221 protein-coding genes, 10 tRNA genes, 1 other RNA gene and 3 pseudogenes (2 of these 235 running past the window's edge) are annotated in these 224,273 nt (G+C 64.3%); 108 read left to right on the top strand and 127 right to left on the bottom strand.

What is annotated here, in order from left to right:
• Positions 1–537: the 5' portion of a ribonuclease III gene (gene rnc / locus VSX77_RS15200; RefSeq protein ID WP_338425448.1), read on the bottom strand. It extends 144 nt beyond the left edge of the window; the window shows 537 of its 681 coding nt (coding positions 1–537); its start codon is at positions 535–537; its stop codon lies beyond the left edge, outside the window.
• Positions 534–1,352 (bottom strand): signal peptidase I, encoded by an 819-nt coding sequence (gene lepB / locus VSX77_RS15205; protein WP_338427289.1) that lies wholly within the window; start codon positions 1,350–1,352, stop codon positions 534–536. Before lepB ends, rnc begins: the two co-directional genes overlap by 4 nt.
• Positions 1,353–1,558: 206 nt before the next feature.
• Between lepB and pgi the strand changes: the two genes are divergently transcribed.
• Positions 1,559–3,064, top strand: coding sequence for a glucose-6-phosphate isomerase (gene pgi, locus VSX77_RS15210; RefSeq protein ID WP_338425449.1), 1,506 nt, complete (start codon positions 1,559–1,561; stop codon positions 3,062–3,064).
• Positions 3,065–3,275: 211 nt separating this feature from the next.
• Entirely contained in the window at positions 3,276–4,622 is a 1,347-nt protein-coding gene (gene gor, locus VSX77_RS15215; RefSeq protein ID WP_338425450.1) for a glutathione-disulfide reductase, read from the top strand.
• A 39-nt stretch (positions 4,623–4,661) separates the two neighbouring features.
• On the opposite strand, the gene VSX77_RS15220 is transcribed toward gor, so the two are convergent.
• Positions 4,662–6,068, bottom strand: coding sequence for a helix-turn-helix domain-containing protein (locus VSX77_RS15220; RefSeq protein WP_338425451.1), 1,407 nt, complete (start codon positions 6,066–6,068; stop codon positions 4,662–4,664).
• A gap of 217 nt (positions 6,069–6,285) precedes the next feature.
• Here VSX77_RS15220 and VSX77_RS15225 point away from each other — a divergent pair, with 217 nt between their 5' ends.
• The 7 genes from VSX77_RS15225 (at position 6,286) to VSX77_RS15255 (ending at position 15,189) form a co-directional block, all read left to right on the top strand.
• Positions 6,286–7,818, top strand: a complete 1,533-nt coding sequence (locus VSX77_RS15225; RefSeq protein ID WP_338425452.1) for an acyl-CoA carboxylase subunit beta — start codon at positions 6,286–6,288, stop codon at positions 7,816–7,818.
• A gap of 97 nt (positions 7,819–7,915) precedes the next feature.
• Positions 7,916–8,353: a methylmalonyl-CoA epimerase gene (mce, locus tag VSX77_RS15230; RefSeq protein WP_338425453.1), complete on the top strand. Its 438-nt coding sequence runs from the start codon at positions 7,916–7,918 to the stop codon at positions 8,351–8,353.
• Between the two features lie 196 nt (positions 8,354–8,549).
• Positions 8,550–10,697: a methylmalonyl-CoA mutase gene (gene scpA, locus VSX77_RS15235; protein WP_338425454.1), complete on the top strand. Its 2,148-nt coding sequence runs from the start codon at positions 8,550–8,552 to the stop codon at positions 10,695–10,697.
• Between the two features lies 1 nt (position 10,698).
• Positions 10,699–11,202: a hypothetical protein gene (locus VSX77_RS15240; RefSeq protein ID WP_338425455.1), complete on the top strand. Its 504-nt coding sequence runs from the start codon at positions 10,699–10,701 to the stop codon at positions 11,200–11,202.
• 86 nt (positions 11,203–11,288) lie between these two features.
• Positions 11,289–12,293 carry a biotin synthase BioB gene (bioB, locus tag VSX77_RS15245; RefSeq protein ID WP_338425456.1) on the top strand — a complete coding sequence of 335 codons (1,005 nt, stop codon included), beginning with the start codon at positions 11,289–11,291 and terminating at the stop codon, positions 12,291–12,293.
• Positions 12,290–13,174: an alpha/beta hydrolase gene (locus VSX77_RS15250; RefSeq protein ID WP_338425458.1), complete on the top strand. Its 885-nt coding sequence runs from the start codon at positions 12,290–12,292 to the stop codon at positions 13,172–13,174. The genes bioB and VSX77_RS15250 overlap by 4 nt, the downstream gene beginning before the upstream one ends.
• Positions 13,175–13,182: 8 nt before the next feature.
• Positions 13,183–15,189 (top strand): acetyl/propionyl/methylcrotonyl-CoA carboxylase subunit alpha, encoded by a 2,007-nt coding sequence (locus tag VSX77_RS15255; protein ID WP_338425459.1) that lies wholly within the window; start codon positions 13,183–13,185, stop codon positions 15,187–15,189.
• 145 nt (positions 15,190–15,334) lie between these two features.
• Here the strand turns inward: VSX77_RS15255 and VSX77_RS15260 are convergent, their stop codons facing one another.
• Positions 15,335–16,105, bottom strand: a complete 771-nt coding sequence (locus VSX77_RS15260; protein WP_338425460.1) for a cyclase family protein — start codon at positions 16,103–16,105, stop codon at positions 15,335–15,337.
• Between the two features lie 180 nt (positions 16,106–16,285).
• On the opposite strand from VSX77_RS15260, the gene VSX77_RS15265 reads away from it, so the two are divergent.
• The 6 genes from VSX77_RS15265 to VSX77_RS15290 all read left to right on the top strand — a co-directional run bounded on the left by VSX77_RS15265 (position 16,286) and on the right by VSX77_RS15290 (position 24,057).
• Positions 16,286–17,908, top strand: coding sequence for an MFS transporter (locus VSX77_RS15265; protein WP_338425461.1), 1,623 nt, complete (start codon positions 16,286–16,288; stop codon positions 17,906–17,908).
• A gap of 45 nt (positions 17,909–17,953) precedes the next feature.
• The gene (gene alr / locus VSX77_RS15270) at positions 17,954–19,000 is read left to right on the top strand and encodes an alanine racemase (RefSeq protein ID WP_338425462.1); all 1,047 of its coding nucleotides are present in this window, start codon (positions 17,954–17,956) and stop codon (positions 18,998–19,000) included.
• Between the two features lie 116 nt (positions 19,001–19,116).
• Positions 19,117–19,650, top strand: coding sequence for a polyhydroxyalkanoate synthesis repressor PhaR (phaR, locus tag VSX77_RS15275; RefSeq protein ID WP_338425463.1), 534 nt, complete (start codon positions 19,117–19,119; stop codon positions 19,648–19,650).
• A gap of 40 nt (positions 19,651–19,690) precedes the next feature.
• Positions 19,691–21,217 carry a proline--tRNA ligase gene (gene proS / locus VSX77_RS15280; protein WP_338425464.1) on the top strand — a complete coding sequence of 509 codons (1,527 nt, stop codon included), beginning with the start codon at positions 19,691–19,693 and terminating at the stop codon, positions 21,215–21,217.
• Positions 21,218–21,225: 8 nt separating this feature from the next.
• The gene (locus VSX77_RS15285) at positions 21,226–21,702 is read left to right on the top strand and encodes a GNAT family N-acetyltransferase (RefSeq protein ID WP_338425465.1); all 477 of its coding nucleotides are present in this window, start codon (positions 21,226–21,228) and stop codon (positions 21,700–21,702) included.
• 27 nt (positions 21,703–21,729) lie between these two features.
• On the top strand, positions 21,730–24,057 hold the full coding sequence (locus VSX77_RS15290; RefSeq protein WP_338425466.1) for a ribonuclease R family protein: 2,328 nt from the start codon (positions 21,730–21,732) through the stop codon (positions 24,055–24,057).
• An 85-nt stretch (positions 24,058–24,142) separates the two neighbouring features.
• Here the strand turns inward: VSX77_RS15290 and VSX77_RS15295 are convergent, their stop codons facing one another.
• Positions 24,143–24,928, bottom strand: coding sequence for a helix-turn-helix domain-containing protein (locus tag VSX77_RS15295; RefSeq protein ID WP_338425467.1), 786 nt, complete (start codon positions 24,926–24,928; stop codon positions 24,143–24,145).
• A 118-nt stretch (positions 24,929–25,046) separates the two neighbouring features.
• On the opposite strand from VSX77_RS15295, the gene VSX77_RS15300 reads away from it, so the two are divergent.
• Complete coding sequence (locus tag VSX77_RS15300) at positions 25,047–25,439, top strand: hypothetical protein (protein ID WP_338425468.1); 393 nt, start codon at positions 25,047–25,049, stop codon at positions 25,437–25,439.
• Positions 25,440–25,446: 7 nt separating this feature from the next.
• Here the strand turns inward: VSX77_RS15300 and VSX77_RS15305 are convergent, their stop codons facing one another.
• Positions 25,447–25,902 (bottom strand): universal stress protein, encoded by a 456-nt coding sequence (locus VSX77_RS15305; protein ID WP_338425469.1) that lies wholly within the window; start codon positions 25,900–25,902, stop codon positions 25,447–25,449.
• A 160-nt stretch (positions 25,903–26,062) separates the two neighbouring features.
• Between VSX77_RS15305 and VSX77_RS15310 the strand changes: the two genes are divergently transcribed.
• The 5 genes from VSX77_RS15310 (at position 26,063) to VSX77_RS15330 (ending at position 31,467) form a co-directional block, all read left to right on the top strand.
• Entirely contained in the window at positions 26,063–27,418 is a 1,356-nt protein-coding gene (locus tag VSX77_RS15310) for a pyruvate dehydrogenase complex dihydrolipoamide acetyltransferase (RefSeq protein WP_338425470.1), read from the top strand.
• 66 nt (positions 27,419–27,484) lie between these two features.
• Positions 27,485–27,913, top strand: coding sequence for an endonuclease domain-containing protein (locus tag VSX77_RS15315; RefSeq protein ID WP_338425471.1), 429 nt, complete (start codon positions 27,485–27,487; stop codon positions 27,911–27,913).
• A complete protein-coding gene (gene lpdA, locus VSX77_RS15320) occupies positions 27,906–29,303 on the top strand; it encodes a dihydrolipoyl dehydrogenase (RefSeq protein ID WP_338425472.1) in 1,398 nt (465 codons plus the stop codon). The genes VSX77_RS15315 and lpdA overlap by 8 nt, the downstream gene beginning before the upstream one ends.
• A 131-nt stretch (positions 29,304–29,434) precedes the next feature.
• Positions 29,435–30,079, top strand: coding sequence for a phosphatase PAP2 family protein (locus tag VSX77_RS15325; protein WP_338425473.1), 645 nt, complete (start codon positions 29,435–29,437; stop codon positions 30,077–30,079).
• Positions 30,080–30,132: 53 nt separating this feature from the next.
• The gene (locus VSX77_RS15330) at positions 30,133–31,467 is read left to right on the top strand and encodes a metal-dependent hydrolase family protein (RefSeq protein ID WP_338425474.1); all 1,335 of its coding nucleotides are present in this window, start codon (positions 30,133–30,135) and stop codon (positions 31,465–31,467) included.
• A gap of 84 nt (positions 31,468–31,551) precedes the next feature.
• Here the strand turns inward: VSX77_RS15330 and VSX77_RS15335 are convergent, their stop codons facing one another.
• From VSX77_RS15335 to VSX77_RS15345, 3 genes are all read right to left on the bottom strand, one after another.
• Positions 31,552–32,334 carry a tyrosine-protein phosphatase gene (locus tag VSX77_RS15335; RefSeq protein WP_338425475.1) on the bottom strand — a complete coding sequence of 261 codons (783 nt, stop codon included), beginning with the start codon at positions 32,332–32,334 and terminating at the stop codon, positions 31,552–31,554.
• 2 nt (positions 32,335–32,336) lie between these two features.
• Positions 32,337–33,140 carry a crotonase/enoyl-CoA hydratase family protein gene (locus tag VSX77_RS15340; RefSeq protein ID WP_338425476.1) on the bottom strand — a complete coding sequence of 268 codons (804 nt, stop codon included), beginning with the start codon at positions 33,138–33,140 and terminating at the stop codon, positions 32,337–32,339.
• Between the two features lie 93 nt (positions 33,141–33,233).
• Entirely contained in the window at positions 33,234–34,364 is a 1,131-nt protein-coding gene (locus tag VSX77_RS15345) for a CaiB/BaiF CoA transferase family protein (RefSeq protein WP_338425477.1), read from the bottom strand.
• Between the two features lie 110 nt (positions 34,365–34,474).
• Between VSX77_RS15345 and VSX77_RS15350 the strand changes: the two genes are divergently transcribed.
• The gene (locus tag VSX77_RS15350; RefSeq protein ID WP_338425478.1) at positions 34,475–35,812 is read left to right on the top strand and encodes an alkaline phosphatase PhoX; all 1,338 of its coding nucleotides are present in this window, start codon (positions 34,475–34,477) and stop codon (positions 35,810–35,812) included.
• Here the strand turns inward: VSX77_RS15350 and VSX77_RS15355 are convergent, their stop codons facing one another.
• The 5 genes from VSX77_RS15355 to VSX77_RS15375 all read right to left on the bottom strand — a co-directional run bounded on the left by VSX77_RS15355 (position 35,813) and on the right by VSX77_RS15375 (position 41,463).
• Positions 35,813–37,063: an acetyl-CoA C-acetyltransferase gene (locus VSX77_RS15355; RefSeq protein ID WP_338425479.1), complete on the bottom strand. Its 1,251-nt coding sequence runs from the start codon at positions 37,061–37,063 to the stop codon at positions 35,813–35,815.
• A 22-nt stretch (positions 37,064–37,085) separates the two neighbouring features.
• Positions 37,086–37,868: an SDR family NAD(P)-dependent oxidoreductase gene (locus VSX77_RS15360; protein ID WP_338425480.1), complete on the bottom strand. Its 783-nt coding sequence runs from the start codon at positions 37,866–37,868 to the stop codon at positions 37,086–37,088.
• Positions 37,869–37,881: 13 nt separating this feature from the next.
• On the bottom strand, positions 37,882–39,087 hold the full coding sequence (locus VSX77_RS15365; protein ID WP_338425481.1) for an acyl-CoA dehydrogenase family protein: 1,206 nt from the start codon (positions 39,085–39,087) through the stop codon (positions 37,882–37,884).
• Entirely contained in the window at positions 39,084–40,178 is a 1,095-nt protein-coding gene (locus VSX77_RS15370) for an acyl-CoA dehydrogenase family protein (protein ID WP_338425482.1), read from the bottom strand. The genes VSX77_RS15365 and VSX77_RS15370 overlap by 4 nt, the downstream gene beginning before the upstream one ends.
• Before the next feature lie 103 nt (positions 40,179–40,281).
• A complete protein-coding gene (locus VSX77_RS15375) occupies positions 40,282–41,463 on the bottom strand; it encodes an acyl-CoA dehydrogenase family protein (protein ID WP_338425483.1) in 1,182 nt (393 codons plus the stop codon).
• A 120-nt stretch (positions 41,464–41,583) separates the two neighbouring features.
• Here VSX77_RS15375 and VSX77_RS15380 point away from each other — a divergent pair, with 120 nt between their 5' ends.
• From VSX77_RS15380 to VSX77_RS15390, 3 genes are all read left to right on the top strand, one after another.
• Positions 41,584–42,564, top strand: coding sequence for an NAD(P)H-dependent flavin oxidoreductase (locus VSX77_RS15380; protein WP_338425484.1), 981 nt, complete (start codon positions 41,584–41,586; stop codon positions 42,562–42,564).
• Positions 42,565–42,677: 113 nt separating this feature from the next.
• On the top strand, positions 42,678–43,775 hold the full coding sequence (locus VSX77_RS15385; protein WP_338425485.1) for a flavin reductase: 1,098 nt from the start codon (positions 42,678–42,680) through the stop codon (positions 43,773–43,775).
• A 77-nt stretch (positions 43,776–43,852) separates the two neighbouring features.
• Complete coding sequence (locus VSX77_RS15390; RefSeq protein ID WP_338425486.1) at positions 43,853–44,731, top strand: LysR family transcriptional regulator; 879 nt, start codon at positions 43,853–43,855, stop codon at positions 44,729–44,731.
• Here VSX77_RS15390 and VSX77_RS15395 read toward each other — a convergent pair.
• The gene (locus VSX77_RS15395) at positions 44,699–45,436 is read right to left on the bottom strand and encodes an SDR family oxidoreductase (RefSeq protein ID WP_338425487.1); all 738 of its coding nucleotides are present in this window, start codon (positions 45,434–45,436) and stop codon (positions 44,699–44,701) included. The two genes, VSX77_RS15390 and VSX77_RS15395, sit on opposite strands and share 33 nt — an antisense overlap.
• 175 nt (positions 45,437–45,611) lie before the next feature.
• Positions 45,612–45,701 (bottom strand) — tRNA-Ser (locus tag VSX77_RS15400).
• A gap of 146 nt (positions 45,702–45,847) precedes the next feature.
• On the opposite strand from VSX77_RS15400, the gene VSX77_RS15405 reads away from it, so the two are divergent.
• The 10 genes from VSX77_RS15405 (at position 45,848) to mazG (ending at position 54,674) form a co-directional block, all read left to right on the top strand.
• On the top strand, positions 45,848–46,909 hold the full coding sequence (locus VSX77_RS15405) for a lytic murein transglycosylase (protein ID WP_422397321.1): 1,062 nt from the start codon (positions 45,848–45,850) through the stop codon (positions 46,907–46,909).
• A complete protein-coding gene (locus VSX77_RS15410) occupies positions 46,893–47,840 on the top strand; it encodes a septal ring lytic transglycosylase RlpA family protein (RefSeq protein ID WP_338425488.1) in 948 nt (315 codons plus the stop codon). Before VSX77_RS15405 ends, VSX77_RS15410 begins: the two co-directional genes overlap by 17 nt.
• A 2-nt stretch (positions 47,841–47,842) precedes the next feature.
• The gene (locus tag VSX77_RS15415) at positions 47,843–48,832 is read left to right on the top strand and encodes a D-alanyl-D-alanine carboxypeptidase family protein (protein ID WP_422397236.1); all 990 of its coding nucleotides are present in this window, start codon (positions 47,843–47,845) and stop codon (positions 48,830–48,832) included.
• A gap of 75 nt (positions 48,833–48,907) precedes the next feature.
• Complete coding sequence (gene tmk, locus VSX77_RS15420; RefSeq protein WP_338425489.1) at positions 48,908–49,531, top strand: dTMP kinase; 624 nt, start codon at positions 48,908–48,910, stop codon at positions 49,529–49,531.
• On the top strand, positions 49,519–50,508 hold the full coding sequence (locus VSX77_RS15425; RefSeq protein WP_338425490.1) for a DNA polymerase III subunit delta': 990 nt from the start codon (positions 49,519–49,521) through the stop codon (positions 50,506–50,508). The genes tmk and VSX77_RS15425 overlap by 13 nt, the downstream gene beginning before the upstream one ends.
• Positions 50,509–50,546: 38 nt before the next feature.
• The gene (metG, locus tag VSX77_RS15430; RefSeq protein WP_338425491.1) at positions 50,547–52,130 is read left to right on the top strand and encodes a methionine--tRNA ligase; all 1,584 of its coding nucleotides are present in this window, start codon (positions 50,547–50,549) and stop codon (positions 52,128–52,130) included.
• Positions 52,130–52,906, top strand: a complete 777-nt coding sequence (locus tag VSX77_RS15435; protein WP_338425492.1) for a TatD family hydrolase — start codon at positions 52,130–52,132, stop codon at positions 52,904–52,906. Before metG ends, VSX77_RS15435 begins: the two co-directional genes overlap by 1 nt.
• 13 nt (positions 52,907–52,919) lie before the next feature.
• Positions 52,920–53,684, top strand: coding sequence for an MBL fold metallo-hydrolase (locus VSX77_RS15440; protein WP_338425493.1), 765 nt, complete (start codon positions 52,920–52,922; stop codon positions 53,682–53,684).
• A complete protein-coding gene (locus VSX77_RS15445; protein WP_338425494.1) occupies positions 53,681–53,857 on the top strand; it encodes a hypothetical protein in 177 nt (58 codons plus the stop codon). Before VSX77_RS15440 ends, VSX77_RS15445 begins: the two co-directional genes overlap by 4 nt.
• A 43-nt stretch (positions 53,858–53,900) precedes the next feature.
• Positions 53,901–54,674: a nucleoside triphosphate pyrophosphohydrolase gene (gene mazG, locus VSX77_RS15450; protein ID WP_338425495.1), complete on the top strand. Its 774-nt coding sequence runs from the start codon at positions 53,901–53,903 to the stop codon at positions 54,672–54,674.
• On the opposite strand, the gene hflX is transcribed toward mazG, so the two are convergent.
• The 7 genes from hflX to dusB all read right to left on the bottom strand — a co-directional run bounded on the left by hflX (position 54,652) and on the right by dusB (position 63,857).
• Positions 54,652–55,950, bottom strand: a complete 1,299-nt coding sequence (hflX, locus tag VSX77_RS15455; RefSeq protein WP_338425496.1) for a GTPase HflX — start codon at positions 55,948–55,950, stop codon at positions 54,652–54,654. The two genes, mazG and hflX, sit on opposite strands and share 23 nt — an antisense overlap.
• A gap of 50 nt (positions 55,951–56,000) precedes the next feature.
• Positions 56,001–56,498, bottom strand: coding sequence for an RNA chaperone Hfq (gene hfq, locus VSX77_RS15460; protein WP_338425497.1), 498 nt, complete (start codon positions 56,496–56,498; stop codon positions 56,001–56,003).
• Between the two features lie 116 nt (positions 56,499–56,614).
• A complete protein-coding gene (locus VSX77_RS15465; RefSeq protein ID WP_338425498.1) occupies positions 56,615–57,994 on the bottom strand; it encodes a sigma-54-dependent transcriptional regulator in 1,380 nt (459 codons plus the stop codon).
• Complete coding sequence (locus tag VSX77_RS15470; RefSeq protein ID WP_338425499.1) at positions 57,984–60,275, bottom strand: sensor histidine kinase; 2,292 nt, start codon at positions 60,273–60,275, stop codon at positions 57,984–57,986. Before VSX77_RS15470 ends, VSX77_RS15465 begins: the two co-directional genes overlap by 11 nt.
• Before the next feature lie 83 nt (positions 60,276–60,358).
• On the bottom strand, positions 60,359–61,774 hold the full coding sequence (locus VSX77_RS15475; RefSeq protein ID WP_338425500.1) for a sigma-54 dependent transcriptional regulator: 1,416 nt from the start codon (positions 61,772–61,774) through the stop codon (positions 60,359–60,361).
• Positions 61,771–62,862, bottom strand: a complete 1,092-nt coding sequence (locus VSX77_RS15480) for a two-component system sensor histidine kinase NtrB (RefSeq protein ID WP_338425501.1) — start codon at positions 62,860–62,862, stop codon at positions 61,771–61,773. The genes VSX77_RS15475 and VSX77_RS15480 overlap by 4 nt, the downstream gene beginning before the upstream one ends.
• A complete protein-coding gene (gene dusB / locus VSX77_RS15485; protein ID WP_338425502.1) occupies positions 62,859–63,857 on the bottom strand; it encodes a tRNA dihydrouridine synthase DusB in 999 nt (332 codons plus the stop codon). The genes VSX77_RS15480 and dusB overlap by 4 nt, the downstream gene beginning before the upstream one ends.
• Before the next feature lie 93 nt (positions 63,858–63,950).
• On the opposite strand from dusB, the gene ispF reads away from it, so the two are divergent.
• Together ispF and VSX77_RS15495 are read left to right on the top strand one after the other, a co-directional pair.
• A complete protein-coding gene (gene ispF / locus VSX77_RS15490; protein ID WP_338425503.1) occupies positions 63,951–65,129 on the top strand; it encodes a 2-C-methyl-D-erythritol 2,4-cyclodiphosphate synthase in 1,179 nt (392 codons plus the stop codon).
• A 4-nt stretch (positions 65,130–65,133) separates the two neighbouring features.
• Positions 65,134–65,688, top strand: coding sequence for a CinA family protein (locus VSX77_RS15495; protein WP_338425504.1), 555 nt, complete (start codon positions 65,134–65,136; stop codon positions 65,686–65,688).
• A gap of 1 nt (position 65,689) precedes the next feature.
• Here VSX77_RS15495 and VSX77_RS15500 read toward each other — a convergent pair whose 3' ends face one another.
• From VSX77_RS15500 to lipA, 3 genes are read right to left on the bottom strand one after another with little or no spacing between them, the layout of a single operon-like run.
• A complete protein-coding gene (locus VSX77_RS15500; RefSeq protein ID WP_338425505.1) occupies positions 65,690–66,424 on the bottom strand; it encodes a metallophosphoesterase family protein in 735 nt (244 codons plus the stop codon).
• Positions 66,421–66,921, bottom strand: coding sequence for a type II toxin-antitoxin system RatA family toxin (locus tag VSX77_RS15505; RefSeq protein ID WP_338425506.1), 501 nt, complete (start codon positions 66,919–66,921; stop codon positions 66,421–66,423). The genes VSX77_RS15500 and VSX77_RS15505 overlap by 4 nt, the downstream gene beginning before the upstream one ends.
• 7 nt (positions 66,922–66,928) lie before the next feature.
• Positions 66,929–67,864 (bottom strand): lipoyl synthase, encoded by a 936-nt coding sequence (gene lipA, locus VSX77_RS15510; RefSeq protein WP_338425507.1) that lies wholly within the window; start codon positions 67,862–67,864, stop codon positions 66,929–66,931.
• A 62-nt stretch (positions 67,865–67,926) separates the two neighbouring features.
• On the opposite strand from lipA, the gene VSX77_RS15515 reads away from it, so the two are divergent.
• Complete coding sequence (locus VSX77_RS15515; RefSeq protein ID WP_338425508.1) at positions 67,927–68,565, top strand: carbonic anhydrase; 639 nt, start codon at positions 67,927–67,929, stop codon at positions 68,563–68,565.
• A 9-nt stretch (positions 68,566–68,574) separates the two neighbouring features.
• Here the strand turns inward: VSX77_RS15515 and VSX77_RS15520 are convergent, their stop codons facing one another.
• Together VSX77_RS15520 and ettA are read right to left on the bottom strand one after the other, a co-directional pair.
• Positions 68,575–68,979, bottom strand: coding sequence for a PaaI family thioesterase (locus tag VSX77_RS15520; protein WP_338425509.1), 405 nt, complete (start codon positions 68,977–68,979; stop codon positions 68,575–68,577).
• Between the two features lie 56 nt (positions 68,980–69,035).
• The gene (gene ettA / locus VSX77_RS15525; RefSeq protein ID WP_338425510.1) at positions 69,036–70,715 is read right to left on the bottom strand and encodes an energy-dependent translational throttle protein EttA; all 1,680 of its coding nucleotides are present in this window, start codon (positions 70,713–70,715) and stop codon (positions 69,036–69,038) included.
• A 129-nt stretch (positions 70,716–70,844) separates the two neighbouring features.
• Here ettA and VSX77_RS15530 point away from each other — a divergent pair, with 129 nt between their 5' ends.
• The 3 genes from VSX77_RS15530 (at position 70,845) to VSX77_RS15540 (ending at position 72,890) form a co-directional block, all read left to right on the top strand.
• A complete protein-coding gene (locus VSX77_RS15530; RefSeq protein WP_338425511.1) occupies positions 70,845–72,257 on the top strand; it encodes a M20/M25/M40 family metallo-hydrolase in 1,413 nt (470 codons plus the stop codon).
• Positions 72,258–72,401: 144 nt separating this feature from the next.
• Complete coding sequence (locus VSX77_RS15535; protein WP_338425512.1) at positions 72,402–72,677, top strand: hypothetical protein; 276 nt, start codon at positions 72,402–72,404, stop codon at positions 72,675–72,677.
• Between the two features lie 136 nt (positions 72,678–72,813).
• A tRNA-Pro gene (locus VSX77_RS15540) sits at positions 72,814–72,890 on the top strand.
• A 105-nt stretch (positions 72,891–72,995) separates the two neighbouring features.
• Here VSX77_RS15540 and VSX77_RS15545 read toward each other — a convergent pair.
• The 3 genes from VSX77_RS15545 to VSX77_RS15555 form a co-directional block, all read right to left on the bottom strand.
• Positions 72,996–73,071, bottom strand: a tRNA-Ile gene (locus tag VSX77_RS15545).
• A gap of 69 nt (positions 73,072–73,140) precedes the next feature.
• A complete protein-coding gene (locus VSX77_RS15550; RefSeq protein ID WP_338425513.1) occupies positions 73,141–74,163 on the bottom strand; it encodes a polysaccharide deacetylase family protein in 1,023 nt (340 codons plus the stop codon).
• A gap of 33 nt (positions 74,164–74,196) precedes the next feature.
• Positions 74,197–75,825, bottom strand: coding sequence for a histidine kinase dimerization/phospho-acceptor domain-containing protein (locus VSX77_RS15555; protein WP_338425514.1), 1,629 nt, complete (start codon positions 75,823–75,825; stop codon positions 74,197–74,199).
• A 178-nt stretch (positions 75,826–76,003) separates the two neighbouring features.
• On the opposite strand from VSX77_RS15555, the gene VSX77_RS15560 reads away from it, so the two are divergent.
• Positions 76,004–76,477 carry an Lrp/AsnC family transcriptional regulator gene (locus VSX77_RS15560; protein WP_338425515.1) on the top strand — a complete coding sequence of 158 codons (474 nt, stop codon included), beginning with the start codon at positions 76,004–76,006 and terminating at the stop codon, positions 76,475–76,477.
• A 70-nt stretch (positions 76,478–76,547) separates the two neighbouring features.
• On the opposite strand, the gene VSX77_RS15565 is transcribed toward VSX77_RS15560, so the two are convergent.
• Together VSX77_RS15565 and VSX77_RS15570 are read right to left on the bottom strand one after the other, a co-directional pair.
• Positions 76,548–77,828 carry a tetratricopeptide repeat protein gene (locus tag VSX77_RS15565; protein WP_338425516.1) on the bottom strand — a complete coding sequence of 427 codons (1,281 nt, stop codon included), beginning with the start codon at positions 77,826–77,828 and terminating at the stop codon, positions 76,548–76,550.
• Positions 77,829–77,989: 161 nt separating this feature from the next.
• Positions 77,990–78,286 carry an Hpt domain-containing protein gene (locus tag VSX77_RS15570; RefSeq protein WP_338425517.1) on the bottom strand — a complete coding sequence of 99 codons (297 nt, stop codon included), beginning with the start codon at positions 78,284–78,286 and terminating at the stop codon, positions 77,990–77,992.
• Between the two features lie 68 nt (positions 78,287–78,354).
• On the opposite strand from VSX77_RS15570, the gene VSX77_RS15575 reads away from it, so the two are divergent.
• Complete coding sequence (locus tag VSX77_RS15575; protein WP_338425518.1) at positions 78,355–80,715, top strand: hypothetical protein; 2,361 nt, start codon at positions 78,355–78,357, stop codon at positions 80,713–80,715.
• A 136-nt stretch (positions 80,716–80,851) separates the two neighbouring features.
• On the opposite strand, the gene VSX77_RS15580 is transcribed toward VSX77_RS15575, so the two are convergent.
• The 23 genes from VSX77_RS15580 to VSX77_RS15690 all read right to left on the bottom strand — a co-directional run bounded on the left by VSX77_RS15580 (position 80,852) and on the right by VSX77_RS15690 (position 100,939).
• A complete protein-coding gene (locus tag VSX77_RS15580) occupies positions 80,852–81,112 on the bottom strand; it encodes a DUF1467 family protein (RefSeq protein ID WP_338425519.1) in 261 nt (86 codons plus the stop codon).
• A 10-nt stretch (positions 81,113–81,122) separates the two neighbouring features.
• Positions 81,123–82,757: a ribonuclease J gene (locus VSX77_RS15585; RefSeq protein WP_338425520.1), complete on the bottom strand. Its 1,635-nt coding sequence runs from the start codon at positions 82,755–82,757 to the stop codon at positions 81,123–81,125.
• Positions 82,754–83,539, bottom strand: coding sequence for a type III pantothenate kinase (locus VSX77_RS15590; protein ID WP_338425521.1), 786 nt, complete (start codon positions 83,537–83,539; stop codon positions 82,754–82,756). The genes VSX77_RS15585 and VSX77_RS15590 overlap by 4 nt, the downstream gene beginning before the upstream one ends.
• 4 nt (positions 83,540–83,543) lie before the next feature.
• On the bottom strand, positions 83,544–84,344 hold the full coding sequence (locus tag VSX77_RS15595) for a biotin--[acetyl-CoA-carboxylase] ligase (RefSeq protein ID WP_338425522.1): 801 nt from the start codon (positions 84,342–84,344) through the stop codon (positions 83,544–83,546).
• On the bottom strand, positions 84,266–85,699 hold the full coding sequence (gene nuoN / locus VSX77_RS15600; protein ID WP_338425523.1) for an NADH-quinone oxidoreductase subunit NuoN: 1,434 nt from the start codon (positions 85,697–85,699) through the stop codon (positions 84,266–84,268). The genes VSX77_RS15595 and nuoN overlap by 79 nt, the downstream gene beginning before the upstream one ends.
• The gene (locus VSX77_RS15605; RefSeq protein WP_338425524.1) at positions 85,696–87,249 is read right to left on the bottom strand and encodes an NADH-quinone oxidoreductase subunit M; all 1,554 of its coding nucleotides are present in this window, start codon (positions 87,247–87,249) and stop codon (positions 85,696–85,698) included. The genes nuoN and VSX77_RS15605 overlap by 4 nt, the downstream gene beginning before the upstream one ends.
• Entirely contained in the window at positions 87,246–89,297 is a 2,052-nt protein-coding gene (gene nuoL, locus VSX77_RS15610) for an NADH-quinone oxidoreductase subunit L (protein ID WP_338425525.1), read from the bottom strand. The genes VSX77_RS15605 and nuoL overlap by 4 nt, the downstream gene beginning before the upstream one ends.
• 114 nt (positions 89,298–89,411) lie before the next feature.
• Positions 89,412–89,717 (bottom strand): NADH-quinone oxidoreductase subunit NuoK, encoded by a 306-nt coding sequence (nuoK, locus tag VSX77_RS15615; RefSeq protein ID WP_003051614.1) that lies wholly within the window; start codon positions 89,715–89,717, stop codon positions 89,412–89,414.
• On the bottom strand, positions 89,714–90,325 hold the full coding sequence (locus tag VSX77_RS15620) for an NADH-quinone oxidoreductase subunit J (protein WP_338425526.1): 612 nt from the start codon (positions 90,323–90,325) through the stop codon (positions 89,714–89,716). Before VSX77_RS15620 ends, nuoK begins: the two co-directional genes overlap by 4 nt.
• 12 nt (positions 90,326–90,337) lie before the next feature.
• Positions 90,338–90,826, bottom strand: coding sequence for an NADH-quinone oxidoreductase subunit NuoI (gene nuoI / locus VSX77_RS15625; RefSeq protein ID WP_137869810.1), 489 nt, complete (start codon positions 90,824–90,826; stop codon positions 90,338–90,340).
• Positions 90,823–91,269 carry a hypothetical protein gene (locus VSX77_RS15630; protein WP_338425527.1) on the bottom strand — a complete coding sequence of 149 codons (447 nt, stop codon included), beginning with the start codon at positions 91,267–91,269 and terminating at the stop codon, positions 90,823–90,825. Before VSX77_RS15630 ends, nuoI begins: the two co-directional genes overlap by 4 nt.
• Positions 91,266–92,312 (bottom strand): NADH-quinone oxidoreductase subunit NuoH, encoded by a 1,047-nt coding sequence (nuoH, locus tag VSX77_RS15635; protein WP_338425528.1) that lies wholly within the window; start codon positions 92,310–92,312, stop codon positions 91,266–91,268. Before nuoH ends, VSX77_RS15630 begins: the two co-directional genes overlap by 4 nt.
• The gene (locus VSX77_RS15640) at positions 92,309–92,449 is read right to left on the bottom strand and encodes a hypothetical protein (RefSeq protein ID WP_156420603.1); all 141 of its coding nucleotides are present in this window, start codon (positions 92,447–92,449) and stop codon (positions 92,309–92,311) included. Before VSX77_RS15640 ends, nuoH begins: the two co-directional genes overlap by 4 nt.
• Positions 92,446–94,473 carry an NADH-quinone oxidoreductase subunit NuoG gene (nuoG, locus tag VSX77_RS15645; RefSeq protein ID WP_338425529.1) on the bottom strand — a complete coding sequence of 676 codons (2,028 nt, stop codon included), beginning with the start codon at positions 94,471–94,473 and terminating at the stop codon, positions 92,446–92,448. Before nuoG ends, VSX77_RS15640 begins: the two co-directional genes overlap by 4 nt.
• Positions 94,474–94,479: 6 nt before the next feature.
• The gene (locus VSX77_RS15650) at positions 94,480–95,169 is read right to left on the bottom strand and encodes a hypothetical protein (protein WP_338425530.1); all 690 of its coding nucleotides are present in this window, start codon (positions 95,167–95,169) and stop codon (positions 94,480–94,482) included.
• Entirely contained in the window at positions 95,166–96,458 is a 1,293-nt protein-coding gene (gene nuoF, locus VSX77_RS15655) for an NADH-quinone oxidoreductase subunit NuoF (RefSeq protein ID WP_338425531.1), read from the bottom strand. Before nuoF ends, VSX77_RS15650 begins: the two co-directional genes overlap by 4 nt.
• A complete protein-coding gene (locus tag VSX77_RS15660) occupies positions 96,458–96,802 on the bottom strand; it encodes a hypothetical protein (protein ID WP_338425532.1) in 345 nt (114 codons plus the stop codon). Before VSX77_RS15660 ends, nuoF begins: the two co-directional genes overlap by 1 nt.
• On the bottom strand, positions 96,802–97,470 hold the full coding sequence (locus tag VSX77_RS15665; RefSeq protein ID WP_338425533.1) for a complex I 24 kDa subunit family protein: 669 nt from the start codon (positions 97,468–97,470) through the stop codon (positions 96,802–96,804). Before VSX77_RS15665 ends, VSX77_RS15660 begins: the two co-directional genes overlap by 1 nt.
• The gene (locus VSX77_RS15670) at positions 97,470–97,838 is read right to left on the bottom strand and encodes a cupin domain-containing protein (RefSeq protein WP_338425534.1); all 369 of its coding nucleotides are present in this window, start codon (positions 97,836–97,838) and stop codon (positions 97,470–97,472) included. The genes VSX77_RS15665 and VSX77_RS15670 overlap by 1 nt, the downstream gene beginning before the upstream one ends.
• On the bottom strand, positions 97,835–99,052 hold the full coding sequence (locus tag VSX77_RS15675) for an NADH-quinone oxidoreductase subunit D (RefSeq protein WP_338427292.1): 1,218 nt from the start codon (positions 99,050–99,052) through the stop codon (positions 97,835–97,837). Before VSX77_RS15675 ends, VSX77_RS15670 begins: the two co-directional genes overlap by 4 nt.
• A 35-nt stretch (positions 99,053–99,087) precedes the next feature.
• Entirely contained in the window at positions 99,088–99,984 is an 897-nt protein-coding gene (locus tag VSX77_RS15680; protein WP_338425535.1) for an NADH-quinone oxidoreductase subunit C, read from the bottom strand.
• Positions 99,984–100,568, bottom strand: coding sequence for a NuoB/complex I 20 kDa subunit family protein (locus tag VSX77_RS15685; protein WP_338425536.1), 585 nt, complete (start codon positions 100,566–100,568; stop codon positions 99,984–99,986). The genes VSX77_RS15680 and VSX77_RS15685 overlap by 1 nt, the downstream gene beginning before the upstream one ends.
• Entirely contained in the window at positions 100,565–100,939 is a 375-nt protein-coding gene (locus VSX77_RS15690) for an NADH-quinone oxidoreductase subunit A (RefSeq protein ID WP_338425537.1), read from the bottom strand. The genes VSX77_RS15685 and VSX77_RS15690 overlap by 4 nt, the downstream gene beginning before the upstream one ends.
• Before the next feature lie 228 nt (positions 100,940–101,167).
• On the opposite strand from VSX77_RS15690, the gene VSX77_RS15695 reads away from it, so the two are divergent.
• Complete coding sequence (locus tag VSX77_RS15695; RefSeq protein WP_338425538.1) at positions 101,168–101,650, top strand: YbjN domain-containing protein; 483 nt, start codon at positions 101,168–101,170, stop codon at positions 101,648–101,650.
• A 124-nt stretch (positions 101,651–101,774) separates the two neighbouring features.
• Here VSX77_RS15695 and VSX77_RS15700 read toward each other — a convergent pair whose 3' ends face one another.
• From VSX77_RS15700 to thiE, 4 genes are all read right to left on the bottom strand, one after another.
• Positions 101,775–102,593 carry an inositol monophosphatase family protein gene (locus VSX77_RS15700; protein WP_338425539.1) on the bottom strand — a complete coding sequence of 273 codons (819 nt, stop codon included), beginning with the start codon at positions 102,591–102,593 and terminating at the stop codon, positions 101,775–101,777.
• A gap of 98 nt (positions 102,594–102,691) precedes the next feature.
• Positions 102,692–103,255, bottom strand: coding sequence for an elongation factor P (gene efp / locus VSX77_RS15705; protein WP_058815473.1), 564 nt, complete (start codon positions 103,253–103,255; stop codon positions 102,692–102,694).
• Positions 103,256–103,362: 107 nt separating this feature from the next.
• Positions 103,363–105,321, bottom strand: coding sequence for an OPT family oligopeptide transporter (locus VSX77_RS15710; protein WP_338425540.1), 1,959 nt, complete (start codon positions 105,319–105,321; stop codon positions 103,363–103,365).
• A 290-nt stretch (positions 105,322–105,611) separates the two neighbouring features.
• Complete coding sequence (thiE, locus tag VSX77_RS15715; RefSeq protein WP_338425541.1) at positions 105,612–106,253, bottom strand: thiamine phosphate synthase; 642 nt, start codon at positions 106,251–106,253, stop codon at positions 105,612–105,614.
• A 35-nt stretch (positions 106,254–106,288) separates the two neighbouring features.
• On the opposite strand from thiE, the gene VSX77_RS15720 reads away from it, so the two are divergent.
• Complete coding sequence (locus VSX77_RS15720) at positions 106,289–106,687, top strand: hypothetical protein (RefSeq protein WP_338425542.1); 399 nt, start codon at positions 106,289–106,291, stop codon at positions 106,685–106,687.
• A 42-nt stretch (positions 106,688–106,729) separates the two neighbouring features.
• On the opposite strand, the gene VSX77_RS15725 is transcribed toward VSX77_RS15720, so the two are convergent.
• From VSX77_RS15725 to tkt, 6 genes are all read right to left on the bottom strand, one after another.
• Positions 106,730–107,212, bottom strand: a complete 483-nt coding sequence (locus tag VSX77_RS15725) for an SAM-dependent methyltransferase (protein WP_422397250.1) — start codon at positions 107,210–107,212, stop codon at positions 106,730–106,732.
• A complete protein-coding gene (locus VSX77_RS15730; protein WP_338427293.1) occupies positions 107,175–108,044 on the bottom strand; it encodes a fructose bisphosphate aldolase in 870 nt (289 codons plus the stop codon). The genes VSX77_RS15725 and VSX77_RS15730 overlap by 38 nt, the downstream gene beginning before the upstream one ends.
• Before the next feature lie 109 nt (positions 108,045–108,153).
• Positions 108,154–108,795: a TIGR02466 family protein gene (locus VSX77_RS15735; protein ID WP_338425544.1), complete on the bottom strand. Its 642-nt coding sequence runs from the start codon at positions 108,793–108,795 to the stop codon at positions 108,154–108,156.
• Positions 108,792–109,988, bottom strand: coding sequence for a phosphoglycerate kinase (locus tag VSX77_RS15740; protein ID WP_338425545.1), 1,197 nt, complete (start codon positions 109,986–109,988; stop codon positions 108,792–108,794). The genes VSX77_RS15735 and VSX77_RS15740 overlap by 4 nt, the downstream gene beginning before the upstream one ends.
• A 16-nt stretch (positions 109,989–110,004) precedes the next feature.
• A complete protein-coding gene (gene gap / locus VSX77_RS15745) occupies positions 110,005–111,012 on the bottom strand; it encodes a type I glyceraldehyde-3-phosphate dehydrogenase (protein WP_338425546.1) in 1,008 nt (335 codons plus the stop codon).
• Positions 111,013–111,048: 36 nt separating this feature from the next.
• Complete coding sequence (gene tkt / locus VSX77_RS15750) at positions 111,049–113,016, bottom strand: transketolase (protein WP_338425547.1); 1,968 nt, start codon at positions 113,014–113,016, stop codon at positions 111,049–111,051.
• A gap of 156 nt (positions 113,017–113,172) precedes the next feature.
• Between tkt and VSX77_RS15755 the strand changes: the two genes are divergently transcribed.
• The 4 genes from VSX77_RS15755 (at position 113,173) to VSX77_RS15770 (ending at position 114,872) form a co-directional block, all read left to right on the top strand.
• The gene (locus VSX77_RS15755) at positions 113,173–113,379 is read left to right on the top strand and encodes a hypothetical protein (RefSeq protein WP_338425548.1); all 207 of its coding nucleotides are present in this window, start codon (positions 113,173–113,175) and stop codon (positions 113,377–113,379) included.
• The gene (locus VSX77_RS15760) at positions 113,372–113,818 is read left to right on the top strand and encodes a cell division protein ZapA (RefSeq protein WP_338425549.1); all 447 of its coding nucleotides are present in this window, start codon (positions 113,372–113,374) and stop codon (positions 113,816–113,818) included. Before VSX77_RS15755 ends, VSX77_RS15760 begins: the two co-directional genes overlap by 8 nt.
• Positions 113,819–114,051: 233 nt before the next feature.
• Entirely contained in the window at positions 114,052–114,645 is a 594-nt protein-coding gene (locus VSX77_RS15765; protein ID WP_338425550.1) for a 5-formyltetrahydrofolate cyclo-ligase, read from the top strand.
• Positions 114,642–114,872 carry a DUF2842 domain-containing protein gene (locus VSX77_RS15770; protein ID WP_338425551.1) on the top strand — a complete coding sequence of 77 codons (231 nt, stop codon included), beginning with the start codon at positions 114,642–114,644 and terminating at the stop codon, positions 114,870–114,872. The genes VSX77_RS15765 and VSX77_RS15770 overlap by 4 nt, the downstream gene beginning before the upstream one ends.
• Before the next feature lie 80 nt (positions 114,873–114,952).
• On the opposite strand, the gene VSX77_RS15775 is transcribed toward VSX77_RS15770, so the two are convergent.
• The 6 genes from VSX77_RS15775 to thyA all read right to left on the bottom strand — a co-directional run bounded on the left by VSX77_RS15775 (position 114,953) and on the right by thyA (position 121,135).
• Positions 114,953–115,029: transfer RNA gene (locus VSX77_RS15775), tRNA-Asp, on the bottom strand.
• 43 nt (positions 115,030–115,072) lie between these two features.
• Positions 115,073–116,245, bottom strand: a complete 1,173-nt coding sequence (locus VSX77_RS15780; protein ID WP_422397323.1) for an AI-2E family transporter — start codon at positions 116,243–116,245, stop codon at positions 115,073–115,075.
• Positions 116,246–116,444: 199 nt separating this feature from the next.
• Positions 116,445–117,755 (bottom strand): dihydrolipoamide acetyltransferase family protein, encoded by a 1,311-nt coding sequence (locus tag VSX77_RS15785; protein WP_338425553.1) that lies wholly within the window; start codon positions 117,753–117,755, stop codon positions 116,445–116,447.
• Positions 117,756–117,759: 4 nt separating this feature from the next.
• Entirely contained in the window at positions 117,760–118,764 is a 1,005-nt protein-coding gene (locus tag VSX77_RS15790; RefSeq protein WP_338427294.1) for an alpha-ketoacid dehydrogenase subunit beta, read from the bottom strand.
• Between the two features lie 20 nt (positions 118,765–118,784).
• Positions 118,785–120,080: a 3-methyl-2-oxobutanoate dehydrogenase (2-methylpropanoyl-transferring) subunit alpha gene (locus VSX77_RS15795; protein WP_338425554.1), complete on the bottom strand. Its 1,296-nt coding sequence runs from the start codon at positions 120,078–120,080 to the stop codon at positions 118,785–118,787.
• A 92-nt stretch (positions 120,081–120,172) separates the two neighbouring features.
• A complete protein-coding gene (gene thyA, locus VSX77_RS15800) occupies positions 120,173–121,135 on the bottom strand; it encodes a thymidylate synthase (protein WP_422397254.1) in 963 nt (320 codons plus the stop codon).
• 115 nt (positions 121,136–121,250) lie between these two features.
• On the opposite strand from thyA, the gene VSX77_RS15805 reads away from it, so the two are divergent.
• Both VSX77_RS15805 and VSX77_RS15810 read left to right on the top strand, forming a co-directional pair.
• Complete coding sequence (locus VSX77_RS15805) at positions 121,251–121,679, top strand: JAB domain-containing protein (protein WP_338425556.1); 429 nt, start codon at positions 121,251–121,253, stop codon at positions 121,677–121,679.
• Positions 121,680–121,786: 107 nt separating this feature from the next.
• Positions 121,787–121,863: transfer RNA gene (locus tag VSX77_RS15810), tRNA-Pro, on the top strand.
• Between the two features lie 184 nt (positions 121,864–122,047).
• Here VSX77_RS15810 and VSX77_RS15815 read toward each other — a convergent pair.
• Positions 122,048–122,971, bottom strand: coding sequence for an N-formylglutamate amidohydrolase (locus tag VSX77_RS15815; RefSeq protein WP_338425557.1), 924 nt, complete (start codon positions 122,969–122,971; stop codon positions 122,048–122,050).
• Positions 122,972–123,062: 91 nt separating this feature from the next.
• Between VSX77_RS15815 and cpdR the strand changes: the two genes are divergently transcribed.
• Both cpdR and VSX77_RS15825 read left to right on the top strand, forming a co-directional pair.
• Positions 123,063–123,440: a cell cycle two-component system response regulator CpdR gene (gene cpdR / locus VSX77_RS15820; protein ID WP_338425558.1), complete on the top strand. Its 378-nt coding sequence runs from the start codon at positions 123,063–123,065 to the stop codon at positions 123,438–123,440.
• Between the two features lie 61 nt (positions 123,441–123,501).
• A tRNA-Val gene (locus tag VSX77_RS15825) sits at positions 123,502–123,576 on the top strand.
• A 42-nt stretch (positions 123,577–123,618) separates the two neighbouring features.
• Here the strand turns inward: VSX77_RS15825 and VSX77_RS15830 are convergent.
• Positions 123,619–124,410, bottom strand: a complete 792-nt coding sequence (locus VSX77_RS15830; RefSeq protein ID WP_338425559.1) for an SDR family oxidoreductase — start codon at positions 124,408–124,410, stop codon at positions 123,619–123,621.
• A gap of 98 nt (positions 124,411–124,508) precedes the next feature.
• Here VSX77_RS15830 and VSX77_RS15835 point away from each other — a divergent pair, with 98 nt between their 5' ends.
• On the top strand, positions 124,509–125,378 hold the full coding sequence (locus tag VSX77_RS15835; RefSeq protein ID WP_338425560.1) for an alpha/beta fold hydrolase: 870 nt from the start codon (positions 124,509–124,511) through the stop codon (positions 125,376–125,378).
• A gap of 46 nt (positions 125,379–125,424) precedes the next feature.
• Positions 125,425–126,150 carry an energy transducer TonB gene (locus tag VSX77_RS15840; protein ID WP_338425561.1) on the top strand — a complete coding sequence of 242 codons (726 nt, stop codon included), beginning with the start codon at positions 125,425–125,427 and terminating at the stop codon, positions 126,148–126,150.
• A 58-nt stretch (positions 126,151–126,208) separates the two neighbouring features.
• Here the strand turns inward: VSX77_RS15840 and VSX77_RS15845 are convergent.
• Positions 126,209–126,301 (bottom strand) — tRNA-Ser (locus VSX77_RS15845).
• 244 nt (positions 126,302–126,545) lie between these two features.
• On the opposite strand from VSX77_RS15845, the gene VSX77_RS15850 reads away from it, so the two are divergent.
• The gene (locus VSX77_RS15850) at positions 126,546–127,310 is read left to right on the top strand and encodes a DUF1134 domain-containing protein (RefSeq protein ID WP_338425562.1); all 765 of its coding nucleotides are present in this window, start codon (positions 126,546–126,548) and stop codon (positions 127,308–127,310) included.
• Positions 127,311–127,767: 457 nt separating this feature from the next.
• On the opposite strand, the gene yghU is transcribed toward VSX77_RS15850, so the two are convergent.
• A complete protein-coding gene (yghU, locus tag VSX77_RS15855; RefSeq protein WP_338425563.1) occupies positions 127,768–128,643 on the bottom strand; it encodes a glutathione-dependent disulfide-bond oxidoreductase in 876 nt (291 codons plus the stop codon).
• 76 nt (positions 128,644–128,719) lie between these two features.
• Positions 128,720–129,898: a CaiB/BaiF CoA transferase family protein gene (locus VSX77_RS15860; protein ID WP_338425564.1), complete on the bottom strand. Its 1,179-nt coding sequence runs from the start codon at positions 129,896–129,898 to the stop codon at positions 128,720–128,722.
• A gap of 143 nt (positions 129,899–130,041) precedes the next feature.
• On the opposite strand from VSX77_RS15860, the gene VSX77_RS15865 reads away from it, so the two are divergent.
• Both VSX77_RS15865 and VSX77_RS15870 read left to right on the top strand, forming a co-directional pair.
• Positions 130,042–133,278 carry an amidohydrolase family protein gene (locus VSX77_RS15865; protein WP_338425565.1) on the top strand — a complete coding sequence of 1,079 codons (3,237 nt, stop codon included), beginning with the start codon at positions 130,042–130,044 and terminating at the stop codon, positions 133,276–133,278.
• An 81-nt stretch (positions 133,279–133,359) separates the two neighbouring features.
• Positions 133,360–133,449 (top strand) — tRNA-Ser (locus tag VSX77_RS15870).
• Between the two features lie 61 nt (positions 133,450–133,510).
• Here VSX77_RS15870 and VSX77_RS15875 read toward each other — a convergent pair.
• The gene (locus tag VSX77_RS15875; protein ID WP_338425566.1) at positions 133,511–134,137 is read right to left on the bottom strand and encodes a Yip1 family protein; all 627 of its coding nucleotides are present in this window, start codon (positions 134,135–134,137) and stop codon (positions 133,511–133,513) included.
• Between the two features lie 174 nt (positions 134,138–134,311).
• Between VSX77_RS15875 and hspQ the strand changes: the two genes are divergently transcribed.
• Positions 134,312–134,686 (top strand): heat shock protein HspQ, encoded by a 375-nt coding sequence (hspQ, locus tag VSX77_RS15880; RefSeq protein WP_338425567.1) that lies wholly within the window; start codon positions 134,312–134,314, stop codon positions 134,684–134,686.
• A 9-nt stretch (positions 134,687–134,695) separates the two neighbouring features.
• Here the strand turns inward: hspQ and VSX77_RS15885 are convergent, their stop codons facing one another.
• Positions 134,696–135,568 carry an ABC transporter permease gene (locus VSX77_RS15885; protein WP_338425568.1) on the bottom strand — a complete coding sequence of 291 codons (873 nt, stop codon included), beginning with the start codon at positions 135,566–135,568 and terminating at the stop codon, positions 134,696–134,698.
• Between the two features lie 118 nt (positions 135,569–135,686).
• On the opposite strand from VSX77_RS15885, the gene VSX77_RS15890 reads away from it, so the two are divergent.
• Both VSX77_RS15890 and VSX77_RS15895 read left to right on the top strand, forming a co-directional pair.
• Positions 135,687–136,373, top strand: coding sequence for a GcrA family cell cycle regulator (locus tag VSX77_RS15890; protein ID WP_338425569.1), 687 nt, complete (start codon positions 135,687–135,689; stop codon positions 136,371–136,373).
• Positions 136,374–136,381: 8 nt separating this feature from the next.
• Entirely contained in the window at positions 136,382–136,783 is a 402-nt protein-coding gene (locus VSX77_RS15895) for a PaaI family thioesterase (RefSeq protein WP_338425570.1), read from the top strand.
• 55 nt (positions 136,784–136,838) lie between these two features.
• Here VSX77_RS15895 and VSX77_RS15900 read toward each other — a convergent pair whose 3' ends face one another.
• A complete protein-coding gene (locus VSX77_RS15900) occupies positions 136,839–137,663 on the bottom strand; it encodes an outer membrane protein (RefSeq protein WP_338425571.1) in 825 nt (274 codons plus the stop codon).
• 169 nt (positions 137,664–137,832) lie between these two features.
• On the opposite strand from VSX77_RS15900, the gene parE reads away from it, so the two are divergent.
• On the top strand, positions 137,833–139,812 hold the full coding sequence (gene parE, locus VSX77_RS15905) for a DNA topoisomerase IV subunit B (protein ID WP_338425572.1): 1,980 nt from the start codon (positions 137,833–137,835) through the stop codon (positions 139,810–139,812).
• A gap of 34 nt (positions 139,813–139,846) precedes the next feature.
• On the top strand, positions 139,847–141,157 hold the full coding sequence (locus VSX77_RS15910; RefSeq protein WP_338425573.1) for a serine hydrolase: 1,311 nt from the start codon (positions 139,847–139,849) through the stop codon (positions 141,155–141,157).
• A gap of 3 nt (positions 141,158–141,160) precedes the next feature.
• On the opposite strand, the gene VSX77_RS15915 is transcribed toward VSX77_RS15910, so the two are convergent.
• Genes VSX77_RS15915 through uvrC form a run of 7 tightly spaced genes read right to left on the bottom strand, consistent with a single transcriptional unit; the run spans position 141,161 to position 147,782 of the window.
• A complete protein-coding gene (locus VSX77_RS15915; protein ID WP_338425574.1) occupies positions 141,161–141,952 on the bottom strand; it encodes a LysR family transcriptional regulator in 792 nt (263 codons plus the stop codon).
• Positions 141,949–142,350 carry a Co2+/Mg2+ efflux protein ApaG gene (gene apaG, locus VSX77_RS15920; RefSeq protein ID WP_338425575.1) on the bottom strand — a complete coding sequence of 134 codons (402 nt, stop codon included), beginning with the start codon at positions 142,348–142,350 and terminating at the stop codon, positions 141,949–141,951. The genes VSX77_RS15915 and apaG overlap by 4 nt, the downstream gene beginning before the upstream one ends.
• A gap of 18 nt (positions 142,351–142,368) precedes the next feature.
• On the bottom strand, positions 142,369–143,574 hold the full coding sequence (locus VSX77_RS15925; RefSeq protein ID WP_338425576.1) for a trans-sulfuration enzyme family protein: 1,206 nt from the start codon (positions 143,572–143,574) through the stop codon (positions 142,369–142,371).
• Between the two features lie 5 nt (positions 143,575–143,579).
• Complete coding sequence (gene leuB, locus VSX77_RS15930) at positions 143,580–144,626, bottom strand: 3-isopropylmalate dehydrogenase (protein WP_338425577.1); 1,047 nt, start codon at positions 144,624–144,626, stop codon at positions 143,580–143,582.
• A 48-nt stretch (positions 144,627–144,674) separates the two neighbouring features.
• On the bottom strand, positions 144,675–145,427 hold the full coding sequence (gene recO / locus VSX77_RS15935) for a DNA repair protein RecO (protein WP_338425578.1): 753 nt from the start codon (positions 145,425–145,427) through the stop codon (positions 144,675–144,677).
• On the bottom strand, positions 145,415–145,807 hold the full coding sequence (locus tag VSX77_RS15940) for a PaaI family thioesterase (protein WP_338425579.1): 393 nt from the start codon (positions 145,805–145,807) through the stop codon (positions 145,415–145,417). The genes recO and VSX77_RS15940 overlap by 13 nt, the downstream gene beginning before the upstream one ends.
• 40 nt (positions 145,808–145,847) lie before the next feature.
• Positions 145,848–147,782, bottom strand: a complete 1,935-nt coding sequence (uvrC, locus tag VSX77_RS15945; protein WP_338425580.1) for an excinuclease ABC subunit UvrC — start codon at positions 147,780–147,782, stop codon at positions 145,848–145,850.
• Positions 147,783–147,852: 70 nt separating this feature from the next.
• Here uvrC and VSX77_RS15950 point away from each other — a divergent pair, with 70 nt between their 5' ends.
• Positions 147,853–148,572, top strand: coding sequence for an SDR family oxidoreductase (locus tag VSX77_RS15950; RefSeq protein WP_338425581.1), 720 nt, complete (start codon positions 147,853–147,855; stop codon positions 148,570–148,572).
• A gap of 569 nt (positions 148,573–149,141) precedes the next feature.
• Here the strand turns inward: VSX77_RS15950 and VSX77_RS15955 are convergent.
• From VSX77_RS15955 to VSX77_RS15990, 8 genes are all read right to left on the bottom strand, one after another.
• The gene (locus tag VSX77_RS15955) at positions 149,142–149,672 is read right to left on the bottom strand and encodes a F0F1 ATP synthase subunit B (protein ID WP_338425582.1); all 531 of its coding nucleotides are present in this window, start codon (positions 149,670–149,672) and stop codon (positions 149,142–149,144) included.
• Positions 149,665–150,165 (bottom strand): ATPase, encoded by a 501-nt coding sequence (locus VSX77_RS15960; RefSeq protein ID WP_338425583.1) that lies wholly within the window; start codon positions 150,163–150,165, stop codon positions 149,665–149,667. The genes VSX77_RS15955 and VSX77_RS15960 overlap by 8 nt, the downstream gene beginning before the upstream one ends.
• 80 nt (positions 150,166–150,245) lie before the next feature.
• Positions 150,246–150,473, bottom strand: coding sequence for a F0F1 ATP synthase subunit C (locus VSX77_RS15965; RefSeq protein ID WP_003044110.1), 228 nt, complete (start codon positions 150,471–150,473; stop codon positions 150,246–150,248).
• A 41-nt stretch (positions 150,474–150,514) separates the two neighbouring features.
• Entirely contained in the window at positions 150,515–151,300 is a 786-nt protein-coding gene (locus VSX77_RS15970) for a F0F1 ATP synthase subunit A (RefSeq protein ID WP_338425584.1), read from the bottom strand.
• A 68-nt stretch (positions 151,301–151,368) separates the two neighbouring features.
• Entirely contained in the window at positions 151,369–151,689 is a 321-nt protein-coding gene (locus tag VSX77_RS15975) for an AtpZ/AtpI family protein (protein WP_338425585.1), read from the bottom strand.
• A 213-nt stretch (positions 151,690–151,902) separates the two neighbouring features.
• The gene (locus VSX77_RS15980) at positions 151,903–152,307 is read right to left on the bottom strand and encodes a YdbL family protein (protein ID WP_338425586.1); all 405 of its coding nucleotides are present in this window, start codon (positions 152,305–152,307) and stop codon (positions 151,903–151,905) included.
• Positions 152,308–152,321: 14 nt separating this feature from the next.
• Positions 152,322–152,537, bottom strand: coding sequence for a YnbE family lipoprotein (locus VSX77_RS15985; RefSeq protein WP_338425587.1), 216 nt, complete (start codon positions 152,535–152,537; stop codon positions 152,322–152,324).
• Positions 152,534–155,704 carry a YdbH domain-containing protein gene (locus tag VSX77_RS15990; protein WP_338425588.1) on the bottom strand — a complete coding sequence of 1,057 codons (3,171 nt, stop codon included), beginning with the start codon at positions 155,702–155,704 and terminating at the stop codon, positions 152,534–152,536. Before VSX77_RS15990 ends, VSX77_RS15985 begins: the two co-directional genes overlap by 4 nt.
• A 205-nt stretch (positions 155,705–155,909) precedes the next feature.
• On the opposite strand from VSX77_RS15990, the gene radC reads away from it, so the two are divergent.
• Positions 155,910–156,593, top strand: a complete 684-nt coding sequence (gene radC / locus VSX77_RS15995) for a RadC family protein (RefSeq protein ID WP_338425589.1) — start codon at positions 155,910–155,912, stop codon at positions 156,591–156,593.
• 223 nt (positions 156,594–156,816) lie between these two features.
• Positions 156,817–157,233, top strand: a complete 417-nt coding sequence (gene rnk, locus VSX77_RS16000) for a nucleoside diphosphate kinase regulator (RefSeq protein WP_338425590.1) — start codon at positions 156,817–156,819, stop codon at positions 157,231–157,233.
• A 72-nt stretch (positions 157,234–157,305) separates the two neighbouring features.
• On the opposite strand, the gene VSX77_RS16005 is transcribed toward rnk, so the two are convergent.
• The gene (locus VSX77_RS16005) at positions 157,306–157,776 is read right to left on the bottom strand and encodes a calcium-binding protein (RefSeq protein WP_338425591.1); all 471 of its coding nucleotides are present in this window, start codon (positions 157,774–157,776) and stop codon (positions 157,306–157,308) included.
• 21 nt (positions 157,777–157,797) lie between these two features.
• Entirely contained in the window at positions 157,798–158,064 is a 267-nt protein-coding gene (locus tag VSX77_RS16010) for a hypothetical protein (RefSeq protein WP_338425592.1), read from the bottom strand.
• Between the two features lie 192 nt (positions 158,065–158,256).
• Here VSX77_RS16010 and purB point away from each other — a divergent pair, with 192 nt between their 5' ends.
• The 8 genes from purB to VSX77_RS16050 all read left to right on the top strand — a co-directional run bounded on the left by purB (position 158,257) and on the right by VSX77_RS16050 (position 166,064).
• Complete coding sequence (gene purB / locus VSX77_RS16015; RefSeq protein WP_338425593.1) at positions 158,257–159,573, top strand: adenylosuccinate lyase; 1,317 nt, start codon at positions 158,257–158,259, stop codon at positions 159,571–159,573.
• Between the two features lie 69 nt (positions 159,574–159,642).
• A complete protein-coding gene (locus tag VSX77_RS16020; protein ID WP_338425594.1) occupies positions 159,643–159,990 on the top strand; it encodes a LapA family protein in 348 nt (115 codons plus the stop codon).
• Positions 159,987–160,661: an orotidine-5'-phosphate decarboxylase gene (pyrF, locus tag VSX77_RS16025; RefSeq protein WP_338425595.1), complete on the top strand. Its 675-nt coding sequence runs from the start codon at positions 159,987–159,989 to the stop codon at positions 160,659–160,661. The genes VSX77_RS16020 and pyrF overlap by 4 nt, the downstream gene beginning before the upstream one ends.
• A 135-nt stretch (positions 160,662–160,796) precedes the next feature.
• Positions 160,797–161,426 carry a phosphoribosylanthranilate isomerase gene (locus VSX77_RS16030; RefSeq protein WP_338425597.1) on the top strand — a complete coding sequence of 210 codons (630 nt, stop codon included), beginning with the start codon at positions 160,797–160,799 and terminating at the stop codon, positions 161,424–161,426.
• 101 nt (positions 161,427–161,527) lie between these two features.
• Positions 161,528–162,748, top strand: coding sequence for a tryptophan synthase subunit beta (gene trpB, locus VSX77_RS16035; protein WP_338425598.1), 1,221 nt, complete (start codon positions 161,528–161,530; stop codon positions 162,746–162,748).
• A gap of 199 nt (positions 162,749–162,947) precedes the next feature.
• Positions 162,948–163,742: a tryptophan synthase subunit alpha gene (gene trpA, locus VSX77_RS16040; RefSeq protein WP_338425599.1), complete on the top strand. Its 795-nt coding sequence runs from the start codon at positions 162,948–162,950 to the stop codon at positions 163,740–163,742.
• Positions 163,739–164,590: an acetyl-CoA carboxylase, carboxyltransferase subunit beta gene (gene accD, locus VSX77_RS16045; RefSeq protein ID WP_338425600.1), complete on the top strand. Its 852-nt coding sequence runs from the start codon at positions 163,739–163,741 to the stop codon at positions 164,588–164,590. The genes trpA and accD overlap by 4 nt, the downstream gene beginning before the upstream one ends.
• 136 nt (positions 164,591–164,726) lie before the next feature.
• Positions 164,727–166,064, top strand: coding sequence for a bifunctional folylpolyglutamate synthase/dihydrofolate synthase (locus VSX77_RS16050; RefSeq protein ID WP_338425601.1), 1,338 nt, complete (start codon positions 164,727–164,729; stop codon positions 166,062–166,064).
• 9 nt (positions 166,065–166,073) lie between these two features.
• On the opposite strand, the gene VSX77_RS16055 is transcribed toward VSX77_RS16050, so the two are convergent.
• The gene (locus tag VSX77_RS16055) at positions 166,074–167,630 is read right to left on the bottom strand and encodes an AmpG family muropeptide MFS transporter (protein ID WP_338425602.1); all 1,557 of its coding nucleotides are present in this window, start codon (positions 167,628–167,630) and stop codon (positions 166,074–166,076) included.
• A 104-nt stretch (positions 167,631–167,734) separates the two neighbouring features.
• Positions 167,735–168,172 carry a response regulator gene (locus VSX77_RS16060; RefSeq protein WP_338425603.1) on the bottom strand — a complete coding sequence of 146 codons (438 nt, stop codon included), beginning with the start codon at positions 168,170–168,172 and terminating at the stop codon, positions 167,735–167,737.
• A 155-nt stretch (positions 168,173–168,327) separates the two neighbouring features.
• On the opposite strand from VSX77_RS16060, the gene VSX77_RS16065 reads away from it, so the two are divergent.
• A complete protein-coding gene (locus tag VSX77_RS16065) occupies positions 168,328–169,182 on the top strand; it encodes a pseudouridine synthase (RefSeq protein ID WP_338425604.1) in 855 nt (284 codons plus the stop codon).
• The gene (gene rsmD / locus VSX77_RS16070) at positions 169,182–169,724 is read left to right on the top strand and encodes a 16S rRNA (guanine(966)-N(2))-methyltransferase RsmD (protein ID WP_338425605.1); all 543 of its coding nucleotides are present in this window, start codon (positions 169,182–169,184) and stop codon (positions 169,722–169,724) included. Before VSX77_RS16065 ends, rsmD begins: the two co-directional genes overlap by 1 nt.
• On the opposite strand, the gene VSX77_RS16075 is transcribed toward rsmD, so the two are convergent.
• A complete protein-coding gene (locus VSX77_RS16075) occupies positions 169,721–170,263 on the bottom strand; it encodes a septal ring lytic transglycosylase RlpA family protein (protein WP_338425606.1) in 543 nt (180 codons plus the stop codon). The genes rsmD and VSX77_RS16075 overlap by 4 nt on opposite strands.
• 115 nt (positions 170,264–170,378) lie before the next feature.
• Here VSX77_RS16075 and VSX77_RS16080 point away from each other — a divergent pair.
• From VSX77_RS16080 to VSX77_RS16095, 4 genes and pseudogenes are all read left to right on the top strand, one after another.
• Positions 170,379–171,317 (top strand): annotated as a pseudogene (locus tag VSX77_RS16080) (Rossmann-like and DUF2520 domain-containing protein); the annotation flags it as partial.
• A 31-nt stretch (positions 171,318–171,348) separates the two neighbouring features.
• Positions 171,349–173,643 carry an ATP-dependent helicase gene (locus tag VSX77_RS16085; protein WP_338425607.1) on the top strand — a complete coding sequence of 765 codons (2,295 nt, stop codon included), beginning with the start codon at positions 171,349–171,351 and terminating at the stop codon, positions 173,641–173,643.
• Between the two features lie 261 nt (positions 173,644–173,904).
• The gene (locus VSX77_RS16090) at positions 173,905–174,822 is read left to right on the top strand and encodes a hypothetical protein (RefSeq protein ID WP_338425608.1); all 918 of its coding nucleotides are present in this window, start codon (positions 173,905–173,907) and stop codon (positions 174,820–174,822) included.
• A gap of 76 nt (positions 174,823–174,898) precedes the next feature.
• On the top strand, positions 174,899–176,062 hold the full coding sequence (locus VSX77_RS16095) for an acyl-CoA dehydrogenase family protein (protein WP_338425609.1): 1,164 nt from the start codon (positions 174,899–174,901) through the stop codon (positions 176,060–176,062).
• A 111-nt stretch (positions 176,063–176,173) separates the two neighbouring features.
• Here the strand turns inward: VSX77_RS16095 and VSX77_RS16100 are convergent.
• Positions 176,174–176,249: transfer RNA gene (locus VSX77_RS16100), tRNA-Ala, on the bottom strand.
• A gap of 98 nt (positions 176,250–176,347) precedes the next feature.
• Between VSX77_RS16100 and VSX77_RS16105 the strand changes: the two genes are divergently transcribed.
• Positions 176,348–177,361: an NADP-dependent oxidoreductase gene (locus VSX77_RS16105; protein ID WP_338425610.1), complete on the top strand. Its 1,014-nt coding sequence runs from the start codon at positions 176,348–176,350 to the stop codon at positions 177,359–177,361.
• Positions 177,362–177,378: 17 nt separating this feature from the next.
• On the opposite strand, the gene VSX77_RS16110 is transcribed toward VSX77_RS16105, so the two are convergent.
• The 3 genes from VSX77_RS16110 to VSX77_RS16120 all read right to left on the bottom strand — a co-directional run bounded on the left by VSX77_RS16110 (position 177,379) and on the right by VSX77_RS16120 (position 179,927).
• A complete protein-coding gene (locus VSX77_RS16110) occupies positions 177,379–177,918 on the bottom strand; it encodes a putative immunity protein (protein ID WP_338425611.1) in 540 nt (179 codons plus the stop codon).
• Between the two features lie 35 nt (positions 177,919–177,953).
• Entirely contained in the window at positions 177,954–179,312 is a 1,359-nt protein-coding gene (locus VSX77_RS16115) for a DEAD/DEAH box helicase (protein WP_338425612.1), read from the bottom strand.
• Positions 179,313–179,426: 114 nt separating this feature from the next.
• A complete protein-coding gene (locus VSX77_RS16120; protein ID WP_338425613.1) occupies positions 179,427–179,927 on the bottom strand; it encodes a hypothetical protein in 501 nt (166 codons plus the stop codon).
• 215 nt (positions 179,928–180,142) lie between these two features.
• Between VSX77_RS16120 and VSX77_RS16125 the strand changes: the two genes are divergently transcribed.
• Positions 180,143–181,567, top strand: a complete 1,425-nt coding sequence (locus VSX77_RS16125; RefSeq protein WP_338425614.1) for an FAD-binding oxidoreductase — start codon at positions 180,143–180,145, stop codon at positions 181,565–181,567.
• Positions 181,568–181,676: 109 nt separating this feature from the next.
• On the top strand, positions 181,677–182,456 hold the full coding sequence (locus VSX77_RS16130; RefSeq protein ID WP_338425615.1) for a SapC family protein: 780 nt from the start codon (positions 181,677–181,679) through the stop codon (positions 182,454–182,456).
• Between the two features lie 57 nt (positions 182,457–182,513).
• Here VSX77_RS16130 and VSX77_RS16135 read toward each other — a convergent pair whose 3' ends face one another.
• Positions 182,514–182,723, bottom strand: a complete 210-nt coding sequence (locus tag VSX77_RS16135; RefSeq protein ID WP_338425616.1) for a DUF1674 domain-containing protein — start codon at positions 182,721–182,723, stop codon at positions 182,514–182,516.
• Between the two features lie 37 nt (positions 182,724–182,760).
• Here VSX77_RS16135 and VSX77_RS16140 point away from each other — a divergent pair, with 37 nt between their 5' ends.
• The 9 genes from VSX77_RS16140 (at position 182,761) to VSX77_RS16180 (ending at position 190,464) form a co-directional block, all read left to right on the top strand.
• The gene (locus VSX77_RS16140; protein WP_338425617.1) at positions 182,761–184,077 is read left to right on the top strand and encodes an RsmB/NOP family class I SAM-dependent RNA methyltransferase; all 1,317 of its coding nucleotides are present in this window, start codon (positions 182,761–182,763) and stop codon (positions 184,075–184,077) included.
• A 121-nt stretch (positions 184,078–184,198) separates the two neighbouring features.
• Entirely contained in the window at positions 184,199–185,470 is a 1,272-nt protein-coding gene (locus VSX77_RS16145) for an MFS transporter (RefSeq protein ID WP_338425618.1), read from the top strand.
• Positions 185,471–185,589: 119 nt separating this feature from the next.
• Entirely contained in the window at positions 185,590–186,258 is a 669-nt protein-coding gene (locus VSX77_RS16150) for an RBBP9/YdeN family alpha/beta hydrolase (protein WP_338425619.1), read from the top strand.
• Complete coding sequence (cysK, locus tag VSX77_RS16155) at positions 186,255–187,175, top strand: cysteine synthase A (RefSeq protein WP_338425621.1); 921 nt, start codon at positions 186,255–186,257, stop codon at positions 187,173–187,175. Before VSX77_RS16150 ends, cysK begins: the two co-directional genes overlap by 4 nt.
• Before the next feature lie 26 nt (positions 187,176–187,201).
• A complete protein-coding gene (locus VSX77_RS16160; protein WP_338425623.1) occupies positions 187,202–188,332 on the top strand; it encodes a cell wall hydrolase in 1,131 nt (376 codons plus the stop codon).
• A 50-nt stretch (positions 188,333–188,382) separates the two neighbouring features.
• A complete protein-coding gene (locus VSX77_RS16165; RefSeq protein ID WP_338425624.1) occupies positions 188,383–189,066 on the top strand; it encodes an RluA family pseudouridine synthase in 684 nt (227 codons plus the stop codon).
• Positions 189,059–189,460 carry an alternative ribosome rescue aminoacyl-tRNA hydrolase ArfB gene (gene arfB, locus VSX77_RS16170; protein WP_338425625.1) on the top strand — a complete coding sequence of 134 codons (402 nt, stop codon included), beginning with the start codon at positions 189,059–189,061 and terminating at the stop codon, positions 189,458–189,460. Before VSX77_RS16165 ends, arfB begins: the two co-directional genes overlap by 8 nt.
• Positions 189,461–189,467: 7 nt before the next feature.
• The gene (locus VSX77_RS16175; RefSeq protein WP_338425626.1) at positions 189,468–190,055 is read left to right on the top strand and encodes an SOS response-associated peptidase family protein; all 588 of its coding nucleotides are present in this window, start codon (positions 189,468–189,470) and stop codon (positions 190,053–190,055) included.
• An 85-nt stretch (positions 190,056–190,140) separates the two neighbouring features.
• Positions 190,141–190,464: a PilZ domain-containing protein gene (locus tag VSX77_RS16180; RefSeq protein WP_338425627.1), complete on the top strand. Its 324-nt coding sequence runs from the start codon at positions 190,141–190,143 to the stop codon at positions 190,462–190,464.
• Positions 190,465–190,500: 36 nt separating this feature from the next.
• Here the strand turns inward: VSX77_RS16180 and VSX77_RS16185 are convergent, their stop codons facing one another.
• Complete coding sequence (locus tag VSX77_RS16185; RefSeq protein WP_338425628.1) at positions 190,501–190,926, bottom strand: EVE domain-containing protein; 426 nt, start codon at positions 190,924–190,926, stop codon at positions 190,501–190,503.
• A 130-nt stretch (positions 190,927–191,056) separates the two neighbouring features.
• Here VSX77_RS16185 and VSX77_RS16190 point away from each other — a divergent pair, with 130 nt between their 5' ends.
• Positions 191,057–191,986, top strand: a complete 930-nt coding sequence (locus tag VSX77_RS16190; protein WP_338425629.1) for an isopenicillin N synthase family dioxygenase — start codon at positions 191,057–191,059, stop codon at positions 191,984–191,986.
• A 300-nt stretch (positions 191,987–192,286) separates the two neighbouring features.
• Here the strand turns inward: VSX77_RS16190 and rpsU are convergent, their stop codons facing one another.
• Positions 192,287–192,493, bottom strand: coding sequence for a 30S ribosomal protein S21 (gene rpsU / locus VSX77_RS16195; RefSeq protein WP_037510267.1), 207 nt, complete (start codon positions 192,491–192,493; stop codon positions 192,287–192,289).
• A 277-nt stretch (positions 192,494–192,770) separates the two neighbouring features.
• On the opposite strand from rpsU, the gene VSX77_RS16200 reads away from it, so the two are divergent.
• From VSX77_RS16200 to VSX77_RS16210, 3 genes are all read left to right on the top strand, one after another.
• Positions 192,771–193,535: a class II aldolase/adducin family protein gene (locus VSX77_RS16200; protein ID WP_338425630.1), complete on the top strand. Its 765-nt coding sequence runs from the start codon at positions 192,771–192,773 to the stop codon at positions 193,533–193,535.
• A gap of 27 nt (positions 193,536–193,562) precedes the next feature.
• Entirely contained in the window at positions 193,563–194,102 is a 540-nt protein-coding gene (locus VSX77_RS16205; RefSeq protein WP_338425631.1) for a (2Fe-2S)-binding protein, read from the top strand.
• A gap of 111 nt (positions 194,103–194,213) precedes the next feature.
• The gene (locus tag VSX77_RS16210; protein WP_338425632.1) at positions 194,214–195,128 is read left to right on the top strand and encodes an RcnB family protein; all 915 of its coding nucleotides are present in this window, start codon (positions 194,214–194,216) and stop codon (positions 195,126–195,128) included.
• A gap of 62 nt (positions 195,129–195,190) precedes the next feature.
• On the opposite strand, the gene VSX77_RS16215 is transcribed toward VSX77_RS16210, so the two are convergent.
• Both VSX77_RS16215 and VSX77_RS16220 read right to left on the bottom strand, forming a co-directional pair.
• Positions 195,191–195,595 carry a ribose-phosphate pyrophosphokinase gene (locus VSX77_RS16215; RefSeq protein ID WP_338425633.1) on the bottom strand — a complete coding sequence of 135 codons (405 nt, stop codon included), beginning with the start codon at positions 195,593–195,595 and terminating at the stop codon, positions 195,191–195,193.
• The gene (locus tag VSX77_RS16220) at positions 195,571–197,007 is read right to left on the bottom strand and encodes a DUF1295 domain-containing protein (RefSeq protein WP_338425634.1); all 1,437 of its coding nucleotides are present in this window, start codon (positions 197,005–197,007) and stop codon (positions 195,571–195,573) included. The genes VSX77_RS16215 and VSX77_RS16220 overlap by 25 nt, the downstream gene beginning before the upstream one ends.
• 123 nt (positions 197,008–197,130) lie before the next feature.
• Between VSX77_RS16220 and VSX77_RS16225 the strand changes: the two genes are divergently transcribed.
• Complete coding sequence (locus VSX77_RS16225) at positions 197,131–198,543, top strand: M20/M25/M40 family metallo-hydrolase (RefSeq protein ID WP_338425635.1); 1,413 nt, start codon at positions 197,131–197,133, stop codon at positions 198,541–198,543.
• A 114-nt stretch (positions 198,544–198,657) separates the two neighbouring features.
• Here the strand turns inward: VSX77_RS16225 and VSX77_RS16230 are convergent, their stop codons facing one another.
• The 12 genes and pseudogenes from VSX77_RS16230 to VSX77_RS16285 all read right to left on the bottom strand — a co-directional run bounded on the left by VSX77_RS16230 (position 198,658) and on the right by VSX77_RS16285 (position 209,785).
• Positions 198,658–199,473 carry a ferredoxin--NADP reductase gene (locus tag VSX77_RS16230; RefSeq protein WP_338425636.1) on the bottom strand — a complete coding sequence of 272 codons (816 nt, stop codon included), beginning with the start codon at positions 199,471–199,473 and terminating at the stop codon, positions 198,658–198,660.
• Positions 199,474–200,091: 618 nt separating this feature from the next.
• Complete coding sequence (locus VSX77_RS16235; protein ID WP_338425637.1) at positions 200,092–201,396, bottom strand: sensor histidine kinase; 1,305 nt, start codon at positions 201,394–201,396, stop codon at positions 200,092–200,094.
• A gap of 184 nt (positions 201,397–201,580) precedes the next feature.
• Positions 201,581–202,246 (bottom strand): response regulator transcription factor, encoded by a 666-nt coding sequence (locus tag VSX77_RS16240; protein ID WP_011541111.1) that lies wholly within the window; start codon positions 202,244–202,246, stop codon positions 201,581–201,583.
• Positions 202,247–202,361: 115 nt separating this feature from the next.
• On the bottom strand, positions 202,362–202,670 hold the full coding sequence (locus tag VSX77_RS16245; protein WP_338425638.1) for a hypothetical protein: 309 nt from the start codon (positions 202,668–202,670) through the stop codon (positions 202,362–202,364).
• A 95-nt stretch (positions 202,671–202,765) separates the two neighbouring features.
• Positions 202,766–202,840, bottom strand: a tRNA-Val gene (locus VSX77_RS16250).
• A 163-nt stretch (positions 202,841–203,003) separates the two neighbouring features.
• Complete coding sequence (locus VSX77_RS16255) at positions 203,004–203,276, bottom strand: HU family DNA-binding protein (protein WP_037510426.1); 273 nt, start codon at positions 203,274–203,276, stop codon at positions 203,004–203,006.
• 168 nt (positions 203,277–203,444) lie between these two features.
• Complete coding sequence (lon, locus tag VSX77_RS16260) at positions 203,445–205,841, bottom strand: endopeptidase La (RefSeq protein ID WP_338425639.1); 2,397 nt, start codon at positions 205,839–205,841, stop codon at positions 203,445–203,447.
• Between the two features lie 102 nt (positions 205,842–205,943).
• A complete protein-coding gene (locus VSX77_RS16265) occupies positions 205,944–206,279 on the bottom strand; it encodes a YbaB/EbfC family nucleoid-associated protein (RefSeq protein WP_338425640.1) in 336 nt (111 codons plus the stop codon).
• A complete protein-coding gene (locus VSX77_RS16270) occupies positions 206,276–207,967 on the bottom strand; it encodes a DNA polymerase III subunit gamma/tau (RefSeq protein ID WP_422397255.1) in 1,692 nt (563 codons plus the stop codon). Before VSX77_RS16270 ends, VSX77_RS16265 begins: the two co-directional genes overlap by 4 nt.
• Before the next feature lie 43 nt (positions 207,968–208,010).
• Positions 208,011–208,108: signal recognition particle sRNA small type (gene ffs, locus VSX77_RS16275), an RNA gene on the bottom strand.
• A 251-nt stretch (positions 208,109–208,359) separates the two neighbouring features.
• Complete coding sequence (locus VSX77_RS16280) at positions 208,360–208,698, bottom strand: 2Fe-2S iron-sulfur cluster-binding protein (protein WP_338425641.1); 339 nt, start codon at positions 208,696–208,698, stop codon at positions 208,360–208,362.
• Positions 208,695–209,785 (bottom strand): annotated as a pseudogene (locus tag VSX77_RS16285) (cysteine desulfurase family protein). The gene VSX77_RS16280 and the pseudogene VSX77_RS16285 overlap by 4 nt, the downstream one beginning before the upstream one ends.
• Before the next feature lie 186 nt (positions 209,786–209,971).
• On the opposite strand from VSX77_RS16285, the gene VSX77_RS16290 reads away from it, so the two are divergent.
• Positions 209,972–210,628 carry an alpha/beta hydrolase gene (locus VSX77_RS16290; protein ID WP_054588059.1) on the top strand — a complete coding sequence of 219 codons (657 nt, stop codon included), beginning with the start codon at positions 209,972–209,974 and terminating at the stop codon, positions 210,626–210,628.
• 106 nt (positions 210,629–210,734) lie between these two features.
• Here VSX77_RS16290 and VSX77_RS16295 read toward each other — a convergent pair whose 3' ends face one another.
• Positions 210,735–210,899 carry a hypothetical protein gene (locus VSX77_RS16295; protein WP_338425642.1) on the bottom strand — a complete coding sequence of 55 codons (165 nt, stop codon included), beginning with the start codon at positions 210,897–210,899 and terminating at the stop codon, positions 210,735–210,737.
• Positions 210,900–211,011: 112 nt separating this feature from the next.
• On the opposite strand from VSX77_RS16295, the gene rpiB reads away from it, so the two are divergent.
• Genes rpiB through VSX77_RS16320 form a run of 5 tightly spaced genes read left to right on the top strand, consistent with a single transcriptional unit; the run spans position 211,012 to position 214,213 of the window.
• Positions 211,012–211,464, top strand: coding sequence for a ribose 5-phosphate isomerase B (gene rpiB / locus VSX77_RS16300; protein ID WP_338425643.1), 453 nt, complete (start codon positions 211,012–211,014; stop codon positions 211,462–211,464).
• Positions 211,461–212,768: a serine hydroxymethyltransferase gene (gene glyA / locus VSX77_RS16305; RefSeq protein ID WP_338425644.1), complete on the top strand. Its 1,308-nt coding sequence runs from the start codon at positions 211,461–211,463 to the stop codon at positions 212,766–212,768. The genes rpiB and glyA overlap by 4 nt, the downstream gene beginning before the upstream one ends.
• Before the next feature lie 6 nt (positions 212,769–212,774).
• Positions 212,775–212,993 carry a hypothetical protein gene (locus tag VSX77_RS16310; RefSeq protein WP_338425645.1) on the top strand — a complete coding sequence of 73 codons (219 nt, stop codon included), beginning with the start codon at positions 212,775–212,777 and terminating at the stop codon, positions 212,991–212,993.
• A 3-nt stretch (positions 212,994–212,996) separates the two neighbouring features.
• Positions 212,997–213,464 (top strand): transcriptional regulator NrdR, encoded by a 468-nt coding sequence (gene nrdR / locus VSX77_RS16315; protein ID WP_338425646.1) that lies wholly within the window; start codon positions 212,997–212,999, stop codon positions 213,462–213,464.
• Entirely contained in the window at positions 213,461–214,213 is a 753-nt protein-coding gene (locus tag VSX77_RS16320; RefSeq protein WP_338425647.1) for an RNA methyltransferase, read from the top strand. The genes nrdR and VSX77_RS16320 overlap by 4 nt, the downstream gene beginning before the upstream one ends.
• A 10-nt stretch (positions 214,214–214,223) precedes the next feature.
• Here VSX77_RS16320 and VSX77_RS16325 read toward each other — a convergent pair whose 3' ends face one another.
• On the bottom strand, positions 214,224–214,538 hold the full coding sequence (locus VSX77_RS16325; RefSeq protein WP_338425648.1) for a chorismate mutase: 315 nt from the start codon (positions 214,536–214,538) through the stop codon (positions 214,224–214,226).
• Positions 214,539–214,738: 200 nt separating this feature from the next.
• On the opposite strand from VSX77_RS16325, the gene rpsD reads away from it, so the two are divergent.
• The 4 genes and pseudogenes from rpsD (at position 214,739) to aguB (ending at position 219,196) form a co-directional block, all read left to right on the top strand.
• A complete protein-coding gene (rpsD, locus tag VSX77_RS16330) occupies positions 214,739–215,350 on the top strand; it encodes a 30S ribosomal protein S4 (RefSeq protein ID WP_338425649.1) in 612 nt (203 codons plus the stop codon).
• Positions 215,351–215,466: 116 nt separating this feature from the next.
• A pseudogene (locus VSX77_RS16335) lies at positions 215,467–217,157 on the top strand (M28 family metallopeptidase).
• A 110-nt stretch (positions 217,158–217,267) separates the two neighbouring features.
• Positions 217,268–218,251 (top strand): agmatine deiminase family protein, encoded by a 984-nt coding sequence (locus VSX77_RS16340; protein WP_338425650.1) that lies wholly within the window; start codon positions 217,268–217,270, stop codon positions 218,249–218,251.
• Positions 218,252–218,344: 93 nt separating this feature from the next.
• Positions 218,345–219,196: an N-carbamoylputrescine amidase gene (aguB, locus tag VSX77_RS16345; protein WP_338425651.1), complete on the top strand. Its 852-nt coding sequence runs from the start codon at positions 218,345–218,347 to the stop codon at positions 219,194–219,196.
• Between the two features lie 14 nt (positions 219,197–219,210).
• Here aguB and VSX77_RS16350 read toward each other — a convergent pair whose 3' ends face one another.
• The gene (locus VSX77_RS16350; RefSeq protein ID WP_338425652.1) at positions 219,211–219,834 is read right to left on the bottom strand and encodes a PilZ domain-containing protein; all 624 of its coding nucleotides are present in this window, start codon (positions 219,832–219,834) and stop codon (positions 219,211–219,213) included.
• 487 nt (positions 219,835–220,321) lie between these two features.
• Here VSX77_RS16350 and VSX77_RS16355 point away from each other — a divergent pair, with 487 nt between their 5' ends.
• Entirely contained in the window at positions 220,322–221,458 is a 1,137-nt protein-coding gene (locus VSX77_RS16355) for a sensor domain-containing diguanylate cyclase (RefSeq protein ID WP_338425653.1), read from the top strand.
• A gap of 72 nt (positions 221,459–221,530) precedes the next feature.
• Here the strand turns inward: VSX77_RS16355 and VSX77_RS16360 are convergent, their stop codons facing one another.
• The 3 genes from VSX77_RS16360 to thrC form a co-directional block, all read right to left on the bottom strand.
• The gene (locus tag VSX77_RS16360; RefSeq protein WP_338425654.1) at positions 221,531–222,826 is read right to left on the bottom strand and encodes a sugar MFS transporter; all 1,296 of its coding nucleotides are present in this window, start codon (positions 222,824–222,826) and stop codon (positions 221,531–221,533) included.
• A 259-nt stretch (positions 222,827–223,085) separates the two neighbouring features.
• A complete protein-coding gene (locus tag VSX77_RS16365; protein ID WP_338427178.1) occupies positions 223,086–223,964 on the bottom strand; it encodes a class I SAM-dependent methyltransferase in 879 nt (292 codons plus the stop codon).
• Positions 223,965–223,968: 4 nt separating this feature from the next.
• Positions 223,969–224,273, bottom strand: partial view of a threonine synthase gene (gene thrC, locus VSX77_RS16370; RefSeq protein WP_338425655.1) — the final stretch only. 1,093 nt of this gene lie beyond the right edge of the window; only the last 305 of its 1,398 coding nucleotides appear in the window; the start codon falls outside the window, past its right edge — the gene reads right to left on this strand; it ends in the stop codon at positions 223,969–223,971.

Here is a 224,273-nt window from a genome sequence, read left to right on the forward strand (position 1 = left end):
TTCGCGCGACACGATCTCATATTCGGGCGGGCGGCGGCCGCGCGCAAGCGCCCATTCTTGAAGCGCCGCCTTCGGGTGCTTCGGCGCCGCCTGTTGCCCGTCGATCATCGCGCCCCACTCGGCGAGGATGAAGGCGCGTGCCGCATCGATGCCCCGGTCGAGGTACAGCGCCCCGATCAGCGCCTCGATCGCGTCGGCGGCGATATTGTCACTGTAGCGGCCGCCGTCGTTCCGTGCCTGCGCTCCAAAACGGATCAGCGACGGCAGATCGAGCCGCTGCGCAATCGCCGCGCAGGTCGCGCCCGATGCCAGCACGTGCAGCCGCGACGACATCTCCCCCTCGCTCGCCGCAGGGAAGCGCGTGTAGAGTTCGGACGCAATCACGAGCCCGAGCACACGATCGCCCAGAAACTCCAGCCGCTGATAATCGGCGCGCCCGGTGCTGCCATGTGTCAGTGCAAGATCGTAGAGCGTCAGGTCATCCGGGGCGCAGCCGATGATGTCGGCGAGCGCCCCGCTATTCAGCGGATCGCTCAAAAACCGTCCCCGATGCGGTCCCAGCGCGCCGCCGTGAACCAGCTGATCGGGTTGATCCAGCTTGCCGAGCCGTCGGTCGAGAACATGCCGACGAGCGCGTGGCCGACTAGATTCTCTTCGGGAACCAGGCCGATGCCCTGATTTTCCATCGCCGGAAAGCGGCTGTCGGCGCTGCGGTCGCGGTTGTCGCCCATCAGGAACAAATGACCCTCGGGCACGACGACGAGCGGCGTATTGTCTTCGGCGATCGTCGTGATGTCGAGGATCGCATAGCTTTTGCCGTTCGGCAGCGTCTCGCGATATTGCGGATACCGGCATTGGCGCTGGCCGTCGGACCCAACCTCCTCAAACTCCATCGCATAGCAGGGCAGCGTGCCCGTCGCGCGCGACGCCTCGACCATGTTTGGCGTGACCGGGATCACGAAGTCGGGCATCGCCTCACGCTGAAGCGGCTTGCCGTTCAACCAGACGATGCCGTCGCGTACCTGCACGCTGTCGCCGGGCAGGCCGATGACGCGCTTGATATAATCATTGTCGGCGGCGGGCGGCGCCTTGAAAACCACGACATCGCCGCGTTCGGGCGTGCGCGGGAAAATCCGGCCTGGAATCAACGGCAAGCTGAACGGCAGGCTGTATTTCGAATAGCCATAGGCCATCTTGTTCACGAGCAGATAGTCGCCGATGAGTAGCCGCGGCTGCATCGATTCCGACGGAATGTTGAAGGGCGACAGGAAAAAGCTGCGGAACACCAGCACCGCGATGGCGAGGAGCGCGAGGAAGCGGACGGTATCGACCGCCTCTTCTTTCGCCGACACGGGCGCGGGCGTCGGAGCGGACGATGAGGGCGATTTATCGGCGGTAAAGCTGGCTTCGGTCATGTCTCGGCATTGGCGATGAATAGGATGCCACGTCAAGCAAATATCGGCGGATCACGCTGGCGCGCCGCGGGCAGCGGGCTTAGAGAAGGGGCGACATCTCACCCCGGTTCGCTCCAAACGAACGGAAAACCAAGGACGCTGTTATGCCCACCGCTTCCGACGCCTGGCAGGCCCTTGCCGGCTGGCAACCGCAGAAGCTGACCGACCTGGTCGCCGCCGATCCCCAGGCGCGTTTGCAGGCGCTGGTCCGCAATGTCGCCGACATCCGCTTCGACTTTGCCAAGACGCACCTCGACGATGCCGCGATCGCGATCCTCTCCGACCTTGCCGATGCGCAGGATTTCGGCGGGCGGCGCAAGACACTCTTTTCGGGCGGCATTGCCAATCCGACCGAAAACCGCGCCGCCGAGCATAGCGCCGAGCGTGGCGACGGCGCGCCCGAGTCGGTCCACGTCGCGCAAGCGCTGCATCAAAGAATGCGGATGATGATCGACGCGATCGAGGCAGGGGCGTTCGGCGAGATCCGCCACCTTTTGCACATTGGCATCGGCGGGTCGGCGCTCGGCCCCGACCTGCTCGTCGATGCGCTCGGCCGCCACAGCGACCGCTATGACGTTGCGGTCGTCTCGAACGTCGATGGCGCCGCGCTTGACGAAGCCTTTGCGAAGTTCAGCCCCGAACATACGCTGGTTGCCGTTGCGTCCAAGACTTTCACCACCACCGAAACCCTGCTCAATGCCAATTCGGCGCTGCAATGGCTGGACGAGGCGGGCGTGGCCGACCCACTCGGCCGTTTCATCGCGCTGACCGCCATGCCCGACCGTGCGATCGAATGGGGGATCGACGAAACGCGCATCCTGCCGTTCAGCGAGACGGTCGGCGGGCGCTATTCGCTCTGGTCGTCGATCGGCTTTCCCGCCGCGCTTGCGCTGGGCTGGGATGCCTTTGCCGATCTGCTCGAGGGCGCGGCCGAAATGGATCGCCATTTCCGCCTCGCCGACGGCGCCGACAATATCTGCCTGCTCGCCGCTTTCGCCGACCAGATCTATGCCAATCGCCTCGAATGTCAGACGCGTGCAGTATTCGCTTATGACGAGCGGTTGCGGCTGCTTCCCGACTATCTGCAACAGCTCGAAATGGAATCGAACGGCAAGGCGGTGACGCTGGACGGCGAACCGCTTGCGCAGCAAAGCGCGCCGATCACCTGGGGCGGCGTCGGCACCGATGCGCAGCACGCGGTGTTCCAGCTGCTCCATCAGGGCACGCATCGGGTGCCGGTCGAGTTCGTCGTCGCACGCGAGCCCGACCATCTGCTCGACGACGCGCACCACGAGACGCTCGTCGCCAATTGCATCGCGCAGGGCGCGGCGCTGATGACCGGGCGGGCGAGCGAGGACGGCGCGCGCGCCTATCCCGGCGACCGGCCCTCGACGACGATCCTGCTCGATCAGGTCAGTCCGCGCAGCCTGGGTGCGCTAATCGCCTTTTACGAACATCGCGTCTTTGCCAATGCCGTGCTGCTCGGCATCAACCCGTTCGACCAGTTCGGTGTCGAGCTGGGCAAGGAGATGGCGAAGGGGCTTGCCGAAGGGACGATCGACTTCGATCCGGCGACGCAGGCGTTGTTAAAGGCAGCGCTCGGCGATTAGAGCGTTGTCATTGCGAGGAGCGAAGCGACGCGGCAATCCACAGCTATCGGCGGTGCGTATGGTCGATCGCTGGAGGTTGCTTCGCTTCGCTCGCAATGACGACTAAGCGGGCGCAACAACTGTAAGCGCTAAAATCGATTGGCATCGCGGCCGCGCGTAACCACATAGGCGCGGGCTGCGAATAGCGGCCGGTCCATATCAGGGGTTCTTCATGTCCGATTTCGACTTCGATCTCTTTGTCATCGGCGCGGGTTCAGGCGGCGTGCGCGCATCACGCATCGCGGCGTCGCATGGCGCGCGCGTCGCGGTGGCGGAGGAGCATCGGGTCGGCGGCACTTGCGTGATCCGTGGCTGCGTGCCCAAGAAGCTGCTCGTCTATGGTGCGCATTTCGCCGAGGATCTGAAGGACGCGCGCAAGTTCGGCTGGAACGTCCCCGACTGCAATTTCGACTGGGACGTGCTGCGCGACAATGTGCTGGCAGAGGTCGATCGGCTCGAAGGGCTGTATGGCCAGACGCTCGACAATCACAAGGTCACCATGTTCAAAACCCGCGCGACCGTTATCGGCCCGCAAAGGGTCCGCCTCGCCGATGGGCAGGAACTGACCGCGGAGCGCATCCTGATCGCGACCGGCGGCTGGCCGCACGTTCCCGAATTTCCGGGCAGCGACCTTGCGATCACGTCGAACGAGGTGTTCCATCTTGAAACGCTGCCGAAACGCGTGGTAATCGCCGGCGGCGGTTACATCGCCAACGAATTTGCCGGCATCTTCAACGAATTCGGCAGCAAGGTGACGGTCGTCAACCGCGGCGACACGATCCTGCGCGGCTATGACGAGCAGATCCGCGACCGCCTGCTGCAAATTTCGATGACCAAGGGCATCGACTTCAAGTTCAACGCGCCGTTCCGTTCGATCGAAAAGAATGACGACGGGTCGCTGACCGTGCTGCTCGAGAATTGCGAACCGATCGTCGCGGATGCCGTGCTGATGGCGACCGGGCGCGTCCCGAACACCAGGGGTATCGGCTTGGAGGACGTTGGCGTCGAACTCGATGCCGCAGGCGCGATCAAGGTCGACGAAAGAAACCAGTCGTCGGTGCCGAGCATCTATGCCGTCGGCGACGTGACCAACCGCATCCAGCTAACCCCGGTTGCAATCCGCGAGGGGCAGGCCTTCGCCGACAGCGTGTTCGGCGGCAAGCCGTCCGTTGTTGATTATGCGAATGTCCCTAGCGCGGTCTTCAGCCACCCGCCGATCGGCGCGGTCGGGATGACCGAGGCCGAGGCGCGCAACAAGCTCGGCACGGTTCGCGTGTATACCAGCGATTTTCGCGCGATGAAGAATGTCCTCGCGGGCCGCAACGAGCGCGCGCTCTACAAGATGATCGTCAACGCCGCCACCGATCAGGTCGTCGGGCTGCACATGATCGGCCCCGACGCACCGGAGATTTTGCAGGCGGCGGCCATCGCGGTGAAAGCGGGGCTGACCAAGGCCGATTTCGACGCGACGGTCGCCCTGCATCCGAGCATGGCCGAAGAGCTGGTGCTGCTGAAGTAGGGTAGGGTAAGTCCTGATAACTAGGTCGGCTATTCGGCCTCACCCGATCCGGTACGGCACCACATCCCTGCGATCCGGATCGACCAGAATCGGCCGGTCGCTAGGTGGAAAGGCGCGCTGGTCGCAGTCGTCGCGCGGGCAGATGCGGCACGACAGGCCGATCCGCGTGGCAGCCTGCGGCGCGCTGACATCGACCCCGTCGGCATAGACGAAATCCGCCGCATATTGCGTCTCGCACCCCAGTGCGACGGCGTAGCGGCGTGGAGATCGCGCATAGCTGCCCGACGGTTTGACCAGCCCCTTGGCCATCGACACATAGCGCACTCCGTCGGGCGTCTCGGCGAGCTGGAACAGGATGCGGTCGGGGATCGCCGCCGCCTCATGCACGATCCACAGCGGGCAGGCGCCGCCGAAGCGCGCGAATTGCAGGCGCGTCGCGCTGTGCCGCTTGGTGATATTGCCCGCCATATCGACGCGGCAGAAGAACATCGGGATGCCGCGCGCACCGGGACGCTGGAGGGTCGAGAGGCGGTGGCATGCCTGTTCGAAGCTCACCCCATATTCCAGCCGCAGCCGGTCGATGTCGTGGCGCACCGCGCGCGCACTGGCGCGGAAGGGGGCGTAGGGCATCAGCACCGAGCCCGCGGCATAATTGGCGAGGCCGACGTGGAGAAGCTGACGCGCCGCGGCTGTGCGCAGCGGCGAAGCTTCGACCACCGTCGCAATCTCGCGCGCCAAAGCCAGCGCCGCCAGCTGGTGCGCCAGCTGAAAACGGCGGCTTTCGGCAGGCTGCGACGGGTCGATCACCAAGTGGCGCATCGTCGCGTCGTAATCGCGCAGGCTTTGCGTCTGCGTATAAACGATCGAAATGCCGAGCGCGTCGCGCAGCCGCCGCTCGATTGTTTCGATCGCGGGCGAAGGGTCTTTGCCGCGGAGCTGTGCTGCCAGCGCCTCGGCGGCGCGATCGATGCTGTCCACGTAGTTTCCCGCATCGTGGAACCAGTCGCGTACCTCTTCCCACGGCAGGCGGCTACCCTCGGCGGTACCGCCGGTCAGCGCTTCGTCGATGATCTGCAGCCTTTGTCCCGCGCGGCGGTAGGCGGCGTGGAGCGCGACGAACTGGTCGGCAAGCTGCGGCTGTTGCAGCGCGGCGCGTTCGAGCTGTTCGGGGGGCAGCGGCGCGGCGGCGAACAGCGGATCAGCGGCCGCCTCGCGCAGCGCCCCGGCGCGGCGGTCGCCGGCGTCGGCGGCGACTTCTTCCCATTCGAGCGGGAACAGCTTTTGCAGGCGATCGAGAAGCGCAGGAGTGAGCGGGCGGTCGTCGTGTTCGATCTGGCTGAGGTAGGAGGTGGAAATGGCGAGTGTTTCGGCGAACTCAGCTTGCTTGATTCCCCGTTCTACCCGCAGCGTCTTGAGGCGATTGCCGGCAAAGATTCGTTGGCGCATTGACGTCATCCCCAAATCGGTTCGCCCCGAGCTGTCGAAGGGCCGCACTTTCTTTGCACGACGTCAAAGCAAAAAACGGTGCTTCGACAAGCTCAGAACGAACGGAACAAGGCATAGTAATAGTTTGCAAACATCGACTTTGCAACTTTGCAAATTCACATTTGCGTTGAGGCACACGCGGGGGCAGACGACGCATTCGACACAATCGGAGAGCAGCATGTCCGCCAATATCGCCGAAATGGAACGCCGCCGCGCCGCCGCTGCGCTGGGCGGCGGACAGAAGCGGATCGACGCGCAGCACAGCAAGGGCAAGCTGACCGCGCGCGAGCGGCTCGACGTGCTGCTCGACGAAGGGTCGTTCGAGGAACTCGATACCTATGTCGAGCATGATTGCGTCGATTTCGGGATGCAGGACCAGAAGATCCCCGGTGACGGTGTCGTCACGGGATCGGGGACGATCAATGGCCGCCTGGTCTATGTTTTCAGCCAAGATTTTACGGTGTTCGGCGGCTCGCTGTCGAAACGCCATGCGGAAAAGATCTGCAAGGTGATGGACAAGGCCATGCTCGTCGGCGCGCCGGTGATCGGCCTCAATGACAGCGGCGGCGCGCGCATCCAGGAAGGCGTCGCGTCGCTCGGCGGCTACGCCGATGTGTTCCAGAAAAATGTGCTGGCCTCGGGTGTCGTGCCGCAGATCAGCCTGATCATGGGTCCGTGCGCGGGCGGCGCGGTTTACAGCCCCGCGATGACCGACTTCATCTTCATGGTGAAGGATAGCTCGTATATGTTCGTCACCGGCCCCGATGTTGTCAAAACGGTCACGAACGAGGTGGTGACGCAGGAAGAACTCGGCGGCGCGATCACGCACACGACGAAAAGCTCGGTCGCCGATCTGGCGTTCGAGAACGACATCGAGGCGCTGCTCGCGGCGCGCGATTTCTTTGATTACCTGCCCGAAAACAACCGCGCCGGGGTGCCGGTGCGCCCGACGAGCGATCCGTTCGACCGCGCCGAGATGAGCCTCGATACGCTGATCCCGCCGAACGCCAACCAGCCCTATGACATGCACGAACTGATCCGCAAGACGGTCGACGAAGGCGATTTTTTCGAGGTGCAGCCAGCGCACGCAGGCAACATCATCTGCGGTTTCGGGCGCATCGAGGGGCGGACGATCGGCATCGTCGCCAACCAGCCGATGGTGCTTGCGGGGGTGCTCGACATCAATTCCTCGAAAAAGGCGGCGCGCTTCGTGCGCTTCTGCGACGCGTTCGAAATCCCGATCATCACCTTCGTCGACGTCCCCGGCTTCCTGCCCGGCACCGCGCAGGAGTATAATGGCATCATCAAGCATGGCGCGAAGCTGCTCTTCGCTTATGCCGAAGCGACGGTGCCCAAGATCACGGTGATCACGCGCAAGGCCTATGGCGGCGCTTATGACGTGATGGCGTCGAAGCATCTGCGCGGCGATCTGAACTACGCCTGGCCGACCGCCGAGATCGCGGTGATGGGCGCGAAGGGCGCGGTCGAGATCATCTTCCGCGCCGACATGGGTGACCCCGAAAAGATTGCGCAGCGCACGAAGGAATATGAGGATCGGTTTGCGAACCCGTTTGTGGCGGCGTCGCGGGGGTATATCGATGAGGTCATCCACCCGCATAATACGCGTAAGCGGATTGCGCTGGGGCTGCGCAAGCTGCGGAACAAGCAGCTGGAGAACCCGTGGAAGAAGCACGATAATATTCCGCTGTGATCTGTCGTCATCCCGGACTTGATCCGGGATCCATGGCCACGGCCGTAGCATGGACCCCGGATCAAGTCCGGGGTGACGAAGTTGGAGAATGTTTGAAATGAAACTTGGCCGCCTCAACCACATCGGCATTGCGACGCCGTCGATCGCCGACAGCATCGCCTTTTATCGCGACGTGATGGGCGCGACGAAGATTCATGAGCCGTTCGACCTGCCAGAGCAGGGTGTGAAGGTGTGCTTTGTCGATACGCCGGGCGCGGACGGGGCGATGGATGGTACGCAGATCGAGTTGATCGAGCCTTTGCCGGGCAACGCCTCGATCGCGGGGTTTCTGGAGAAGAACCCGGCGGGGGGGCAGCATCATGTCTGTTACGAGGTGCCCGACATCCACGCCGCCAAGGCGGCGTTCGAGGCGCTGGGCAAGCGGGTGCTGGGGGAGCCCCGGATCGGGGCGCATGGGACTTTGATTTTCTTCCTGCATCCCAAGGATATGGGCGGGGTGCTGACAGAGATTATGGAGACGCCGAAGGGGCATTAAGGCCTTCTCCCCTGAGGGAGAAGGATAGGGAGGCTTGTGAGCGCAGCGAACTAGCCGGACTTGGATGAGGGGTTGCGAGCGAAGCTCGCGCGGTTGCCTTGCAACCGCAACCCCTCACCCAGCTTCAACTAGGCAGCAAGCTGCCAAGTTTTCGCAACCCTCTCCCTCAAGGGGAGAGGGGATTAGGAACTGAATTATGACCGACAAACCGACCCTCGACCAATGGGCGGCCGCCGCCGAGAAGGAAGTGAAGGGCAAAGACCTCACCTGGCACACGCCCGAGGGGATCGCCGTCAAGCCGCTCTACACGGCTGAGGATGTCACCACCGATCCCGGCCTGCCCGGTTTCGCGCCGTTCACGCGCGGCGTGCGCGCGTCGATGTATGCGGGGCGGCCGTGGACGATCCGGCAATATGCGGGTTTCTCGACTGCCGAGGAGTCGAACGCCTTTTACCGCCGCAACCTTGCGGCGGGGCAGAAGGGGCTGTCGGTCGCTTTCGATCTTGCCACCCACCGCGGTTATGACAGCGACCATCCGCGCGTCGTCGGCGACGTCGGCAAGGCGGGGGTCGCGATCGACAGCGTCGAGGATATGAAAATCCTGTTCGACGGCATCCCGCTCGACCAGATGTCGGTCAGCATGACGATGAACGGCGCGGTTATCCCTATACTGGCCTTCTTCATCGTCGCGGGTGAGGAGCAGGGGGTCGATCGCAAATTGCTCGACGGGACGATTCAGAACGACATTCTGAAGGAGTTCATGGTCCGCAATACCTATATCTACCCGCCCGAGCCCTCGATGCGGATCATCAGCGACATCTTCGGCTACACGTCACGCGAGATGCCGAAGTTCAACAGCATTTCGATTTCGGGCTATCATATGCAGGAAGCCGGCGCGACGCAGGTGCAGGAGCTGGCCTTCACCATCGCCGACGGCGCCGAATATGTGCGCTACGGCGTCGCTTCGGGGCTCGACATCGACAAGTTCGCGGGGCGCCTCAGCTTCTTCTTTGCGATCGGCATGAACTTCTTCATGGAGATCGCGAAGCTGCGCGCCGCGCGCGTGCTGTGGCATCGCGTGATGACCAACCTGGGCGCCAAGGATGAACGCAGCAAGATGCTGCGCACCCACTGCCAGACGTCGGGCGTCAGCCTGACCGAGCAAGACCCGTACAACAATGTCATGCGCACGACGATCGAGGCGATGGCGGCGATGCTCGGCGGGACGCAGAGCCTGCACACCAACGCGCTCGACGAGGCGATCGCGCTGCCGACGGATTTCTCCGCCCGCATCGCGCGCAACACCCAAATCGTCATCCAGGAAGAGACCGGGATGACCAAGGTCGTCGACCCGCTCGGCGGTTCCTATTATGTCGAGGCGCTGACGCAGGAACTGGTAGACAAGGCGTGGGAGATTATCGAGCGCGTCGAGAAGGAAGGCGGGATGGCAAAGGCCGTCGCCGCGGGCTGGCCCAAGGCGATGATCGAGGAAGCCGCCGCCGCCCGGCAGGCACGCGTCGATCGCGGCGAGGATGTCATCGTCGGGGTAAACAAATATCGCCTGAAGGACGAGGATCTGCTCGAGACACTCGAGGTCGACAACACCAAGGTGCGCGAGGCGCAGGTCGCGCGGATCAATCGCGTGAAGGCGAGCCGCGACGAGGTGGCGTGCCAGGCGGCGTTGACCGCGCTGCGCCGGGGCGCAGCCGCGCCGCAGTCGATCGAGAACAACCTGCTCGCGCTGGCGGTCGAGGCGGCGCGCGCGCGCGCGACGCTCGGCGAAATCTCGTCGGCGATGGAGGAAAGTTTTCAGCGTTACGCGACACAGCCGACCCCGGTGAAGGGCGTCTATGCCGCGCCCTATGAAGGCGATGACCGATGGCAACAGGTGCTCGACGGCGTAAAGGCGGTCGAACGGCGCATGGGACGCAAACCCAAGCTGCTCGTCGCCAAGATGGGGCAGGACGGGCACGATCGCGGCGCCAACGTGATCGCGTCGGCATTCGGCGACATGGGCTTTGATGTCGTGTCGGGGCCGCTGTTTCAGACGCCCGAAGAGACGGTGGTGCTGGCTCTCCAAAACGAAGTCGATGTCGTCGGCGCGTCGAGCCTGGCGGCGGGGCACAAGACACTTATCCCCGAACTTATCCACAAGCTCAAGGAAGCGGGACGCGGCGACATAAAGGTGATTGCGGGCGGGGTGATTCCGCCGCAGGATTACCAGTATCTCCGCGATGCCGGCGTGCAGGGTATCTATGGCCCCGGCAGCAACGTCGTGGAGTGCGCGGCCGACGTGTTGCGCCTGCTCGGGCATAACATGCCCCCCGTGATGGAGGAGGTCTGATATGAAGAAGAATTTTCTCTGTGCTTTGGCCCTTATCTGCCCGCTGGCGCTGGCGACGACTCCCGCGCATGCGGCCCTTGAACAACCCGCGGGCCTCGGCGCGACTGGACTTCAGGAGGCGGTCGCCGAGTTCGACCAGCTGTGTCTTTCGATCTTTCCAAACCCCAAGCGCTTTGAATATGCCGTCGCCAACAGCGACTTTGATTATGAGCGCGCCGACGAAGATCGCTGGCGATCGGACCGCACCGTCGTGACCCGCGTCGCGCCTTCGCAGTGCGACTTCGACGCGGCTCTCAACGCAGAAGACAGCGACCGCGACAAGATCGCCGACGCCGTTGAAAAAGGCCTTCGCAAGGAGCTGGGCCTGCGGCCCGTACGCGTGGTGTACGAAGGCGGAATGCGGTGGGAATGGAAGGTCGATGGCAAGACGCATAGCGTTTCTTACTATTTCGGCCCGACGATCCCGGAGCGCCAGCTCGCCTTGACCTATCGCGTTGGTGCCTGAAACGCGCGACCTTCAATGTGCGGGCTGAATGGCAGCCTAGCCGGATAGCCCGCACCTACTTCTCTCTCCGCCTCGAAAGTATATCGATGACCCGTAACGACTGGACCCGCGACGAAATCGCCGAACTGTTCGACCTGCCGTTCGACGAACTGATGTGGGAGGCGCAGAGCGTCCACCGCCGCCATCATGCACGTGGGGAAATCCAGCTGTGCACCTTGCTCAGCATTAAGACCGGCGGCTGCGTCGAGGATTGTGGCTATTGCTCGCAATCGAAGAGCGCCGACAGCGGATTGAAAGCGACCAAGCTGATGGACGTGCGCGCGGTGCTGCAAGCGGCGGCGCAGGCGAAGGATTCGGGATCGAAACGTTTCTGCATGGGCGCCGCGTGGCGCAACCCCAAGGATCGCGACATGCCCGCGATCGTCGAAATGGTCGAAGGCGTGCGGGCGATGGGCATGGAAACGTGCATGACGCTGGGGATGCTCAGCAAGGAGCAGGCGCAGACGCTGGCGGTTGCGGGGCTCGATTATTACAATCACAACATCGACACTTCGCCCGAAAATTACGGTAACGTCATCACGACGCGGACGTTTCAGGAGCGTCTGGACACGCTGGAGGAAGTGCGCGCGGCGGGGATCAACGTCTGCTCGGGCGGGATCGTCGGCATGGGCGAGACGCGCGCCGACCGCGTCGGCTTCATCCACGCGCTCGCGACCCTGCCCGAACATCCGGGCAGCGTGCCGATCAACGCGCTGGTGCCGGTGAAGGGCACCGTGCTCGGCGACATGCTGGCCGACACCCCGCTGGCGAAGATCGACGACATCGAGTTTGTCCGCACGATCGCGGTTGCGCGCATCACGATGCCGCTGAGCATGGTACGCCTGTCGGCAGGCCGCGAGAGCATGTCGGAGGCGACGCAGGCGCTCTGCTTCATGGCGGGCGCGAACAGCATTTTTACGGGCGACAAGTTGCTGACGACGGCGAACGCGGGAGACAATGCCGACGCGGCTTTGTTCGCGAAGCTCGGGTTGCAGGCGATGGACAGCGAGGAGCCGATGCGGATGTCGGCTGCCAGCGAGATCGCCGCATGACGCGCTCAAACCCGATGGCGGCCGCGGTCCCGATTGCGAAAATCGACCCGACCGGGTTCCGCCGCCTGCGGGCGGTGTTGATCGCCCTTTCGCTGATATTGCTTTGCGCGGCCCCGCGGCAGGTGCTGGCGCAGCCCGCTGGAAAACCCATCGTCGTCGGGCAGTCGCATATCATCCCGTCGAAAATCATGGGTCAGGAGCGGACGATCAATATCTGGCTGCCGCCGGGTTATGGCGACGGCAAGACGCGCTATCCTGTGCTTTATCTGCTCGACGGCGGGATTCAGCAGGACTTCCATCACATCAGCGGCCTTGCGCAGCTTGGCACCATCATCGGCACGACGCGCGACATGATCGTTGTCGGGGTCGAATCGGTGGACCGGCGCAACGAACTTGCTTTTCCACCGGTGGCCGACGCGGCGCTGAAAAACGATTATCCGACTGCGGGGCAGTCCGAACGATTTCGGCGCTTTCTGGCCGAAGAATTGAAACCGTGGGTGCGGGTGAATTACCGCACGAGCGGTGAGGACGCGATCATCGGCGAATCGCTCGCGGGCCTGTTTGTCGTCGAAACACTGCTTCGACAGCCGGACTTGTTCGACACCTATATCGCGATCAGCCCGAGCCTGTGGTGGGATAAGAAGGCTTTGGTCACCGCGGCGCCAGCCCTTTTGCCAAAAACGGGCGGGCGGACGCTCTGGCTGACCGTGGCCAATGAGAAGGGCATGGGCGTCGAACCTTTCGTCGCGCAGTTGAAAGCCCGTGCGCCCGGCGATCTCAAATGGATTTATCGCCCGCGCCCCAATGACAGCCACGCGACCATTTATCACGGGGCCGCTTTGGCGGCGATCCGCGAATTGTTCGCCGTTCCAGCGCAATAGGAAATCGCATGTTCAAGAAAATCCTTATCGCCAACCGCGGCGAAATCGCCTGCCGCGTCATCAAGACCGCGCGGCGCATGGGCATCGCGACCGTCGCCGTTTATTCGGACGCTGATGCGCGCGCGCCCTTCGTCCAGATGGCTGACGAGGCGGTGCATATCGGGCCGTCGCCCGCGTCCGAATCCTATCTGATCGCCGACAAGATCATCGCGGCGTGCAAGGCGACCGGCGCCGAGGCGGTGCATCCGGGCTATGGCTTCCTGTCGGAGCGCACCAGCTTCGCCGAGGCGCTGGCCAAGGAAAATATCGCCTTCATCGGCCCGCCGGTGAACGCGATCGCCGCGATGGGCGACAAGATTGAATCGAAGAAGCTTGCGAAGGAAGCGGGGGTCAACGTCGTCCCCGGCTTCGTCGGCGAGATCCGCGACACCGAACATGCGGTCGAGATTTCGAACGAGATCGGCTATCCGGTAATGATGAAAGCGTCGGCCGGCGGCGGCGGCAAGGGGATGCGCCTCGCCTATGACGAAAAGGACGTCCGCGAGGGCTTTGAGAGCGTCAAGCGCGAGGGGCTCAACAGCTTCGGCGACGATCGCGTGTTCATCGAGAAGTTCATCCTCAATCCGCGCCACATCGAGATCCAGATCCTCGGCGACCAGCATGGCAATATCCTGTATCTGAACGAGCGCGAATGTTCGATCCAGCGGCGCCATCAGAAGGTGGTCGAGGAGGCGCCGTCACCGTTCGTGACCGAGAAGATGCGCAAGGCGATGGGCGAGCAGTGCGTCGCGCTGGCGAGGGCGGTCGGCTATTACAGCGCGGGCACGGTCGAACTGATCGTGTCGGGCGCCGACCCGACGGGCGAGAGCTTCTATTTCCTCGAAATGAACACGCGCCTGCAGGTCGAGCATCCCGTGACCGAGGCGATCACCGGCATCGATCTGGTCGAGCAGATGATCCGTGTTGCGGCGGGCGAGAAGCTTGAGATGACGCAGGATGACATCAAGATCGACGGCTGGGCCATCGAGAACCGCGTCTATGCCGAAGATCCGTATCGCGGGTTTCTGCCCTCGACGGGGCGGCTCGTTCGCTACCGCACTCCCGTTCCCGCCTGGAAGGGCGACGAGCGCGGCGTCGATGGCGTGCGCGTCGATGCTGGGGTCGAGGAAGGCGGCGAGGTATCGATATTCTACGACCCGATGATCGCCAAGCTGGTGACGTGGGGCAAGACGCGCGACGAGGCGGCGGACTTGCAGGTCGCGGCGCTCGACCGGTTCGAGATCGAGGGGCTGGGTCACAACATCGATTTTGTGTCGGCGATCATGCAGCATCCGCGCTTCCGTTCGGGCGAGCTGACGACCGGCTTTATCGCGGAGGAATATCCCGAAGGCTTCCAGGGCGCCGACGCGGGCGAGGATGTGGAGCGGGCGCTGGCGGCGATCGCGGGCTTTATGGCGTCGGCCGAGGCGGATCGCGCGCGGCGGACCGACGGCCAGCTCGGCGACCGGCTCGACCCGCCCGCCAAGTGGCAGGTGACGATCGGCGGCGCGAGCCACAAGGTCAAGGTGGGCCACAAGCACATCAAGGTCGATGGCGACAAGGTCGACATCGCACTGGAATATACGCCGGGCGACCGGCTGGTGGTGGCCGAGATCGACGACAGCGAACTGGCGGTGAAGGTCGCCAAGACGCGCACCGGCTGGCGCATGACGACGCGCGGCCGCATCCACGATGTGCGCGTCCTGCCGTGGCACGTCGCGCCGCTGACGCAGCACATGATCGAGAAGATCCCGCCCGACCTGTCGAAATTCCTCATCTGCCCAATGCCGGGCCTGCTCGTCGCGCTGCATGTCGGCGAAGGCGACAAGGTCGAAGCGGGTCAGCCGCTAGCGACGGTCGAGGCTATGAAGATGGAGAACATCCTCCGCGCCGAGAAGGCCGGGACGGTGAAAGCGGTGAATGCCGCGCAGGGCGACAGCCTGGCGGTCGATGCGGTGATATTGGAGATGGAGTGAGGCGCCCATACTTCGTCGTTGCGAGGAGCAAAGCGACGAAGCCATCTCCACCTGTCGGATCTGCTGCGCGATAGCTGGAGATTGCTTCGCTTCGCTCGCAATGACGACTAGGTGCAACTGAATTGATCGGGCGTACGACGACGGCCTAATCCTCCACCAGCGCCACCGCGCGGATCCACCCCGCGCTTGCGCGCTCGATCTTCACCGGAAAGCAGCTGAAAGTGAAGCCCGTGGCGGGGGTCGCCGCCAGATTGGTCAGCTTTTCGATCTGGTAATAGGGCCGGATGCGTCCCGCCTTGTGGCCTTCCCAGATTATCGACGGATCGCGCGTTTCGGCCCAGCGCCGGGCGGTGTGGCTGAACGGCGCGTCCCAACTCCACGCGTCGGTGCCGACGACCTGCACGCCGCGTTCGGTCAGATACAGCGTCGCCTCGGCGCCCATGCCGCAGCCCTGGTCGGTGAAATTTTCGGTGCCGTAGATCGCGCCCGATTGAACCAGCACGATGTCGAGCGGTTGCAGGTCGTGCCCGATGCGCGCCAACTCCGCCTCGACCTCGGCGCCGCTTACGACATGACCGTGCGGACGATCCGAAAAGTCGAGCTTCACGCCGGGGCGGAAGAAGAGGTCGAGCGGGGCTTCGTCGATCGACGGTGCGGGGGTGGCGCCGCTGTCGGTCGTCGAATGATAATGCCACGGCGCGTCCATATGCGTGCCGTTGTGCGTGCTCAGCGACAGCATCTCGACCGCCCAGCCTTCGCCGTCGGGCAGGTCGTCGCGCGTCAGGCCGGGGAAGAACATCGCGATCTGTTCCCACGTATTTTCGTGGGTCATATAGGTGATCTGCGGGCGCATCACCGGCGGGTCGGATACGACGTCGTTGGTGATCGGGATTGAAAGGTCGATGAACCGGGTCATGAAAGCATGCTGCGCGCACGCGGGCGCTTGTGCAAGATGGATCAGCGGGTATGACTGCGGCAACAAGAATACTCCGTTTGCCCTGAGCTTGTCGAAGGGCTGTCCTGTCTTTGCGAAGTTCGAATAAAGAACGGTCCTTCGACAAGCTCAGGACGAACGGCTATGGGGGACGTCGAAATCATGAGTGAAGCTGCCGTCTATCAGCCGACGCAGAAGGACATTCGCATGGTCATCGCCGCATCGTCGGCGGGGACGGTGTTCGAATGGTATGATTTCTTCATCTACGGCACGCTCGCGGCGATCATCGGCAAGGCCTTCTTCCCCAGCGACAATGCGACGCTGGAGGTGCTGCTCGTCTGGGCGGGATTCGCGGTCGGTTTCGGGTTCCGTCCGCTCGGCGCGGTGCTGTTCGGCTTTCTCGGCGACCGGCTGGGGCGCAAATATACGTTCCTCGTCACCGTCACGCTGATGGGAATAGCGACCGCCGGGGTCGGCATGATTCCGTCGGCGGCGACGATCGGTATCGCCGCGCCGATCATTATCATCCTGCTGCGCATCCTGCAGGGTCTCGCGCTCGGCGGGGAGTATGGCGGCGCGGCGGTCTATGTCGCCGAGCATTCGCCGCCCGGAAAGCGGGGCTTTTACACCAGCTTCATCCAGGCGAGCGTCGTCGGCGGGTTCGTGCTGAGCCTGATCGTTGTTCTTGGATGCAAGGCATTGATGCCCGATGCAATCTGGGAAAGCTGGGGCTGGCGCGTGCCTTTCCTCCTGTCGCTGATCCTGCTCGGTATTTCGCTGTGGATGCGACTGAAGCTTTCCGAAAGCCCGGTGTTTCAGGCTATGAAGGCGGAAGGCGAACTGGCCAGAAATCCGCTGAAGGAAAGCTTCACCTATCCGGGCAATCCCCGGCGCATCTTTATCGCGCTGTTCGGCATCGCCGCCGGCCTGACGGTGATCTGGTACACCGCGATGTTCTCCGGCCTCTCGTTCCTCAAAGGCCCGATGAAGGTCGACGATACCGCCGCCGAAATCATCGTCGGCTGCGCCGCCGCGGTCGGCATGGGCTTTTTCATCTGGGCGGGGCGCCTGTCGGACCGCATCGGGCGCAAGAAGCCGATCGTCTGGGGTTATGGCGTGACGCTGGTCGCTCTGTTCCCGCTGTTCTGGCTGATGGGTAGCGTTGGCAATCCCGCGCTCAGTGCGGCGGCGGCCAAGGCGCCGGTCGTCGTCACCGGGTCGCAATGCGATTTCGACCCTTTTGCGCAGAAGCAGGCGACCGTGTGCGGACGAACGCTGGGCGAACTTACCCGGCTTGGGGTGCCGTATACCGTGGCCGCCAGCGGCGACCGCTTCGACAGCGTCCGGGTAACGATCGGCGGCCGCGAGGTCGCGGGCGAAGATCCGGCGGTGTTGCAGCCCGCACTCGAAGCGATGGGCTATGATTTTGCAAAACAGGTGCCGGGGGCAGGCGGGATCGCGCTAATCTTCCTCGCGCTGCTGGGGCTCAGCGCGCTGTCGGGCTTTACCTATGGCCCGGTTGCCGCTCTTTTGTCGGAGATGTTTCCGCCGCATGTCCGCTATTCGTCGCTTTCGATCCCCTACCATCTGGGAACCGGTTATTTCGGCGGCTTCCTGCCGCTGATCGCCAGCTTCATCATTGCGAAGACGGGCGATGCCTATGCCGGGCTATGGTACACCTGGGTGGTGGTGCTCGCTGCCTTTCTTATTGCCGCGTTCATGCTCAAAGATCCCGTCGAGGGGCAGTGGGACCGGGCGAAAGACGGGGCGCCGTCCGCGCGCTGATGCACCCCATTGGCGCGGCGCGCGAAGCCGTATAGGGGCGAGGAGATGATCGCCATCGCTCCGCCGCTCCGCCTCCGCCTTGATTCCGATGCGCTCGTCGCCAACTGGCGCTGGCTCGCCGCGCAGAGCGGTGCGGCAGCGTGCGGCGCGGCGATCAAGGCCGATGGTTATGGTCTCGGCGCCGGCGCAGTCGCGCATCGGCTCGCCGCCGCGGGTTGCCGGGATTTTTTCCTCGCGACCTGGGCCGAGGCGGCCGCGCTGATGCCGCTACCCGCAGGCGTGTCGCTGTCGGTGCTGCATGGCGTGGGGGAAGCCGATATGGTCGCAGCGCGCCTGCTCCCCGCGCGCCCTGTGCTGAACAGCATCGAACAGGTGCAGCGCTGGCGCGAGGGCGGCGAGGGACGGCCGTGCGACGTGATGGTCGATACGGGGATGAATCGGCTCGGCCTGCGCGTCGAAGAGGCGACGGGCGGCGCGCTCGACGGGCTGACGATCGAAACCCTGCTCAGTCATCTCGCCTCGGCTGACGAGGACAGCGACCAGAATGCGGCGCAGCTAGCGGCGTTCCGGTCGGTCCGCGCGCAGATTCCGGCGCGGCGCTATAGCCTGGCGAACAGCGCGGGCGTGTGCCTTGGCGCCGACTATGCCTTTGACCTGACGCGCCCCGGCATCGCGCTCTATGGCGGAACGCCGCGCCGCGAAGCAGAGGGCCATATCCGGCAGGTCGTTTATCCCGAAGCGCGCGTGCTGCAGGTCCGCACCGTGCGTGCGGGCGAAAGCGTCGGCTATGGCGCGGCATGGACGTCGCCGCGCGACGCGCGCGTGGCGATCGCGAACCTGGGCTATGCCGACGGCTATCTGCGCTGCCACTCCGGAACAGGCGGCGCGACGTGGCAAGGCGCCAAGCTGCCGCTGATCGGACGGGTGTCGATGGACCTCACCGCCTATGACGCGAGCGGCGCCGGCGGGATCGGCGAAGGCGACTGGCTGGCGATCGATTACGACCTCACCGCGCGTGCCGCGGCTAGCGGCCTGTCGCAATATGAACTGCTGACCGGACTTGGCGACCGGTTCGCGCGTGAGTGGCGCTGAGCGCCGCGCTGCACAATGCACATGTTGCGATGCATCATTATTTGATGCTATTGCGACGGCTTGTCCCGCGCGGCGCCGTCGCCAAGAAGCCGGGATGCACAGGAGCGCGGGTCATAATGGCGAAGTCCAAACGGGCGGCGGATGACGAAGTCGTCACGATCAAGAAATACGCCAACCGGCGGCTCTATGACACCGAACGCAGCTGTTACATCACGCTCGACGACCTAGGCGCGATGGTGCGCGACGGCCGCGAGTTCCGCGTCGTCGATGCCAAGAGCGGCGAAGACATCACGCACAATGTGCTGACGCAGATCATCATGGACACCGAAACGCGCGGCGAAACGCTCTTGCCGGTGCCGTTCCTGCGCCAGCTGATCGGCATGTACGGCGACAAGATGCAGTCGATGGTCCCGCAATATCTGGAAGCGTCGATGGCGGCGTTTCGCAAGAACCAGCAGGACGTTCGCGCGGCATTCGAGGGCGCGCTGGGCGCCAATCCGCTCGCCGAACTGACCCGGCGCAACATGGAAATGTTCCAGCAGGCCGCAGGCGCGTTCATTCCAGGCGCGGGCAAGGCGAAGGACGCCGAGATTGCGGCGCTGAAAGCCGAGATTGCCGAGCTGAAGGCCGAACTCGCCGAAAAGAACTAACCCGGGGCCCCTCCCGCCCCAAAGCACAGAAACAGGACAGATGATCAAGCATGCGCTGAGCGTAACCCGTCAGGCCGACTTCGCGGCCTGGTATCAGGATGTCATCGCCGAAGCCGATCTGGCCGAGGAATCGGGCGTACGCGGCTGTATGGTCATCAAGCCGTGGGGCTATGGCATCTGGGAACGCATTCAGACGGTGATGGACGCGGCGATCAAGGCCGCGGGCGTGCAGAATGCCTATTTCCCGCTTTTCATTCCCTTGAGCTTCTTTGAGAAGGAAGCCGACCATGTCGACGGTTTCGCCAAGGAGATGGCGGTTGTTACGCACCACCGGCTGATCGGTGACGGCAAGGGCAAGCTGGTTCCCGATCCCGAGGCGAAGCTCGAAGAACCGCTGATCGTCCGCCCGACGTCCGAAACGGTGATCGGCGCGGCGATGAGCCGCTGGGTACAAAGCTGGCGCGACCTGCCGCTGAAGGTCAACCAGTGGGCGAACGTGGTGCGCTGGGAAATGCGCACGCGCATGTTTCTGCGCACGAGCGAATTTCTGTGGCAGGAAGGCCATACCGCACACGCCGACAGGGACGACGCGATGGCCGAGACGCTGCGCGCGCTCGAAATGTATCGCGCCTTTGCCGAGGATGTCCTCGCGATGCCCGTGATCGCGGGCGAGAAGCCCGAAAATGAGCGTTTTCCGGGCGCGGTCGCGACCTATTCGATCGAGGCGATGATGCAGGACGGCAAGGCGCTTCAGGCGGGCACCTCGCACTATCTGGGCACGGGCTTCGCCGAAGCGGCGGGCATCCGCTATCAGGACAAGGACGGCGGGCACAGCCTGTGTCACACGACGAGCTGGGGCACGTCGACGCGGATGATCGGCGGCGTGATCATGACGCATGGCGACGATGACGGGCTGCGCTGCCCGCCGCGCATTGCGCCGTTCCAGATCGTCATCATTCCGATGCTGCGCGACAATGACGAGGACGCCGCGATCCTCGATTATTGTCGCGATCTGGAAACGCGGCTGAAGGCGCTCGACGCTTTTCGCGAACCCGTGCGCGTGCTTTTCGACACCGGGGCGAACAAGGCGCAGACGAAGCGCTGGGGCTGGGTCAAAAAGGGCGCGCCGATCATCATCGAGGTCGGCCCGCGCGACGTCGCCGGCGGCAATGTCGCGGTGATCCGCCGCGACCGGCTGTACAAGGACGACGGCAAGCTCAACAGCGCGTTCATCGGCAAGGGCGATTTCGTCGCCGATGCGGCACGGACGCTCGAGGATATTCAGGCGAGCCTGCACGCCGAGGCGCGCGAACGACTGCACGCCAACATCCGCCGCGACGTCACCGACCTTGCCGCGCATTTCGGCGGTGACGAGAAATTCGCCGGGTGGGTCGAGGTGCAATGGTCGCGCCCGACCGGCGCGGCGCTCGACAAGATCGTCGAGCAGTTGAAGGCGCTGAAGCTCACCATGCGCAACACCCCCCTCGACGCCGCGCCTGCCGACGGGGCCTGCCTGTTCACGGGCGACCCCGCGGTCGAGCGCGTGCTCATCGGGCGAACCTATTGAGGCCAGTGGTGGCGGACGTCGTGATTACCCGCGCCGAAAGCGAGGCCGATGTCGCGGTCGTGGCATCGCTGTTCCGCGCCTATGCGGCGTCGCTCGACGTCGATCTGGCCTACCAGGATTTCGAGGCCGAGTTGGCCGGATTGCCCGGCCACTATGCCGCGCCGCGCGGATTGCTGCTGCTCGCGCGCGATGACGATGGCGTGCCGCTGGGGTGCGTCGCGTGCCGCCCGCTGGGTGCGGACATCTGCGAAATGAAGCGCCTGTTCGTGGCACCCGCGGGGCGGGGAAGGGGGCTCGGCCGCCTATTGGTCCGGCGGCTGTTCGCCGAGGCGCAGGCGCTCGGTTATCGCGAGATGCGGCTCGATACGCTGGCGTCGATGAATGCGGCGCAGGCGCTGTACCGCGCCGAAGGGTTCGAGCCGACGACGCCCTATTACGATACGCCGGTGGCTGGCACGGTTTTCCTTAGCCGCCCCCTCGCCTAATCGGGCGATTGCGCCTATTGCGGGTCGATGCCGTCACCCAGAAAGCCCGTCCGAAAAGCCACCCGCCACTTGCCCGCGGGATTGCCGCCGCGCGACGAGATATTGCGCTTTATCGAGGAAAGCCCCGGCGCCGTTGGCAAGCGCGAGATCGCCAAGCATTTCGGCCTGCACGGTGCGGACAAGATCGCGCTCAAGGCGCTGCTGAAAGATATGACCGACGAGGGTCTGGTCGACATGGCGCCCGGGCGCGCCTTTCACAAACATGGCGGGCTGCCGCGCGTCACCGTGCTGCGCGTCGCGGCGGTCGAGGGCGATGCCGTCTGGGCGGTGCCCGATCGCTGGGAGGGCGCCGGGGCGCCGCCGCGGCTGCGCGTGATGGAGAAGGGGCGGCGAAGCGCGCTTGGCATCGGCGACCGCATCCTCGCGCGCACCGAAGAGCGCGGTAATGGGCATGTCGCGCACCCGATGAAGAAATTGCAAGCGGGGGGCGAAACGATCATTGGCGTTCTCGTCGCCGACCCTGGTCCGGGCGGAAAGCCGATGACCTGGCTGCGCCCCGCCGACAAGCGTGCGCGCTTCGACTTTGCGGTTGCGGACATGGGCGACGCGTCGATCGGCGATCTGGTGCGCGCCGAGTTGTCGGGCCGCGGGCCCGCGACCAAGGCGCGCGTGATCGATCGCATCGGCGATCCCTTCGCGCCGCGCTCGCTCAGCATGATCGCGATTGCTAAGCATGAAATCCCGCATGTATTCGGCGACGAGGTGATCGACGAGGCCGAGCGCGCGGCGAAGCTGCCGCTGACCCCCGACGGGCGCGAGGATTTGCGCGATCTGCCGATCCTCGCGATCGACCCCGCCGACGCGCGCGACCATGACGATGCTGTGTGGGCGATCCCCGACGACGATCCCGGCAACAAGGGCGGGTATCGCGCCATCGTCGCGATTGCCGACGTCAGCTATTATGTCCGCCCCGACGGCGCCCTCGACCGCGAGGCAAGGCGGCGCGGCAACAGCGTCTATTTCCCCGATCAGGTCGTGCCGATGCTGCCCGAGACGCTGTCGGCGGGCGTCTGTTCGCTGAAAGCGGGGCAGGATCGCGCCGCGATGGCATGCCACCTAACCGTCGACAAGCATGGCAAGGTGACGTCATGGCGCTTCACACGCGCACTGGTGCGCCTGCGCGCGAACATCGCCTATGAGCGCGCGCAGGCGGCCTATAATGCCGATTTAGCGGATGCGGGCTGGGACGATGATGTGCTGCCGGCGCTCCGCCAGCTCTGGGCCTGCTGGAAACTGCTTGCCAAGGCGCGCGCCGCAAGGGCGCCGCTCGACCTCGACCTGCCCGAGCGGCAGGTGATCCTCGACGAGGCGGGCGCCATCGCCGAAATCCGCGTGCGCGAGCGGCTCGACGCGCACCGGCTGATTGAGGATTATATGATCGCGGCGAATGTCGCGGCGGCCAAGGCGCTGGAGGCGAAAAAGTCGCCCGTCATGTACCGCATCCACGAACCGCCGAGCCGCGAGAAACTGGTCAGCCTCAAGGATTATCTGGAAACGTTCGAGCAGAGCTTTGCGCTGGGGCAGGTGATTACGCCCGCGGTGTTCAACCGCCTGATCGACGGCTTTTCGGGCGACGACCGCCTGCCCGAGATCATGGAGGCGATTTTGCGCAGCCAGACGCAGGCCTATTATGGCCCCGCCAATTCGGGGCATTTCGGACTCGCGCTCGGCTCCTACGCGCATTTCACGTCACCGATCCGCCGCTACGCCGACCTGATCGTCCACCGCGCGCTGGTCGATTCATACCGGCTGGAAGTGCCGGGCCAACCCAAGGGCTTGCCCGCGCGAACCGGGCTGGGCGAGGCTGACGCCAAGGGTCTGTCGCGCATCGGCGAGGCGATCAGCGCGCTCGAGCGCCGCGCGATGGAGGCCGAACGCGAGACGGTCGACCGCTATGTCGCCGCATATCTGGCGGGCAAGGTCGGCGAAATCGTGCCCGCGCGCATCACGGGCGTACAGCCGTTCGGCTTTTTCGCGACCGTCGACGGACTCGGCGGCGACGGGCTGGTGCCGGTATCGACTTTGGGCAGCGAACGCTTCTTCTATGATGAAGCGGCGCGGACGCTCGACAGCGAGTATGGCCGCGTGAGCTATTCGGTCGGCCAGCGGCTCGAGCTGCGTTTGATGGACGCCAATCCGGTGAGCGGCGCGCTGCGCTTCGAGCTGCCCGATGCGCCCGAAGGCGGCTTCCGCAATCGTCCGCCGCGGCGTGACGGGGTGAGGAAGGCGGGCAAGCATATGGTCGGCAAACGCGGGCGGCCTGCGAACATCAAGCATAAGGGTAAGCGTCGCTAACCTAATCGTCATTGCGAGCGGAGCGAAGCAATCCAGAGCGGTTTACGCAGTCCCTGGATTGCTTCGCTCCGCTCGCAATGACGAACTATTTGCGGCCAGCCATTTTCCGCAACAGCGCCGCGCTTTCCGCATCCGCCGGGAAAAAGGCCTCGATCGCGAGTTCAGAGAGGGTGATGTCGACCGGGGTGCCGAAGATCGTCACCGTCGATACGAAGCGGATCTGCCCCATCGGCGTGTAGAGGACCAGCGGCACCGCGATGCCGTTCGCCGCGCTGTCGCTATGCTCGCCGGCCCCCTCGCCATACGCCGCAAGTTCCGCGCGCAGCGCGATCAGCCCCGCATCGGCGCTCGCGTCGATCTGTTGATCGAGCCGTTCGAGCAGGTGCGCGCGCCACTCGCCGAGATTGACGATATGCCGCGCCAACCCCTCGGGGTGAAGCGCGACGCGCAGCACATTGACCGGTGGCGCAAGCAGTTCGGGCGCCGCAAGCCGGGTCAGCAGCGCGACGGCGCCGTTGGCGGCGATCATGTTCCAGTGCCGGTCGACCGCGAGCGCAGGATAGGGCTCGTGCCCCTTCAGCACATGGTCGACGATCGCCTTCATCCCCGCCATTTCGGGGCTGTCCAGATCGCGCTCGCGATAATCGGGGGCATAGCCTGCCGCGAGCAACATCGCGTTGCGCGCGCGGTTCGGCACCTCGAGGCAATCGGCGATGCGTTGCAGCATCAGCGCACTGGGACGCGAGCGCCCGGTTTCGATAAAGCTCAAATGCCGGGTCGAAATCTCGGTGCCCAGCGCGAGATCCATTTGGCTCATGCGGCGCCGGACGCGCCATTCGCGAAGCTGTTCGCCGACGGGTGCGGGGGTCATCGTCTGTCTCCTTCGTAAGCGCAGCTATACCCCTGCCTTCGGCTTTTCCATTACCTTGGGCGTAATCGACGCCATTCGCTTTCGGGTTCAGTTGGAGCGGGTCGAAAGGAGAATCACTATGTCGATCCGCAATCTCAAGACCATTCTCGTCGCCGATGCCGTCACCTGCGTCGGGGTTTTTGCCGCAGGCCTGCTGGCCGCGGAGCCCGTGGGTGCGCTGCTGGGCCTGCCCGCACAGGTCGTCGCGATCGGCGGCTGGATATGCCTTGCCGCTGCACTCCTCATGATCGTCGCTGCGCGGCAAACGGTGCCGGGCGCCGGGCTGGTCAAGCTGATCGCGCTCGGCAATCTTGGCTGGGTGGCGGCGAGCTTTACCGTGCTCGCGACCTTTGCGTCGCAAATGACCGGGCTCGGCATCGCGGTCGTCGCCGCGCAGGCGCTCGGCGTGCTGGGTTTCGCGGTCCTCGAATGGAAGGCCGTCGCCGGACCGGAAGCGGTTGCCGCCGCCTGACCGCCGGTCAGCTCAATGCATCGAGCCGGGCAAGGTCGATCCCGCCCGGCACCAGCATCACCGGACAGGGGAGCGTGCCCGCATCCTGTCCGGTGAAATGCGATACCAGCGGGCCGGGCGCGCCGGTGGCCGCGGTGGCGAGCACCAGCGCGGCAATCTTGTCGCTTGCCACGATCACCTCGCGCACGACATCGACCGGCTTGCCCGATTTCACCATGATCTGCGGCGTCACGCCCGCTTCCTGCACCACTGCGTCGGCGGCAGCCGCGACCAGTTCCTCGGCATGTTCGCGCGCTTCGGCTTCGATCGTCGCCTGCACGCCGCCGAACGCGACGAAATCCTGCGGCGCGACGATTGCGAGCACCATCACGCCGCCGCCCGTTCGCGCCGCGCGCCGCGCCGCAAAGCGCAGGGCCAGCGACGCCTCCGGGCTGTCGTCGATCACCACCAGATATGTCCGCATCGCCCCGACCCCTCATGCCTTTGCTTGGGGCAAAGAGTGCGTCACATTCGTATGAAACGCAAGTTTGGCTCGCTGGACCTTGACCGGCGCAGCGCTTATGGCGAGGAAGAATCCGTAGCGGCAGGCGCAGCCTGCAAGACTGACAGGGACACGCCTAGACATGCCAATCGAACTCAAAATGCCCGCGCTTTCGCCGACGATGGAGGAGGGCACGCTCGCCAAATGGCTGGTGAAGGAGGGCGATGAGGTCAAGTCGGGCGATCTGCTGGCCGAGATCGAGACCGACAAGGCGACGATGGAATTCGAAGCGGTCGATGAGGGCGTGGTGAGCCAGATTCTCGTTGCCGAGGGCACCGACGGGGTGAAGGTCGGCACGGTCATTGCGGTGATCGCGGGCGAAGGTGAAGATGCGAGCGCGGCGCAGGCGGCGCCTGATCCGGCTGCCGCCAAGGATGAAGCGAAATCGGCTGAGCCTCGGGACGTCGCTCCCGCGAAGGCGGGGGCCGCTGGCAATAGCGTGCCCAACACAACGGCCCCCGCCTCCGCGGGGGCAACGGAAAAGGCTGCTCCCGCTCCCGCCGCGTCGGGCGACCGCATCAAAGCCAGCCCGCTCGCCAAGCGCCTCGCTGCCGAGCAAGGCATCGACCTTAAAGGCGTGACCGGCAGCGGCCCGGGCGGCCGCATCGTCAAGGCCGACCTTGAGGGCGCGCCGACAGGTGCGGCTGCGTCCGTTCCCGTCACCCCCGCGCAGGCGGGGGCCGCTGAGGGCACGGCGGCAACGCCCGCTCCTGCACCTGCGCCGGCTGGCCAGATCCCCGATTTCGGTATCCCGCACGAGGACGAAAAGCTCAGCGGTATGCGCAAGACGATCGCGCGCCGCCTGAGCCAGTCGATGCAGGAAGCGCCGCACATCTATCTGACCGTCGATATCCGCCTCGACGCGCTGCTCAAGCTGCGCGGCGAACTCAACGCCAGCCTCGAAAGCCGCGGCGTCAAGCTCAGCGTCAACGACATGCTGATCAAGGCGCTCGCGGTTGCGCTCGAACGCGTGCCGTCGTGCAACGTCAGCTTTGGCGGCGACGTGATGCGCACCTACAAGCGCGCCGACATTTCGGTGGCGGTCAGCATTCCGGGTGGGCTGATCACGCCGATCATCACCGATGCGGGCACCAAGTCGCTGTCGAAAATCTCGACCGAAATGGCCGAACTCGCGGGCCGCGCGAAGGAAGGCAAGCTGAAGCCCGAGGAATATCAGGGCGGCACCGCCAGCATCTCGAACATGGGCATGATGGGGATCAAGCAGTTCACCGCCGTGATCAACCCGCCGCAGGCGATGATCATGGCGATCGGCGCGGGCGAAAAGCGGCCCTATGTCGTCGACGACGCGCTCGCGATCGCGACCGTGATGTCAGCGACCGGCAGCTTCGACCACCGCGCGATCGACGGGGCGGATGGTGCGCTGCTGATGAAGACGTTCAAGGAACTGGTGGAAAGCCCGCTGGGGCTGGTGGCGTGACCGACCCCTCTCCCTTCAAGGGAGAGGGAGGGACCCGCGCGCGCTAGCGCGTGGGAGGGTGAGGGTGTGACGGCAGGCTATTCGAAGCAGACGCTGGAACGTGCGAAATCGCTGCGTCGCACGCTCACCGAACATGAAAAGAAATTGTGGGGAGCCCTCCGCGATCGGCGGCTCGATGGGTTCAAATTTCGCAAACAGCAGCCGATCGGCCCGTTTATCGCCGATTTTGTCTGTCAGGAACGACGTCTGATCGTCGAGTTGGATGGATCGCAACACGCTGAATCGCAAACCGATGTGCGTCGGGACGCTTTCCTCAATGACAAGGGTTATCGCGTGCTCCGCATCTGGAACAATGAAGTGACTGGAAACATGTCCGGAGTATTGGCGGCGATCTTGGCCGCGCTCTCGGACCCTCACCCTCCCATTGCTGCGCAATGGGCCCCTCCCTCTCCCTTGAAGGGAGAGGGGATTGAAAATGGAGCGAATCTTGGCTGACACCCCATACGACCTCATCGTCCTCGGTTCTGGGCCCGGCGGCTATGTCGCGGCGATCCGCGCGGCGCAATTGGGGCTGAAAACCGCGATCGTCGAGCGCGAGCTGCTCGGCGGCATCTGCCTCAACTGGGGCTGCATCCCGACGAAGGCGCTGCTGCGCTCGGCCGAAATCTATCATTATATGCAGAATGCGGGCGCCTATGGGCTGAAAGCGGCCGAGATCAGCGCCGACATTGACGCAATGGTGAATCGGTCGCGCGGGGTCGCGAAGCAGCTCAATCAGGGCGTCACGCATCTGATGAAGAAGCACAAGATCACCGTCCATATGGGCGATGGCAAGCTAACCGCGCCGGGCAAGCTCGAGGTCAAAGGCGAGAAGGGCACCGAAACCCTCACCGCGAAAAACATCATCGTTGCCACCGGCGCGCGCGCGCGCGACCTGCCGTTCGCGCCCGCCGACGGCAAGCGCATCTGGACCTATCGCCATGCGCTCGTCCCGCCCGAAATGCCCAAGAAGCTGCTCGTCATCGGATCGGGCGCGATCGGGATCGAATTTGCGAGCTTTTACAGCGACATGGGCGCTGAGGTCACCGTGGTCGAAATGCTCGACCGGCTTGCTCCGGTCGAGGATGCCGACATTTCGGCCTTCCTCGAAAAACAGCTGAAAAAACAAGGCATGACGATCCATACCGGCGCGGGCGTCGAGGAACTGAAGGCGACCGCGAACGGCGTCTCCGCGAAGATCAAGGGCAAGGATGGCAAAGTCGAAAGCGCCGAGTTCAGCCACGCGATCGTCGCGATCGGCATCGTGCCCAACACCGAGAATATTGGGCTCGAAGCGCTCGGCGTGAAAACGACCAAGGGCCATATCGACACCGACGCGATGTGCCGCACCAACGTCCCGGGCATCTGGGCGATCGGCGACGTCACCGCGCCGCCGTGGCTCGCGCACAAGGCGATGCACGAATCGGTGATCGCGGTCGAGGCGATCGCCGGCAACCACCCGCATGCCATGGACGTGCGCAACATCCCCGGCTGCACCTATTGCCGCCCGCAGATCGCCAGCGTCGGGCTGACCGAGGCGAAGGCGAAGGAACTGGGTTACGAGGTCAAGGTCGGAACCTTCCCCTTCATCGGCAACGGCAAGGCGATCGCGCTGGGCGAGGCCGAGGGTTTCACCAAGACGGTGTTCGACGCCAGGACCGGCGAACTGCTCGGCGCGCACATGATCGGCGCCGAGGTGACCGAACTGATCCAGGGCTATACGATCGGCAAGACGGCCGAGCTGGTCGAGGATGATTTCATCGGCACCGTTTTCCCGCATCCGACCTTGAGCGAAACGATGCACGAAGGCGTACTTGCGGCGTTTGGTCGGCCGCTGCATATTTGACCATTCGATCCTCCCTGTCGCGAAGCGATGGGGAGGGGGACCACTCGCCGGAGGCGAGTGGTGGAGGGGCCCCTCCGTCGGCCCCTGCGGGGCCGCCACCTCCCCATGGCTGCGCCACAGGGAGGATTTTCTTGCTTCGACGCTCAAGGTTTCCGGCCATCGCGGCGGCGCTCATCGCCGCTGTGATCCTGCTTGGCTTCGCCGTCGGGGCGGGCTGGACCGAGGCCGCTGACTGGCAAGTCTCGCATGCGCTGGCGCTGCGCGTCGATGAGAGCGATCCCGCTTTCATAACCTTCATGCAATGGGTAAGCTTCATCGGCGGCGGCACGCCGCGCTGGATCATCGTCATCCTGCTGTGCGGCCTCGTCTGGCACTGGTGCGGGCCGCGCTGCGCGGTCGCGCTGGGTGGCGCGTCGCTGGTCGCGAACCTTGCCTCCAGCCTGCTCAAGCTTGGTTTCGGCCGCGCGCGACCCGATTTGATCGATCATCTCGACCATCAGACGAGCTTTTCCTACCCCAGCGGCCACGCGACGAGCGCGGCGGTCGTCTATCTGCTGCTCGCGGCGCTCGCGCCGCCCCGGTGGCGTGCGGCGGCGTGGACGCTTGCCGCGGCGATGATCATCCTCAATGGCTTCTCGCGGATCATGCTGGGGGTGCATTGGGCGAGCGACATCGTCGGCGGGACGATGCTGGGCGCGGCCTTTGCGCTGATGGGCGGCTGGTGGATGTCCCGTTCGTCGAAGAATGACGCCGGGCGCGAGATTTCGCTGTCCTAAGAACGTCTGTTTTGCCATCCCGTTGATGGGCACCAATGACGGGGGCGTGAAACATGCAATCGCGAGTGAAGTTTGGCGGTTTTCTGCGGGGAATCATTTTTGCGTCCACGGCGCTGTCGGGTGCCGCGGCGATGCCTGCGCACGCACAGGAGGCGGCGGGACAGACCGTTATCACTGCCGCGCGCTACATCGATGTGCTGAGCGGCAAGACGGTCGAGTTTCCGGCGATCTTTGTCGGTGCCGACGGTCGTATCACCAGTATCGCCGATGCACGCACCGTCCGCTGGGGCGGCGACGTCAAGCATATCGACCTGGGGCAAAAGACGCTGCTCCCCGGCCTGATCGACATGCACGTCCACCTCGACGGTCCCGCCGACATCGGCGGCTATCGCGGGCTCGAGTTTACCGACAGCTTCTGGGGCATGACCGCGGTCAAGAATGCAAACGACATGTTGAACGCGGGTTTCACGACCGTGCGCAACGTCGGCTCGGGCGACCGCAACGACATCGGGCTGAAGCAGGCGATCGACGCGGGCTATGCGACCGGGCCGCGCATCGTCCCCGCAGGCTATGCGCTGGGCGCCACCGGCGGGCATTGCGACAGCACTTTTCTGCCGCCCAGCCTGGAAAACAAGGACGGCAAGGAAGAGGGGATCGGCGATACGCCCGACGAGCTGCGCTATCAGGTGCGCCGTCAGCGCAAATATGGCGCCGAGGTGATCAAGGTGTGCGCGACGGGCGGGGTGTTCTCGCGCAACACCGAGCCCGGCCAGTTGCAGGTGCCCGAGAATGAGCTGCGCGCGATCGCCGACGAGGCGCACCAGTGGGGGCTGCGCGTCGCCGCGCACGCGCATGGCGCCGCGGGCATTCGCGCCGCGATCGCCGCGGGCATCGACACGATCGAACATGCGAGCCTGGTCGATGACGAGGGTATCCGCATGGCGGTCGCGCGCAAGCAGCCCGTGTGGTTCGGGATGGACATTTACAACACCGAATATACGCAGGCCGAGGGCGCGAAGAACGGCGTGCTCGAGGATAATCTGCGCAAGGACCGCGAGATTGCGCAGATCCAGCGCGACAATTTCAGGAAAGCCCACCGCGCGGGCGTGCGGATGGTGTTCGCCTCCGACGCCGGGGTGATGCCGCACGGACAGGTCGGCGGGCAGTTCCGCGTGATGACCGAATATGGGATGACGCCGATGCAGGCGATTCAGGCGGCGACGAAAAATGCGGCCGAAGCGCTGGGGCGCGAGAAGGATGTCGGTGCGATTGCCGTGGGGCGCTATGCCGACATCGTCGCGGTCGACGGCGATCCGCTGGCCAATGTGCGCGAGCTGGAAAGCGTCGATGCCGTGGTCAAGGGCGGGGTGCTGGTGAAGGGGGAGTGACCGTCGACCCCGCGAAGGCGGAGGCCGCTGGCGACCTTGCGCTGTGCCGATAGCGGCCCCCGCCTTCGCGGGGGCGACGCGCTTTCAGTACACCACCAACCGGTCCACCATCGCTTCGCGCATGTCGGGGGTGAAGTTCAGCACCGCCTCGGCATAGCTCGCCACATCGCCATGGTCGCGGCGCACCGTGGCGAGCGCGGCGTCGAGATAGGCGGGATTGACCGACATCAGCGCGCGGATCGCATCGTCGTGGATTTCGGCGCCATAGCGTGAGCGGATATGCGCGGCCCCCTGCGCGATCCGTTCCTCGATCTTCCCCGCGGTGTTGGTGAGAAGGTAATCGTGCATCAGATCGTCTTCATGGACGCCGAGCAGCCGGTGGACGATCGCAACGGCAAAGCCCGTGCGATCCTTGCCCGCGACGCAATGGACGAGGCTCGGCGCGTCATATTCGGCGAGCGCAGCGAGGTAGAGGCGCAGCGTCGCGACGAGCGCGGGGCGATAGGGCATCCCGGCATAGGTATCGATCATGCGCGCGCGCGCCGTTTCGACGTCGATCGTCCCGCCCGCCGCCTGAAGATGCGGCGCAAGCCCCGCGGTCACGCCGCCTGCGAACAGCACACGCGCCGAGAAATTCTCCGACCGGCGGCACGGGTGCATCTCGCGCTCGTCGTCGCCGCGCAGGTCGATCACCGTTTCGAGCCCGAGCGCGTCGAGTGCCGCGAGATCCTCATCAGTGGCGGCCTCATGATGCGCCGAGCGCCACAGCATCGCGTCGCGAAGGCGCCCGCCGCCCTCGACGGCATAGCCGCCATAATCGCGGAAATTGTGGACGCCCGACAAGGGCAGAACGCGCTCGGCCAGCATGGTCATTCTCCTGTAAACACGGGCGGGCGCTTTTCGACAAAGGCATTGATCGCCTCGCGGTTGTCCGCGGTTTCGTGGACGATCGCCTGATAGGCTGCGCTCAGTTCCAAAATATCGCTCATCCGGCTGTGCTGCGCTTCGCGCAGCAGGCGTTTTGTCAGACGCAGCGCGCGCGGCGGGTTGCAGACGATCCGCTCGGCAATGGCGATCGCACGGTCGAGCAATTCCGCATCGGGCACGACGTCGGTCACCAGACCATATTCCTTTGCCTGCATGGCGTCAAAGCGGTCGCCAGTCAGGAACAGCTCGGCAGCGCGTGGATAGCCAAGGATTTTCTGAAGCAGCCAGGCCCCGCCGTCGCCGGGGACGATGCCGACCTTGATAAAGCTGCACGCGAACTTCGCACTTTCCGCCGCAATGCGGATGTCGCAGGTGCAGGCAAGGTCGGCGCCAAGGCCGATCGCGTGGCCGTTGACCGCGGCGATCATCGGCACTTCGCAGTCCATCAGCGCGCGGATCACCGCCTGCACGCCCTTGCGATAATTGGCGCGGGTGGAATCGGGCTGGTCGAGCACGCCGATGCCCTGGCGCTCCTGCATGCCTTTCAGGTTGCCGCCCGCGCTGAACGCCTTGCCGCTGCCCGTCAGGATGATCGCACTGACGCCGCGGTCGTCGCCGAGCGCGCGCAGCGTATCGATGATGTCCTGACAATCCTCGTGCGTGCCGATCGCGTTCATGCTCTCGGGCTTGATCATCGTCATGATTGCTATCTTGCCCCGCCGTTCGACACTCAGAAATTCACCCATCGTCCCAATATCCTTTCGCAGTGCGCGGCCGCGTTCGTTGATAGCATGATAGTCCACGGGCCGCTAAGCAAAGCGCCCCGCCGTCGCGGCGCTTTACCGCACCGCGCCACCCTTGCGCAGCCCGGCGATCCGGGCGTCGTCATAGCCCAGCCCCGCCAGCACCGCATCGCCGTCGGCGCCGACCGCCGGCGCGGGGCGCGGCGTATCGTTGACGGTAGCCGAATAGCGCGGAGCCGGTGCCGGCTGGATCACGCCGCCGATTTCCACGAACGTCTCGCGCGCCACATTATGCGGATGCTGCGGCGCTTCTTCCAGCGCGAGCACGGGGGCAAAGCAGATGTCGGTCATCTCCATGATCGCGCACCATTCGTCGCGTGTTTTGGTCGCGAACAGCGCGGTGAGCTTGTCCTTGAGCGCCCCCCATTTCGACGGGTCGAGCTGGGCGTCGAAATCGGGATCGGCGTCGAGGCCGGTCTTCTGGCGCAGCAGCGCATAGAATTGCGGTTCGATTGAGCCGATCGAGACGAACTTGCCGTCGGCGCAGCGGTAGGTGTCATAGAAATGCGCGCCGCCGTCGAGCATGTTGACCCCGGCCTCATCCTTGAGCCGCCCCATCGCCTTGAAGCCCCAGGTCATGCCGGCGAGCAGCGCCGATCCGTCGGTCATCGCGCAGTCGATCACCTGACCCTCGCCGGTGCGCGCGGCGTGGAGCAGCGCGCTTGTCATGCCAAACGCCAGCATCATACCGCCGCCGCCGAAATCTCCGACATAATTGACCGGCGGCACGGGCTTTTCGCCCGCGCGGCCGATACCGTGGAGCACGCCCGACAGTGCGATATAATTGATGTCGTGCCCTGCCGCTTGCGAATAGGGGCCGTATTGACCCCAGCCCGTCATGCGACCGTAAACGAGCCGGGGGTTGTCGGCGAGCAGGACGTCGGGGCCGAGACCCAGCCGCTCCATCACGCCGGGCCGATAGCCCTCGATGATCGCATCGGCGCCGCGGCAAAGGTCACGCGCGATCTGCACGGCTTCGGGGTTTTTCATGTCGAGTGCAATCGACGTACGGTTCCGCGACAAGGGGTCGCGCGGGTCGAGAAAGCCGCCGGGCCGGTCGACGCGGATGACCTCGGCGCCATGGTCGGCGAGCATCATCGCGCAAAAGGGGCCGGGGCCGATCCCGGCGAACTCGATGATCCTGATGCCGTTCAGCGGGCCCGTCATATCATATTCTCCTGTTCAATCGCCTTGGTCGCCGCAATGATCGCGGTGCCCCAGCTTTGTCATATTTGCGCCCTAGGGCGCGCCAAACCATAATCCAAAGGAAGCTGCCCATGCTCGATCGCCGCAACTTCACGCTCGCCGCGCTGGCTTTCGGCGGGCTCGCAGCGCAGTCGCGTGCAGCCCAAAAAGGGCTGATGCCGACCGCGGCAGGCTATGGTTCCTTGCAAGCCGACCCCACGGGACTCATCGACCTGCCGCCGGGCTTTTCCTACCGCGTGATTTCCTCGCTGGGCGAACCAATGAGCGACGGGCACCGCGTTCCCGACCGCGCCGACGGCATGGGCTGTTTCAAGCTGGATGACGGGAAGATCGCGCTCGTGCGCAACCATGAGCTTCAGCCGCGACATGGCAAGGACGGACCGTTCGGTACGACGGCGGCGATGCCCGCGGAAGCCTTCGACAGTCGAGACGGCGCAGCCCTGCCGGGCGGAACGACGACGCTGGTGCTCGACCCGGCCAGTCTGACGGTAGAACGCCAGTATCTCAGCCTGGTCGGCACGATCCGCAACTGCGCGGGCGGGGTCACGCCGTGGAACAGCTGGCTGACGTGCGAGGAAAGCGTCGATGGTCCCGAACAGGGCGTCGGGCAGCGGCACGGCTGGATCTTCGACGTCCCCGCCGATGCGGGAAAGCTGGTGAAGGCCGAGCCGCTCAAAGCCATGGGGCGTTTCGTCCGCGAGGCGGCGGCGGTCGATCCGCGCACGGGCATCGTCTATATGACCGAAGACCGCGACGACAGCCTCTTCTACCGCTTCATTCCCGACGTGCCGGGATCGCTCGTCCGTGGTGGGCGGTTGCAAGCGCTTGCCTTTCACGACGACGCGATCCGCGACAGTCGCAATTGGAGCGAGCACCGCATCGCGCCGGGAAGCTGGCTCTTTGCGCGATGGATCGACCTCGACGATCCCGAAAGCCCTGCCGACGACCTTCGTCATCGCGGCGCCCAACAGGGCGCGGCGATCTTTGCGCGTGGCGAGGGGGTTCATTGGGGCGAGGACGAGCTTTATTTTACCTGCACCTCGGGCGGCGCGCTGAAACAGGGGCAGATCATGCGATACCGCCCCTCGCGGCACGAAGGGACCGACCGCGAACGCACGGTTCCCGGCCGGATGCAGCTGTTCCTCGAATCGACCGATCCCGCTCATTACAGCTTCGGCGACAATCTGACCGTTGCTCCCAACGGCCATCTGCTCGTGTGCGAGGACCAGTATAGCGATACGGTCGATAACCATCTGCGCGGCGTCACTCCCTTTGGCGAGGTCTATCCCTTTGCGCGGATCCGGGCTCAGACCGAGCCGGCGGGCGTGTGCTTTGCGCCCGACGGCAAGACCATGTTCGTCAATCTTTACAGCCCGACCAAGACGCTCGCGATCCGCGGTCCCTTTTGATCAAAGCCGCTCGATGATGATCGCGGGCGCCATGCCGCCTGCGGCGCACATGGTGACGAGGCCGTAGCGGCCGCCCGAACGCTCGAGCTCGTCGAGCGCCGTGCCGATCAGGATTGAACCCGTCGCGCCGATCGGGTGGCCGAGCGCCATCGCGCCGCCGTTGATGTTCACCTTGTCGCGCGGCAGGTCGAGGTCGCGGATGAATTTTTCGGCGACGACGGCAAACGCTTCGTTGATTTCCCAGACGTCGATGTCGTCCTTGGTGAGCCCGGCCTTTTCGAGCACCTTCTTTGCGGCGGGGACGGGAGCGTTGAGCATCAACGTCGGATCGTCGCCGATATTCGCATAGGCGACAACGCGGGCGCGCGGTTTCAGTCCGTGCTTGTCGGCATAATCCTTCGAGGTAATGAGCAGCGCGGCGGCGCCGTCGACGACGCCCGAGCTGTTTCCGGCATGGTGGAAATGCTGGATTTCAAGGTCGGGATAACGGCGGTTGATTTGCTTCCTGAAAGTGAAGCCGCCGCCCATGTCGAAATCGGCGAGACCGGCAAAGCTGGGCTTGAGCGCGGCAAGGCCTTCGGCGGTGGTTTCGGGACGCGGGAACTCCTCGCGGTCGAGTGCGACGCTGCCGTCGGGGTTGAGCACCGGGACGACCGATTTCGCGAAACGGCCTTCCTTGATCGCGCGGTCGGCGCGCTGCTGGCTGACGAGCGCGAGCGCGTCGAGGTCGTCGCGGCTGATCCCCTCGATCGTCGCGATTGCGTCGCCGCAGACGCCCTGATGCGATTGCGGGTGAAGCTCGTCGAGCGCTTCATGCCCCGATCCCATCAGGCGCGGGGGCAGGCCGGCATTCGCCTGTTCGGCGGCAAAGGCGGTGGTGTAGCTCATCATCTCGGTGCCGCCCGCGATGACGCAATCTTCCATGCCGCTCATCACGCTCGCCGCGGCAAAGTTTACCGAGCTGATGCCGCCGCCGCAGAAACGGTCGAGCGTGGTGCCCGATGCCTTGGTGTCATAACCTGCCGACAGCGCCGCCATGCGGCCGAGGTCGCCGCCCTGCTTGCCATTCTGCGACGACGTCGACCAGACGATGTCGTCGACCGTCGCGGTGTCGAGATTATTGCGGTCACGGATCGCCGCGAGCACGGTCGCGGCAAGATGCTGGGGGTGGAGGTGCGACAGCGCGCCCTTGCCGGGCTTGCCGATCCCGCGCGGGGTGCGAACGGCGTCGATGATATAGGCTTCGGGCATGCGATATTCCTTTCGGGAGTGTTTAACGGGGGGCCATGCGGATCGCGCCGTCGAGGCGGACGGCCTGGCCGTTGAAATAGGTGTTGCGGACCATCTCCATCGCGAGGCTGGCATATTCCTCGGCCTTGCCGAGGCGTTTGGGGAAGGGGACCGATGCTTCGAGGCTTTCCTTCACCTTCGGGTTCATATTGTTGAGCAGGGGCGTGCCGAACACGCCGGGCATGATCGCGTTGACGCGAATGCCGAGGTCCATCAGGTCGCGCGCCATCGGCAGCACGAGGCCGTTCACCCCCGCCTTCGCCGAGCCGTAGATGACTTGTCCGATTTGCCCGTCCTGCGCGGCGACCGAGGCGGTGAGGATGATCGCGCCGCGTTCGCCGTCTTCGAGTTCAGGAAGCGTGGCCATGCCCTCCGCCGCGATCGACGCGACGCGGTAGCTGGCGGTGAGGATGCCTTCGACGCCGAAGGCGTAATCGGCGGTCGGGGTGCGGCGATAGCCGCCGCTTTCCTTGTCATAGGCGAGCGTCTTGCCGCGCCGCGAAGTCATCGCGCAATGGACGCAGACGCGTTCCTGGCCGTGCGCTGCACGCGCCTTGGCATAACCATCAAGGACCGATTGTTCGTCGGTGATGTCGACATGGACGAACAGCCCGCCGATCGATTTGGCGACCTCTTCGCCGAGCGCGTCGTTGATGTCGAAGATTGCGACCTTGACCCCCGCGGCCGCGAGCGCTTCCGCGGCTGCGCGGCCGAGGCCGGAGGCGCCGCCCGTGACGACGGCGGCAGTCGCAGAATCAAGTTTCATGGGGAGGGCTCCTTCAGGCGGGAATCTGGTTGAACGGGATGCCCTTGTCGGGGCGATGGTCTTGCGGCAGGCCCAGAATGCGCTCGGCGATCGTGTTGAGCAAAGTCTCGTCCGACCCGCCCGCAATGCGGCCCGTCGGCGCATTGATCCAGCTCGACGCCCAGTCGTCCTTGGGTGACGCGTGTTCGTCGAACGCGAAGGCGTCAGTGCCCTGCAGGTCGAGCGCAAGTTCGGACAGCTTCTGGCGCGAGCGCACGGCGACGAGCTTGTTCAGCGAGCCTTCGGGCCCCGGCGTCATCCCCGCCTGCATCATCAACCGGGCGCGGCGGTTGATCGAATCGAGCCCCGCGCGCATCGCATAGTTGCGGGCGATCTGCTGGCGGATGCGCCCGTCCTCGATCGCGCGCCTGCCGTTCAGCTGCACCTCTTTCGCCAGATCGACGAACAGGTCGAGGTGTGGGCCGAAACCCGCGCTGTCGGTCGCGACATAGCGTTCGATCATTAGCGTCGTCAGCGCGACGGCGAAACCGCCGCCGACCGGCGACATGCGATGATCGTCGCTGATTTTCACATTGTCGAAGAACACTTCGTTGACGTGGCTGTCGCCGCCCGCGAGCTTGATCGGGCGCACGGTGACGCCCGGCGCCTTCATATCGACCCAGAAGTAGGTGAGCCCCTTGTGCTTTGGCACGGTCGGGTCGGTGCGCACGACGATGACGCCATAATCGCTGTACTGCGCCCAGCTCGTCCAGACCTTTTGCCCGTTGATCTTCCAGCCATTGCCGTCGGTCTCGGCGCGCGTGCGCAGCCCCGCGAGGTCGGTGCCGCCCGAGGGTTCGGAGAAAAGCTGGCACCAGATTTCCTCGCCCTTGAGCGCCTTGACCACGCGCTCCTTTACGAATTCGCGGTCGCTGCCAAACTGCATCAGCACGGGCACCGGCATTCCGAGCGAAATGCCGAAATAGACATTCGGAAAGCCGTGTTTCATTTCCTCGGCTTCGAAGGTGATCTTTTCGATATGGCCGAGACCCTGGCCGCCATATTCGGTTGGCCAGTTGATGCCCGCATAGCCGGCATCGAACTTGGCTTTCTGGTAACGACGTCCGAGCGCGAGATCGGCTTCGACGCCAAGGCCCTTGCGCGCCGCCTTGCCAAAGGTCGGCACCATCGATTCGCACCATGCTGCGGCCCTGGCGCGGTAGGTTTCGAGATCGGTCATGCGCCTTCTCCTGCCAGCTGGTCCACGAGCACATCTTCCCAGAAGAGACTGCTGCCTTGCTCAAGCGCGAGTGTCCGTGCGCGTCGCATGTGCAGGTGCAGGCCGATTTCCCATGTCACGCCGATACCGCCGTGGATCTGGATGCAGTCGCGTGCCGCGCTGTCATAGGCTTCGGTGGCGGACAATCGCGCCGCTGCGGCGGCAAGGATGAAATCCTCCGCTCCCTCGCTCGCTGCCGCGGTGATGGCGTTGGCGCGCGCCAGCTCGACGAGGCCGTACAGCTCGGCGATGCGATGCTTGATCGACTGAAAGGCGCCGATCGGCTGGCCGAATGCCTTGCGCGTCACCGCATAGTCGCGGGCGATCTCCATCAACGCCTCGGCACCGCCGGTCTGCTCATGCGCCGTTACGACCGACTGGAGCGCCATTATGTGCAGCGCCGCAGCGCGGGGGCGCTCGGCGGCGACCAGAGCTTCGGCGGACGTATCGGCAAGGACGAGGTCGGCGATGCACCGGCTGTTGTCGAAACTCTCGACCGCGCGGCGCTCCGCGTCGACGAGTTCGACGACGGCTAGCGCTGGCGAGCCTTGCTGATCGGCGAGGACGATAGCGACGTCGGCGAACAGGCCGCCCGAAACGGCGGGTGCCGTGCCGCTGACCTTACCGTTCTGGAAGCGCAGCCCAGACGCCGCGGGGAGGGGATCGGAGCCGGACGCGAAGGCCACTGCGCCGATCGTTTCGCCGCTGGCGAGGCCGGGGAGCCACCGCGTCTTTTGCGCTTCGGTTCCATAAAGTTCGATCGCCTTCGCTGCGCCGAAGCTGGAGGTCAAGAACGGCGCGCCGCTGATCGTTCGTCCCGCCTGATGCGCGATCAAGCCAAGCTCGACGAGGCCCAGGGCCAGCCCGCCATAAGCTTCGGGGAGCGCCAGTGCGGTCCAGCCTTGCTCCTTCGCGGTGGTCCAGAAGGCGTCATGATATTGACCGCTGGCCTCGAGCAGCGGCAGCAGATCGTTCTTGTGGACCCGCGCTTCCAGCGCACGCCGCGATTCGGTGGCGATCGCCTGCTGCCCTTCGTCGTACAAGATCGACATCGGCTTTATCCCTCTACCCTTTATATTTCGGCCATCATCCCGACGTTAACGTAAACGTCAAGTGTTTTGCCGTTACGGAAGGATGAAGGGAAGGCAATCACGGTCAGGCCGCCGCGGCTTTCCAGTCGCGCTTGATCTTCTTCGCAAGGCTCCATTTGTGGACCTCGGTGGGTCCGTCGTAGATGCGGAACGCGCGGACCTCGCGGAACACCTGTTCGACGATCGTCTTGTCGGTGACCCCGGTGCCGCCCATCACCTGGACGCAGCGGTCGGCGATCCGCATCAGCGCTTCGGACACCGCGACCTTCGCCATCGAGCTCTCGACGGTGCCGAGCGAGCCGGTGTCGAGCACGGTGGCGCACCAGTCGATCATCAGCTCGGCCTGTTTCAGGTCGATCATATTCTCGGCGAGCATGAAGCCGACGCCTTCATGCTCGATCAACACCTTGCCGAATGCCTCGCGGCGATTGGCATAGTCGGTGGCAATCTCATGCGCGCGGATGCACGCGCCGAGCCAGCGCATACAGTGCGACAGGCGGGCAGGGGAGAGGCGGATCTGCGCATAGCGGAAACCTTCGCCCGCCTGCCCTAGCATCTGGTCGGCGGGGACGCGGAGGTTGTCGATCGTGATTGTCGCATGACCGCCGGGCATCGAGCTGTCGATCGTGTTCGGGACATGGTCGATGCGGATCGCCGGGTCGGGCAAGTCGACGAGGAACATGCACGCGCCCTCCTCCGCCTTTGCCATTACGATGCCGACGCGCGCGCCCTGCGCGCCGGTGATAAGCGTCTTGCGGCCGTTGATGACCCAATGATCGCCGTCGGGATGGCAGACCGTCTTCATCATCGACGGGTCGGACCCGGCGCCGCCCTCATCGGCAGGCTCGGTCATGAAGAAGGCCGAGCGGACGCGGCCTTCGACCAGCGGTTTCAGAAAGCGCTCCTGAAGCTCCGGACTCGCTTCCTTGCCCAGCAGATACATATTGCCTTCGTCGGGCGCCATCGTGTTGCAGGCGAGCGGGCCGAGCGGCGACAAGCCGCTTTTGATGAGCACGACCGCCGTCTCCCGCTGATTAAGGTGGCTGCCGTCATTCAGGACATGCGGCGTCAGCACGCCCGCAGCGCGCGCATGTTCGCGCATCTCCATCACCAGCTCGTCGGTCGGGGCGCCGTGATGGTCGCGCCGCGGATCGCGCTCATAGGGGATGATGATTTCGCGCACGAAAGCTTCGACCTTTGCGGCGATGGTCAGCGCCCGATCCGATATGCCCTGATGCGCCGTCATCGCGATTCCCTTCGTTCACTAATCATTTGGTCCATCAACCCGACGTTGACGTAAGCGTCAAGTTATTTCATGGAGCAGGACGACGATGCCGTAAGGGCAGGGCGATCGAGGAGGGACAATATGGCTTTCAAAACGCGCATCACCGAGATGCTGGGTATCGAGCACCCGATCGTTCAGGGCGGGATGCAGAGCGTCGGCTATGCTGAACTGGCGAGCGCGGTGTCGAACGCCGGCGGCCTTGGCATATTGACCGCATTGACCCAGCCGACGCCTGAAGCGCTCCGCGCCGAGATCGAGCGGTGCCGCGCGATGACCGACAAGCCGTTTGGCGTGAACATGACCGTCTTTCCGACGATCAACGCCCCCGATTACAAAGCCTATGCGCAGGCGATCATCGACGGCGGGGTCAAGATCGTCGAAACCGCAGGCACGCAGGCGGTGCGCGAGATATGGGAGATGTTGAAACCCCACGGGGTCACCATCCTCCACAAATGCACTGCGGTGCGCCATGCGCTGTCGGCCGAGCGCGCCGGCTGCGACATCATTTCGATCGACGGGTTCGAGTGCGCCGGACACCCCGGCGAGGACGATATTCCGGGTCTGATCCTGATCCCCGCCGCTGCCGACAAGGTGAAGATCCCGATGCTGGCCTCGGGCGGCTTCGGCGACGGCCGCGGGCTGGTCGCGGCGCTCGCGCTCGGCGCCGAGGGGATCAATATGGGCACGCGCTTCTGCGCGACCGTCGAGGCGCCGATCCACGACAATGTGAAGCAAGCCTATATCGACAATGACGAGCGCGGCAGCTTTCTGATTTTTCGCAGCCTGAAGAACACCGCACGGGTCGGCAAAAGCGCGGTTAGCGAGGAAGTGGTGCGCCGCCTGGCCCAGCCCGACGCCACCTTCGCCGATGTGGCCGAACTGGTGAACGGCAAGGCCGGGCGCGAGCTGCTCGAAACGGGCGACCTGTCGAAGGGCGTGTTCTGGGCGGGGATGGTGCAGGGGCTGATCCACGACATTCCCACGTGCAAGGACCTGATCGACCGGATCATCGCCGAAGCCGACGCGATCGTCGACAAGCGGTTGGCGGGAATGCGCGCCTGATATGCTTGCGCGCTGGCGCACCGGCACGGCTTTCGATATGATCCGATTCTTCGCAATCCGATCGCATCGAAGCCCGCCGGCGCCATGGCCTGCCGGCGCGGCAAGGGGGATGTTTGAGCCTCATCGACTATAAGGGTTTCGGCGGCGTTCGACTGTCCGCCGACATGTTGGGGGACGAGAACGATCCCGCAGTTCTGCTGGTGCCCGATCTTGGGCAAAGCCGCGCTGCGTGGCGCGATGTCGCCGAGGCGCTGGTGCTTTCGGGCCGCCGCGTCGTCAACCTCGACCTGCGCGATGGTGCGGGGACGGGCGACCGCGATCTGGCGCCCCATGTCGAGGATCTGCGCGCCGTGCTCGCCCAAATGGGTTCGCGCCCCGTCGTCGTGACGGCCGGACACGCCGGCTGGATAGCGCTGCATGCGCTGGGGCTCGACGGTGCCCATCTCGCGGCAGGCGTCGTTCTGGTGGACATGCCGGTCGGCGCAGAGGAGACGGCGAGCGGAGTCGCGGCGCGACTGACCCTCCCGACCCTTGTTGTGCGCGGCGGGCTTGCGCCGGCCAAAAGCAGCATGGCGAGCGCCGCCTTTGCGGCCGAGCTGCCCGCTGGCGTGTGCGCAGACATCGACGACTGCGACCTGGCACTCGCGTCGGACCGCCGGGAAGCGCTGCTCGGCCAGCTTCTCGAATTTTTCGAGCGGCACCAGCCGCGCGAGGCGATGGAGTTCAAGGCCGGGTCGGACCCGCGCACGTTGCGCGATGCCATGGGCTGTTTCGCGACCGGGATTACCATCGTCACCGCACTTGATGCGGAAGGGACGCCGGTGGGGCTGACGGCGAACAGTTTTACCTCAGTCTCGCTCGATCCGCCGCTTCTGCTGGTTTGCATCGCGAACACCGCCGGGACCGCACCAGCGCTGCGCGCGGCCTTACATTTTGGGGTAAATGTGCTGCAGATTGGTCAGCAGCCGACATCGAACCGCTTTTCGGCCAAGGGCGAGGATCGTTTTGCGAACCAGCCCTGGGCTCCCGGTCAGACGGGCGTGCCCTTGCTCGGCGGTTCGCTCGTATCCTTCGAATGCCAGCGCGAGTCGCTGCACGAGGCGGGGGACCATTTCATCCTCGTCGGCCGCGTCGTCCGCGCGCAATTCGAACCGCATCGCGACCCGCTGCTCTATTTTCGCGGCAAATACCGACGGCTTCATTTCGCATGACGGGGGGGCCGAAGACCGTCTTTCGGCTTATATCACCCGTTGGTATTGCACTGCGTTGGAAGGCCCGCTGAAAACTCATGACCCCGAAGCTTCTCAGAACCTTTCTGGCGGTCGAGCGTACCGGAAATATATCGATAGCGGCGGCACAGCTTAATCTCGCGCAATCAACCGTCAGCGATCAGATTCAATCGTTCGAGGTCCAGATTGGCACGGCGCTTTTCGAGCGAACACGAGGTGGAATCAGGCTGGCACCGGCGGGGCAGACGCTCAAACCCTATGCCGAAGCGATTCTCGCGATGACTGACGAGGCCGTCGCCGCGCTGGCCCACGATCATCGCCCCCGATCGGGCACACTTGCCATCGGCGCACTGGAGACAATCGCGGCGCAATGGCTGCCCGAAAGGCTGTCCGGCTTTCGCAAGGCTCATTCAGACATCGGCCTGCGCTTGCAAGCGGCAAACTCCGGCGATCTGATGCGACTGGTCAAGGATGGCGGCCTCGATGCGATCCTTTGTTTCGAAGCGCGCGATCTCGATCCGAAACTTGTGGGACGCGTGGTCGCCCATGAACCGCTTGCGCTGATAAGCAAGGCTGACGGTCAGCCGGACCGGGCGCCGGGTTTTGTTACGACCCGCTCGGGATGTATTTTTCGCCGGATATTCGACGAAAACATCGCGGCGTTCGAATCCTCCGGCGGTCGGATCATCGCCGAGGTGGACAGCATCGCCGCAATCGTCAATCTTGTCGCGCAGGGAGACGGAGCGGCGCTGGTCCCGGAAATGGCTGCCGCAGAAGCCCTGCGCAACGGGCAGGTTCGACGACTTGGGAACGCTGCCGCATCCAAGCATGTGCGCTTGTCACTGGTCTGGCGACGGCGGCGGGTTCAGCCGCCCGCCTTGCGGTATTTGCTGAAGAGCTTCCCCTCACACCAATCGGTGTCCACCGTCACAATGTAGGACGGTTCCGGTCACAAAGCCGTTTGTCATCGCGCAGATCAGCATTTCCGCGACGTCATCACCTGTGCCGATACGGCCGACGGGCAGTTTCGCCGCCATGGCCTGCAATGCCTCGTCCTTCCTGTCGCCCATCACATCCTCCCAAATTGGTGTATCGACCCAGCCGGGCGAGACCGCGTTGACGCGGATCGGCGCGAGTTCTAGCGCGAGCGCTTTCACCAACCCCTCCAGCGCGGCATTTGCCGGCGCGACGATGCTGCCTCGTGGCAAAGGGCGGTAGGCGGCGATTCCCGAAACAATGGTAATCGATCCCGCGTCGGAGAGCTTCGCTGCTCCGTGTTTTGCGAGCAGCCAAGGCCCGAAGACCTTGCTGGCAAATACCCTGTGAAGTGCGGTTCGCTCAAGGTCGGCCAAGGGGCCATAGGCACGCTGCATGTCGGCGGCGGTCGAGACGATATGATTCAGTCGATCAAGCCGCTCGAACATGCTCACGACGCTCTGTTCGTCGGTTATGTCCGCCGCCACGACCTCAAGGTTCGGATGATGTTCGAATTGTGCGAGCGTTGTCTCGAGCTTGGCGGGATTGCGCCCGACTACGGTGATACGGGCGCCGGCTTCAAGCGCGCGTCCGGCCAGCGCCAGCCCCATGCCGGAACTGCCGCCCACGATCAGGATGTGCTGCTTGTATAAGCGTCCCGCTGTCATCTCTGCCTCCGCACGAATTCGATATGGCGCAAAAATGACGAGGGAGGCGCCGAAAGGACAACGGAACAATCCGATACTGGTATCGCGAAATCCGATGCCCGATCGGGCATCGTGCGCGACGGAACCGCGTCAAACGTCGGCGCGAAAGCGGTTTTCGGCGGCAATCGGAAGTGATTGGCGGACAGGGTGGGATTCGAACCCACGGTGAGCTTGCACCCACGGCGGTTTTCAAGACCGCTGCCTTAAACCACTCGGCCACCTGTCCGGTGGCGTCGCCATAGCGCGCGGGCGCGGTGCGGCAAGCAAAACCTTGCACCAACGGCCTGTCGCGCGAATGACTCGCCTCGTCCCGCGCCCGCCTAGCCAAGCGGCTCGCATGTGTGCGAGACCGGCCCTATGGGTGGGAACATGATGCACGCTACCGGTTTCAAAATTCGGCAACTTTTCGCGCTGTCGGCAGCGATCGTGTCGGCGTGGATGCTCGCTGCCTCGGCACCGCTTCACGCCCAAAGCGGGGATTCGGGATTCGACGCCTATGTCCAGTCGCTCTGGCCCAAGGCGCAAGCGCGCGGCGTATCGCGCGCGACGTTCGACCGGGTGACTGCGGGGCTGCGCTATAACGCCCGCGTGGTGGCGCTCGACCGCGATAATCTGGGGTCTCCGCCTAACCCGAACACGCCCATTCCAGCCTTCGCGCCGTATAAGACCCGGCATGTCGATGCCGCGCGCATCAACGGCGGGCGACGGGTGCACGACCGGCTGTTGCCGTTGCTCTCGCGCATCGAGACGCAGACCGGGGTGCCGACGAGCATCATGATCGCCATCTATGGGCATGAGACCGCTTATGGTCAGGTGACGGGAAGTTTCGACCTGCCCGAAGCGCTGGCAACGCTGGCGTACGAAGGACGGCGGCGAAGCCTGTTCGAGCCGGAGTTGATCGCGACGATGGTGATGGTCGAACGGGGCGTGCCGCGCGACGTGCTGAAAGGCAGCTGGGCCGGGGCCTTCGGCTATCCGCAATTCCTGCCTTCGGTCTATCTGCGCGTTGCCGAGGACGGTGATGGCGACGGCGTGGCGCGCATCTGGTCGAGCGAGGCCGATGCGATCGAGTCGATCGGCGCCTATCTCCGCAATGCCGGCTGGCGGGCGGGGCAGCCATGGGGCGTCGCGGTGAACGTACCCGCGGGTTTCGATCGCACCGCCGTCGCGAGCCGCCTTTCCCCCACGCGATGCCCGCGCGTTTTCGATCGTCACAGCCGCTGGCGCACCATGGCCGAATGGCGCGCCGCCGGGATTCAGCCGCAGAATGGCCGCTGGCCCGATGGCAATATCCAGGCGACACTGCTCGAACCCGACGGCCCCGGGCGAACCGCCTATTTGCTGACCGGTAACTATCGTGCGATATTGGACTATAATTGTTCCAATTTTTACGCACTATCTGTGGGGTTGCTGGCGGATGAAATCGATCGTTAGGGGCGGTGGCCTGATCGCAGGAGCAGCGCTGATATTGTCGGGGTGCGGCGGCGCCGATGGCGCGCGGAGCGCCGGAGCCGTGACCGATCCGACCGTCGCATCGCCCGGGGTTGCCGATGTCCCGGTGATCGTTGGGGAGCCGTACAGGATTGGCGACGTCACCTACACGCCCGCTGACGTGATGGATTATGACGATGTCGGCTATGCCGGTTGGTATGGCGATGATCTTAGCGGACAAACGACGGCCAATGGCGAGATTTTCGATCCGGCGCGGATCAGTGCTGCGCACAAGACGCTGCCGCTGCCGAGCTATGTCGAGGTTACCGCACTCGACACCGGACGAACGATACTGGTCCGCGTCAATGATCGCGGGCCAATGACGAATGACCAACTGATCGCCCTGTCGCCCGCCGCCGCCGCACAGCTGGGACTGGCCCAAGGGATGACCCCGGTTCGCGTGCGTCGCACCAATCCGCCCGCCGCCGAACGCGCGCAGCTTCGTTCAGGCAAAGCGGTTCCGGAGCGTCTTGCGACCCCGGCATCGCTGCTGGCGATCCTTCGCACCCGGGCGAAAGCGTTGCCGGCTCCGAAACTCGCGAGCGAACCGGCGCCGCCGGTCGCGTCGGCGACGGCGAAGCCGGGCGACGATCGCATGACAGTTCGGGGCAATGTCGAGCCAACGGCAGCGAAACCCGCCACCGCAGCGACGCCCACTGCGGCTGCCGGTCAATATGTCGTGCAAGTCGGCGCGTTCAGCACCGAAGCGCGCGCCAATGCTGCGGCAAAGGCGGTCGGCGGCTATGTGTCCAAGGCGACCAATCTCTGGCGCGTACGCATTGGTCCTTTTGCCGACGCGGCTGCAGCACAGGGGGCGCTGGCCAAGGCCAGGTCCAGCGGCTTCCGCGACGCGGTGGTTCAGCGCGACCGCTGATCATGAGGGTTGGGGGCAAGTCGACTCGGCTCAATAGAAGCGCCGCCGCCGCGCTTGCGTTGCTCGCCGCGAATGCAGCGTTTGTTTCTGTCACCTGGGCCAAGGACGTTCAGACGGCGAAGCCTGCGCCTGCAACGGCCGCGCCCTATTCGACGCAAGCGCCCATCGTGATGCTTAAGGATATGGACTCGGGTGCGATCCTCTTTTCGCGCGGTGCGGACAAACGCTTCGCGCCGGCCTCGATGGCGAAGGTGATGACCGCCTATGTCATGCTCGACCTTATCAAGAAGGGCAAATTGACGCGCGAAACCAAATTCAGCGTCGGCGAAGCTACGTGGAAAAAATGGAACAGCGGCACCGGCGGATCGACCATGTTTCTCAGCCCGAACGAAAAGGTGTCGGTCGACGATCTTCTGAAGGGATTGATAACGGTCTCAGGAAACGATGCCGCCGCCGTGCTGGCCGTGGGTGTCGACGGAAGCGAAGATGCTTTTGTCAGTCGAATGAATGTGGTGGCCGCCAATATTGGTATGACTTCAAGCCGGTTCGGGACGCCCAATGGTTGGCCCGACGGCGGCATCACCAAGGTCAGTGCCGCGGATCTGATTACGCTTGCCGACAGGTTGATCCGTGACCATCCGGACGGTTACGCGCGCTATTTCTCTATCCCGAAACTGCAGCACGGCATCTCGCCCGACGGCCAGCCGATCGTCCAGGCGAACCGCAACCCGATCCTAGGACGATTCGACGGTGCCGACGGCCTGAAGACGGGGCACACGCGCGAGGCGGGTTATTGCTTCCTGGGATCGGCCGAGCGCAATGGCCGCCGCCTGATCATGGTGGTCGCCGGTCTACCGAGCGCGAAGGCGCGGCGCGACGAGGCGCAAAGGCTGATGGACTGGGGTTTTGCCGCGCGGGCGAACGCGGCGCCGGGTCATGCCCGGCACGAAGGTGGCTCGGCGAGCAGGGCCGCGGGCGCGACGCATAGATGACAAAGCCCGCCGGGGGGGGTACCGCCGGCCAATGCAGCGACCGCAACGCTTCCTGACTCATTCCGGGCCGACGCCATGACCCATGGACGTTTCATCACGCTCGAGGGCGGCGAGGGCGTCGGCAAATCGACGCAGATCCGCGCGCTGGCGGAGGCGCTCACCGCGCGATCGATCGACGTGGTGACGACGCGCGAGCCGGGTGGCAGCGCGGGCGCCGAGGCGATCCGTGCGCTGTTGATGGAAGGAAGCGATGACCGCTGGGATGCACGCAGCGAGGCATTGCTGTTCGCCGCGGCGCGCGCCGACCATGTCGCGTGCACCATCCGCCCGGCGCTCGCCCGCAGTGCATGGGTATTGTGCGACCGGTTCGTCGATTCGAGTCGCGCTTATCAGGGCGGCGGCGGCGGCATCACCGACGCCGACATTCTGGCGCTTCATCGTTTCGGCTCGGAGGGCTTGCTCCCCGACCGCACTTTCCTTCTGACCGTCAGCGCCGACGAAGCGGTGCGTCGGCTGACGGCGCGCGGCGGCAGCGACCGCATGGGGAACAAGCCCGCCGACTATCAGGCCCGCCTCGCCGCGCGGTTCGTGGAAATGGCCGCGGCCGAACCGGCGCGCTGGCGGGTTATCGACGCCGACGCGCCCGCGGCTGACGTCACCGCCGCCATCCTTGCCGAGCTTTCCGAATGGCTCCCATGATCGGGCATCAGGATGCCGAAAAGGCGTTTCTGGAAGCGTGGCAAAGCGGCCGTCTGCACCATGCCTGGCTGCTCGCGGGGCCGCAGGGGATGGGGAAGGGGGGCTTTGCCGCGCGCGTGGCGCGTTTTCTTGTGACCCATGGGCCGGTCGGCGAAGGGGCGGCGGATGCGCTCGACGATCGCGGCGACGATGCGGCTGCGCGTCTGGTCGATGCCGGCAATCACCCCGAGATTATCCGGCTGACGCGCCAGCCAAAGGACAAGAGCAAGGATCTCGCGCGTAACATCACGATCGACCAGGTGCGCCAGACGATCCGCCGCCTGCACCTGTCGCTGTCGCTCGGCGATTGGCGCGTGATCGTCGTCGATGCAGTCGATGATCTGGAAAATGACGGCGCCAATGCGTTGCTGAAGACGCTCGAGGAACCGCCGGCGAAAACACTGTTCCTGCTTGTCAGTCATTCGCCGGGGCGCCTGTTGCCGACGATCCGGTCACGCTGTCGAATCCTTCGTTTTCAACCGGTTGAGTGTGATGCCATGCTGCCGTGGCTGCACGGCCTGCGTCCGATGCTCGATATGACCGAGGTGCGCGCTATCGTCGCCGCGTCGGGCGGTGTGCCCGGCAAGGCGCTCGCGCTGATCGACAGCGATGTTGCGGCGATGGAGAAGAAACTGCTCGCAATTGCCGCCTCGGGCGATCCTGAAAACCGGCTGCGCGAGGCGCTTGCACGCGAGGTCGGAGGCACGAGCAATCGCGCGCGGCTCGAACTGGTGATCGACATTGTGCCCGGGCTGCTCGCAGCGATCGCCCGTGAACGTCCGGTCGCGGAGATCGCACCGGTACTTGCACAGTGGGACCGCGTGCAGCGCACGGTGCGCGATGCGATCCGCGGTTCGTACGACGGAACAATGGTCGGCTTTGAGATCGGGAACTGCCTCGCCGAACTTGCGCCAAGACCGGCTTCTTCAGCACGCTGACGCTTTCCCTCGCACGCGCCAGCGGCTAAGGCGCGCGCATGTCCGAACACAGCACCCCCTTCTATATCACCACAGCGATCAGTTATCCTAATGGCCGCCCGCATATCGGCCACGCCTATGAAGCGATCGCTACCGACGTCATGGCACGGTTCCAGCGCGCGCGTGGGCGCGAGGTGCGGCTGGTTACAGGCACCGACGAACATGGGCTGAAGATGTTTCAGACCGCGCGCGATCAGGGGCGCGAGACGATCGATCTGGCAAATGAAATGTCGGGATATTTCCGTGAGATGTATGCCAGGCTGAATATCAGCTACGATGTCTTCATGCGCACATCGGACGCTGCGCATCATGCCGCTTCGCAGACGATCTGGAAAGCAATGGAGGCCAATGGCGACCTCTATCTCGACCGCTATGAGGGCTGGTATTCGGTTCGCGACGAAGCCTTTTACGACGAGAGCGAGTTGACCGACGGGGAAGGGGGCATCCGCCTTTCGCCGCAGGGCACGCCCGTCGAGTGGACCGTCGAGGAAAGCTGGTTTTTCCGCCTGTCGAATTATCAGGACCGTCTGCTCGCGCTCTACAAAGACAATCCCGATTTCATCCGCCCCGAAAGCCGCCGCAACGAAGTGCTGCGCTTCGTTGAGGGCGGGCTCAAGGATTTGAGCGTTTCGCGGACCAGTTTTGATTGGGGTGTTCCGGTGCCGGGGTCGCCGGGGCATGTGATGTATGTCTGGGTCGACGCGCTGACCACCTATTTGTCAGGGCTTGGTTATCCCGATCTGGCGAGCGATTTCGGCAAATTCTGGCCGGCGAACATCCACATGATCGGCAAGGATATTGTTCGTTTTCATGCGGTTTATTGGCCAGCCTTCCTGATGAGTGCCGGTCTGCCGCTGCCCAAACAGGTGTTCGGCCACGGCTTTCTGCTCAACCGCGGCGAAAAAATGTCGAAGTCGCTGGGCAATGTCGTCGACCCGATGGCGCTTGCAGAGCGCTTTGGCGTCGATGCGCTGCGCTATTATCTGCTCCGCGAAGTCAGCTTTGGGCAGGATGGGAGCTATTCGGCCGAAGCGATCGTCCGCACCGCCAACGCCGACCTCGCCAACAGTTTCGGCAATCTGGCGCAGCGCAGTTTATCGATGATTTTCAAGAATTTGGGGGGAGAACTGTCGAGCGATTATTTGCCGGCAGACGATGACGCCGCGCTGCTCTCGACCGTCCATGAGGTTGCGGCGACGACCCTCCCACGCGCTTTCGAGGATCTGGCCTTTTCGGTCGGGATCGAGGATTGGCTGCGCGCCGTCTTCGCCTGCAACCAATATGTCGATACGCAGGCGCCCTGGGCGCTGCGCAAGAGCGATCCCGAACGGATGCGCGCGGTCCTGATGACGCTTTTCCAGGCTGTGCGCACACTCGCGATCGCGATCCGCCCTGTCGTGCCGACCGCGGCCGACGCGCTGCTCGATCAAATGGGCATAGCACCCGATGCGCGCGACTTTGCGGCGCTTGCCGATGCCGACTGGTTTGCGAAGCTCGCCGCGAGCGGCTTCACCGTCGGACAGCCTGTACCGATTTTCCCGCGCCTCGACCTGCCCGAAGACGAGGGGGAAGGGGAGGCGTAATGCTCGTCGATTCGCACTGCCACCTCAATTACAAGGGGCTCGCCGAGCAGCAGGGCGACGTGCTGGCGCGCGCGCGCGCAAGGGGCGTGACCGCGATGCTAAACATCGCGACGCGCGAGAGCGAGTGGGACGATGTGCTCGCCGCCGCCGAGGCGAACGAGGATGTGTGGGCGAGTGTCGGCATCCATCCGCACGACGCCGACCAGCATCCCGACGTCGATACGGCCAAGCTGATCCAGCGCGCCGCGCATCCGCGGGTGATCGGTATCGGCGAGACCGGGCTCGACTATTATTATGACAAAAGCGATCGCATGCGGCAGCAGGACAGCTTCCGCCGCCATATCCACGCATCGCAAGCGACCGGCCTGCCCATCATCGTCCACACGCGCGATGCCGAAGCCGACACGCTGGCGTTGCTTGGTGAAGAGATGGGGAGGGCCCGCTTCCCCGGCGTGATCCACTGCTTCACCGCCAGCGACGGCTTTGCTCGCAAGGCACTCGATCTAGGTCTCTATATTTCGATCTCGGGCATCGTGACGTTCAAAAATGCCGCCGATCTGCAGGCGACGGCCAAATGGCTGCCGCTGGACCGGCTGCTGATCGAAACCGACTCCCCCTTCCTCGCGCCGGTCCCGCATCGCGGCAAGACCGGGGAGCCGGCGTTCGTTGCCGATACGCTGGCGTTCCTCGCCGACCTTCGCGACGAGCCAGCCGAGACCTTGGCCGCCGCGACAAGTGCCAATTTCTATTCGCTTTTCAACAAGGCGACGGCATGACGTCACGCGCCGAATGAAAGTCAGAATCCTCGGGTGCGGTACCTCGTCGGGCGTTCCCCGGCTCGGTAACGACTGGGGCCAGTGCGACCCCGACAATCCGCGCAATCTGCGCAGCCGCGCGTCGATTCTTGTGTCGCTCGGCGGTTTTCGCGTCCTGGTCGACACCAGCCCCGACATGCGATTGCAACTGCTCGACGCGCGGGTGGGCGAGGTCGATGCCGTCATCTGGACGCATGAGCACGCCGACCACACGCACGGGCTGGACGATCTGCGTCAGGTTATGCACCTGCGCGGATCGCCCGTTCCCTGTTACGCCCGCGATCATGTGCTCGACATATTGAAGTGGCGCTTCACCTATGCCTTTGCCGGTAATGCCGGTTATCCGGCGTCGGTCGATCCGATCGATTTGCTCGATCATCAGTCGATCGGCCCGATCGAGGTGTCGGCGATCGAAATGCCGCACGGACCGATCAAGGCAAGCGGCCTGATCTTTAGCGACGGTGCGCACAAGATTGCTTATGCAACTGATTTTTCTAGATTCACCGACGAAATGGTCGAATTTTTCCGAGGCGTCGATCTGTTCGTGATCGATGCGCTGCGCCGCTATCCGCATCCGACGCATCCGCATCTGGCCATGACGCTGGAAGGACTGGCAAAGGTGGGCCATCCGCGCGCGATTATTACGCATATGGACAATACGATGGACTATGCCGATCTCGCCGCCGAATTGCCGAGCGGCGTCGAACCCGGTTATGACGGGTTGGAGGTGCAGTTATGAATGGCGACACGGCGGTCCAGCTGCTTTGGTTTGTCGGCGCGTTTACGCTGGTGCTGAGTTCGCTTCTGGCGCGGCGGCTCCCGATGGCCGACTGGCTGAAGATGGCGCTCGCGTGGGTGGCCATTTTCGGGCTGGTGTTTTTGGTGATCCGAACCTGGCAGGCGGTTACCTAGCCTCATCTGTAAATTTAACATAATATATATTATCGGATAAACAATGGCCGAGACCACCACCCAATCCCCCATCGATCGTCTGCTCGCGGTGATGCGGCGGCTTCGCGATCCGAACGGCGGCTGCGAATGGGATCTCGCGCAGAGCTTTGCGACGATCGTGCCTTACACGATCGAGGAAGCCTATGAAGTCGCCGACGCCATTGCCGGCGGCGATCCCGCGGCGATTTGCGACGAGCTTGGCGATTTGCTGCTTCAGGTCGTCTTTCACGCCCAGATCGCAGCCGACGACGGCCTGTTCGGCTTTGACGATGTCGCCAACGCGATCAGCGCCAAGATGGAACGGCGCCATCCGCATATCTTCGGCAGCACCACGACCGATGACGTGCGCCGCCAATGGGAAGCGATCAAGGCCGACGAACGATCCGAAAATGGCCCGCAAGGTGCGCTGGCGGGCGTTGCGCTTTCGCTGCCGGCATTGCTTCGCGCGCAGAAGCTCCAGGGTCGCGCCGCGCGCATCGGGTTCGACTGGCCCGATACCGAAGGCCCGCGCGACAAGATCATCGAGGAGCTGGCCGAGGTTGCCGAAGCAACCGACGACGCCGAACGTCATGAGGAGATCGGCGATCTGCTGTTTGCCGTCGTCAACTATGCCCGCAAGCTGGGCGTCGATGCCGAAAGCGCGTTGCGCGATGCAAATCTGAAATTCGCGCGGCGGTTTTCGGCGATGGAAGACTACGCAGGCGGCAATCTGGCTGGCTTGCCACTCGAAGCGCAAGAAGCGCATTGGCAGGCGGTCAAGGCGTCGGAAGGTCGCTAGGCGGCCACAGCCTTTCAAAACGCGCGCGGTCCGCAGGATCGAGCCGAACCGTCAGCACATGACCCTCGCCATGGGGCTCGTCGGCGAGCACTTCGCCGCGCGCGTGCAGCCATGCCATCACCTCACCCTGCTCAAAGCCGAGGTAGATACGCTGAACCTGATGCCCCGCGGTCAATTGTGACGCCATGAGCGTGCGGGCCGCCTCTACCCCCTCGCCCGTGGCCGCGGAAATAATGGCGACGTCTGTACGCCGCGCCGCCATTTCTTCGATTATGGCGCGGCGATCGGCGTCGGCGGTGTCGATCTTGTTCCAGATTTCGATCTGCGGGATCGCGTTTGCAAGCGCGGTGCCCTCCCCCTCTTCCGGCCCGTTGACGCCGAGCGAGTCGAGGATCGCGCGCACATCGTCATATTGCGCTTCGGTGTCAGGATGCACGATGTCGCGGACATGGACGATCAGATCGGCTGTCGTGACCTCCTCGAGCGTGGCGCGGAACGCCGCGACCAATTCGGTCGGCAGATCGGACACGAAACCAACGGTGTCCGACAGAATCGCCTTGTCGATCCCTGGCAAGCGGATTTCGCGCATCGTGGGGTCCAGGGTCGCGAACAACATATCTTCCGCCATGACGTCACTTCCCGTCAAGCGATTGAAAAATGTTGATTTCCCCGCGTTGGTATAGCCGACGAGCGCGATCACGGGCCACGGCGCACGTTGACGCTTGGACCGCTGAAGCTGCCGCGTGCGGCGGGCGTCCTCCAGGCTGCGGCGAATTCGCGCCATCCGGTTGCGGATCATTCGCCGGTCAGCCTCGATCTGCGTTTCACCGGGTCCGCCGAGAAAACCGAAACCGCCGCGCTGGCGTTCGAGGTGCGTCCAGCTGCGGACAAGCCGCCCAGCCTGATAATCGAGATGCGCGAGTTCGACTTGCAACCTTCCTTCGGCCGTCGCAGCGCGCTCGCCGAAGATTTCGAGGATCAGGCCCGTGCGATCGATCACCTTCGTTCCAAAGGCCGTTTCGAGGTTGCGTTGCTGGATCGCAGACAAGGCAGCATCGACAACGACGAGTTGGACGCCCTTGGCTGCAATGTCGGGGGCGATCGCCTCGATCTGGCCGACGCCTAAAAGGGTCGCGGCGCGCGTTTGCCGGAGCCGCAGCGTATGCACCGCCACAACATCGAGTCCGATCGCGAGCGCAAGTCCCCTCGCCTCCTCGGCGCGCGCGTCGAGGTCGCGGGATAGCCGTTGACTATGCCATTCGGGCACGATGATCATCGCGGGGGCGCCGCGTGTGACTTCGTCTTCGCTGTCGATGACGTGCTCGATCAGGCGTCGTCCGTTTCGCCGTCGCCATTGTCGGCGAGGTTGATCGGGCCGTTGGGCTGGACCGTCGAGATCGCGTGCTTGTAGACGAGCTGCACTTGCCGCTCGCGCTCGAGCAACATGCAGAAGAGGTCGAACGCAACGATATCGCCCTGCAGCATCACGCCGTTGACGAGGAACATCGTCACCGATTCGTCCGAGCGGCGCACCGCGTTCAGAAACACGTCTTGCAGCGCCTTGCCTTTGCTAGCAGGCGCATCGCGCAGATTGCCGCCCAGCAGCGACAGATCGAAGTCATGCGAAGGCATCACAGTCGAAATCGCATGCTTGTAGACGAGCTGCGACTGGCCATCGCGGCGAAGCAGCAGCGAGAAATTGTCGAACCAGGTGATGATGCCCTGAAGCTTGACGCCCTTTACGAGAAACATCGTGACGGGGGTTTTGCTCTTACGGAGAGCGTTGAGGAAAATATCCTGAAGATTCTGGTTTTTATCGGACACATTTGCCTCCTGTTCTTGGCGGTGAAACCGCGGGTATGGCGCCGGTTTTCCGGCATTCAAAACCTTATTCTTGCACGCAATATGGGGCAAAGCGCGTATATCGTCCAGCGTTAAGCCTAGCTTTCGCCTTCCGAACTCTCGGTAAGCCCCAAAAGTTTCAGTTTGCGGTGCAGCGCCGATCGCTCCATGCCGATAAAACTCGCGGTGCGCGAGATATTGCCCGAAAAGCGGTTGATCTGGATGCGCAGATATTCGCGTTCAAAATTCTCGCGCGCTTCCTTGAGCGGGATTGCGGTGATCGATTCCGAGTTGGGCAGAATGTCGGCGCCACCGCGCACCAGTTCGGCGGGCAGCATATCGGCGTCGATGCGCGCCAGCCTGTCGCTCGGCGCCAAAATCATCACGCGTTCGATCACATTGCGCAGCTCGCGTACATTTCCCGGCCATTCGTGCGCCTGCAGCGCCGCCATCGCCTCGGCGCTGATTTCGGGCGGCGGCACACGGCGATCGGCGGCGTAGCGGCGGACAAAATGGTCGCACAGGCTGGCGATATCGTCGCGCCGTTCGCGCAGCGACGGGATATGCACCGGCACGACGTTGAGCCGGTAATAAAGATCCTCGCGAAAGCGGTTTTCGGCGATTTCGGTGGTGAGATCGCGCGCCGATCCCGAAATGATCCGCACATCGACGCGGATCATCGTCCGCCCGCCGACCCGCGTGAAGCTCTGGTCGGTCAGTACGCGCAGGATCTTGCCCTGCGTCGTGAGCGGCATGTCAGCGACCTCGTCGAGGAACAGCGTCCCGCCGTGCGCCTGTTCGAGCAAGCCGACGCGGATCGTCCCTTCGTCGGTTTCCGACCCGAAGAGTTCGAGCTCGACCGTCTCCGGGTCCATTCGCGCCGACGAGATCACGCGGAAGGGCGCATTATGCCGCCCGCTCCAGCCGTGGAGGACGCGCGCGGCGACCTCTTTGCCCACCCCGGGCGCGCCCGTAAGCAGCACGCGGCTCCCCGTCCCCGCGACGCGCTTCAGGGTCGCGCGGACATTGTTGATCGCCGCGCTGTTGCCGGTGAGTTCCTCCGCCGGCCCGGCTTTTTCGCGCAGCTGTTCATATTCGAACTTCAACCGCTCATTCTCCGTCGCGCGCGCGACGAGATGGAGCAGGCGCGACGCCTCGAACGGTTTTTCGATAAAATCGAAGGCGCCGCGGCGGATCGCCGCGACCGCAGTGTCGAGCCCGCCATGCCCGGAGATGACGATGATCGGCAGCGTCGGATCGAACGCCTTGATCGCTTCGACCAGCCCGAGCCCGTCGAGGCGCGACCCCTGGAGCCAGACGTCGATCAGCGCGAGCGACGGGCGCCGCTGGCGGATCGCCTCAAGCGCCGAATCGCTGTCGGTCGCGGTGCGCGCTTCGTAACCTTCGTCTTCCATGACGCCGGCGACGAGTTCGCAGATGTCGCGTTCGTCATCGACGATCAAAATATCAAGCGCCATGATCTTCTCTGTCCTGCCGGTTGCGGATGCGCCCCGGAACCGTTTCTGTGTGGCCGAGGCCGCCCTCGCCGCCCTGCCCGGCCAGCGGCCGCAGCCGATCGGGATGCAGCGTCAGGGTAACGCATGTCCCCTGCCCCGCCGGATTGTCGGAAAACTCCAGCTCGCCATAATGTTGTTCGACGATCTTCTTGACGATCGCGAGGCCGAGCCCCGTCCCGCCCTGCCGCGTCGTCATATAAGGTTCGGCGATCGTGTCGCGCGCGTCGGGCAGCCCGATACCGTCGTCGGAGACACGAATGACAATCGCATCGCGGGCATCCACCTCCAGTTCGGCCCGGATGGTGCCGGTAGCAACCGCATCGGAACTTTTATATTTTTCTTCAATTGCTTCCACGGCATTTTTGACGATGTTCGTGATCGCCTGCGACAGCAGGCGGCGGTCGCAGACGAGCGGCTCGATTTCGGCTGGCGTTTTGACTGTGAAACCGATGTCGGGCTTGGCAACCTCGAACAGGAATACTGCCTGGCGCAGAATGTCGCGCACATCTTCAACCCCGAACGTCGGCTTGGGCATCCGTGCAAAACTCGAAAATTCGTCGACCATGCGGCGCATGTCGTGAACCTGCCGGATCACCGTATCGGTGAGCCTGCGGAAGGTCGGCGCGTCGCCCTCGACCCGGTCGCCGAAGCGGCGCTGCAAGCGTTCGGCGGCGAGCTGGATCGGGGTGAGAGGGTTTTTGATCTCGTGCGCAATGCGGCGCGCGACATCGGACCAGGCGGCGCGGCGCTGGTCGAGCAATTGCTGCGTAATGTCCTCGAAACTGAGAACAAAGCCCTCACCCTGCGCCACGGCCTTTGCTGCCAGCGTCGCCGGTTCGGCATCCTTGCGCGCAAGCTGAACGATGGCCTCGCGCTCGGTTCCGGCCAGGAGCCCTGCCAGTTCGGGAGCGACATCGTCGAGGAGCAGCCCGGTCAATTCGTCGGCCTGGCGGCCGATAAGCTTTTCGGCTGCGGCGTTGGCGAGCAGGATGCGGCGATCGGCATCGACCGACACCACCGCCGAGGATACGCCGCTGAGCACCGCCTCGATAAAACTCCGCCTTGCCTCCAGCTGTTCGTTTGCGTTGACAAGCGCGCCCGTCTGCCCCTCGAGCTGTTCGGTCATCCGGTTGAACGCCCGCGTCAGCACCGAAATCTCGTCATCGCGCTCCGGCGGGGTCACGCGAACCGACAGGTCGCCGTCCGCCGCCGTGCGCGTCGCGCCGATCAATGTCCCCAGCGGCCGCACAATACGGTCGGCGACAAGGATCGCCGCGATTACCGCGAGCGCGAGCAGCAGCAGCGACCCCAGATAGAGCGCACCATTGAACTGCAACTGAAGCATCTGCGAGCGATCGAAGAGCTGGTTATAGTCGGCCAGCACCGCGCTTGCGCGCGCCGATTGCTGAAAGCCCGGCACATTGGTGTCGCGCGACGCGTAGACAAAGGCGCGGTCTGTGCCCGGCAGGCGTGCCGCGGCTTCAATGCTTTCGGATCGGCGCACGACGACGACGTCCTCGCCGGCATCAAGCCGCGCGACCATGGCTGGGGTCAGCCGGCTTGTCGCTGGCCGCTCGTCGGGATCGATGGCCGTCGCCGTCCGCGCTACACCGTCGCGCCCGATTTCGATAATTGCCGATTCATTCAGGCTGCGAACGACGACCTGCTGGAAATAATAATCGTTAAAGCCCGGCGAATCGATGGGATATTGCCGCAACCGGGCGCCGAGGTCGGTGGCCATCGCAAAGGTGTTCGCGCCCACCTGGCGCTGGTTTTCCTGATAATAGCCCTCGGCGAGGTTCGCCGCATTTTCGAACATGCCGCGCGACCGGTCCGAAAACCAGAAATCGACGCCGAACTGGAACAGCAGCGATGCGAAGATCACGACGAGCAAGGTCGGCGCCGCGGCGATCAGCGAAAAGAGCGCGACGAGCCGCACGTGCAGCCGTCCGTTTCCCCCCGCCATCGATCGCACCGCGCGTGCGCGCGCAACGCGGCTGCCGATCAGGACGATCAGCGCCATCGCCGGCACGAGATTGGCCACCATGATCGCGGCCACCAGCGCGGGCGTCAGCAACCGTTCGCTTTGGGCGTCGCCGGTCACGAAGATATAGGTGGCGATCGCAATGCTCGCCATCGCGGCGAGCGCATAATATTCGAGTGCACCGAAACGCCAGATTCCCGAGCGCGCGTGCTGTCCATCCGAATCCATGTCGAAAGGCGGGGCGGCGGCGGGCGTCATTGTTGCTTCGATACGACATTCCTGTTGCATGGAAAACACACAATCGAGTCATAGCCGACCGATTGCCGCGATTTTCGCGCGGCTCAGGGGTGCAACGGATCGATTTCGAGCTGCGCCAGCCGCTTGCGCAGTGTGTTGCGGTTGATTCCCAGTCGCCGCGCGGCTTCCAGCTGGTTGCCGCGGACATCGCGTAGCACGCGGCGGAGCAGCGCTGTTTCGACGATCGCTTCGAGCTGGCCATGGATTTCGCCATCGGGTGCGCTCGCCATCTTTTCGCGCGCCCAGTCGTCGACCGCGCGCGCGATCAGCGATTCCGGGTCGGTCACGGCGCCGCTTTCGCCATTGTCGCGCAGCACCATCTCGACCTCGCGCGCCGTCACGACGGTATCGCGCGACAGGACCGCGAGCCGCTGCACCACATTGCCGAGTTCGCGGACATTGCCCGGCCAGTCATGCCGTTCGAGCCACTGCATCGCTTCGGGCGCGAATTGCCGGTCCGGAAGGCCCGACCCGCGCCCCACCTCGACGAAATGGCGCACGAGCGCGGCGATGTCGCTGCGGCGGTCGCGCAGCGGCGGCAGCGTCACGGGAATGACGTTGAGCCGGTAGAAAAGATCCTCGCGAAAGCGGCCGTCGGCAACGAGCGTGCGCATGTCGCGGTGCGTTGCCGCGACCACGCGCACATCGGCGCGCAGCGCCTGGCTGCCGCCGACGGTCGAATATTCGTTGCTTTGCAGCACGCGCAGCAGCCGCGTCTGCGCCTCCAGCGGCATGTCGCCGATCTCGTCGAGGAACAGCGTGCCGCCCGCCGCCTGTTCGAAACGGCCTGCGCTGCGGCTGTGTGCGCCGGTGAAAGCGCCTTTTTCGTGGCCGAACAGTTCGGCCTCGATCAGTTCGCGAGGGATGGCGGCCATGTTGATCGCGACGAACGGCCCCGCGCGGCGAAGACCCGTGCCGTGGATCGCGCGCGCGACGACTTCCTTGCCCGTCCCCGATTCGCCGAGGATCAGCACCGCAAGATCGTTGGTCGCGAGCCGCGCGATCGTCCGGTAAACCGCCTGCATCGCCGGCGCACGTCCGACAAGGCCGTGGCTGTCGGCGGGCGGCGCGGCGTCGCCCGCCGCGGGTTCGGCGCGCCGTTGCAGCGCGGCGCGGACGCTGGCAGTCAGTTCGTCGAGGTCGAACGGTTTGGGCAGATAATCATAGCTGCCGATGCCCGTCGCGCGCACCGCGGTGTCGAGCGTGTTCTGCGCCGACAGCACTATCACGGGCGTTGCGGGGTCGACGCCGGCATGGACCAGCGAATCGATGCCGTCGCCGTCGGGTAAAACGACATCGGTGATGATGAGGTCGGGGCGATGGCCCGCGAGCCAGGCGTTGCGTTCGGCGATGCTGCCGACCGACGCGAGCAGCCCGCATTCGCCGACGAGCGTTTCGCGGATGATCATCGCGATCGCCGGATCATCCTCGACCAGCAGGATCGTCTTGCCGTCGCTCATCCCCGTCCCTTCGATTGTGCGACGGGCAGGTGGACGCGAAAGCGCGTCCAGTCGCCGTCGCGCATATGCTGGACCGTCCCGCCCATGTCGCGCGCGAGCTTGGCAACGAGGGCAAGACCAAGGCCCCTCCCCTCGCGCTTCGTCGTCACGAACGGGTCGAACAGGTCGCCGCGGATGTCGGCGGGAACGCCGGGACCATTGTCGCTGACGCTGACCTCGATCGGCAGCGCGATACGCCCGCGGCCGTCGCCATTGTCGATCGAAAGCCCATGGCGATACGCGGTCGCAATCCGCACCACGCCGTCGTCGCGTCCTGCCAATACTTCGCAGCCGTTGGTCACGAGGTTGAGCAATATCTGCACCATGGCGTCATGGTTGCCGTGGACGAGCGGCAACGACGGGTCGAAATCCTCGGCAAAGCGAACGCCGGGAAACTGGCGCGCGCGTGCGGTTTCCATCGCCTGATGGATCGGCTGATAGAGGTTGATCGGTTCGCACAGGATCGGCTGTCCGCGCGAAAAATGCTCCATCTGGTCGATCAGCGTCGCGATGCGGTCGACCTCGGCGCAGATCAGCGTCGTGAAACGCTCGCCGCCGCTGTCGGTCTTGCGCGCGAGCAGTTGCGCCGCGCCCTTGATACCGGCGAGCGGATTCTTGATCTCGTGCGCCAGCATCGACGCCGCCGCCCCCGCCGCGCGGCTCGACCGGCCGATCGCGCCGCCCATCAGCTCGGCATCGCTTTGCGACGGGACGAGCGCGAGGATGCGGTGCCCGCTCTGGCCATAAGGCACCATCTGCATATCGACAAAGACCGATTTGCGGCCGCCGAGCGTGATTTCGGCGCGGTGCGCAAAGAGCGCCGACGTCGCGGCGTCGTTCATCCGCTGGCGATAGCTGCGGTCCATCTGGATGACGTCATAGATGACGCGCCCGACCATCGCGGATCGGCTGACGTTGCACAGCTGCTCGGCGGCGGCGTTGACGAACAGCACGACGCCGCCGCTGTCGATCAGCAATGTCGGCACCGGGTGCGACTGGATCAGCTCGTCATGGTCGAAACTCGGGATGCTCGAGGTGAGCGTGGTCACGCGGCGGCCCGGGTCAGATGCGGACCATAAAAGGCCTCCAGCGCATCGAGCACGCCCTTGCTGTCGGGGATCTGGTTGACCTTGTTGCGAAACTCGGCCGACCCGTGCAGTCCCTTGACGTACCAGCCGAGATGCTTGCGCGCCATGTTGACCCCGGTCGTTTCGCCATAATGGTCGATCATCGCACGATAATGCGATGTAATCACGTCATATTGCTCGTCGAGACCGGGGTCGGGATGTTCGCCATCGCCGCGCAGCGCCGCCATCACCTGCCCAAGCAGCCAGGGGCGGCCATAGGCGCCGCGGCCGATCATGACGCCATCGGCGCCGCTTTGCGCCAGCGCGGTGCGCGCATCATCGGCCGAGCAGATGTCGCCGTTGACGATCACCGGGATCGATACCGCATCCTTGACCTTGCGCACAAAGCCCCAGTCGGCCTCGCCGCGGTACATCTGGTTGCGCGTGCGGCCGTGGACGGTGACCAGCTTCGCGCCCAGATCCTCGGCGATATGCGCGAGCTCGGGGGCATTGAGGCTGTCGTGGCACCAGCCCATGCGCATCTTGACCGTCACCGGCACCGACACCGCCTTCACGCAGGATTCGATCAGCGCCGCGGCGAGCTTCAGGTCGCGCATCAGCGCCGATCCGGCGTCGCCATTGGTGACCTTGCGCACCGGACACCCCATGTTGATGTCGATGATCGACGCGCCGCGATCCTCGTTGAGCTTCGCCGCCTCGCCCATTTCATAGGGAGTGCAGCCGACGAGCTGCATCGACACGGGCTCTTCGACCGGGTCCCACGCCGCCTTCTGGATCGACTGGCGCGTTTCGCGGATCGCCGCCTGGCTGGCGATCATTTCGGTGACGTTGAGCCCGGAGCCGTAGTAGCGCACGAGCTTGCGGAACGGCAGGTCGGTGACGCCCGTCATCGGCGCGAGGATCACGGGATCCGCGATGGTGATGTTACCGATCTGGATGGGCCGCAGCGGCGCCATGGGGATGCTTTCGTCAGATTGCCTAAAATTTGAGCAGCCCCTACACGCTAAGCCGCTTTCCCGCAAGGCGCGGCTGCGCTAACCGGCGGGCAGATGTCCGATTCCCCCGCCCCGCGAAATCCCCGCGTTGCCGCGATCCTCCTCGCCGGCGGACAGGGCGTGCGCGCGGGCTTTGCTAAGCCCAAGCAGCTCGAAATGCTCGGCGGCAGGCCGGTCCTCAGCTGGAGCCTCGATGCGCTGGCGGGCTATCCCGGCGTGTCGGGCGGTGTACTGGTCGCGAACCATGACGTCATGGCAGCGAAGCCAACCTTGCCCGAGGGCTGGATTTCCGCCGATCCTGGTGCCGAGCGGCAGCAGTCGGTGGCGAATGCGCTGGGCGCGCTGTCGGACTGGGAGGATGAGGCGCTGGTGCTTGTCCATGACGCCGCACGCCCTGGCGTCGATGCCGCGGTCATCGACCGGCTGTTGGCCGCGCTCGAGAACGCCGAAGCGGCCATCCCGGTTCTGCCCGTCCCCGACACGCTGGTCGAAGCCGCAAATGGCGCGGCGGGCGATGTCGTTGCGCGCGAGCGGCTGGCCCGCGTGCAGACGCCGCAGGCCTTTCGTCTCGGTGCCCTTCGCCGTGCGCACGCCGAGGCCGTTGGTGCCGCGGCGACCGACGACGCGCAGCTCGTCCGCAGCCTTGGCGTCACCGTCGCGACAGTCGAAGGCGCCGCGCGGCTCCACAAACTGACATATGCTGACGATATGGCGATTCTGCGCGGGCTTCTGGGGACAAGCGACATGATGCGAACCGCAGTTGGTATGGGCTATGACGTCCACCGCCTCGTCGAAGGCAAGCCGCTGTGGATCGGCGGGATAGAAATCGCGCATAGTCATGGACTTGAAGGGCATAGTGATGCCGATGTCGGGCTTCATGCACTGACCGACGCGATCCTTGGCGCGCTCGGCGACGGCGACATTGGCGATCATTTTCCGCCGAGCGATCCGCAATGGCTCGGCGCCGCGTCGCACCGCTTCCTCTCCTTTGCGGGCGAGCGCGTCGCCGCGAACGGCGGGCGGATCGGGCACCTTGACCTCACGATCATCGCCGAAGCCCCGCGCATCGGGCCGCACCGCGTCGCCATCCGCGACCGCATCGCCGAAATCCTTGCGATTCCTGCCGGACGGGTTAGTGTGAAGGCCACGACGACCGAGCGGCTTGGGTTTACCGGCCGCCGCGAGGGGATCTCGGCGCAGGCCGTCGCGACCATCCAACTTCCGGAGATTTGAACCCGTGCTGACCGACGCCGAATCGCGCCTTATCGCGCGCGACGAGCTTGCCGCGAACGTGCTGGCCGCCAACCGCGCGGCCGGGCGCAAGATCGCGGTCGCCGAAAGCTGCACCGGCGGCATGGTGGCCGCGGCGCTCACCGACATTGCAGGATGTTCGGACGTGTTCACCGCCGGTTTCGTGACCTATTCGGCGAACGCCAAGAAGAGCCAGCTCGACGTCAGCAGCGAGATTCTGGAAACCTTCGGCGAAGTGTCGCTGGCGACCGCCTGGGCGATGGCGGCGGGTGCGCTGACGAACAGCGACGCCGACGTTGCGGTTGCGATCACCGGCATCGCCGGCCCCGGCGGCGGCTCCGAAAAGAAGCCGGTCGGCCTCGTCGTTTTTGCACGCGCACTCCGCGGACAGAACCCCGACGATTATTTCTCCCAGCGCATCCAGTTCGAATCGACCGACCGCGCGGCGATCCGCCAGGCGGCAACCTTGTTTGCGCTCGAGTTGCTTCAGCCCGAAAAGGACGGCCTGCGCCCCTCTGAGGATGTCACCCTTCCCGCATAATTCAAACGCGGCCGGTTCTGAGTGCCTTGGCCCAGTCGGTCCGGCCGTTGGCCTCCGCGTCGCGCGCGGCCTGTTCCCAATCATATTCGACGGCACAAAGTTCGGCTGACCACGTCCCATTGGTCATTGTCGCTATCGCATAGCGCGCGTGAGGCGAGCCGGTCTCCACCTTGTGCGGAAAGGGCCGGTCTTCATCATATGCCTGCAAGCCGACGCTTCCCGGATTGACGATCAGCCGCCCGTCTTCAAGGCGAACTATCCTGGGCACATGCGTGTGACCGCAAAGGATCAGGCTGGCGCTGACAGCACCCGCACGCTCGACGATCTCGTCTCGGGTGGCCGGCCGCAAACCATCCTCGGTGACCGTTTCCAGAAAATAGACGAGATCGCTGTCGGGTGTTCCGTGAACAAGCAGAATATCGTCAGAGATTTGCATAGTTTCGGGCAGCGCGGCGATCCAGGCCAGATGATCAGGCCGCAAATTTGCCGCTGCATGGCGATCAGACGGCCCCATTCTGTCGGGCGCTTGTTCCAGTATCTGCCGCTCGTGGTTGCCGCGGATGGTAGGAATATTCAGCTTCATCAGCCGGTCGGCGGTTTCTGCCGGGAAAAGGCCGCCTGATAATATATCCCCCAGATTTACGACGCATTCTATTCCGCGACGACTTATGTCGGCCAGCACCGCATCAAGAGCCGCAAGGTTACCATGAATATCGGAAATCGCGGCGATTTTCATCGCCCCTCACCGATCGCCGCGTCTGACGGCGGATTACTGTCAGCGAGGATCGGCGGTTGCGCGTGCGGATCATAAAGTTCATCGGCGCGCGCCTCGAAAGCGGCGATCATCTTTCGCAGCGCCTTGTCGAACATCTGCCCCGCGAGCGCTTCGAACATGCGGTTACGGAACGAGAAATCGACCATGAAATCGACGCGGCAGCCGCCGCCCTCGGCGGGCTGGAAATGCCACTCGTTGCTGAGATGCTTCATCGGGCCGTCGATATAGCTGACGATAACCTCGTGCGGCCGCTGCTTGTGGACGCGGCACGAAAAGCTTTCGCGCAGGCCCTTGAAGCCGACGATCATGTCGGCGACGCTCTCATGCTCGCTGTCGCTGCGGACGCGTAGCGCGACGACCCACGGCAGGAATTCGGGGTAGCGCGCGATGTCGGTGACCAGCGCGAACATCTGTTCGGCGCTGTATGGCAGGTCGCGCGTTTCGTGATGCCTCGGCAAGGGACGCTCAGTCGGCGCGAACGCGCGCGAGCTGTGCCTCGCGTGCCGCGCGCATCCGCTCGAAATCGTCGCCGGCATGATAGCTGGAGCGCGTGAGCGGCGACGACGCGACTTGCAGGAAGCCCTTAGCGCGCGCGATCTGCGCATAGGCGTCGAACGCCTGCGGCGTCACGAAGTCGATGACCTTGGCGTGCTTCGGCGTCGGTTGCAGATATTGGCCCATCGTCATGAAATCGATGTCGGCGCTGCGCATATCGTCCATCACCTGATGCACCTCCATCCGCTCCTCGCCAAGCCCGAGCATGATGCCCGACTTGGTGAAGATCGACGGGTCGCGGCGCTTGACACTTTCGAGTAGGCGGAGCGAGGCATAATAGCGCGCGCCGGGGCGGATCGTCGGATAGAGCCGCGGCACGGTTTCGAGATTATGGTTATAGACGTCGGGCCGCGCGTCGACGATCGCCGCGACCGCGCTTTCGGGCTTGTTGCGAAAATCCGGCGTCAGAATTTCAATCGTTGTCTGCGGCGTTTCGCGGCGCAGCGCTTGAATAACCTTGACGAACTGGCTCGCGCCGCCGTCGGGCAGGTCGTCGCGGTCGACCGAAGTGATGACGATGTGCGTCAGCCCCATTTTCGCAGCCGCAATCGCCGTATGCTCGGGTTCGAGCAGGTCGACGGGGCGCGGCATCCCCGTCTTAACGTTGCAGAACGCGCAGGCGCGCGTGCAGGTGTCGCCAAGGATCATCACCGTCGCGTGCTTTTTGGTCCAGCATTCGCCGATGTTCGGGCACGCCGCTTCCTCGCACACCGTATGCAGGTTTAGTTCGCGCATCAGCTTGCGCGTTTCGGCATAGCCGGGGCTGGTCGGCGCCTTGACGCGAATCCAGTCGGGCTTGCGCGAGCGTTGGCTCGGGGTTGCGGCGGGGGATGCGGGAGCGTTCATCGCGCCCACATAGTCGCCTCTGCCCCTCTTCTCAACCTCTCTACCTATGCTATGGGGCCGCCATGACTCACTTTGCCGACATGATCGAGGGCTATCGTCGTTTCCGTAACGGCGGATGGCAGGAACAACGGAGCCGCTGGGACGAGCTGGCCGAGGGGCAATCGCCCAAGGTGATGGTGATCGCCTGCTCCGACAGTCGCGTCGAACCGTCGCAGATTTTCGATACCAACCCCGGCGAAATCTTCGTCGTTCGCAATGTCGCCGCGCTGGTGCCGCCGTTCGAAACGACGCCCGGGCGCCACGGCGTCTCCGCCGCGCTGGAATTTGCTGTGCAGTTCCTGAAGGTCGAGGAAATCGTGGTGATGGGGCACGGCCTGTGCGGCGGCTGCCATGCGGCGCTGCACGGGACGATGGCGGGCGCCGAACCGGGGCGCGGCGGCTTCATCGCCGACTGGATCGCGCTGCTTGACGATGCGAGCGCCGAAGTGCGCGGCGGCCACGCCGACATCGACAGCCGCGACGCGGGGCGCGCGATGGAAATGGCGGCAGTGCGGGTGAGCCTCGCAAATCTTCGCACCTTCCCCTGCATTCAGGAGAAGGAAGCGCGCGGGACGCTCAAACTGCGCGGCGCCTTTTTCGCGATCAGCGATGGCGTGCTGCACATACTTGACGACGAAAGCGGCGACTTCCGCGCCGCCTGACCCATCGGGTCAGGGAATCGCGTAGGTCACATTCGCCTGCCCGACCGGCTTTAGTGAGTCGTCGGTCCAGATCCGCACATCCATAATCGCAAGCCGTTTGCCGAGGCGCAGCATATGCGCGTCGGCGAACAGCGATCCCGGACGGCAAGGCCGCAGAAACTGGTAATTGAGCGCGCTCGTCACCGCCATCGCCACCGGCCCGATATGCGCAAGGACGAGCGCATAGGCCGCCATGTCGGCAAAGCCCATCTGCGTCGGTCCCGAGATCAGCCCGCCGGGGCGCAGCGCCTTGTCGGTCGGATCCATCCGCGCCTGAACATGGCCGGGCGCGGCCGAAACCACATAACCGCGCGAACCCGGCTCCGATTGAGGGAAAGCCTCGGCCATAAAAGCGTTGAGCGCAGCCGCGTCCATACGGATCGCGCCCGAAGAGATTGGCTCCGATATGGCCGCCCCCTCCCCCATAGCGGTCAGCGCGACAATTTCTTGTACGTCGTCGCGTGCGGCCGCGTTGCGCCTTCGCCCAGACGGCGGATCTTATCCTCTTCATAGGCCTCGAAATTGCCTTCGAACCACTCGACATGGCTGTCGCCCTCGAACGCCAGGATATGCGTCGCAAGACGATCGAGGAAAAAGCGGTCGTGGCTGATGACCACCGCGCAGCCCGCAAAATTTTCGAGCGCCTCTTCGAGCGCGGCGAGCGTTTCGGTGTCGAGATCGTTGGTCGGTTCGTCGAGCAGCAGGACGTTGCCGCCCTCTTTCAGCATCTTGGCCATATGGACGCGGTTGCGTTCGCCGCCTGACAGCTGCCCGACCTTTTTCTGCTGGTCGGTGCCCTTGAAGTTGAAAGCGCCGACATAGGCGCGCGTCTGCATCTCGTGCTTGCCGATATTCATGAGATCGTGGCCGCCCGAAATTTCCTCCCAGACATTCTTGTTCGGGTCGAGCGCATCGCGGCTCTGGTCGACATAGCCGAGGCGCACGGTATCGCCGATGCTGACGCTGCCGCTGTCGGGGGTTTCCTGCCCGGTAATCAGGCGGAACAGCGTCGATTTACCCGCACCGTTCGGGCCGATGACGCCGACGATGCCGCCCGGCGGCAGCGTGAAGGACAGGTCTTCGAACAATAGCTTGTCGCCATAGGCCTTCGAGATATTGTTGACCTCGATAACCTTGCCGCCCAGGCGTTCGGGAACCTGGATGACGATCTGCGCCTTGCCGGGGGTGCGGTTTTCCTGCGCCTCGACGAGCTGGTCGAACGATTTGATGCGCGCTTTCGACTTGGCCTGACGCGCCTTGGGCGACTGCCGGATCCACTCGAGCTCGTCCTTGATTGCCTTCTGGCGGCCTTGATCCTCGCGCGCTTCCTGTTCGAGGCGCTTGCCCTTCTTTTCGAGATAGGTCGAATAATTGCCTTCGTAGACGAAATAGCGGCCGCGATCGAGTTCGAGAATCCAGTTCACGACATTGTCGAGGAAATAGCGATCGTGGGTGACGAGGATGACGTTGCCCGGATAGTCGACAAGATGCTTTTCCAGCCAGGCGACGCTTTCGGCGTCGAGGTGGTTGGTCGGTTCGTCGAGCAGCAGGATCGACGGCTTTTCGAGCAGCAGGCGCGTGAGCGCGATGCGGCGCTTTTCGCCGCCCGAGAGATTCTCGACGCTCCAGTCGCCCGGCGGGCAGCGGAGGGCCTCCATCGCGATTTCGAGCTGGTTGTCGAGCGTCCAGCCGTCGACCGCGTCGATCTTTTCCTGAAGCGTCCCCATTTCCTCCATCAGCGCGTCGAAATCGGCGTCGGCCGGCGGATCGGCCATCAGCGTGCTGATCTCGTTGAAACGGTCGAGCATGTCGGCGACCGGGCGGACGCCATCCATGACATTTTCCTTGACCGTCTTCGTCGGGTCGAGCTGGGGCTCCTGTGCCAGATAGCCGACGGTAATCCCCTCGCCCGGCCAGGCTTCGCCGGTGAAATCCTTGTCGATGCCCGCCATGATCTTCATCAGCGTCGATTTGCCGGTGCCGTTCGGGCCGACGATGCCGATCTTGGCATCGGGATAGAATTGCAGGCTGAGGCTATTGAGCGTCGGCTTCTGCGCGCCGGGATAGGTCTTGGTCAGACCCTTCATCACGAAACTATATTGGGCGGCCATGGGAAAGCTCCGATAGTGGCTGGGCCGCGCGGTGCGGCCGGGAGAGAGGTTGCGCGCCGGTTAGCGAATGGGCGCTGGCTTGGCAATCTGCGCTTGCGAACCGGCGCCGCCACCCTTTACGTGACGGTCATGACAACCGCACGCACGCCATCCCGCCTTGCGGGCATCGCCGCCCTTCTTCTGGCGAGCCCCGCTTCCGCTTCGATTCCGCCGCCGCCGAGCGCAGCCGAACGCGCGCAGACCGATGAAATCGCATGGGATATTACCGAAGACCTGACGACCGAGATCGGGCCGCGCATGGCGGGGACCGAGGCCGAGGCAGCCGCGCGCATCTGGGCGGTCGAGCGGCTGAAGGCGATGGGGTTTCAGAATGTCCGTCCCGAGCCCTTCACCATGCCGACATGGGTTCGCGGCGAGGAGAAGGCGTCGCTGATCGGACCCTTTCACACGCAATCGCTCGCGGTCACCGCGCTTGGCAACAGCGGATCGACGGGGGCCCGGGGGCTGGTCGGCGATGTGGCTTACTTCGCGAGCTATGACGATTTTGTTGCCGCGCCCGACCATTATATCAAGGGCAAGATCGTGTTTATCGATCATCAAATGGCGGCCACGCAGGACGGCAGCGGCTATGGCGAATACGGCCGCGCTCGCTTTACGGGCCCCAATGCTGCGGCAAAGCGCGGCGCGATCGCCGTGGTCATTCGCTCGATCGGCACCGATAGCCATCGCAACCCGCATACCGGGAACACCAGCTTTGAGGCAGGGGTAACGCCCATTCCCGCCGCTGCGCTGTCGAACCCCGATGCCGATCAGCTTGTTCGCCAATGGCAGCGCGCGCAGCAAATCCGCACGAAAGAAACGCCGCTGGGCTACACCCCCGCGCCGCTCCGCATGTCGCTGCTCCTCACCCCCCGCAATCTCGGCAAACAGGAATCGGGCAACGTTATCGCCGAGGTTTCGGGTAGCGACCCCGCCGCCAGCCCCGTCGTCGTAGCGTGCCACCTCGACAGCTGGGATCTGGGCACCGGGGCGATCGACGATGCCGCCGGGTGCGCAATTGTCACCGCTGCGGCCAAACATGTCATGTCGGCCGGCCAGCCGCGCCGAACGATCCGTATCCTCTGGGCCGGCGCCGAAGAGGTCGGCGTCCATGGCGGCCAGGCTTATTTCGCCGCCCACGGGACGGAGAAACACGCCGTTGCGCTCGAATCCGATTTCGGCGCCGATCGAATCTGGCGCGTCGAGTTCAAGCTGCCCGAAAGCGCCCGATCGCTGGCCGACAGGATCGCGCGCGCCGTCGCACCCCATGGCGTCACGCGGGGGCGAGGCGAAGCGAGCGGCGGCGCCGATATCGGGGCGCTCGTCGGGGCGGGAGTCCCCACGATCGACCTGGCGCAGGACGGGACACGCTATTTTGACCTGCACCACACGCCCGACGACACGCTCGACAAAATCGATCCCGCCCAGCTGCGGCAGAACGTTATCGTATGGAGCGCGGTTCTGGAGATTCTTGCGAACAGTCAGGACATGGAGCTTCCCTGAGCGCGTCAGAAATGGCGGAAACCAGCGCTGCTCGGCCATCTCAATTATTTTTGTTGACGATTCACACGGAACGACTAAATCCCGCCGCTCGCGATACGGGAAATTTTCCCGTCGCGGAAAGGCATTTTAGGGAGCCCACACATCATGAAGAAGTTTGCTGCTATCGCCGTTGCTGCCAGCATGTTCGCCCTCGCCGCTTGCGGTGAAAAGGCTGCTGAAGAAGCCACCACCGAAGCTCCGGCTGCTGAAGCTGTTGCTGAAGAAGGCGCCGACGCCGCTGCTGCCGGCGCCGAAGCCGCCGCCGAAGGCGCTGAAGCCGCTGCTGCCGGTGCCGAAGCTGCTGCTCCGGCCGACGCTGCTGCGACCGCTGAAGCTCCGGCTGCCGACGCTGCTGCTGCTCCGGCCGAAGAAGCCAAGTAAGTCACAGCCCCTCGGGGCATTGACCGAAACGGAAAACGGGCGGTCTTCCCTTGGGAAGGCCGCCCTTTTTCTTTGTCCAGCGCGCGCGTGGGATGGACTTGCCCTCGCGACGTGTCTAAGGCGCGGGTCCGGTCGTCGGGGAGTGGCGCAGCCCGGTAGCGCGCTTGCTTTGGGAGCAAGATGTCGCAGGTTCGAATCCTGTCTCCCCGACCACTTCCCTTCCCGATCATCTTCCGCACGTTCTGTCGGCCGACGTCGCCATTGGCGCGCAGCGCGTCATGGCCCGGATATGCAAGGAAAAGGAAATGGCAAGGCAAATGGTGGGCCCGGCAGGACTCGAACCCGCAACCTAGCCGTTATGAGCGGCCAGCTCTAACCATTGAGCTACAGGCCCCCTTTGCTAACCCGCAAGGGGATGTTCGCGCGATAGCGGAGCGCGCGCGCCGTTGGCAAGCGCCAAGGCTCATTCCGCCGATTTGCGTTCGGCCAATTCGATAATCTCGGCCGCGGTCGCCGGTTCGACGCCGCGCCGTGCGAGATGGTTCAGCACCTCGTCCCACCAGCGATAGAATTGATCAAGGTCGGCCGCCGTGCGGACATAAGGGGTGTTGCCCGGTTGCAGCGAGGGCGAATGAAAGGAGAAGTTAAGCAGCGGCAGCCGCGCCGCAATCGCGATGTCGACCGCCTTTAGAGCGCGGTCGACGGGGATGCCTTCGGGTGTCAGCGCGATCCGCTCGACCAGACCGAGCCGCGCCAGCGCAGCCCCGGCGCGCGATCCGCTGCGTGCGATCCGGTGATAGACCGCGGGGCCGGCGCCGCCGAGCAAGCCACCGAAAACCGTCGTCACGGGAACCTCCAGAACCGCCCCGGCGGGCGTGTACACCCACCAGGGATGGAGCGGCGCGGCACGATAGTCGGGGCCATGGCCGACGCGATAGTCGAAGCCCGATCGCACCGACGTATCGCACCGGAAGCCGAGTTCGGCGAGCATCGCCGCGCTTTCGGGGCCAAGCCCATAGCGACCGGCGCGGTAAACGGTGGGCGCGGCGCCAAATCGTTCGTGAATCGCATCGCGCAGCATCGTCATCTTTGCCCGCTGAAGATCGGCCGCCAGATTGCCCGTATAGCTGTTGCGGGCATTGACCTCTTCGTGGTGCGGCGGCGTTACCCAGGGATGAAGCTGCGCGCCGATTTCGCAGCGGCCCGCGGCCTCTGCGGGCCCCAGAATATCGACCGCGCGGTCGTCGGCGACGATGGGCCAGTCGACGAGATAGATGGGCCGCACCCCGGCATCATCGAAATAGCTCTGGCAGTCCGCGAGCGCGGGAACCGATTCAAGGCCGAACCCGGTTCGCGCAAAGGGCGCGTCCCAGTCGAAATCCTCTTCGGTGTCGACGGTGACCCAGAATCGCGTACGCTCGCCATCGCCCAGCCGCACGAGCGTCGATGCAGGCGGATGTGCGAAGAAATTATCCGCCGGCTGCACCTTGCCCCCTTTTGCCGTCGACCCGTACGCCGACTATTCGCCCTGCTGAACCTCCAGTTCGGCATCGGTCTTCGCGGTGGCGGACGGCAGGTGCAAGGTCAAGGCATTGTGCCCGATTTCAAGGCGTCCACCCGCGGCGCGGGCAAGGCTGTCAACGAGGCGGAGGGAGAAACCAAGGCTGAGGACCGCAGCGCCGGGCGCTTCGCCCTCGGGACTGAACCCCGGGTCGAGCAGATCGGCCGCGGTCGCGAACCGGATCGATGCGGGGCGAACGATTCGCAACTGGAGCATGTCGTCATGCGGCGATTCGGTCACCAGTTGTCCAACCAGAATGCCGCCCGGTTCGCAGATGTCGACCAGCGCGGTGAGCAGGCGGCCAATCATCCGGCGCACGTCGGCATCGCTCGCCAGCCCCAGAAAGGGGCCGCCCGCGCGGGCCAGGGTCATTTCGATACGCTGATCGGCGAGAAGCGCCGCAAGGTCGCCCTCGATCTGGTCCACGATTGCCCCGACGTCGACGATTTCGGTCGGCGGTTCCTGCGCTGCCGGGCTACTCCGTCGTGCCGCCGTTTCGAGGTCGTCGATGATGGACTGCACCGACGCCGCGTCGGTGACGATACGTTCCGCCATCGTGCGATAGGACTGGCTGACCGGACCGAACATCTGGCCCGAGATGATCTGCCCGAACCCCGAAATTGCGTTGAGCGGGCTGCGCAGTTCGTGGATCAACTGACGGATCGTATCGCCTGGGTCCTCGGCTTCGGGACGGCCGTAGGGCATTTCATTATGCTGGGGTCGCCGCGCGGTCGCGCGGTATCCACGGAACTGGCCGCTAGCCGGATCGAACCAGGGCAGCGCCGAAAAGCGCCATTCGCCCGCTTCCTCGGGCGTGCCCTCCAGCGACATGCGCGCATTGACGATTTCCGCACGCTGCCGAAAGGCACCCGCCGCGGCGGCATCGGTTCCCGGCTCCCCGCCAAAGGCAGCGTCGGCGATCGACAGGCCGATCACGGCGCCGCGCGTAACGCCTTCCACCCAATGAATGACGCCGTCGGGGCCGGTCTCGAAACAAAAGGACCGACGCGGGGTGCGCGCGGGCGCTGACTGGCTGCGGCGCGACTGATATTTGTCGATCCGGCGGACCAGTTCGCTGATCTGGCTTGGCGCCGCCGTTTCGGCCACGCTTTCGAGTTTCGGCGGCGCGGCCGACACCGGCTCGACCGCTTCGGCGATCGCCGGTTGCGGCAGCGCAACCGACGCGCTGCCGAGCGCGGCCAGCGCACGCCCGACGCCTTCGGGCAAATCGTCGCGCCCCGCCAGCACCGATCGCGCCATCGCATTGGTCGCCGGCAGAAGCGCCAGCCAGTCGGATTCGGACAGCCGCACCTCGCGCAGCATCGCTGCCGACACCGCGGGAACGTCGTTGGCATAAAGCGCGACAAGCGGCGCAAACCGGCCATGCCGCGCGATCGCCCGTGCGCAATCGCGCCTTACTGCTTCCGGAACTTGAGGGCGCAGCACCGCAAGCGCATGGAGGCTGCGGCGAATATCGTCGTCGCCCAGTTGATTGCCGCGCTGCGCCAGAATATCGGAGAGTTGTCGCCACGCCGTGACGCGCGCCCGCCGGTCGGCGGGCGCCTGACGCAAGATGGTCGCGATCATCGAGTCAGCAGTCACGCAAAACCAGCCCCACCGTCATTGGTTACCCTCTGATTACCGGCTAGCGTGAATCATCCGGTCACGAAAGTGTCTTAACCACTCACGTCGCATTGTGGGACAATTGCAATCGCCTGAAATATTATTATGGTCAGCGCAATTTTGGAAAGCGGATGTTTCAACGATGGCTAGTCAGAAATTCGATCAGATTGACCTGCAAATACTCGGCGAATTGCAGAAAAACGGACGCATGACGAATGTCGAACTGGCGCAAATGGTGGGGCTCACCGCACCGCCCTGCCTTCGCCGCGTCCGCGCGCTCGAGGAAGCCGGGGTCATCCGATCCTATCACGCCGACCTGGATGCCGCGAAGCTTGGTTACGGAATCACCGTGTTTGCAATGGTCAGCCTGCGCAGCCAGGCCGAGGCCGATCTGAAAGCGTTCGAGGATTATGTCGGCGGACTGCCCGAAGTGCGCGAATGCTATATGCTGAACGGCGAAATCGACTTTCTTCTGAAGGTCGTTGCGCGCGATCTGCAAAGCTTTCAATCGTTCCTGACTGCGCATCTGACATCGGCGCCGAATGTCACCAGCGTGAAAACGTCGCTGACGATTCGCACGGCGAAACAGCTGGCGGGCATTCCCGTCGAAATCTGATTCGCTGCAAAGAAAAACGGGTGCGGCGTCCGATGGAAGCCGCACCCATTTTTCTTTACTATAAGTCCGATCAGCTGGCAGTCGTGGCCGCCGGGGCGCCGCCAGCCTTGGCGCGAATTGTCCACAGCTTCGCCAGGCGCGCGCGCGGCCCCTGCACCTTCGCCAAGCTTGCAATCGCCGCGTCATTCTGTCCGGCAAGAGCCTGAGCCACGCCCAGTCGATACTGCGCCATCTCATCCGTCGGCGCGGCTTTCAGCGCGGCTTCGTAAAGCGGAATCGCCTTCGCCGGCTGCCCCATACCGACGAGCACGTCGGCGGTCGACCGCGCCGCCTTAGGGTTGTTGAGCGTTGCGGGCTTGCTCGCATCTGCGGTCACCGCAGCGGCATCGGTGGCAGCGCGCGGCGTTTGCGCTTCCAGGATGTTACCGAAATGCGTGTCGCTTTTCGGGATCACGCCGCTATCCTGGCCTTGCTTGATGACGCTTACTACCTCGCCGGGATAGCCCGCTTCGACGCCGAGCGACGCATATTCGAGAAATTCGGGCCGCTGCGTCATCGAATTGGTCGCGCGCATCAGGCGCAGGATGTCGAGGTTGAGTTCCTTGTCGCCGCCCGACTGCTGCAGCAGGATATAGAGCGTGTTGCGCCAGGTCGCTGCGCTGGGATAATCCTCGACGCGCATCGTCAGCACGTCGAGCATCTCGTTGGTGCGCTTCGCTTGCTGAAAGGCCTGCGCCGGACGAACATACAGCTCTTCGGAAGGCTTGGTGCCGGCGGCGCGCGCCGCGTCGATACCGGCCTTTGCGATGGCCCAGCCCTGATCGACCTGCCCGCCCTTCAGATAGCTGTCCATCAGGATCGCCGAGAGAGCCGTTTCGGTCGAACCCGCGGCCTTTGCCGCCTCGAGCCGCTGGATCGCCTTGGGGTAATCTTTCGCGCCATAGGCAAAATTGCCTGAATAGAAATTATAGGCGGCGGCGTTCTCCGCCGGCGTCAGACCCGAATCGAGCATCGCGTCGAGCCCCTGCGCCTGCAGGGCCGTATCCTTGTTCAAAATGCCGAGCTGAAGCTGATAGAAGGCAACCAGATATTTGTCGTCGGGCACACTCGCGCTCGCTTGTCCTTCGGCAAGTGCCGCCTGGAGCGCCGCGGCATCCTTGGCGCCGGTTGCGTCGGTCATCTTCTTGAGCGCCGGGGCGAATCCCTTGCTGGGGCTAAGGCTCTTGCCCTTGGCGGCCTCTTCCTTCTTCGGCTTTTTCTGCGCCGCAGCGGGGGTCGCGGTCGTCATCAGCGCGCAGCCCAACACAGCGGCGATCGCCGTTGCGGGCATCGAGCGGAAACGCTTGAACATCGAAATCTCTCCTCTGAAACTCGTAGACCGTCCGCCGCGCAAACGGGGTCGGCCGCGCATCGTTAACGCGGCTAAACCCGTCGCGTTGCCATGGCAAGACAGCTGCAATCGATATTTCTCTGGCGGGGTGCGGCTGAATGGAAATTGAACCCGCCGCGGGGTCAGGCGATCTCGTCTATCACCCGGTTGATCGCGCGCAGCACGGCGGGATCGCCCGGCGCGCCCGACATCGCCGTTTCGGCGAGTTCGATGAGCGGGATGACGCCGAATGTCGCCGACAGGCTTTTCAGGCGGAGCGCCGCCATTTCCCAGTTGGCGTCGCATCGTGCGCGGCGCAGCAGATCGGCAAGCTCGCGCGCGCCATCGGTGAACGCCTTGCGCAGATCTGCGGCCATGGCCGGATCGTCGCCGAAGGCCGCACTCAAAGTCCGGTCGAGGGGGCCGCTGTCGAAGGACATTCCACAGCTTTGGCCCTGCGCGGTTAAGTTTCCGTTTCATGGCGGGCATTTGATGCTAAGATCGCACGATGACGGGCGAAAAGAAGATCGTTGGATTGTGGCGGGATTCCGCGGCAAATCAGGATGCGGACAGCGCGGCTTCGGCCGAGACGGCGGTGCCCGACGGCGCGCCCGCGCCCGAAGCCGAGGCGGCGAGCGACCGCGACTGGCTGGACAGGACGGCGCTGCACGACTCTGGCGAAGTCCCTGCCGAGGATATTGCCCCGTCGGCATGGCGCGATCGCGCCGGCCCGGCCTTTCTGATCCTTCTCGCGATCGGATGGACGGCGTTTGCGCTGAGCGCCGCCACAGACGGTTTCGCCCGGCGAATAGCGCTCGCGGACTGGCCCGCGCACATCGCTGTCGTTGCAATGCCGCTGACATTGCTTGCCCTCGTCTGGATGCTGTGGTTGCGATCGGGGAAGTCCGAACAGGCGCGGTTCGCGCGCATCGCCGCGGCGCTGCGCGCCGAAAACCAGGCGCTGATCCAGTCGATGCACTCGCTCGGCCTGCACCTTGCCGACGCGCAAAAGCAGCTGAGCGAACAGGCGCGGATCGTGCAGCAGCTGGGCCATGATACGGTGATGCGGCTGGGCGAGAGCAGCGACAAGCTCGCGGGGAACGCGTCGGTGATCGCCAACGCGCACGACCAGCTCGCGCGGTCGGGCGATGTCGCCTTGCAGCGGATGGACGGTCTCCTCGCCGGGCTGCCGCGGATCGACGATGTGGCGCAGCGACTGGCGGTCAATTTCCGGGAAGCCGGACTGGTTGCGCACCAGCAGGGCGCGAATCTAGAAGCCAAACTTGCCGCGCTCGGCGAAGAGGCGGCGCGGGCAGCACAGGCGGGGCAGGCCTCGACCGAGGCGCTTCTCGAAGCGATCGTCGCGCTTCAGGAGCAAACGAAGGAGACCGAAAGCGCGCTGATTGCAACGTCGGCGGAGGTCACGGATGCGCATGGCGCCGCACTCGCGCGCGTGACCGAAGGCGCGGCGTCGGTGCGCAGCGCGATGACCGACACGCTCGCCGCCCTGACCGCACAAAGCGAGGAAAGCTGGCATCGCTTCCGCGAGGGTGTCGACACCGCCGCAGCGCAAATGGACGCCAGACTTGCGGCGGCGCGCGATGCCGGCGACGCGATGGGCGCACAGCTGTCGGCGCACGCCGACGCAAGCGACGCGCTTGCTGCGCGCCTCACCGCGCATGTCGCAGAGGTTGAGAAACAGCTCGAAGCGGTCAATACCAGCATTGAGACCAGCACGGGCAACATCAGCCGCTCGATTGACGACACCAAGGCGCAGCTCGGCGCGTTCATGGACAAGGTTCAGCGCGGCAACAGTTCGGCAGGCCAGCTCATCACCCACGCCGAATCGCTGTTGCTCGCGCTCGATGCGGTAACGCGCGAGCTCGACGAGACGCTGCCGCACGCGCTCGATCGCATTTCCTCGCACGGGAAAACGACGCAGTCGGCGCTGGCCGAAATCCGCCCGATGCTCGAAGCGTCGGAGCTGGTGGCGCAATCGACGGTGTCGCACGTCAACGCCGTGCAGGCGACGCTCAAGTCGAACGAAGACCAGATGGCCAGCCATGCGGCGAAGCAGCAGGCGCTGGTCGACCGCCTGAATGCTTCGCTCGCCGAGGCCGAAGCGGCGCTCGCCAAGCTGCGCGACGGCGCCGATGCGTTCAGCGAACAGGGCGGCGCGCGAATGGTTGCGACGCTGGCTGAGGTTCGCGCGACCGCCGATGCAGCGGCGAATGAGGCGCGGTTGACGCTGGAGAAGATCGTGGACGGCGCGCGCGAGACGATGAAGGCGACCGCGAGCGAGGCGATCGACGCCGCCTTCCAGACCGAAATCATGGCGCAGCTTGATGCGATCCAGACTGCATCGGAGCGCGCGGTTGCTGCCGCGAACAGCGCCGCCGACCGGCTGATGCATCAGCTGACCGCCATCATGGATACGAGCGCAAGCGTCGAACAGCGCGTAAGCGAAGCCGAGCAGGCAATCGCCGCGTCCGACCGCGACACGCTCGCCAAGCAGGCCGGCGTGCTCACCGAAGCGCTGAAATCGACCGCCATCGACGTCACCAAGATCTTGTCGAGCGAGATCAGCGATACCGCGTGGGATGCCTATTTGAAAGGCGATCGCGGCGTGTTTGCCCGCCGCGCGGTCAAGCTCGTCGAGAACAGCGAGGTCAAGGATATCCTCCGCCTCTATCAGAATGACGACGGCTTCCACGCCGCAGTCAATCAGTTCATCCACGATTTCGAAGCGATGCTCCGCCTGCTGATCGGCGCGCGCGACGGATCGGCGATCAGCGTGACTTTGTTGTCGTCGGACATCGGCAAGCTTTATGTAGCGCTGGCGCAGTCGATCGACCGGCTGCGGGGTTGACCGGTTCGCCCTCTCCCGCCGGCTGACAGCAGTTTTCGCCCTTTTGCGGACCTTTATTTCATCGTCATCCCGCGAATAGGGAAAGGTCTGGGATCCATCCCAAAGCCGACAAGCGATCGGCAAGCGTAATCTCGACTCACGCCCGTCCCGTGAGCACATCGGGATCGGCCCAGCCGTTCACATAGGCGACGTAATAAACCACAAACGCCACCGCCGCGACGATCGTCATCTGGAGCAGCGCGCGTCCGGGACGAAACCGCGCCGGGGCGCCGCGGTCCTGGCCTGCGACCAGCGGCTCGGCGTCATCGCTCGCGCGGCGGCCGTGGAAGGGCAGCACGAAGAAGGCGCTGAACACCCAGAAGAGCGTGAAGATCGCTAACGCAGACGTCCATTTCATCGGCTTGCCCTCAGATTTCGACGAGCATCACATCGACGACGGGTTTTTTCCCCGTCCAGTCGGTCGCGATCCGCCGGACGCCCAGCCGGATCGCCTCGCGCAGCTTTTCCTCGTCGCGCGCGGGGCCGGTCGCGGCCTGCTCGGCGGCTTCGCGCATTTCATCGATAAAGGCCGCGCGCTCGTCCTCGACCGGAACGCCGCGATAGCTGATCGCGCTGTCGACGAACCTTTTATCCGAAAAGATCACCGCAACCGTGATGTGGCCGTTGAGCGCCAGCTTGCGCCGCTCGCTCATCGTTTCGCCATCGGCGGGCAGGATGACGTCGCCGTCGAGGATCAGGCGCCCGGCGCGGACGCGCTCAACGATCTTCGCTGCGCCCGGTGCAAGACGCACAAGGTCGCCATTTTCCTGCACCAGCGTATCAGGAACGCCCCTCTCAAGCGCAAAGCGCGCCTGCTCGTGCATGTGGCGGATCTCGCCATGCACGGGGACGACCAGCTTCGGGCGCAGCCAGCCGTAAAGCGCGGCCAGCTCGGGCTGCCCCGGATGGCCGCTGACGTGGATATGCGCCTGTTTTTCGGTAACTGTCAGCACGTCCTTCGCCGCGAGCTGGTTCATGATCCGCCCGATCGCAACCTCGTTGCCGGGGATCTGCTTCGACGAAAAGACGACGGTGTCGCCCGCCTCCAGCTTGATCTGGTGGCCGTCGGCCGCCATGCGCGCGAGCGCGGCGCGCGGTTCGCCCTGCCCACCGGTAGCGATCACCATCACCTTGTCGCGCGGCAGGCGCATCGCCTCGTCGAAATCGACCGTCGGCGGGAAGTCTTTGAGATAGCCGACCGAACGCGCAACGCCGAGGATGCGGTCGAGCGAGCGCCCCGCGACACACAGGCTGCGTCCCGTCGCACGCGCGACTTCGCCCAGCGTCGCAAGGCGCGCAGCGTTCGAGGCAAAGGTGGTGACGACCACCCTCCCCTTGGCCTGCCCGACCGCCTGCTCCAATCCCGCGCGCAGCGCGCCTTCGCTGCCCGATTCCTCGGGATTGAAGGCGTTGGTTGAATCGCAAACAAGGACGTCGATGCCCTCGTCGCCGATTGCGCAGAGCGCCGCGGCGGTCGCGGGCACGCCCAGGATCGGCTCTTCGTCGAGTTTCCAGTCGCCGGTGTGAAAGACGCGGCCATAGGGTGTGTCGATCACCACCGCGCTCATTTCGAGGATCGAGTGCGCGAACGGGACCATGCGGATGCCAAACGGCCCGATGCGGAAGCTGTCGTCGATATCGACGACCTTGATATCGACCTCTTTCTCCAGCCCCTCTTCGGCAAGCTTGTGCGCGATCAGCCCCGCGGTGAAGCGGTTGGCGTAGAGCGGCACGCCAAGGTCGGCGGCGAGATAGGGGATGGCGCCGATATGGTCCTCATGCCCGTGCGTCAGGATGATGCCGAGCAGGTCGTCCTTGCGATCCTCGATGAACTCCAGGTCGGGCATGACGATGTCGATGCCCGGATAATCGTGGCTGCCAAAGGTCACGCCCAGGTCGAGCATGATCCATTTGCCGTCGCAGCCATAGAGATTGGCGTTCATGCCGATCTCGCCCGACCCGCCAAGCGCGAGAAAGAGAAGCTCCTTGCCGGGCTTTGTCATGCGCCGGGGCTCCGCCGGGCATGAAGGTGCATCAGGCCCATCAGCGTCAGGTCGGGCTCGATGCGGTCGAACAGATGCGCATGTTCTTCGAACAGCGTCGCGAGGCCGCCGGTCGCGACGACCGTCAGCGGCTTGCCGATTTCATTTTTCATGCGCCCTATTAGGCCTTCCATCATCGAAACATAGCCCCAATAGACGCCGATCAGCATCTGGCTTTCAGTCGTGCGCCCGATCACGCTGGCGCTCGCAGGCGCCTCGATCGCGATACGCGGCAGCTTGGCGGCCGCGGCCACGAGCGCTTCCAGCGACAGATTGACCCCCGGCGCGATGATCCCGCCGAGATAGGCGCCGTCGGGGCCGATATGATCGAGCGTCGTCGCGGTGCCGAAGCTGATGACAAGCTTGTCCTTGCCCGGCTCGACCGCCTGCGCCGCAATCGCGTTGACCGCGCGATCGGCGCCCACCGATTGCGGCTCGTCGACCTTGAGCGCGATGCCCCAGCTCACCGGTTCGCGCCCGGCGACCAGCGCATCGACGCCGAAATATTTATGCGCCAGCAGTTGCAGATTGTGGAGCGCACGCGGGACGACTGTCGAGATGATCACAGCATCAACATCGCCGCGATCATGCCGCTCGATCCGCATCAGCTGGTCGAGCCACACCATATATTCGTCGGCGGTGCGGCGGTCGTCGGTGGCGATGCGCCAGCGCGCGAGCAGTTCGGCGCCGCGAAACAGCGCGAATTTGGCGTTGGTGTTGCCGACATCGATCGCGAGCAGCATGGCGTTATCCTTCAACCACCGGGCGACGTAGCTCGACATCCCCCGCATGAATCAGCATGGTCTCCCGACCGTCGCGGCGCAAGCGCAGCGCGCCGTCCTGGGCGAGACCGTCGAAAAAACCGTCGATGCCCTGCTCCGACACCCGCAGCGGCGTGCCGACGGGGTGTGCGAGCGGCAGCCAGGCGCACACGACGCTCGCGACCCCCTCCTGCCGCCAGGTCCAAAGCGCGTCTATCATCGCGATGCCGAGCGCGTTTGCGAAATGATCGCGGTCGACGGCAGCACCCTTGCCGGACAGCGTTGCGGTGGGGCGGTCGGGCAGTTCGGGCGCGGTAACAAGGTTGACGCCGATGCCGATCACCACCGAATTGCCGGTGCGCTCCATCAATATGCCCGCGCACTTCGCGCCATCGATCAGCAGGTCGTTCGGCCATTTGAGCAGGGCGCCGACATCGGGTGCCAATGCCGCCACCGTCTTAGCGAGCGCAACCCCCGCGACCAGCGCGAGCGTCGCCGCCGACGGGTCGCCGACCGTCAGGTGGACGACCGTCGATCCCATGAAATTGCCTTGCCCGTCGCCCCAAGCGCGGCCGAGGCGCCCGCGCCCGGAGGTCTGACGATCGGCGACCAGCCAATGCCCCTCGCCGACATGCTCGCCGCCTGCCAGCCGCGCCAGCAGGTCGGCGTTGGTCGAACCTGTCTGCGCGATCCGCTCGATCGGCGGGATCAGAACAGCACCGCGGCGGCGCTGGCCGATACGACCGCCAGCACGGGAATGAACAGATAGCCGATAACCGAGAGCCACAGGGCACTCGCGGTGATCACCGCATCCTCGACGATCGCACCGCCACCTTTCGGGAATTCGGTGTCCGATTTGTCATCGAAATACATCATCTTGATTATCGCGATATAATAGAAGGCGCCGATCACCGATGCAACGATGCCCGCAACCGCCAGCGGCACGAGGTTCGCGTTCACCGCGGCCTCGAACACCAGATATTTCGGCCAGAAGCCGAAGAGCGGCGGAATACCGGCGAGGCTGAACATGAACACCGCCATTGCGGCAGCAAGGCCCGGGCGGCGCTGCGACAGGCCCGCGAGAGCGGGAATGCTCTCGACCGGATTGCCGTCGGCATCGCGCAGTTGCAGGACGACGAGGAAGGCGCCGAGCGTCGTGACGACATAGACGAGCAGATAGGTCAGCACACTCTCGACCCCCTGCTGCGTCTCCGCAGCAAGGCCGATCAGCATGAAGCCGACGTTGTTGATCGACGAATAGGCGAGCAGGCGCTTGATATTCTTCTGCCCGATCGCGCCGACCGCGCCGAGGATGATCGAAGCGAGCGCGAGGAAGATGACGATCTGCTGCCAGGCGCCGACTGCGGGGCCCATCGCGTCGATGACAACGCGCGTCATCAGCGCCATCGCCGCCACTTTGGGGGCGCTGGCGAAGAAGGTCGTCACCGGGGTTGGCGCGCCTTCGTAAACGTCGGGGGTCCACATATGGAACGGCACGGCGCTGATCTTGAAGCCCAGTCCCGCGAGAACGAACACGATACCGAAGATCAGGCCGATGTTGAGCTCGCCGCCCATCGCCGCGGCGATGCCCGCAAAATCGGTCGTGCCGGTGAAGCCATAGAGCAGCGAGATACCATAAAGCAGCATCCCCGACGCCAGCGCGCCGAGGACGAAATATTTGAGCCCGGCTTCGCTCGAGCGTTCATCGGTGCGCATGAAGCTCGCGAGCACATAGGCGGCCAGGCTGTTGAGCTCGAGCCCGACATAGAGCGTCATCAGGTCACGCGACGAGGCCATGATGCCCATGCCGAGCGCCGCGAACAGGATCAGCGTCGGATATTCGGCGCGCATCGCGCCGTTGAAAAAGCGTGGTGCGATGATGATGCAGATGAAGCTCGCGGCATAGATCAGCAGCTTGGCGAACCCGCCGAAGGCATCGACCGACAGCGTGCCCGAAAACACCGTCGCCTCGACGCCGAACAGCGCGACCACGGCCGCGGCCGCGGCGGCAAGCGTGAGCAACGAGCTGAGCTGATAGATGCCGACTTGCCGGTCCCCCATGAAGGTGCCGAGCATCAAGGTGATCAACCCGCCGATCGTCAGGATCAGCTCGGGCCAGATGAGCGCGAGATCCGCGGTCATTGGACGCCTCCCGCATGGCTCGATCCGTGGGCGGTTTCACCATGCGCCGCGGCGGGCTTCGGCTTGCCGGCGGCAAGATGCGCATCGCCTGCGGGCTTTGCCGGGGCGAGGCGCGCGACCACGGCGGTCACATCGCCGCGCATCGGCGCGAGGAAGCTTTCGGGATAGACGCCCATCCAGAGCGCCACGGCAGCAAGCGGCGCCATGATCGCCCATTCGCGTGCGTTGAGATCGCGCATCGCCTTCACATCGTCCTTGGTAAGTTCGCCGAATACGACGCGGCGATAGAGATAGAGCATATAAGCGGCGCCGAGGATGATGCCCGTGGTGCAAACGAACGCGACGACGCTCGACGCTTCATAGATGCCGAGCAGGCTCAGGAATTCGCCGACGAAGCCGCTGGTGCCTGGCAGGCCGATCGACGCCATCGTGAACAGCATGAAGAACAGCGCATAGGCCGGCATGTTGACCGCGAGGCCGCCGTAACGGTCGATCTCGCGCGTGTGGAGCCGGTCATAGATCACGCCGACGCAGAAGAAGAGCGCGGCCGAAACGACACCATGGCTGAGCATGATGATCAGCGCGCCTTCGATCCCCTGCTGGTTGAACGCGAACAGTCCCGCGGTGACGATCGCCATATGCGCAACCGACGAATAGGCGATCAGCTTCTTCATGTCGTTCTGCACCAGCGCGACGAGGCTGGTATAGACCACCGCGACCATCGACAAGCCGAACACGAGCCACATCAGCTGCGCCGAGGCGTCGGGGAACATCGGCATCATGAAGCGGATGAAGCCGTAGGCGCCGAGCTTCAATAGCACGCCCGCAAGGATCATCGAACCCGCGGTCGGCGCCTGCACATGCGCGTCGGGAAGCCAGGTGTGGACGGGCCACATCGGCATCTTGACCGCGAGGCTGGCGAAGAAGGCGAGCCAGAGCCATGTCTGCATCTGGGCCGGGAAGTCATAGTTGAGCAGTGTCGGAATGTCGGTCGTGCCCGCTTCGGCGATCATCGCAATCATCGCGATCAGCATCAGCACCGACCCGAGCAGCGTGTAGAGGAAGAATTTGAACGCCGCATATTTGCGGTTCGCGCCGCCCCAGATGCCGATGATGAAATACATCGGGATCAGGCCGGCTTCGAAGAAGATGTAAAAGAGCAGCAGATCCTGCGCCATGAAGACGCCGATCATCACGACTTCCATGATCAGGAACATCGCCATGTAGAGTCCAACGCGCTGTTTGATCGCGTCCCAGCTCGCAAGGATGCAGAGCGGCATCAGGAAGACGCTGAGCATGATAAGCATCAGCGCCATGCCGTCGATGCCGAGCGCCCACTGGAAACGCCCGAACAGGTCGGCGCTTTCGGTGAACTGCCACTGCGCGCCGCCGATGTCGAAATTGGCCCAGAGTACGACGCCCAGCGCAAAGTCGATCAAGGTTGCGACGAGCGCGATCATCCGCGCATTACGGTCGCCCGCATAGAGGCAGAGGATGGCGGCGACCAAGGGGACCGCCAGCATCAGCGAAAGAATGGGAAAGCCGCTCACAGGAAATTCACCATGGCCCAGCTGGCGAGGCCGACAAGACCGAGCAGCATCACAAACGCATATCCATAAACATAACCCGATTGCAGCCGGACCGCGAGCCGCGTTCCCCCCGCGACGAGCGCCGCGGCGCCATCGGGCCCGAAGCGGTCGATGGTGCCTTCATCCCCGCGCTTCCAGAAGAAGCGACCGATCGCGAAGGCGGGCTTCACGAAGAGGATGTTATAGAGCTCGTCGAAATACCATTTGTTGTAAAGAAACTGGTGTAGCAGCCTGAACTGCGCCACGAAGCGCGCCGGCAGCGTGGTGTTGCGGATATAGCTGTTCCACGCGAGGAAAAGCCCGATCGCCATCACCGTAAACGGCGTCCACTTCACCCAGGTCGGCACTTCGTGCGCGAGGTGCATCAGATGCTCGTCGAACGCGATGCTACCCGCCCAGAAAGCCACGCCTTCTTCGGGATAGATAAAGGGGTGTGCGAAAACGAAGCCCGCAAACACCGCCCCGAGCGACAGCACGCCGAGCGGGATCAGCATCGAGATCGGGCTTTCGTGCGGATGATAGCCCGCAGTGCCGTCGCCATGCGCTTCATAATGATGCGCGTGCGCATGATCGTCGCCCGCATGTTCGTCCGATGGGTGATCATGATGATCGCCATGGACCGCATGCTGGATATGCTCGCTCTGTTCCCAGCGCGGCTTGCCGTAGAAGGTCAGGAAGACGAGGCGCCACGAATAGAAGCTGGTGAGTAGCGCGGCAAATATGCCGACCCAAAAAGCGACCACCCCGCCGCCGCCAGCGGCAAAGGCCGCTTCGAGGATGCCGTCCTTCGAATGGAAGCCTGCGAAGCCCGCAACCCCGGCGATACCGACGCCGGTAATCGCCAGCGTGCCCATCATCATCGCCCAGAAGGTGAGCGGGATATGTTTCCGCAGGCCGCCATAATAACGCATGTCCTGTTCATGGTGCATCGCATGGATCACCGAACCAGCACCGAGGAACAGCAAAGCCTTGAAGAAGGCGTGCGTAAACAGGTGGAACATCGCCGCGCCATAGGCGCCGACGCCCGCGGCAAAGAACATATAGCCGAGCTGCGAGCAGGTCGAATAGGCGATGACGCGCTTGATGTCCCACTGCGTCGTGCCGACCGTTGCCGCGAACAGGCAGGTTGCCGCGCCGACGAAGGTGACGACGCCAAGCGCAATCGGAGCGGTCTCGAACATCGGCGACAGGCGGCACACCATGAAAACGCCCGCGGTGACCATCGTCGCGGCGTGGATCAGCGCCGACACCGGCGTCGGGCCTTCCATCGCGTCGGGAAGCCAAGTGTGCAGGCCAAGCTGCGCCGACTTGCCCATCGCGCCGATGAACAAGAGCAGGCAGAGGATCGTCATTGTGTCGAGACGCATCCCCATGAAGGTGATCGTCGACCCCGCCATGCCCGGCGCGGCCGCTAGAATCTCGGGGATCGAGACGGTGCCGAACACCAGAAAGGTGCCGAAGATGCCGAGCATGAAGCCCAGGTCACCCACGCGGTTCACGACGAACGCCTTGATCGCGGCGGCATTGGCGCTCGGCTTCTTGTACCAGAAGCCGATGAGCAGATAGGAGGCAAGGCCGACGCCTTCCCAGCCGAAGAACATCTGGACCAGATTGTTCGCGGTCACGAGCATCAGCATCGCGAAGGTGAAGAGCGAGAGATAGGCGAAGAAGCGCGGCTGGTCCGGATCCTCCTCCATATAGCCCCAGCTATACAGGTGGACGAGCACTGAAACCGTGGTGATGACGACGAGCATCACCGCGGTCAGTGTGTCGACGCGCAGTTCCCAGTTAAACTGGAGCGCGCCCGAGCTGACCCAGTGCAGCACGGTCACGACCTCGGCCTCGCCGGTGCCCATCACAAACGACAGGAAGATCGGCCAGCTCAAGGCGCAGCTGGTGAAGAGCGCGCCCGTCGTCAGGATCTTCGACGCGATGGGGCCGATGGCGCGCTGGCCAAGCCCTGCGACAAGCGCCGCGAGCAGCGGCAGGAAAACGATCGCCTGGATCATGCGAAAACTCCGTCGCCCCAGCGAAAGCTGGGGCCGCTAACGGCCTGACGGAGCGTTGCCGCGCGGGCGATCCCAGCTTTCGCTGGGATGACGAGGATGGTGTTGATCACCGGCTTACCCCTTCATCCGGTTAGCATCGTCGACGGCAATGGTGCCGCGGCCGCGGAAATAGATCACGAGAATGGCCAGCCCGATCGCCGCTTCGCCGGCGGCAACGGTCAGCACGAACATAGAGAACACCTGCCCCACGAGGTCGCCCAGCGCGGCGCTGAACGCGACGAGGTTGATGTTCACCGCCAGCAGAATGAGCTCGATCGCCATCAGGATGACGATGATATTCTTGCGGTTGATAAAGATGCCGAGCACGCCGAGCGTGAACAGCACCGCCGAAACGGCGAGATAATGGCCGACCGAAATCACAGCTCAACCCCCTGCCCGGTTCCCGGATCGACAAGGCGCGTCGCATCCTCCGGACGACGGCGCACCTGCTGCGAAATATTCTGCGCGCGCACCCCGCCCCGCTGGCGATGCGTCAGCACGATCGCGCCGATCATCGCGACGAGCAGGACGATGCCCGCCGCTTCGAACAGGAAGATATATTTCGTGTAGAGCAGCTCGCCGATCTGCTGGATATTGCTTTTGTCGCTGACGACGGGCGCAGCGCGCGCGGCCAGATCGACCCCGCCGGCGCTCCACGCGCCGACCGCGAACACCAGTTCGGCCGCGAGGATGATCGCGACAAGCGCGCCGAGCGGCAGATAGCGCACGAAACCCGCGCGCAGCTCGGCGAAATCGATGTCGAGCATCATCACGACGAACAGGAACAGCACCGCGACCGCGCCGACATAAACAATGACGAGCAGCATCGCGATGAACTCCGCCCCCGCGAGCAGCATCAGCCCCGCCGCGTTGAAGAAGGCAAGGATCAGCCACATCACGCTGTGGACCGGGTTACGCGCGAAAATCACCATTGCGCCGGACGCGATGACGATCGTCGCAAAAAGGTAAAAGGCGATAAGCTGAATCATGTGCGCGCGCCCTTATCGATAGGGCGCGTCGGCGGCAAGGTTGGCCGCAATCGCGCGTTCCCATTTGTCGCCGTTGGCGAGCAGCTTGGCCTTGTCATAGAGCAGTTCCTCGCGCGTTTCGGTCGCGAATTCGAAGTTCGGCCCCTCGACGATCGCATCGACCGGGCACGCTTCCTGGCAAAAGCCGCAATAGATGCATTTCGTCATATCGATGTCATAGCGCGTCGTGCGGCGCGAACCATCGTCGCGGGGTTCGGCTTCGATCGTGATCGCCTGCGCCGGGCACACTGCTTCGCAGAGCTTGCACGCGATGCAGCGTTCCTCGCCGTTCGGATAACGGCGCAGCGCATGTTCACCGCGGAAACGAGGACTCAGCGGGTTCTTCTCGAACGGATAGTTGATCGTCGCCTTCGGCTTGAAGAAATATTTGAGCGTGAGGGCGTGCGCCTTCACAAACTCCCACAAGGTGAAGCTTTTGATCAGGTGGGCAATGGTGCTCACTGTACAGTCTCGCTTTGCTTGAACTTGCAGAGGCCGATGGCCCTGGCTTCCACCGGATGGTGGCCGACTGGCCAGCGCTCGACGATAAGATATCCCCATTCAGGGGCCGTCCTATTTCGGTCGTCATAGTGGAGACGGTAGGTATAATTCATTGCGTGTCTCGTGACCGTCTTCGTGGAATAACTTAGCCAGACATTTTCATAGTCACGACGGAGATGTTGTTCCTGTGGGGACGGGTAACGCTCATCATCGCCGGAAATCGTCCAACGATAAACGGATTCTTCCCGGCCATTCACCATAATCGGCACGGCTTCGAGTTCTATTGCCAGTTTCGTGCGCGCGCCATCTTCCGCATTCATGTCACACGACGTGCTGCGGGAAACGATTGGCCGGGGCGGTATTGGCGGCGGTGGCGTCATCGCCATGAGAACGGCGCTCATCATGCCCCATACCTCGTCAGCATCAGATAGCCGGAGATCAGGAATACCCAGAAGAGCGAGATCGGCAGGAAGATTTTCCAGCCCAGCCGCATCAGCTGGTCGTAGCGATAGCGCGGAACGGTCGCCTTCACCCAGCTGAAGAAGAAGAAGAAGAACAATATCTTCGCGAACAGCCAGATGATGCCGGGGACGGCATAGAGCGGCGCCCAGTCGACCGGGGGCAACCAGCCGCCCCAGAAGAGCACCGCGTTGAGCGTGCACATCAGAAGGACGTTGGCATATTCGCCGAGCCAGAAGAGCGCGAAGCTCATCGACGAATATTCGGTCTGATACCCCGCGACGAGTTCGCTTTCCGCTTCGGTCAGGTCGAACGGCGCGCGCGCGGTTTCGGCTAGCGACGAGATCAGGAACATCACTGCGAGCGGAAACAGCAACAGGTTGAAGCCGAAGGCGTTGACGATGCCGAGCCCGTGACCCTGCTGCGCCTTGACGATCTCGTTCATGTTGAAGCTGTCGGCGAACAGCACGACGCCGATCAGGATGAAGCCGATCGAGACTTCATAAGAGATCATCTGCGCCGACGCACGGAGCGCCGAAAAGAAGGGATATTTCGAGTTCGAAGCCCAGCCTGACAGGATCACGCCGTAAACACCGAGCGACGAGATCGCGAGGATGTAGAGCAGCCCGACGTTGATGTCCGCGAGCACCGCGCCCGAATTGAACGGGATCACTGCCCAGGCGAGCAGCGCCACCGTGAACGTAATGATCGGCGCGATCAGGAACAGCCCGCGGTTGGCCGAAGTCGGGATGATCGTTTCCTGCAGAAACACCTTCAAACCGTCGGCGAACGATTGCAGCAGCCCGAAAGGACCAACGACGTTCGGGCCTCGGCGCAGCGCGATCGCCGCCCAGATCTTGCGGTCGGCATAGATGATCATCGCGACCGCGAGCATCAGCGGCAGCGCGATGAGCAGGATGCCGCAAATTGTTGCGACACCCCACGCCCAGTTCGGGTCCATGCCCCAGGAAATGAAGGTCTCGGTCATTTCTTCGTGCCGTCCTGGTTGCGCCAGCCGTTATGCGGGCCGGGCTTGTCCGACTTGCCCTTGGGGTTGAAACCCCGCCAGACCGAATAGCCCATCCCGACGAACAGGATGGACGCGATCGCATGTACCGGGGTCATTCGGCCGCCTCCGCAAAGTCCGCGCCATGGATCAACTCTTCCGAGCAGCGCTGCATCGTCGGCGACGCGCGGCAGATGGCGTTGGTGAGGTAGAAATCCTTGATCGGCGACGGGATCGCACGCGCGTCGGGCTTTGTGGGAAGCTTCGGCAAGCCCTTAAAGTCCTTTGGCCAGCCAAAATCGGCAAGGCCTTCGACGCCGAGCGCGGGCACCGCCGCGATCATCGCCGCGCGGCACTCGTCGAAGCTGTCGAACCCGACATTCACGCCAAGTGCATCGGCCAAAGCCCGGAAAATGCTCCAGTCTTCGCGCGCGTCGCCCGGCGCGAACACGGCTTTCTCGCTGCGCTGGACGCGACCCTCGGTGTTGACCGTGGTGAAGTCCTTTTCGGTCCACGCGGCGGCGGGCAGGATGACGTCGCCGGCGTGCGCACCCTTGTCGCCATGATGGCCGACATAGACTTTGAACGTATCGGGCAGCGCCGCAAAATCGACCTCGTCGGCGCCGAGGAAAAAAGCGAGCTTCGGTTTCGCCGCGATCACATCCTTGATCCCGCCGGGCAGTCCGTAACCGAGCATCAGCGACCCCATGCGCGCGGCCGAGAAATGCACGACGTTAAAGCCGTTCCAGCCGTCCTTGACCGCGTTCACTGCCTTGGCGAGCGCGAGGCCCGCGCCGTGAACGCCGGGCACCGACAAGGCGCCGCCGCCGAAGATCAGCATCGGCCGCTCGGCGCCCTTCAGCGCGTCGAGCACATGCGCGGGCAGCTTCGCGACGAGCGAGGCATCGTCGCCGAGCCACTCGGTCTTGTAGGTGAGGTCGGTTTCGGGGCCGATCGCAAAGACCTTCGCGCCCTTTTTCCACACCGCCTTGCGGACGCGCGTGTTGATCAGCGGCGCTTCCCAGCGCAGGTTCGTGCCGACGAGCAGGATCACATCGGCGTTCTCGGCTTCGGCGATCGTCGTGTTGAAATTGACCGCCGACAGGCTGGTGACGTCATAGTCGAGGCCCGTCTGGCGCCCTTCGAGCAGATTGCCGCCGAGCGCCGTCACCAGCGCCTTAGCCGCGAACATCGTCTCGCAATCGGCTAGGTCGCCCGCAATCGCGGCGACCGACGACCCGGCGTTCACTGCCTTGATCGCCTCAAACGCTTCGGCCCATGTCGCTTCGACCATCTGGCCGCCCTTGCGGACATAGGGCCGGTCGAGGCGGCGGCGGACAAGCCCGTCGACATGGTGGCGCGTCTTGTCGCTCGCCCATTCCTCGTTTACATCGTCGTTGACACGCGGCAGCACGCGCAGCACCTGCCGCCCGCGACTGTCGATACGGACGTTGGTGCCGACCGCGTCCATCATGTCGATGCCGAGCGTCTTGGTGAGTTCCCACGGCCGCGCCTCGAACGCATAGGGTTTGCTGGTCAGCGCGCCCACCGGGCAGAGATCAACAATATTGCCCGACAGCTCGCTCGCAACCGCATGTTCCAGATAGGAGGTGATCTGCATATTCTCGCCGCGATAGATCGCGCCGATGTCTTCCACGCCCGCGACTTCTTCGGCAAAGCGGACGCAGCGCGTACACTGAATGCAGCGGGTCATCACCGTCTTGACGATCGGGCCCATATATTTCTCGGTGACCGCGCGCTTGTTTTCTTCGAAGCGCGTCGCGCCGCGGCCATAGGCGATGCTCTGGTCCTGCAGGTCGCATTCGCCGCCCTGATCGCAGATCGGACAGTCGAGCGGGTGGTTGATGAGCAGGAACTCCATCACCCCTTCGCGCGCCTTCTTCACCATCGGGCTGTCGGTCTTGATCACCTGCCCTTCGGCCGTCGGCAGCGCGCACGACGCCTGCGGCTTTGGCGGGCCCGGCGACACTTCGACGAGGCACATGCGGCAATTGCCAGCGATCGACAGGCGTTCGTGGTAGCAGAAGCGCGGAATTTCCTTCCCTGCCATCTCGCACGCCTGCAAGACGGTCGCACCCTGCGGAACGTCGATTTCTACGCCATCTACGGTAACTTTAGGCATAATGCGTTACTTTCCCGGATCCGCTGCAGCTAGGCCGGATAATATCCGGTAGAGGCCGACGGCCGAAATGAACCGAACCGTGTCAGTATTGAGGTTGATGTTGGAACCGGCAGTCAGGCAGGATCCCAAGACGGGAACCAAAGCCTTTACCGCAGCAGATTCGGTCTCGCTTCCAACCTTCGTGTTCAAGATTGCATAGGCGCCCTTGGGATCGCTGCGCGCAACACACTGCGCGAAATCCTCGCCATCATTGCGCGGTTTGAAGCTTGAAGCGAACATCGCGTCTTCGGTAAGTGTGGCCACCCGCGGCAAGTTTGCATCACCGTAAGTGTTAAGCACAAATTCTTCAGCCATCCCGCCGACCATGGCTGGCGCAGAAAAGCTGATCCTCTGCACTGCAAATCCCAAACAATCCGCCAGCTTACGGTTGAGGTTCCTGACCGCTGCGCCCTGTTCGTCACTCAAATACGGCAGCGAAAGAGCCGCTGCAGCTTTTGTGCTATTACTGGCTGCATAACAACGCGAATATTGGTTCAGGACTATACGACCGGCGTTCTCGGGATCGTTCGGAAAGTTCCGTACTGCCTTCGGAGACCGATCAATTCGGCTTCCCGATTCCGGCTCGGCCCTAGCGGGCGAAGCCGCCGCTAAAAAACCAGCCGCAATCAGAAAGACATGACATTTCCAACTTGTCATTCGGCTGCCTCCAGCGCACCGCCATTCTCGCGGATGCGGCGTTCGATTTCGGGGCGGAAGTGTTTTATCAGGCCCTGGATCGGCCACGCCGCCGCGTCGCCGAGCGCGCAGATGGTGTGGCCTTCGACCTGCTTGGTCACGTCGTACAGCGTGTCGATTTCGCTGATGTCGGCGTCGCCGGTGCGCAGCCGCTCCATCACGCGCCACATCCAGCCGGTGCCTTCGCGGCACGGGGTGCACTGGCCGCAGCTTTCATGCTTGTAGAAATAGCTGATGCGGCTGATCGCCTGAACAACGTCGGTCGACTTGTCCATCACGATCGCGGCAGCAGTGCCGAGCCCCGATCCGACAGCCTTCAGCCCGTCGAAGTCCATCGGCGCGTCCATGATTTCGGCCGCGGGAACCAGCGGAACCGACGAACCGCCGGGGATCACCGCGAGCAGATTGTCCCAGCCGCCGCGAATGCCGCCGCAATGCGTGTCGATCAGTTCGCGGAAGGTGATGCCCATCTCCTCTTCGACCACACACGGCTTGTTCACATGACCGCTGATCTGGAAGAGCTTGGTGCCCTTGTTATTCTCGCGCCCAAAGCTCGCGAACCACGGCGCGCCGCGGCGCAGGATCGTCGGGACGACCGCGATGCTCTCGACATTGTTCACCGTCGTCGGGCAGCCATAGAGGCCCGCACCCGCCGGGAACGGCGGTTTCAGGCGCGGCTGACCCTTCTTGCCTTCGAGGCTTTCGATCATCGCGGTTTCCTCGCCGCAGATATAGGCGCCGGCGCCGCGGTGGACGAAGACGTCGAAATCATAGCCCGACTTCGACGCATTCTTGCCGAGCAGTCCGGCGGCATACGCTTCCTGCACCGCGGCGAACAACGTCTCTGCCTCGCGGATGAATTCGCCGCGGATATAGATGTACGCGGCGCGCGCGCGCATCGCGTAGCCCGCGATCAGCGCACCTTCGATCAGCTTGTGCGGATCGTGGCGGATGATCTCGCGGTCCTTGCATGAGCCGGGCTCGGATTCGTCGGCGTTGATGACGAGAAAGCTCGGGCGGTCGGCGCGCGGCTCCTTCGGCATGAAGCTCCATTTGAGCCCCGTCGGAAAGCCTGCGCCGCCGCGGCCGCGGAGGCCCGACGCCTTGATCTCCTCGATGATCGCGTCCTGGCCGCGCTTCATCAGATCCTTGGTATTATCCCAATCGCCGCGCGCCTGCGCAGACTTGAGGGTCCACGGCTGGAAGCCGTAGAGATTGGTGAAAATGCGGTCTTTGTCGTGGAGAGCCATCAACGTGCCACCCTAATCAGATGCGCGGACTTCGGCGCAATGAAGGCCCAGCTTCCGTATGCTGCAAGCCACGGAATGAAAGTCGCAAGGGAAAGTCCAAGCGCAGAAAAACGCATGGGATGATGGCTGACCCTTGCCCAGATTGCCGTGCCTATGAAAACCAAGAGCAGGACCGTCGCTACACAACAGAACGCGGTCACACCTCGTGCAAATTTTGACAGTTGTGATGCTGTACCGATGTAGGCAGGGCCAATTTTGCCGAACGGCGTAAATTGAAACCCTTGTGGCGTGACGAATTCAAAAGCGCTATCGACGCACCCAAAGACGGAGGGCAGTTTTTTCATCACCACTCCTTCCGATAGTCGTAATTGGCCTCGACCATCGCCACGAGCGTCGTCGGTCCGCCCTCGGGCTCGCTCGTGTGCCGCTGCGGGTTCTGCGTGCCCGCCTTGGGCTGCTTGCCCGCCGCGAGTTCGTCGAGGATGCGCGTCATGCTGTCGTAATCGAGGTCTTCGTAATTATCGTCATTGATCTGCACCATCGGCGCGTTGGTGCAGGTGCCCATGCACTCGACCTCGGTGAGCGTGAACAGACCGTCGGGCGTCGTCTTGCCCTTCGTCATGCCGCGATTCTTGCATGCCGCCATCACATCGTCCGCCCCGCGCAGCAGGCAAGGCGTCGTGCCGCAGACCTGCACATGATAGCGGCCGACGGGGACGAGATTGTACATGGTGTAAAAGGTCGCGACCTCATAGGCGCGGATGAAGGGCATATCGAGCTGGGCTGCGACATATTCGATCACCGGTACGGGCAGCCAGCCCTGCGTCTGCGTCTCGGCGCCGACCTGGCGCTGCGCGAGGTCGAGCAGCGGCATCACCGCCGAGCGCTGGCGCCCCGCGGGATAGCGCGCGATCACCTGCTTTGCTTTTTCGGCATTCTCCGCCGTCCACGCAAACGCGCCCCAGCGCGCGCGGGTTTCGGCCTCGTCGGGAATTTGGGGTGCGTCAGCCATCAGATTGATTCCAGTTTCGCACGGGTGCGATGCGACGGCGTGTCGCCGGTGTTGGGTTCGCCTTCGCGATCGAGAAACAGGATGTGGCACTCCTCGGCCGCGAAAGGCCGGTGCTCGACGCCTTTCGGCACGACCACCATCTCCCCGGCGCCGAAGTGGCGAATGCCGTCGCGAAACTCGATGCCCATCGCGCCCTTTATCACCAGAAACATCTCATCGGTCTCGGGATGCGCGTGCCAGGTGAAATCGCCGCCGATCTTGGCGACGCGGATCTCGTTGCCGTTATAATGGCCGATGATGTGCGGCTTCCAATGCTCGTCAAAGGTCGCGAGCTTTTCCGCCAGATTGACGACGACGGGCGCGCTCACCGATCGCACTCCCCGAACACGACATCGATCGCGCCGATGATCGCCGTGGTGTCGGCGAGCATGTGGCCCTTGCACATAAAATCCATCGCCTGAAGGTGCGAAAACGCCGTCGGGCGAATCTTGCAGCGGTACGGCTTGTTCGTGCCGTCACTGACCAGATAGACGCCGAATTCGCCCTTCGGGCTTTCGGTCGCGACATAGACTTCGCCCGCGGGGACGTGGAAGCCCTCGGTGTAGAGCTTGAAGTGATGGATCAGCGATTCCATCGACTGCTTCATCTCGCCACGCTTCGGCGGGACGACCTTGCGGTCGAGGCTGGCGATCGGGCCGGTGGGCATGTCGCGCAGGCATTGCTTGATGATCTTTGCCGACTGATAGACTTCCTCGACGCGCACCATGAAGCGGTCATAGCAGTCGCCGCGCGTGCCGACGGGGATGTCGAACTCCATCGCCGCATAGGCATCATAGGGCTGCGACTTGCGCAGATCCCATGCGATGCCGCTGCCGCGGATCATCGGGCCCGAGAAGCCCCACGCCAGCGCGTCTTCCTTGCTCACCGTCGCGATATCGACGTTGCGCTGCTTGAAGATGCGGTTGTCGATGACGAGGCTCATCGCGTCGCCGAAGAGCTTGGGCAGACGCCCGTCGATCCACTCGCCAATGTCGACGAGCAGCTTTTCGGGCACGTCCTGATGGACGCCGCCGGGACGGAAATAAGCGCTGTGCATCCGCGCACCCGAGGCGCGTTCGAAGAAATTGAGGCAATCCTCGCGCAGCTCGAACACCCACAGGTTCGGCGTCATCGCACCGACGTCCATGACATGCGCGCCGATGTTGAGCATATGGTTGCAGATGCGCGTCAGCTCGGCAAACAAGGTACGCAGATATTGCGCGCGCGCCGGAACTTCGAGATCGAGCAGCTTTTCGATGGCAAGCACGTAAGAGTGCTCCATCCCGAGCGGCGAGCAATAGTCGAGCCGGTCGAAATAGGGCAGCGCCTGCAAATAGGTCTTATACTCGATCAGTTTCTCGGTGCCGCGGTGGAGCAGGCCGACGTGCGGATCGACGCGCTCGATGATCTCGCCATCGAGCTCCATCACCATGCGCAGCACGCCGTGCGCCGCGGGGTGCTGCGGGCCGAAGTTGATCGTGTAGTTGGTGACGGCCTGATCGCCGGCCGTGTTCGCGGTATCGACCGGATAGCCTTCGAACATGTCGCTGCCGTGGTGCTTGACCTGAGGAGCGTCGGTCATGCGTCACCTCCTGCTTTGGGCTTGCGCGGCGCGCGCGGCTTGGCCGGAGCCTTTTCCGCGGCCTTCGTCGCCGGGGTCTTGGCCTTCGCCGCCGCGGTTGCCTTGGCGCCGTCGCGGCTCGTCTTCGCGGCCTTGAGGTTCGTTTTCGCCCCTGCCCCGGTTTCGGCCGGCTTTTCGGTCGTCTTGGGGGTGGGCGGCGGCGGAGCCTTTGCTTCGTCCGCCTTCTTGACCTCAGCGGCGGTCAGCGGCGTCGGCGCCCCCTTGCCCGGCGCTTCGCCCGTCCCGCCGGCCTTTTCGTCGCCCGGAAGCACATAGTCGGCGCCTTCCCAAGGGGACAGGAAATCGAAGTTTCGGAAATCCTGCGCGAGCTTCACGGGCTCGTAGACGACGCGCTTGTCTTCTTCGCTATACCGCAGCTCGATATAGCCGGTCAGCGGGAAGTCCTTGCGCTGCGGATGCCCCTGAAAGCCATAGTCGGTCAGGATGCGGCGGAGGTCGGGGTTGCCCGCGAACAGCACGCCGTACATGTCGAACACTTCGCGCTCGAGCCAGCCCGCGACTGGCCAGACGGGCACGATGCTCGGCACGGGCGTCGCTTCGTCGGTCGATACGCGCACGCGAAGGCGATGGTTTTTGGTGACGCTCAGCAGGTGATAGACAACCTCGAACCGCTCAGGCCGGCCGGGATAGTCGACCCCGGCGATTTCCATGAGCTGCTGGTAATCGAGATTGTCGCGCAGCGCGATCATCACCCCGGCGATCGCGTCGCGGCGCACGGTGATGCTGTCCTCACCCACGGTGAAGACGTGCGCGAGAAGATCGTCGCCGAGCAGCTTTTTGAGCGCAGCGGCAAGGTCCGCACGCGGGGCGACGAGGGGAGCAGGGCTGGCCATCAGCGTTCGATCGTCCCGGTGCGGCGGATTTTCCGCTGCAACTGCATCACGCCGTACAGCAGCGCCTCGGCGGTCGGCGGGCAGCCGGGGACATAGATGTCGACGGGCACGATGCGGTCGCAGCCGCGCACCACCGAATAGCTATAGTGATAATAGCCGCCGCCATTGGCGCAGCTGCCCATCGAGATGACATATTTGGGATTCGACATCTGGTCGTACACGCGGCGCAGCGCGGGGGCCATCTTGTTGCACAGCGTTCCTGCGACGATCATCACGTCCGACTGGCGCGGGGATGCGCGCGGCGCGACGCCGAAGCGCTCCATGTCGTAGCGCGGCATATTGACGTGGATCATCTCGACCGCGCAGCACGCGAGGCCAAAGGTCATCCACCAGAGCGAGCCGGTGCGCGCCCAGTTGAAAAGATCCTCGGTCGATGTGACGAGGAAGCCCTTGTCGCCAATCTCGCTGTTGAGATCGTCGAAATAGCTCTGGTCGGGCAACGTTGCTTCGGGAAGATGAAGGCCCGGAGCCACGCCTTCGGGGGTCAGCCCCCGCGTGTCGGTGATGATCGGCGAGCGGGTCATTCCCAGTCCAACGCCCCTTTCTTCCATGCATAAACAAGGCCGATCGCTAGCTCGGCAAGAAAAACCATCATCGTAGCCCAGCCGGCCCAGCCGATCTCCTCAAGGCTCACCGCCCAGGGAAAGAGAAACGCTGCTTCAAGGTCGAAGATGATGAAGAGGATGGCGACCAGATAGAATCGCACGTCGAACTGGCTGCGCGCGTCCTCGAACGCCGGAAAGCCGCATTCATATTCGCTGAGCTTCGCGGGGTCGGGCTTGTGCGCGCCGGTCAGACGCGCGACGCCCATCGGCAGGAAGACGAAGGCCGCCGACAACCCGACCGCGATGACCAGGAATATCAGGATCGGCAGATACTGAGTCAGATCGACCATGGGAGCTCGCAGTTCCATTGTGCAATTTTTGGGGTGGCGTGCACCCGGTTATCGGGGGCGCTTTAGGCCAGCGCGCCGCGTGTCGCAAGCACTGCGGGCAGGATTTTCGTATCTTGCGTGACCAGCGCGCCATTGCACGCTGGCGAACGGGCCTGTCGCTGTGATACGCCAGCAAAACGGGTCGCAGAGCATCGCCTTTCAGGCGCCACATCCGTTACGGGAGCTATTATGAAGCCAATCGCCGCCCGCACCATCCTTGCGCTGAGTGCCGCAACCTTGCTTACGGCCGCCCCGGCCCGCGCCGAACTTATCAACGCCACCAATCCCGAAACGATCAAGGCGGTCGTCGAATCGCAGGGGTGGCCCGCGACGATCGTCGCGAACGAAGGCGACGATCCCTATATCGAGAGCAATCGCAACGGCCTGAAGTTCCTCGTGCTGTTCATGAACTGCGACGAAGGGAAGCGTTGCAAGACGCTGCAATATTATCTGGGTTTCAGCGATGCGAAAAATGTCACCCTCGATCAGCTCAACCGGTGGAACAAGGAAAAGCGTTTCGCGCGGGCTTACAAAGACGATGCGGGCGACCCGGTGCTCGAAATGGACGTCGACCTGGATTTTGCGGGCATCCCGCGCGAAAATGTCGGCGAGACCTTCAACACATGGGCGTCGCTGATGGACAGTTTTCGGGAGTATGTTTTCGAAAAGTGAGCTCACTCAAAACCAGGGCCCCTCCCATTTCGTCACCCCGGACTTGATCCGGGGTCCATGACAACGCCGCTGGCATGGACGCCGGATCAAGTCCGGCATGACCATGTAAGGAATGCCGCTCCGGTCAAGCGTTGCGCAGCGCGCCCGCAACCAGCTTCTGCAGCTTCGAATGCACCGCAGCGCTGCCCGCGATATATTCGCTGCGCTCGATCGCGCGGTCGCCGCCGCGGAAATCGCTGACGAAACCGCCGGCTTCGCGTACCAGCAGCATCCCCGCCGCAACGTCCCACACTTGCAGGTTGCTTTCCCAGAAGCCGTCGTACCGCCCCGCCGCGACCCATGCGAGGTCGAGGCTGGCGGCGCCGAAGCGACGGATTCCGGCGACTTCGGGGGCGACGGCGCCAAAAATGCGGCTCCACTGCGCCATATTGCCATGGCCCATGTACGGAATGCCCGTTGAAATAAGGCATTCGTTGAGGTGGCGACGCGACGCGACGCGCAGACGCCGGTCGTGCAGCCAGGCACCGCGGCCGCGCTCGGCCCAATAGCTTTCGTCGGTGACGGGCTGATAGATCAGCGCCGCGGTGACGTCGCCCCAGCCGCCGCCGAGCTTGGGCTCCTGCACCGCGATCGAGATCGCGAAATGCGGGATCGCGTGAAGGAAGTTCGACGTGCCATCGAGGGGGTCGATGATGAAGCGCGGCTTGCCCGGCTCGCCCTCGATCTCGCCGGCCTCTTCCATCAGGAAACCCCAGCCGGGGCGCGCGTGGGTCAGTTCGTCATAGAGGGTGCGCTCGGCGGCCTGATCGGCCTTTGACACAAAGTCCGCAGGGCCTTTCTGCGACACCTGCAAATGCTCGATCTCGCCGAAGTCGCGGCGCAGCTTGGTGCCGGCCTTGCGCGCGGCGCGTTCCATGACGGTGATGATGCCGGATACGGCCATTGTTCGATCTCCAACGCGTCGCCCCCGCGAAGGCGGGGGCCGCAAACAACCTTGCGCTACGCCGACAGCGGCCCCCGCCTTCGCGGGGGCGACGTTATTTAGTCTGCGCGGCGCACATATTCGCGGTCGTACACATGCACGACGATCTTGGTCCCGCTGGTAATGTGCGGCGGCACCATCACGCGCACGCCATTGTCGAGGATCGCGGGCTTGTACGACGATGAGGCGGTCTGGCCCTTCACCACCGCGTCGGCCTCGACGATCGTCGCTTCGATCGTTTCGGGGAGTTCGACCGAGATCGGGCGTTCTTCCCAAAGTTCGAGCACGACATCCATGCCGTCCTGCAGAAACTCATGCGCTTCGCCGACGACATCCTTCGAAATGTTGATCTGTTCGAACGTATCCTTGTCCATGAACACCAAATCGTCGCCCTCGGCATAGAGGAACTGGAAATCCTTGGTGTCGAGGCGGACCTTTTCCACCGTGTCGGCGCTGCGGAAACGATTGTTGAGCTTGCGCCCGTCGATCAGATTCTTGGCCTCGACCTGCATATAGGCGCCGCCCTTGCCCGGCTGGGTGTGCTGGATCTTGGTGACCTTCCAGATACCGCCTTCATATTCGATAATATTGCCGGGACGGATTTCAACGCCGGTGATCTTCATCGCGCACACTCACTTGGACAAGAATAGAAAGAGCCGCCGGCATCTTGCATATGCCGGACACAGGAGCGCGCCTTTAACCGCGCGAACGGCGAAGGGCAAGCCGCGTGTCAGGCCGTCGTGACAACCATCGCGCGGGTCCGCCGATAGCTGAGCCAGACGAGCCCGACGAACAGAATCAGCCCGACCCATGGCGCGAACGGCGCATAGCCGTCACCTACCACCGCCAGCGGAGCATCGCTGCCGCTGCCGGCGACGATCCCGGCGTACAGCACCCCGAACAAGCTTTCGCCGACGATCATGCCGGTGGCGGTCAGCACGCCCATACGATGTGCAAAGCCTGCGTTCGGGCGCTTCGCCGCCCAGCGATCGTAAAACCAGCCGCCGACCGCACCGATCACCACCGGCAGGATCACCGCCATCGGCAGATAGATGCCGATGCCGATGGCCAAAGGCGGGAGCCGCAGCTTGCCCGCGCGCCCCAGCAACGTGTCGACGATGATGAAGCCAACCCCCGCAAGCGCGCCATATCCGAGCATCGTCCAGTTGAGATCGCCGCCGAGCACCCCCTGCGCCAGCGACGAGATCAGCCCCGCCTGCGGCGCCGCGAGCGCGTTCGGCCCGGCGCCGGGGGCTCCAACGAAGCCGACCGTTTCGTTAAGCACATTGAGTACCGGCGGGACGATGAGCGAGCCAAAGATTACACCGATGATCAGCGCGACCTGCTGTTTCCACGGCGTCGCTCCGACCAGTTGGCCAGTTTTCAGATCCTGGAGATTGTCGTTCGAGATCGTCGCGATGCCGAAAACCAGCCCCGTGACGATCAGCGCATAGGCGACCATCGCGCTGACTTCGGCTTCGCCCCCGCCGCGGCCGAGCAGGCCCAGCAGCAACAGCGACGAGGCGATAATCGCGAGGATGCCAATCCCCGACACCGGTGAATTGGACGCGCCGATCAACCCCGCCATATAGCCGGTCACCGACGCTATCATCAGCCCGACGACGATGATGAACAGGATGGCGCCCGCAACGAGCACCATCGATGAGGCCGCGAGCGGACCGCCCGCCAGTTCCGACCAAAGCAGCCACCCGATCGGCAGCATCAGCGCCAGCGACCCGCCGAACACCCACGAAATCGACATATCCTGTTCTTCGATCGCCATCGCTGCGCCGCCTTGCCGTGCGCGGCTGGCCGCCATCGCCGACCGGATGCCGCCGACCACCGGCGCGGCGATGCTGATCAGCGTCCAGATCGCCGCGACCGCGATCACGCCGGCGCCAAAGAAGCGCACGTCGGCGCGGAACACCGTGTTCGCCAGCGTTTCGGGATCGCCCGCACCGCCCTGGGTCAGAATCGGCAGCAGAATCCACCAGCCGGTTACCAGCCCGACAAGCTGCGCCATGCCGACTGACAGTCCGACCAGATGCCCGACCCCGAACAATGCAAACGCCAGCCCGCCCGCGATCCCGGTCGCGCCGCTGCCGACCGCGAACCAGCGCGCGACTTCGGCCCCGGCGAGTTTCATCTGGGTCAGCAGCGTAAAGCCCGCCGCGACGATCGAATTCCACAGCAAGGCCGACAGCCCCGCCTTGTTCTCGGCGGCGCCCTCGGCGCTCGCGGCGCCGACCTGCAACACCTCGGCGGCAGCGCGGCCTTCAGGATAGGGAAGATCCGAATCGACGACGAGCGCGCGGCGCAGCGGGACGGAGAAAAGCACCCCCAATATGCCGCCGAGCATCGTAATTGCGGTCGTTTCTAGCAGCGGGAAACCCTGCCAGTAACCGACCATCACCAATCCCGGCAGCACGAAGATGATCGCCGCCAGCGTTCCCGCCGCGCTCGCGATCGTCTGGACGATATTATTCTCCAGGATCGTCGATCCGGCCATATAGCGCAGCAGCGCCATCGAAATCACCGCGGCGGGAATCGAAGTGGCAAAGGTCAGTCCGACTTTCAGCCCCAGATAGACGTTCGCGGCGGTGAACATCAGCGTCAGCACGCCGCCAAGAATGATCGCGCGGATCGTCAGTTCGCGTCCGCGCCCGGCGGCCGTGGTGATGTCGGTCATCTATATCTCCCCGCCCGCTGTCTCGCGATCCGCCGCGTCTTATGCAAGGCCCAATTTGAGCTGGCCGAAAAGCGACGAATCGAAGCCGATTTGACGTATCGATCCAATATGGAAGCACTTGGTCGTGGCATAGCGTCTCGCATGACAAATATCGATCTTAGCGATGTTACGCCCCGCCCACGCGGCAGCGGCGCCGTACCGCCGCGCGGTCCGGCACCTTGCGCCGGCCTGTTCGGCTGGCGCAAGGATGCGGTGCCATCAGCTCCGCCCCTGAAAAAGCGGGATCGCGATCATCCGGCGGACTGATCGGCCAGCAATGCGCCAAAAGCCTTCACCGCCGCTGCAGGCCCATCGGGATGCGCCCACACACCACCCGACACGGCTAGAAAATCGGCGCCCGCATCGATCAGCGCAGACGCATTATCAACCGTGATGCCGCCGATCGCCACGCAGGGCAGCTCGAACATGCTCTGCCACCAGGTCAGGATTTCGGGGTCGGCGTGATGCTCGACCGCTTTGGTCGTCGTCGAAAAAAAGGCGCCGAACGCTACATAATCTGCGCCCGCCTCGCCTGCTTCCATCGCCAGATGCCGGCTCGCGTGGCAGGTAACACCGATCTGGATGTCGGGACCGAGAATGCGGCGCGCTTCTTTGGGATCGCCGTCGCCCTGCCCAAGATGCACTCCGTCGGCGCTCAGGCGCTTCGCCAGCGCAACATCGTCGTTGACGATGAAAGCTACGTCATGCGTAGCGCAGATCGCCTGCAGCGGCTCGGCGAGCCGCGCCGCCTCGTGCTGGCTCAGCCCCTTGACGCGGAACTGAAAGGCTGCGACCGGGCCGGCGGCCAACGCCTCCTCCAGTCGCGCGGGAAAATCGCCACCAACGTCGAGCGGTGAGATCAGGTAGAGTTGGCAGATCGGCACGGTGGTCATCGCGCGTTCATAGCGATGCCGCCAGACGCGGGCAAATGCAGAAGATCATACATCGTGCGGCGCTTGCCCTTCCCTTCGCACTCCTGCTTTCGGCGTGCGCAACGACGGCCGACGCCCCGCTGCCCGACGGCAGCAACGTCGCGCTCGGCCAGAAAGCCTATGTCGATGGACCGATCGTCGAGCCGGTCGCCATCGTCGAGGACAGCCGCTGTCCTATGAACGCGCGCTGCGTTTGGGCCGGGCGCGCCCGGGTGAAAATGCTGTGGCACCGGGGCAATGGAGAAAAACAGACGTTCGACGTCACGCTCGGCGAACCGACGCCGCTCGCCGACGGCCAGTTCACGCTCGAATCGGTGCGCCCCGAAAGGCGCACTGACGTCACGCTGAAACCAGCGGATTATCGTTTCTCGTTCCGCTTCGCGGGCGGCCTCTGACCCTGTCGACGTCCGATTGAAGGTTCAGGACGGCGATATAGGTCAGGCCTGATCTTTCAGCGCGATTTCGCGCAGCGGGTGACCGCCGTCGATAAACAGTCGGCCGCCCGGCCGCAGCGCTGCCCGCACCCGCGCCAGCGCGGGTTCGTATGCCGCGGGATGACGCCCATCGAGGGCACCGACACGCACTGCAAACGCCAGGTCATAATGCGGCTCACCCGGCAAAAGCTGAAAATCCTCCACCGCGACCGCCCGAAACGACAGGCGACCCGCAGCAATTTCCGGCACCGATCCGTTTTCCGCCTGCGCGATCGCTCTCGCCGAACGGTCAATCGCCAACACATGCCCGTTGCCGATCCGCGCGACCACCGCGCGCGCGGCGGCTCCAGGTCCGCAGCCAATTTCGATCACGCGCATACCAGGCGCAAGCGGCAAGGCGTCGACGATGGCGCGCAGACGGGGCGATAAAGCCACCGCCACCCGCGAGTCAGGCCACAGAAGCTGTGTGAATTTCGTCGATCGCACCGCCGAGCGAATCGTTGAATTCGTCGTCGCTCATCTGGTGGCGCAAATCTTCCAGCAGCGCACGGCTGAAGCTTGCGATGATGCCCGGGTTCTTGGCCAGTTCGGCGCACGCTTCGGGACGTGCAAAGCCGCCCGACAGTGCGACCACGCGCAGCACCTTGGGATGATCGACGAGCGGCTGGAACAGGCCAGCCTCGGTGGGAAGCGACAGTTTCAGCATCACCGGCGCACCGGTCCATGCGTCGAGCGCGGCGAGCAATTCTTTCAAAAGCAGGCGATCCGCCGCGTCGCGTTCGGCGCTCTTGATATTCACTTCGGGCTCGATGATCGGAACCAGGCCGTGCGCCGCGATGCGCGCGGCTTCGGCGAACTGCTGATCGACGATCGCCCTGATACCGACGGGATTGGCCAGGTTTACGACGCTGCGCATCTTGGTGCCGAACACGCCCTTGGCGACTGCGCGCGCGCACAGGTCGTCGAGACCCGGATTGGCCTTCATCAGCTGCACGCCATCAGCTTCGTCTTCCAGCCCCTTGTCAACCTTCAGGAACGGCACGACGCCGCGTTCCCATAACAGCGCTGGCACCGGCTTGCCGCCCGCCTCGCCATCCATCGTCCGCTCGAACAGGATCGCGCCAATCACCTTCTCGCCATTGAAACAGGGCGCGGTGACGATGCGGCTGCGCATATCGTGGATCAGCGCGAACATTTCCTCGTCGTTCGAGAAAGCGTCGGCTTCGATGCCATAACCCTTCAATGCCTTGGGCGTAGACCCGCCGCTCTGGTCGAGCGCGGCGATAAAGCCCTGCCCCGATTTGATCTGGTCCAGCATGGCGGCATTGGCGGTCGTCATAACGTCTCCGGTTGTTTGCATACGTATGTTGCGGCGCGCATAGCTGCCCTTCGGTTAGGATGCAATGCGCGGCCTTTTTGCGAGGCCTTCAGACGGGGCTTCGCGGTATGGCGAGCAGATTGATGGCAATCGAAATACGGTCGCGTTCACCCTGATGCGGGACGACGCCGTGGCTAAGCCACGAGGGGAACATGATAATCCGGCCACTGCGCACCTTCATCTTGAGCTGCGGTTCGTGGACGGATCCGTTGGCGCTCCGCAGGCGAAGGTTGGGCATAGTCATCAGCACCGTCGGCATGCGCGGATCTTCGATCACCAGTTCGCCACCGATCGCTCCGTCTCCCTGTTCCGACCCGTCATCGACATAATAAACCGCCGACCAATAGGCGCCTGGATGCGTGTGCATCTGGTTCGACGCGGCGGGCGGCGACACATTGACCCAGATATCGGTCGCCCATTGATGGCGCGGCGCGCCCGGAGAGACAATGTCCACGCAATGTGCGTCGGCGAGTGCGAAGATATGACGGAGTAGATATTGCACGGGCTCGCCGCCCCACTCCGCGACGTCATGTTCGGACTGCCAGCCGCCGATGTTCGAAATCGTCACCCCCGGTGATTGGGAGCGGCGCGCGAGGATGAGTGGCTTGAGTGCAGCGTTTACCATGGCGGCGTCCGGCAATTCATCGACCACGACGGGCGTGTCGAAGAGGCCTACCACCTGCGCGCTCATTGCAGCAGCGCCTCCACGCCCGGCAGCGGCTTGCCTTCCATCCATTCGAGGAACGCGCCGCCGGCGGTCGAGACAAAGGTGAAATCGGTCGCGACGCCGGCGTGATTGAGGGCCGCGACGGTATCGCCGCCGCCCGCGACCGACGTCAACGAGCCTTCGCGGGTCAGCGCCGCCGCGGTCTTGGCCAGCGCGACGGTCGCGGTGTCGAAGGGCGGCGTCTCGAATGCGCCGAGCGGACCGTTCCACACCAGCGTCCGGCAATTTTTGAGCACGTCCGCGAGTGCCTCCACCGCAGCGGGCCCGACGTCGAGGATCATCTCGTCGGCGGCAACCTCGTGGACATTGACCGTGCGCGTCGGCGCGTTCGGCGCAAACTCTTTTGCGACCACGACGTCATAGGGCAGATGGATCGTGCAGCCCGCGGCTTCGGCGGCGTCAAAGATTGCGTTGGCGGTGCCGACCAGCTCATGTTCGCACAGCGACTTGCCGACATTGACCCCGCGCGCCGCGAGAAAAGTGTTCGCCATGCCGCCGCCGATGATCAGATGATCCACCTTGCCGACGAGGTTCTTGAGCACGTCGATCTTGCTCGACACCTTGGCGCCGCCGACGACCGCGGCGACCGGCTGCACCGGATTGCCGAGCGCGGCGTCGAGCGCCTTCAGTTCGGCCTCCATCGCGCGGCCTGCATAGGCGGGAAGCCGCCGGGCGATGCCTTCGGTCGACCCATGCGCACGGTGCGCGGCTGAAAAAGCGTCATTGACGTACAGGTCGCCGATCTCGGCCAAGGCGTCGGCAAAAGCCGGATCATTTTTTTCTTCGCCGGGATAAAAGCGCGTGTTTTCGAGCACCGCGACATCGCCCGGCGCGAGCACCGCGGCGCCGGCCTTCGCGCCCTCGCCGACGGCTTCGGGAATGAACATCACCGAATGGCCCAGCACATCCTCGACCCCGGCCATAACAAGGCTCAGCGACTGGGTCGGATTCTTCGCCCCCTTCGGCCGTCCAAAATGCGCGAGAAGCAACACGATTGCGCCTTTGTCGGACAATTCGCGGATCGTCGGCATCGCCGCCTCGATCCGCGTCTTGTCGCCGACCGCGCCGTCGATCATCGGGACATTCAGGTCGACGCGCACGAGCACTTTCTTGCCGGTGATGTCGCCGATGTCGTCGAGGGTCTTGAACGCGGTCATCGCTGCTTCCTTCGGCTCAGAGGAACTTGGCCATCACGCCCGCGGTGTCGATCATGCGGTTCGAGAAGCCCCATTCATTGTCGTACCAGCTGAGCACGCGCACCAGCTTGCCGTCGATGACGGCGGTTTCGAGGCTGTCGATCGTCGAGCTGTGCGCGTCATGGTTGAAATCGATCGAGACCAGCGGCTCGTCGGTGAAACCGAGCACACCCTTGAGTTCGCCTTCGGCGGCTTCCTTCAGCAGCTTGTTGACCTCTTCCGCGGTCGTTTCGCGAAGCGGCATAAAGGTCAGGTCGACGACCGAGACATTGGGGGTCGGGACGCGGATCGACGAACCGTCGAGCTTGCCCTTGAGTTCGGGCAGGACGAGGCCAACGGCAACCGCCGCACCGGTGCTGGTCGGGATCATCGACATAGCGGCGGCGCGCGCGCGGCGCGGGTCCGAGTGGATCTGGTCGAGGATCTTCTGATCGTTGGTGTAGGCGTGGATCGTCGTCATCAGGCCGCGCTCGATGCCGATCTTCTCGTGCAGCACCTTGGCCATCGGCGCGAGGCAGTTGGTGGTGCACGATGCGTTCGACACGATCACATGCTCGGCGCCGATCTTGTCATGGTTGACACCATAGACGACGGTCAGGTCGACTTCCTTGGCAGGGGCCGAAATCAGGACGCGCTTGGCGCCGGCGTCGAGATGCGCCTGGCCGCCCTTGCGGTCGGTGAAAAAGCCCGTGCATTCCAGCGCGATGTCGATGCCGTTGGCGGCGTGGGGCAGCTTGGCGGGATCGCGTTCGGCGGTCACCTGGATGCGCTTGCCGTTGACGATCAGGTCGCTGCCGTCGACTTCGACACTGCCGTTGAAAGGGCCATGGACCGAATCGCGCTGGAACAGGCGGGCGTTCGCCTTGGCGTCGGCCAGATCGTTGATCGACACCAGTTCGAGGTCATGGTCGGTGCGTTCGAGGATGGCACGCGCCACATTGCGGCCGATGCGTCCGAAACCGTTGATTGCGACTTTCACTGCCATGTCGAACTGTCCTTTCTGCGAATGGTCGGCCGGTCTTTACTTGCTCAGCCGTGCCAATATCTGGGGGGTGATAGCATCGGCGGTAAGGCCGAAATGTTTGAATAGGTCTTCGATCGGTGCCGATGCGCCGAAACTGTCGATGCCGAAGCGCAGGCCGTTGCGGCCCGTGTAGCGTTCCCAGCCGAAAGTCGTGCCCGCCTCGATCGAAACGATCAGCGTGTCGGCGGGCAGGATATTTTCCTGATAGGCGGCGTCCTGTTCGTCGAACAATTCGGTCGACACCATCGAAACGACATCGGCGCCATGACCGGCCGCTTCGAGCTTGGCGGCGACGTCCATCGCCAGCGAAACTTCGGAACCCGTCGCAACCAGCACGACCTTGCGCGACGCCGACGCCCCGCGAAGGCGGTAACCGCCTTTGGAACAAAGATTTTCCGCGACGTCATGGCGCAGCGGCGGGAGGTTCTGCCGAGTCAGCGCGAGCAGCGACGGCCGATCGGTCTGCGCCAGCGCCAACGCCCAGCATTCGGCGGTTTCGACCGCATCGGCGGGGCGCATGACGAGCAGGTTGGGCATCGCACGCAGCGACTGGAGATGCTCGATCGGCTGGTGCGTCGGGCCGTCTTCACCCAGCCCAATACTGTCGTGCGTCATCACATAGACGACGCGCTGACGTTGCAGCGCCGACAGACGGATCGCGGCGCGACAATAATCGGCGAACACAAGGAAAGTGCCGCCATAGGGGACGATACCGCCGTGCAGCGCCATGCCATTCATCGCCGCGGCCATACCGAATTCGCGGATGCCGTAATAGATATAGCGTCCCGAATAGTCGCTTTTAGTCAGCGGCTTGGTCGATGATGTTTTGGTGTTGTTCGAACCCGTCAGATCGGCGCTGCCGCCCACCAGCGCCGCAATATCGGCGGTGAGCGCACCGAGCGTATTCTCCGACGCTTTGCGCGTCGCAACCTTCGGCGGTTCGGCGACAAGCCCGTCGAGATAGGCTTTGAAAGCATCGCCGGGAACGACCTTACCGCTCAAGCGATCTTGAAATTCCTTTTTCTTTGCGCTGCTTGCAAGGCGATAATTCCACTGGGCATGAAGCGTTTTGCCCTTTTCGCCAAAGGCCGCCCACGCCGATGCTATATCCGCGGGGATCACGAAGGGTTCGGCCGTCCAGCCGAGCTCGGTTCGCGCCGCCGCAATTTCGTCGGCGCCCAGCGGCGCGCCGTGCGTCGCCGACGTGCCCTGTTTGTTCGGTGCGCCGAAACCGATGATCGTCCGGCACGCGATCAGCGACGGGCGCGGATCGGCGAGCGCTGAGTCGATCGCGCGGCGAATGTCGGCGGGATCATGACCGTCGCAGCTTTCGACGTGCCAGCCCGTCGCGGCGTAGCGCGCAGCGATGTCCTCGCTCGTCGACAGGTCGGTCGATCCATCGATCGTGATCTTGTTGTCGTCCCACAACACGGTCAGGCGCCCGAGGCCAAGGTGACCGGCAAGCCCGATGGCTTCGTGGTTGATGCCTTCCATCAGGCAGCCGTCGCCCGCGATCACCCAGGTGCGGTGATCGACGAGGTCATCGCTATAGAGCGCGTTCAGATGCCGCTCGGCAATCGCCATGCCGACCGCGGTGGCCAGCCCCTGCCCCAGCGGGCCGGTGGTCGTTTCGACGCCCTCGAGCTCAAAGTTCTCTGGATGCCCGGCGCACGGACTATGCAGCTGACGGAAATTGCGGATGTCCTCGATCGTCGGCCGCGCATAGCCCGCAAGGTGCAGCGTCGCATAGGCGAGCATCGATCCATGCCCCGCCGACAGCACGAACCGGTCGCGGTCGGCCCATTTAGGGTCGCTCGGATCGAATTTCAGATAGTCCGAATAGAGTACGGTGGCGACGTCGGCCATGCCCATCGGCATTCCCGGGTGGCCGCTGTTGGCGGCCTGTACGGCGTCCATCGCAAGCGCGCGGATCGCGTTGGCGAGCTGACGTTCGGGCATTGTCATGAGTCCCCCGGGAAAGGATATATGGGTGGCCGGATTCGGTGGGACAGCCCTTTGCGGTGACGGGGCAAGGAGTCAACCGCCCGCGGCACAAATTCGCGTGCATTTCCGCGCGGCGAGGCGATTGCACCCCTCCCCCGGCGCTGCTAACCCTTGGGCATGGAACTCGATCTCGACGAATCCAACCTGGCCATCGGGCGTATCGAGCGTGCGCTGAGCCGCATCGAAAAGGCGCTGGCCGATCGCGCGAACCGCCCCGCGCCCGCCGTCGCCGCGCCCGCCACCGACCAGTCGGCGCTGAAGGCCGAGGTCGCGGCGGTCATCGGCGAACTCGACCGGTTGATTGCGGAGGCCGAACATGGCTGACGTCAAGCTGACGATCGCGGGCCGCCCCTATGACGTGCATTGCGCCGACGGCGAGGAACCGCAGCTGATCCACCTGGCATCGGTCGTCGATGAAAAGGTGCGGTCGATGCCCGGCGGGACCGAGGTTCGCCAACTGCTGTTCGCCGCGCTGATGCTCGCCGACGAGGCGCAGGAAGCGCGCGGCAAGGCTGAAAAGGCCGAGCCGCAGTCGGACTCGCTCCGCGCAGCGGTTGCGCTCGCCGAAAGCCGCGAAGCGGCGGCACGCGACGAACTCAAGGCCGCGATCGCACGCGAACAGGCGGCACTTAAGGAGCTTCAGTCCGCGCGCGACGCTGCGAGCACCGCCCCTGCGGCGGCCAACCCCTCGCACAGCCGTGCGCTGCTGCAAATCGCCGACCGGATCGAAACACTCGCGACGAAGGTCGAGCAACTCCCTTGAGCAAAGCCGCGCGCGCTCCTACATAGGGGGTGGCGGGCACTGCCCGGCACGAGCTTTTGCGAAAATCCCTGAGGCGATACATCATCCTAGGGAGCTGTCCCTGCCCGGACCTTGGTCCGACGTACATGGTTCCCACCTGACGTTACTGGCGTCAGAGGAGTTTCCAGCAAACGACCTCGGCGGTCCCGCCAACCGATTGAGCCAGTCCGGATCCCAGTTTTAAGGGAAAGGCGATGACCGACTTGTCCGCCGATCTGGCCCAGCAAAAGCAGAAACTGCGCGAACGGCTGCGCTTCCGGCGGCGGCATTTCGCCGCCAACCTCGACGGGATGGCACAGTTCGCCGCTTTTCGGGCGCTGCCCGCACCGCTGGTCGAGCGCCTGGCCGACCATGCCGTCGTTGGCGCCTATGTCGCGCTTGGCGACGAGCCCGATGTGCTGCCGATGTTCGCCGATCTGGCCGCGGCGGGCGCGCTGGCGTTGCCGCATCACGCGGGCCGCGTCGCCGAAATGGATTTTCGCCGCTGGCGACCGGGCGAATCGCTCGTGAAAGGACCATGGGGGACGCAGCAACCGGACGGCGCCGCTCCTCCGGCACAGCCGCATGTCATTTTCTGCCCGCTTGTGGTGTTTGACCGGCAGGGCGGCCGTCTCGGTCAGGGTGGCGGCCATTATGATCGCTATTTCGCCGCGCATCCCGCTGCCCTGCGAATCGGGATCGGCTGGTCGGTGCAGGAAATCGACGAGTGTCCGCGCGAATCGACCGACATCGCGCTCGACGCGATCCTCACCGAACAAGAATTGATCCTTTGCGGAGACCGCCTGTGAACGACCAGCCTTCCAATCCTCAGCCCAGCTGGCGCAAGCCCGCGGGGATGTTCCTGATCCTGGCGCTTATCGTCGGCTGGACCGCCATCATCGTCAGCCTGTCGCCGTGGGTCGGCGATTGGCCGGCGCTGGTGCAGGCGATCTTCTATCTCGTCGCAGGAATTATCTGGATTGCGCCGCTGAAGCCGCTGCTGCGCTGGATGGAACTGGGGACTTGGCGCCGCTAAGGAGCGGCGCCAATCCAGACTATTCCGATGAGGGAATGGTCCCAAGCTGCGGTGGCCATTCCGTCCCGAAAGACAGGAAATGGCGCGAGTGACGGGGCTCGAACCCGCGACCTCCGGCGTGACAGGCCGGCACTCTAACCAACTGAGCTACACCCGCGTGTGCTTGGGAGCCGCGCCAATATTGTGCGCGCTCCGGCCTGTCAACCGTCGCGTTCCTCCTGCGCACGATTTAATCGATCGCGCACCTCGTCGGTCGTCGTCAGCGTGCCGTGTTCGAACAGGAAACCGGCCAGATCGGGCGTTCCGGTCGAAGCAAGCACGGTCTGGAGGATCAGCAGCAAGGGCACCGCGAGCAGCGCGCCGGGCGTGCCCCACACCCATCCCCAAAAGCTTAAGGAGACGAGGATCAGCAACGGATTGATGGTCAGCCGCTTGCCGAGCACCAGCGGCGTGATCAGATTCGCCTCGACCAGATGTACGCCGGTAAAGATCAGCGCGGGGAGCAGCGCAAAGCCGACCGCGTCAAAGGTCATCAGGCCGCCAAGGCCCAGCAGCACCGCGGCGACGATCGGCCCCAGATAGGGCACGAAATTGCAGATGCTGACGATCCCGCCCCACATGAAAGGCGACGGCATCCCGAGCGCCCACAGCAACAGCGCGACGATCAGGCCAAGCACCGCGTTGATCATCGTGATCGTCGCCAGATAATCCGCCGTAGCATCGACGACATTCTGGATCACCCGCGCGGTCTGCATCGCCCCGTCGAAGCTCCCGCGGCGGCGAATCGTGCCGCGCCGCAGCCGCGTCCAGCCTGCGAGGAAGAAAAAGATCACGAGGACCGCAAAGAACAGCTGGATTGCCGCCGCGGGCGCCGAGGAGATGAAATAATCGACGACGGATGTGGGCGCGGTCGCCGCCACCGCCTGCGCGGTCGCCTCGGTGCCGGTCGCCACGGACATCAAGGTACGGTCGACGAATCGCTGGAGCGTCGAATAAAAATCGATCAGCGGCGCGAGATTGCTCTGGATGCGCGGAATCGATTCGGGAAGCCGCGCGAACCAGCCGGTCGCCGGCACGACGATGATCGCCAGCGCGGCGTTGATAATCGCAAGGAAGGCGGCAAGCGACAGAAAGGCGGCGAGCCCCGACGGCACGCCACGCCGCTCAAGCCATTCGAGCAGCGGCACGAGCGCGATCGCGATGACGATCGCTGCGGTAAGCGGCAGAAAAAACTCCGCGCCCGCCTGCAAAGCAAAGGGCAAACCGAGGCAGAAGCTGGCGCCGAGGATCAGCGCGAGCGCGGCGAGAAGCCGGTCGCGGCGAAAATCGTCGATCTCGATCTGGTGCAGCGGATTGACGCGCGGCGGCCGCACATCCTTGCTGCCCCTGTCGTCCGCCACCCGGGTCTCCCTTGTTAACCGCGTCTTCTTACGCGCGCTTCACGCGTCGCGCCAGTCGTCGCGTCGTGCGGCAAACCCGGGCAGAGCCTGTCGATCTGATGCAGACCTTTTCGTCCACGTTCGCACGCGCGACGCTGCTTCGTCGCTTAGCTCCTCGGAATGAGGAGCGTCATCAATCCGCAAACAACAACACCGGCGTCTCGATCAGCTTCTTCAGCGCCTGGACATAGCTCGCGGCGTCCCAGCCATCGACGACGCGGTGGTCGCAGCTGATCGACAGGTTCATCAGCTTGGCGCGGCGGATGTCGTCGCCGTCAAATACAGGCCGCTCGACGATCTTGTTCGGACCGATGATCGCAACTTCAGGCCGGTTGATGACCGGCGTCGTCGCGATGCCGCCGAGCGGACCCAATGATGTGACGGTCAGCGTGCCGCCTGTCAGTTCTTCGACCTTGGCCTTGCCGGTGCGGGCAGCTTCGGCGAGGCGCGTGATCTCGCTCGCGAGCTGCCAGACATTCTTGTCCTGCGCGTCGCGGATGACGGGGACCATCAGCCCGGCGTCGGTCTGCGTCGCCATGCCCAGATGCACCGCGCCGTGCCGCGTCACCACGCCCGCTTCGTCGTCATAGCGCGCGTTGATCATCGGAAACTGCGGGATGGTCCGGCAGATCGCGACGATCAGGAAGGGCAGCATGGTGAGCTTTGGACGGCCGCCGCGATTGGCGTTCAGATCGGCGCGCATCTCTTCGAGCGCGGTAACATCCATTTCGTCGACATAGGTGAAGTGGGGAATCGCGCGCTTTGCTGCGGCCATATTCTCCGCAATCTTTCGGCGCATCCCGATGACCTTGACGGGCTCATCGGCGCGCGCGCGGCTGGCACCGGGGGCGTGATAGCCCTGCCCGCCGCTGTAGCGAAGGAAGGCGTCGAGGTCCGAATGGCGGATGCGGTCTCCGTCGGTCTGGACTTGGCTGAGATCGACACCCAGATCCTTCGCGCGCGCGCGGACGGCGGGCGATGCCAGAACCGGCTTCCCAGGCGCCGTTTGCCCTGAGCTTGTTGAAGGGCTGTTCTTCTCTTCCGAAGGCAAGGACGGCGCTTCGACAAGCTCAGCACGAGCGGGTTCAGGGGTTGGCGCAACCCCCGCATCCGACACTTCCTCGGCTCCCGGCGTCTCGGCGACAATCTCTTCCTCGACCGGGGTATCGGCGGGCGGCGCATCGACTTCGCCGTCGCCATCCGCATCGGTCTCGATCACTGCGAGCGTCGATCCGATCGGGATCAGATCGCCGACCTCGCCTGCCAGTTCAATGACGACGCCCGAGACGGGCGATTCCATCTCGACGGTCGCCTTGTCGGTCATCATGTCGGCGAGCTGCGCGTCTTCCTCGACGCGCTCGCCGACCTTGACATGCCAGGCGACAATCTCGGCCTCGGCGATGCCTTCGCCAATGTCGGGCAGACGGAATGAATAACGGGCCATGGCGTCAGTCCTTCAAAATCTTGGAGAGCGCGGTCGCGATGCGCACCGGGCCGGGGAAATAGGCCCATTCAAGGCTGTGCGGATAAGGCGTGTCGAAGCCGGTGACGCGTTCGACCGGCGCCTCAAGATGATAGAAGCAGCGTTCCTGGACGAGCGCCGCGAGTTCGGCGCCAAAGCCCGACGTGCGCGTCGCTTCGTGGATGATCAGGCAGCGGCCGGTCTTCTTCACCGACGTTTCGATCGCGTCGATGTCGAGCGGCAGCAAGGTGCGCAAGTCGATGATTTCGGCATCGACGCCCATTTCCTCGACGATCGTCTTGGTCACATGCACCATCGTGCCATAGGCCAGGATCGTCAGCGCCTCGCCTTCGCGCACCGTTGCGGCCTTGCCCAGGTCGATACGGTAATAGCCCTCGGGGACCGCGCTCGCATCATGTTTCGACCAGGGCTCGACCGGACGGTCGTAATAGCCGCTGAACGGGCCGTTGTAGATGCGCTTGGGCTCGAGGAACACGACGGGGTCATTGTCCTCGATTGCTGCGATCAGCAGACCCTTGGCGTCATAAGGGTTCGACGGGATCACCGTCTTCACGCCGCAGATATGCGTCATGATGCTTTCGGGTGACTGGCTGTGCGTCTGGCCGCCGAAAATCCCACCGCCAAACGGCGTCCGCACCGTCATCGGGCAGATAAAATCGTTCGCGGAGCGATAGCGGAGCCGCGCGGCCTCGCTCACCAATTGGTCGAGCCCGGGATAAATATAGTCCGCAAACTGAATTTCGGGGACCGGACGCAGACCATAGGCGCCCATGCCCACCGCGACTCCGATGATACCGCATTCGTTGATCGGCGTGTCGAACACGCGCGTCTTGCCATGCTTTTTCTGCAGCCCCGCGGTCGCGCGGAACACGCCGCCGAAAAAGCCGACATCCTCGCCCATCACGACCGTGGCCGGGTCGCGTTCGAGCATGACGTCCATGGCGCTGTTGATCGCCTCGATCATGTTCATCACTTTGGTGTCTTCCGCCATTATTCGGGCTTCCAATCGGGGCCGAATTTGGCCTCTTGCTCGGCGAGCATCTGCGCGCATTGTTCCTTGAGGTGCCAGGGCATTTCCTCGAACACATCCTCGAACATCGTTTCGAACGGCTGGTGCATCCCGTGGCCGAGGATGCCGAGCTTTTCCGACTGTTTCTGCGTCGTCTTGACCAGTTCGTCGAGTTCCTTCGCCTGCGCTTCGTGGCGCTCGGCATCCCATTCGCCGAGCAGCTCCAGATGCTGGCGGAGCCGCGCGATCGGGTCGCCGAAAGGCCAGGCGCTCGCTTCCTGCGCGGCGCGATAGGCACCGGGATCGTCGGATGTGCTGTGTCCTTCGGCGCGATAGGTGAAGTGCTCGATCAAGGTCGGACCATTGTTCGTCCGGGCGCGGTCGGCGGCCCACTGCGTCGCCGCATAGACCGCGAGCGGGTCGTTGCCGTCGACGCGCAGCCCGGCAATCCCGTATCCGACTGCGCGGGCCGCAAAGGTCGTCCGCTCGCCACCAGCAAAGCCCGAAAAGCTCGAAATCGCCCACTGGTTATTGACGACGTTGAAAATGACCGGCGCGTTGTACACGGTCGCGAAGGTCAGCGCCGAGTGGAAGTCGCCCTCTGCCGACGAGCCCTCACCACACCACACCGCCGCAATGCGGGTGTCGCCCTTCGACGCCGACGCCATCGCCCAGCCCACCGCCTGCGGATATTGCGTCGCCAGATTGCCCGACACGCTGAAAAAACCATGTTCGGGCGCCGAATACATGATCGGCAGCTGCCGCCCCATCAGATGATCGCCGCGGTTCGAATAGATCTGGTTCATCATCTGGATCAGCGGATAGTCGCGCGCGATCAAAATGCCCTGCTGGCGATAGCTGGGGAAACACATGTCGGCGCGATCGATCGCCATGGTCGCGGCGATCGATGTCGCCTCCTCGCCCGTGCATTTCATATAGAAGCTGGTCTTCCCCTGCCGCTGGGCGCGGAACATTCGGTCGTCGAACGCCCGCGTCAGCATCATGTAACGCAGCATGGTGCGCAGCCGTTCGGGCGCCAGATTGGGATTCCACGGCCCCTTGGCCTGTCCGTCGAAATCGAGGACGCGGACAAGCCCATAGCATAGCTCGCGCATCGCATCGGGCTTGGTCGCTTCGCCGGGGCGCGGCGTCGCCTCGACCGCGGGAACCTCGATGTCGCCGAAGTCGGGCGTGTCTCCGGGGCGATAGCGCGGCTCGGGGATATGAAGCGACAGCGGCGGCAGGTTGCTCGCCGGGCGGCTGTCCGGTTCAGGCATATCTTCTTCCCTTCGTGCGCGAATCAGCGCCTAGTTATATTTCACGTTGACGACATTTTATTACGGTCAACATATGAATGCAACGGCGGCCATCAGACTGCCACAGGCGCGGAAATGGGCGCTTGCGGGGCATAATCCTCGACCGCGAAATCCTCGAACCGGTAATCGAAAATGCTGGGAGGACGGCGCAGGATATGCAGCTTCGGCTGCCCCTCCGGCACGCGCGCCAATTGCTGTTCGACCAATTCGGCGTGATTGAGATAGAGATGAACGTCGCCACCCGACCACACGACCTCGTGCGCATGAAGGCCGCACTGATCGGCGATCATCCGCGTCAGCAGCGCCGCTTCGAAAATATTGAACGCGAATCCCAGGCCGAGGTCGCACGACCTTTGGAACAACAGGCACGACAGCCCGCCATCGCTGCGAACGTGAAACTGATAGGTCATGTGGCACGGCGGCAACGCCATCCGGTCCAGATCGGCGACATTCCAGCCGGTAAAAATGTGCCGCCGCGACCCCGGATTGTTTTCGAGCGAATCGATCAGCGCCGCAATCTGGTTGTGCCCGCGTTCGGCGCGGCGAAACAGCCCATCCCCTGCCGCCTCGTAGCGTGGCCAGTTCACCCACTGATGCCCATAGACCGGACCAAGATCGCCCCACTCGGTCGCAAATTTCTCGTCGGCGACGATCCGCGCCTCAAACTCCGCAGCGCTGATGTCCTCGCCCGTCGCGCGGCGATATTTGTCAAGCGGCCAGTCGGTCCAGATTTTCACCCCCTGCGCGACGAGCGAGCGGATATTGGTATTTCCGGTGAGGAACCACAACAGTTCGCGAAGCGCCGTTTTCCAGTAGACGCGCTTCGTCGTCAGCAGCGGGATCGCATCGTCCTTCAGCGAGAATCGCATCGTTTCGCCGAACAGCGATCGCGTGCCCACACCGGTGCGATCGACTCGCTCGTCGCCCTCGACCCAGACGCGGCGCATCAGGTCAAGATATTGCAGTTCATAATGGATGGAATCAGCCAAGGCGTGCTCCCTTTCTTTGCCCATCATTGCTAGGCCTCACGCCGTGCGGCGACAAGGGATTCGCCGGAAGCGGGCTGCCGATCCATCCGATGCGGCGCAGTCGGCTGTTGGGTCCGGCGGGCGCCTGCGCCATGCGCGGATGATGACGATCTTCGAGTCCGTCGGCAAAACTTATGCCGCCGCGATGCGTCCGGGTTTCGTGCCATGCGACGCCGAAGGCGCGATCGCGGCGCAATTGCTGCGCCCCCGGTTCGATGACGACCGGGAAAGCGTCCTTTTGGCGGCCTTTGACGCGTTCGAACGACTGGTTGGGTTTGAAAGCATCGACAGCGAAACGCCGCGTCGCTGCGTCGTCCCGCCGCGATGCTGGCGCAGGCTGCTGGTCAGCAGCACTGCGACCGTCCTGGTGGCGCACAACCATCCCTCGGGCATCGCCTGGCCGAGCGACGCCGACATTGCCGCAACGCACGAAGTCGCGCTTTTTCTGCGAACAATCGGTATCGATCTCGCCGATCATCTGATTTTCGTCTCCGACGGTCATTTCAGCTTTCGAACTGCCGAAATGCTGTAGTTCGGGCAATCGGCTTGACTGTGCCGATTGGCGCTTGAAGTTCGCAGATTGCGCGTCTAGAGGACCGCCCTGCCTTCGCGGCGGCCACGGCCGACGCGCAGATCGGTCGGGGAGTAGCTCAGCCTGGTAGAGCACTGTCTTCGGGAGGCAGGGGCCGGAGGTTCGAATCCTCTCTCCCCGACCAGTTTTCTCGCATAATTCATAATATGTCGCCGTCGCTTCTTGAAAGTCGGCGAATAACGCCCTAGATTTATTCTACACCGCCATGGTTTTCCCCCTTTCCATCGCGGTGAGTGCCCCGTCGGAAGCGATGCGGGCGCGTCCTCCCTGGACCCTGGCCACCTCGTACTTCGGTACGAGGTGGTTTTTTATTCGGCCGCCTGCGGCAAAAGCTCGGCGCGGGGGCGCCATTGCTGGGCCGCCCTTACCAAATCGGCGAACCAGCGCGAAAGGCGTTCCACGCGATCGGCGTCAGGCAGGTGGTCGGCGGTCAGATAAAGACTGCGGTCGATCTCGATCTGGATCGCATGAACGTCGCGGACCGGCCGACCGTGGGTGCGAACGATATGCCCGCCGGCATAGGGTTGGTTGTGCAGCACCCGCTCCCGCAGCGCCCCGGCCGATTCTATCACCATATCGACAAGCGCTCCGCTTGCCGTTGCGCCAAACCGGTCGCCGATGATGATCCGCGCACCATGCCCCGGTTGTCCGGACGGAATCGTCGGCATCGAGTGAAGATCGATCAGGATCGCGAACCCGAACCGCGTGCGCGCCGACGCAATTTCGGCTGCCAAAGCCGCGTGATAAGGTCGATGCAGCCGGTCCAGCCGCCATTCCAGCGCCTCGAGATCAATCAACCGCTTCCACAACGGGCCGCAGTCGGCAAGCCGCGTGGGCACGACCCCAAGCCCCGCTCGCTCTTTGCGCCCCGGCGTCGCGAACTGGGCGCGCAGCGCTGGTTCGACCTCCCCGGGCGCCATCTGGCCCTCGCCGCGATTGCAATCGGCGACAGCCCGCGCCCAAAGGGCGGTCACGACGGCCGCCCCCGCTTCGCAGGCCCCTGCCGCAATTCCGTCGCACCACCGGTCCTCAAGCCGTTCAAGCGTTGCATGGTCAACGCGCGCTGCGTCCAGGATTTCACGCGGATAGATACGCCCCGCATGCGGAACCGAAACGATAACCGGGCCTGGAGCTGCGGGACGGTTGACCTCGATGGCGGTGGGAATGATGGTACGCGGCGTCATTGACGACGGGTGGCAAATAATTGCGCAGGAATCCAGCCGCGACGCCAATTTGTTAAAACTCTGGCGCTATGTGATATGGCCAACGGAGCGTCCCCGCGCGGAACCGGCGATGCTCAAGGACCAGGGAACAGATTTTACGATGATTCGCATCTTACTGGCCGAAGACGACGACGTGATGCGCGAATATCTCGCGCGGGCGCTTACGGGCGCGGGCTATCACGTGACCGCTGTCGACCGCGGCACGGCGGCGGTTCCCTATATCGACTCGGGCACCTTTGACCTCCTGCTGTCCGACATCGTCATGCCCGAAATGGACGGCATCGAACTCGCCCAGCACACCGCCAAGGCGGCGCCGCAAACGCAGGTGATGTTCATTACCGGATTCGCCGCGGTTTCGCTGCGCGCGGAGGAAAATGTCCCTCAGGCCAAGCTGCTTTCCAAACCCTTCCATCTCAAGGATCTGGTGCGCGAGGTCGATGCGCTCTTCGGGCGTGCCGACCAGTCGCATCTTCAATAAGCGCGCGGGGGGCTTGCCAAGCCGCTCCAAGGCCTTTAGGGGGCGCGTCACCCCAAAGGATGGGCGTGTAGCTCAGTGGTAGAGCACTGTGTTGACATCGCAGGGGTCGCAAGTTCAATCCTTGCCACGCCCACCATTCAAAACGCCGCCGACCTGCAAGGTTGGCGGCGTTTTTGATTCAGGCCATGCCCTTCGCCAGGTCGCCGCGCGACGCATCGCCGATCTGGCTGCCGCCATCGCAATCGAGGATCGTTCCGGTGATATAGCTCGCCGCGGGGCTACACAGAAACACCGCCGATTCGGCAACCTCCTCGATCCGGCCCCAGCGCTTCATCGCGATGCGGTCGTAATGCGACTGCCGCGTTTCGGCGTCGGGCGCGAGGCGTTTCATCCCTTCGGTATCGGCAATCGGTCCCGGCGAAATGCCGTTCACGCGCACCTCCGGCCCCCATTCGAGCGCGAGCACGCGGATCAGCTGGTTGATCCCCGCCTTCGCCGCGCACGCGTGCGCCTGCAAGGCGGATGCGTTGACCGCCTGCCCCGCGGTGATTGCGATCAGCGAGGCGCCGGGCCGCACCAGCAGGTCGTGGCAGCCGCGAAAGACGTTGAACGTGCCATTGAGGTCGATGTCGACCACGGTACGAAAGGCGTTCGCCGACATGCCGAGCACGGGAGCCAGAAAATTGCCCGCGGCGCCCGAAATGACGATGTCCATCGGCCCGAGCTCGCCTGCGACGCGCTCCATCACGCCGCGAATCGCCGAATAGTCGCGCACATCGCCCGACAGGCCCAGTGCGCCCTTGCCGATGTCCGCCGCCGCGCGCGCCGCCTTATCGGGATCGCGCCCCGCCACCGCGACCTTCGCACCCAGTTCGGCAAAGCGTTTGGCGATGCCCAGGTTGATGCCGCTCGTGCCGCCAGCAACGAACGCGGTCTTTCCGGCCAGCAGATTATCGCGAAATGTCGACATGCTCCCTATCCTCTCTCTCGCTTCGGTCGCCGATCCGGGGGTTGACGGATCGGAACCAGTCGCCTTTTGAAACTGGAAGAGACAGCAAGGATGATCCGATGGCAAGTGCCGGCCCCACCTCGAACAGCTTTATCTCGCAGCGGCTGAAGCTTCATTATGTCGACTGGGGCAATCGCGAGGCGCCGCCGTTGCTGCTCGTCCATGGCGGGCGTGATCATTGCCGCAACTGGGACTGGGTCGCCGAGCGGCTGCGCGACCGATTCCACGTCATCGCCCCCGACCTGCGCGGCCATGGCGACAGTGCCTGGTCGCCCGACGGCAATTATGCGATCGACGGTTTTGTCTATGACCTTGCACAGCTGATCCACCAGCTCGACCGCGGCCCGGTGTCGATCGTCGCGCATTCGATGGGCGGCAATATCGCGCTTCGCTATACCGGCCTTTATCCCGATAGGGTGCAGAAGCTCGTTGCGATCGAAGGGCTCGGCCCCTCCCCCAAGCTGCTCGCCGAGCGCGCGAAGACGCCTTATGCCGACCGGTTCCGCAAATGGATCGACGACAAGCGCCAGGCCGCCGGGCGCACGCCGCGCCGCTATGCGACGATCGAGGATGCGCTCGCGCGAATGATGGGCGAAAATGCCTATCTCACCGAAGCGCAGGCGCGCCACCTCACCATCCATGGCGTCAGCCGCAATGAGGATGGGACGTGGAGCTGGAAATTCGACAATTATCTGAACGTCTGGCCGGCATTCGACATGCAGCAGGACGATATTGCGTCGCTGTGGGGCGCGATCACCTGCCCCACGCTGCTACTCTACGGCGCCGATAGTTGGGCCTCGAACCCCGAAAAGGACGGCCGCCTTCGCCATTTCAACACGGCAAGAGTCATCGAGTTCGAAAATGCCGGTCACTGGCTACACCATGACCAGTTCGACCGGTTCATGTCCACGTTAGACGATTTCCTTTAAGCTGCGCCCCGACGGCGCGTTCCGGCGCGCGATACGAGGCGGCACGATGGCATATTCGGGTCAGGTTTCGCGGCCGCAAAAGCTGCTGTCGGGCGGCGGAGCGCTGGCCGCGGCGCTCGCGATAGGCGTCGGACTCGCCAGCGGGCTCGACCTCGATGTCGTGCGCCGTGCGGGCGAAACCATCACCGCAATCGCCCTGCCCGCTCCGCCCGCCGCGCGCGAAAACGCCTTCCCGGCACCGGCGCCGAGCGAGCGCACCGCGGGCAAGGCGTCGGCAGCGAACAAGCAGGCGAAGGCCGCCCCGATCGCCGCACCGGCCCAAAAGCTCCCGCCGCTCACCCCGCCCGCCGCTGCGGCGCCGCAGCCCGGTGCCGGGAGCGACTCCTCCGCCGGGGCCACGCCCGATCCCGGCCCCGGATCGGGCGCGGGCGGCCGCGGCGACGGAACGGGTGCCGGCGGAACCGGAACCGGAACGGGCGGCGGCACCAAGGCCGTGTGGCGCAGCGGGACGATCCATGACCGCGACTATCCGCGTGATGCCAGCCGCGAGCGCGTGGGTGGCGAGGTGGAGGTGCGCTTCACGATCGAGGCCGATGGCCGCGTGACCGGCTGCCGCGTCACCAGGTCGAGCGGGAACGCTGCACTTGACCGGCGAACCTGCGAGCTCATCGAAGCGCGCTTCCGCTTCAAACCCGCGACCAATGCCGCAGGCGAAGCCATCGCGAGCCCCTATGGCTGGCGCCAGCGCTGGTGGCTGGAGCCGCGGCGCTAGATCCCGCCGAACATGATCGGCTCGGCGCGCGTCGGCTGCTACTGTCCGGGAGAAAAGGTGGCGGAGACGGAGGGATTCGAACCCTCGGTACCGGATTTACCAGTACGACGGTTTAGCAAACCGTTGGTTTCAGCCACTCACCCACGTCTCCGCATGGTCCGCCGCGCTAACGGCAGGTTTGGCCTAGGCGGGTCGCTATAGCCACGCGCTTCGTGGCCCGCAACGCCAAAGATGGCCCATTTTTCGTGTTCGCATCGGCATTTCATCGGCAAATCGATTCGGTCCGGCGCAAAATCGACTCGGGTCATCGCCGGTTCATTGCCCGCCCGGCAAAGCGAGTCATGATTAATGCGGGTTTCGCCGCCATGGCGACATATAATCCTTGGGGGGTCCCTATGTTTAAGACGTTCACCAGCCTGGCCTTGGCAACACTGGCGTCGATCGGTCTGGCGCTGACGCCGGTTCCGGCGGCGGCGCAGATGCGCGAGATCGACCCCAGCAGCATGGAGGTCGATTCCGACCTGGATAACCCCGCCCCACCGCCCGCAACGAGCGATCCTGTGCCGAGCGAATCCTATGACAGCGATCTTGCCACGGGGGATCAGCAGACGAGCGAAACGCCGGTCGATCCCGTCGCTCCTGCCAGCGATGCCTCCACCGTCGCCGCCGCGCCGGGATCAACCTACAAAAAAGACGATCTCATCGGAGCGGCCGAAGGGATCTTCGGCAAGGGCGCGCAAGGTCTGGCAGCGATGATCGAGGATATTTTGAAGGATCAGGGCGAGCCCAACGCCTATATCGTCGGGCGCGAAGCCGGCGGCGCGCTCGTGCTCGGCGTGCGTTATGGCTCGGGAACGCTGCATCACAAGATCGAGGGCGAACTGCCCGCCTATTGGACCGGCCCGTCGATCGGTTTCGACGCGGGGGCCAACGCGGCCAACACCTTCGTCCTCGTCTATAATCTTTTCGACAGCGAAGACCTCTACAAGCGCTATCCCGCGGGCGAAGGCGCGGCCTATCTGGTCGGTGGATTCAACGCCAGCTACCTGCGCCGCGGGGACGTCGTGCTGATCCCGATCCGCGTCGGCGTCGGCGCGCGCCTCGGCGCCAATGTCGGTTATATGAAATTCCGCAAGAAGCAGAACTGGGTGCCCTTTTGACGCTCACCCGTCTGCCCGGGGACAAGAACCCGCGCCTCGGCGCGGGTTTTTTTGGGGGAATGGCGGTTAACCACCGAACCTAGCCGTCGCCCCCGCGAAGGCGGGGGCCGCTGTCGGTTTACACAGCGACGCAGGAAAAGGCCGATTGCGGCCCCCGCCTTCGCGGGGGCGACGGTTTATTGAAACGTCCGCTCCCCACCCCAAAGCAGACATCAAAAAACGCTGTCCTACATGGTCAGGCTATGCCAGCCTTCGTTCCGGCTCTTTCAACATGTGGACAAACCAACTGCTGCCCGCCTGCAGGCGCGCGCCGGAACCGCGCCCGGCGTTGTGCGCCGAGGCGGCTCAGCCGGGACAGCGTGCAAGGCTGACCTTTACTGACCTTTGAAACAGTTCCGCGACCTATGGTTCGATCGGATCGCTCGCCCAACCCGGCCCGTTCGCCAGCGAAAGCACCCTATTCGGCCGCCTCAAGCTTGTCCTGCGTGCGCAGCTCGAAATCCGATGCGTCGTGGCGTTCGCGCAGCTGGCTCGCCGGATCGCCGGTCAGGCGGTTGACCATCCGCCCGCGCTTCACCGCCGGGCGCGCCGCGAGCTGATCGGTCCAGCGCAGGACGTTCTTATAATCCTGCACCTGCAGGAACTCGCCTGCGTCATAGACCAGCCCCTTTACGAGTGAGCCATACCAGGGCCAGATCGCCATGTCCGCGATCGTATAATCACCGCCCGCGATATATTCGCTCTCCGCGAGGCGCCGGTCGAGCACGTCGAGCTGGCGCTTCACTTCCATCGCATAGCGGTTGATCGGATATTCCTGCTTCGTCGGCGCATAGGCATAGAAATGGCCGAAGCCGCCGCCCAGGAAAGGCGCGCTGCCCATCTGCCACATCAGCCACGAAAGCGTTTCGGCGCGCTTCGCCGTGTCGGTGGGCAGGAAGGCGCCGAATTTCTCGGCCAGATGAATCAGGATGGCGCCCGATTCGAACACCCGGATCGCTTCGGCGCCGCTGCGGTCGACGAGCGCGGGGATCTTGCTGTTGGGATTGGCGCCGACAAAGCCGCTCGAAAACTGGTCGCCTTCACCGATGTTGATCAGCCACGCATCATATTCGGCGCCGCCGTGCCCGGCCGCCAGCAATTCCTCGAGCATCACCGTCACCTTCACGCCGTTGGGCGTACCGAGCGAATAGAGCTGGAGCGGATGCTTGCCGACGGGCAGTTCCTTGTCATGCGTCGGCCCCGCAACCGGGCGGTTGATATTGGCGAAGCGCCCGCCGCTGGCCTTGTCCCATGTCCAGATTTTCGGCGGCACATATTCGCTGGTGTCGGTCATCGCGCAGCTCCTTGACTGATTTTTATACCGATCGGTAACCTAAGTGCCCACGCGCCTACTGTCCACCCTTGGCCGATCAAATAATATTTGCCGCGCGCAAAGCCGAAATCGCGTCGGCATCATAGCCAAGCTCAGCGAGTATCGTGTCACTATGCTCGCCGAGCTGCGGTGCACGGCTCGCCGCTACCTTGTCGCTTGCCGACAGGCGGATCGGTGCGCGGATGACGGGCACTTCACCAGGCGCGCCAGGATAGGCGACGGGCTCGACGAGTCGCATCGCCGCGACCTGCGGATGGGCTAGCGCTTCGCTCGGACGAAGAACGGGCGCCGCAGGCACGCGCGCCGCGCCCAGTTCGGCGATGGCGTCATCGCTCGTGCGCTCGATGCACCAGCGCTGCATGATCGCGCTCAGATCCGCGCCATTGTCCCCACGCAATATGTCGCTGGCATAGCGCGGATCGCCGACGAGTTCGGGGTGCCCGACGAGCGCTGCCCAGCGGGCGAAGATCCCATTGCCGACGATTTGCGTGACGATCCAGCCGTCGCGCGTGCGGAACAGGTCGGTGGGCGCCGAGCTGAAGCTGCGGTTGCCAATCGGCTGGCGTTCGATGCCGTTCAGCGCATGATCGATGGTGAGCGCGTTCGAGAGCGCGAGCGCGGTGCCGAGCAGCGATCCCGATACGCATTGCCCCTTCCCCGTCGCCTCGCGCTCGCGCAGCGCCAGCATCACTCCAAAGGCGCAGTGGAGCGCGGTCGAGAAATCGACATAATTGACCTGCGCGCGATAGGGTTGATCCGCCGTGCCGGTCAGGTGGACCGTCCCCGACATCGCCTGCCCCACCGCATCGAATCCCACGTGGCTCGCGAGCGGCCCTTCGCTGCCAAAAGCGGAGGCGGTCGCCAGGATGATTCGTGGATTGATCGCCGACAGGCTGTCATAATCGAGGCCCAGCTTGACCAGCGCATCGTGCGGCAGGTTGGCAACGACGACATCGGCGGTTTCGATAAGACGGCGTACGATCTCGCGGCCCTCGGGACTGCCGGGCTTCAAGGTCAGGCAGCGTTTGGCGCGATTCATCTGCATGAACATCGCCCCCGATCCATCGTCGGCGACGGGCACCGTATAGCGGTCGTCATTTCCGCCCGGCGCCTCGATGCGGATAACATCGGCGCCATAATCGGCGAGCAACGCCGCGCAATAAGGTCCGGCGATATAGCGGCCGAAATCAAGCACCCTTATTCCCGTCAGCGGCACGCCATCCCCTTCCCTCTTCCGTTTCTGTCAACGGGGCTAGCAGCCGTCCGTCGAGCCTGCCAGCGCCTTCGTCGAAAGCGACGGCTTGCAACTTAGCGCACCGCTCATATGGTCGGCACATAATTTCAAACGGGGATAATATCATGGCGCGCTTCGCTCTCGCCCTTGCGGCGACTTTGGCTTGTTCGACCTCGGTCTGGGCGCAAAGTGCACCCGCTCCGACCGCTGAGGCCAAAGATGCCAAGTGGGACGTCAACGCTCCGCCGGGCATGGCAACCCGCAAAGTCCCCATTGCGGTCGACGAAGGCAGCTGGATGAATGTCGATGTCGCCCCTGACGGGCGCACCATCGCCTTCGACCTGCTCGGCGACATCTACACGATGCCCATCGACGGCGGCACGCCGACGCGCATCGCCGAGGGGCTGGCCTATGAGCATCAGCCGCGTTTCTCGCCCGACGGCACGCGCATCGCGTTCGTTTCCGACCGCGGCGGCGGTGACAATATCTGGATCATGAACCGCGACGGCAGCGACAAAAGGCAGGTGTCGAAAGAGGATTTCCGCCTGCTCAACCAGCCGAGCTGGAGTCCCGACGGGCAGTTTCTTGTCGCCAAGAAGCATTTTACCACGGGCCGCTCGCTCGGCACGGGCGAGGTGTGGATGTATCATGTGTCGGGCGGCGCGGGCGTGCCGCTGGTCAAGAAACCCAATGAGCGGCATCAGAAGGAGCTGGGCGAACCCATTTTCGCGCCCGACGGCAAGAGTGTCTATTATACGCGCAACGTCACGCCCGGCCCGATCTTCGAATATGCGCAGGACAGCAACACCGACCTCTTTCATATCGAACGCTACAGCCTCGAAGACGGGACGGTCAGCACCGCGGCGTCTGGCAATGGCGGCGCCGTGCGCCCCACTCCTTCACCCGACGGCAAGCGCCTCGCCTTCGTGCGGCGCGAAGGCGCACTGTCCAAGCTCTATGTGAAGGATCTTGCGTCGGGCGCCGAAACCAAGCTTTACGACGCGCTCGACCAGGATGTGCAGGAAACGTGGGCGGTGACCGGCGTCTATCCGAACATGGCGTGGACCCCCGATAGCCGCGACATTCTGTTCTGGGCGGGCGGTAAGCTGCGCCGCGTCGACGCGAGCGGAGGCGAAGCGCGCATCATCCCGTTCCGCATCAACGACGACCGTGTGATCGTCGATGCGATTCATCCGGCAGTCGAGGTCGCCCCCGACAGCTTCACGACAAAAATGCCGCGCTGGGCCGAAGTGTCGCCCGACGGGCGCAGCGTCGTCTTCGAAACACTCGGCAAGCTTTGGGTCAAGCCCGCGGCCGGCGGCATCCCGCGGCGGCTGACCGCTGCGAAAGACGCGGCGATGGAGTTGTGGCCAAGCTGGTCGCGCGACGGCAAATCGATCGTCTTCGTGCGCTGGACCGACGCGGGTCTCGGCGAAATCCATGTGACGGGCGCCGCCGGCGGAAGCTCGCGTAAGGTAACGGCAACGCCCGGCCACTATGCTGAACCCCGCTTTTCGCCCGACGGCAAGACGATCGCTTTCGAACGGCGCGGCGGCGGCGGGCTGGTTTCGGCGCGCTGGGGCGAAGACCCCGGCGTCTATCGCATCGCGGCAACCGGCGGTGCGATCGAACGGATCAGCCGTGATGGCGCCAAGCCGCAGTTCGGCGCGGCAAACGATCGCGTTTTCATGGTCACTTCCGCCGATGGCAAGAGCCAGCTCGTCAGCACCAACCTGAACGGCGAGGACAAGCGCGTCCACGCAAGCGGTGAGCTGGTCAACGACTATGAAATCGCGCCCGACGGCCGCACCCTCGCCTTCCGGCAGAATTACGATGCCTATGTCACGCCGCTGATGCCCGGCGGGCAGGACGTGTCGCTCGGCACCAAGAGCGGCGCGCTGCCCGTGACTCGCGTGTCGGGTAGCGGCGCTGATTATATCCACTGGTCGAACGGCGGCCGCCGCCTGCACTGGAGCCGCGGCGCGACGCTGTTCAGCGCCGATCTCGCGAACCTCTTCGCCAATGCTCCCGCCGACGACAAGGCGCCCAAATTCACGCCGCCCACCGATGGCGTATCGCTGGCGATGACGCAGACGGCCGCGAAGCCCAAGGGCGCGGTGCTCATCACCGGCGCAAAGATCGTCACGATGGCCGACAAGGATGGCGGGGTGATCGACAATGGTGCGATCCTGATCGAGAACGACCGCATCGCTGCGGTCGGTCCCGCGGGCGCGATCACCGTCCCCGCGGGCACAACGACCGTCGACGCCACCGGCAAGACGATCGTACCCGGCTTCGTCGACGCCCACGCGCACGGCCCGCACGGCACCGACGAACTGGTTCCGCAGCAGAACTGGTCTGAAATCACCAATCTGGCGATGGGCACGACGACGAGCCATAACCCCTCGTCGCGCGCGTCGGAAATCTTTGTTTCGTCCGAAATGCAGCGCGCAGGGCTCATTCTCGCGCCGCGCATCTTCTCGACCGGCGAGGTCATCTATGGAGCGAAGTCCGCCAGCGGCTATGCCGAAATCAATGGCTATGAGGACGCGCTTGCCCATGTCCGGCGGCTGAAGGCGCAGGGCGCGAACAGCGTCAAAAATTACAACCAGCCGCGGCGCGACCAGCGGCAGATGGTCGTCAAGGCCGCACAGGCCGAGGGACTGTCCGTCGCACCCGAGGGCGGCTCACTCTTCACGATGGATGTCTCGCTCATCCAGGACGGCAATTCGACCGTCGAGCATAATATCCCGCTGCATGTTTTCTACCGCGACCTTGTCCAACTGTGGGGCCAGACCAAGGTCGATTACACCCCCACGCTCGTCGTCGCCTATGGCGGCCCCGCGGGCGATCCATATTGGCGCGCGCATACGAATGTGTGGGAACATCCCATCGTGACGAAGCATATCCCGCCAGCCGAGCTTGCCGCGAACAACAAGCGCCGCGTGATCGCGCCGGAAAGCGACTATATCGATGACGACGCCGCGCGCCAGGCCGACAAGATTGCCGCTGCAGGACGCATGGTTTCAATCGGCGCGCATGGCCAACAGGCGGGCCTGGGCGCGCACTGGGAAATATGGTCGTTCGTGCGCGGCGGGTGGAGCAATATCGACGCGCTGCGCGCCGCGACGATCATGCCCGCGACCTCGCTGGGCTATGCCAAGGATGTAGGCTCGCTCGAGGCCGGCAAACTCGCCGACCTGCTCATCCTCGACGCCGACCCCACGGAAAACATCCGCAATACGGATAAGATCCACCGCGTTGTGCTCGGCGGGCGGATGTTTGACCCGATAACAATGAACGAGGTGGAAACCGGGACCCGCAAGCGCGAACCTTATTGGTGGGAAACCGACAAGCCCTGACCCGGCGTCGGTCCGTCCTTTTTTGTAACCAGAGGGTTGCAACAGGGACGGACCGCCGCTAGGGGCGTCTCCTCTCAGCGAGGAGAGTTGGCTGAGTGGTCGAAAGCGTCGCACTCGAAATGCGAAGTGCCGGCAACGGTACCGAGGGTTCGAATCCCTCACTCTCCTCCATTTTTTCCCTGATCTGACCCATCGGTTGACGGCCGTCCCGAACGCGGAACGGCCACCCGGGTCACATCTGCGCGCCGATCAGCGACGGCGCGGTGATCGAGGCGACCACCGCCCCGACGATTAAGAAAAGCACGATTGCGACGATGACGACGACCACCGTGTAGCCCAGCGCCTTGTCTTGCGGTACCTTCATCAGCACCGGCAGGCCGAGGTACAGGATGTATAGGCCATAGAGCGCAAACAGCAGCCCGATCAGGCCCAGCATGGGTATCAGCCCGAAGATGCCGCCGACCCACGCAGCGGTGCCCGAATAGGCCGCGACCTTCAGCGCCTGGATCTGTTTTTTTTGCCCGCCGAAGTTCGGCGCCAGCCCGTCGATGACGAGCGCCAGAATGAACACTGTCGCCAGCGTCAGCCCGTAGGACAGGATGGCAGACGTCAGCGCGACGCCGATCGGCGGATGCCAGGTAACGCCCAGTACGGAAACGCCGACAAGCTGCCCCCCGATGAGCCCCGCTACTGGCCCGATCGCCGCGAGCGCCACGACATAGGGAACGTAGATCGATTGCGTCGTCGCCGGTTCGGCGGCGATCACGGGCCAGGTTTCCTTGGGTTTCATCAATATATCCTTGGCGCGCTGGACGATACCCGCGGCAGGACTCGGACTATCGGGTGGTAGGTCAGCCATCATGCGTCTCCCCTGTGGATGCGGCGCGAGGCCCGATCGGGATATCAAAAGCCAAAGGAATCGCGCTCCGATGGCCGATGTTTACCCCAATTCGATCACAACCGACTCGACGAACCTCGGCGGCGCAGAGTGTAACGCACTTGAAACGGTGGTAAACCGCCATAGATTGAAGCCATGACACGCGAATCCATCCTTGACGGCACCGGCGCCCCTGTTGCGCCCCTGATCGGTCGCGCCCGCTTTGCGCCGGGGGACATCGTGCGCCACCGGATGTTCGATTTTCGCGGCGTCGTTTTCGACATCGACCCTGTTTTTGCGAACACCGACGAATGGTACGAAGCAATCCCGGAGGAAATCCGTCCGGCGAAGGAGCAACCCTTCTATCATCTGCTCGCCGAAAATGGCGATTCCTCGTATATCGCCTATGTCAGCCAGCAGAATCTGGTCGCCGACGGCGACGGCGGGCCGATCGATCACCCCCAAGTCGAGACGATGTTCGAAGGGCTGGAGCGCGGGCGCTACCGCGTGCGTGCGATCCATCGCCACTAGTGCGGCGCGTCAGGCCTTCAGTTTCCAGCCCGAGGCCAGCAGCCGATATGTTATCATGCCAAGCCCGATATTGACCCCGACCAGCACAAGCGCCGCGGTGAGCACCGGATTGGCGATCGTCGCGTCGACGGTCCCGATGAAGCCATAACGAAAGCCCATGATCGCATAATAAACGGGGTTGGCATGGGCGACGCCCTGAAACCAGGGTGCGAGCAGGTCGACCGAATAAAAAGTGCCCGACAACAGCGCGAGCGGCGTGACAATGAAGTTCGTCACCGCCGCGGCATGATCGAACTTCTCGGCCCAGACCGACGTCATGAGCCCCAGGAAACCCATCATCATCGCGCCAAGCACGCCGAAAAGCGCGACGGCCCACAGATAGTCGACCCCTACGTGCACGCCCGGCCAGAACAGCATCGCCAGCCACAACGCGAAGCCGACAAGAATCGCGCGCGTGACCGCTGCGCCGACCAGTGCAATGACAAGTTCGCCGACCGCTAGCGGAGGCATCAGATAATCGACGATCGTCCCCTGTATCTTGCCGACGAGTAGCGAGAAGCTGGAATTGGCAAAGCTGTTCTGCAGCATCGCCATCATGATGAGGCCGGGCGCGATGAAATCGGCGAAGGGTACGCCGATAACATTGCGCCCCGCACCGCCGAGGGCAATCGTGAAAATCACGAGAAAAAGGAGCGTCGTGATCGCCGGGGCCCAGATTGTTTGCAGCTGGACCTTGAAAAACCGCCGCACCTCCTTGACATATAGGGCCTGCATACCCGCGACGTTAAGCGCGCGGATGTGCGGGACGCCGGGTTCGGCAAAAGCCGGAACCGTACCGATATTCGCTGAGTCGGGGTTCGAAATTTGGGGCTGGTCGTTCATGGCGTTCTCGCCTATCGCCTCCCCGATCTTACCGCAAGCTGGGCCGTCGTGACATCGATCCCGAAAGGATCGCAATACGGACGCTGTGGCCCGCGGCGTGGAATGATGAGGAATGAATATGTCATGGACCGATGAGCGCATCGAACAGCTGCGCAGCATGTGGGAAAAGGGCCTGACCGCCAGCCAGATCGCCGACGAACTTGGCGGGGTCAGCCGCAACGCGGTCATCGGCAAGGCGCATCGCCTCGGCCTGAAATCGCGCCCCTCGCCCGTCAAGGCGATGGAAAAGGCGCCGAAGCCCGCGAAGCCTGCAACGCCGGCGATGCCTAAACCCGCGCCAGTTGCAGCCCCGCGTCCCGCGGCACCCGTCGCTCCGCGTCCCGCCCCGGTGGCTTCGCGCCCCGAACCCAAGCCCATAGCCGAGGCGTCGGAAGGCACAGCCGCCGAGGCAGCGCCGAAACCGGACGCGCCGCGCATCGTGTCGATCGGCCCCGGCGGCTTTATCCGCCAGGGACCGGGCGACCAGCAGGCCCCGATCCCGCCAGCCCCGCCGCGCCGCCTCGTGCCTGCCAAGCCGAGCCCGGAAATCGCCGACAAGACGAGCCTTCTCGATCTTAACGACCGCATCTGCCGCTGGCCGATGGGGCATCCGGGCGAGCCCGACTTTCATTTTTGCGGTGAAGCGGTGAACCCTGGCTTTCCCTATTGCGTCGAGCATTGCGGCCGCGCCTATCAGGCACAATTGCCGCGTGGCACGCGCCGCCCGCCCCCGCCCCCGCCGTTCGGGGGTCCCCGAGTTCGCTAGGGCGTCCGGTGAGCCCTTTCAGTCAGGATTTTGAGTTCGCGCGCGCTGTGGGCCTGCAAATGCTCGCACGCGGCAACGGTCGTTGCACGATGGCGATCGACGTGAATGCGCGCCAACATTTCAATCCGCAAGGCGCGGCGCACGGCGGCGTTCCTTATTCACTCGCCGACACGTCGATGGGCGGCGCGCTCGCAAGCCTTCTTCCTGACGACCAGTGGTGCGCCACGCTGGAGATCAAGTTCAACTATCATGTCCGCGTCGTCGAAGGTCGACTGACCTGCGAAGCAGAAGTGCTACATCGCGGCAAGCGCGTCGCCAACATAGATGCGCGACTGTATCAAGACGGCCGCCTCGTCGGCAGCGCAAACGGCAATTTCGCAATTTTCGCCGCGCCGAGCGAGCGTTCTTAAAGAAAAAGCGCCGGGCTTTAGGCCCGGCGCTTCTCTTGCGCGTTAGATCGGTCGATCAGAAGCGATAGCTCAACGTCCCGCGCACGCTGTGCGTACGGAAATTCGGATCGCTGCGGCGGATATCGGTGCCACCACCATTCAAAAGGAATGGATTGGTCGCCGGCGCGGTTCCCGGACCGACGTTGACGACATAATCGTTGTCCTTGACGTCGGTATAGAGATATTCGAGACCGATGCCGATGTTGTTCGTCACCATCAGCTCGGCGCCGCCGCCAACCGTGTAACCCCATGCATTCGTCTTGCCATTGTCGGCAAAGCTGTTCACGGTATTCGTGGTTGCAAACTTGTTGTCGAGACGTGCATAGGCGCCGCCGCCGGTGACATAGAACAACGCGCCGCCGCCGGGCGTGTAACCCGCGCGCAGACGTGCATTCGCCTGATAATCGGCCTCACGGCTCATCGTGTAGCTGGCGGGGGTCGTCGAAAAGCCGGTAACGCTGTCGCGCGCGACGCTGCGACCGCCTTCAATCACGGCACCCAGCACGAAGTTGCCCATACGCCTGTCATAGCCGAGGCGCCCGAAAAATTCTGGACCGTCCTTGTCGTTGCGGCAGCCAACATTGGCGGTGCTTGTCGCCGCGCCATTACAGAAGCCGGGTGAAAAAGCATCGGTCGTACCGACGGTATCGCCATAGGTTCCGTCTTGGTCGGTATCGAACACAAGCGTTTCTCCGCGGTCGTTGCCCTGAAGCGTAGCGCCGCCGCCGATGGAGATATAGGGGCCGTTGAAGTCCTGCGACGGGTCGCGATTGTCTTGCGCAATAGCAGGGACCGCCGATACGGAAGCCGCCGTTGCGGCGAGGAGAGCTGCGAATTTCATGTTTTTACTCCACTTTTTGATGACTTTGCAGTCGCCACCCCAACCCGGCGCCTTCGCTGAAAGTTCCTTCCACACGCCAAAATGCGGTGAAGCGATGCCCCTATGCGCTGGATGATCCCCGCCAAAACCGCGCTTGCCAGCGGCCGTCACGCCCCCGTATAGCCAGATCATGAGTCACGATTTGTTCGACGCCGCGACCCCCGCTTCCGACAGCTATAACGCTTCGCAGATTGAAGTCTTGGAGGGGCTCGAACCCGTGCGCCGTCGCCCCGGCATGTATATCGGCGGTACGGACGAACGCGCGCTTCATCACCTTGCTGCCGAAGTGATCGACAACAGCATGGATGAAGCCGTCGCCGGGCACGCGACGCGGATCGAAGTGACGCTCGACGTCGGCAACCGGCTGACCATCGTCGACAATGGCCGCGGGATGCCGGTCGATCCCCATCCGAAATTTCCGGGCAAGTCGGCGCTGGAAGTCATCATGACCATGCTTCATTCGGGCGGCAAGTTCGAGGGCAAGGCCTATGCGACATCGGGCGGCCTCCACGGCGTCGGTGTGAGCGTCGTCAACGCGCTGTCGGTCGAAACCGAGATCGAGGTCGCGCGCGCCAAACAGCTGTATCGCCAGCGCTTTGCGCGCGGTGCGCCGCTCGGCCCACTTGAGGAACTGGGCTCCACGCCGAACCGGCGCGGGACGAGCGTGTCGTTCATTCCCGACCCCGAAATCTTCGGCGAGCATGGCCGCTTCAAGCCGCAGCGCCTCTATCGCATGGCGCGCTCGAAAGCCTATCTGTTCGCCGGTGTCGAAATCCGCTGGAAATGTGCGCCCGAGCTGATCGGCGACGACACGCCCGCCGAGGCGGTGTTCCAGTTCCCCGGCGGCCTCGCCGACCACCTCAAAGAGCAGATCGGCACACGCGAATGCGCGACCGCGGAACCCTTTGTAGGGCGGCAGGACTTTTCGGGCGATCAGGGCCGCGCCGAGTGGGCGATCGCATGGCCGCTCTGGTCCGACGGATCGTACAGCTGGTATTGCAACACCATCCCCACGCCCGCAGGCGGCACGCACGAGGCGGGGCTACGCGCGGCGCTGACCAAGGGCCTACGCGCGTTCGGCGAGCTGATCGGTCAAAAGAAGGCGGCGCAGATCACCGCCGAGGACGTGTTCAACGGTGGCGAGATGATGCTGTCGGTCTTCATCCGCGATCCGCAGTTTCAGAGCCAGACCAAGGACCGGCTGTCGAGCCCCGAGGCCGCGCGTCTGACCGAGAATGCCGTGCGCGACCATTTCGACCATTTTCTGTCGGACAATATGGATCGCGGTCGCGCGTTGCTGGGCCTCGTCCTCGACCGGATGGACGAGCGCCTGAAGCGCAAGGCCGAGCGCGAGGTCAAGCGCAAGACCGCGACAAGCGGCCGCAAGCTTCGCCTGCCGGGTAAGCTCACAGATTGTGCGAACGACGGCCCCGAGGGCACCGAATTGTTCATCGTCGAAGGCGACAGCGCGGGTGGCAGCGCCAAGCAGGCGCGCGACCGCAAGACGCAGGCGATCCTGCCGATCCGCGGCAAGATTTTGAACGTCGCGAGCGCGAGCGCCGACAAGATCCGCGCCAATCAAGAAATCTCTGACCTCGCGCTCGCACTGGGTTGCGGAATGCGCAAGGATTGCGACGCCGACCGCCTACGCTACGAAAAAATCGTGATCATGACGGACGCCGATGTCGATGGCGCGCATATTGCCACTTTGCTCATGACCTTTTTCTTTCAGGAAATGCCCGACATCGTGCGGAACGGGCATGTCTATCTGGCGCAGCCGCCGCTCTATCGCCTGACCGCAGGCAATACCTCGGCCTACGCGCGCGACGACGCGCATCGCGCCGAGCTTGAAGCGACGCTGTTTAAGGGCAAGAAGGTCGAGGTCGGACGCTTCAAGGGCCTGGGCGAAATGAACCCGAACCAGCTCAAGGAAACGACGATGGATCCCGCGACGCGATCGATGCTGCGCGTCACGCTGCCGCAGGAATATGAGGAGCGCCATCAGGTCAAGGATCTGGTCGACCGGCTGATGGGCAAGCATCCCGAACATCGGTTCCAGTTCATTCAGGCCAACGCCGCCAGCCTCGACGAGGCCGCGATCGACGCATAACATCGTGGCGGTTCATTGATCCGGGGGCGCATTCATGATCCGCAAATCCGTTTTCGTCGCGCTTTTGATGTCGCTATCACTTCCAGCAACATCAGTCGGAGCGCGGTCTGCCGAAACGCAGGCCGTTGCCGCGACCCCATTCGATCGGCGCGCGGCGCAACTTGTCGCGCTGCTCAACGGAGAAATCGCCTTTGCCGATTATTTCGACCCGACTTTTCAGGCGGCGCTGCCCGAAGCGCAGTTCAAGGCGATGGCCGCCGGTATCATCGCCCAATATGGCAAGCCGGTCGCCGTCGAAAGCACCGCATCGAACGACGGCCGCTCGGGGTCCTTATCGCTGCGTTTTGAGAAGGGCGTTGCCGCGGTGCTGCTGGACGTTGGCGCGGGCGCCGACGCGCACGTGATCGGCCTGCGGCTGACGGGCTTCGAGATGGCGAACGACAGTTTCAAGACGGTCGCCGCCGAAATCGCCGCGCTCCCAGGGGACGCAGGATTTCTCGTCGCTAAACTCAACGGTGACAGCATTCGCCCGCTCGCCTCGGCAAATGCCGACCGGCAATTCGCCGTCGGTTCGACTTTCAAACTCTATATCCTCGACGAACTGGCGGCGCAGGTCGCGGCGGGCGAACGCAACTGGTCCGACGTCGCGCCCTTGTCGCACGTCAGCTTTTCGTCTGCGGGCACCGCAAACTGGCCAAAGGACACGCCGGTGACGCTGCAAAGCCTCGCCAACTGGATGATCTCGGTCAGCGACAACAGTGCGACCGATACGCTGATCCACCTGCTCGGCCGCGACGCCATCGAGGCGCGGATGAAGGCGGCGGGGCACAGCGCGCCGTCGCGCAACATCCCCTTCCTCACCACGGTCGAAGCCTTCGCGCTCAAGGGCAATAATTTTTCCGCCGAGCGTGACGCGTTCGTTGGGGGCGACGATGCGGCGCAGCGCCGGTTGCTAGACGCCAATCGCGACCGGCTCACCCTCGCCAATGTCGATGGCGTCAGCTTTGCCGGAGGTCCGCGCTTTATCGACAGCCTCGAATGGTTTGCCAGCCCCAACGACGTCGCGCGGCTGATGATCGACCTACGCAACCGGCAATCGCCGACGGCAATGGCGGCGATGGCGATCAACCCCGGCGTGAGTCCCGGAGCGGTCAAGGATTGGTCGTGGCTCGGCTACAAGGGCGGGTCCGAACTCGGGGTGATTTCGATGAGTCTGCTGGGGCAGCGCAAATCGGACGCCAAATGGTTTGTCGTCACCGCGAGCTGGAACAATCCTGACGCGCCGGTCGCCACCGAAACGCTGGTCGGGCTGGTCACGCGGCTGCTTGCGCTCGCGGCGAAATAAGCCTCAGGCGGTCAACGCCGCGACCAGCGCCTTTACTTTCGCCTGCCGCCACTGCGGCGTCGGCGCGACAAGCCAATAGCCGCGCTTGATCGGCACCGCGTCACCGACCTGCCGTACGCGGCCCGCAGCGATGTCGCTCTCGGCGAGCATCGCGGGGACGTTGGCATGGCCCAGCCCGTTCGCGGCGGCGTCGATCGCGAGCCCCGCGTCGCCTAGCCGCAGCGCGGGTTCGCCATCGGCGACCGGACAGCCGGGCCAGGCGATACGCGTGTCGCTACCCGCCCCCGGTCCCGCGACGGTCACCATCAGCGGTTCGGACAAGGCCACGCCTTCATGCTCTCCCGCGCCGTCGGTCCAGAAGATCGCCAGGTCGAGGTTGGCTTCGGTGAAATCGATGCCGGTATCCGCCGACACCAAGGTGAAGCGCACATCGGGCGCCTGCTGGCTGTAGCGCGCTAGCCGCGGCGCCAGCCATTTGGCGGTCAGGTCGCGCGGCGCGGCGATCGTCAGCGATTGCGACGATTGCCCTGCCTGCATTGCGCGGACCGATTCCTCGAACTGCAAAAATCCCTGCCGCAGCGCATCGAGCCCGGCCTGCGCTTCGCCCGTCAGTTCCAGCCCCTTGGGCGTGCGGCGGAACAGCACGACGCCCAGCATATCTTCGAGCGCGCGAATCTGTTGCCCCACCGCCGCGGGAGTCACCGCGAGTTCGTCGGCGGCGCGCGTAAAACTCAGATGCCGGGCAGCGGCGTCGAAGACGCGGAGCGCGTTGAGGGGCAGGTGCGTGCGTTTCATGACGCGGTCGCGGGCGCCACGAGCGGAAAGTGCGGGATGGCGACGAGCATCTGCGACCCGTCGCTCATTTCCATCGTATAGCTTCCGACCATCGACCCTTCGGGTGTGGGCAGCGGGCAACCCGATACATAGTCATAGGCGCTGCCTGCGCCGATCAGCGGCTGTTCGCCCACGACGCCCTCCCCCTCAACCTCGCTCACCTGTCCGCGCGCGTCGCTGATCTGCCAATGGCGCGAGAGCAGCTGGACCGCGCTCTCGCCGTGATTTTCGACGCGGACATGATAGGCCCAGAACCAGCGGCCGAGCGCCGGGTGAGATTGTTCGGGCAGATAGCTCACCGCCACGCGCACGGTCACAGGTCCGGTAGTCGCCGAGAAAGGGAAGAAGGAGTCGATCATCGCGGCGTCAGATTTCCCCTAAAGCCCGGCTCTGGTCAATGCCTGGTCCAGATCGGCAATGATGTCGCGCGGGTCTTCAAGCCCGATGTTGATGCGCAACATCCCTTCGACCACGCCCATGTCGGCGCGTGCCTCGGCGCTGACCCCATAGTGGGTGGTTGACGCGGGGTGGCAGCAAAGGCTGCGCGAATCGCCGATATTGTTCGAAATGTCGACAAGTTCGAGGGCGTTGAGAAAGGTCATCGCCTGGTCGCGCCCGTCGAGGATGAAGGAGAAGATCGGCCCGCAATCGTCCATCTGGCTCTTTGCGAGATTATGCTGCGGATGGCTTGGCAAACCCGGATGCAGGATGTGCGGCACACGACCTTCGACGAACTTGCCAACCGCAAGCGCATTTTCCGACTGGCGTCGCGCACGCAGATCAAGCGTCTCCAGCCCCTTCATCACCACCCATGCGTTGAACGGCGACAGGTTCGGCCCGGTATTGCGCTGAAATGGCAACAAGACATCGTTGATGAACTTCTCGGTCCCGCACACCGCCCCCGCGAGTACGCGCCCCTGCCCTTCCATCAGCTTGGTCGCCGAATAGGCGACGACGTCGGCGCCGAAATCCAGCGGACGCTGAAGCGCGGCGGTGGCGAAGGCATTGTCGACCACGGTCGTAATGCCATGCGCCCTGGCCAGCGCGCACACATGCCGCATATCGACAATATCCATCGTCGGATTGGCGGGGGTCTCGAAGAAAAACACCTTTGTGTTCGCCCGGATCGCCCGTTCCCATGCGTCGTTGTCGCGGCCGTCGATGACGGTGGTTTCGATGCCGAAGCGCGGACAGAGATGGTCGATCAGCCACCGACACGATCCGAACGCCGCTTTTGCCGCCACGATATGGTCGCCCGCCGACAATTGACAAAGCAGCGCGGTGGTCATCGCCGCCATGCCCGTCGCCTGCGTCCGGCACGCCTCGGCGCCTTCCATCAGCGCGATACGTTCCTCCAGCATCGCCACGGTCGGGTTCTGGAGCCGCGAATAGGTCATGCCCTGCGCCTCGCCGGCAAAGCGCGCGGCGACCTCCTCGGCGCTGTCATAGGTGTAGCCGGACGTCAGGAAGAGTGCTTCCGACGTCTCACCATGTTCGCTGCGCCACGTCCCGCCGCGCACCGCCTGCGTCGCGGGGTGCCAGCTTTTCGTTTTGTTACGATCGAAACCCGTCGTTTTCTTCATCTTCCCTATCCGTTCAAAGCCGCGACGACCGCATCACCCAGCGCCGCCGTGGCCATTGTCCCGCCCAGGTCGGCGCCGCGGCAGCCGCCGGCAAGCACCTGCGCCACCGCCGCCTCGATCCGCGCCGCATTTCCTTCGTCCCCCCCCGAATGGCGGAGCAGCATCGCAAGCGACAGGATCATCGCCAGCGGGTTGGCCATGCCCTTCCCCGCGATGTCGGGCGCGCTGCCGTGAATCGGCTCATACAGCCCGCGCGCGCCTTCGCCCAGCGACGCCGATGCGAGCAGTCCGATCGACCCGACGCACATCGACGCCTGGTCGGACAAGATGTCGCCGAACAGATTGCCGGTGACGACGACGTCGAACTGCCCCGGATTGCGCACCAGCTGCATCGCGGCATTGTCGACATACATGTGGGTCAGCGCCACGTCGGGATAGTCGGCCGCAACCTCGATCACCACGTCGCGCCACAGCTGCGAGGTTTCGAGCACGTTCGCCTTGTCGACCGAGCAGAGCCGTCCGTTGCGTCCCTGCGCCGCCTTGAACGCCACATGCGCGATCCGCCGTACCTCGCTTTCGCAGTACGACATGATGTCATAGCCCTGCCGCTCGCCGCTATCCGTCGTGCGCGTGCCCTTTTCGCCGAAATAGACGTCACCGTTGAGTTCGCGGACGATCAACAGGTCGATCGCCGACGCGACTTCGGGGCGCAGCGCCGAGCTGTCCTCCAGCCCAGCGAACAGTTTTGCCGGACGCAGGTTCGCGAACAGGCCCAGTTCGGCGCGGAGGCCCAGGATCGCCTGTTCGGGCCGCAAATGACGTTCGACCGTATCGAAGCGCGGGTCGCCGACCGCGCCGAACAGGACCGCATCGGCGGCCTTCGCTTTTGTTAGCGTTTCCGCGGGTAGTGGGCGGCCGGTCGCCGCATAGGCCGCTCCGCCGACAAGCGCGCGGTCGAGCGTCACCGGCAGCGCCAGCGCGGCAAGCACCTTCTCGGCCTCCGCCATGATTTCCGGACCGATACCGTCGCCGGCCAGCAGCAGGATTTTCAACGCTTCACCCTTTCGTGTCTCGCCCGCCGCTTAGACAGCGGCAGGGGTTCACGCAACCGCCCTGCCCAGCCGATTGATCAATCTTTGCCTTACGCCCGCCAAATCGCGGTTGCGTCCGTCGAGCAGGTCGCGGTCGAGGAAATGGCCGGTGATCGCCAGGAAATCGAGCACGTCGGCCATCGAAGGATCGGCGGCAGCCATATCGGCGGCGTCCCCCAGCATGAAAGGCGGCAGGCGAAGCAGCCGGTTTTCATATCCCGCCGCCGCCGCCGCGCTGACCGCGCCACCGCTCTTGGGGCTGACGAACGCCAGATCGTCGCGCGTGCCCGTCACGACGCATTCGCCCAGGTCCAGCCCGAACCCAAGTTCGGCGAGGAGCAACATCTCGTAACGGCCGAGCGCAAGCGCCCATTGCCGCGCCGAGGGCGCAACGCCGATCGCTTCCAGCACCGCCGACAGCACGGCATAAAGCGCGGGATAGGGCTGTCCTTCGGGCAAGGTCGCCGCGGTGAGGCTGGTCGCCCAGTCGATCGCCGCCGCCGCCAGCGGTTCGGCGAGCAAGGGCGCGCGGCTTTCCAGCAGCTCGACTGTCGCACCGCCAAGCTGCTCTTCGGTGCGCGAACGCAGCTCCAGCGTGACGCGATTGCCCGGCACCAATATGGGCCGCAGGCGCCGCGACCGCCCGCCGCGGACATAGCCTGCGACCAGCCCCGCCTCACGCGTCAGCGCGCGCAGGATCGCGCCATGCTCGCCATGCGCGCGCACCGCGCAGACGATGGCATCGGTGCTCAGGCTGGCCAAAGCACCAGCTGCGTCTGCGTGACCAGCGCGACGTCGGCGCCCTCCCCGGTACGGATACGCGTCTGCCAGACCGAGACGCGCTTGCCGATCTTCACCGGCGTCGCCTCGCCCACCAGCACCGAACCCACAGGCCCGCCACCAAGGAAATTGGTCTTGCTCTCGATCGTTGTCGTGCCGCTGGCCCCCTCGGGCAAAGCCAGGAAAGCGCCGACTGCACCAAGGCAATCGGCAAAGGCCATGATCGCGCCGCCATGGACGATATTGCCCGCGGTGCAGATTTCGGGGCGGACGGGGAGTTTCCCCGCAACGCGGTCTTTATCTCCTTCGTGGATGGTCACGCCGAGCGTTGCGGCCAAGGGCATCATTGCGGCGAAATCCATATAAACTCTCCCATTCCGTCACCCTGGCGAATGATCGCATTTACCCCCCCGGGTTGTAGAAATCATACACCGCCTGCGCCACCGCCGCACTCACCCCGGGCGCCTTCTGCAAATCCTCCAGGCTCGCTCCCTTGATCGCGCGCGCGGTGCCGAAGTGCATCAGCAGCGCCTTTTTGCGCGCCGGGCCGATGCCGGGCACTTCGTCGAGCGGCGAGCTTCCCATCGCCTTTGCCCGCTTCGCGCGGTGTGCGCCAATCGCAAAGCGGTGCGCCTCGTCGCGCAGTCGCTGGATATAGAAGAGCACCGCATTGTTCGTCGGCAGCGTGAATTCGCGCCCATCGGGCAGGTAAAAGGTTTCGCGCCCCGCATTGCGGTCCGGTCCCTTGGCCACGCCCACATAGGTCAGATCGTCGATCCCGAGCTCGGCGAGCACCGCGCCTGCCGCCGACACCTGCCCCTTGCCGCCGTCGATCAATACCAGATCGGGCCATTCGCCCTTGCTGCGCTCGGGGTCCTCCTCCATCGCGCGCGCAAAACGGCGCTGGAACACCTCGCGCATCATCGCAAAATCGTCGCCCGGCTGCGTCTCGGCGCGCTTGATGTTGAATTTGCGATACGCGCCCTTGATCCAGCCCTCCGGCCCAGCGACAACCATTGCGCCCAGGGCATTGGTCCCCTGAATATGGCTGTTGTCATAGATTTCGATCCGCTGCGGCGGGTTTTCCAGATCGAACAGGTCGGCGAGTTCGCGCCCCAGCTTCGCCTGGCTGCTGCTCTCGGCCAGCCGCCGGTCGAGTTCCTCGCCCGCGTTGCGCACGGCCTGGTCGAGCAGGCGCTTGCGATTGCCGCGCTGCGGCACGCTGATCTCGACCCTGCGCCCCGCCGTTTCGCCAAGCGCTTCCGCGAGCAGTTCGCATTCTTCAGGCTCGCGATCGACGAGGATCAGCTTCGGAGGCGGTACGCCTTCGTAAAATTGCATCAGAAAGCTCGCCATCACCTCCGTCTCGGGCACGCCCGCGACATGCGCTGGAAAAAAGCTGCGGTGTCCCCAATTCTGCCCGCCGCGGATGAAGAAGCCCGCGATGCACAGCTGTCCGCCCTTCGCCGCGAGCGCAAAGACATCGGCATCGCCCAGCCCGTCGGCATGGACCGACTGGCTGCCCTGGATAAAGGTCAGCGCCTTCAGCCGGTCGCGCAGCACCGCCGCCTGTTCGAAATCCATCGCATCGGCGGCCTTGGTCATCGCTTCGCCCAAGCGCTTCTGCACGGCGGTCGAGCGGCCCTCCAGAAAGTCCTGCGCGTCGCTCACCAGTCCGGCATAATCTTCCTTCGAGATGCGATCGACGCACGGCGCCGAGCAACGGCGGATCTGGTAGAGCAGGCACGGCCGCGAGCGGTTGGCAAAGAAGCTGTCAGTGCAACTGCGCAGCAGGAAGGTCTTTTGCAGCGCGTTGAGCGTGCGCCCGACCGACCCCGCGCTTGCGAACGGCCCATAATAGCGCCCCTTGGCGCGCCGCGCGCCGCGATGCTTCTGCACACGCGGGAAATCATGATCGGTGCGCAGCAGGATGAAGGGAAAGCTTTTGTCGTCGCGCAGCAGCACATTGTACGGTGGGCGATACCGCTTGATGAGTTGCGCCTCGAGCAACAGTGCTTCGGCCTCGCTGTTCGTGGTGACGATCTCCATCGCGCGCGTCTGCGACACCATGCGCTGCAATCGCTGCGGCAGCCGCGCGACCTGCGTATAATTGGTCACGCGGTTCTTGAGCGCGCGCGCTTTCCCCACGTACAGCACGTCGCCGCGCGCATCGAGCATCCGGTAAACGCCCGGACGGGTCGGCAGCTTGCGCACGACGCTGCGGATTGCTTCGGCACCGCGCTCGAGGTCGGGCTTGTCGCCATCCTCATCGCCGCCGCGGACGACATAGGTGGCCTTCTCTTCGTTGAATCGGTCGGGAGCGTTGGGGCGAACCATGATCTTGCATGTAGGCGAAGGCGATGCGAGCCGCCATAGTATGCGCGGTAAAAGCTATGGGAGGGGTCACATGAAGTTACAGGGAAAACTCGCGCTGGTGACCGGCGGCAGCGACGGCATCGGGCGCGAAATCGCCCTGCAATTGCAGGCCGCAGGTGCAGACGTTATCGTCACGGGACGCTCGGCGGACAAACTGCAGTCGATGGCGGCACTGGGATTCGGCACGATCGTGGGCGACCTGTCGACGACGGCGGGGATCGATGCGGTCGTGGCCGCCGTCGCTGATAAGCCGATCGCGCTGCTCGTCAACAATGCCGGAGTAGGCAGCGATTATGACTTTGATCGGCCCGAAACGCTGGACAGCGCGGCGCATTGCATCCGCACCAACCTTGATGCGCCGGTCGCGCTCTGCACGCGACTTTTGCCTATCCTGCGTGCGCAGGACGAGGCGGCGATTGTCAACGTCACCTCGGGCCTCGCCATCGCGCCGCGCGCGGGCGGGTCGATCTATTGCGCGACCAAGGCCGGGCTGCGCAGCTATACGCAGGCGATCCGACACTTGCTGAGAGACAGCAATGTCCGCGTGATCGAGGCTTTGCCGCCGGTCGTCGAAACAAACATGACGGCAGCGCGCGCCGGCAAGAAAATGAGCGCGCACGACTGCGCGGCCGAGATCGTCGACGGCATCCGCACGGGCAAAAGCGAGATCAATGTCGGCATGGTGAAGATGTTGCAGCTCGTCCACAGCATCTCACCTGCGTTGGCGCGGCGGATCATGATCCGCTTTTGACGGACTGCGCCTCGCGATTCGGTTAGCGTATGACTTCAGAAATATTCAAAGGTCAGGAAAGGTCAGCCTTGCGCGATCGCCAGTATGCCGTTGCGACCGGACTTGCGGTACCGGACGCCTGCGTCCGTCCACAGGCCGGGCGGTGACCGGGCTTATCCACATGTTGAAAGAGCAGAAACGAAGGCTGGCACAGTCGGGCCGTGTAGGACAGCGAATTTTTGCAATGTCGGCTTTGGGGTGGGGAGCGGACGTTCCAATAAACCGTCGCCCCCGCGAAAGCGGGGGCCGCCATCGGCCTTTTGCTGCGTCGCTGCGTAAACCGACAGCGGCCCCCGCCTGCGCGGGGGCGACGGCTAGGTTCGGTCGGAATGCGGCATTCTATAAGTTCGCGCAGAGGCCGCAGAAATGAACGGCTCCATCTCTGCGGCCTCTGCGCGAATCTTCCTTAAGCCGCCTCCGCGGCGATGTGTGCTTCCGGTGCTTCCAGCCATATCACCCCAGCGAAATCCCCCACAGCAAAACGCCCGCGGAAATCCGCGGGCGTTTTGTTCTCAGCGATGTCGGAGCGATCAGCCCCTGGCAACGCCCGCGATTGCCTGGTCGATCAGCGCCTTGTCGGCGGCGGCGTCATGCTTTTCGGCGATGAGTTTCGCCGCGGCTTCGGTCGCCGCCTTGGCGGCCGCGGTGCGGACCTCGGCGAGCGCGGTCGCTTCGGCGGCGGCGATGCGATCCTCCGCCATCTGCTTGCGACGGGCGATCAGCGCGGTCGCATCGGCCTTGGCCTTGGCGACCAGCGCTTCGGCCTCGGCATCGGCGCGCGCGCGCATTTCGTCGGCCTCCCGCGCGGCGTCGGCAAGCTTGGCCTCATATTCGGCCTTCAGCGATTCGGCATCGAGGCGCAGCTGTTCTGCTTCGTTCAGCTGCTTGGAAATCTCGGCGATTCGCTTGTCGAGCATCGCGGCGATCGCGCCGGGCACGCCCTTCCAGACGAGAATGCCCAGAAACACGAGCATCGCGATCGAAACCCAAACGGTCGCGTTGAGGCCGAACGCCGTCGGCTCGGCGGCGCCCTCGGCCAGGATCAGGGTAAAATCAGCCATGAAGCACCGCCTTAACTGCCGCCTTGGCATCCGCCGCAGCGACCTTCACGCCCGACAGCTTGGCGACGAGATCACCCGCCGCTTCGGCTGCGACCGATTCGATTTCCGCCATCGCCGACGAGCGCGCCGCGGCAACGTCAGCTTCGGCCGCCGAAAGCTTGCCGGCGAGTTCGGCATCGATCTTTGTCAGACGCTTTTCGGCGTCTTTCGCGGCCCTATCCTTGGCTTCCGCCACCGCTTTCTGCGCCGCAGCGCGGCTTGCCTCGCCCTGCTGGCGATAGGTTTCTTCCAGCGTGTCGGCGGCGGCGTGCGCCGCTTTCGCTGCCGCCAGATCGTCGGCGACCTTGCGGTCGCGCGCGTCCACCGTCGCTTCGATCTTGGGCAGCATACCGCGGCCGATCACGACATAAATGCCGGCGAACACGACCAGCAGCCAGAAAAGCTGCGAGGCAAGATACCAATTGTCAGCGGTGAGCTGGGCTATCTGGGGCATGGAAGGCGAACCTTGAAAACGTGAAAATCTGCAAATGGCGAAGCCGGTCCCGAAGGACCGGCGTCACCCGATCGCCGCAATCAGACGACGAAGAGCAGGATCATCGCAACGACGAACGCCAGCAGGCCGAGAAGTTCGGCAGCGGCGAAGCCGATGAACAGGCGGCCCTGCTGGCCGTCGGCGGCCGCCGGGTTACGCAGTGCGCTTTCGAGGAAGCTGCCGAACACATTACCCACACCGATGGCGGCCATGCCGGCACCGATAGCGGCCAGACCGGCACCGATCAGCTTTGCTGCTTCTGCGTCCATTGTAATAACTCCTTGGTGTAAATGTTTATTATAAAACAGAATTAGTGGAGGTTGACCGCGTCGTTGATATAGAGCGAGGTCAACAGGGCGAAAACATAGGCCTGAATGCCGGCGACGAGCAGTTCGAGCGCGCTGATGCCGATCATCAGCGTGAAGCTGAGCACCGAGACGATCGAGCCGAGCCACAAGGTCTCGGCGTTGAAGCCGTTGATGACGAAGCCCGACAGCACTTTCAGCAGCACGTGGCCCGCGGTCATTGCGACGAAAAGCCGCAGGCCAAGGCTGAACGGGCGGACCATGAACGACACGAACTCAATCGGCGCGATGATCGGGATCATCGGCAGCGGCGTGCCGTGCGGAACAAAGAGCGAGAAAAAATGGAGGCCATGGCGCCAGAAGCCGACAACGAGCACGATCGCAAAGCTGATCAGCGCGAGGACGCCGGTGATCGCGATGTGGCTGGTGACGGTGAAGGGATGCAGCCCCAGCACGCCCAGCGGCAACATGCCGAGCAGGTTGCAGAAGAGGATGAACATGAAGAGCGAGAAAACATAAGGCGTGTATTTGCGGCCCTCGGTGCCGATATTCGCCATCATCATGCTGGAGATGAAGCCCGTGAAGCCTTCGACCGCGGCCTGCCAGCGGCCGGGCACAAGCTGGCGGCGCATCCCGCCCCACATGAACAGGCCGAGCGCGATGGCCGCGACGACCATCCACAGCGCGCTGTTGGTGAACAGAACCTCTTGCCCGCCAAGGTTGAAACCGCCGCCGAGCGGGGTCACCTCGAACTGGTGCATCGGGTCGATCTTGCCGGATTCCGCCGCCACTCTTCACTCCACGCGCAATGCGGGGCGGCGCGTCCGGCCGTCCCGCCAAAAATGTCCTTCGCGCCCCGCTATTTGCGCGGCGTTGTTGTCAGGCGGATGATGTTCCGGAACGCCACGACGATCCCCATGAACAACATGCCCAACAGCCCCCAGGGTTCGGTGCCTGCGATCCGGTCGATCAGCCAGCCGAACAGGCCGCCGCCGATCAATCCGCCCAGCAGCTCCGCCAGCACCCGGTTGCCGAGCCGATAATTGGCGTCGGATTCCGGTCCGGCATTCACTGCGGTCCGCTTTGCCTCTGCGGCTTCGGCCCGGTCCAATCGCTCTTCGAGCGAGACCAGGCGCGAATCCTCCGAGCCAAGTTCCGGATCGCTGCCCTTGCCCGTCATTCCCTCGCCATCCTCCTGAAACGAAACCGGAAAGCCCCGATTCCGCCTGCGAAAAAAGGCCCGAAAATTCGGGGTACCCCTAAGGCGCGGCCCGTTTAGGAACGCCGCCCCATTAAGTCAATGCCTGTGCTGGTGCGCACAAAAATGCCGCCGCGTTTAGGGGCGCGGCGGCATCTGAAGGACCCCGAAGGGTCCCGTTATGCGTCATATGGCTTACGGACAGCGCGCGTCGCGTTCGGGCGGACTGGCGTCGCGGGTTTTCCACGCCCCGCCGGGGGTCAGATATTTCTCGCCGGGCTTGGTGCTCGCAATCAGGTTGCAGCCGCTGGTAAAGGCGAATTGCTCGACCGTGCTGCCCGTCGCCTGCGCGCGTTCGGTATAAGCGGCCTTACGCTTGATATTGATGTCCTGCACCAGCGCGCGGATCGCCGGGGTCGGCGTGGTGGCAAAGCCGAGATAGCCGTCGGGCTGCTCGCCGATCTGCCCAGCGGCGCGCGCCGCGGCGTACGCGGGGTCGCGCTGCGCCATCGCAGACGGCACGGCGAGCGCCACGGCAGCGGTCGCTGCTACGGCGGCCAGCGCCAGTCCGGTGGGTTTTCCTATATTCCAACGCATCATATTCATCCCTGTCATCAGAATATCTCGCTATTCTGCTCGATGAGCTTCTTGGCATCGCCATCAAGCCTGTACACCACTTCCTGACGGATGTTGATATTCAGGTTGATCTCGATGGGCTTGTCGGGCGTGTCGATCTGAACGCAGCCCGCAAGGGCCGGGATCGCGATCATTATCGCCAGACAGCGCGCCTTGATGGCCAGCCTCCTTGCTCCGGTCTTGGTTATCGTCATTGCACAGGCTCGCTTTCTGGGGGCTGAACGGGGGCGGTTGCGCCGCGCGCGGCTGCTTCGACTTCTTCCTGCGCACGCAACAGCGCGGGCAGATTCTGTTCGATCAACAACGACGGATCGTAAAAGCCCTTTGCCGACGTGAGCAGCTGGCGGAAAGGTGCCGTAATCTTCACGTTGAACACGAACGGCAGCTTCGCGATCTGGTTGGTCAGGAAATTGCGCGACGCCCCCTCCCCCTGCCCCACGCCGCCAAAGCGGATATCGGTCACCATTTCGCCGTCAAGGTCCCCGTTGAGCACAATCGTCAGATCTTCATATTTCAGGCTGCGCAGCGCGCCAAAGGCAAAATTGGCCATTGTGCCAAGGTTCCGGTTCGACAATTCGCCGACATAAGCGAGCGTTCCGCCACCTGCGCGCGCGTCGATCCGCCCGTCCTCGATCCGCCCGCCCAGCCCGTCGAACACGACCGGCAGCGTGCCGTCGAACTTGCCCGTCGCGTTGATATTCTCGAACCCGAAGCTCTGGAGGAACACGGCGGCATCGACGCCCACAACGTCGAAGGTCATCCGGCGCGGCTGGTCGGCGGCGAAATTGAGCGTGGTCGGATGGAGCAGCAGTTCGCCGCCCGCAAAGGGCCAGCGCCCGCCCTCGATCCGCACGCGGTTGTCGCCGAGCAGGCTATATTCGATCACGCCCTCGCGCACCGGAATCCCTGGGTTGACCTCGTCAATCCGCGCAACCTGGCCCGGCGCCGAACGCAGGCCGATCATGTCGTCAAAGCTGAGCGTCGCGGTAAGCCCTGTGACCGGACCAAAGGCGGCAGCGAGATCGGTGCCGGCCGTCGCAAAGGTGCCGCGGCTGGTGACGCCCGCGGCGTCCCATTCGATCCGCCCGTCGCCGACGACCGTTCCCCGCACATTTGCGACGACGCCCTTGGCGAGATAGGTCAGCTGGTCTGGCTGGAACGACTCGTCAAAGCGCAATTCGTCCACTTTCAGGTCGGCGGTGCCGCTACCGTCGGCGAAACGGTGGCGAATTACGGTGTCGAGGATCTTCGTCCCGGTCGTCCGCTCGGCAAAACCAGCAGTTGCCTCGATCGCACCATCGGCAAAGCGAAGCACGGCATCGCGGCTGACGAGCGGATAGAAGCGCGCCGCAGGCGCCGCGCTGTCGGTGAGGGTCAGGCCTCCTTGCAATGTCAGCGCGCCGTTCGCCCAGCGCCACGCACCGGCAATTTCGCTCATGTCGAGCGGGACCGCGCCGATCTTGCCCGCCGCCCCCACCAGTTCGCCCGCCATGGCGCCACCCGCGGCACGGCCCGCGATGCGTTGGGCGGTGAAGCGCGTCACGCTGTCCCCATCGCCCAGCCGGACGTTTGCGTCCGACAACGACCATCGAAGCGTGGTCAGGTCAATATCCGCGGGGCCGCTCGCAATCCGGAACGGCGATGCGCCGCTCGTCCCCGTCAGCGCGATGCGCGGCACGCGAATCGCGCCGCGAAGCCCGCCCGGCCCGGCGCTTAGCAGCGGCGCTCCGGCACGGCTGCACAGGTCGATCGCGCTTCGTCCCAGCCGAAAGCCGCCGACTTCGACGCGGTCCGCGCCTACGCGGTGACATCCGCCATCAAGCGTCAGCGCGCCGGTCGGCGCAACCGTACCCGCGAGCGGCACGCGCAACCGATCGACCCGCCCGCCCGCAAGGGGCCCGGACAGCAGCGCCGTCGTGACGAAGCGCAGCGCACCGCCGGGGCTGCCGGAAAACCGCACCGGATCGAGCGCGAGGCGGCTGCCTTTGGCTTCATAAGCAGCAAATCGCGCTTCGCCGCGCACCGTGCCGTCCGCGCGCCGGTCGAGTTCCAGCGTGCCTGTCGGCAGGTCGCCCCCGCCGAGGCTCCATTTGCCGGCGACGAGCAACGCAGGCTGCTTCGCGCCGTAGATATAACCGATGCGGCTGTCGGCACTGCCGGTAAAGCGCGCGCCGCTTGCGCTCGTCAACTGCGGCGCGATCAGGTCGATGCGCGCAAGTGGCCCCTCTCCCGCGAGTTCAAAATCGGCGCTGCCGCTCGCGCCCGCCAGCGCGCGACCGATCGCCGCCGTTGCTTTGGCGGCGAGCGGGCCCACGGGGGTGCCGCTCAGTCCGCGCGCGCTATCGGCGATCGCGCGCCGCGCCGCCGCGCTGGCACTGGCATTCGCGAAATCGATCGTCCCTTCGAGGCGCGGCGCGGCGCTACCGACGCTGCCCGCTGCCCCCAGCCTTACTGTGTCGGTAGCGAAATCGGGACCGCGCAGCCGCGCCATTTCGGCATCGACCTCGAGTTTCGTCTGCACTGCGCTGCCGTCGAAACGCGCCAGCACCCCCAGCCGGTCGGCGCGTAGCGAAGCGGCGGAAAGCGACGCGATGCTCGCGTCGGCGCGGCCGCGCCATTGGCGCAGATTTTCCGAAAGCGATATGTCGAGCGCGACCTGCGGCGACGACGCCGTGACCGCCCCGTTGCCGCAAGCTATCGACTGCCCGCGCAGCGGGCCAACAAGCGCGGGGCGCACGTCGCGCACGCGGAGATCGCCGTAAAAGCTGACGCCCCGCGCACTGCAACCTTCGGCGGCCAGCGTGGGGGCGACGAGCGCAAGCTTGCCCGCGAAATTATCGCGCAGATTTCCTGATCCGTTCAGCGCGGCGCCGACATTCCCCCATGGCGTTTCAACGCGCGCGCGCGCGTCGCGCAGCAGCACCGACAGATCGGGCAAGGCAAAGGGATCGGTACTTTCGGGATCGCGGAACTTGTCGAGCGCTCCAAACGACAGGCGGCCATCGACGAAGCGGCCATAGAGGCGCACGCCTTCGGCTCGGATTTCCGATACATAAGGGCCGGTGAAGCCGTAACCAAGCAACACCTCGACCTTCCGCGCAGTCAAATCCGGGCGCGCCGGGTCGCCGATGACGATATTTGACAATATCTCGCTGCGAAAACCGATCGAATCGATCCGATACTGCGCGGGCACGCCGCGACTCTCAAGCTCGCCGCGAATGAACTCGTCGGCGATCGGCTCGCGCGCCAGCCACGCCCCCGCCGCCAGTGCGGCGACCGCCGCCGCGGTCAGCCAACGCTTTTTGAAAAGCAGCGTCCGAAGATGCGACCGCCGCTTTGGCGCGTGGTCGGCCTCAGTCACGCCATATCCCCGGCGCAAGCGGGTGATCGCCGAACAGGAAAGGCCTCGAATGACGTCATGGCGCGTGAAATATCGTCCCTCAGCCCACCCTGTGCGGGATACCAACGCCGGAAATCGCGTTTCGCTCCAGCAAATTGGTCCACTTCGCCATCGTCCCGTCCTATTGCCGTTGAGTGCATGGAACAAGGCGGTTATTGCCGGCCGCATGGGGGACAGCGAGACACCCGATCACCATGGACATCGCGCGCGGCTGCGCAGCCGCTTGCTGGCCGATGCCGACGGGCTCGCCGACTATGAACTCGTCGAATATCTGCTCGCGCTCGCGGTCCCGCGGCGCGACACCAAACCGCTGGCCAAGGCACTGCTGCGTGAATTCGGCTCGCTGGCGCAACTCGTCAGCGCCGACCCCGAATCGCTGCGCCGCGTCGACGGGCTGGGCGACACCGGGATCGCGGCGCTGAAGATCGTCCAGGCCACCGGCTTGCGGATGCTCAAAGGCGGGTTTCGCGACAAGCCGCTGCTGTCGAGCTGGGATGCCCTGCTCGACTGGTTGCGCGCCGACATGGGGCCGATCGACGTCGAGCGCGTGCGCGTCCTCTATCTTAACTCGCGAAATATGCTGATCCGCGACGAGCTGGCAAGCGAAGGTTCGATCGATCAATCGGCGATCTATGTTCGCGAGATCGTCAAGCGCGCGCTCGATCTCGGCGCCTCAGCGATCATCATCGTCCATAACCACCCCAGTGGCAGCCCCGAGCCGAGCCGACAGGATATTGCGATCACGCGCGAGATTGCCGACGTCGGGGCGCGACTGGGCATCGCGCTGCACGATCACATCATCATTGCCGGGTCCGGTTATCGCAGCTTCAGAGCCCTCGGCCTGTTGTAGCGACCGCCCGATTTGACTTGCACGGCGCCGGACGACATCATTGCTCGGATGAAGATTCGGCAGCGCCCCCTTCGCATGCATTCCCACGCGGGACAGCTTCTCGCGGGCATATAGCCCCGGGTTCCGGCGCACCGCGCCCTGAGCCCGGGGCGCATTTCCATTCAAACTGTCCCGGCGGCGCACCACGGCGTCCGCCGTTCTGCACGCAACGAAAGCCGAAACCATGACCACGCCCCGCGCGGCCAAGAGCCCGCCCATCCAGATGATCGATCGCGAAGCCGACCGGCTGACCCAGCTGGCACTTAGCAAGGAAGAAGATTTACCGCAGGTATGCGGATTGCTGTTGCGCGAGATCAATCGCGCGACGATCCGCACCGCGGCACGCTTTCCGTCGGGCATTGTGACGATGCACTCGCGCGTTACGTTCGTCGATGCCGCGACCGGTGCCGAGCGAACCGTCGAACTCGTTTATCCCGGCGAGGCCGACATTTCCGCAGGGCGCATCTCGATTCTGACTCCCGTCGGCGCGGGGCTCATCGGCCTGAGCGAAGGTCAATCGATCCTTTGGCCCGACCGCGATGGACACGAACGTAAACTGTCCATCGTCAAGGTCGAACAGGCGTTGGAGCGCGCCGCCTGAACGCTCGCGCGACAAAACAGCCGCCGGATCGCTCCGGCGGCTGCTTATTCTTATGGGTCGATTACGGGTCGATCAATTGCCGCGCGACAGGAAACCCGTCAGTTCGGTTTTGTCGATCCCTCCCGATTTGTCGGCATCGGCCGCCGTATATGCCTGGCCAATCCAGGCCTTCACTTCAGCCGATTCCGGGTCGGCCGCCGGATCGGTGGCCGCGCGTAGCTTTTTCATCCACGCGCCGAACTCCGCCTCGTTGAGATTGCCGTTGGCGTCCCCATCGTAGGTCGGAAATTCCTGATCGACGATTTGCGCTATTTGGGCAGGCGTAGCAGCCGTCCCGGAGGGTGCCGGCTCGCTAGCCGCGGGCGGCGCCGATGTGTCGGGCAACGGTGCGGGTGCCGGGTTCGTGCTGTCCGGCATCGGCGCGGGCGTCGCAGGTTCGGTGGTTGTCGGCGGATTGCCGGGGTCCGAAGCCGGGGGCGTCGTCTGGGCGAGCGCCGGGAAACTGACGGCCGCGGCACCAATTAAAAGCATTTGTTTCAACATCGTCTATCTCCTGAAGCGTTGTTATTGGGGTTCCGAGTCGGTCGGCTCGGCGGGGTCGGCGGGCTCATCGGTCGGCGGCGTCGGTTCCGCCGGTGGCGTATCGGGCACCGGTTCCTCCGTGGGTGTGCTGTTCTTTTCATCTGGCGCGGTGTCATCCGCCGGTTCATCGTCGGCAGGTGCGGGCTGGGCAGTCGGCGCGTCATCGTCGGAGGGGGGCGTCGCCTGGGCGAACGCGGGCGCGGCGATGGCGAGAGCGCCGATCAATAGCAGTGGTTTAAGCAAGATCATTCTCCTTGGGGGCGACGCTCAGCGGGGATGCGACCTGTCGCCGTTATGATGGGGCATAAGGTCAACACGCCGTGTTTCAGCAAGGTTGCGGCGCCGCGGCATTTGGCGAAACGCCCTGTCCCTGCTAGGGGGCGCCCCGTCGCGGTTCCGCCGGGATTCCGCGACAAGGCGCCCGAAAAGGAAGGAAATTCAATGGTTCCGCGTTACGCACGGCCGGAAATGACGGCGATCTGGTCGGCCGAGAATCGCTTTTCCATCTGGTTTGCGATCGAAGCGCACGCGACCGACGCACTCGCCGAACTTGGCACCGTGCCGCCATCGGCAGCGAAGGCGTTGTGGGACTGGTGGGCAACCAACCCTGCGATCGACGTCGCCGCGATCGATGCGATCGAAGCCGTGACCAAGCATGACGTCATCGCCTTCCTCACCTGGGTCGCCGAAAACGTCGGCGACGAAGCGCGCTTCATACATCAGGGTATGACCAGCTCGGACGTGCTCGATACCTGCCTCGCGGTCCAGCTGGCGCAGGCGGCCGACATATTGCTCGCCGACCTCGATGCGCTGCTTGACGCGATCAAGCGCCGCGCGTTCGAGCATAAACTCACCCCGACGATCGGCCGCAGCCACGGCATCCACGCCGAACCCGTCACTTTCGGGCTGAAAATGGCCGAAGCCTATGCCGAATTTTCGCGCTGCAAGGTGCGGCTCCAGGCGGCGCGCGCCGAAATAGCGACCTGCGCCATCTCGGGTGCAGTCGGCACCTTTGCCAACATCGATCCGCGCGTCGAGGCGCATGTCGCCGCGAAGCTCGGCCTGTCGATCGAACCGGTCTCGACGCAGGTCATCCCGCGCGACCGCCACGCCATGTTCTTCGCCGTGCTCGGCGTCATCGCGTCGTCAATCGAACGCCTCGCGGTCGAGGTTCGCCACCTTCAGCGCACCGAAGTGCTGGAGGCCGAGGAATATTTCTCGCCGGGCCAGAAGGGTTCGTCGGCGATGCCGCACAAGCGCAACCCGGTGCTCACCGAAAATCTTACCGGCCTCGCGCGTATGGTCCGCAGCGCGGTCACGCCCGCGATGGAGAATGTCGCGCTGTGGCACGAGCGCGACATCAGCCATTCGTCGGTCGAACGCTTCATCGGTCCCGACGCGACAGTCACGCTCGACTTCGCGCTCGCGCGGCTCACGGGCGTCATCGACAAGCTGCTCGTCTATCCCGAACGGATGCAGAAGAATCTCGACCGCATGGGCGGGCTCGTTCATTCGCAGCGCGTGCTGCTCGCGCTGACGCAGGCGGGCGCGAGCCGCGAAGACAGCTATGCGCTGGTTCAGCGTAACGCGATGAAAGTGTGGGAATCGGACGGTCAGCTCTCGCTGCTCGAACTGCTGAAAGCCGACGCCGACGTCACCGCACGCCTGTCGGCGGAGCAGCTCACGGAACTTTTCGACCTCGACTATCATATGAAGCATGTCGACACGATCTTCGACCGGGTGTTCGGCGCCGCCTAGCGACAGGCTGGAATCGCCGGGCAAACTGTCATACTGTCCACGCCGGACCGACAGAGGGAGCAAGACGACGTGGGTATCCTGCGAACGATCATCTGGGTCGTGCTGACTGCGGTGCTGGTCATCTTTGCGATGGCCAACTGGCAGGTCGTCACCGTCACCATCTGGCCGGGGTGGGAGGCGGAGACCAAGCTGCCCGTCGTCATCCTCGCCGCTTTCCTGATCGGCAGCGTCCCGATGTGGATCGCGCTGCGCACGACGCGCTGGTCGCTGAAGCGCCGCCTCGATGCCAGCGAGCGTCAGGCCGCCGATCTACGCGCCCTCGCGCATCGCCCGGTCGAACCGGCGCCCACGGCCACGGCGCCGGTCAACGACATTCCGCCTGCCCCGACGGACCTTTTTTCACCGGACAAGCCATGACCTCGCCCATCTATCTTGCCATCGACACCCCGCACCTCGACGCCGCGCTGACGCTCGCGCAAAGGGTGCGGCATCATGTCGGCGGACTGAAGCTGGGGCTCGAATTTTTCTGCGCGAACGGCCATCATGGCGTGCATGAAATGGCGAAACTCGGCCTGCCGATCTTCCTCGACCTGAAACTGCACGATATTCCGAATACGGTGGCGAAAGCGATCCAGGCACTCCGCCCGCTCGAACCCGCCATCCTGACCGTCCACGCCGCGGGCGGCCGCGCTATGCTCGAAGAAGCAAAGGCGGTTGCGGGCAAGGACACCAAGGTGATCGCCGTCACCGTGCTCACCAGCCTCGACGCGCCCGATCTCGACGACATCGGCGTGGGCGGTACCCCGCACGACCAGGTCGTCCGCCTTGCCGCACTTGCTCGCGAAGCCGGGCTCGACGGTATCGTCTGCTCAGGGCAGGAAGTGAAAGCGGCACGCAAGGCGTGGCCCGGCGGCTTCTTCGTCGTCCCCGGCGTCCGGCCCGCGAACGGCCGGACCGGCGACCAGAAACGCATCGTCACGCCTGCACAAGCGATGTCCGACGGCGCCTCGATCCTCGTCGTCGGCCGCCCGATCAGCCAGTCGGCGGACCCCGATCTTGCCGCGCGCGAGATTGAAGCGACGCTCTGATCTACTCGTCCCAACCGCCATCGTCATTGCGAGGAGCCAAAGGCGACGAAGCAATCTCCAGCTAACGAGATTGCGCTACGCCGATAGCCGGAGATCGCTTCGCTCCGCTCGCAATGACGTCGAATGAGATCAATCATGCCCCCACTCGTCAAAATCTGCGGCCTCTCCACCCCCGAAGGTGTCGATGGCGCCATCCGTCACGGCGCAACGCACATCGGCCTTGTCCATTACGAGCCCAGCCCACGGCACGTCGACCTCAAAACCGCGGCGGTGCTGCGCAAGCGTGCGGGGTCGCACGTCAAGGTCGCGCTGCTGCTCGTCAATGCTTCGCAGCAACTGACCGGCGAGGCGCTCGGCGCGGTGCGCCCCGACATCGTCCAATTCCACGGCAGCGAGACGCCCGAATGGCTCGCGATCGTGAAACGGCTGACCCCTGCCGAAATCTGGAAGGCGATCGGGCTGAAGGACGCCGAAACGCTGACCCGGATGCAGAAATATCATGGCATCGCCGACCGCATTCTGTTCGACGCCCCGGCCGCCGCGATGCCGGGCGGCACGGGCACGCGCTTCGACTGGTCGCTCCTCAAAAATCACCGACATACAATGGATTGGGGCATCGCCGGCGGTCTGAATCCTGCGAACGTCACGCAGGCGATCGCCGAAACCGGCGCGCCGCTCGTGGATGTCTCGTCGGGCGTCGAAAGCGCGCCGGGCGTCAAGGATGTGGACAAGATCGCCGCTTTCCTTAAAGCGGTCGGCAGATGACCACGCTGCGACCCCTCGTCCTGCGCATCGGGAAACGATGGCGCTGATCGCTTGAGACCTGTCTTCAAGTGAATGCCCACCCGTAACCGATGGATATGACGATGACCGACGCCCCCATTCTGCCCAACAGTCTGCGCTCCGGCCCGGACGACCGCGGCCATTTCGGCCAGTTCGGTGGCCGCTATGTCGCCGAAACGCTGATGCCGCTGATCCTCGACCTCGAACGCCATTATCGCGCCGCGCAGGCCGACCCCGCGTTCAAGACCGAGTTCGATTACCTGCTCAAAAACTATGTCGGCCGCCCCAGTCCGCTGTGGCTGGCACAGCGGCTGACCGATGACCTCGGCGGCGCGAAGATTTATCTGAAGCGCGAGGATCTGAACCACACCGGCGCGCACAAGATCAACAATTGCATCGGCCAGATCCTGCTCGCGAAGCGGATGGGCAAGACCAAGATCATCGCCGAGACCGGCGCGGGCCAGCATGGCGTCGCGACCGCGACCGTCGCGGCGCTGTTCGGCCTGCCCTGCACCATCTTCATGGGCGCGGTCGATGTTGCGCGGCAACAGCCGAATGTGTTCCGCATGAAGCTGCTCGGCGCAGAAGTCGTCGCGGTCGAGAGTGGCGCCAAGACGCTGAAGGACGCGATGAACGAGGCGCTGCGCCACTGGGTCGCCAACATCCACGACACCTTCTACATCATCGGCACCGTCGCCGGGCCGCACCCCTATCCGCAGCTTGTGCGCGATTTCCAGTCGGTGATCGGCGATGAAGCGAAGGCGCAGATCCTGGAAGCCGAGGGCCGCCTGCCCGACATGCTGATCGCCCCCGTCGGCGGCGGATCGAACGCGATCGGCCTGTTCCATCCCTTCCTCGATGACACGGACGTCGAGATCGTCGGCGTCGAAGCCGCGGGTGAAGGCCTCGATGGCAAGCACGCCGCGAGCCTCGCGGGCGGCAAGCCCGGCATCCTCCACGGCAACAAGACCTATTTGCTGCAGGACGAGGACGGCCAGATCACCGAGGCGCACAGCATCTCGGCGGGCCTCGACTATCCGGGGATCGGCCCCGAACACAGCTGGCTCTACGACATCGGCCGCGTCCGCTACGAATCCGTCACCGATGACGAGGCGCTGGCGAGCTTCCAGAAGCTGACGAAGCTGGAAGGCATCATCCCCGCGCTCGAAAGCGCGCACGCGATCGCGGCGGCGGAGAAGATCGCGCCTACGCTGGGCAAGGACAAGATCATCATCGTCAATTGTTCGGGCCGGGGGGACAAGGATATTTTCACCGTGGCCGAGGCGCTGGGGGTGAAGCTGTGAGCGCCCATGCAAACCCTTCTCCCTTGAGGGGAGAAGGATACGAAACCTTGGCGGCGCAGCCGCCTAGGCGCAGTTGGATGAGTGTGAGCGAGCCTTTGGCTCGCGCGATCGCGCAGCGATCGCATACCCCTCACCCAGCTACGACTAGCGAGCAAGCTCGCAAGTCTTCGCACCCCTCTCCCCCAAGGGGAGAGGGAAAATGAGCACCCGCTTCGCCACCACCTTCGCCAAACCCCGCCCCGCCCTCGTCGCCTTCATCACCGCGGGTGACGGCGACACCGCCGCGAACCTCGATGCACTCGTCGCGGGGGGCGCCGATGTGATCGAGCTGGGTATGCCCTTTACCGATCCGATGGCCGACGGCCCCGCGATCCAGCAGGCGAACCTGCGCAGCCTCGCCAAGGGCACGACCACCGCGGACATCTTCGCCATCGCGACGGCGTTCCGGCAGCGCCACGCCGACACGCCGCTTGTCCTGATGGGCTATGCCAATCCGATGACGATCCGCGGCGGTGACTGGTTCGCGGCCGAATGCGCGCGTGTCGGCGTCGACGGCGTCATCTGCGTCGATGTTCCCGCCGAGGAAGACCACGAACTCGGCCCCGCGCTCCGCGCCGCGGGAGTCGACCTCATCCGCCTCGCGACGCCGACGACCGACACCGCGCGGCTGCCCGCCGTGCTCGATGGCGCGGGCGGCTTCCTCTATTATGTCTCGGTCGCCGGGATCACCGGACAGCAACAGGCCGCACAGGCGAGCATCGACGAGGCCGTCGCGCGCCTCAAGGCCGCCACCGATCTGCCCGTCGCGGTCGGCTTCGGCGTCCGCACCCCCGAACAGGCCGCGCAGATCGCGCGCGTCGCCGACGGCGTCGTTGTCGGATCGGCCTTCATCGACATCATCGCCGAGCATGGCGACGCCGCGGCGCCGCATGTCGAGGCTTTCACCCGCACCCTCGCCGATGCTATTCATAGCGCCAAGGAGATCGCCGCATGAGCTGGCTCGACCGCGTCCGCAACGCGCTGCCTTTCGGGGCGAAGCGCGATACCGCCGACAATCTGTGGCACAAATGCCGTCAGTGTCAGCAGATGGTGTTCGTCAAGGAATGGGAAGACAATCTCAACGTCTGCCCGCGCTGCGACCATCACGACCGCATCGGCGCCAAGGAACGCTTCGCGCAGCTGTTCGACGGCGGGCTCCACGAAAAGATTGCCGCCCCCGCGGCACCCGAAGATCCGCTGAAGTTCCGCGACACCAAGAAATATGTCGACCGCATCAAGGCGGCGCGCGCGCAGACCGGCGACCGCGACGCCTATCAGAATGCGTTCGGCCGCATTTCGGGTCAGGGAGTCGTGATCGGCGTGCAGGACTTCGCCTTCATGGGCGGATCAATGGGCGTCGCCGTCGGCGAAGCCTTCGTCGCGGGCGTCGAAAATGCCATCAAGCGCGGCGTTCCCTATATCGCGATCACCGCCGCGGGCGGCGCGCGGATGCAGGAAGGCACGCTGTCGCTGATGCAGATGCCGCGCGCCACAGTAGCCTTGGCCCGCCTGCGCCGCGCAGGCCTTCCCTATATCGTGCTGCTGACCGACCCGACCACCGGCGGCGTGACCGCCAGCTATGCGATGCTCGGCGACGTCCAGATCAGCGAACCCAAGGCGCTCATCGGCTTCGCCGGCCAGCGCGTGATCGAAAATACGATCCGCGAAAAGCTGCCCGAGGGCTTCCAGCGCGCCGAATATCTGCTCGATCACGGCATGATCGACATGGTGGTGCATCGCAAGGAGTTGCCGGAGACGCTGGGCCGGCTGATCGGTTATCTGGCGCCGGAGAAGGCGGCTTAGTCCCAAGGTGCTCCCTTTATTGCCGTTCGTGCTGAGCCTGTCGAAGCACCGTTCTTTCTTCCGACGGTTCGAGAAGGAAGAACGGCCCTTCGACAAGCTCAGGGCGAACGGTGTTTGGATTGGCTGAATCACTCTCATGCCCGACCACGCGCACAGCACCGATCCCGCCGTTCAGGCCCAGCTCGATCGCCTCACCGCGCTGTCGCCCGGCCGCGACATTCTTGGCCTCGACCGCATCGCCGAACTGTGCCGCCGCCTCGGTGATCCGCAGCACCGCTTGCCGCCCGTCTTCCACGTCGCAGGAACCAACGGCAAGGGTTCGACCTGCGCCTTCCTGCGCGCGGCGATCGAGGCGCAGGGCCTGACCGCGCATGTTTATTCGAGCCCGCATCTCGTCCGTTTCAACGAGCGTATCCGCCTTGCCGGGACATTAATCGATGACGCGCTGCTTGCCGCGCTGCTCGCCGAAGTCCTCAACGTAGCGCACGACCTGCAAGCGAGCTTTTTCGAGGTGACGACTGCCGCGGCCTTCCTCGCCTTTGCGCGCATTCCCGCCGACGCCTGCATCGTCGAGGTGGGGCTTGGCGGACGGCTCGACGCAACGAACATCATCGCCGCGCCTACTGCCTGCGGCATCGCCTCGCTCGGCATCGACCATGAGGCGTTCCTGCTCGCGCCCGAGGCCGATGTGCCCGCGCCGCCGCACGACCGCATCGCCTTTGAAAAGGCCGGGATCGTCAAAGCCGGCGCGCCGCTGGTGACGCAGGCCTATCCGGCGTCGATGCGCGCGGTGATCGCCGCGCGCGCCGCGGCGGTCGGCGCGCCGCTCGTCGATCGCGGTGCGGCGTGGGACGCCAATATCGCCGACGGCCGCCTCGCCTATTGCGATACGCACGGCACGCTCGACCTGCCGCTGCCCACGATGGCGGGCGCGCATCAGACTGACAATGCTGCGCTCGCGGTGGCGATGATTCGTCATCAGCAGGCAATCGATATTGACCCTGATGCGCTCGCCGCGGCCATGACGCGCGCCGCCTGGCCCGCGCGAATGCAGCGGCTCGGCGCCGGGCCGCTAACCGCCCTACTTTCGCCGTCCACGACGGTCTGGCTCGACGGCGGTCACAACCCCGATGCGGGCGTCGCGCTTTCGCGCGCGCTGAAAGGCGTGGCACCGCTCCACATCGTCTGCGGCCTGCTCGCCAACAAGGACGCAATGGGGTTCCTGCGCCCATTTGCGGACAAAATCGCCTCGTTTAGCGCGGTGCCGATCCCCGGCCATGAGCATCATGATCCCAAAGACCTGTGCCACTGGGTGCAGAGCGATCTAGGCATCATCGATGCACAGCCGTGCGACAATGTGGCGGCGGCGCTCCACCACATAAGGCAGCATCGTCAGGCCGGCGACGTCCTGATTTGCGGTTCGCTCTATCTTGCGGGCGACGTCCTGCGCCGTAACGGCGAGCTGCCGGGCTAGGTGCTGGCCCTAGGCGGTGGGTGCGGGCTTGCCGGTCCAGGCGAGGATCGCCCCGATCGCAAAAGCCGTAATCGACGACAGCATGATATAGCTCGCCAGTTCCAGCTGCTGTGCCATCAAAGCCCCGACCAGCCCCGCGACGATCAGCACGAAACCGGCAATCCGCATTGCCCCAACCGGTTGTCGCAGCTTCTGTTCGTCGACCGTTTCGGCCTGACGGACGCCTTCGACGACATAGCCCTTGCTCCAGAGCAGCCACAGCAGCAGCATGCCCGGGATCGCCGCGACGACGGTGAAGCCCCAAAAGATCACCCAGCCGAAGTTTTCGGCCACAATCCCTGCCGGTCCCGCCATAAATGTGCGCCCGACCCCGGCGAAGGACGACAGCAGCGCAAACTGCGTCGCGGTGTAGGCGATGTTCGATAAACCGGACAAATAGGTGGCGAAGACGGTCAGCCCGATCCCGCTTGTCACATTCTCGGTGACGATCGCGGCGACCATCATCCAGTAATTGTTGCCCGTCGCGGCGAGGATCATGAACATGACGTTCGAGAACATCATCATGAAGCCTGAAATCACCAGCGCGCGTCCCATTCCCAGCCACAGCAGGAACGGAGCACCGAGCGCCGACCCGACGATGAGCGCGCCAAAGCCCCACAGCTTGTTCGCCGAAATATAATCGAGATCGGCGAAGCCAAGATCGACGATCATCGGCCCCAGCATCGCCTGCCCCATCGCGTCGCCGACCTTGTACACGAGCACGAAGCCAAGGATCAGGAAGGCGCCATGGCGGCTCAGAAACTCGCGGAACGGATTGACCACCGCTTCGGCTAGCCACTGACCCGCCTTCATTCCCGAAGCGTCGGCGAAACGGTCGACGAACTTGCCCGGGCCAGCCCATAACGCGCCCAGAATCGCCGGGACGATGCAGAATCCGGTCATCGCATAGGCGGTCGCCCAGCCCAGACCGAGCCCTTCGTTCGAGGCAAAATAGATCGTCCCGGCGCCCGCGATCAGATTGCCGGTGCGATAACCGAACTGGTTGGTCGCGATGCCATGCGCAAACTCCTCCTCCTCGAGGATTTCGATGCGATAGGCGTCGATGACGATGTCCTGCGTTGCCGACAGAAAGGCGGTGATCAGCGCCCACACCGCGAACTGGCCGATGTCACCGGGCTGCGGGTTGCTGGCACCCAATTGCCAGATCGAGATGAACAGCAACGCCTGAATGAAAAACAGCCACCCGCGCCGCTGGCCAAAGGTTTTGGTCAAAAACGGAATGGGCAGCTTGTCGACCAGTGGCGCCCACAGGAATTTGATCGTGTACGGAATGCCCAGCGCCACGGCGAAGCCGATCGTTGCGGTATCGATGCCGACCTTCGCCAGCCAGAATGTCATGGTTGCGATCAGCAACGTCAGCGGAAATCCGCTGGAAATGCCGAGCAGGAAGGTCACCATCGGGTTCTTGCGCAGATACGGGCGAAAGGCCGGAACCGACAGGGCGACGATCACCAGCCCACCCAGCACCGCGACAAAAATCAAAAACCGGATCAGATCAACCGACATGCTTTCGCTCCCCCGCATCCTCTTTCCGGGATGCCATCACGCTGACCAATTGGCCTAAAGCGTCGCGGGCAAATTGGAAGCGGCGATTTTTCGGCTGGTCGCGCTCAGGCGGCTTCGGGCCGCCAATAGGTGACGAGCCCGCTGACCTTGCGCGGCATTTTGTTCTGGCAGATCATTGTCTCCAGCGCTTTCAGCGCGGCCACCAGCGCCGAAGGGGTGTGCGGCTTGTCGAGGCAGGCCATGGCGATGTCGCTCGCGTCTTCCGGGCATTGGCCGGTGACAAGCAGGACCGCGATGCCGCGATCGCGCGCCAGCCGCGCAACCTCGCGGCCGGTCATATCGCCCGCCAGCCCCAAATCGAGGACCAGCGCGTCGACCTGTTCGGCGGCCATCACCGCCACTGCGGCTTCGCCCGAATCGACCGTCGCGACAATCTCGTAACCGCTGTGCTTCAACGTATATTCGTTGTCGAACGCCGTCAGCGGGTCATCCTCGATGACCAGCAACCGCTTGATGCAGGAAGGACGCGGACCGAAGAGCATGAGATCTCCCTTTCAATGCGCCATGGCTCGCTCCGCGCCGTCCTGCAATATCGCTTCTGCTTGCCATCGACGAAGCGACACTTTTCCGGCTATGAGCGTGGCCACGACGCCACAGTATTTTCCCGAATAACGACAAGAAAGCCGCATCCGTTCCGATGACGACCCGCCGCCCGCCCCGCTCCGCCCCGCGCCCCGGCGCCGATCGCGCCGCCCCCACCGGTCCGCGTGGACGCCGCGCCGCGCGCGGCGACGCGCCGCCACGCAAACTTCCCGCCGAAACCGAACGCGAGGACGGGCCGCAGCGCATCGCCAAGCTGCTCGCGCGCGCCGGCGTCGGCTCGCGCCGCGACGTCGAACGCATGATTGAGGAAGGCCGCGTCGCGCTGAATGGCGAAGTGGTTGCGCAGCCCGCACCGCTTCTCGCCTCGCTCGAAGGGCTGACGGTCGACGGCAATCCGGTCGCCAAACCCGTCTCGACGCGCCTCTATCGCTTCCACAAGCCTGCCGGCTGCCTGACTGCCGCGCGCGATCCCAAGGGGCGCAAGACGATCTACGATCTGTTGCCCAAGGGGCTGCCGCGGCTGATGCCGGTCGGCCGCCTCGACTATAATACCGAAGGGCTGCTGCTGCTCACCAACGATGGCGAATTCAAGCGCCAGCTCGAACTGCCCGCAAGCGGGGTCGAGCGCACCTATCGCGCGCGCGCCTTTGGCGACATCAGCCAGGCGCAGCTCGAGGAGCTGGTGCTCGGGATCGAGATCGACGGCATCCGTTATGGCAAGATCGACGCGAACCTCGAACGCCGCACCGGGCGCAACCAGTGGATCGAAATGACGCTGACCGAGGGCAAGAACCGCGAAGTCCGCCGCGTGCTCGAACATCTGGGGCTTCAGGTCAGCCGCCTGATCCGCACCCGCTATGGCGAATTCACCCTCGCCGGGCTCGACATGGGCGCGGTCGAGGTCGTGCCGCGCGACGAATTGTTCAAATTCCGGCGGCACCTCGGCTGATGCGCGTGATCGCCGGCGAATGGCGCGGCCGCAAGCTGCTCGCGCCCAAAAACGACGCCACTCGCCCGACCGCCGACCGCACGCGCGAAACGCTCTTCTCGATGCTCGCGAGCCGCCTCGGCAGCTTCGAGGGGCTTTATGTCGCCGACCTGTTCGCCGGATCGGGCGCGCTGGGGATCGAGGCTTTGTCGCGCGGCGCCGAGCAGTGCCTGTTCGCCGAACAGGATCGCGATGCACTCGACGCGCTCCGCAAAAATCTCGCCGCGCTCGGCGCAACGCCGCGCGCCGATGTCCGCGCCGGGTCGGTGCTTGCGCTCGGCCCCGCACGGCGAGCCTATGATCTGCTTCTAATCGATGCGCCCTACGCCACCGGCGCAGGCAGCGTCGCGCTCGACAAGCTCGCCCGCCTTGGCTGGATCGCCCCCGACAGCTGGATTTCGATCGAGACCGGCGAGCGCGAGATGGTCGAGGTCGCGGGCTTCGAGATCGACGCCGAACGCAAGGTCGGCAAGGCGAAGCTGACGCTGCTGCGCCCGGCTTAGCGCAGCCGCGCGCGCAGCCGCTGCAATTCGTCCGCAGGCACCGGCGCCAGCGCTGCCGCAGCCTTGCCTTCGCGCAACCGCTTGCGGTCCTGTTCGGACGGTTCGACGCGGCGCACGCGGACCGGCGCATGACCCTGCGCGCGCATCCCCAGCGCCTCGGCGGCGCCGCGCGACAGGTCGATGATCCGCCCGGCAGCAAAAGGGCCGCGATCGTTGACGCGCACGATGATCCGCCGGCCGGTATCGAGCGCGGTCACCTCGACATAGGTCGGTAGCGGCAGCGTGGTGTGCGCCGCGGTGATCCAGCCGGGCCGAAATTTCTCGCCATTGGCGGTCCGGTTGCCGGATTCGCTGCCGTACCAGCTCGCATAGCCAACAGCGTCATAAGCGGGCGCCGCGGCTGGGACATAGGTGGTGCCGCGGATCGTATAAGCCGGGCCGATGCGGACGGGTGTGTCGGCGACCGGACGATAATTGCCCCCCGCGCAGGCCGAAAGCGCCAGAAGCACAAGCATCGTTCCGGCCAGTTTCATGGACATAATTTGCTGCATCGAATGATCGTAGAACGCAGGAATGCGGAGTTAAAGCCCCCACGGCCGGACCGCAACGGCATATCGACGGCCTCGCACCCCCGCTCGGGCAAAGCGCGGCCACAATCGGCAACCCAGGTTCCGATGGCGAAAAACACGCCCGCGCATTACACCCGCGCGCATGACCGACCTTCAATTCCATCGTCTCGGCATCGTCGGCACCGGCCGTGTCGCGCGCGCGTTCGCGCTTGCGCTGCGACCACAGTTGAATGCGCCGCCGATGCTGTGGGGCCGCTCCCCGGCGGCAGCGCACAGCGCGGCAACGGGAGTAGGCGCGGTCGCGGAACCGGACCTCGATCATTTGATCGCGCATTGCGACCTCATCGCGATCGCCGTCGCCGACGACGCGCTTGGCGAGATTGTGTTGCGGATGGTCCCCGCGGCGCCGCCGCGCCCCGCCCCCTTCATCTTTCACGTCAGCGGACGCAGCGGCGCAGCGATCCTCGAACCCCTCGCCCGGGCTGGCGCGATGACCGCCGCGATCCATCCGGCGATGACCTTTACCGGCGATCCCGAAGCCGAAGTGGGCCGTATGACGGGCGCGCGGTTCGCGGTCACCGCGGCGCCGGGCGAGGCTGTCGATCGCGCGCGGCGCATTGTGGCGGCACTCGGCGGGGTTGCGGTGGAAATCGCGGAGGAGCGGCGCGCGCTTTATCACGCCGCGCTCTGTCACGCCTCGAACCATCTCGTTACCCTCGTCACCGGCGCGGCCGATGCGCTCCGCAATGCCGGCGTCGACGATCCCGAAGCGCTGATCGCGCCGCTCGTTCGCGCCGCGCTTGAAAACAGCCTGACGCACGGGTTTCAGGGATTGTCGGGCCCGCTCCTGCGCGGCGATGCGCGGACGATCGGCGGGCATCTTGCCGCACTGGCGGACGGCAGCCCCGCGCTGCTCCCCGCCTATGGCGCGATGGCGCGCGCCACGCTCGACGAGATCAAGCGCCGCGAACCAGCGGCCTCGGCCCGCCTCACCGCACTGGACAGCCTGCTCGCTGTTCCCTAATCGTTCGCGTGTGAATACGCCTCCCGTCTCGATGCCCGACCTGACCCGCCCCGACCCGTCGGACCCGCCATATTTGCAAGGCCTCAACGGGCCTCAGCGGCAGGCGGTCCTGACCACCGAGGGTCCCGTCCTGATGCTCGCAGGCGCCGGGACGGGCAAGACGGCTGCGCTCACGGCGCGGCTTGCGCATATTATCGCGACGCGGCGCGCCTGGCCGTCCGAAATCCTGGCGGTTACCTTCACCAACAAAGCCGCGCGCGAGATGCGCGAGCGGATCGGGCGGATGATCGGCGACGCGGTCGAGGGGATGCCGTGGCTCGGCACCTTTCACAGTATCGCGGCGAAGATGCTCCGCCGCCACGCCGAACTCGTCGGCCTGCAAAGCAATTTCACCATCCTCGACACCGACGATCAGCTTCGCGTGCTCAAACAGTTGATTCAGGCTGAAGGGCTCGACGAAAAACGCTGGCCCGCGCGCCAGCTTGCCAGTCTGATCGACAAATGGAAAAACCGCGGGCTCGTCCCCGCCGACCTCGATGCTGCCGACAAGGATGCTTATGCCGACGGCAAGGGGCAGCATTTCTATGCGCTCTATCAGGCGCGGCTCAAGACGCTGAATGCCTGCGACTTTGGCGACCTCTTGCTCCATATGCTCGTGATTCTGAAAACGCACCGCGACGTGCTCGAACAATATCAGCAGCGCTTTAAATATGTCCTCGTGGACGAATATCAGGACACCAACGCCAGCCAGTATCTCTGGCTCCGCCTGCTCGCGCAAACGCGCAAAAACATCTGCTGCGTCGGCGACGACGACCAGTCGATCTATTCGTGGCGCGGTGCAGAGGTCGCGAACATTCTGCGCTTCGAAAAGGATTTCCCGGGCGCGACCGTCATCCGCCTCGAACAAAATTACCGCTCGACGCCGCAGATCCTCGCCGCCGCATCGGCGCTCATCGCGCAAAACAGCGACCGCCTCGGCAAGACGCTGTGGACCGACCTCGACGCGGGCGACAAGCTGCGCGTCGTCGGCGTGTGGGACGGGCCGGAGGAAGCGCGGCGGATCGGCGAAGAGCTGGAGACACTCCAGCATCGCGGGACCAGCCTCGACCGTGCGGCGATCCTCGTCCGCGCGCAGTTCCAGACGCGCGAGTTCGAGGACCGCTTCATCGCGATCGGCATGCCCTATCGCATCGTCGGCGGTTTCCGCTTCTACGAACGCGCCGAAATCCGCGACGCGCTCGCCTATCTGCGCCTCGTCCAGTCGCCCGCCGACGACCTCGCGTTCGAACGTATCGTCAACGTCCCCAAGCGCGGGCTCGGCGACAAGGCGCTTGGGCGCATCCACCAGTTCGCGCGCGCCGAGCGCGCGCCGCTTTTCCACGCCGCAGCGCGGATCACCGAAACCGACGAGCTGACGCCACAGGCGCGCCGCCAACTCGCCAATTTCGTCGCGCAGATGCGGAATTGGCAAGCGAAGGCGAATGAGCTGTCGCACCCCGAGCTGACCCAGCTCATCCTCGATGAATCGGGCTATACCGCGATGCTCCAGGCCGATCGCAGCGCCGAAGCCGCGGGCCGCCTCGAAAACCTCTCCGAACTCGTTCGCGCGATGGAGGAGTATGAAACGCTCGAGGAGTTCCTCGAACATGTCAGCCTCGTCATGGACCGCGACAATGACGACCAGACCGAAACGGTCACGATCATGACAATCCATGCCGCGAAGGGCCTCGAATTCGACCATGTCTTCCTCGCCGGGTGGGAGGACGGCGTCTTCCCGTCTCAGCGGTCGATGGACGAGGGCGGCACCGCCAGCCTCGAGGAAGAGCGCCGCCTCGCCTATGTCGCGATCACCCGCGCCCGGCAGCGCGCGAGCATCTATCACGCTGCAAACCGCCGCATTTATGGCCAGTGGATGAGCAGCATCCCCAGCCGCTTCATCGCCGAAATTCCACCCGAGCATGTCGAGATGGAAAACAGCTTCGGCGGAGGGCAGAGCCTGTGGCGCGCCAACTGGTCGGCGCAGGGCGATCCCTTCGCGCATGTCGCCGAACGCCAGCCGTCACGCATCATGACGCGCGGCCCGGCATGGCAACGCGCGGTGGCGGCATCATCGACGGTGACACACGCTCCCGCGCCCTCGGAGCGCGGGCCGGCGGCGTCGGTGGGAGCGAAGCCGCGGGGCGATCTCGCGATCGGGATGCGCGTGTTCCATGAAAAATTCGGCTACGGCGAGATCGCCGACATCGACGGCAACAAGCTTGAGGTTGAGTTCGAGCAGGCCGGCATCAAGCGCGTGCTCGACAGCTTTGTGAAGGCGGCGGGATAAACGCAGCGCCCGGCGTCAGTTTTTGGAATGAATTCCAGAACCCTTATTCGCGGTCGTGTCGAGCGAAGTCGAGACACCCATCAGAAGTGCACGCCTTCGCGATGTCTCGACGTCGCTCGACACGCACGGGATCTATAAAGCAGTGGCAGCAACCGCCGGCAAACGGCCACACGCCTCAGCCCCACAAATCCTATTGTCAACTAGATCAGTTATGATACTCCATAACGCGCGGCCGTCGAGTCGCGTTTGGGAGAATCCTATATGAAAAAGAAGCTCTTAGCGGGCGCAGCGGCGCTCGCCCTGGTCGGCTGCGGTGAAAAGCAGACTGACGAATCCGCTTACTCTTCCCCCCCCGCCGCCGACGTTGCGGTCGAAAGTATGGACGACCGCGCGCCCGCGACACATTTGACCCCCGAGAAGGTGGTACCCGGGGTTTCGATCTCCTCCGCCCCGGGGGTCGCCTTTGACTACAGCTACGCCTTCCGGCTCGAAGACGGGATTATCTCCAAGGTTCAGCAGGGGCATGCCGAGGCATGCGAGATGCTGGGCACCGCGCGCTGCCGCATCGTCGATGTCCGCTATCAGCTCAACGACGAAAAGCACGTCGAGGCGCAGACGCAGTTCGCGCTCGATCCCGGCATCGCGCGGCGGTTCGGCGCGGATGCGATCGCGAGCGTCGAAAAAGTCGAGGGCTTGCTCGCCGACGCGACTGTCGCGGGCGAGGACGTCGGAAGCCGGATCGCCGCGTCGCAGATGCGCAGCGCCGGCGCCACAGCCGAGGTCGAGCGACTCGAGGCGCGACTGAAGGCGGGCGGCCTCGGCAAGAATGAGCGTGCCGAGATACTTGGCCAAATATCGTCGCTCAAGGGCGAACTGACCGAGCAGCTCGCGTCACGTAAGGCGGGTGAGGCGCGCATCGCGACGACGAGCGTGGTGTTCAACTATGTCGGGTCGGGCGGGTTTCCCGGGATCGGACACAAAAACCCCTTCGCCGACGCAGGCGAAACTCTGATGCTCAGCGGCGGGACGGCGCTGTCATTCGTGCTGACTCTCGGCGCCGCTGTGCTGCCTTGGGCGCTGCTGGCCGGACTGTCGGTGCTGGTATGGCGCAGCAACGCGTTGATCGCACTCCGGCGCCGGCTGGGCGGTAAGGTCGCACCGGAAAACCTGGGGAACTGACGAAACACTGACGTCGTTTGCAAAGGTCCCTTGCCGCGTTATGGCAATCCCAACACACGGCAAGGGACAGGACGGCATGAGCAATCCGGGCATGGACGCCGACATCTACGGCGCCTTTATCGAGCAGTTGCAGCGTTACGTACGCGAGCGGCTGATTCCCGCCGAGGACCGTCTTGAAGAACTCGGCCGCGTTCCCGACGACATCCTTGCCGAAATGCGCGACATGGGGCTGTTCGGGGTGACGATGCCCGAGGAATATGGCGGCGCCGGCATGAATGTCAGCCAATATGTCGGCTTCATCCGCGAACTCGCCTATGCCGCGCCGGCCTATCGCTCGATCGTGTCGATCAACATCGGCATGGTGTGCAAGTCGATCCTCGGCTTCGGAACGCAGCAGCAGAAGGAGTATTGGCTGCCGAAACTTGCGACGGGCAGCATTGCCGCCTTCGGTCTGACCGAACCTGACAGCGGTTCCGACAGCGCGGCAATGAAGACGCGCGCGGTGCGCGACGGCAACGGCTATGTGATCAATGGAACGAAGCGGTATATCACCAACGCGCCCTTCGCCGATGTGATTCTAGTGATGGCGCGCACCAACGCCGAAGCCTTGCCCAAGAATGCCCACGTCAGCGCCTTCCTCGTTCCCCGCGACGCACCCGGCGTGTCGATCGGCAAGCCCGACGGCAAGATGGGCCAGGCCGGCTCGCAGATCGCCGACGTGATCCTCGAGGATGTGCATGTCGATGGTGACGCGCTGCTCGGCGGCGAGGAAGGCATCGGTTTCCGCGCCGCGATGCAGAGCCTCGACAACGGGCGGCTGTCGGTCGCCGCCGCCAGCGTCGGCTACGCCAAGCGGATGCTCGACACGGGGCTCAAATATGCGATGGAGCGCAAGGCGTTCGGGGAACCGATCGCCAATTTCCAGCTGATCCAGGCGATGCTCGCCGACAGCAAGGCCGAGATCTACGCTGCCGATTGTATGCTAAACGATGCCTGCGCGCGCGCCGACCGCGGCGAGAAAATCCTTGTCGAAGCCGCGGCGACCAAAATGTTCGCGAGCGAAATGTGCGGCCGCGTCGCTGACCGTGTCGTCCAGATCCACGGCGGCGCCGGCTATCTCAAGGAATATCTTGCCGAACGCTTCTATCGCGACTGCCGCATTTACCGCATTTATGAAGGGACGACGCAGATCCAGCAGCTAGTGATCGCAAAGAACATGATTCGCGACTACGATGGTTAAGGTTTGCGGCACCGGCCCGCTCCCCCACCCGGCCTGCCATAGGCTACTATCGTCGGGGAGGCCGGGTGGGGGAGCGGGCCGGTGCCGCACAGCAATGTAGGGGAAAGTCGCTGGTGGAGCCGAGGGGAATCGAACCCCTGACCTCTGCAGTGCGATTGCAGCGCTCTCCCATCTGAGCTACGGCCCCGCGACGGGCGGGGTCTTAACGGCACTGTCCGGCAGTGGCAACGGCTTTTCTGACCTTCGCCGTCGCTGGGGCAAATTTTGAGGAATGGGGGGATTCCGATGAAAGCCTGGCATTTGACCCGTCGTCCGCAGGGACTGCCAACGATCGACAATTTCGCGCTCCGCGACCTGCCCGACACGCCGCTCGAAAAAGACCAGCTTCGCGTGCGCAACCGCTGGCTGTCGGTCGATCCCTATATGCGCGGGCGAATGAACGACGCCAAAAGCTATGCCGCGAGTTTTCAGCTCGACAAGCCGATGACCGGCGGCGCGATCGGCGAAGTCCTGGAAAGCCGATTGGATGGCTTTGCTCCGGGCGACCTCATCCTCCACATGGGCGGCTGGCGCGAGGGCGGCGTGGTCGGCCTCGACATGATGCCCAACAAATTGCCGGTCGCGCTGCTCGACGCGGGGCTGCCGCCGCAAACCTTTCTGCACAATATGGGGCTGACCGGCGGCACGGCGTGGATCGGCCTGCTGCGCGTCGCGGCGGCGAAGCCCGGCGATACCGTCTTTGTTTCGGCCGCCGCGGGCGCGGTCGGATCGGCGGTAGTCCAGATTGCCAAGGCGCGCGAGATGACGGTGATCGGCTCGGCCGGCGGCGCCGAAAAATGCGCCTGGGTGAGCGAACTCGGCGCCGATGCGGTTGTCGATTACAAGGCGGGGCCGGTGCTGCCCCAGCTCGCTTCCGCGCTCGAACGGCTCGGCAAGGGGGGCATCGATGTCTATTTCGACAATGTCGGCGGCGAACATCTCGACGCCGCCTTTGCGGTCGCAAATGATTTTGCGCGCTTTGCGATCTGCGGGATGATCGACGTTTACAACGACGCAAAGCCCCAGGAGATGAAATATCTCATCCGCACTATCCCCGCGCGCATCCGCATGGAAGGCTTCATCTACACCGACCAGTTCATCGATTGCATGGAGGAATTCTACGCCGACATGGGCGGCCTGATCGCCAGCGGTGCGGTCACGATCCGCGAAACGGTGCGCGAGGGGCTGGAGGCGGCCCCCGATGCCTTTCTCGGGCTGTTCAAAGGCGAGAATATCGGCAAGATGCTGGTTCGGCTCTAAGCACGCGAATTCGGTAATTATACTTCGCTTGCGGCAATCATGTCCTGAAGCTGGCGAATAATGGCGCCGACTTCGCCGGTGGCGAGGAGTCCGGGACCCAGCGGGCCCGATCGGTCCGTTCCGACCAAGGGAAGCTTCCGAAGCGCGGCCAGCACGTCGGCCGACATTTGCGCGCGTTGCCAATCCATCTCGTCCTCTGCCGCCTCGGGCCGATCCGGAACCTCCATTTTCACGGCCAGAATGGCATAGGCTGCCGCTCCCAACGCATGGGTGCCCATATGGCAAACTGCCGATGCCTGCCCTGCAGCCCGCGCCGCGGCCGTGGCTGCTGGCGATTTCGCGGCGATGCCGCCTCCGCCAAAGCGCTGGCGTATTCCCGCCGCAGCGGCCAGTTCACCGGCTGCGAACGCCTGCGCACGGACGATTGCGGTGCGCGGACGATCATCGTCGGGACAAACCGTCTCGAACAGCCACAAGACGCGGTCAGCGCACGCGGCCGCCCATTCGGCGACCAAGCGCCGGTCGGACAGGCTCAAGCTCTGCGCCGAGTCAGCCATGGTTGCTCGAACCCGGTACCGCGACGGTCCGCCAGCTAGCTCCCGAAACCGACCGACAGGAAGCCCGGCATCGGACCGTTCCAGCCGTCGTCGGGGCCATCATCGTCCTGCTGGCGCTGGCGGGCGGGGACCGGTTTGCGGTCGTCCGCCTTGCGCGCGGCCTTCGGCGTCGGCTTTTCGGCCTGCTCGGCGCGCTTCACCTTGCCGCCGCGGCCACCGCGTTCGCGGCGCGGCTCACGATCTTCGCGCGGCTCGTCCTTGGCAGGCGCGGCTTCGGCCGTGCCCGCGTCATGAACCGGAATCTTGTACCCGGTCAGCTTCTGGATGTTATCGATCGCTTCGTCGTCCGACGCGGTCACGAGCGTGAACGCCCTGCCCTTTGCGCCGGCGCGGCCCGTGCGACCGATGCGATGAACATAATCGTCGGGGTGCCAGGGAGCGTCGAAGTTGAAGACATGACTGACGCCCTTGACATCCAATCCGCGCGCCGCAACGTCGGAGGCGACGAGAATGTTGATCGTTCCCGCCTTGAAGCGGTCGAGTTCGGCAATGCGGCTCGACTGGTCCATGTCTCCATGGATCTCGCCCGCCTTGTAGCCATAGCGCTGGAGCGACTTCGCCAGTTCGCGCACCGTGGTCTTGCGATTGCAGAAAATGATCGCGGTGCCGATGTCCTCGGCCTCCAGCAGGCTGCGCAGCGTATCGCGCTTGCCGCGTTCGGACGTCTTGACGAGGAACTGCTCAATATTCTCGTTGCGGCTCGCGGGGCGCGCGACTTCGATCGTCTTCGGGTTCGACAGGAATTTGTCAGCCAGCTTCTTGATCGGCGGCGGCATTGTCGCCGAGAAGAGCAAAGTCTGTCGATTCGCCGGGAGCTTGGTGCAGATATTTTCGATGTCGGGGATGAACCCCATGTCGAGCATCCGGTCGGCCTCATCGATGACGAGCAGGTTGCAGCCGGTGAGCAATATCTTGCCGCGCTCGAAAAGGTCCATCAGGCGACCCGGCGTGGCGATCAGCACGTCGACGCCCTTTTCCAGCGCCTTGACCTGATCACCCATCTGCACCCCGCCGATCAGCAGCGCCATCGACAATTTGTGATACTTGCCGTATTTCTCAAAATTTTCAGCAACTTGCGCGGCAAGCTCGCGCGTGGGTTCGAGGATCAGCGAGCGCGGCATGAGTGCGCGCGCACGACCATGTGCCAGAATGTCGATCATCGGCAGCACGAACGATGCCGTTTTGCCCGTCCCTGTCTGTGCAATGCCGATCATGTCGCGCATCATCAGTACCGAAGGAATGGCTCCCGCCTGGATCGCTGTCGGTTCGCTATAGCCCGACTCGTCGATCGCGCGCAAAAGTTCGTCGGAAAGGCCGAGATCGGCAAATGTCATGTGGTACCATGTCCGGAAAAAGAGGATGCGCCCTGCCGCCCACGCGGGCAGGCGCTGCCGCGGCCATTGGGCAAAGAGGCACGAAAAGTCAAGGAATGACGGCGAAAAAGGCGATCAATCCTCGCCGCGAACCGGAACCATCAGCCGGAATTTATCGACCTCGCATTTCGCGCCCGTGCGCGCATGAATTTCGTCGCGGTCTTCGCAGAGCTTTCCGTCCTTGCTGCCCTGCATGTAAAAGCCGGCATAGAAATCGAGCGCGCGGCATCCGCGGTTGAGCTGCGCGCGCAGCCTTTGCTTCTGCCGCGTGATCAGGTCGATGCTGTCGCGCTGGACCGCCTGCATACCGACGATGTTTCGCATCGCCACGCATTTGGGAGCCTTTTTCTCTTTCCAGACGACCGGAAGGTCGGTCATGCGCCGTGGCGGGGGCGGCGCCTGCGGCGCCGCGAAATTGTTGATCTGCGAACGCTGTGCGGGGACGCGGATGATCAACTGCTGTTCGATCACGACCTGCCAAAAAGAGGAGGGCGCATCGGGCACGGGCGCCGCCACCGGCGTGAGCGGACCCGGCGCAGCCACATCCGGCGCGAGATCGGCCGCAGGCGCAGCCATAATCCACAGAAATGCCGCGGTCAGCACTGCCGCGTCACCGCCGCTTCTGCCTTGTCACCCGATTTGCTGTCCACTCGTCGCTCCCGCGTCCATCCCCGCCGGACGTAAAGACATTATTTGTCGATCGCAGCTTTAGCGTCCATGATTGAACATCAAATGAACTGCAAGCGTCGGCGAAACCGGCGGCGCACATCGAAAAAGCGGAACCGAACGGCATGACACGCCCCCCTTCCCCCTCGCTGCTCCGGGCCCTTGCCGATTTGCTCGGCGACAAGGGGTTCACCACCGATACCGATATCATCGCACCCTGGCTCACCGACTGGCGCGGCAAATATTACGGCCGCGCCGCGGCGATGCTGTCGCCTGCGACCACCGAAGAGGTCGCCGCCACGGTGTGCCTTTGCGCCGATGCCGGCGTGGCGATCGTTCCGCAGGGCGGCAACAGCGGCATGGTCGGCGGCGCGACGCCCGACGCCAGCGGCAACCAGCTGCTGCTCAGCCTCCGCCGCATGAACCGCGTCCGCCATGTCGATACGCCGGCCCGGATCGCCATCGCCGAGGCGGGCGTGATCCTCCAGAATTTCCATGATGCCGCGCTCGCGCACGACCTTCGTTTCCCGCTGACGCTCGGCGGTAAGGGATCGGCAACGATCGGCGGCCTCGTTTCGACCAACGCGGGCGGCACGCAGGTGCTGCGCCACGGCACGATGCGCGCGCTCGTCGCGGGGATCGAGGCCGTGCTGCCCGACGGCAGCATCTTCGACGGCCTGGCGCCGCTCAAGAAAGACAATCGCGGTTACGATCTCAGGCATCTCTTGTGCGGTGCCGAGGGCACGCTGGGCATTGTCACCGCGGCGGCGCTCCATCTCGTCCCTGCGGTGGCGGCGCGGCGCACGGCATGGATCGGTGTGGAATCGCCTGATGTCGCGCTCACGCTGCTCCGCCGTCTTGATGCCGCGATCGGGTCCGCGCTCGAGGGGTTCGAACTGATCCCGCACGCCTGCCTCGACGCGGTCCTGCGGCATATCCCGGCGACCCGCGCGCCGCTTGACGAGGTGCATCCCTGGTATGTCCTGGCTGAGCTTGCCGGCAATGACGATGCCGCGCTTGGCGATGCGCTCGAAGCCGCGCTCACGGCCGCTCTCAGCGCCGGGCTGGCCCGCGATATCGCGCTTGCCAAAAACGACCGCGAGAGCGACGAATTCTGGCGCCTGCGCGATTCCATCTCCGAAGCCGAACGCGCCGAGGGGCCGGCGTTGCAGCACGACATCAGCGTCCCCGTGGACCTTATGCCCGCCTTCATCGCCGACAATCCCGTGCGCCTTGCCGCCGCCTTCCCCGGCGCGCGCGCCCTCTCTTTCGGCCATCTGGGCGACGGCAACGTCCACCATCACGTCCAACCGCCCGAAGGAATCGACGGCGCGGCATGGATTGCCGAACATGGCGCCGCGGCCAGCCGCCTTGTTTATGCCCACGTCATCGAGCTTGGCGGATCGATCTCGGCCGAACATGGCATCGGGCAGATGAAGCGCGCCATTCTCGCCGAGCTCGACAGCCCCGCACGGCTCGCCGCGTTGCAGGGCGTAAAGCGCGGACTCGACCCGGCCGGCATCTTCAATCCGGGCAAGCTGATCGCCTGAAACTTCCCCCGTTTCGCGTCATCGCCCCCTTGCGCCGCGCGCGCCGGGTCAATAAGGCGCCTTATCGTTTTGCGTCCCCTCCCGCGGGACATCTTACCGGAGTTCGACCATGGCCACCGCGCCCGCCCCTGCTAACCTGCCGCTGTTCTACAAGGACCTCGCCCCGCTTTCGAGCGTCGATCACGCCGATTTCCACGCGCGGCCGCTCGACAATGCGGAATTTCTGGTTGGCCAGCATGCCGTTCCGCTGACGTCGGACGAATTTGTGTCGGCGTGCCGCTTTTACCCGATCATCTTCTCGGCCGGCGAGAATCCGGTTCCGCTCGCGTTGATGGGGCTCAATGAAGGCATCAACACGTTTGTCGATGACAAGGGCAAACTGCTCAATCCCGTTTACGTCCCGGCCTATATCCGCCGCTACCCCTTCCTGCTCGCCAAGCTCCAGCCCAATACGGACGAACTGTCGCTCTGCTTCGATCCCACCTCGGGCGCGATCGGCAAGTTCGACGAGGGCGAAGCATTGTTCGTCGACGGCCAGCCGTCGGACCAGGTCAAGGCGATCCTCGAATTTTGCAAGAATTTCGAAGAAGCAGGTCAGCGTACCGGCATGTTCATGGAAGAGCTGAAAAAGGCCGACCTGCTGATGGACGGCGAAGTCGCGATCCAGCAGGAAGGCAATGACAAGCCTTATATCTACCGCGGTTTCCAGATGGTCGATGAGAACAAGCTGCGCGAGCTGCGCGGCGATGTGCTGCGCAAGCTGATGCAGAACGGTATCCTCGGCCTGATCTTCGCGCACCTCTTCTCGCTGCAACTGATGCGCGAAGTCTTTGCCGAACAGATCAAGAGCGGCAAGATGCCGCTCGTCACCGAGGCGCCCGCCGCCTGACCTTCAAAAAAAGGGCCGCTCCCGCGCAAAGCGGAGCGGCCCTTTTTTCGGCGGCGATCAGAAGTCGACGGCCACCCCTTTTAATTCCCAATCGCCGTAGCGCACGGGATTGCGGCCGCCCGGCTGGTCCTCGGCGCGCTCCTCACGGATCGGCGCCGGCGCGGGGACCGGGCTGTTCGTCCAGCCTGTTGGCGGCTTAACATGAGCAGGGCGCTTTACAGCGCGCGGCGTTCCGCCGATGGTCGCTTTCTCGCTGCTCTCGGTCATCCCTGCCATATAGGACCATATATGCGCCACGCCAACCATGCCTGCGCCCGCCGTGGCTGATCGCCGTCTTGTCCGGCGCCGGCGGCCGCGCGGTGAGGCCGATCCGCCGGGCCTCGCCCCGCGCCGCGCTGCACTGCGGCTGATCGACGCGATCCTTCGCCGCGGCGATCCGCTCGACGTCGCGATGCACGCGGCCGCACAGGGACTGGCCGGCGCCGATCGCGCCTTTGCCGTCGCCATCGCGTCCGAGGCGCTCCGGTGGATGACCGACATCGACGCGCTGATCGATGGTGCAACTGCGGATCCGCTGCCCGACGACGTCAAATCGCGCGCGGTGCTCCGGATCGCGCTCGCGCAGCTGCTCGCACTCAAAAGTCCCGGCCACGCCGTCGTGTCTACCGCGCTGCCGCTCGTTGACGGCGGCCCTCGCCGCCTCGTCCATGCGATCCTGTCGCGCGCGCAGCAGGAAAAGTGGGAACTGCCTGCGCAGGCGACGCTACCGCGCGCCGCCGCCGAACGCTGGGCCACGCAGTGGGGTGCCGCGATGGTTGATGCCGCCGCCGCGAGCTGGAGCGCGCCGCCGCCGATCGACCTCAGCTTCGCGACAGAACCGGGCACCGACGAGTGGCCCGACGCCTTGACGCTCGCCCCGCGCCACCGCCGCCTGCCGCGCGGGCAGGCAGTCGAAGCGATGCCCGGTTTCGCCGATGGCGGCTGGTGGGTGCAGGATCTCGCCGCCAGCCTGCCGGCCCGCCTGCTCGGCGCGGGCGACGGTCGCCGCGTGCTCGACCTCTGCGCAGCACCCGGCGGCAAGACGATGCAGCTCGCCGCCGCCGACTGGGTGGTCACCGCGGTCGATTCAAGCGCCAAGCGCCTAGAACGACTACGCGCTAACCTCGCGCGCACCGGGCTGGCCGCCGACGTCGTTCGGGGCGACATCCGCACGTGGGAACCCAATGCGGCAGCCGACGCCGTTCTGCTCGACGCTCCCTGTTCGGCGACGGGCATCTTTCGCCGCCACCCCGACGTCCTTCACCGCATCGAGCCGCGACAGATCGTGGAGATGGCGGCATTGCAGGCCGAGCTGCTCGCCCGCGCCGCAAACTGGGTCAAGCCCGGCGGCACGCTCATCTATGCAACCTGTTCGCTCGAACGCGCCGAGGGGGAAGATCAGATCGCCGCCTTCCTGGCAGCGCATCAAGGCTGGGCGATCGACCCCGCGCGGCCCGACGAGCTTCCCGCTGCGATCACCCCCAACACAATCGGCTGCATCCGCACCCTCCCCGGCCAGCTCGCCGACGCGGGCGGGCTCGACGGCTTCTTCATCGCCCGCCTCCGCGCGCCGTCGACGTAATCGCGCCGTCCGGCGGTCCCGTCCGAACGCCTGGAAGCGATGACATCTGGACAGCCACGAAAAGCCGTTTAGGTGAGGCGCGATGGCAACAGTCCCTCCCCCCGAAGGCGTTGAACCGGTCATGCCGGAATCGATGCCGAACGCCCCCTCCCCGCTCAGCTTTGCCGATTTTCGCTATTTCTGGCTCGCGCGTTTTACCGCGGTGATGGCGACGATCGCGATGGTCGTCGTTATCGGCTACCAGCTCTACGACACCGCGCGCAGCGACTACGACATGTCGATCAAGGAGGCGTCGTTCCAGCTCGGGCTGCTCGGCCTCTTCCAGTTCGTCCCGCTTGCCGTGCTCACACCCGTTGCTGGCTGGGCGGCCGACCGCTTCGAACGGCGGCGCGTCGCGATCTTCTCGAACCTTATCGACCTGCTCATCGCCGCGACGCTCGGCTGGTTCACCTGGACCGAGGGACTGACCTTGCCGCTGCTTTTCGCCCTTGCCGCATTGCACGGCGTCGCGCGCGTCTTTTCCGGTCCTGCGATGAGCGCGATTGCGCCGAACATCGTCCCACCCGCTGTCCTGCCGCGCGCCATCGCGATGAGCAGCATCGCCTGGCAATCGGCGTCGGTGATCGGCCCGGCGGCCGGCGGCCTGATCTACGCCGCACATCCCGCCTCCGTCTATGTCTTTGCCGCGGTCCTCCTCGCGGTATCGGCGTTCACCCTCAGCCGCGTGCGTCCCGTGCAGCCGCCACCCAGGGACGTGCGCCGCCATCCGCTGCGCGAAATGGTCGACGGTCTGCAATTCGTCTGGGTCGAACGCTTCCTCCTGGGCACCATCACGCTCGACCTGTTCGCTGTATTGCTCGCGGGCGCCACCGCGATGTTCCCCGTCTTTGCGCGCGATATATTGGATGCGGGCCCCGAAGGCGCGGGGCTTATGCGCGCCGCGGTCGCCTTTGGCTCGGTCACGGTTGCTGTCGGTCTTGCGATCCGCCCGATCGAGCGCAATGTCGGGGTGAAGATGCTGTGGGCCGTCGCCGTGTTCGGTGCGACAACGATTGCGTTCGGTTATTCGACCAGCCTCCTCCTGTCGCTAGCCCTGCTCGTCGTCATGGGTGCCGCCGACATGTTCTCGGTCTTCGTGCGCGGCACTTTGATCCAGCTCAACACCCCCGATCACATGCGCGGGCGCGTAAGCGCCGCCTCCGGCCTCGCCATTTCGGCCTCCAACGAGCTTGGAGAAATGCGCGCGGGCGCAATGGCAGCGGCTTTGGGTCCGGTCGGCGCGGTGGTGATCGGCGGTGCCGGCGCAATCGGTGTAACCGCGCTATGGGCATGGCTGTTCCCCGAACTGCGCCGCGCGCGAACATTCGAACCCCAGTTCCGGCACGGCGGCTGAGCATTTCGTCGCGATCGGTCAACCGCTGATCGCAAGCTGATTGTCAATCGTTTTAGTTGATTTACATCGAACGCACCCGTCACCGCGGTTCTCTCTATCCTCTGAATGGAGCAACCGTCATGCAACCTTTGCAATTCCGCAATAAAATTCTAACCATTCCCGGCCTGAACAACAGCGGGCCAGCCCATTGGCAAAGCCTGTGGGAACATAAATTCCTGTTTGCCGAACGTATCGATCTTGGCGGATGGGATCATCCCGACAAGAATGAGTGGGTCGATCGCATTGCGGCGGCCATCTCGGCCGAGCCCGAACCGGTGCTTATCGCTGCACATAGCCTGGGTTGCCACGCCTTTGCACACTGGTTCGGCGCAGCCAGCGCGTTGTCGCGCGTGCGGGTCGCGGGGGCATTGCTTGTCGCGCCGCCCGATCTGTCCCGCTTGCGCCGCAACCATGGCCTCGCCAGCTTCAACGACGCGCCGCCGTTTACCAGCCGCGTTCCGATGGTGGTCGTCGCCAGCGACAATGATCCTTATGCCAAATCGTCGCATGTGTGGCATCTGTCGCGCAAATGGGATGCGCGCTTCGTCAATGCCGGACCGTTCGGGCATATCAATGCCGACTCGGGGATTGGCGACTGGCCTTATGGACAGTATCTGCTCGCCTCGTTACAACCCGCGCCGACACCGGCGCTGGCGGACCCGGCAGGCTGGCTGCGCGCTGGCGACTGGCCAAACCGTGTCCGCCGCGACCCGCGGTTCGAATTCAACGAAAGAACGCACCGACCATGAAAGCCAATTCCATCCTCGAAACCATCGGCAACACCCCGCATATCCGCGTGGCGAAGCTGTTCCCGGATGCCGAAGTCTGGGTGAAGTCGGAACGCAGCAATCCCGGCGGGTCGATCAAGGACCGCATCGGCCTCGCGATGATCGAGGCGGCCGAACGCGACGGCAGCCTGAAGGAAGGCGGCACGATCGTCGAGCCGACCTCGGGGAATACCGGTATCGGACTCGCGATGGCGGCGGCGGTGAAGGGCTACAAGCTCGTGCTCGTCATGCCCGAATCAATGTCGCTCGAACGCCGCAGGTTGATGCTTGCCTATGGCGCGACCTTCGACCTGACCCCTCGCGAGAAGGGGATGAAGGGCGCGATCGAGCGCGCGATCGAGCTGGTGGAAACGACCCCGGGCGCCTGGATGCCGCAGCAGTTTGAGAATGACGCCAATATCGACGTCCATGTGCGCACCACCGGCCCGGAAATCCTCGCCGATTTCAAGGACACGCCGATCGACGTGCTGATCACTGGCGTCGGCACCGGCGGCCACATCACCGGTTGCGCGCAGTTCCTCAAGCAGCATTGGCCTAACCTCAAGGTTTTCGCCGTCGAACCCGAAGCGTCGCCGGTCATTTCGGGCGGCCAGCCCGCGCCGCACCCTATTCAGGGCATCGGCGCCGGTTTCATCCCGCGCAACCTCCACACCGATCTGCTCGACGGCGTCATCAAGGTCGATGCCGCGGCCGCAAAGGATATGGCGCGCCGCGCCGCGACCGAAGAAGGGATGCTCGTCGGCATTTCGTCAGGCGCAACGCTCGCAGCGATCGCACAGAAGCTCGCCGAACTGCCGCCGGGCAGCCGCGTTCTCGGCTTCAACTACGACACGGGCGAGCGTTACCTGTCGGTGCCCGACTTCCTGCCGGAAATCTGATCGCACACGTGCGCCCCGACAATCGAATGATATTCGCGCTAAGGCGCGACTGGACGGGCTGGCTCTTCCTCCTGATCGTCGTTGCGGCGATCGGGGGCGTGCTTTATGCCAACGGGGAAAAGACCGGCGCGCGCTACATGGCGCGGCCGCACCCGGTGGCGCCGCCTCCCGATGTAATCCCCAAGGCGCCGCCGATGGTACTCGCGCCTGTGAATGAAGCCGACGCCCGCGCGCAGAACGCCAAGATCGCGCTGGTAACAAGGGGTTTCGTCGCCCCCCGTCCCTTCGTCTATGCCGGAAGCGGCGATGCGAAAGCGCGCGCGCGCGACTGCCTTGCCGCCGCGATGCTCTACGAGGCGGGCGACGACGCGCGGGGACAGCAGGCGGTGGGTCAGGTCGTCATCAACCGCGCCCGCCACCCCGCCTTCCCCAAGTCGATTTGCGGCGTTGTGTTTCAGGGGGCGGAGCGCACAACCGGTTGCCAGTTCACCTTCACCTGCGATGGCGCGCTGGCCCGCCGCTACTCCGACGCCGCGTGGCAGCGCGCGCGCAGCAACGCGAACCTCATGTTGTCGGGCGGAACTTACCCCAAGGTTGGCCTTGCGACCCATTATCATACCGACTGGGTGCGCCCCTATTGGAGCGACAGCCTGGAAAAGATCGCGATCGTCGATACGCACCTCTTCTTCCGCTGGCCGGGCTATTGGGGCACGCCGGGTGCCTTTCGCGGTGCGGTGTCGGGCGGCGACGGCCCCGTCGCCAAGCTTGCCGCCATTTCGCCGCTCCACGCGATCGCGCTCGGTCTGCCCGTCGATGTGGCATCGACCGACGCCAATGCCGAGGTCGGCGAGGCGCGCCTCGTCCCCGGTTCGGGCGACGCGACGGGACGCGACACCATCTATGTGCAGCTCGACCATCAGGCGACACCCGAAAGCTTCGTTACAACCGCACTTCGTCTCTGCCGCGACAAGCCCTTTTGCAAATTCATGGGGTGGACCAATCCCGTGCTGAAGCCCGATAGCGACGCAATGTCCGACACGCAGCGGGCAGCGATGAGCTTTTCCTACCTCCGCGACGACAAGGCGGGATTCGAAAAGGCGCTGTGGAATTGCGCCGAATACAAGCGCGACGACCCGCGCCAGTGCATGAAGCGGTAGTGCACCTGCTTGGGGCTTCCGCCCGCGCGCGCCACGGCCTATAGCGCGCCATGCTCCTTTCCGACCGTGTCCTTTTTCTCGACGGCGAAGCTCTCGTCATCGACAAGCCCGCCGGCCTTCCGGTCGACGCCCCGCGCGACGGCAGCCTGAGCCTCGAGAACCATCTCGATTTGCTTCGCTTCGGTTTCAAGCGCTGGCCCCTGCCCGTCCACCGGCTCGACCGCGACACATCGGGCTGCCTCCTTCTCGCGCGCAATCCCAAGGCACACGGCCGCTTCACCCGGGCGTTCGAGGAACGCGCCGTCGAAAAACAATATCTCGCCATTCTCGACGGCGTGCCCGCGGGTGACGGCGGCACAATCGATCTGCCACTCGCCAAGACCTCGACCGCTGAGACCGGCTGGCGCATGATTGTCGATCCGGCCGGCAAACCATCGGTATCGCATTGGAAAAAACTTGCGGTCGTGGGTGGCCGCGCGCTGTTGCGCTTCCGGCCCGAAACTGGCCGCACGCACCAGCTGCGCGTCCATGCACTCGAAGGGCTGGGCTTCGCACTCGCGGGCGACCCCATCTATGGGAGCGGCGGCGCAAAGGATCGCACGCTGCTCCACGCCGAAAGGCTGATCGTAAAACGTGACGTCAAGCCGTCGATAATTGCCGAGGCGCCGTTCCCCGACAGCTTCGTCGCTACCGGTTTTCAGGCGCCCGAGGGAGCCGCGCCGACCCGTGGCTGATTTGCCCGAAAACGCGATCAGCGAAAAATTCCTCGCGGGGTCGGGGCCGGGAGGCCAGAATGTCAACAAGGTGGCAACCGCGTGCCAGCTCCGCGTCGATGCCTACGCGCTTGGGCTCGCCCCCGACGCGTTCCGGCGGCTGAAAGTGCTTGCGGGCAGCCGGCTCACCAGCGACGGCGAACTCGTCATCCTTGCGCGCCGCTTCCGCACGCAGGAGGCGAACCGCGCCGACGCCCGCGCCCGCCTGTCGGAGCTCATCGACGCCGCACTCGTCCGCCCCGAACGGCGGATCAAGACCAAGCCGAGCAAAGCGGCGAAGGCACGCCGCGTCGACAGCAAGAAAGCACGCAGCAACATCAAGGCCGGACGCGGGCGAGTGCGCCCTACCGACTGACCGGCGCATGTCCAACCACTATCGCCTCGACGTTGCCGCCGCCCGTATTGCCGCGGTTTTCAGTGCCGAAGCAGGCGGCGATCCCTGGACCGGCGACTATGTCGCGCCGGGGCGTCCCGCGCCCGTGATCGTCAGCGACGGACGCGGCGGGTCGCGGCGCTACCTCCGCCCGGCACTGTGGGGCGTCCCCCCGCCGCCGCGCGGCGACCGCCGTGTTGTGCATGTGCGCAACCTTGCGAGCCCTTTCTGGGTCGGCACCCTGCGCCACGCCGAACTGCGCATCCTCATCCCCGCAACCGCCTTCGCACTCTGGTCGGGCTCGGAAGGCACGCCGCGGCAGCACTGGTTTTCCGTGCCCGATCAACCCTTATTTGCCTTCGCGGGAATCCTCCGCCAGACCGAGGACTGGCCCTGTTTTGCGATGCTGATGACCGACGCCAATCGCCTCGTTGCAGCATACAGCCCCCAAGGGATGCCGGCGATCCTCGATTCTGCCGACCACGCGACCTGGCTAACCGGCCAATGGCGCACCGCGCTTGCCCTTATTCGTCCCTTTCCGGGACAGTTTATGGCGGTCGGCGACCATCCGGCGTAACCGCAATTTACTATATCTTTTCACTTGGCGGTAACCAACGAAGCCGTAAAACCATCACGTCGATAAGGATGCGGGGATCAATTCTGTGTTGGTGAATCACACCGCCGAAGTCAGCGTCAGGCCCAAAGCCGCCCGTGGTGCCGAGCGCGCGCCCGTCCGCGGCCGCGCGCGTTATCGCGAACCGGGGCTCAACCCGTTCGATGTCGAGCTTTTCGACCTATCATCGACAGGCTTTCGCATGGTCACCTTTTTCCGGCCGCAGCTCGGCAAGCATATCTGGGTGAACCTGCCCGGCCTCCAGCCGCTCGAAGCCGTCGTCCGCCGCGCCGACGGCAACAATTATGGCTGCGAGTTCGTCCGTCCGCTCCACCCGTCGGTAGCGAAGCATCTGCAGATCAAGCTGCGCTGACTCCTTCGCAGTGCACACGCGCGGCGAAGCGGTTCGTCAGTCTGGCGCCGTCTCTGACATCTTCAAAATCAGCTTCCATTCGGCGGGTGTCACCCGCCCCACCGACAGGCGCGACTGGCGGATCAGGTCCATATCGGCAAGCTTGGGTTCGGCCTTGATGGCCGCCAGCGTAACGGGGTGTTTCAGCGCGCGCACGGGCGCGACGCGCACCACCACCCATGGCGATCCTTTGTCGGCGGTCGGGTCGGGAAAGCTCTCCTCGACGATCTCCATGATCCCGACGCATTCCTTGCCGATATTGCTGTGATAGAAAAAGGCTTCGTCGCCTTTCTTCATCGCCATCAGGTTCAGCTTCGCGGTGTGGTTGCGCACGCCGTCCCAGATGCCGGTTCCGTCTTTAACGAGCTGGTCCCACGCATAAGCGTCGGGTTCGGATTTCATCAGCCAATATTGTTTGCTCATGCCCCGGGCTTAGCCGAGCCGCGCGCACGGTGAAACCGCCTTTTTCCCTTTAACACGGCCGTCGCAGCGCCTAAATCGCGAGTCATGACGCGCCGCGTGGCGCCGCCCCTTATCGAATGGATTTCATCGCATGACCGCTGCCGTCCCCGTCATTTCCATGGCCCTTCCCGCCGACCGGTTTGCGCGCGATTTCGGGGCGTCGTTCGAGCGCTTCGGCTTCGCGATGATCACCGACCACGGCATCGACCCCGCGCTGATCGACGAGGCCTGGGCCAAGGCGAAGGCGTTTTTCGCGCTGCCCGAAGCGGTCAAGCGCGCCTATCACATCCCCGGCGGCGGCGGCGCGCGCGGCTATACGCCCTTCGGCACCGAAATCGCCAAGGGGGCGAAAGAGGTCGATCTCAAGGAATTCTGGCACGTCGGGCGCGATCTGCCGATCGGTCATCCGCTTGCGGCGCAGCAACCGAACAATGTCTGGCCGGCGGAGGTTGAGGGTTTCCGCGAAGTCTATGACCGGCTGTTCGCGGAATTCGATCGCGTCGGTGCTCGGCTTCTGTCGGGCATTGCCCGCTATCTCGGCCTCGCGCCCGATTTCTTCGGCGACACGATCAAGGACGGCAACAGCGTGATGCGCCTGCTCCACTACCCGCCGGTCGAGGCTCCGGCGAAGGGCATCCGCGCCGAAGCGCATGAGGACATCAACACGATCACCCTGCTGCTGGGCGCCGAAGAAGCCGGGCTGGAGATCCTCGACAAGGACGGCAGCTGGCTTCCCGTGTCGCCGCCCCCGGGGGCGATGGCGGTCAATGTCGGCGATATGCTCCAGCGGCTCACCAACAACCGCCTCCCCTCAACGACGCACCGCGTCCGCAATCCCGACGAGGGCCGCGCCAGCGTCGCGCGCTATTCGATGCCTTTTTTCCTGCATTTCCGTTCGGACTATCTGATCGAGACGCTGGACAATTGCATCGACGCCGACCACCCTAACCTCTACCCGACGCCGATCACCGCCGACGATTATCTGCAGGAACGCCTGCGCGAGATCGGGCTGAAGAAATAGGCTCGTGCCTTATCCTCCCTGTAGAGAAGCCATGGGGGGACCGCCGCAAAGCGGCTGACGGAGGGGCGAGAGTCGCGGCGGCGCCGTGAAACGGACCTCATCTGCCAAATCAATCTCTCTCAGTTGTCATCCCGGCGCAGGCCGGGATCTCGCCGTCGCGTCACAAGTCGAGGTCGAGATCCCGGCCTTCGCCGGGATGACGGAAGCTAGAGATGTTGACCCGCTACATCCCCAAACGAAAAAGGGCGCCGCGTTGCCGCAGCGCCCTTTTCACGAACTGGATCCCGAACGGGGACGGCCTTACTTGATCCCGTCGCGCTCCATCCGCTTGCGCTCCATCTTGCGGGCGCGGCGGACAGCGGCCGCGTGCTCGCGAGCACGCTTTTCGCTGGGCTTCTCGTAATGACGGCGCAGCTTCATTTCGCGATACACGCCCTCACGCTGCAGCTTCTTCTTGAGCGCGCGAAGGGCTTGGTCGACATTATTGTCGCGAACGATGATCTGCATAAACCGTGTCGTCTCCTGTTCGTCAAAACAGTTCGGGCCACCGGGTCATCCGGTTTGCCGCAAACCGCCGATATTCGGGCAATAAAAAGAGCGCCGCGAAAGCGCGACGTTCCGGTTGGCCGCCAACTAAAGGGATTCGCCCCGAAATGCAAGCCCAAAGGCGGCAAAGCGCGCTCGCCCCGCCATGGACGCCCGTCAAGCGCTCGCGGGATTGTGCGGAACATGCGCCTTGTGTCATAAGTAGCAGGACGAAACCAATCATCCAAGGGACAGGAACATGGCGACCCAGCTCAAGCGCAACAGCAAATATAGCGAAGCCGAATGGACCGCGCGGCAGGAGCTCGCCGCGTGCTACCGCATCTTTGCGATGATGGGTTGGGACGAGATGATCTTCAACCACATCACGGTGAAGGTTCCCGACGAGGACGGCGCCTTCCTCATCAACCCTTACGGCATGCACTTCAGCGAAGTCACCGCATCGAGCCTCATCAAGATCGACATCGACGGCAACAAGCTCGACGCGGACAACCCCTGGCACGTCAACAAGGCGGGCTTCGTCCAACACAGCCTGTTCCACCGCGTGCTGCCCGATGCCCATGCGATCATCCACACTCACACCACCGCGACCATGGCGGTCTGCGGGCTGGAGGAAGGGCTGCAACCGACCAACTTCTATGCCTGCAATTTCATTGGCCAGCTTGCCTATCATGATTTTGAGGGCGTGACGGTGCGTGAGGAAGAGGGCGAGCGGCTGGTCAGGAACCTTGGCGACAAGCGCATCCTGATGCTGCGCAACCACGGCCCCGTCGTCATGGGCAAATCGCTCACCGACGCCTTCATCAAATATTGGGCGCTCCAGCGCGCGTGCGAGATCCAGCTCGCGACGATGAGCATGGGCAAGCCGATCCTGGTGAGCGAGGACGTGATCAAGGTTCACCAACGCGACCTGTATATGGCCGCGATCCCCGGCCAGTCGGGCAAGGCCGAATTCGACGCGATGGTGCGCAAGGTCGACCGGATCGACACAAGCTGGCGTGACTAATCGGCGAAGCTCGCTAACAGGGGGGTCATGACGAAATTCTCGGTCAACGACCGCCCGGTCGAATATCGGATGGACCCCGAAACGCCGCTGCTGTGGGCGCTGCGCGATGCGTCGAATCTTACAGGCACGAAATATGGTTGCGGCACGGGCGATTGCGGCGCCTGTACGGTCGACATCGACGGCGAGGCGATCCGCAGTTGCCTTGTCACCATCGCCGAGTGCGAGGGGCGCTTCGTCACGACGATTGAGGGGCTGGCGCGCGACCGCAGCCACCCGGTGCAGCAGGCGTGGGTCGCCGAACAGGTGCCGCAATGCGGATTCTGCCAGTCGGGGATGATCATGGCGGCCGCCGCCTTGCTGCGCCGGAACAACGACCCGAGCGATGCCGAGGTCGATGCGGCGATGACCAATATCTGCCGATGCGGCACCTATCCTCGCATCCGCTCGGCGATCCGCCTTGCCGCACGCGTGATGCGCGGCGAGGAACGGATCGCCGCCGCCCCCCCGCCTGGCATCCGCCCCGAAGATGCCGCACGCGCCGTACCTGCGCTCCGTCCCGAAAGCTGAACCACAGGCAACAGCGCGGTCAGGGCGCGATCATCTTGCCATTGGTAAGACTCTCTTCATCATCCCGGCTGGCGTCGCCAGCGATCGGGACAAGAGGTGGAGAATGGTCACATGAAAAAGATGTTTGGAGGGTTGCTGATCGCTGCGACGATCCTGACCCCGATCGCCCCCGCCGCCGCGCAGGCGACGGGCGAGCGGGTGCAGATCGCGCAGCGTGGCGACCGAGGCGACCGTGGCCCGCGCGGTCCGGAGGCGCGCGGCGGCGACCGTAGCAACGAAGCCCGCCCGCAGCGCCAGCAGCGAAGCGAAATGCGCGCCGAGCGCCGCAACGATCAGCCGCGCCGTGCGGACCGCCCGCAGCGCGGCAATGATCAGCAGCGCCAGCAGTGGCAACAGCAGCGCGCTGCGCAACAGCAACGCCAGACCCAACAGCAGGTCCAGCGCCAGCGCGGCGGCACCTATGATCGCAACCGCGACGGTCGCACCGACCGCCAGTGGGACCGCAACCGCGATGGCCAGGTCGATCGCCAGTGGGATCGCAACAATAACAACCGTGTCGACCGGCGCTATGACCGCAATCGCAATGGTGACCTCGATCGCCGCTGGGATCGTAACAACAACGACCGCGTCGATCGCCGTTACGACCAAAACCGCAACGGCTATGTCGATCGCCGCTATCGCGATGGGCGCCACGACCGTTACGACCGCAACCAGAGCCGCTGGAACCGCGACTGGCGCAGTGATCGCCGCTACGACTGGCGAAACTACCGCGAGCGGAACCGCAGCTATTACCGGATGCCGCGCTACTACAACCCCTATCGCGGCTACAATTACACGCGGTTCAGCATCGGATTTACGCTCGGTTCGCTGTTTTACAGCCAGCGTTACTGGATCAATAACCCGAGCTATTACCGTCTTCCGCCCGCTTATGGGGGGTACCGCTGGGTCCGCTATTATGACGATGCGCTGCTCGTCGATACCTATAGCGGCGAGGTGGTCGACGTCATCTACGATTTTTTCTGGTAATATTCCTTTCGGTTACCGGAATGACAAACTGGGGCCGGTCCGCCGGCCCCTTTTTTTGCCGTTCAGCGGCTCTTCCAATAATCGAACACCGCCTGCTGCTGTTCGCGGATGAATCGCGCCGCGGCCGCGCCTTCCCACGGCCCGTCATAACCGAGCAGCAGCGCCGTGCCGCCGACCCACCACCCCTGCCCCGGCAGCCGGTCGCTTTCGCGCACCACCAGCACGGCAAGGTCAGGCTCGCCGTCCATCGCGCAGAGCCTGTCGACTTCGGCCAGCGTCTTGCACACGGCGCGCATCTTTGGCCGCGTAAAGCGGAATCCCAGATCGCCAAGCAGTTCGGAATAGCTCACGCTGCGCCCCGCGCGCGCCGCGTCGGTCAGGATCGCGCGGATACGCGGTGCATCGCCCAGCGCGCCTGCGTCGGCGGCGGTGGCTGCACCGCCTAGGCCTTCGTCTTTGGCGGCCATGGCAGAAATCCCGACGTGCGCTCGACATAGGCGGCATAGTCGGGCCGCGTCTTGTGCAGCCCCTTTTCGAGCAGCGCCTTGCCCGACCATTTGGTGAGGGTGAAGGTCAGGAAGACGGGACCAATTACGCTCGCCAACGCCGGCTGCCAGCCGATGTCGAGTACGACGATCCAGATGCCCCACCAGGTCAGCGCGTCGCCGAAATAATTGGGATGACGCGTATAGCGCCACAGCCCCGTGTCGAGCACCCGGCCCTTGTTCGCGGGATTCTGGCGAAAGGCGTGAAGCTGCGCATCGCCGATACTCTCGAACGCGATTCCCGCCAGTGCCGCCGCTGCGCCGAGCCAGCCGAGGATACCCACGCCCCCGCCCGCGCTCGCCCAGATGCCGAGTTGCGCGGGCAGGCAGGTGATGAACAGCAGCGGCGCCTGCGTCAGGAACACGGTGAGCAGCGCGGTCTTGCCCCAACTCCAGCGCCGCGCCTCCATCGTTGTCGCGAGTATCTTGCGATAACGCGGATCTTCGCCCTCGCGCACCCAGCGGAGCGCGAGGTGGATCGCCAGCCGCAGCCCCCAGAGCGACGTCAGGCCGAGCAGCAGTTTCGCATGTACGCCGTCGATCCCTGCCTGCCACGCCATCCCCCAAGCGAGCAGCACCATGCCGCACCCCAGAAGGCGTCGATGAAGGACACATCGCGGATCGTCATCGCAAACGCCCACAGCAGCAGGATTACCGCCAGAAGCCCGGCAAAATTGACCGCCAGAAGCCAAAGCGCGTGGCTCATGCCGCCCGTTTCCTTTTTCGTCGACCCCGACGATGTCGTGGATCGAGCGCACCGCACGCTCGGGAATTTTGGGAATACAGCTTTTATAAACCTCGAACACCTTTTGCATGTCGGCGCGAAAATCGCCCGTCGGCCAGATCAGCGGCCCCAGGCCGCCCGTCTTTGTGCCATAATCCATCAGCCCGACGACCAGGGGCACCTTGGCGCCCAGCGCGATCTGATAAAATCCGGTACGCCATTTCGCCGTTTTGCCGCGCGTCCCCTCGGGCGCGACAGTCAGCATAAATTCCCTGCGCCGCGCAAACTCATCGATCATCTGCGTGACGACATCACCGCCGCCACGCCGGTCGACCGGTACCCCGCCCATCTGGCGGATAAAGCCGCCGATCGGCCAGCGGAACAGCGACAGCTTCGCCATGAAATAGGGTCGGACTTTCAGGTCCGCGGTCAGCCCCAGGAAATTGACAAAATCCCAATTGCTCGTGTGCGGCGCGGCGATGATGATGAAGCGCCGCGGTTCGGGCACGGCCCCGACCGCCTTCCATCCGCGCATCCGGTAAAGCAGCAGCAACAGGCGGCGCACACCGCGCGCCACCAGCCCCGGCGGATTGTCGTCGATCCTTGTCACGCCGGCTCCTCTCCCCAGCCGAATTGCGCGAAAGCCGCGCACAGCGCAAGAGTGCGCGCATCGCGGCTTGCTCTCCCCGCCGGTTTCTGCTCCCTTTGGCGGTACCAAACGGGGGGAAATCGCATGAAGTCACTATCCGCGCTGCTGTTGTCCGCCACGCTGTTCGCCGCGCCGGCGATCGCCGCCGAGGCGCAGCCACGCGCCGATCAGCTCGCCTTCCGCGAAATCTACAAGGAGCTGGTCGAAACCAACACGACGCTTTCGGCGGGCAGCTGCACGCTGGCCGCCGAACGCATGGCCGCGCGGCTGAAAGCGGCGGGCTTTGCGGATAGCCAGCTCACGCTTTTTGCGACTCCGGAAAAACCGAAGGAAGGCGGCCTCGTCGCCGTCTATCCGGGCACATCCAGGACCGCAAAGCCGATCCTGCTCGTCGCGCACATCGACGTCGTCGAGGCGAAGCGCGAGGATTGGGAGCGCGACCCGTTCATAATGGTTGAGGAAAACGGCTATTTCTATGGCCGCGGCACCGCCGACGACAAGGCGCAGGCGGCGGTATGGGTCGATACGTTGATCCGCTTTCAGCAAGAAGGCTATAAGCCGAAGCGCACCGTGAAGATGGCACTGACGTGCGGCGAGGAAACGAACGGCGCGTTCAACGGCGTCGAATGGCTCGCCGCGAACCGGCGCGACCTGATCGACGCCGAATTCGCGCTGAACGAAGGCGGCGGTGGCGACAGCGACGGCAAAGGCAAGGTGCTCGGCCAATCGGTGCAGGTCGGCGAAAAGACCTTCGCCAATTTCCGTTTAGAAACGCGCAATCCCGGCGGTCACAGCTCGGCGCCGGTGCCCGATAATGCGATTTACCAGCTCGCTGCCGCGCTGATGAAAATCCAGAGCCATCAATTCCCGGTCGAGATGACCGACACGACGCGCCGCTTCTTTGCCGAGGCGGGCCCGGTGCGCGGCGACGAAACCGGCAAGGCGATGGTCGCGCTCGCCAAAAACCCCGCCGACAAGGCGGCCGAGGCGATCGTCAACAAGGACCCGTTCCTGCACAGCAATTTGCGCACGACCTGCGTCGCGACGCTGCTCGACGGCGGTCACGCCCCGAACGCGCTGCCGCAGCGCGCGGGCGCGAACATCAATTGCCGCATCTTTCCGGGTCATAGCATCGAATCGATCAGGGACGAACTTGCGAAGATCATCGGCGATCCCGGCGTCACCATCACCCAGCTGCCGCCCAAGCGTCCCGCGCCGCCGGCGCCACCGCTCGACCCGAAGATCATCGGACCGATGCAGACGCTCGTCGACAAATATTGGCCGGGGCTGAAGGTGATTCCGTCGATGGCGAACGGATATACCGACGCGACATTCCTCGGCGCGGTCGGCATCCCGACCTACGGCATTCCCGGCATGTGGGGCGACCCCGACGGCAACGGCGCGCACGGCGTCAACGAACGGATGGAGGTGCGCTCCGTTTATGTTGGACGCGACTATATGTTCGATCTGGTGAAGGCTTACGCCGACAAGCCTTGAATATCGTAGGTCATTGCGAGCGTAGCGAAGCAATCTCCCGCCATCGGTATGGCGCAAGGTTGTTCGCTGGAGATTGCGGCGTCGCTTCGCTCCTCGCAATGACGACTGCAAACCCTAACCCACGAACGCGCGCTCGATCACAAAATCGCCTGGCGCCGCGTTCGATCCTTCCTCGAAACCCAGCGCCTCGAACCGCACTTCGAGGTCGCGGATCATCGCCATGCTGCCGCACATCATGACGCGGTCGGTCGCCGGATCGAAATGCGCGGGGCCGGTCAGCGGATGGCCGAACAGCCGCCCGCCGTCGATCAGGGCATCGATACGCCCCGCGGTGCGGAACGGCTCGCGCGTCACCGTCGGCAGATAGTGGAATTGCAGCAGCGCCTGATCCTGCACCAGCGGGTCGCCCGCAAGCTGGCTTTCCAGCGCGTCGCGGAACGCGAGATCATTGACCTGTCGGACGCAATGGACAAGCTGGATCTGACTGAACCGCTCGTAAATGTCGGGATCGCGCACCAGGCTCAGGAAAGGCGCAAGCCCTGTGCCCGTCGACAGCAGGAACAGGCGTTGCCCCGGCAACAGCGCGTCGGCGACCAGCGTCCCCGTCGGTTTGCGCCCAAGGTAAACCGGATCGCCCGGCTGGATTTTCTGAAGCCGCGAGGTCAACGGCCCATCGGGCACCTTGATCGACAGAAATTCCAGCTCATCCGCATAAGCAGGACTCGCGATCGAATAAGCGCGCAGCAGCGGCCGTCCCTCGCCCGGCAGCCCGATCATCACAAACTCGCCCGACCGGAAGCGGAAACTCGGCGGCCGCGTGATCGTGAAGCTGAACAGATGGTCGTTCCAGTGGCGCACCGAACGCACCTCCTCGACGGTCAACGAGGCGGAGGGGGCCAGCTTGGCGGCGGCGGCAATACGGTCACTCATTCTCTTCGGCTTTCCTGATATGTCATCGCGCGCACCGACCAGATCGGCGCCGCAAACCTCTGCGATCTCCCGAAGCGGAATCGCGGGCCCCAGTCCAAGCAGAATTGCTTGCGTCCCTTAAATCCCCAGCCACGGCGAATCTTCACCATTTGCTCAGATCAAATCTATATCATATTGAGACGCATTTGCAATAATAGTCTAAATGCGGGATTGCGGACTCGTTCCGCCCTCGGACTCCTTTTCGTCAACTACGATAGATTGTCGGCTAACGGCCGATAGTAGCGTTACCGCCTCCCCCAAACCCATTCGCATCGAGCGAAGTCGAGATGCCCCATCGGGCGGGGCGTAGCGTCGATGGGTGTCTCGACTTCGCTCGACACGAACGGAAAACGGGGATGGTCCGCTCCCCACTCCAAGGCAGACATTTAGAAAAAAACGCTGTCCTACATGACCCCGCTGTGCCAGCCTTCATCCCACCTCTTTCAAGATATGGAAAAAAAATGGGTCGTTCCCGCCCCTACGCGGGCGCAGAAGCGCGGCGCGGCATGTACCGGGGGAATGCAGATCGGCAATCAAACAGGGCTGACTTTTCCTGACCTTTGACTTGAGCCCGCAGCCCTACCCTGCTGGCAACCGCAACCTTACCAGCACTCCTCCCAAATCCTCGCTCTCTTCGAGCGCGATGCTGCCGCCATAGATTTCGGCCACATCGCGGACGATCGCGAGGCCGAGGCCGGTCCCCGGCTTGCCGCTGTCGAGCCGCACGCCGCGATCAAAAATGCGCGTACGATCCTCGGGTGAAATACCCGCCCCGTCATCCTCGACAATGATTTCCGCCATATTGCCGTCGCGGCCGATCGTGACGAAGACGCTGCCTCCACCATATTTTGCGGCATTTTCGAGGAGATTGCCGACCAGCTCGTCCAGATCCTGCCGCTCGACTTTCGCAACCACCGTCCGGTCGCCCGCGGCATCGAGCCGCGCGTCGGGATAGAGCGCGGCAACCGCGCGCAACACGCTCTGCACGCTGTCCCACACCACCGCGCGCGCCTGCGCCGCGCCGCGCCGCCCGACAGCGCGCGCGCGCGCAAGATGATGATCGACCTGCCGCTGCATCGTCGCTGCCTCGCGCCGCACCGTGTTCGCCAGTTCTGAATCCGAACTGGTCGCGCTGTTGACCAGCACGGTCAGCGGAGTTTTGAGCGCGTGCGCGAGATTGCCCGCGTGGAGCCGCGCCTCCTCCGCCTGTTTCTCGTTATGCGCGAGCAGCGCGTTGAGCTCATCGACCATCGGCTGCACTTCCAGCGGCAGCGGCGCATCGACGCGGCGGTTCTGCCCGCCGCGCATCGCCGCGATCGCGCGCCGGATGTCGCGCAGCGGCCAAAGGCCGTAAAAAGTCTGGAGCGCAGCCATGATGATGAGACCGAGGCCCAGCAGCGCGAGACTGGGGATCAGGGTCCGGCGCACGGCGCCCACCTGCACGTCCAGCGCCTCGCGCGACTGCGCAATCTGGTAGCGCCAACTGGTCCGGCTCCCCGGCAGGATCACGTTGCGTTCAAGGACGCGCAACTCTTCGTCGGGAAACTGATTGCTGTCATAGGTATGAATCTGATCGTCAATGTGCGGCGTCGGCGCCTTCAGCGTGCGCTCCCAGAGCGATCGCGAACGATAGGGTTCCTGCTCACCGCCGCTGATCTGCCAATACAGGCCGCTATAGGGTTCCAGAAAACGCTGATCGCCAAGCGGTTCGATCAGCCGCACCTCGCCGTCGGGGCCGATCTCCGACGAGCGGATCATCGCGATCAGCACATATTCAAGGCTCGAATCGAAATTGCGCGTGATCGCGCTCGTCAGCACGCGGTCGAGCGCAAAACCGCCGCCGATCAGCAGCACCGAAATCCACAGCGCGGCGATGGCGATCATACGCCGCGCAAGCGAGCCGGTGATGCGGCCGCGAGGCGCTGGATTCGACGGGGCGGCCGAGCTCTCCAACCTTTTTGTATCCGTCATCCCGGCGAAGGCCGGGATCTCACCCTGTCGTCACCCCGCACCGGCGGGATCCCGGCCTCCGCCGGGATAACGACAAGGAAACAGCGACGGCGCATGGTCAGCCTTGCGGATCGTCGAGCTGATAACCAAGACCGCGGATCGTGGTGATGATGTCGGCGCCCAGCTTTTTGCGGATGCGCGTCACGAACACCTCGATCGTGTTCGAATCGCGATCGAAATCCTGGTCGTAAATATGTTCGATCAGCTCGGTGCGCGACACGACCTTGCCCTTGTGATGGAGCAGGTATGACAGGAGCTTATATTCCTGCGCGGTCAGCTTCACCGGCTCGCCGGCGAGCGTAACGCGTCCCGAGCGCGTATCGAGGCGGACGTCGCCCGCGGTCAGCTCGCTCGACGCATTGCCCGACGCGCGGCGGATCAGCGCGCGCAGGCGCGCAATCAATTCCTCGGTCTGGAACGGCTTGGCCAGATAATCGTCGGCGCCCGCGTCGAGCCCCGCCACCTTGTCCGACCAACTGTCGCGCGCCGTCAGCACGAGCACAGGAAAATTGCGCTTTTCGCGCCGCCAGCGATCGAGCACGGTCAGCCCGTCGATTTCGGGCAGGCCGAGGTCAAGGATCGCGGCGTCATAGGTTTCGGTCGAGCCGAGGAAATGCCCGTCCTCGCCATCGGTCGCAAGGTCGACCGCATAACCCGCTCCCTCCAGCGTCGCTTTGAGCTGCGGACCCAGCGTGGGTTCGTCTTCGACAATCAAAATCCGCATTCAGGCGCCTTTCCTTTGCGCGCCGACGGTATCGGCCGCATGTTTCGACTATGTATCAAGTCCGGACGCCCATCGCAAAAAATGGTTGCGGGACGCGCTCGCCTTGCCTGCGATGTCAGGGGTTGCGGCCGACGATCCGGCCGGTGCGCGCATCGACATAGACGACGACGACCTGGCTGCCGTCCATGAATTTGAGCTTGTAGATCATCCGCTCCGCATCGAACTGCGGCCCGCCGAGATAGGTCATCCCGCTATAGGGCGGGCGCGAACGGACATCGGCGATCAGCTTGCCCAGCGGCACCACCTGACCCTCGGCCGCGGCCTGGCGCAGATGATTCTGGTCGCGGTCGCCACGCGCAGCCGTCGGCACGGCCGCCGAAAGCAGCAGCGCGGAGCAAAGCGAAAAGGTCAGCGTGCGGATCATGGCCGTTCCCTACCGCGATAGCATTGAATAGCCGATGAATGGCCGCGTCAGCCGCGGTTCGGGTTTCGGGACCGGTTGCCATGGCAGCGAGGCCATGGTGGGCGCGACAGGGATTGAACCTGTGACCCCACCCGTGTGAAGGGTGTGCTCTACCGCTGAGCTACGCGCCCGTCCCGGTGCGAACCTAGGTCCGCCGTCCGAAAGCCGGACGTCCAATAGCCGCTGATGCAGCGAATGCAACGCCCATTTCTCCGAAAACCCGGCCATCCATGCAAAACGGGCCGCAGCTTGCGCCACGGCCCGAGATGTTCGTATCAAAAGGCGCGGGCCAACTTAGTTGACGGCGTCCTTAAGGGCCTTGCCGGCCTTGAACTTCGGCTGGTTCGACGCCGCGATGGTCATCGTTTCGCCAGTGCGCGGGTTGCGACCGGTCGACGCCTTGCGCTTGCTGACGGCAAAGGTGCCGAAGCCAACGAGACGGACTTCGCCGCCCTTCTTGAGCGAGCCCGTGATCGCGTCGAAGACGGCTTCCACGGCCTTGCTGGCATCACCCTTGGTCAGGCCGCTCGAATCGGCGACGGCGGCGATCAGGTCTTGTTTGTTCATGCCTAAGGAACCCCTGCATTATGGTTGAATGATTCTCATGGCCCGAAGCCATGGCGCGCCACTAACGATGTTTGACCCCGGCTTGTCAAAGCAAAAAAGGGAGAAAATCGCCCCAAAACGCCGATTTTGCGACGAACTTGGGGCGAATGGTCGTCCATTCGCGACGAGTCAGTGGCGAATCGCCGTTTCGTGATCGCCGCCGGTGCCGATCGGCGGCGAGGCGGCGAGTTCGTCAGCCTCGGTCCATTCGATCGGCTCGACCGGCGAAACCAGCGCCTCGGCAAGCACTTGGTCGACATGACTGACCGGAATGATCTTCAGCTTGCCGGTGATGTTCGACGGGATTTCGACCAGGTCCTTTTCATTCTCTTCGGGAATGAAAACCGTAGTGATCCCGCCGCGCAGCGCCGCGAGCAGCTTCTCCTTGAGGCCCCCGATCGCGAGCACGCGGCCGCGCAGCGTGACTTCGCCGGTCATCGCGACATCCTTGCGCACCGCAATACCCGTCAGCGTCGACACCATCGCCGTGACCATGCCGACACCCGCCGACGGGCCATCCTTCGGAACTGCGCCTTCGGGCAGGTGGATGTGAATGTCCTTGCGCGCGAACAGGCTGGGCTTGATGCCGTAGGCCGGCGCGCGCGCCTTCACGAACGACAGCGCGGCCTGCACCGACTCGGTCATCACCTCGCCGAGCTTGCCGGTCGTCCTGACCTGACCCTTGCCCGACGCGGTCACCGCCTCGATCGTCAGCAATTCACCGCCGACCTCGGTCCAGGCAAGGCCGGTAACCGCGCCGACCTGATCCTCACGATCCGACACACCGTGGCGGAATTTCCGGACACCGGAAAATTCGGCCAGATTTTCGGGCGTGATGATCACACTTTCCGCCTGGCCCTCGAGGATCTTGCGCAGCGCCTTGCGCGCCAGACGCGCAATCTCGCGCTCGAGCGTGCGGACGCCGGCCTCACGCGTATAATAGCGGATGAGGTCGCGCAAACCGTCTTCGGTCAGCTCGAACTCGCCGTCCTTCAGGCCATGCGCCTCGACCTGCTTGGCGATCAGGTGACGCTTGGCGATCTCGACCTTCTCATCCTCGGTATAGCCCTCGAGCCGGATGATCTCCATGCGGTCGAGCAACGGCTGCGGAAGGTTGAGCGAGTTCGCCGTCGTCACGAACATGATGTCTGAAAGATCGACGTCGATCTCCAGATAATGGTCCTGGAACTTCGCATTCTGTTCGGGATCGAGCACCTCAAGCAGCGCCGACGCCGGATCGCCGCGGAAATCCTGGCCCAGCTTGTCGATCTCGTCGAGCAGGAACAACGGGTTCATCGCGCCGGCCTTTTTCAGGTTCGTCACGATTTTGCCAGGCAGCGAGCCGATATAAGTGCGGCGATGGCCGCGAATTTCGGCCTCGTCGCGCACGCCGCCGAGCGACTGGCGCACGAACTCGCGTCCCGTCGCCTTGGCGATGCTGCGGCCGAGCGACGTCTTCCCGACGCCCGGAGGGCCGACGAGGCACAGGATCGGGCCTTTGAGCTTGTTGGTGCGCGCCTGGACGGCGAGATATTCGACGATCCGGTCCTTGACCTTTTCCAGCGCATAATGGTCGTCGTCGAGGACGGCCTGCGCCTTCGCAATATCCTTCTTCAGCTTCGATTTCTTGCCCCACGGCAGGCCGATGAGCGTGTCGAGATAGTTGCGCACAACCGTTGCCTCGGCCGACATAGGAGCCATCGCGCGCAGCTTTTTCAGCTCGGCATTCGCCTTAGCCTTGGCTTCCTTCGACATTTTGAGGCTGTCGATCTTGAGCTGCAGTTCGGCCAGGTCGTCGCCGCCTTCGCCATTGTCGTTGCCGAGCTCGCGCTGAATCGCTTTCAGCTGTTCATTGAGGTAATATTCGCGCTGGCTCTTTTCCATCTGGCGCTTCACGCGGCCGCGGATCTTCTTTTCGACCTGCAATACGCCGAGTTCGCCCTCCATGAAAGCGAACACCATTTCGAGACGCTTCGACGGAGCATCCTCGACGAGCAGCGCCTGCTTTTCGGCGACCTTGATGTTGAGATTGCCCGCGACCGAGTCGGCGAGGCGCGAGGCGTCGTCGATCTGCGACAGCTGCACCGCGGTTTCGGCGGGCATCTTCTTGTTAAGCTTGGCGTAGCTTTCGAACTGATCGACGACTGATCGCATCAGCGCGGCGGTATCGACACTGTCGTCGACCGTATCGGCGATCGGCTTGACGCTCGCCATCACCGCCTTGTCTTCATCGGTGAGCGCCAAAAGCTTCGCCCGCTCCTTGCCTTCGACAAGCACGCGCACCGTACCGTCGGGCAGCTTCAGCAGCTGAAGCACTGTCGCAATCACACCGACGTCATACAGGTCATCGCGCTGCGGATCGTCCTCGCCGGGATCGAGTTGCGCGACGAGAAAAATTTCCTTGCCCGCTTCCATCGCCGCTTCAAGCGCGGCAACCGAACGGTCACGTCCGACGAACAGCGGCACGATCATATGCGGGAAAACGACAATGTCGCGCAGCGGCAAAAGGGGATAGGATTGCGTCATTACGGCTCCTGAACGCGCGCCGCGACCGGCGCACCGTCCTTCTTATAGGGTGGTCAACGCTAATATGGCGTAACTTGCGCTGCGTTCAATGGTGCCGCCTTTTCAAAACGGCAGCTTAAAGCCCGGTGGCAACGGCAAGCCGCTCGTCATTTTGCCCATTTCTTCGTTGCTTGCCGCGTCGGCCTTTTCGCGCGCGTCGTTGAAGGCGGCGGCGAGCAGATCTTCGAGCATCTGCTTGTCGGCGGGGACGATCAGGCTGTCGTCGATGTGAATCGCTTTGATCCGGCCCTTGGCCGTCGCCTTGATCTTCACAAGACCGCCGCCCGATACGCCTTCTACCTCGACGCTGTCGAGCTTCGCCTGCGCCTCCTGCATCTGCGCCTGCACGGTGGCGGCGGCTTCCTGCGCCGCCTTCATCATTTCTTCGATCGATTTCATGGATTGGACCTATGCTGATTGTTATCGCTCTCGACAAGCCGCGCGTCGGGAAAAGCCGCCAGGGCGGCCTTCACAACGGGCAGTTCGCGAATACGTGCGTCATTGTCGGCGAGCTTCGCCGCCTTCATCTGCCCGAGGCTCGGCCGTCCCTCGCCGGTGCCCTCGTGCACTTGCCACCGGCTGCCGGTCTGGCTGAACAGCGCCTCGCCAAGCCGCCGCGCGAAATCGCCGTCGAGTTCGGGAACTGACGCATAGACAAGCCGTCCCGGCTCGAGCTCCAAAAGCCTGACATCATCATAAACCTGCCGCGCAAGCTGATGGTGTCCGCTGCTTTCGAGCAGCTGATGAATTTGTGCGATATTAAGTGCGCCCGCCTGAGGTTCGGCCGCCGGCGCCGGGTCCAGCGCGGCAGTCCCCTGCTCCGTCACCGGCGCCGCGATCGGCATCGCCGGCACCCCGCCGGTTTCGAACAACTTTGCCAGTTCGCCGGGATCGGGGAGCGACGCGGCATAGATGACGCGCAGCAGCAGCATTTCGAGATGCTCGAGCGGATTATTCGCGCGGAGCACCTCGTCATGGCCCTTCAGCAGCAATTGCCACAGGCGATTGAGCGGCGCGAACCCAAGCTTTTGCGCCCAATCGCCGATGCGTTCGCGATCGGCTTCGGCGAGGGCGGGATCGTCATGGCGTGACACTTTCGCGAGCGTGATGGCATGGGTCAGATCCATCAGCCCGCGCACCATCGCGACGGGCTCGAACCCCAACGCATATTGTGCCCGCGCAAGGTCGATGGCGCCGCCGCTGTTGCCTTCAAGGATCGCCGCCATCAGTGCGGCAATCGACGTGCGGTCGGACAGCCCCAACATCGCCCGCACCTGATCGGCGCCGATTTTGCCGCCGCCGTCGAGGTCTGCGTGCGCGATCGCTTGATCGAGAATCGACAGGCCGTCGCGCACCGACCCTTCGGCGGCGTTGGCAATCAGCCAGATTGCGGGCGCCTCGGCCTCTACCCCTTCCTTCTGCAAAATTGCGCTGAAATGCGCGAACAGCATGTCGGGAGTGATGCGGCGAAGGTCGAAGCGCTGGCAGCGCGACAGCACCGTCACCGGAACCTTGTTGACTTCGGTGGTCGCGAACAGGAATTTGACGTGCGGCGGCGGCTCTTCGAGCGTTTTCAACAGCGCATTGAAGGCGTTACGCGACAACATATGCACTTCGTCGATGATGTAGATTTTGTAGCGCGCCGAGACTGCGGCATAGCGTACGGCCTCAATAATCTCGCGGACATCGTCAACACCGGTGTTCGACGCAGCGTCCATCTCGATCACGTCGATATGGCGGCCCTCGGTGATCGCGCGGCACGGCTCGCACACCCCGCACGGGTCGATCGTCGGCCCACCCTGCCCGTCGGGGCCGATGCAATTCAGCGCCTTGGCGATCAGGCGCGCGGTCGATGTCTTGCCGACCCCGCGCACCCCGGTCATCAGAAAGGCGTGGGCCAGCCGGTCGCGCGCGATGGCATTGCCCAGCGTCTTCACCATCGCGTCCTGCCCGATCAGCTCGGCAAAAGTCTGGGGGCGATATTTGCGCGCCAGGACGCGGTACGGGCCGGAGGACGCCGCCGGTGTGGGCGCCTCGGGCAGGTCCATGCCCAGCATCGGGGGTTCGTCGTCGGCGGAATCGCTCATGGCCCCGTCTTAGGGGGCGGCGCCGGTCTTGTCGAAGGGGGAAATGGGTGGGAGCCGGAACGACCCGCAGCGAATTCGTTGCGGCTGCTTCCTTCCGGACCTGACCGGGTTGGCGAAGACTGCGTCCGCCCGACTCCCGGGGCGCATATGGCGGGGACGCACGCGAAATGCAAGGTCGGCGCCGTATAGCACAGTTATCTCGGCTTTGGGGTGGTGAGCTGCCGCTAAATCCTCCCTGTGGCGAAGCCATGGGGAGGGGGACCGCTCGCGCAGCGAGTGGTGGAGGGGCCGCGACGGCAGCGCCAAAGCCCCTCCGTCAGCGCTTCGCGCTGCCACCTCCCCATCGCTGCGCGACAGGGAGGATTTTATTGTCCGCTTTCGGCCGGAACCAGTCAGCGCGGCCCCTGCATGTTCCGGCTCTCCGCCGGGATATGCACCGTCAGACCGTCCAAGGCCTCGGTCAGCACGATCTGGCACGACAGACGGCTCGTGCGCCGCACCCCCGCGGCGAGGTCGAGCATATCCTCTTCCTCCTCACTCGCCGGCGGCAGACGATCGAAATCTTCTTTCGCGACGATGACATGGCAGGTCGAGCATGCCATTTGCCCCTCGCATGTTCCCTCCAGCGGCATCAGATGCGCCTGCGCGACGTCGAGCAATATGTCACCGGGCTGCGCCTCCGCCTCGATGCGCCCCTTGCCGTCGGCGTGGATAAAGGTGACACGCATCAATTGACCCCTTGCAACCGCGCTGCGGCTTTGATCGCGTTCAAACCATCGCGCAATTCCTGTTCGCTGGTATAGCGCCCCCAGCCGAGGCGATCGACGCGCGCGCATCAGCTTCATTCACGCCCATCGCGCGTAGCACATGGCTGACCTTGCCCGACCCGCTGCCGCACGCACTGCCGAGCGAAAAAGCGACGTCGCGGGCGTCGGACATCAAGCGGAGGCCGTTCACGCCGTCGCGGCGAATATTGAGATTGCCGTGATAGCGGCGCTCCGCATCACCGTTGAGCGTCCATTCGCGAAGCATCTCCATCGCCAGCGACCACAGCCGCTCGACATGTGCCACATCCTGATCGAACCGCTCGGCCGCGAGCGCCGCCGCGGCGCCCAACCCGGCGCATAATGCGGGCGATACGGTGCCCGACCGCATCCCCTGTTCCTGTGCGCCGCCGAACATCAGCGGCGGCAGATCGATGCCGTCCCTGATCCACAACGCGCCGATGCCCTTGGGCCCATGGATCTTGTGCGCCGACAGCGCAATGAGGTCCGCGCTGTCGGGGATGGGAACGCGGCCATAGCCCTGCACCGCATCGCAGAGCAGCAGGCTATTCTTCGCATGAACAGCGGCGGCGAAGTCGGCGACCGGCTGGATCGTCCCCACTTCGTTGTTCACGAGCATCACGGCGACGATGCCGTTTTCAGGGATCAGAGCCGGGTCAGGCGATCGGGCCAGTCCCGCGCCATCGACCGGCAGGACCGTAGCATTGAGACGTTCAAGGCATTGCAACGAAGCCGCATGTTCAATGCTAAGCCCCGCCACGCCGCCGGGCATCAGTTCCGCGCCGCGCAACAATGCCCAGTTGAGCGCCTCGGTCGCGCCCGAGGTGAAAAAGACGCGCCCGCCCTTTGGCAGCAGCGCCGCAACCTGATCGCGGGCGACCTCGACCGCCGCCGCGGCGGCACGACCCGCCTTGTGCGTGCTCGACGGGTTCGCAAAGCCGTCCCCTCCCCCCGGTCCTTCGAGCCAGCGCAGCATCGCCTCGCGCGCCTCGGGAGCGAGCGGCGTCGTCGCTTGGTAATCAAGGTAGATCATGGCGGGCTTGGCCGTCCTCAAATCCCGTTCGGGTTAAACGGAAAACAAAGAAAATAGCGCCTTATTGCGAACAATTCGCAAAAGTTGCAAGTCGAGACCGGTTTTCTATATAGGCACCAATCCCGCTCCGCCACCCCGCCCCTCGGCGAATCACTGGCAAGCCCAAGACATATAGAAGGTGCGCCCATGCCCGACGTCATTTTTCCCGGCCCCGAGGGCCGCATCGAAGGGCGATTCTCGCCTCCTCCGCGGCCGCGTGCGCCGGTTGCGCTGATCCTGCACCCGCATCCGCAGGGCGGCGGCACGATGAACGACCGCATCACGCAGGCGATGTACAAGAGCTTCGTCGCGCGCGGTTTCGCGGTGCTGCGCTTCAACTTCCGCGGCGTCGGCCGCAGCCAGGGCACGTTCGACAACGGGATCGGCGAACTCTCCGATGCCGCCTCGGCGCTCGACTGGGTGCAGTCGATCCACCCCGAAGCGCAGACGACATGGATCGCAGGCTTCAGCTTCGGCGCGTGGATCGGGATGCAGCTTTTGATGCGCCGCCCCGAAATCCGCGGCTTCCTGTCGGTCGCGCCGCCGGCGAACATGTATGATTTCAGCTTCCTCGCCCCCTGCCCCTCGTCGGGAATTATCGTCGCGGGCGGGCAGGACGAGATCGTGCCGCCGGGCGCGGTGCAGAAGCTGGTCGACAAGCTGCGCACCCAAAAGGGCATCACGATCCATCACGACGAGATCCCGCGCGCGAACCACTTTTTCGAGCATGAGCTCGATCAGCTGATGAAATCGCTCGATAACTATCTGGATATGCGCCTCGCGCCCGATTCGCCGATTCGGTGACATCACCGTCATTGCGAGCGAAGCGAAGCAATCTCCAGCTATCGGCTGACATGGACGCACGCTGGAGATTGCCGCGTCGCCTTCGGCTCCTCGCAATGACGAAATGCTATGTCACCGGCGCCAGCCACACCGCGACATTGGCGAACATGACCAGCGCGGCGATCAGCATCAGCAACGCGCGGCGGCGATCGCCCTTGCGAAACACATAGGCCGCGCCGCCGGTCAGCACGACGCCGGTGAGCATCAGGATCGAAATGATCGTATCGGACATGACGCGGCTTTATCGGCGCCGTCACAAATTTGCCACCTCGCTTATGGTCAATCCGCGCGGCTTGGCCTAAAGCGCGCTCATCGATTCCCTTATGCCCCGCGGGAGCCGCACCATGCGCATCGCCATCGCCTCCGACCATGCCGCTTACGACCTGAAAGCCGTGCTCGCCGACTGGCTGCGCGACAAAGGGTATGAGGTCGAGGATCTGGGCACCAACGGCCCCGACAGCGTCGATTATCCCGATTATGGCTATCGGCTGGGTGGCGCGATCGCCGATGGCCGCGCCGACCGCGGCGTTGCGCTGTGCGGATCAGGCATCGGCATCTCGATCGCGGTCAACCGCAACCCGGCGGCGCGCTGTGCCCTCGTGTCCGAACCCTTATCGGCGAAGCTGGCGCGCGAGCACAATAATGCGAATGTCATCGCTATGGGCGCGCGCCTGACCGGTATCGACATGGCGAAAGCCTGCCTCGATGCCTTCCTTACCACCGACTTCGCCGGCGATCGTCACGCGCGCCGCGTCGACAAACTTTCCAATCCGCCCCAACTGGAGACCAGCCGATGACCATAGAAACGCTCGACAAGCCCATCAAATCGGCCGGCTATTTCACCGACGGTGTCGGCACCGCCGACCCCGCAGTCGCGGCAGCGATGAAGCATGAGCTGGAACGCGAACAATATCAGATCGAACTGATCGCGTCGGAAAATATCGTTTCAAAGGCGGTCCTCGAAGCGCAGGGCAGCGTCTTCACCAACAAATATGCCGAGGGCTATCCGGGCCGCCGCTATTATCAGGGCTGCGCACCGTCGGACGAGGTCGAACAGCTCGCGATCGACCGCGCCAAACAGCTGTTCGATTGCGGTTACACGAACGTCCAGCCGCACTCGGGCGCGCAGGCGAATGGCGCCGTGATGCTGGCGCTGACCAAGCCCGGCGCGACGATCCTCGGCATGAGCCTCGACGCCGGTGGGCACCTGACCCACGGTGCCCCGCCCGCGATGTCGGGCAAATGGTTCAATGCCGTCCAGTACGGCGTGCGCGCCGACGATCATCTCGTCGATTTCGATCAGGTCGAGGCGCTGGCGAAGGAACATCGCCCTTCGCTCATCATCGCGGGCGGTTCGGCCTATCCGCGCACGCTTGATTTTGCACGCTTTCGCGCGATCGCCGATGACGTTGGCGCGCTGCTGATGGTCGATATGGCGCATTTCGCCGGGCTGGTCGCCGGCGGCGTTCATCCCTCGCCGCTCCCGCACGCGCATGTCGTCACCACGACGACGCACAAGACGCTGCGCGGCCCGCGCGGCGGCATGATCCTGACCAATGACGAAGCAATCGCCAAGCGCATCAATTCGGCGGTCTTTCCGGGGCTGCAGGGCGGCCCTTTGATGCACGTCATTGCCGCGAAGGCCGTGGCGTTCGGCGAAGCGCTGCGCCCCGATTTCAAGGATTATGCGAAAGCGACCGTCGCCAACGCACAGGCATTGGCAGCGCGCCTCAAGGCGCGTGGCGCCGATCTCGTTGCGGGCGGCACCGACACGCATCTCGCGCTGATCGACCTCCGCCCGCTCGGCATCACCGGCCGCGACGCCGACGAGGCGCTCGAGCGGAGCGCGATCACCTGCAACAAGAACGGGGTGCCCTTCGACCCGCTGCCACCGGTCAAGACCAGCGGCATCCGCGTGGGATCGCCCGCGGGGACGACGCGCGGTTTCAGCATCGCCGAATTTGAGGAGATCGGCGACATGGTGGCCGACGTGCTCGAGGCACTCCGCGACAAGGGCGAGCATGGCGACGCCGATGTCGAGGCCGACGTTCGTGGCCGCGTCCGTGCCTTGTGCGAACGCTTCCCCATCTATCAAGGTTAAGGGGCAATGGCGCGCCAACACCCCGAGGAGCCGACGCTGGTCGAGCTGACGATCGAAGAGGTCAAGGCGATGGGTCGGCAGGGGATGGACCATCCCTCGACGCCCACCGTTCTGACCGGCGGGGTGATCGGCGCGGTTGCCGGGGCGGTGCTCCCCGTCATCAGCTGGCCTGTCGGACTGCTCGCCGGCGCCGCGATCGCACTCTACACTCGGGTGAAACGCTAACCAATGCGCTGCCCCTATTGCGGACATGAAGACAGCCAGGTGAAGGACAGCCGTCCGACCGAGGACGGTGCGGCGATCCGCCGCCGCCGCCAGTGCGAGGATTGCGGCGCGCGCTTCACGACGTTCGAGCGCATCCAGCTGCGCGAAGTTGCGGTGCTCAAGGCGGGCGGCGGACGCGAACCCTTCGACCGCGAAAAACTGATGCGCAGCGTCCAGATCGCATGCCGCAAACGCCCGATCGACGGCGCGCGGATCGAGCGGCTGGTGTCGGGAATCCAGCGCCAGCTCGAAACCTCTGGCGACAATGAAGTCCAGGCACAGCAAATCGGTGCGATGGTGATGGAGGCGCTGAAGGGCTTCGACAATGTCGCCTATATCCGCTTTGCCAGCGTCTATCGCGACTTCACCGAAGCCAAGGATTTCGAGGAGTTCGCCTCGACGATCACCGAGGCGGCGCGGCCGAGCAAATGACCGCGGCATCTCCGCCCCCCGTCATCGTCCTGGTCCGTCCGCAGCTTGGCGAAAATATCGGCAAGGCGGCGCGCGCAATGCTCAACTTCGGGCTGACCGAGTTGCGACTGGTGTCCCCGCGAGACGGCTGGCCCAATCCCGACGCCGGGCCGGCGTCGGCCGGAGCCGACGTGGTGCTGGCGAACGCGGCGGTCTTTGAAACGCTGACCGATGCGGTCGCCGACTGCACGACCATTTATGCGACAACGGTACGCAAGCGCGGCGTGACCAAGCCGGTTCTGACCCCCGAAGCTGCGGCACAGGAGGTCCACGCGAGCGCCGGGCGCTCCGCCTATGTCTTCGGACCCGAGCGGTCGGGGCTCGAAACCGACGATGTCGCGCTCGCGCATACGATCGTCACCGTCCCGATCAACCCCGAGTTCGGTTCGCTCAACCTAGCGCAAGCGGTGATCCTGCTCGCCTATGAATGGTCGAAGCATGTCCCGAATGATGTGGTGGGTGGTACCGCGCTCACAAGCCCGCCCGACGTCCCGCTCGATCCGCCGGCGCCGCACGGCGAACTCGAGGAGCTGATCGGGCACCTCGTTCGCGACCTCGACAAGAGCGGCTATTTCTTTCCGCCCGAACGCCGGGACGCGACACTCCGCACGCTGCGAACCACGCTCACCAAGACCGGCTGGTCGCACAACGACATCCGCATGATGCACGGGATCGTCACCGCGCTAGGCCGGGCACCGCGGTCGCGCTGAACGAAACGCGTCAGCTGTCGGCGCGCAGGCGGTCCCACTGGATCGCTTCGTAAGCGATCGATTGTTCGACGAGTTCGTCCCACACCGCGCGAACGCGTTCGGAATCCAACCCCGCCGCCGCGGCTGCGCGCGCTACGTTATCGAGCACTTCGGCCTTGCGCGCTTCATCACGAACGGTCCCGCGGTCGGTCTTGATCCGCGCCGCGGCGTCCATATAGGCAAAGCGGCGGACGAGCAGCGCGACGAGTTCGCGGTCGACCTGATCGACCCCGGCGCGAACGTCGGTCATCGTTTCGCATTGGTCGGGAAGTTTGGCGCTCGTCATGCGCGCAGCCTTTAGCGGCTTTTTCGCCGCTGTCGAGCGCGCGGCGTACCGCTTGACTTTGCGCCCTCTCCCGTCTAACCGCGCGCCTTCGCAATGGACTCCGCACCCCGGTGAAGCGGCAGTCGCGTACGGAAACCTTCCGTGCGGTGCGACCCGGGAACCGCCGAAATTCCTCGGCACACAGCAAATTGGAGACGCATATGTCGAAGCGCCAGAGCGCCAAGTATAAACTCGACCGCCGGATGGGCGAAAACATCTGGGGTCGCCCGAAAAGCCCGGTCAACCGACGCGAATATGGCCCCGGCCAGCACGGCCAGCGCCGCAAGGGCAAGATGTCCGACTTCGGCATCCAGCTCCGCGCCAAGCAGAAGCTGAAGGGCTATTACGGCGACATCACCGAAAAGCAGTTCAAGAAGAACTATATCGAAGCGTCGCGGATGAAGGGCGATACCGGCCAGAATCTGATCGGCCTGCTCGAACGCCGCCTCGACGCGGTGGTCTATCGCGCCAAGTTCACCCCTACGATCTTCTCGGCGCGCCAGCTCGTCAGCCATGGTCACGTCTACGTCAACGGCGTGAAGTGCAATATCGCGAGCCGCCTCGTGAAGCCGGGCGACGAAGTGACCCTCGGCAAGAAGGCGCAGGAAATGGCGCTGGTCGCCGAAGCGCAGAGCCTGCCCGAGCGCGACCTGCCCGAATATCTGGCGGTCGACGGCACCAAGGCAACCTATGTCCGCGTCCCGACGCTCGACGAAGTCCCCTATCCGGTGAAGATGGAACCCAATCTGGTCGTCGAATTCTATTCGCGCTGATCGGTTTTCTACCGAAAGGATTTCAGAAGGGCGGTCCGCAAGGGTCGCCCTTCTTGCATCGAGGGAGCGCGGCTGGCACAAGCCCGTAATCAAACAGGAAAACTCAAGGAATTTCCATGCTTCGTTTCCCCCGCTCGACCGCAGCCTTTGCGGTTCTTCTGACCGTTGCCGCGTGCAACGCTTCCGACAAGGCTGCGAGCGATACGTCCGCCCCCGCCATCCCCGATGTCGAGATTCCCGAACTGTCGCTCGCAACGCTTCAGGAAGTGACCAAGGAATTGTCGTCGGACGCCTACGAGGGCCGTGCGCCCGGCACGGCTGGCGAGGAAAAGACGGTCGCTTACATTATCAAGAAATATCAAGAAGCGGGGCTGAAGCCCGGCAACAACGGCAACTGGACGCAGGACGTGCCGCTCATCGAGATCACGGCCAAGAACGCCACCCCGCTGACCTTCACGGGCGGCAAGACGCCAGTAACCGCGCAATATGCCAAGGACTATGTCGCGTTCAGTTGGCGCGTGCAGCCCAAGACCGAGGTCAAGGACAGCGACGTCGTCTTTGTCGGCTATGGCATCAATGCCCCCGAAAAGGGTTGGAACGACTATGCCGGGCTCGATGTAAAGGGGAAGACGGTCGTCGTCCTCGTCAACGATCCCGACTGGGAAACCAAGGAAGCCAAGGGCGAGTTCAATGGTCGCGCCATGACCTATTATGGCCGCTGGTCGTATAAATATGAAGAAGCCGCGCGGCAGGGCGCGGCGGCCGTGCTGATCGTCCACGACACCGAACCCGCCGCTTACGGCTGGAATGTCGTCGATCGAGCAATACGGGGACGCAATATCTGGCCGAGAGCAAGAATGGCGGCGCCGACCAGACCGTTGCAAATGGCTGGATCCAGCTGCCCAAGGCGAAAGAAGTTTTCGCAAGCGCAGGGCAGGATTTCGATGCAATGCGCGCGGCCGCGAAGAAAAAGGGCTTCAGGCCAGTTCCGCTGACCGGGGTGAAGGCAAACTTCGGCTTCGACAACGAAATCGCGAAGAAAATGTCGCGCAACGTCATCGGCGTTCTGCCGGGCGCCAAGCGGCCCGACGAATATGTTCTCTATACCGGCCACTGGGATCATCTCGGCCGCTGCACGCCGGTCGATGGCGACGACATCTGCAATGGTGCCGTCGATAACGCGAGCGGCATCGCGGGTCTCGTGACGCTGGCGCAAGCCTTTCACAAGGCCGGTGCGCCCGACCGCAGCATCGTCTTTCTCGCGGTGACCGCCGAAGAATCGGGGCTGCTCGGATCGAAATACTACGCCGAAAACCCGGTCTTCCCGCTTTCACAGACCGTCGGCGGCGTGAATATGGACGCGCTCAATTCGGTCGGCCCGGCAAAAGACATTGTCGTTGTCGGCGGCGGCAAGTCCGAACTCGATGCCTATGTCACCAAGCTCGCGCAGATGGAGGGCCGCACGGTCAAGGCCGAACCGACGCCGGAGAAGGGCTTCTACTATCGCTCGGACCATTTCAGCTTTGCAAAGCTCGGCGTGCCGATGTTCAACTTCGGCAGCGGCGACGATCTGGTCGATGGCGGCGTCGAGGCCGGCCAGAAAGCAGCGGAAGATTATGAAAAGAACCGCTATCACGCCCCCGGGGACGAATTTGAGGCTATTACCAACTGGGACGGCATGATGTCGGACCTGCGCCTCTATTACGCCGCCGGCCGAATGCTCGCGATGACCAGCGCATGGCCGAACTGGGTCGAGGGCGATGAATTCCGCGCCGCCCGCGACAAGTCGCGTAGCGCGGCGAAATAGGGTTTCGTCATTGCGAGCGGAGCGACGCAATCCAGGGCGGTTTACGCTACTCCAGATTGCCGCGTCGCTCCGCTCCTCGCAATGACGGAGCTGAACAGGATCGAGACCCGATGCCCCTGCACATGCCTGCCGAATGGGCACCGCACGATGCGGTGTGGATCGGCTTTCCCCATTTCGCCGAGGAATGGTCGGGGCAGATAGACGCCGCGCGGCGCGACGTCGCGGCATTCGCCAATGCCGTTCACGACGAGGGCCGCGGCGAGACGGTGCGACTGGTGGTGCGCGATCACGCGAACGCCGATCTGGCCGAAACCATGGTCGATCCGGGTGTCGAGCTGCACATCATGCCGCTTGGCGACATCTGGCTGCGCGATACCGGACCGATCGTCGTCGGTACCGGCGGTGCGCGAGCCGCGCGCAATTTCGATTTCAACTGGTGGGGCAATAAATTCGTCATGCCGGGCGACCGCGAGATCGGTTCAATCATCGCAGCCTATATGGCTTTTCCGACACGCGATTGTGACTGGGTGCTGGAGGGCGGCGGCATCGACGTCGACGGCTCCGGGCTCTGCGTCACGACCGAGGAATGCCTGCTCAACCCGAACCGCAACCCGTCGCTGACGCGCGCCGACATCGAGACGCGGCTGCACAAGTCCCTCGGCATCGATCGCGTCCTGTGGCTGGGCAACGGCCTGATCGGCGACCACACCGACGGCCATGTCGATAATCTGGCGCGCTTCGTCGGCGAAGGGCGGCTGGCGTTACCCGTTGCGGCAGGTAACGACGATCCCAATGCGCATGTCTATGCTGACGCCCGCGCGCGCGCCAAAGCTTTTGACGGGGTCGAGATCGTCGATCTGCCCTCACCCGGCCGCGTGGAAATCGACGGAGAGGTAGCGGCGGCAAGTTATATGAACTTCTATATCGGCAATAGCACCGTCGTCGTGCCCACCTATGGCGCGCCGAACGATCAGGCTGCGATCGAGACGCTCGCGGCGCTGTTCCCTGATCGCCGCGCGGTGGGCGTGCCCGCGCGGGGGATCATCGTCGGCGGCGGAAGCTTCCATTGCTCGAGCCAGCAAGTGCCGCGCTAATTCTTTGCGTCGTCCCGGCGAAGGCTGGGACGCCGAGGGTGAGGGTGCAGCTTTTGCTCTGGCAAGATGCGCTGTCCGGCCTATATCCGGCCCATGACCCGCACCATAACTATCGCAGCATTACAGCTCCCCCTGCCCGGCCCCGTCCAGCCCAATATCGAGGCCGTGATCGCGCTTATCGAGGAAGCGGCCGCCCAGGGTGCGCAGGTCATCCTGCCGCCCGAACTTTTCGAAGGCCCCTATTTCTGCCAGGTTGAGGATGAGGCGCTGTTCGCGGCGGCGCGGCCGACGTCCGAACATCCGAGCGTCATTGCAATGCAGGCATTGGCCGCAAAACTGAAGGTGGCGATCCCGACGAGCTTTTTCGAGAAGGATGGGCCGCATTATTACAATACGCTCGCGATGATCGGCCCCGACGGCGCGATCATGGGGACGTATCGCAAAAGTCACATTCCCGACGGGCCGGGGTATGAAGAGAAATATTATTTCCGCCCCGGCAACACCGGCTTCAAAGTGTGGGACCTGTTCGGGACGCGCATCGGCGTCGGCGTCTGCTGGGACCAATGGTATCCCGAATGCGCGCGCGCGATGGCCCTGATGGGCGCCGAACTGCTCTTCTATCCCACCGCGATCGGATCGGAGCCCTATGACGCCGACCTCGACACCAGCCGCATGTGGCGCCGCGCGATGCAGGGCCATGCCGTGTCGAACTGTATGCCGGTCATCGCCGCAAACCGGATCGGCACCGAGGGCGACGCCAGCTTTTACGGCCACAGCTTCATCACCGACGAGTGGGGCGACATGACGCAGGCGTTCGGCGCACACGAAACCGGCGCGCTCGTCGAGACGATCGACCTCGATCGCGCTGCGAAACACCGGGCCGGCATGGGCTTCTTCCGCGACCGGCGACCGCAGCTTTACGGCCGACTGGTCGAAGACGTCTGACCTTGAACCCGCGCTCAGTTTTCGAAGCGGTGGATGCTTTCAAGGTCCGCCCGGTCGAGCGGCTGCGTCAGCCATAGCCCGCCGCGCCCTCCGCGCGACCAGCGCACGATCGCGTGCCGCTTAACTCCGCCGGCGAGTATGAGGTCGAACTCTTTGCCGACCTCGAAATGCGTACCGTGGACAAAGCCCGCGCCATGTTGCGACAGATCAACCAGCTCAATGTCGCTGGCGGTTCCGTCGTCGGCGACAATCTGCGCCTGACTGTGAACCGGCAAACGCGGCTGGCGATAGCCCATCGCGCGCTGTTCGGCCGCCAGTTGTTTGAGCACTTCGGCGACATCGACCTCGGTATCGAATGACACCCCGCATCGGCCGCCGTCGGACCAGACGACCTTTCCGCCGAGCGTAACCGTGTCCGACAACGCGATTTCTAAATGTTCACCGACCGTGATCGGGACGTCGGCTGCAAGCATCATGCCGCGATCGGACATGTTCCGCACGCGCCACAGCCCCGCGTCACCGTTGCGGATGACTTTGGCAATCCGCCACACCGTGCGATAGCGATCGCCGCCGCGGCGGTCGTCCGCCGCGGAATGACTCGGCTCCTCAGCCGGATCGGATAAGCGACGTTGGCTCATGTCTTTTACCTTGCCGACAGCAACACGCCGGGATAACCCGTTGTATATGCTGAAAAAACGCCCCACACCATTTGAACTACTACTAGATTTTTCGTTAAAATTCAATTATATTGCAGATATATAGTTAACGTCGCTTATATGATATAAGCGCCGATCAGGATGGCCCGGTGATTTGGAGACTCGTCCTGTTTTTAACGGTTCGTCGCCCGAACCCGCGCGATTGAACAAGGCTCCGCGCGCTCATGACGCCTAACCGTCAAGGCTCTGGCTCTCAGCATGTCAATCGGTAGGCAATCATCTGATGCAAGGTAACGATGGCGATGTGCGCGAATGGGCGCCACACCAAAGAACGGGATGAAGCTAAACCGCTGATTTACCGGCTATATAATGGTTATGGCCACGAAACCGTTAAACGACGCGAAAAAAATCGCGCCAAAACGGCGTGAATCCCCTTTAAATCAGGGCCGGCCCGCTCGTTAAAGCTCGCATGACCACAAAAGCGACAGCATCGAACGAGCCGGTTGGGCGGCTCATGGGTTGGCTCGGGCTTCGCCGCACGCGCGGCGGTGCCTCCGACGGCGGTTATCCGCCCGTCGACCCCGGGGGGCCCCGCGACTTGGCGCGTGAATCGCGTTACGAGCTAGCCGCGTCGATCACCTCTTTCCTCGTCGATAATGATCTGGAAATTTCGCCTGCAAACCTGCTGATCGCACATGGCGCCTTTTCGGGCCGCAACCCGCGCCTCGCGCGGCAGATCGTCGCGCAGGCGCAAAGCCCACAGGGCATCACGCAAAAATGGCTCGACGAGGTGGAGCAACAGGAAAGCGGCCAACCGGACCGCGTCGAACTCGACAAGCTGATGAGTCGGCTCGAGGCCAATCTTGAGGCTTTTCACGCCAACACCAAGGATGCCCGCACCGCCACCAGCGATTACGGGATCGAACTGGAACAGCATGTCTCCGATCTTGAGCAGCTTCAAAAGACAGGACGCATCGTGTCGAGCCTCGCCGACCTCGCCAAGGTCATGCTCGAACGCACGCGCAAGGCCGAAGAGGACATGCGCAAGAGCGAGGATGAGGCAAAAGCGCTGCGCCGCAGCCTCGACCGCGCCAAGCGCGATGCCGAGCTCGACTATCTGACCGGGCTTCCGAACCGCCGCGCATTCGAAAACCTGCTCGACCGGCATTATAAGGAAGCGCGCGCGGCGATCGAGCCGCTGAGCGTAGCCTTCTGCGATATCGACGAGTTCAAGAAGGTCAACGACACCCACGGCCATGAGGCGGGCGACCGGGTCATCAAGGCCATCGCCGACACGCTCGCGCGCATTTCGAACGACAAGTGCCATGTTGCGCGCCACGGCGGCGAGGAATTCGTCATGCTGTTCCGCGGTCTCACCCCGACCGAAGCCGCCGAAAAGCTGGACGATGCGCGCGAGGCGCTTGCCGACCGGCGCCTCATCAACCGCAAGACCGACGAACCGTTCGGACAGATCACCTTTTCGGGCGGGGTGGCCGATGTCTTTGGTTATGGCGATGCGCGCGCCGCGCTGAAGGCGGCCGACGCGGCGCTCTACAAGGCGAAGATGAGCGGCCGCAACTGCATCCGCATTGCTGAGCCGTCCTGATTACCGGCTTTCCGCGAGGGGGCGGGCGCCGCGGACAATTGGCATGATCGCCCGTTGTCCGCGGCCTTGCCGTCAAACGGCCGGACGCCGCGCGTAATAGCCGAACGCGGCAATCACCGCATAGCATAGAGCGGGAAGCAGCAGCGCCGTGGCGAGGCTACCCGTGACATCGGCAATCACCCCGGTGGCGAGGGGGACGACCGCGCCGCCGAAGATCGCCACGTTGATGATCCCCGACCCGTCGGCTGCGCGCGGCCCGAGTTTCTCGGACGCGAGGCTGAAAATCGTCGGGAACATGATTGCGTTCATCAGCCCGATTGCGAGCAGGCTATATCCAGAGACGACCCCGCTGCTGTTGGTCGAAATCAAGATCAACGTGATCGCGCCGATCGCAACGCAGGCGAGCAGCTTGCCCGGGCTGACGACGCGCATCAGGCCCGAACCGATGAAGCGGCCGACCATCGCGCCACCCCAGTACAGCCCGATCAACTTGCCTGCGGCCTGTTCCGGCAGTGCCATCACGCCCGGCTGCATCAGATAACTGACGACGAGCGAGCCGATCGACACCTCCGCCCCCACATAAAGAAAGATGCAGAGCGCACCGAAGCCGAAACGCGGGCGCTTCAGCAGGTCGAAACCCGCAAGGCCCGCGCTTGCTTCATGCCTTTCACCCTGAAGCCGGTTGCGGAACAGCCATACCGCGCCTGCGACTACGGCGAGCGCGACGGCAATCCCCAGATACCCGTGAACGATCGCCTGGCTTTCGGCGGTTCGATAGGCATCGAGTTCGGCGCCCGACAGCTGGTCGGCGCTGACCGTCGCCAGGCTGCCGAGGATCAGTATCGATCCAACGATCGGAAAAACGGTGGTCCCCAGCGAATTGAACGCCTGCGCAAAGGTCAGGCGGCTATGCGCCGTTTCGGGTTTGCCGAGAAGCGAGATCAGCGGGTTGGCGACGACCTGGACAATCACGACGCCGCTTGCGAGCACGAACAGCGCAAGCAGGAAGAGCCCATAGACCGCCTGTTGCGATGCAGGAATGAAGAGCAAGCATCCGGCAAGCATCGTCAGCAATCCCGCGACTGCGCCGCGCATATAGCCAATCTTCTTGACCAGCTTGGCCCCTGGAATGCCGATCACTAGGTAAGCGGTAAAAAAGCAGAACTGGATCAGCATGGCCTGCGTATAGTTGAGCGTGAACAGTTCTTTGAGTTTTGGGATCAGCACGTCGTTCAGCGACGTGATGCCTCCGAAAATGAAGAACAGTCCCATGACGAACAGCCGCAGCTCGGGCGCATCGACGTGCGCGCCCTGCCCTTCGACCGCAATCGGGTCGCTGCTCGACGAATTATCCGGCGCCAAAGCCATGCCATCCCCCAATATTTTCTGATCGGGTCGTGCCCTACACGGGTCATGTCATATTGGCGGCGGCGAGCAAGCCTATTTGATACTGCGCCGTCGCGACATTCGTATGCATAGGCACGGACGCCGTTTGGCGGATGAACGGCGCCTGCCCCTTGGCCTAATCGGAATGGGAGCATCGGATAGGCGGTCCCGTGAGGGCCATAGACCCTACGGACACAATCGTCGGTACGTTAGGGTGTCTGTCGCGGGCGTAGCACGCCAGTCAGCGGCTCCAGCGCGCGAAGATCGCCGTCGGCAGCAGCAGGGCGCGCGCTTCTTCGCGCACGGCAAGCTCGCCGCATTCGACCTTGCCCGGCAAGTCGGCGAAAAGCTGGGCGAGCAGTTCGCCGATCGCGAGCGCCGACATGCGCACGGCATAGACGGTCAGGAACAGCGCGCGGCTGTCCCCGTCGAGCAACTGGCGGCAATCGGCGAGCAGCGGCGCCAGCCCCTCCTCGATCTGCCAGCGCTCACCGCCGGGACCGCGCCCGAATTTGGGGGGGTCGAGCAGGATCGCATCGTAACGCCGCCCGCGTCGCACCTCGCGCGCAGTGAATTTGCCGGCATCGTCGACGATCCAGCGCACCGGCATGTCGGCCATGCCTGCAAGCGCCGCATTTTCGCGCGCCTGCCCCACCGATTTTTTGGAGGCATCGACATGCGTCACCGACGCGCCCGCCGCCGCGAGCGCCTGGCTGCCCACGCCGGTGTAGCCAAAGAGATTCAGAAAGGCTGGGTCGGGCTTGTCGGCAACGCGTTCGCGCAGCCAGTCCCACACCGGCGCCATGTCGGGAAAGAAGCCGAGATGACGAAAGGGCGTGCAGGAGGCCGTGAAGCGCGTCTCGCGCCAGCCAAGCGGCCAGCCCTCGGCGGGCACGGGTTTATGGTAATACCAGCGGCCGCCGCCATCATCGTCGGACGCGGGCACGAACTCGCCATCAGCCGCAGCCCATTCGCTTTCGGGCAGCGCGGGTGCCCACATCGCCTGTGGTTCGGGGCGGATGAAGCGATAGCGGCCATAGCGTTCGAGCTTGCGGCCGCCGCCGCTGTCGACCAGCCCATAATCATCCCACGCCTCGCCAACGAGCGTGACGAGGGGCAACAGATCAGCCACGCGAGGCTTCCGCAAGGATGAAGGCCTTGACCGCGTCATAGTCGCCGGGAAGCTTCGTGTAACGTTCCTCGCGCTCGAACAGATTGCCCAGCCGCGCGGGCAGCGGCGGGCGCACGCCCGTCGCGCGCTCGACCGCCTCGCGGAATTTCGCGGGATGTGCGGTGGCGAGCGTGATGACCGGAATGTCGGCGTCGATGTCGAGCGAGCGCGCTGCGGCGAGCCCAACCGCGCTGTGCGGGTCGATAATCTGCCCCCCGCGTTCCTGCGCCCAGCGCAGCGCGAGCGTCATCGCGTCGC

The organism is Sphingopyxis sp. TUF1 (assembly GCF_036687315.1).
GTDB classification, from domain to species: Bacteria; Pseudomonadota; Alphaproteobacteria; order Sphingomonadales; family Sphingomonadaceae; genus Sphingopyxis; species Sphingopyxis kveilinensis.

Bases quoted from the DNA above. Each gene is read 5' to 3' on its own strand.
- pgi (WP_338425449.1), top strand. From the start codon at position 1,559: ATGCCCACCGCTTCCGACGCCTGGCAGGCCCTTGCCGGCTGGCAACCG.
- gor (WP_338425450.1), top strand. From the start codon at position 3,276: ATGTCCGATTTCGACTTCGATCTCTTTGTCATCGGCGCGGGTTCAGGC.
- VSX77_RS15220 (WP_338425451.1), bottom strand. From the start codon at position 6,068: ATGCGCCAACGAATCTTTGCCGGCAATCGCCTCAAGACGCTGCGGGTA.
- VSX77_RS15225 (WP_338425452.1), top strand. From the start codon at position 6,286: ATGTCCGCCAATATCGCCGAAATGGAACGCCGCCGCGCCGCCGCTGCG.
- mce (WP_338425453.1), top strand. From the start codon at position 7,916: ATGAAACTTGGCCGCCTCAACCACATCGGCATTGCGACGCCGTCGATC.
- scpA (WP_338425454.1), top strand. From the start codon at position 8,550: ATGACCGACAAACCGACCCTCGACCAATGGGCGGCCGCCGCCGAGAAG.
- VSX77_RS15240 (WP_338425455.1), top strand. From the start codon at position 10,699: ATGAAGAAGAATTTTCTCTGTGCTTTGGCCCTTATCTGCCCGCTGGCG.
- bioB (WP_338425456.1), top strand. From the start codon at position 11,289: ATGACCCGTAACGACTGGACCCGCGACGAAATCGCCGAACTGTTCGAC.
- VSX77_RS15250 (WP_338425458.1), top strand. From the start codon at position 12,290: ATGACGCGCTCAAACCCGATGGCGGCCGCGGTCCCGATTGCGAAAATC.
- VSX77_RS15255 (WP_338425459.1), top strand. From the start codon at position 13,183: ATGTTCAAGAAAATCCTTATCGCCAACCGCGGCGAAATCGCCTGCCGC.
- VSX77_RS15260 (WP_338425460.1), bottom strand. From the start codon at position 16,105: ATGACCCGGTTCATCGACCTTTCAATCCCGATCACCAACGACGTCGTA.
- VSX77_RS15265 (WP_338425461.1), top strand. From the start codon at position 16,286: ATGAGTGAAGCTGCCGTCTATCAGCCGACGCAGAAGGACATTCGCATG.
- alr (WP_338425462.1), top strand. From the start codon at position 17,954: ATGATCGCCATCGCTCCGCCGCTCCGCCTCCGCCTTGATTCCGATGCG.
- phaR (WP_338425463.1), top strand. From the start codon at position 19,117: ATGGCGAAGTCCAAACGGGCGGCGGATGACGAAGTCGTCACGATCAAG.
- proS (WP_338425464.1), top strand. From the start codon at position 19,691: ATGATCAAGCATGCGCTGAGCGTAACCCGTCAGGCCGACTTCGCGGCC.
- VSX77_RS15290 (WP_338425466.1), top strand. From the start codon at position 21,730: ATGCCGTCACCCAGAAAGCCCGTCCGAAAAGCCACCCGCCACTTGCCC.
- VSX77_RS15295 (WP_338425467.1), bottom strand. From the start codon at position 24,928: ATGACCCCCGCACCCGTCGGCGAACAGCTTCGCGAATGGCGCGTCCGG.
- VSX77_RS15300 (WP_338425468.1), top strand. From the start codon at position 25,047: ATGTCGATCCGCAATCTCAAGACCATTCTCGTCGCCGATGCCGTCACC.
- VSX77_RS15305 (WP_338425469.1), bottom strand. From the start codon at position 25,902: ATGCGGACATATCTGGTGGTGATCGACGACAGCCCGGAGGCGTCGCTG.
- VSX77_RS15310 (WP_338425470.1), top strand. From the start codon at position 26,063: ATGCCAATCGAACTCAAAATGCCCGCGCTTTCGCCGACGATGGAGGAG.
- VSX77_RS15330 (WP_338425474.1), top strand. From the start codon at position 30,133: ATGCAATCGCGAGTGAAGTTTGGCGGTTTTCTGCGGGGAATCATTTTT.
- VSX77_RS15335 (WP_338425475.1), bottom strand. From the start codon at position 32,334: ATGCTGGCCGAGCGCGTTCTGCCCTTGTCGGGCGTCCACAATTTCCGC.
- VSX77_RS15340 (WP_338425476.1), bottom strand. From the start codon at position 33,140: ATGGGTGAATTTCTGAGTGTCGAACGGCGGGGCAAGATAGCAATCATG.
- VSX77_RS15345 (WP_338425477.1), bottom strand. From the start codon at position 34,364: ATGACGGGCCCGCTGAACGGCATCAGGATCATCGAGTTCGCCGGGATC.
- VSX77_RS15350 (WP_338425478.1), top strand. From the start codon at position 34,475: ATGCTCGATCGCCGCAACTTCACGCTCGCCGCGCTGGCTTTCGGCGGG.
- VSX77_RS15355 (WP_338425479.1), bottom strand. From the start codon at position 37,063: ATGCCCGAAGCCTATATCATCGACGCCGTTCGCACCCCGCGCGGGATC.
- VSX77_RS15360 (WP_338425480.1), bottom strand. From the start codon at position 37,868: ATGAAACTTGATTCTGCGACTGCCGCCGTCGTCACGGGCGGCGCCTCC.
- VSX77_RS15365 (WP_338425481.1), bottom strand. From the start codon at position 39,087: ATGACCGATCTCGAAACCTACCGCGCCAGGGCCGCAGCATGGTGCGAA.
- VSX77_RS15370 (WP_338425482.1), bottom strand. From the start codon at position 40,178: ATGTCGATCTTGTACGACGAAGGGCAGCAGGCGATCGCCACCGAATCG.
- VSX77_RS15375 (WP_338425483.1), bottom strand. From the start codon at position 41,463: ATGACGGCGCATCAGGGCATATCGGATCGGGCGCTGACCATCGCCGCA.
- VSX77_RS15380 (WP_338425484.1), top strand. From the start codon at position 41,584: ATGGCTTTCAAAACGCGCATCACCGAGATGCTGGGTATCGAGCACCCG.
- VSX77_RS15390 (WP_338425486.1), top strand. From the start codon at position 43,853: ATGACCCCGAAGCTTCTCAGAACCTTTCTGGCGGTCGAGCGTACCGGA.
- VSX77_RS15395 (WP_338425487.1), bottom strand. From the start codon at position 45,436: ATGACAGCGGGACGCTTATACAAGCAGCACATCCTGATCGTGGGCGGC.
- VSX77_RS15405 (WP_422397321.1), top strand. From the start codon at position 45,848: ATGCACGCTACCGGTTTCAAAATTCGGCAACTTTTCGCGCTGTCGGCA.
- VSX77_RS15410 (WP_338425488.1), top strand. From the start codon at position 46,893: ATGAAATCGATCGTTAGGGGCGGTGGCCTGATCGCAGGAGCAGCGCTG.
- VSX77_RS15415 (WP_422397236.1), top strand. From the start codon at position 47,843: ATGAGGGTTGGGGGCAAGTCGACTCGGCTCAATAGAAGCGCCGCCGCC.
- tmk (WP_338425489.1), top strand. From the start codon at position 48,908: ATGACCCATGGACGTTTCATCACGCTCGAGGGCGGCGAGGGCGTCGGC.
- VSX77_RS15425 (WP_338425490.1), top strand. From the start codon at position 49,519: ATGGCTCCCATGATCGGGCATCAGGATGCCGAAAAGGCGTTTCTGGAA.
- metG (WP_338425491.1), top strand. From the start codon at position 50,547: ATGTCCGAACACAGCACCCCCTTCTATATCACCACAGCGATCAGTTAT.
- VSX77_RS15435 (WP_338425492.1), top strand. From the start codon at position 52,130: ATGCTCGTCGATTCGCACTGCCACCTCAATTACAAGGGGCTCGCCGAG.
- VSX77_RS15440 (WP_338425493.1), top strand. From the start codon at position 52,920: ATGAAAGTCAGAATCCTCGGGTGCGGTACCTCGTCGGGCGTTCCCCGG.
- VSX77_RS15445 (WP_338425494.1), top strand. From the start codon at position 53,681: ATGAATGGCGACACGGCGGTCCAGCTGCTTTGGTTTGTCGGCGCGTTT.
- mazG (WP_338425495.1), top strand. From the start codon at position 53,901: ATGGCCGAGACCACCACCCAATCCCCCATCGATCGTCTGCTCGCGGTG.
- hflX (WP_338425496.1), bottom strand. From the start codon at position 55,950: ATGATCATCGTGCCCGAATGGCATAGTCAACGGCTATCCCGCGACCTC.
- VSX77_RS15465 (WP_338425498.1), bottom strand. From the start codon at position 57,994: ATGGCGCTTGATATTTTGATCGTCGATGACGAACGCGACATCTGCGAA.
- VSX77_RS15470 (WP_338425499.1), bottom strand. From the start codon at position 60,275: ATGACGCCCGCCGCCGCCCCGCCTTTCGACATGGATTCGGATGGACAG.
- VSX77_RS15475 (WP_338425500.1), bottom strand. From the start codon at position 61,774: ATGAGCGACGGCAAGACGATCCTGCTGGTCGAGGATGATCCGGCGATC.
- dusB (WP_338425502.1), bottom strand. From the start codon at position 63,857: ATGGCGCCGCTGCGGCCCATCCAGATCGGTAACATCACCATCGCGGAT.
- ispF (WP_338425503.1), top strand. From the start codon at position 63,951: ATGTCCGATTCCCCCGCCCCGCGAAATCCCCGCGTTGCCGCGATCCTC.
- VSX77_RS15500 (WP_338425505.1), bottom strand. From the start codon at position 66,424: ATGAAAATCGCCGCGATTTCCGATATTCATGGTAACCTTGCGGCTCTT.
- lipA (WP_338425507.1), bottom strand. From the start codon at position 67,864: ATGAACGCTCCCGCATCCCCCGCCGCAACCCCGAGCCAACGCTCGCGC.
- VSX77_RS15515 (WP_338425508.1), top strand. From the start codon at position 67,927: ATGACTCACTTTGCCGACATGATCGAGGGCTATCGTCGTTTCCGTAAC.
- VSX77_RS15520 (WP_338425509.1), bottom strand. From the start codon at position 68,979: ATGGACGCGGCTGCGCTCAACGCTTTTATGGCCGAGGCTTTCCCTCAA.
- ettA (WP_338425510.1), bottom strand. From the start codon at position 70,715: ATGGCCGCCCAATATAGTTTCGTGATGAAGGGTCTGACCAAGACCTAT.
- VSX77_RS15530 (WP_338425511.1), top strand. From the start codon at position 70,845: ATGACAACCGCACGCACGCCATCCCGCCTTGCGGGCATCGCCGCCCTT.
- VSX77_RS15535 (WP_338425512.1), top strand. From the start codon at position 72,402: ATGAAGAAGTTTGCTGCTATCGCCGTTGCTGCCAGCATGTTCGCCCTC.
- VSX77_RS15555 (WP_338425514.1), bottom strand. From the start codon at position 75,825: ATGATCGCGACCATCTTGCGTCAGGCGCCCGCCGACCGGCGGGCGCGC.
- VSX77_RS15560 (WP_338425515.1), top strand. From the start codon at position 76,004: ATGGCTAGTCAGAAATTCGATCAGATTGACCTGCAAATACTCGGCGAA.
- VSX77_RS15565 (WP_338425516.1), bottom strand. From the start codon at position 77,828: ATGTTCAAGCGTTTCCGCTCGATGCCCGCAACGGCGATCGCCGCTGTG.
- VSX77_RS15570 (WP_338425517.1), bottom strand. From the start codon at position 78,286: ATGTCCTTCGACAGCGGCCCCCTCGACCGGACTTTGAGTGCGGCCTTC.
- VSX77_RS15575 (WP_338425518.1), top strand. From the start codon at position 78,355: ATGACGGGCGAAAAGAAGATCGTTGGATTGTGGCGGGATTCCGCGGCA.
- VSX77_RS15580 (WP_338425519.1), bottom strand. From the start codon at position 81,112: ATGAAATGGACGTCTGCGTTAGCGATCTTCACGCTCTTCTGGGTGTTC.
- VSX77_RS15585 (WP_338425520.1), bottom strand. From the start codon at position 82,757: ATGACAAAGCCCGGCAAGGAGCTTCTCTTTCTCGCGCTTGGCGGGTCG.
- VSX77_RS15590 (WP_338425521.1), bottom strand. From the start codon at position 83,539: ATGCTGCTCGCGATCGATGTCGGCAACACCAACGCCAAATTCGCGCTG.
- nuoN (WP_338425523.1), bottom strand. From the start codon at position 85,699: ATGACCGCGGATCTCGCGCTCATCTGGCCCGAGCTGATCCTGACGATC.
- nuoL (WP_338425525.1), bottom strand. From the start codon at position 89,297: ATGATCCAGGCGATCGTTTTCCTGCCGCTGCTCGCGGCGCTTGTCGCA.
- VSX77_RS15620 (WP_338425526.1), bottom strand. From the start codon at position 90,325: ATGATTCAGCTTATCGCCTTTTACCTTTTTGCGACGATCGTCATCGCG.
- VSX77_RS15630 (WP_338425527.1), bottom strand. From the start codon at position 91,269: ATGATGAGCGCCGTTCTCATGGCGATGACGCCACCGCCGCCAATACCG.
- nuoH (WP_338425528.1), bottom strand. From the start codon at position 92,312: ATGACCGAGACCTTCATTTCCTGGGGCATGGACCCGAACTGGGCGTGG.
- VSX77_RS15640 (WP_156420603.1), bottom strand. From the start codon at position 92,449: ATGACCCCGGTACATGCGATCGCGTCCATCCTGTTCGTCGGGATGGGC.
- nuoG (WP_338425529.1), bottom strand. From the start codon at position 94,473: ATGCCTAAAGTTACCGTAGATGGCGTAGAAATCGACGTTCCGCAGGGT.
- VSX77_RS15650 (WP_338425530.1), bottom strand. From the start codon at position 95,169: ATGACAAGTTGGAAATGTCATGTCTTTCTGATTGCGGCTGGTTTTTTA.
- nuoF (WP_338425531.1), bottom strand. From the start codon at position 96,458: ATGGCTCTCCACGACAAAGACCGCATTTTCACCAATCTCTACGGCTTC.
- VSX77_RS15660 (WP_338425532.1), bottom strand. From the start codon at position 96,802: ATGAAAAAACTGCCCTCCGTCTTTGGGTGCGTCGATAGCGCTTTTGAA.
- VSX77_RS15665 (WP_338425533.1), bottom strand. From the start codon at position 97,470: ATGGCTGACGCACCCCAAATTCCCGACGAGGCCGAAACCCGCGCGCGC.
- VSX77_RS15675 (WP_338427292.1), bottom strand. From the start codon at position 99,052: ATGTTCGAAGGCTATCCGGTCGATACCGCGAACACGGCCGGCGATCAG.
- VSX77_RS15680 (WP_338425535.1), bottom strand. From the start codon at position 99,984: ATGGCCAGCCCTGCTCCCCTCGTCGCCCCGCGTGCGGACCTTGCCGCT.
- VSX77_RS15685 (WP_338425536.1), bottom strand. From the start codon at position 100,568: ATGACCCGCTCGCCGATCATCACCGACACGCGGGGGCTGACCCCCGAA.
- VSX77_RS15690 (WP_338425537.1), bottom strand. From the start codon at position 100,939: ATGGTCGATCTGACTCAGTATCTGCCGATCCTGATATTCCTGGTCATC.
- VSX77_RS15695 (WP_338425538.1), top strand. From the start codon at position 101,168: ATGAAGCCAATCGCCGCCCGCACCATCCTTGCGCTGAGTGCCGCAACC.
- VSX77_RS15700 (WP_338425539.1), bottom strand. From the start codon at position 102,593: ATGGCCGTATCCGGCATCATCACCGTCATGGAACGCGCCGCGCGCAAG.
- efp (WP_058815473.1), bottom strand. From the start codon at position 103,255: ATGAAGATCACCGGCGTTGAAATCCGTCCCGGCAATATTATCGAATAT.
- VSX77_RS15710 (WP_338425540.1), bottom strand. From the start codon at position 105,321: ATGACCGACATCACCACGGCCGCCGGGCGCGGACGCGAACTGACGATC.
- thiE (WP_338425541.1), bottom strand. From the start codon at position 106,253: ATGACCACCGTGCCGATCTGCCAACTCTACCTGATCTCACCGCTCGAC.
- VSX77_RS15720 (WP_338425542.1), top strand. From the start codon at position 106,289: ATGCAGAAGATCATACATCGTGCGGCGCTTGCCCTTCCCTTCGCACTC.
- VSX77_RS15730 (WP_338427293.1), bottom strand. From the start codon at position 108,044: ATGCTGGACCAGATCAAATCGGGGCAGGGCTTTATCGCCGCGCTCGAC.
- VSX77_RS15735 (WP_338425544.1), bottom strand. From the start codon at position 108,795: ATGAGCGCGCAGGTGGTAGGCCTCTTCGACACGCCCGTCGTGGTCGAT.
- VSX77_RS15740 (WP_338425545.1), bottom strand. From the start codon at position 109,988: ATGACCGCGTTCAAGACCCTCGACGACATCGGCGACATCACCGGCAAG.
- gap (WP_338425546.1), bottom strand. From the start codon at position 111,012: ATGGCAGTGAAAGTCGCAATCAACGGTTTCGGACGCATCGGCCGCAAT.
- tkt (WP_338425547.1), bottom strand. From the start codon at position 113,016: ATGACAATGCCCGAACGTCAGCTCGCCAACGCGATCCGCGCGCTTGCG.
- VSX77_RS15755 (WP_338425548.1), top strand. From the start codon at position 113,173: ATGGAACTCGATCTCGACGAATCCAACCTGGCCATCGGGCGTATCGAG.
- VSX77_RS15760 (WP_338425549.1), top strand. From the start codon at position 113,372: ATGGCTGACGTCAAGCTGACGATCGCGGGCCGCCCCTATGACGTGCAT.
- VSX77_RS15765 (WP_338425550.1), top strand. From the start codon at position 114,052: ATGACCGACTTGTCCGCCGATCTGGCCCAGCAAAAGCAGAAACTGCGC.
- VSX77_RS15785 (WP_338425553.1), bottom strand. From the start codon at position 117,755: ATGGCCCGTTATTCATTCCGTCTGCCCGACATTGGCGAAGGCATCGCC.
- VSX77_RS15790 (WP_338427294.1), bottom strand. From the start codon at position 118,764: ATGAACATGATCGAGGCGATCAACAGCGCCATGGACGTCATGCTCGAA.
- VSX77_RS15795 (WP_338425554.1), bottom strand. From the start codon at position 120,080: ATGCCTGAACCGGACAGCCGCCCGGCGAGCAACCTGCCGCCGCTGTCG.
- thyA (WP_422397254.1), bottom strand. From the start codon at position 121,135: ATGATGGGCAAAGAAAGGGAGCACGCCTTGGCTGATTCCATCCATTAT.
- VSX77_RS15805 (WP_338425556.1), top strand. From the start codon at position 121,251: ATGACGATCTTCGAGTCCGTCGGCAAAACTTATGCCGCCGCGATGCGT.
- cpdR (WP_338425558.1), top strand. From the start codon at position 123,063: ATGATTCGCATCTTACTGGCCGAAGACGACGACGTGATGCGCGAATAT.
- VSX77_RS15830 (WP_338425559.1), bottom strand. From the start codon at position 124,410: ATGTCGACATTTCGCGATAATCTGCTGGCCGGAAAGACCGCGTTCGTT.
- VSX77_RS15835 (WP_338425560.1), top strand. From the start codon at position 124,509: ATGGCAAGTGCCGGCCCCACCTCGAACAGCTTTATCTCGCAGCGGCTG.
- VSX77_RS15840 (WP_338425561.1), top strand. From the start codon at position 125,425: ATGGCATATTCGGGTCAGGTTTCGCGGCCGCAAAAGCTGCTGTCGGGC.
- VSX77_RS15850 (WP_338425562.1), top strand. From the start codon at position 126,546: ATGTTTAAGACGTTCACCAGCCTGGCCTTGGCAACACTGGCGTCGATC.
- yghU (WP_338425563.1), bottom strand. From the start codon at position 128,643: ATGACCGACACCAGCGAATATGTGCCGCCGAAAATCTGGACATGGGAC.
- VSX77_RS15865 (WP_338425565.1), top strand. From the start codon at position 130,042: ATGGCGCGCTTCGCTCTCGCCCTTGCGGCGACTTTGGCTTGTTCGACC.
- VSX77_RS15875 (WP_338425566.1), bottom strand. From the start codon at position 134,137: ATGGCTGACCTACCACCCGATAGTCCGAGTCCTGCCGCGGGTATCGTC.
- hspQ (WP_338425567.1), top strand. From the start codon at position 134,312: ATGACACGCGAATCCATCCTTGACGGCACCGGCGCCCCTGTTGCGCCC.
- VSX77_RS15885 (WP_338425568.1), bottom strand. From the start codon at position 135,568: ATGAACGACCAGCCCCAAATTTCGAACCCCGACTCAGCGAATATCGGT.
- VSX77_RS15890 (WP_338425569.1), top strand. From the start codon at position 135,687: ATGTCATGGACCGATGAGCGCATCGAACAGCTGCGCAGCATGTGGGAA.
- VSX77_RS15900 (WP_338425571.1), bottom strand. From the start codon at position 137,663: ATGAAATTCGCAGCTCTCCTCGCCGCAACGGCGGCTTCCGTATCGGCG.
- parE (WP_338425572.1), top strand. From the start codon at position 137,833: ATGAGTCACGATTTGTTCGACGCCGCGACCCCCGCTTCCGACAGCTAT.
- VSX77_RS15910 (WP_338425573.1), top strand. From the start codon at position 139,847: ATGATCCGCAAATCCGTTTTCGTCGCGCTTTTGATGTCGCTATCACTT.
- VSX77_RS15915 (WP_338425574.1), bottom strand. From the start codon at position 141,952: ATGAAACGCACGCACCTGCCCCTCAACGCGCTCCGCGTCTTCGACGCC.
- apaG (WP_338425575.1), bottom strand. From the start codon at position 142,350: ATGATCGACTCCTTCTTCCCTTTCTCGGCGACTACCGGACCTGTGACC.
- VSX77_RS15925 (WP_338425576.1), bottom strand. From the start codon at position 143,574: ATGAAGAAAACGACGGGTTTCGATCGTAACAAAACGAAAAGCTGGCAC.
- VSX77_RS15940 (WP_338425579.1), bottom strand. From the start codon at position 145,807: ATGGATTTCGCCGCAATGATGCCCTTGGCCGCAACGCTCGGCGTGACC.
- uvrC (WP_338425580.1), bottom strand. From the start codon at position 147,782: ATGGTTCGCCCCAACGCTCCCGACCGATTCAACGAAGAGAAGGCCACC.
- VSX77_RS15950 (WP_338425581.1), top strand. From the start codon at position 147,853: ATGAAGTTACAGGGAAAACTCGCGCTGGTGACCGGCGGCAGCGACGGC.
- VSX77_RS15955 (WP_338425582.1), bottom strand. From the start codon at position 149,672: ATGGCTGATTTTACCCTGATCCTGGCCGAGGGCGCCGCCGAGCCGACG.
- VSX77_RS15960 (WP_338425583.1), bottom strand. From the start codon at position 150,165: ATGCCCCAGATAGCCCAGCTCACCGCTGACAATTGGTATCTTGCCTCG.
- VSX77_RS15965 (WP_003044110.1), bottom strand. From the start codon at position 150,473: ATGGACGCAGAAGCAGCAAAGCTGATCGGTGCCGGTCTGGCCGCTATC.
- VSX77_RS15975 (WP_338425585.1), bottom strand. From the start codon at position 151,689: ATGACGGGCAAGGGCAGCGATCCGGAACTTGGCTCGGAGGATTCGCGC.
- VSX77_RS15980 (WP_338425586.1), bottom strand. From the start codon at position 152,307: ATGATGCGTTGGAATATAGGAAAACCCACCGGACTGGCGCTGGCCGCC.
- VSX77_RS15985 (WP_338425587.1), bottom strand. From the start codon at position 152,537: ATGACGATAACCAAGACCGGAGCAAGGAGGCTGGCCATCAAGGCGCGC.
- radC (WP_338425589.1), top strand. From the start codon at position 155,910: ATGGGGGACAGCGAGACACCCGATCACCATGGACATCGCGCGCGGCTG.
- rnk (WP_338425590.1), top strand. From the start codon at position 156,817: ATGACCACGCCCCGCGCGGCCAAGAGCCCGCCCATCCAGATGATCGAT.
- VSX77_RS16005 (WP_338425591.1), bottom strand. From the start codon at position 157,776: ATGTTGAAACAAATGCTTTTAATTGGTGCCGCGGCCGTCAGTTTCCCG.
- VSX77_RS16010 (WP_338425592.1), bottom strand. From the start codon at position 158,064: ATGATCTTGCTTAAACCACTGCTATTGATCGGCGCTCTCGCCATCGCC.
- purB (WP_338425593.1), top strand. From the start codon at position 158,257: ATGGTTCCGCGTTACGCACGGCCGGAAATGACGGCGATCTGGTCGGCC.
- pyrF (WP_338425595.1), top strand. From the start codon at position 159,987: ATGACCTCGCCCATCTATCTTGCCATCGACACCCCGCACCTCGACGCC.
- VSX77_RS16030 (WP_338425597.1), top strand. From the start codon at position 160,797: ATGCCCCCACTCGTCAAAATCTGCGGCCTCTCCACCCCCGAAGGTGTC.
- trpB (WP_338425598.1), top strand. From the start codon at position 161,528: ATGACCGACGCCCCCATTCTGCCCAACAGTCTGCGCTCCGGCCCGGAC.
- trpA (WP_338425599.1), top strand. From the start codon at position 162,948: ATGAGCACCCGCTTCGCCACCACCTTCGCCAAACCCCGCCCCGCCCTC.
- accD (WP_338425600.1), top strand. From the start codon at position 163,739: ATGAGCTGGCTCGACCGCGTCCGCAACGCGCTGCCTTTCGGGGCGAAG.
- VSX77_RS16050 (WP_338425601.1), top strand. From the start codon at position 164,727: ATGCCCGACCACGCGCACAGCACCGATCCCGCCGTTCAGGCCCAGCTC.
- VSX77_RS16055 (WP_338425602.1), bottom strand. From the start codon at position 167,630: ATGTCGGTTGATCTGATCCGGTTTTTGATTTTTGTCGCGGTGCTGGGT.
- VSX77_RS16060 (WP_338425603.1), bottom strand. From the start codon at position 168,172: ATGCTCTTCGGTCCGCGTCCTTCCTGCATCAAGCGGTTGCTGGTCATC.
- VSX77_RS16065 (WP_338425604.1), top strand. From the start codon at position 168,328: ATGACGACCCGCCGCCCGCCCCGCTCCGCCCCGCGCCCCGGCGCCGAT.
- rsmD (WP_338425605.1), top strand. From the start codon at position 169,182: ATGCGCGTGATCGCCGGCGAATGGCGCGGCCGCAAGCTGCTCGCGCCC.
- VSX77_RS16075 (WP_338425606.1), bottom strand. From the start codon at position 170,263: ATGTCCATGAAACTGGCCGGAACGATGCTTGTGCTTCTGGCGCTTTCG.
- VSX77_RS16085 (WP_338425607.1), top strand. From the start codon at position 171,349: ATGCCCGACCTGACCCGCCCCGACCCGTCGGACCCGCCATATTTGCAA.
- VSX77_RS16090 (WP_338425608.1), top strand. From the start codon at position 173,905: ATGAAAAAGAAGCTCTTAGCGGGCGCAGCGGCGCTCGCCCTGGTCGGC.
- VSX77_RS16095 (WP_338425609.1), top strand. From the start codon at position 174,899: ATGAGCAATCCGGGCATGGACGCCGACATCTACGGCGCCTTTATCGAG.
- VSX77_RS16105 (WP_338425610.1), top strand. From the start codon at position 176,348: ATGAAAGCCTGGCATTTGACCCGTCGTCCGCAGGGACTGCCAACGATC.
- VSX77_RS16110 (WP_338425611.1), bottom strand. From the start codon at position 177,918: ATGGCTGACTCGGCGCAGAGCTTGAGCCTGTCCGACCGGCGCTTGGTC.
- VSX77_RS16115 (WP_338425612.1), bottom strand. From the start codon at position 179,312: ATGACATTTGCCGATCTCGGCCTTTCCGACGAACTTTTGCGCGCGATC.
- VSX77_RS16120 (WP_338425613.1), bottom strand. From the start codon at position 179,927: ATGGCTGCGCCTGCGGCCGATCTCGCGCCGGATGTGGCTGCGCCGGGT.
- VSX77_RS16125 (WP_338425614.1), top strand. From the start codon at position 180,143: ATGACACGCCCCCCTTCCCCCTCGCTGCTCCGGGCCCTTGCCGATTTG.
- VSX77_RS16130 (WP_338425615.1), top strand. From the start codon at position 181,677: ATGGCCACCGCGCCCGCCCCTGCTAACCTGCCGCTGTTCTACAAGGAC.
- VSX77_RS16135 (WP_338425616.1), bottom strand. From the start codon at position 182,723: ATGACCGAGAGCAGCGAGAAAGCGACCATCGGCGGAACGCCGCGCGCT.
- VSX77_RS16140 (WP_338425617.1), top strand. From the start codon at position 182,761: ATGCCTGCGCCCGCCGTGGCTGATCGCCGTCTTGTCCGGCGCCGGCGG.
- VSX77_RS16145 (WP_338425618.1), top strand. From the start codon at position 184,199: ATGCCGGAATCGATGCCGAACGCCCCCTCCCCGCTCAGCTTTGCCGAT.
- VSX77_RS16150 (WP_338425619.1), top strand. From the start codon at position 185,590: ATGCAACCTTTGCAATTCCGCAATAAAATTCTAACCATTCCCGGCCTG.
- cysK (WP_338425621.1), top strand. From the start codon at position 186,255: ATGAAAGCCAATTCCATCCTCGAAACCATCGGCAACACCCCGCATATC.
- VSX77_RS16160 (WP_338425623.1), top strand. From the start codon at position 187,202: ATGATATTCGCGCTAAGGCGCGACTGGACGGGCTGGCTCTTCCTCCTG.
- VSX77_RS16165 (WP_338425624.1), top strand. From the start codon at position 188,383: ATGCTCCTTTCCGACCGTGTCCTTTTTCTCGACGGCGAAGCTCTCGTC.
- VSX77_RS16175 (WP_338425626.1), top strand. From the start codon at position 189,468: ATGTCCAACCACTATCGCCTCGACGTTGCCGCCGCCCGTATTGCCGCG.
- VSX77_RS16185 (WP_338425628.1), bottom strand. From the start codon at position 190,926: ATGAGCAAACAATATTGGCTGATGAAATCCGAACCCGACGCTTATGCG.
- VSX77_RS16190 (WP_338425629.1), top strand. From the start codon at position 191,057: ATGACCGCTGCCGTCCCCGTCATTTCCATGGCCCTTCCCGCCGACCGG.
- rpsU (WP_037510267.1), bottom strand. From the start codon at position 192,493: ATGCAGATCATCGTTCGCGACAATAATGTCGACCAAGCCCTTCGCGCG.
- VSX77_RS16200 (WP_338425630.1), top strand. From the start codon at position 192,771: ATGGCGACCCAGCTCAAGCGCAACAGCAAATATAGCGAAGCCGAATGG.
- VSX77_RS16205 (WP_338425631.1), top strand. From the start codon at position 193,563: ATGACGAAATTCTCGGTCAACGACCGCCCGGTCGAATATCGGATGGAC.
- VSX77_RS16210 (WP_338425632.1), top strand. From the start codon at position 194,214: ATGAAAAAGATGTTTGGAGGGTTGCTGATCGCTGCGACGATCCTGACC.
- VSX77_RS16215 (WP_338425633.1), bottom strand. From the start codon at position 195,595: ATGGCCGCCAAAGACGAAGGCCTAGGCGGTGCAGCCACCGCCGCCGAC.
- VSX77_RS16225 (WP_338425635.1), top strand. From the start codon at position 197,131: ATGAAGTCACTATCCGCGCTGCTGTTGTCCGCCACGCTGTTCGCCGCG.
- VSX77_RS16230 (WP_338425636.1), bottom strand. From the start codon at position 199,473: ATGAGTGACCGTATTGCCGCCGCCGCCAAGCTGGCCCCCTCCGCCTCG.
- VSX77_RS16235 (WP_338425637.1), bottom strand. From the start codon at position 201,396: ATGATCGCCATCGCCGCGCTGTGGATTTCGGTGCTGCTGATCGGCGGC.
- VSX77_RS16240 (WP_011541111.1), bottom strand. From the start codon at position 202,246: ATGCGGATTTTGATTGTCGAAGACGAACCCACGCTGGGTCCGCAGCTC.
- VSX77_RS16245 (WP_338425638.1), bottom strand. From the start codon at position 202,670: ATGATCCGCACGCTGACCTTTTCGCTTTGCTCCGCGCTGCTGCTTTCG.
- VSX77_RS16255 (WP_037510426.1), bottom strand. From the start codon at position 203,276: ATGAACAAACAAGACCTGATCGCCGCCGTCGCCGATTCGAGCGGCCTG.
- lon (WP_338425639.1), bottom strand. From the start codon at position 205,841: ATGACGCAATCCTATCCCCTTTTGCCGCTGCGCGACATTGTCGTTTTC.
- VSX77_RS16265 (WP_338425640.1), bottom strand. From the start codon at position 206,279: ATGAAATCGATCGAAGAAATGATGAAGGCGGCGCAGGAAGCCGCCGCC.
- VSX77_RS16270 (WP_422397255.1), bottom strand. From the start codon at position 207,967: ATGAGCGATTCCGCCGACGACGAACCCCCGATGCTGGGCATGGACCTG.
- VSX77_RS16290 (WP_054588059.1), top strand. From the start codon at position 209,972: ATGCCCGACGTCATTTTTCCCGGCCCCGAGGGCCGCATCGAAGGGCGA.
- VSX77_RS16295 (WP_338425642.1), bottom strand. From the start codon at position 210,899: ATGTCCGATACGATCATTTCGATCCTGATGCTCACCGGCGTCGTGCTG.
- rpiB (WP_338425643.1), top strand. From the start codon at position 211,012: ATGCGCATCGCCATCGCCTCCGACCATGCCGCTTACGACCTGAAAGCC.
- glyA (WP_338425644.1), top strand. From the start codon at position 211,461: ATGACCATAGAAACGCTCGACAAGCCCATCAAATCGGCCGGCTATTTC.
- VSX77_RS16310 (WP_338425645.1), top strand. From the start codon at position 212,775: ATGGCGCGCCAACACCCCGAGGAGCCGACGCTGGTCGAGCTGACGATC.
- nrdR (WP_338425646.1), top strand. From the start codon at position 212,997: ATGCGCTGCCCCTATTGCGGACATGAAGACAGCCAGGTGAAGGACAGC.
- VSX77_RS16320 (WP_338425647.1), top strand. From the start codon at position 213,461: ATGACCGCGGCATCTCCGCCCCCCGTCATCGTCCTGGTCCGTCCGCAG.
- VSX77_RS16325 (WP_338425648.1), bottom strand. From the start codon at position 214,538: ATGACGAGCGCCAAACTTCCCGACCAATGCGAAACGATGACCGACGTT.
- rpsD (WP_338425649.1), top strand. From the start codon at position 214,739: ATGTCGAAGCGCCAGAGCGCCAAGTATAAACTCGACCGCCGGATGGGC.
- VSX77_RS16340 (WP_338425650.1), top strand. From the start codon at position 217,268: ATGCCCCTGCACATGCCTGCCGAATGGGCACCGCACGATGCGGTGTGG.
- aguB (WP_338425651.1), top strand. From the start codon at position 218,345: ATGACCCGCACCATAACTATCGCAGCATTACAGCTCCCCCTGCCCGGC.
- VSX77_RS16350 (WP_338425652.1), bottom strand. From the start codon at position 219,834: ATGAGCCAACGTCGCTTATCCGATCCGGCTGAGGAGCCGAGTCATTCC.
- VSX77_RS16355 (WP_338425653.1), top strand. From the start codon at position 220,322: ATGACCACAAAAGCGACAGCATCGAACGAGCCGGTTGGGCGGCTCATG.
- VSX77_RS16360 (WP_338425654.1), bottom strand. From the start codon at position 222,826: ATGGCTTTGGCGCCGGATAATTCGTCGAGCAGCGACCCGATTGCGGTC.